At 70.5% G+C, this 230,686-nt stretch carries 178 protein-coding genes and 1 pseudogene (2 of these 179 running past the window's edge); 92 read left to right on the forward strand and 87 right to left on the reverse strand.

Annotation, left to right across the window (positions count from 1 at the left end; translation table 11 throughout):
• From ACYVGQ_RS06135 to ACYVGQ_RS06155, 5 genes are all read left to right on the forward strand, one after another.
• A protein-coding gene (locus ACYVGQ_RS06135; protein WP_460783668.1) for a FecCD family ABC transporter permease crosses the window boundary here: on the forward strand, positions 1 to 280 show its 3' end. The gene continues 782 nt to the left of window position 1, outside the view; 280 of the gene's 1,062 nt are visible here — the last part of the coding sequence; its start codon lies beyond the left edge, outside the window; it ends in the stop codon at positions 278 to 280.
• A gap of 1 nt (position 281) precedes the next feature.
• Complete coding sequence (locus ACYVGQ_RS06140) at positions 282 to 1,340, forward strand: FecCD family ABC transporter permease (protein ID WP_460783669.1); 1,059 nt, start codon at positions 282 to 284, stop codon at positions 1,338 to 1,340.
• Positions 1,337 to 2,137 (forward strand): ABC transporter ATP-binding protein, encoded by an 801-nt coding sequence (locus ACYVGQ_RS06145; RefSeq protein ID WP_460783670.1) that lies wholly within the window; start codon positions 1,337 to 1,339, stop codon positions 2,135 to 2,137. Before ACYVGQ_RS06140 ends, ACYVGQ_RS06145 begins: the two co-directional genes overlap by 4 nt.
• Positions 2,127 to 3,074, forward strand: a complete 948-nt coding sequence (locus tag ACYVGQ_RS06150) for a siderophore-interacting protein (protein WP_460783671.1) — start codon at positions 2,127 to 2,129, stop codon at positions 3,072 to 3,074. The genes ACYVGQ_RS06145 and ACYVGQ_RS06150 overlap by 11 nt, the downstream gene beginning before the upstream one ends.
• Before the next feature lie 359 nt (positions 3,075 to 3,433).
• The gene (locus ACYVGQ_RS06155; protein ID WP_460783672.1) at positions 3,434 to 4,504 is read left to right on the forward strand and encodes a DUF998 domain-containing protein; all 1,071 of its coding nucleotides are present in this window, start codon (positions 3,434 to 3,436) and stop codon (positions 4,502 to 4,504) included.
• A gap of 395 nt (positions 4,505 to 4,899) precedes the next feature.
• On the opposite strand, the gene ACYVGQ_RS06160 is transcribed toward ACYVGQ_RS06155, so the two are convergent.
• Positions 4,900 to 5,742 carry an alpha/beta fold hydrolase gene (locus ACYVGQ_RS06160; protein WP_460783673.1) on the reverse strand — a complete coding sequence of 281 codons (843 nt, stop codon included), beginning with the start codon at positions 5,740 to 5,742 and terminating at the stop codon, positions 4,900 to 4,902.
• 94 nt (positions 5,743 to 5,836) lie between these two features.
• Between ACYVGQ_RS06160 and ACYVGQ_RS06165 the strand changes: the two genes are divergently transcribed.
• Positions 5,837 to 6,400, forward strand: a complete 564-nt coding sequence (locus tag ACYVGQ_RS06165; RefSeq protein ID WP_460783674.1) for a TetR/AcrR family transcriptional regulator — start codon at positions 5,837 to 5,839, stop codon at positions 6,398 to 6,400.
• A gap of 185 nt (positions 6,401 to 6,585) precedes the next feature.
• On the opposite strand, the gene ACYVGQ_RS06170 is transcribed toward ACYVGQ_RS06165, so the two are convergent.
• From ACYVGQ_RS06170 to ACYVGQ_RS06200, 7 genes are all read right to left on the reverse strand, one after another.
• Positions 6,586 to 7,257, reverse strand: a complete 672-nt coding sequence (locus tag ACYVGQ_RS06170) for a response regulator (protein ID WP_460783675.1) — start codon at positions 7,255 to 7,257, stop codon at positions 6,586 to 6,588.
• The gene (locus tag ACYVGQ_RS06175; RefSeq protein WP_460783676.1) at positions 7,254 to 9,791 is read right to left on the reverse strand and encodes an ATP-binding protein; all 2,538 of its coding nucleotides are present in this window, start codon (positions 9,789 to 9,791) and stop codon (positions 7,254 to 7,256) included. Before ACYVGQ_RS06175 ends, ACYVGQ_RS06170 begins: the two co-directional genes overlap by 4 nt.
• Positions 9,791 to 10,402, reverse strand: a complete 612-nt coding sequence (gene kdpC, locus ACYVGQ_RS06180) for a potassium-transporting ATPase subunit KdpC (protein WP_460783677.1) — start codon at positions 10,400 to 10,402, stop codon at positions 9,791 to 9,793. Before kdpC ends, ACYVGQ_RS06175 begins: the two co-directional genes overlap by 1 nt.
• A gap of 22 nt (positions 10,403 to 10,424) precedes the next feature.
• On the reverse strand, positions 10,425 to 12,695 hold the full coding sequence (gene kdpB, locus ACYVGQ_RS06185) for a potassium-transporting ATPase subunit KdpB (RefSeq protein ID WP_460783678.1): 2,271 nt from the start codon (positions 12,693 to 12,695) through the stop codon (positions 10,425 to 10,427).
• Positions 12,692 to 14,374 carry a potassium-transporting ATPase subunit KdpA gene (kdpA, locus tag ACYVGQ_RS06190; RefSeq protein WP_460783679.1) on the reverse strand — a complete coding sequence of 561 codons (1,683 nt, stop codon included), beginning with the start codon at positions 14,372 to 14,374 and terminating at the stop codon, positions 12,692 to 12,694. Before kdpA ends, kdpB begins: the two co-directional genes overlap by 4 nt.
• Positions 14,374 to 14,460, reverse strand: a complete 87-nt coding sequence (locus ACYVGQ_RS06195; protein WP_460783930.1) for a potassium-transporting ATPase subunit F — start codon at positions 14,458 to 14,460, stop codon at positions 14,374 to 14,376. The genes kdpA and ACYVGQ_RS06195 overlap by 1 nt, the downstream gene beginning before the upstream one ends.
• A 169-nt stretch (positions 14,461 to 14,629) precedes the next feature.
• Complete coding sequence (locus ACYVGQ_RS06200) at positions 14,630 to 16,675, reverse strand: APC family permease (RefSeq protein ID WP_460783680.1); 2,046 nt, start codon at positions 16,673 to 16,675, stop codon at positions 14,630 to 14,632.
• Positions 16,676 to 16,906: 231 nt separating this feature from the next.
• On the opposite strand from ACYVGQ_RS06200, the gene ACYVGQ_RS06205 reads away from it, so the two are divergent.
• Positions 16,907 to 17,605, forward strand: coding sequence for a GTP pyrophosphokinase (locus ACYVGQ_RS06205; RefSeq protein ID WP_460783681.1), 699 nt, complete (start codon positions 16,907 to 16,909; stop codon positions 17,603 to 17,605).
• Between the two features lie 171 nt (positions 17,606 to 17,776).
• On the opposite strand, the gene ACYVGQ_RS06210 is transcribed toward ACYVGQ_RS06205, so the two are convergent.
• Positions 17,777 to 19,471: an SIP domain-containing protein gene (locus ACYVGQ_RS06210; RefSeq protein ID WP_460783682.1), complete on the reverse strand. Its 1,695-nt coding sequence runs from the start codon at positions 19,469 to 19,471 to the stop codon at positions 17,777 to 17,779.
• A 120-nt stretch (positions 19,472 to 19,591) separates the two neighbouring features.
• On the opposite strand from ACYVGQ_RS06210, the gene ACYVGQ_RS06215 reads away from it, so the two are divergent.
• Positions 19,592 to 20,335 (forward strand): helix-turn-helix transcriptional regulator, encoded by a 744-nt coding sequence (locus ACYVGQ_RS06215; RefSeq protein ID WP_460783683.1) that lies wholly within the window; start codon positions 19,592 to 19,594, stop codon positions 20,333 to 20,335.
• Positions 20,336 to 20,342: 7 nt separating this feature from the next.
• Here the strand turns inward: ACYVGQ_RS06215 and ACYVGQ_RS06220 are convergent, their stop codons facing one another.
• Genes ACYVGQ_RS06220 through ACYVGQ_RS06230 form a run of 3 tightly spaced genes read right to left on the reverse strand, consistent with a single transcriptional unit; the run spans position 20,343 to position 22,433 of the window.
• The gene (locus tag ACYVGQ_RS06220) at positions 20,343 to 21,557 is read right to left on the reverse strand and encodes an amidohydrolase (RefSeq protein WP_460783684.1); all 1,215 of its coding nucleotides are present in this window, start codon (positions 21,555 to 21,557) and stop codon (positions 20,343 to 20,345) included.
• A 31-nt stretch (positions 21,558 to 21,588) separates the two neighbouring features.
• A complete protein-coding gene (locus ACYVGQ_RS06225; protein WP_460783932.1) occupies positions 21,589 to 21,795 on the reverse strand; it encodes a Txe/YoeB family addiction module toxin in 207 nt (68 codons plus the stop codon).
• Complete coding sequence (locus tag ACYVGQ_RS06230) at positions 21,792 to 22,433, reverse strand: TetR/AcrR family transcriptional regulator (protein WP_460783685.1); 642 nt, start codon at positions 22,431 to 22,433, stop codon at positions 21,792 to 21,794. The genes ACYVGQ_RS06225 and ACYVGQ_RS06230 overlap by 4 nt, the downstream gene beginning before the upstream one ends.
• Positions 22,434 to 22,592: 159 nt before the next feature.
• On the opposite strand from ACYVGQ_RS06230, the gene ACYVGQ_RS06235 reads away from it, so the two are divergent.
• The 6 genes from ACYVGQ_RS06235 to ACYVGQ_RS06260 all read left to right on the forward strand — a co-directional run bounded on the left by ACYVGQ_RS06235 (position 22,593) and on the right by ACYVGQ_RS06260 (position 30,365).
• Positions 22,593 to 24,260, forward strand: a complete 1,668-nt coding sequence (locus ACYVGQ_RS06235; protein WP_460783686.1) for an ABC transporter substrate-binding protein — start codon at positions 22,593 to 22,595, stop codon at positions 24,258 to 24,260.
• Positions 24,261 to 24,406: 146 nt separating this feature from the next.
• Entirely contained in the window at positions 24,407 to 25,231 is an 825-nt protein-coding gene (locus ACYVGQ_RS06240; protein ID WP_460783687.1) for an ABC transporter ATP-binding protein, read from the forward strand.
• The gene (locus tag ACYVGQ_RS06245) at positions 25,228 to 26,040 is read left to right on the forward strand and encodes an ABC transporter ATP-binding protein (RefSeq protein WP_460783688.1); all 813 of its coding nucleotides are present in this window, start codon (positions 25,228 to 25,230) and stop codon (positions 26,038 to 26,040) included. The genes ACYVGQ_RS06240 and ACYVGQ_RS06245 overlap by 4 nt, the downstream gene beginning before the upstream one ends.
• Positions 26,037 to 27,032, forward strand: coding sequence for an ABC transporter permease (locus ACYVGQ_RS06250; protein WP_460783689.1), 996 nt, complete (start codon positions 26,037 to 26,039; stop codon positions 27,030 to 27,032). The genes ACYVGQ_RS06245 and ACYVGQ_RS06250 overlap by 4 nt, the downstream gene beginning before the upstream one ends.
• 1 nt (position 27,033) lies before the next feature.
• Entirely contained in the window at positions 27,034 to 28,107 is a 1,074-nt protein-coding gene (locus tag ACYVGQ_RS06255) for an ABC transporter permease (protein WP_460783690.1), read from the forward strand.
• On the forward strand, positions 28,104 to 30,365 hold the full coding sequence (locus ACYVGQ_RS06260; protein WP_460783691.1) for an exo-beta-d-1,3/1,6-glucosidase: 2,262 nt from the start codon (positions 28,104 to 28,106) through the stop codon (positions 30,363 to 30,365). Before ACYVGQ_RS06255 ends, ACYVGQ_RS06260 begins: the two co-directional genes overlap by 4 nt.
• 95 nt (positions 30,366 to 30,460) lie before the next feature.
• Here the strand turns inward: ACYVGQ_RS06260 and ACYVGQ_RS06265 are convergent, their stop codons facing one another.
• The gene (locus tag ACYVGQ_RS06265) at positions 30,461 to 31,846 is read right to left on the reverse strand and encodes an FAD-dependent oxidoreductase (RefSeq protein WP_460783692.1); all 1,386 of its coding nucleotides are present in this window, start codon (positions 31,844 to 31,846) and stop codon (positions 30,461 to 30,463) included.
• Positions 31,843 to 32,529, reverse strand: coding sequence for an aquaporin (locus ACYVGQ_RS06270; protein ID WP_460783693.1), 687 nt, complete (start codon positions 32,527 to 32,529; stop codon positions 31,843 to 31,845). Before ACYVGQ_RS06270 ends, ACYVGQ_RS06265 begins: the two co-directional genes overlap by 4 nt.
• Positions 32,530 to 32,576: 47 nt before the next feature.
• Here ACYVGQ_RS06270 and ACYVGQ_RS06275 point away from each other — a divergent pair, with 47 nt between their 5' ends.
• Positions 32,577 to 33,251, forward strand: a complete 675-nt coding sequence (locus tag ACYVGQ_RS06275; RefSeq protein WP_460783694.1) for an arsenate reductase/protein-tyrosine-phosphatase family protein — start codon at positions 32,577 to 32,579, stop codon at positions 33,249 to 33,251.
• Between the two features lie 55 nt (positions 33,252 to 33,306).
• Positions 33,307 to 34,800 (forward strand): SulP family inorganic anion transporter, encoded by a 1,494-nt coding sequence (locus ACYVGQ_RS06280; protein WP_460783695.1) that lies wholly within the window; start codon positions 33,307 to 33,309, stop codon positions 34,798 to 34,800.
• A 4-nt stretch (positions 34,801 to 34,804) separates the two neighbouring features.
• Here the strand turns inward: ACYVGQ_RS06280 and soxR are convergent, their stop codons facing one another.
• Positions 34,805 to 35,266, reverse strand: coding sequence for a redox-sensitive transcriptional activator SoxR (gene soxR, locus ACYVGQ_RS06285; RefSeq protein ID WP_460783696.1), 462 nt, complete (start codon positions 35,264 to 35,266; stop codon positions 34,805 to 34,807).
• Between the two features lie 73 nt (positions 35,267 to 35,339).
• On the opposite strand from soxR, the gene ACYVGQ_RS06290 reads away from it, so the two are divergent.
• Positions 35,340 to 35,852, forward strand: coding sequence for a flavin reductase family protein (locus tag ACYVGQ_RS06290; protein WP_460783697.1), 513 nt, complete (start codon positions 35,340 to 35,342; stop codon positions 35,850 to 35,852).
• Positions 35,853 to 35,888: 36 nt separating this feature from the next.
• Here ACYVGQ_RS06290 and ACYVGQ_RS06295 read toward each other — a convergent pair whose 3' ends face one another.
• The 4 genes from ACYVGQ_RS06295 to ACYVGQ_RS06310 form a co-directional block, all read right to left on the reverse strand.
• Positions 35,889 to 36,893 (reverse strand): LacI family DNA-binding transcriptional regulator, encoded by a 1,005-nt coding sequence (locus ACYVGQ_RS06295; protein WP_460783698.1) that lies wholly within the window; start codon positions 36,891 to 36,893, stop codon positions 35,889 to 35,891.
• A gap of 99 nt (positions 36,894 to 36,992) precedes the next feature.
• Positions 36,993 to 38,651, reverse strand: coding sequence for a glycoside hydrolase family 13 protein (locus tag ACYVGQ_RS06300; protein ID WP_460783699.1), 1,659 nt, complete (start codon positions 38,649 to 38,651; stop codon positions 36,993 to 36,995).
• 83 nt (positions 38,652 to 38,734) lie between these two features.
• The gene (locus tag ACYVGQ_RS06305) at positions 38,735 to 39,667 is read right to left on the reverse strand and encodes a 2-hydroxyacid dehydrogenase (RefSeq protein ID WP_460783700.1); all 933 of its coding nucleotides are present in this window, start codon (positions 39,665 to 39,667) and stop codon (positions 38,735 to 38,737) included.
• 48 nt (positions 39,668 to 39,715) lie between these two features.
• Positions 39,716 to 40,396: a GntR family transcriptional regulator gene (locus tag ACYVGQ_RS06310; protein WP_460783701.1), complete on the reverse strand. Its 681-nt coding sequence runs from the start codon at positions 40,394 to 40,396 to the stop codon at positions 39,716 to 39,718.
• Positions 40,397 to 40,474: 78 nt separating this feature from the next.
• On the opposite strand from ACYVGQ_RS06310, the gene ACYVGQ_RS06315 reads away from it, so the two are divergent.
• Together ACYVGQ_RS06315 and ACYVGQ_RS06320 are read left to right on the forward strand one after the other, a co-directional pair.
• The gene (locus tag ACYVGQ_RS06315; RefSeq protein WP_460783702.1) at positions 40,475 to 41,641 is read left to right on the forward strand and encodes a mandelate racemase/muconate lactonizing enzyme family protein; all 1,167 of its coding nucleotides are present in this window, start codon (positions 40,475 to 40,477) and stop codon (positions 41,639 to 41,641) included.
• Between the two features lie 23 nt (positions 41,642 to 41,664).
• Positions 41,665 to 42,486 carry a hydroxypyruvate isomerase family protein gene (locus ACYVGQ_RS06320; protein ID WP_460783703.1) on the forward strand — a complete coding sequence of 274 codons (822 nt, stop codon included), beginning with the start codon at positions 41,665 to 41,667 and terminating at the stop codon, positions 42,484 to 42,486.
• Positions 42,487 to 42,520: 34 nt separating this feature from the next.
• On the opposite strand, the gene ACYVGQ_RS06325 is transcribed toward ACYVGQ_RS06320, so the two are convergent.
• The 17 genes from ACYVGQ_RS06325 to ACYVGQ_RS06405 all read right to left on the reverse strand — a co-directional run bounded on the left by ACYVGQ_RS06325 (position 42,521) and on the right by ACYVGQ_RS06405 (position 60,276).
• Entirely contained in the window at positions 42,521 to 43,198 is a 678-nt protein-coding gene (locus ACYVGQ_RS06325) for an aspartate/glutamate racemase family protein (protein WP_460783704.1), read from the reverse strand.
• Positions 43,199 to 43,229: 31 nt separating this feature from the next.
• On the reverse strand, positions 43,230 to 44,465 hold the full coding sequence (locus tag ACYVGQ_RS06330; RefSeq protein ID WP_460783705.1) for a CaiB/BaiF CoA transferase family protein: 1,236 nt from the start codon (positions 44,463 to 44,465) through the stop codon (positions 43,230 to 43,232).
• Between the two features lie 35 nt (positions 44,466 to 44,500).
• The gene (locus ACYVGQ_RS06335; protein ID WP_460783706.1) at positions 44,501 to 45,553 is read right to left on the reverse strand and encodes an ABC transporter permease; all 1,053 of its coding nucleotides are present in this window, start codon (positions 45,551 to 45,553) and stop codon (positions 44,501 to 44,503) included.
• Positions 45,554 to 45,578: 25 nt separating this feature from the next.
• Positions 45,579 to 46,385, reverse strand: a complete 807-nt coding sequence (locus ACYVGQ_RS06340; protein WP_460783707.1) for an HpcH/HpaI aldolase family protein — start codon at positions 46,383 to 46,385, stop codon at positions 45,579 to 45,581.
• A 95-nt stretch (positions 46,386 to 46,480) separates the two neighbouring features.
• Complete coding sequence (locus tag ACYVGQ_RS06345; protein ID WP_460783708.1) at positions 46,481 to 48,016, reverse strand: ABC transporter substrate-binding protein; 1,536 nt, start codon at positions 48,014 to 48,016, stop codon at positions 46,481 to 46,483.
• A 59-nt stretch (positions 48,017 to 48,075) separates the two neighbouring features.
• A complete protein-coding gene (locus ACYVGQ_RS06350; protein ID WP_460783709.1) occupies positions 48,076 to 48,909 on the reverse strand; it encodes an enoyl-CoA hydratase/isomerase family protein in 834 nt (277 codons plus the stop codon).
• Positions 48,906 to 50,747, reverse strand: a complete 1,842-nt coding sequence (locus ACYVGQ_RS06355) for a dipeptide ABC transporter ATP-binding protein (protein WP_460783710.1) — start codon at positions 50,745 to 50,747, stop codon at positions 48,906 to 48,908. The genes ACYVGQ_RS06350 and ACYVGQ_RS06355 overlap by 4 nt, the downstream gene beginning before the upstream one ends.
• On the reverse strand, positions 50,744 to 51,961 hold the full coding sequence (locus ACYVGQ_RS06360; protein ID WP_460783711.1) for a CaiB/BaiF CoA transferase family protein: 1,218 nt from the start codon (positions 51,959 to 51,961) through the stop codon (positions 50,744 to 50,746). The genes ACYVGQ_RS06355 and ACYVGQ_RS06360 overlap by 4 nt, the downstream gene beginning before the upstream one ends.
• Positions 51,958 to 52,884, reverse strand: a complete 927-nt coding sequence (locus ACYVGQ_RS06365; RefSeq protein ID WP_460783712.1) for an ABC transporter permease — start codon at positions 52,882 to 52,884, stop codon at positions 51,958 to 51,960. The genes ACYVGQ_RS06360 and ACYVGQ_RS06365 overlap by 4 nt, the downstream gene beginning before the upstream one ends.
• A 13-nt stretch (positions 52,885 to 52,897) precedes the next feature.
• On the reverse strand, positions 52,898 to 53,680 hold the full coding sequence (locus ACYVGQ_RS06370) for an SDR family NAD(P)-dependent oxidoreductase (RefSeq protein ID WP_460783713.1): 783 nt from the start codon (positions 53,678 to 53,680) through the stop codon (positions 52,898 to 52,900).
• Positions 53,681 to 53,734: 54 nt separating this feature from the next.
• Positions 53,735 to 54,817, reverse strand: a complete 1,083-nt coding sequence (locus ACYVGQ_RS06375) for a tartrate dehydrogenase (protein ID WP_460783714.1) — start codon at positions 54,815 to 54,817, stop codon at positions 53,735 to 53,737.
• The gene (locus ACYVGQ_RS06380; RefSeq protein ID WP_460783715.1) at positions 54,810 to 55,247 is read right to left on the reverse strand and encodes a MaoC/PaaZ C-terminal domain-containing protein; all 438 of its coding nucleotides are present in this window, start codon (positions 55,245 to 55,247) and stop codon (positions 54,810 to 54,812) included. Before ACYVGQ_RS06380 ends, ACYVGQ_RS06375 begins: the two co-directional genes overlap by 8 nt.
• The gene (locus tag ACYVGQ_RS06385) at positions 55,244 to 56,131 is read right to left on the reverse strand and encodes an FAS1-like dehydratase domain-containing protein (protein WP_460783716.1); all 888 of its coding nucleotides are present in this window, start codon (positions 56,129 to 56,131) and stop codon (positions 55,244 to 55,246) included. Before ACYVGQ_RS06385 ends, ACYVGQ_RS06380 begins: the two co-directional genes overlap by 4 nt.
• Complete coding sequence (locus ACYVGQ_RS06390) at positions 56,128 to 56,613, reverse strand: hypothetical protein (RefSeq protein ID WP_460783717.1); 486 nt, start codon at positions 56,611 to 56,613, stop codon at positions 56,128 to 56,130. Before ACYVGQ_RS06390 ends, ACYVGQ_RS06385 begins: the two co-directional genes overlap by 4 nt.
• A gap of 297 nt (positions 56,614 to 56,910) precedes the next feature.
• A complete protein-coding gene (locus ACYVGQ_RS06395; RefSeq protein ID WP_460783718.1) occupies positions 56,911 to 57,927 on the reverse strand; it encodes a LacI family DNA-binding transcriptional regulator in 1,017 nt (338 codons plus the stop codon).
• Between the two features lie 84 nt (positions 57,928 to 58,011).
• Entirely contained in the window at positions 58,012 to 59,253 is a 1,242-nt protein-coding gene (locus ACYVGQ_RS06400) for a hypothetical protein (protein WP_460783719.1), read from the reverse strand.
• A gap of 96 nt (positions 59,254 to 59,349) precedes the next feature.
• Positions 59,350 to 60,276 carry a dihydrodipicolinate synthase family protein gene (locus tag ACYVGQ_RS06405; RefSeq protein ID WP_460783720.1) on the reverse strand — a complete coding sequence of 309 codons (927 nt, stop codon included), beginning with the start codon at positions 60,274 to 60,276 and terminating at the stop codon, positions 59,350 to 59,352.
• A 202-nt stretch (positions 60,277 to 60,478) separates the two neighbouring features.
• Between ACYVGQ_RS06405 and ACYVGQ_RS06410 the strand changes: the two genes are divergently transcribed.
• Both ACYVGQ_RS06410 and ACYVGQ_RS06415 read left to right on the forward strand, forming a co-directional pair.
• Positions 60,479 to 61,957, forward strand: a complete 1,479-nt coding sequence (locus ACYVGQ_RS06410) for an FAD-dependent oxidoreductase (RefSeq protein ID WP_460783721.1) — start codon at positions 60,479 to 60,481, stop codon at positions 61,955 to 61,957.
• Between the two features lie 61 nt (positions 61,958 to 62,018).
• A complete protein-coding gene (locus ACYVGQ_RS06415) occupies positions 62,019 to 62,711 on the forward strand; it encodes an RraA family protein (RefSeq protein ID WP_460783722.1) in 693 nt (230 codons plus the stop codon).
• Between the two features lie 57 nt (positions 62,712 to 62,768).
• On the opposite strand, the gene ACYVGQ_RS06420 is transcribed toward ACYVGQ_RS06415, so the two are convergent.
• Genes ACYVGQ_RS06420 through ACYVGQ_RS06435 form a run of 4 tightly spaced genes read right to left on the reverse strand, consistent with a single transcriptional unit; the run spans position 62,769 to position 67,071 of the window.
• A complete protein-coding gene (locus ACYVGQ_RS06420; protein ID WP_460783723.1) occupies positions 62,769 to 63,731 on the reverse strand; it encodes a Gfo/Idh/MocA family protein in 963 nt (320 codons plus the stop codon).
• A gap of 30 nt (positions 63,732 to 63,761) precedes the next feature.
• On the reverse strand, positions 63,762 to 65,195 hold the full coding sequence (locus ACYVGQ_RS06425) for an NAD-dependent succinate-semialdehyde dehydrogenase (RefSeq protein ID WP_460783724.1): 1,434 nt from the start codon (positions 65,193 to 65,195) through the stop codon (positions 63,762 to 63,764).
• 35 nt (positions 65,196 to 65,230) lie between these two features.
• Positions 65,231 to 66,214, reverse strand: coding sequence for a transketolase family protein (locus ACYVGQ_RS06430; protein WP_460783725.1), 984 nt, complete (start codon positions 66,212 to 66,214; stop codon positions 65,231 to 65,233).
• Complete coding sequence (locus tag ACYVGQ_RS06435) at positions 66,211 to 67,071, reverse strand: transketolase (RefSeq protein ID WP_460783726.1); 861 nt, start codon at positions 67,069 to 67,071, stop codon at positions 66,211 to 66,213. Before ACYVGQ_RS06435 ends, ACYVGQ_RS06430 begins: the two co-directional genes overlap by 4 nt.
• Positions 67,072 to 67,215: 144 nt before the next feature.
• On the opposite strand from ACYVGQ_RS06435, the gene ACYVGQ_RS06440 reads away from it, so the two are divergent.
• Positions 67,216 to 67,983: an IclR family transcriptional regulator gene (locus tag ACYVGQ_RS06440; RefSeq protein WP_460783727.1), complete on the forward strand. Its 768-nt coding sequence runs from the start codon at positions 67,216 to 67,218 to the stop codon at positions 67,981 to 67,983.
• Between the two features lie 11 nt (positions 67,984 to 67,994).
• On the opposite strand, the gene ACYVGQ_RS06445 is transcribed toward ACYVGQ_RS06440, so the two are convergent.
• Genes ACYVGQ_RS06445 through ACYVGQ_RS06480 form a run of 8 tightly spaced genes read right to left on the reverse strand, consistent with a single transcriptional unit; the run spans position 67,995 to position 76,244 of the window.
• The gene (locus ACYVGQ_RS06445; RefSeq protein WP_460783728.1) at positions 67,995 to 69,062 is read right to left on the reverse strand and encodes a Gfo/Idh/MocA family protein; all 1,068 of its coding nucleotides are present in this window, start codon (positions 69,060 to 69,062) and stop codon (positions 67,995 to 67,997) included.
• Positions 69,059 to 69,985: a DUF4862 family protein gene (locus tag ACYVGQ_RS06450; RefSeq protein ID WP_460783729.1), complete on the reverse strand. Its 927-nt coding sequence runs from the start codon at positions 69,983 to 69,985 to the stop codon at positions 69,059 to 69,061. Before ACYVGQ_RS06450 ends, ACYVGQ_RS06445 begins: the two co-directional genes overlap by 4 nt.
• On the reverse strand, positions 69,982 to 70,887 hold the full coding sequence (locus tag ACYVGQ_RS06455; RefSeq protein ID WP_460783730.1) for a 2-dehydropantoate 2-reductase: 906 nt from the start codon (positions 70,885 to 70,887) through the stop codon (positions 69,982 to 69,984). The genes ACYVGQ_RS06450 and ACYVGQ_RS06455 overlap by 4 nt, the downstream gene beginning before the upstream one ends.
• On the reverse strand, positions 70,884 to 72,197 hold the full coding sequence (locus tag ACYVGQ_RS06460) for a four-carbon acid sugar kinase family protein (protein ID WP_460783732.1): 1,314 nt from the start codon (positions 72,195 to 72,197) through the stop codon (positions 70,884 to 70,886). Before ACYVGQ_RS06460 ends, ACYVGQ_RS06455 begins: the two co-directional genes overlap by 4 nt.
• Complete coding sequence (locus tag ACYVGQ_RS06465; protein WP_460783733.1) at positions 72,194 to 72,970, reverse strand: SDR family NAD(P)-dependent oxidoreductase; 777 nt, start codon at positions 72,968 to 72,970, stop codon at positions 72,194 to 72,196. Before ACYVGQ_RS06465 ends, ACYVGQ_RS06460 begins: the two co-directional genes overlap by 4 nt.
• Before the next feature lie 14 nt (positions 72,971 to 72,984).
• Positions 72,985 to 73,941: an aldo/keto reductase gene (locus ACYVGQ_RS06470; RefSeq protein ID WP_460783735.1), complete on the reverse strand. Its 957-nt coding sequence runs from the start codon at positions 73,939 to 73,941 to the stop codon at positions 72,985 to 72,987.
• A gap of 24 nt (positions 73,942 to 73,965) precedes the next feature.
• Positions 73,966 to 74,997: a 4-hydroxythreonine-4-phosphate dehydrogenase PdxA gene (gene pdxA, locus ACYVGQ_RS06475; RefSeq protein WP_460783737.1), complete on the reverse strand. Its 1,032-nt coding sequence runs from the start codon at positions 74,995 to 74,997 to the stop codon at positions 73,966 to 73,968.
• A gap of 11 nt (positions 74,998 to 75,008) precedes the next feature.
• Positions 75,009 to 76,244 (reverse strand): four-carbon acid sugar kinase family protein, encoded by a 1,236-nt coding sequence (locus ACYVGQ_RS06480; protein WP_460783738.1) that lies wholly within the window; start codon positions 76,242 to 76,244, stop codon positions 75,009 to 75,011.
• Between the two features lie 190 nt (positions 76,245 to 76,434).
• Here ACYVGQ_RS06480 and ACYVGQ_RS06485 point away from each other — a divergent pair, with 190 nt between their 5' ends.
• A complete protein-coding gene (locus ACYVGQ_RS06485; RefSeq protein WP_460783739.1) occupies positions 76,435 to 76,863 on the forward strand; it encodes a DUF1761 domain-containing protein in 429 nt (142 codons plus the stop codon).
• 150 nt (positions 76,864 to 77,013) lie between these two features.
• Here ACYVGQ_RS06485 and purQ read toward each other — a convergent pair whose 3' ends face one another.
• From purQ to ACYVGQ_RS06500, 3 genes are all read right to left on the reverse strand, one after another.
• Positions 77,014 to 77,721, reverse strand: a complete 708-nt coding sequence (purQ, locus tag ACYVGQ_RS06490) for a phosphoribosylformylglycinamidine synthase subunit PurQ (protein ID WP_460783740.1) — start codon at positions 77,719 to 77,721, stop codon at positions 77,014 to 77,016.
• Positions 77,718 to 77,966 carry a phosphoribosylformylglycinamidine synthase subunit PurS gene (locus ACYVGQ_RS06495; RefSeq protein ID WP_460783741.1) on the reverse strand — a complete coding sequence of 83 codons (249 nt, stop codon included), beginning with the start codon at positions 77,964 to 77,966 and terminating at the stop codon, positions 77,718 to 77,720. The genes purQ and ACYVGQ_RS06495 overlap by 4 nt, the downstream gene beginning before the upstream one ends.
• A 110-nt stretch (positions 77,967 to 78,076) precedes the next feature.
• Positions 78,077 to 78,604: an adenine phosphoribosyltransferase gene (locus ACYVGQ_RS06500; protein ID WP_460783742.1), complete on the reverse strand. Its 528-nt coding sequence runs from the start codon at positions 78,602 to 78,604 to the stop codon at positions 78,077 to 78,079.
• 258 nt (positions 78,605 to 78,862) lie between these two features.
• On the opposite strand from ACYVGQ_RS06500, the gene ACYVGQ_RS06505 reads away from it, so the two are divergent.
• The 5 genes from ACYVGQ_RS06505 to ACYVGQ_RS06525 all read left to right on the forward strand — a co-directional run bounded on the left by ACYVGQ_RS06505 (position 78,863) and on the right by ACYVGQ_RS06525 (position 84,734).
• Complete coding sequence (locus ACYVGQ_RS06505) at positions 78,863 to 80,173, forward strand: ABC transporter substrate-binding protein (protein WP_460783743.1); 1,311 nt, start codon at positions 78,863 to 78,865, stop codon at positions 80,171 to 80,173.
• 169 nt (positions 80,174 to 80,342) lie between these two features.
• A complete protein-coding gene (locus ACYVGQ_RS06510; protein ID WP_460783744.1) occupies positions 80,343 to 81,344 on the forward strand; it encodes a carbohydrate ABC transporter permease in 1,002 nt (333 codons plus the stop codon).
• Positions 81,341 to 82,231 (forward strand): carbohydrate ABC transporter permease, encoded by an 891-nt coding sequence (locus ACYVGQ_RS06515; RefSeq protein WP_460783745.1) that lies wholly within the window; start codon positions 81,341 to 81,343, stop codon positions 82,229 to 82,231. Before ACYVGQ_RS06510 ends, ACYVGQ_RS06515 begins: the two co-directional genes overlap by 4 nt.
• Positions 82,232 to 82,236: 5 nt before the next feature.
• The gene (locus ACYVGQ_RS06520) at positions 82,237 to 83,661 is read left to right on the forward strand and encodes a GH1 family beta-glucosidase (protein ID WP_460783746.1); all 1,425 of its coding nucleotides are present in this window, start codon (positions 82,237 to 82,239) and stop codon (positions 83,659 to 83,661) included.
• A gap of 80 nt (positions 83,662 to 83,741) precedes the next feature.
• Positions 83,742 to 84,734: a LacI family DNA-binding transcriptional regulator gene (locus ACYVGQ_RS06525; protein ID WP_460783747.1), complete on the forward strand. Its 993-nt coding sequence runs from the start codon at positions 83,742 to 83,744 to the stop codon at positions 84,732 to 84,734.
• A gap of 239 nt (positions 84,735 to 84,973) precedes the next feature.
• Here ACYVGQ_RS06525 and ACYVGQ_RS06530 read toward each other — a convergent pair whose 3' ends face one another.
• A complete protein-coding gene (locus tag ACYVGQ_RS06530; RefSeq protein WP_460783748.1) occupies positions 84,974 to 86,029 on the reverse strand; it encodes a hypothetical protein in 1,056 nt (351 codons plus the stop codon).
• Positions 86,002 to 86,877, reverse strand: coding sequence for a DUF1266 domain-containing protein (locus ACYVGQ_RS06535; RefSeq protein WP_460783749.1), 876 nt, complete (start codon positions 86,875 to 86,877; stop codon positions 86,002 to 86,004). Before ACYVGQ_RS06535 ends, ACYVGQ_RS06530 begins: the two co-directional genes overlap by 28 nt.
• Positions 86,878 to 86,991: 114 nt before the next feature.
• On the opposite strand from ACYVGQ_RS06535, the gene ACYVGQ_RS06540 reads away from it, so the two are divergent.
• Positions 86,992 to 87,579 (forward strand): TetR/AcrR family transcriptional regulator, encoded by a 588-nt coding sequence (locus ACYVGQ_RS06540; protein WP_460783751.1) that lies wholly within the window; start codon positions 86,992 to 86,994, stop codon positions 87,577 to 87,579.
• A gap of 28 nt (positions 87,580 to 87,607) precedes the next feature.
• Here ACYVGQ_RS06540 and ACYVGQ_RS06545 read toward each other — a convergent pair whose 3' ends face one another.
• The 3 genes from ACYVGQ_RS06545 to ACYVGQ_RS06555 all read right to left on the reverse strand — a co-directional run bounded on the left by ACYVGQ_RS06545 (position 87,608) and on the right by ACYVGQ_RS06555 (position 91,254).
• Positions 87,608 to 88,456 (reverse strand): VOC family protein, encoded by an 849-nt coding sequence (locus tag ACYVGQ_RS06545; RefSeq protein ID WP_460783752.1) that lies wholly within the window; start codon positions 88,454 to 88,456, stop codon positions 87,608 to 87,610.
• Between the two features lie 363 nt (positions 88,457 to 88,819).
• Positions 88,820 to 90,160: a uracil-xanthine permease family protein gene (locus ACYVGQ_RS06550; RefSeq protein ID WP_460783753.1), complete on the reverse strand. Its 1,341-nt coding sequence runs from the start codon at positions 90,158 to 90,160 to the stop codon at positions 88,820 to 88,822.
• 227 nt (positions 90,161 to 90,387) lie between these two features.
• Entirely contained in the window at positions 90,388 to 91,254 is an 867-nt protein-coding gene (locus ACYVGQ_RS06555) for a phosphoribosylaminoimidazolesuccinocarboxamide synthase (protein ID WP_460783754.1), read from the reverse strand.
• 119 nt (positions 91,255 to 91,373) lie between these two features.
• Between ACYVGQ_RS06555 and ACYVGQ_RS06560 the strand changes: the two genes are divergently transcribed.
• Positions 91,374 to 91,904, forward strand: coding sequence for a GNAT family N-acetyltransferase (locus ACYVGQ_RS06560; RefSeq protein ID WP_460783755.1), 531 nt, complete (start codon positions 91,374 to 91,376; stop codon positions 91,902 to 91,904).
• An 844-nt stretch (positions 91,905 to 92,748) separates the two neighbouring features.
• Here the strand turns inward: ACYVGQ_RS06560 and purD are convergent.
• Positions 92,749 to 94,026: a phosphoribosylamine--glycine ligase gene (purD, locus tag ACYVGQ_RS06565; protein ID WP_460783756.1), complete on the reverse strand. Its 1,278-nt coding sequence runs from the start codon at positions 94,024 to 94,026 to the stop codon at positions 92,749 to 92,751.
• A gap of 38 nt (positions 94,027 to 94,064) precedes the next feature.
• Positions 94,065 to 94,745, reverse strand: coding sequence for an NUDIX hydrolase (locus tag ACYVGQ_RS06570; protein WP_460783757.1), 681 nt, complete (start codon positions 94,743 to 94,745; stop codon positions 94,065 to 94,067).
• Between the two features lie 186 nt (positions 94,746 to 94,931).
• Here ACYVGQ_RS06570 and ACYVGQ_RS06575 point away from each other — a divergent pair, with 186 nt between their 5' ends.
• Positions 94,932 to 96,626 carry a hypothetical protein gene (locus ACYVGQ_RS06575; protein ID WP_460783758.1) on the forward strand — a complete coding sequence of 565 codons (1,695 nt, stop codon included), beginning with the start codon at positions 94,932 to 94,934 and terminating at the stop codon, positions 96,624 to 96,626.
• Positions 96,627 to 96,810: 184 nt separating this feature from the next.
• Complete coding sequence (locus ACYVGQ_RS06580; protein ID WP_460783759.1) at positions 96,811 to 97,179, forward strand: sterol carrier family protein; 369 nt, start codon at positions 96,811 to 96,813, stop codon at positions 97,177 to 97,179.
• A 132-nt stretch (positions 97,180 to 97,311) separates the two neighbouring features.
• On the opposite strand, the gene ACYVGQ_RS06585 is transcribed toward ACYVGQ_RS06580, so the two are convergent.
• The 3 genes from ACYVGQ_RS06585 to ACYVGQ_RS06595 are packed head-to-tail and all read right to left on the reverse strand — an operon-like array spanning position 97,312 to position 100,270.
• The gene (locus ACYVGQ_RS06585) at positions 97,312 to 98,094 is read right to left on the reverse strand and encodes a heme ABC transporter ATP-binding protein (protein WP_460783760.1); all 783 of its coding nucleotides are present in this window, start codon (positions 98,092 to 98,094) and stop codon (positions 97,312 to 97,314) included.
• A complete protein-coding gene (locus tag ACYVGQ_RS06590; protein ID WP_460783761.1) occupies positions 98,085 to 99,158 on the reverse strand; it encodes a FecCD family ABC transporter permease in 1,074 nt (357 codons plus the stop codon). Before ACYVGQ_RS06590 ends, ACYVGQ_RS06585 begins: the two co-directional genes overlap by 10 nt.
• Positions 99,155 to 100,270 carry a heme/hemin ABC transporter substrate-binding protein gene (locus ACYVGQ_RS06595; RefSeq protein WP_460783762.1) on the reverse strand — a complete coding sequence of 372 codons (1,116 nt, stop codon included), beginning with the start codon at positions 100,268 to 100,270 and terminating at the stop codon, positions 99,155 to 99,157. The genes ACYVGQ_RS06590 and ACYVGQ_RS06595 overlap by 4 nt, the downstream gene beginning before the upstream one ends.
• Before the next feature lie 165 nt (positions 100,271 to 100,435).
• Here ACYVGQ_RS06595 and ACYVGQ_RS06600 point away from each other — a divergent pair, with 165 nt between their 5' ends.
• On the forward strand, positions 100,436 to 103,564 hold the full coding sequence (locus tag ACYVGQ_RS06600; protein WP_460783763.1) for an HtaA domain-containing protein: 3,129 nt from the start codon (positions 100,436 to 100,438) through the stop codon (positions 103,562 to 103,564).
• Positions 103,565 to 103,628: 64 nt separating this feature from the next.
• Here ACYVGQ_RS06600 and ACYVGQ_RS06605 read toward each other — a convergent pair whose 3' ends face one another.
• Both ACYVGQ_RS06605 and ACYVGQ_RS06610 read right to left on the reverse strand, forming a co-directional pair.
• Positions 103,629 to 104,339, reverse strand: coding sequence for a class F sortase (locus tag ACYVGQ_RS06605; protein WP_460783764.1), 711 nt, complete (start codon positions 104,337 to 104,339; stop codon positions 103,629 to 103,631).
• The gene (locus tag ACYVGQ_RS06610) at positions 104,336 to 107,803 is read right to left on the reverse strand and encodes a S8 family serine peptidase (protein WP_460783765.1); all 3,468 of its coding nucleotides are present in this window, start codon (positions 107,801 to 107,803) and stop codon (positions 104,336 to 104,338) included. Before ACYVGQ_RS06610 ends, ACYVGQ_RS06605 begins: the two co-directional genes overlap by 4 nt.
• 102 nt (positions 107,804 to 107,905) lie before the next feature.
• Here ACYVGQ_RS06610 and ACYVGQ_RS06615 point away from each other — a divergent pair, with 102 nt between their 5' ends.
• The 11 genes from ACYVGQ_RS06615 to ACYVGQ_RS06665 all read left to right on the forward strand — a co-directional run bounded on the left by ACYVGQ_RS06615 (position 107,906) and on the right by ACYVGQ_RS06665 (position 123,026).
• Entirely contained in the window at positions 107,906 to 109,033 is a 1,128-nt protein-coding gene (locus ACYVGQ_RS06615; protein ID WP_460783766.1) for a heme/hemin ABC transporter substrate-binding protein, read from the forward strand.
• Positions 109,030 to 110,190 (forward strand): FecCD family ABC transporter permease, encoded by a 1,161-nt coding sequence (locus tag ACYVGQ_RS06620; protein ID WP_460783767.1) that lies wholly within the window; start codon positions 109,030 to 109,032, stop codon positions 110,188 to 110,190. Before ACYVGQ_RS06615 ends, ACYVGQ_RS06620 begins: the two co-directional genes overlap by 4 nt.
• 59 nt (positions 110,191 to 110,249) lie before the next feature.
• Positions 110,250 to 111,056 (forward strand): heme ABC transporter ATP-binding protein, encoded by an 807-nt coding sequence (locus tag ACYVGQ_RS06625; protein WP_460783768.1) that lies wholly within the window; start codon positions 110,250 to 110,252, stop codon positions 111,054 to 111,056.
• Positions 111,053 to 112,015: a hypothetical protein gene (locus tag ACYVGQ_RS06630; RefSeq protein WP_460783769.1), complete on the forward strand. Its 963-nt coding sequence runs from the start codon at positions 111,053 to 111,055 to the stop codon at positions 112,013 to 112,015. The genes ACYVGQ_RS06625 and ACYVGQ_RS06630 overlap by 4 nt, the downstream gene beginning before the upstream one ends.
• Entirely contained in the window at positions 112,012 to 114,417 is a 2,406-nt protein-coding gene (locus tag ACYVGQ_RS06635; RefSeq protein WP_460783770.1) for an HtaA domain-containing protein, read from the forward strand. The genes ACYVGQ_RS06630 and ACYVGQ_RS06635 overlap by 4 nt, the downstream gene beginning before the upstream one ends.
• Positions 114,418 to 114,464: 47 nt before the next feature.
• Positions 114,465 to 119,009: an Ig-like domain repeat protein gene (locus ACYVGQ_RS06640; RefSeq protein ID WP_460783771.1), complete on the forward strand. Its 4,545-nt coding sequence runs from the start codon at positions 114,465 to 114,467 to the stop codon at positions 119,007 to 119,009.
• Positions 119,010 to 119,103: 94 nt separating this feature from the next.
• Positions 119,104 to 119,784, forward strand: a complete 681-nt coding sequence (locus ACYVGQ_RS06645; protein WP_460783772.1) for a biliverdin-producing heme oxygenase — start codon at positions 119,104 to 119,106, stop codon at positions 119,782 to 119,784.
• Positions 119,781 to 120,173, forward strand: a complete 393-nt coding sequence (locus ACYVGQ_RS06650; RefSeq protein ID WP_460783773.1) for a hypothetical protein — start codon at positions 119,781 to 119,783, stop codon at positions 120,171 to 120,173. Before ACYVGQ_RS06645 ends, ACYVGQ_RS06650 begins: the two co-directional genes overlap by 4 nt.
• Complete coding sequence (locus ACYVGQ_RS06655) at positions 120,170 to 121,768, forward strand: Ig-like domain repeat protein (protein WP_460783774.1); 1,599 nt, start codon at positions 120,170 to 120,172, stop codon at positions 121,766 to 121,768. The genes ACYVGQ_RS06650 and ACYVGQ_RS06655 overlap by 4 nt, the downstream gene beginning before the upstream one ends.
• A complete protein-coding gene (locus ACYVGQ_RS06660; RefSeq protein ID WP_460783775.1) occupies positions 121,765 to 122,598 on the forward strand; it encodes a lytic transglycosylase domain-containing protein in 834 nt (277 codons plus the stop codon). The genes ACYVGQ_RS06655 and ACYVGQ_RS06660 overlap by 4 nt, the downstream gene beginning before the upstream one ends.
• An 89-nt stretch (positions 122,599 to 122,687) precedes the next feature.
• A complete protein-coding gene (locus ACYVGQ_RS06665) occupies positions 122,688 to 123,026 on the forward strand; it encodes a potassium transporter Trk (RefSeq protein ID WP_460783776.1) in 339 nt (112 codons plus the stop codon).
• 3 nt (positions 123,027 to 123,029) lie between these two features.
• On the opposite strand, the gene ACYVGQ_RS06670 is transcribed toward ACYVGQ_RS06665, so the two are convergent.
• Together ACYVGQ_RS06670 and ACYVGQ_RS06675 are read right to left on the reverse strand one after the other, a co-directional pair.
• Positions 123,030 to 124,970, reverse strand: coding sequence for a choice-of-anchor L domain-containing protein (locus tag ACYVGQ_RS06670; RefSeq protein ID WP_460783777.1), 1,941 nt, complete (start codon positions 124,968 to 124,970; stop codon positions 123,030 to 123,032).
• 116 nt (positions 124,971 to 125,086) lie between these two features.
• Complete coding sequence (locus tag ACYVGQ_RS06675; RefSeq protein WP_460783778.1) at positions 125,087 to 125,692, reverse strand: zinc-binding alcohol dehydrogenase; 606 nt, start codon at positions 125,690 to 125,692, stop codon at positions 125,087 to 125,089.
• Positions 125,693 to 125,832: 140 nt separating this feature from the next.
• On the opposite strand from ACYVGQ_RS06675, the gene purM reads away from it, so the two are divergent.
• From purM to ACYVGQ_RS06690, 3 genes are read left to right on the forward strand one after another with little or no spacing between them, the layout of a single operon-like run.
• Entirely contained in the window at positions 125,833 to 126,948 is a 1,116-nt protein-coding gene (gene purM, locus ACYVGQ_RS06680) for a phosphoribosylformylglycinamidine cyclo-ligase (RefSeq protein ID WP_460783779.1), read from the forward strand.
• Between the two features lie 6 nt (positions 126,949 to 126,954).
• The gene (gene purF / locus ACYVGQ_RS06685; RefSeq protein WP_460783780.1) at positions 126,955 to 128,427 is read left to right on the forward strand and encodes an amidophosphoribosyltransferase; all 1,473 of its coding nucleotides are present in this window, start codon (positions 126,955 to 126,957) and stop codon (positions 128,425 to 128,427) included.
• The gene (locus tag ACYVGQ_RS06690) at positions 128,424 to 129,743 is read left to right on the forward strand and encodes an MFS transporter (protein ID WP_460783781.1); all 1,320 of its coding nucleotides are present in this window, start codon (positions 128,424 to 128,426) and stop codon (positions 129,741 to 129,743) included. Before purF ends, ACYVGQ_RS06690 begins: the two co-directional genes overlap by 4 nt.
• Before the next feature lie 235 nt (positions 129,744 to 129,978).
• On the opposite strand, the gene ACYVGQ_RS06695 is transcribed toward ACYVGQ_RS06690, so the two are convergent.
• Positions 129,979 to 130,170, reverse strand: coding sequence for a DUF3073 domain-containing protein (locus ACYVGQ_RS06695; protein WP_460783782.1), 192 nt, complete (start codon positions 130,168 to 130,170; stop codon positions 129,979 to 129,981).
• Positions 130,171 to 130,315: 145 nt separating this feature from the next.
• Between ACYVGQ_RS06695 and ACYVGQ_RS06700 the strand changes: the two genes are divergently transcribed.
• On the forward strand, positions 130,316 to 130,858 hold the full coding sequence (locus tag ACYVGQ_RS06700) for a universal stress protein (protein ID WP_460783783.1): 543 nt from the start codon (positions 130,316 to 130,318) through the stop codon (positions 130,856 to 130,858).
• A gap of 60 nt (positions 130,859 to 130,918) precedes the next feature.
• On the opposite strand, the gene ACYVGQ_RS06705 is transcribed toward ACYVGQ_RS06700, so the two are convergent.
• Both ACYVGQ_RS06705 and ACYVGQ_RS06710 read right to left on the reverse strand, forming a co-directional pair.
• Positions 130,919 to 131,539 carry a PadR family transcriptional regulator gene (locus tag ACYVGQ_RS06705; RefSeq protein ID WP_460783784.1) on the reverse strand — a complete coding sequence of 207 codons (621 nt, stop codon included), beginning with the start codon at positions 131,537 to 131,539 and terminating at the stop codon, positions 130,919 to 130,921.
• Complete coding sequence (locus ACYVGQ_RS06710; protein ID WP_460783785.1) at positions 131,536 to 132,375, reverse strand: DUF4097 family beta strand repeat-containing protein; 840 nt, start codon at positions 132,373 to 132,375, stop codon at positions 131,536 to 131,538. Before ACYVGQ_RS06710 ends, ACYVGQ_RS06705 begins: the two co-directional genes overlap by 4 nt.
• Before the next feature lie 157 nt (positions 132,376 to 132,532).
• On the opposite strand from ACYVGQ_RS06710, the gene ACYVGQ_RS06715 reads away from it, so the two are divergent.
• From ACYVGQ_RS06715 to ACYVGQ_RS06730, 4 genes are all read left to right on the forward strand, one after another.
• Complete coding sequence (locus tag ACYVGQ_RS06715; protein WP_460783786.1) at positions 132,533 to 133,288, forward strand: MerR family transcriptional regulator; 756 nt, start codon at positions 132,533 to 132,535, stop codon at positions 133,286 to 133,288.
• A gap of 101 nt (positions 133,289 to 133,389) precedes the next feature.
• On the forward strand, positions 133,390 to 133,758 hold the full coding sequence (locus ACYVGQ_RS06720; RefSeq protein WP_460783787.1) for a fluoride efflux transporter FluC: 369 nt from the start codon (positions 133,390 to 133,392) through the stop codon (positions 133,756 to 133,758).
• Complete coding sequence (locus ACYVGQ_RS06725) at positions 133,755 to 134,117, forward strand: fluoride efflux transporter FluC (RefSeq protein ID WP_460783788.1); 363 nt, start codon at positions 133,755 to 133,757, stop codon at positions 134,115 to 134,117. The genes ACYVGQ_RS06720 and ACYVGQ_RS06725 overlap by 4 nt, the downstream gene beginning before the upstream one ends.
• 81 nt (positions 134,118 to 134,198) lie before the next feature.
• Positions 134,199 to 137,729 carry an efflux RND transporter permease subunit gene (locus ACYVGQ_RS06730; RefSeq protein ID WP_460783789.1) on the forward strand — a complete coding sequence of 1,177 codons (3,531 nt, stop codon included), beginning with the start codon at positions 134,199 to 134,201 and terminating at the stop codon, positions 137,727 to 137,729.
• Positions 137,730 to 137,861: 132 nt separating this feature from the next.
• Here the strand turns inward: ACYVGQ_RS06730 and ACYVGQ_RS06735 are convergent, their stop codons facing one another.
• Positions 137,862 to 138,758 (reverse strand): aldose 1-epimerase family protein, encoded by an 897-nt coding sequence (locus ACYVGQ_RS06735; RefSeq protein WP_460783790.1) that lies wholly within the window; start codon positions 138,756 to 138,758, stop codon positions 137,862 to 137,864.
• Between the two features lie 240 nt (positions 138,759 to 138,998).
• On the opposite strand from ACYVGQ_RS06735, the gene ACYVGQ_RS06740 reads away from it, so the two are divergent.
• Positions 138,999 to 141,305: a DEAD/DEAH box helicase gene (locus tag ACYVGQ_RS06740; protein WP_460783791.1), complete on the forward strand. Its 2,307-nt coding sequence runs from the start codon at positions 138,999 to 139,001 to the stop codon at positions 141,303 to 141,305.
• A gap of 365 nt (positions 141,306 to 141,670) precedes the next feature.
• Here ACYVGQ_RS06740 and ald read toward each other — a convergent pair whose 3' ends face one another.
• Positions 141,671 to 142,759 (reverse strand): alanine dehydrogenase, encoded by a 1,089-nt coding sequence (ald, locus tag ACYVGQ_RS06745; RefSeq protein ID WP_460783792.1) that lies wholly within the window; start codon positions 142,757 to 142,759, stop codon positions 141,671 to 141,673.
• Between the two features lie 108 nt (positions 142,760 to 142,867).
• Here ald and ACYVGQ_RS06750 point away from each other — a divergent pair, with 108 nt between their 5' ends.
• On the forward strand, positions 142,868 to 143,341 hold the full coding sequence (locus ACYVGQ_RS06750; RefSeq protein ID WP_460783793.1) for an Lrp/AsnC family transcriptional regulator: 474 nt from the start codon (positions 142,868 to 142,870) through the stop codon (positions 143,339 to 143,341).
• Between the two features lie 34 nt (positions 143,342 to 143,375).
• Positions 143,376 to 144,434, forward strand: coding sequence for a DUF1444 domain-containing protein (locus ACYVGQ_RS06755; protein ID WP_460783794.1), 1,059 nt, complete (start codon positions 143,376 to 143,378; stop codon positions 144,432 to 144,434).
• A 32-nt stretch (positions 144,435 to 144,466) separates the two neighbouring features.
• Here the strand turns inward: ACYVGQ_RS06755 and ACYVGQ_RS06760 are convergent, their stop codons facing one another.
• On the reverse strand, positions 144,467 to 145,006 hold the full coding sequence (locus ACYVGQ_RS06760) for a YaeQ family protein (protein WP_460783795.1): 540 nt from the start codon (positions 145,004 to 145,006) through the stop codon (positions 144,467 to 144,469).
• 18 nt (positions 145,007 to 145,024) lie between these two features.
• On the reverse strand, positions 145,025 to 147,100 hold the full coding sequence (locus ACYVGQ_RS06765) for an intein-containing Rv2578c family radical SAM protein (protein WP_460783796.1): 2,076 nt from the start codon (positions 147,098 to 147,100) through the stop codon (positions 145,025 to 145,027).
• A 133-nt stretch (positions 147,101 to 147,233) separates the two neighbouring features.
• Here ACYVGQ_RS06765 and ACYVGQ_RS06770 point away from each other — a divergent pair, with 133 nt between their 5' ends.
• The 9 genes and pseudogenes from ACYVGQ_RS06770 to ACYVGQ_RS06810 all read left to right on the forward strand — a co-directional run bounded on the left by ACYVGQ_RS06770 (position 147,234) and on the right by ACYVGQ_RS06810 (position 156,628).
• Complete coding sequence (locus ACYVGQ_RS06770; protein WP_460783797.1) at positions 147,234 to 148,157, forward strand: M15 family metallopeptidase; 924 nt, start codon at positions 147,234 to 147,236, stop codon at positions 148,155 to 148,157.
• Between the two features lie 150 nt (positions 148,158 to 148,307).
• Entirely contained in the window at positions 148,308 to 149,471 is a 1,164-nt protein-coding gene (locus ACYVGQ_RS06775) for an acyl-CoA dehydrogenase family protein (RefSeq protein ID WP_460783798.1), read from the forward strand.
• A gap of 182 nt (positions 149,472 to 149,653) precedes the next feature.
• Positions 149,654 to 150,007 carry a PadR family transcriptional regulator gene (locus ACYVGQ_RS06780; protein ID WP_460783799.1) on the forward strand — a complete coding sequence of 118 codons (354 nt, stop codon included), beginning with the start codon at positions 149,654 to 149,656 and terminating at the stop codon, positions 150,005 to 150,007.
• A gap of 1 nt (position 150,008) precedes the next feature.
• Positions 150,009 to 150,381: pseudogene (locus tag ACYVGQ_RS06785) on the forward strand (DUF1048 domain-containing protein).
• Positions 150,378 to 151,193 (forward strand): ABC transporter ATP-binding protein, encoded by an 816-nt coding sequence (locus ACYVGQ_RS06790; protein WP_460783800.1) that lies wholly within the window; start codon positions 150,378 to 150,380, stop codon positions 151,191 to 151,193. The pseudogene ACYVGQ_RS06785 and the gene ACYVGQ_RS06790 overlap by 4 nt, the downstream one beginning before the upstream one ends.
• Entirely contained in the window at positions 151,190 to 151,954 is a 765-nt protein-coding gene (locus ACYVGQ_RS06795) for an ABC transporter permease (RefSeq protein WP_460783802.1), read from the forward strand. The genes ACYVGQ_RS06790 and ACYVGQ_RS06795 overlap by 4 nt, the downstream gene beginning before the upstream one ends.
• Before the next feature lie 208 nt (positions 151,955 to 152,162).
• Positions 152,163 to 153,734 (forward strand): glycosyltransferase family 2 protein, encoded by a 1,572-nt coding sequence (locus tag ACYVGQ_RS06800; protein ID WP_460783804.1) that lies wholly within the window; start codon positions 152,163 to 152,165, stop codon positions 153,732 to 153,734.
• Positions 153,715 to 155,154, forward strand: a complete 1,440-nt coding sequence (locus ACYVGQ_RS06805) for a glycosyl hydrolase (protein ID WP_460783805.1) — start codon at positions 153,715 to 153,717, stop codon at positions 155,152 to 155,154. The genes ACYVGQ_RS06800 and ACYVGQ_RS06805 overlap by 20 nt, the downstream gene beginning before the upstream one ends.
• A gap of 49 nt (positions 155,155 to 155,203) precedes the next feature.
• Positions 155,204 to 156,628: a UDP-glucose dehydrogenase family protein gene (locus tag ACYVGQ_RS06810; RefSeq protein ID WP_460783806.1), complete on the forward strand. Its 1,425-nt coding sequence runs from the start codon at positions 155,204 to 155,206 to the stop codon at positions 156,626 to 156,628.
• Positions 156,629 to 156,718: 90 nt separating this feature from the next.
• Here the strand turns inward: ACYVGQ_RS06810 and ACYVGQ_RS06815 are convergent, their stop codons facing one another.
• From ACYVGQ_RS06815 to ACYVGQ_RS06850, 8 genes are all read right to left on the reverse strand, one after another.
• Positions 156,719 to 157,285 (reverse strand): ECF transporter S component, encoded by a 567-nt coding sequence (locus ACYVGQ_RS06815; RefSeq protein ID WP_460783807.1) that lies wholly within the window; start codon positions 157,283 to 157,285, stop codon positions 156,719 to 156,721.
• Positions 157,282 to 158,157 (reverse strand): siderophore-interacting protein, encoded by an 876-nt coding sequence (locus ACYVGQ_RS06820; RefSeq protein WP_460783808.1) that lies wholly within the window; start codon positions 158,155 to 158,157, stop codon positions 157,282 to 157,284. The genes ACYVGQ_RS06815 and ACYVGQ_RS06820 overlap by 4 nt, the downstream gene beginning before the upstream one ends.
• A gap of 10 nt (positions 158,158 to 158,167) precedes the next feature.
• A complete protein-coding gene (locus tag ACYVGQ_RS06825) occupies positions 158,168 to 158,983 on the reverse strand; it encodes an energy-coupling factor transporter transmembrane component T (protein WP_460783809.1) in 816 nt (271 codons plus the stop codon).
• Positions 158,980 to 160,950: an ABC transporter ATP-binding protein gene (locus ACYVGQ_RS06830; RefSeq protein ID WP_460783810.1), complete on the reverse strand. Its 1,971-nt coding sequence runs from the start codon at positions 160,948 to 160,950 to the stop codon at positions 158,980 to 158,982. The genes ACYVGQ_RS06825 and ACYVGQ_RS06830 overlap by 4 nt, the downstream gene beginning before the upstream one ends.
• A gap of 32 nt (positions 160,951 to 160,982) precedes the next feature.
• The gene (locus ACYVGQ_RS06835) at positions 160,983 to 161,525 is read right to left on the reverse strand and encodes an ECF transporter S component (protein ID WP_460783811.1); all 543 of its coding nucleotides are present in this window, start codon (positions 161,523 to 161,525) and stop codon (positions 160,983 to 160,985) included.
• A 398-nt stretch (positions 161,526 to 161,923) separates the two neighbouring features.
• On the reverse strand, positions 161,924 to 162,841 hold the full coding sequence (locus ACYVGQ_RS06840) for a pirin family protein (RefSeq protein ID WP_460783812.1): 918 nt from the start codon (positions 162,839 to 162,841) through the stop codon (positions 161,924 to 161,926).
• A complete protein-coding gene (locus tag ACYVGQ_RS06845; RefSeq protein WP_460783813.1) occupies positions 162,838 to 163,140 on the reverse strand; it encodes a GNAT family N-acetyltransferase in 303 nt (100 codons plus the stop codon). Before ACYVGQ_RS06845 ends, ACYVGQ_RS06840 begins: the two co-directional genes overlap by 4 nt.
• 87 nt (positions 163,141 to 163,227) lie before the next feature.
• Entirely contained in the window at positions 163,228 to 165,807 is a 2,580-nt protein-coding gene (locus tag ACYVGQ_RS06850) for a LuxR C-terminal-related transcriptional regulator (protein WP_460783814.1), read from the reverse strand.
• A gap of 500 nt (positions 165,808 to 166,307) precedes the next feature.
• On the opposite strand from ACYVGQ_RS06850, the gene ACYVGQ_RS06855 reads away from it, so the two are divergent.
• A complete protein-coding gene (locus tag ACYVGQ_RS06855; RefSeq protein ID WP_460783815.1) occupies positions 166,308 to 171,767 on the forward strand; it encodes a CshA/CshB family fibrillar adhesin-related protein in 5,460 nt (1,819 codons plus the stop codon).
• A 222-nt stretch (positions 171,768 to 171,989) separates the two neighbouring features.
• Positions 171,990 to 173,993 (forward strand): DNA helicase RecQ, encoded by a 2,004-nt coding sequence (gene recQ, locus ACYVGQ_RS06860; protein ID WP_460783816.1) that lies wholly within the window; start codon positions 171,990 to 171,992, stop codon positions 173,991 to 173,993.
• Positions 173,994 to 174,177: 184 nt separating this feature from the next.
• Here recQ and ACYVGQ_RS06865 read toward each other — a convergent pair whose 3' ends face one another.
• Positions 174,178 to 175,443 carry a TetR/AcrR family transcriptional regulator gene (locus ACYVGQ_RS06865; RefSeq protein ID WP_460783817.1) on the reverse strand — a complete coding sequence of 422 codons (1,266 nt, stop codon included), beginning with the start codon at positions 175,441 to 175,443 and terminating at the stop codon, positions 174,178 to 174,180.
• Between the two features lie 139 nt (positions 175,444 to 175,582).
• On the opposite strand from ACYVGQ_RS06865, the gene ACYVGQ_RS06870 reads away from it, so the two are divergent.
• The 7 genes from ACYVGQ_RS06870 (at position 175,583) to ACYVGQ_RS06900 (ending at position 193,422) form a co-directional block, all read left to right on the forward strand.
• Positions 175,583 to 176,881, forward strand: coding sequence for an MFS transporter (locus tag ACYVGQ_RS06870; RefSeq protein WP_460783818.1), 1,299 nt, complete (start codon positions 175,583 to 175,585; stop codon positions 176,879 to 176,881).
• A complete protein-coding gene (locus ACYVGQ_RS06875; RefSeq protein WP_460783819.1) occupies positions 176,881 to 178,662 on the forward strand; it encodes a glycoside hydrolase family 3 protein in 1,782 nt (593 codons plus the stop codon). Before ACYVGQ_RS06870 ends, ACYVGQ_RS06875 begins: the two co-directional genes overlap by 1 nt.
• Before the next feature lie 305 nt (positions 178,663 to 178,967).
• Complete coding sequence (locus ACYVGQ_RS06880) at positions 178,968 to 185,705, forward strand: hypothetical protein (RefSeq protein ID WP_460783820.1); 6,738 nt, start codon at positions 178,968 to 178,970, stop codon at positions 185,703 to 185,705.
• An 85-nt stretch (positions 185,706 to 185,790) separates the two neighbouring features.
• Positions 185,791 to 187,140, forward strand: coding sequence for a copper amine oxidase (locus tag ACYVGQ_RS06885; protein ID WP_460783822.1), 1,350 nt, complete (start codon positions 185,791 to 185,793; stop codon positions 187,138 to 187,140).
• Between the two features lie 301 nt (positions 187,141 to 187,441).
• A complete protein-coding gene (locus ACYVGQ_RS06890) occupies positions 187,442 to 191,383 on the forward strand; it encodes a choice-of-anchor G family protein (RefSeq protein WP_460783823.1) in 3,942 nt (1,313 codons plus the stop codon).
• A gap of 87 nt (positions 191,384 to 191,470) precedes the next feature.
• Positions 191,471 to 192,289, forward strand: a complete 819-nt coding sequence (locus ACYVGQ_RS06895; protein WP_460783824.1) for a DUF5819 family protein — start codon at positions 191,471 to 191,473, stop codon at positions 192,287 to 192,289.
• Positions 192,286 to 193,422, forward strand: coding sequence for an HTTM domain-containing protein (locus tag ACYVGQ_RS06900; protein WP_460783825.1), 1,137 nt, complete (start codon positions 192,286 to 192,288; stop codon positions 193,420 to 193,422). The genes ACYVGQ_RS06895 and ACYVGQ_RS06900 overlap by 4 nt, the downstream gene beginning before the upstream one ends.
• A gap of 1 nt (position 193,423) precedes the next feature.
• Here ACYVGQ_RS06900 and ACYVGQ_RS06905 read toward each other — a convergent pair whose 3' ends face one another.
• A complete protein-coding gene (locus ACYVGQ_RS06905; RefSeq protein WP_460783826.1) occupies positions 193,424 to 193,837 on the reverse strand; it encodes an OsmC family protein in 414 nt (137 codons plus the stop codon).
• 150 nt (positions 193,838 to 193,987) lie between these two features.
• On the opposite strand from ACYVGQ_RS06905, the gene ACYVGQ_RS06910 reads away from it, so the two are divergent.
• Positions 193,988 to 196,045 carry an acyl-CoA dehydrogenase family protein gene (locus tag ACYVGQ_RS06910; protein WP_460783827.1) on the forward strand — a complete coding sequence of 686 codons (2,058 nt, stop codon included), beginning with the start codon at positions 193,988 to 193,990 and terminating at the stop codon, positions 196,043 to 196,045.
• Between the two features lie 66 nt (positions 196,046 to 196,111).
• Here the strand turns inward: ACYVGQ_RS06910 and ACYVGQ_RS06915 are convergent, their stop codons facing one another.
• Genes ACYVGQ_RS06915 through ACYVGQ_RS06925 form a run of 3 tightly spaced genes read right to left on the reverse strand, consistent with a single transcriptional unit; the run spans position 196,112 to position 199,006 of the window.
• The gene (locus ACYVGQ_RS06915; RefSeq protein WP_460783933.1) at positions 196,112 to 196,744 is read right to left on the reverse strand and encodes a YoaK family protein; all 633 of its coding nucleotides are present in this window, start codon (positions 196,742 to 196,744) and stop codon (positions 196,112 to 196,114) included.
• 47 nt (positions 196,745 to 196,791) lie between these two features.
• Positions 196,792 to 197,832 carry a Gfo/Idh/MocA family protein gene (locus ACYVGQ_RS06920; RefSeq protein WP_460783828.1) on the reverse strand — a complete coding sequence of 347 codons (1,041 nt, stop codon included), beginning with the start codon at positions 197,830 to 197,832 and terminating at the stop codon, positions 196,792 to 196,794.
• A gap of 37 nt (positions 197,833 to 197,869) precedes the next feature.
• A complete protein-coding gene (locus ACYVGQ_RS06925; RefSeq protein WP_460783829.1) occupies positions 197,870 to 199,006 on the reverse strand; it encodes a Gfo/Idh/MocA family protein in 1,137 nt (378 codons plus the stop codon).
• A 277-nt stretch (positions 199,007 to 199,283) separates the two neighbouring features.
• On the opposite strand from ACYVGQ_RS06925, the gene ACYVGQ_RS06930 reads away from it, so the two are divergent.
• The 5 genes from ACYVGQ_RS06930 to ACYVGQ_RS06950 all read left to right on the forward strand — a co-directional run bounded on the left by ACYVGQ_RS06930 (position 199,284) and on the right by ACYVGQ_RS06950 (position 204,947).
• Complete coding sequence (locus ACYVGQ_RS06930) at positions 199,284 to 200,447, forward strand: ROK family transcriptional regulator (protein WP_460783831.1); 1,164 nt, start codon at positions 199,284 to 199,286, stop codon at positions 200,445 to 200,447.
• A gap of 127 nt (positions 200,448 to 200,574) precedes the next feature.
• The gene (locus ACYVGQ_RS06935; RefSeq protein ID WP_460783832.1) at positions 200,575 to 201,879 is read left to right on the forward strand and encodes an extracellular solute-binding protein; all 1,305 of its coding nucleotides are present in this window, start codon (positions 200,575 to 200,577) and stop codon (positions 201,877 to 201,879) included.
• Positions 201,880 to 201,971: 92 nt separating this feature from the next.
• The gene (locus ACYVGQ_RS06940; protein ID WP_460783833.1) at positions 201,972 to 202,841 is read left to right on the forward strand and encodes a carbohydrate ABC transporter permease; all 870 of its coding nucleotides are present in this window, start codon (positions 201,972 to 201,974) and stop codon (positions 202,839 to 202,841) included.
• Positions 202,838 to 203,731, forward strand: a complete 894-nt coding sequence (locus ACYVGQ_RS06945; protein WP_460783834.1) for a carbohydrate ABC transporter permease — start codon at positions 202,838 to 202,840, stop codon at positions 203,729 to 203,731. Before ACYVGQ_RS06940 ends, ACYVGQ_RS06945 begins: the two co-directional genes overlap by 4 nt.
• A gap of 1 nt (position 203,732) precedes the next feature.
• A complete protein-coding gene (locus ACYVGQ_RS06950; RefSeq protein WP_460783836.1) occupies positions 203,733 to 204,947 on the forward strand; it encodes an MFS transporter in 1,215 nt (404 codons plus the stop codon).
• On the opposite strand, the gene nagA is transcribed toward ACYVGQ_RS06950, so the two are convergent.
• Positions 204,925 to 206,058 (reverse strand): N-acetylglucosamine-6-phosphate deacetylase, encoded by a 1,134-nt coding sequence (gene nagA, locus ACYVGQ_RS06955; protein ID WP_460783837.1) that lies wholly within the window; start codon positions 206,056 to 206,058, stop codon positions 204,925 to 204,927. The two genes, ACYVGQ_RS06950 and nagA, sit on opposite strands and share 23 nt — an antisense overlap.
• Complete coding sequence (locus ACYVGQ_RS06960) at positions 206,055 to 207,275, reverse strand: ROK family transcriptional regulator (RefSeq protein WP_460783838.1); 1,221 nt, start codon at positions 207,273 to 207,275, stop codon at positions 206,055 to 206,057. Before ACYVGQ_RS06960 ends, nagA begins: the two co-directional genes overlap by 4 nt.
• Before the next feature lie 109 nt (positions 207,276 to 207,384).
• Here ACYVGQ_RS06960 and ACYVGQ_RS06965 point away from each other — a divergent pair, with 109 nt between their 5' ends.
• The 13 genes from ACYVGQ_RS06965 to ACYVGQ_RS07025 form a co-directional block, all read left to right on the forward strand.
• Positions 207,385 to 207,954: a DNA-3-methyladenine glycosylase I gene (locus ACYVGQ_RS06965; protein WP_460783840.1), complete on the forward strand. Its 570-nt coding sequence runs from the start codon at positions 207,385 to 207,387 to the stop codon at positions 207,952 to 207,954.
• Between the two features lie 126 nt (positions 207,955 to 208,080).
• The gene (locus ACYVGQ_RS06970; protein WP_460783841.1) at positions 208,081 to 214,173 is read left to right on the forward strand and encodes an Ig-like domain-containing protein; all 6,093 of its coding nucleotides are present in this window, start codon (positions 208,081 to 208,083) and stop codon (positions 214,171 to 214,173) included.
• A gap of 38 nt (positions 214,174 to 214,211) precedes the next feature.
• Entirely contained in the window at positions 214,212 to 215,183 is a 972-nt protein-coding gene (locus ACYVGQ_RS06975) for an AAA family ATPase (RefSeq protein WP_460783842.1), read from the forward strand.
• The gene (locus ACYVGQ_RS06980; RefSeq protein WP_460783843.1) at positions 215,183 to 216,445 is read left to right on the forward strand and encodes a DUF58 domain-containing protein; all 1,263 of its coding nucleotides are present in this window, start codon (positions 215,183 to 215,185) and stop codon (positions 216,443 to 216,445) included. Before ACYVGQ_RS06975 ends, ACYVGQ_RS06980 begins: the two co-directional genes overlap by 1 nt.
• Entirely contained in the window at positions 216,442 to 218,832 is a 2,391-nt protein-coding gene (locus tag ACYVGQ_RS06985) for a transglutaminase family protein (RefSeq protein WP_460783844.1), read from the forward strand. Before ACYVGQ_RS06980 ends, ACYVGQ_RS06985 begins: the two co-directional genes overlap by 4 nt.
• The gene (locus tag ACYVGQ_RS06990; RefSeq protein WP_460783845.1) at positions 218,829 to 220,256 is read left to right on the forward strand and encodes an RDD family protein; all 1,428 of its coding nucleotides are present in this window, start codon (positions 218,829 to 218,831) and stop codon (positions 220,254 to 220,256) included. Before ACYVGQ_RS06985 ends, ACYVGQ_RS06990 begins: the two co-directional genes overlap by 4 nt.
• Positions 220,257 to 220,264: 8 nt before the next feature.
• On the forward strand, positions 220,265 to 221,068 hold the full coding sequence (locus ACYVGQ_RS06995) for a PP2C family protein-serine/threonine phosphatase (protein WP_460783846.1): 804 nt from the start codon (positions 220,265 to 220,267) through the stop codon (positions 221,066 to 221,068).
• On the forward strand, positions 221,068 to 222,471 hold the full coding sequence (locus tag ACYVGQ_RS07000; protein ID WP_460783847.1) for an FHA domain-containing protein: 1,404 nt from the start codon (positions 221,068 to 221,070) through the stop codon (positions 222,469 to 222,471). The genes ACYVGQ_RS06995 and ACYVGQ_RS07000 overlap by 1 nt, the downstream gene beginning before the upstream one ends.
• Positions 222,468 to 224,102, forward strand: a complete 1,635-nt coding sequence (locus ACYVGQ_RS07005; RefSeq protein WP_460783848.1) for a serine/threonine-protein kinase — start codon at positions 222,468 to 222,470, stop codon at positions 224,100 to 224,102. The genes ACYVGQ_RS07000 and ACYVGQ_RS07005 overlap by 4 nt, the downstream gene beginning before the upstream one ends.
• Entirely contained in the window at positions 224,099 to 225,535 is a 1,437-nt protein-coding gene (locus ACYVGQ_RS07010) for an RDD family protein (protein ID WP_460783849.1), read from the forward strand. Before ACYVGQ_RS07005 ends, ACYVGQ_RS07010 begins: the two co-directional genes overlap by 4 nt.
• Positions 225,536 to 225,587: 52 nt before the next feature.
• Positions 225,588 to 230,099 (forward strand): FtsK/SpoIIIE domain-containing protein, encoded by a 4,512-nt coding sequence (locus ACYVGQ_RS07015; RefSeq protein ID WP_460783850.1) that lies wholly within the window; start codon positions 225,588 to 225,590, stop codon positions 230,097 to 230,099.
• 105 nt (positions 230,100 to 230,204) lie between these two features.
• Positions 230,205 to 230,501, forward strand: coding sequence for a WXG100 family type VII secretion target (locus ACYVGQ_RS07020; RefSeq protein ID WP_460783851.1), 297 nt, complete (start codon positions 230,205 to 230,207; stop codon positions 230,499 to 230,501).
• Between the two features lie 120 nt (positions 230,502 to 230,621).
• A protein-coding gene (locus ACYVGQ_RS07025) for a hypothetical protein (protein WP_460783852.1) crosses the window boundary here: on the forward strand, positions 230,622 to 230,686 show its beginning. It continues 160 nt past the right edge of the window; only the first 65 of its 225 coding nucleotides appear in the window; its start codon is at positions 230,622 to 230,624; the stop codon falls past the right edge of the window.

The raw sequence follows: 230,686 nt of genomic DNA on the forward strand, positions 1-230,686 counted from the left end.
CGCCGGCGTCGTCCTCTGCGCCGCGGTCACCGCGGTCGCGGGTCCCATCGGCTTCGTCGGGCTCATGGTGCCCCACGTGGTCCGCATGCTCGCCGGCCCCGACCAGCGCTGGCTGCTTCCCCTTTCCGCGCTCGGCGGCGCGGTCCTGCTCACCCTCGCCGACACGATCGGCAGGCTCATCGGCTATCCGGGGGAGACCGAGGCCGGCATCGTCACCGCGTTCGTCGGCGCTCCCGTGCTGGTCGTCATCGCCCGTCGCACCCGGATGAGGGCCCTCTGACATGACCGTCGCCTCCGTCTCCTCCGATATCGAAGCGCGCACCGCGACCGTGCGCGCCGGCCGGCTCCGGCGCTCCCGCCGCCGGCTGATCGCCATCGGCATCCTCAGCACGGCGCTGGTGCTGCTCCTGATCGCCATGATCATGCTCGGCAACACGATCTATCCCGTCTCCGACGTCCTGGCCGTCATTCGCGGCGAGCACGTCGCCGGCGCCTCCTTCACCGTCGGGACGCTGCGGATCCCGCGCGCCATCGTCGGCGCGCTGGCCGGGCTCGCCTTCGGCGCCGCCGGCACGACGTTCCAGACCATGCTGCGCAATCCGCTCGCGAGCCCCGATGTCATCGGCATCAGCTCCGGCGCGAGCGCCGCGGCCGTGATCTCGCTCGTCGTCCTGCACTGGAGCGGCGCGGCGACGGTCACCATCGCGCTCATCGCGGGCGTCGTCACGGCGGCGGCCATCTATCTGGCCGCCCGAGGCGGAGAGTCGACCGGCGGGCGGCTGATCCTCATCGGCATCGGGATCGGCGCGATGCTGGAGTCGGTCGTCGCCTACGTCATCCAGCGCGCGGCGGAATGGGACGTCGCGGTCGCGATGCGCTGGCTGACCGGCAGCCTCAACAGCGCGCGCTGGGGGGACGTGGCTCCGCTGGGGATCGCCGTGGTCGTGCTCCTGCCGCTCATCGTCCTGCTCGCCCGCGAGCTGAGGGCACTCGAGCTCGGCGACGCCACGGCGACCGCGCTCGGCGTCCGCGTGGATCGGGCGCGCGTGCTGCTGATCATCGCCGCGGTCGCCCTGACCTGCTTCGCCACGGCGACCACCGGCCCGATCGCGTTCGTCGCCTTCCTGGCCGGACCGATCGCGAGCAGGATGGTTGGCGGCGGCGGATCTCTCACTGTGCCGGCCGCGCTCATGGGCGCCTGCCTCGTGCTCGTCTCCGACCTGATCGGCCAGTTCGCCTTCGACACGCGCTTCCCGGTGGGGGTCATCACGGGCATCCTCGGCGCTCCCTACCTGCTCTACCTGCTCATCCGCACGTCCCGTCGGGGAGGATCGTCATGACCGAACACCATTCGCTCGCCACTACCGGCCTGGTCGCAGGCTACGGGGGCAGGACGATCGTCGACGGTGTGGATCTCGAGATCCCCGCCGGGCGGATCAGCGTCGTCGTCGGTGCGAACGCGTGCGGCAAGTCCACCCTGCTGAAGACGCTCTCGCGGCTGATCCCGCCCATCAGCGGGGGTGTCGTGCTCGATGGGAAGAAGATCACGGAGATCCCGACCAAGGAGCTGGCCCGCACCCTCGGTCTCCTCCCGCAGCAGCCGATCGCGCCGGAGGGGATCGCGGTCGCCGACCTCGTCGGACGTGGTCGGCACCCTCATCAGAAGCTCTTCCGCTCCTGGACGGCGGCCGACGACCGCGCGGTCGTCGAGGCGCTCGAGGCCACGGGGGTCGCGGAGCTGGCCGATCGCTCGGTCGACGAGCTCTCCGGCGGTCAGCGGCAGCGGGTCTGGATCGCGATGGCCCTGGCGCAGGAGACGGACATCCTGCTGCTGGACGAGCCGACGACCTTCCTCGACGTGACCCATCAGATCGACGTCCTCGACCTGCTCACGGATCTCAACCGGAGCAGGGGGACGACGATCGTCATGGTGCTGCACGATCTGAACCTCGCCGTCCGCTACGCGGACACCCTGGTCGCCGTGAAGGACGGCAAGGTGCACGCCATCGGCGCGCCGGAGGAGATCGTCACCCGCGAGCTCATCGAAGAGGTCTTCGGGCTGTCCAACCAGATCACCACGGACCCGGTGTCCGGGAAGCCGATGGTCACGCCGATCGGGAGGCATCATGTCCGCTGAGACCACCGCCAGGAAGAAGCCGTCCTACGTGCTCGGACGCGGCGAGGTCCGCGCCGTCGAGCGCGTCTCGCCGAACTTCGTCCGCGTCACCTTCGGCGGGGCGGAGCTGTCCGAGTTCGGTACGCCCGGCGATGTCTACGATGCGCGGATCAAGCTCGTGTTCCCGCCGGCGTCCGGCATCCTCCCGCCGCTCGACCGGGACACCGACGACTGGTGGGGCTCGTATCTGGCCGTGCCGGAGGAGGAGCGCGGCTCGATGCGCACCTACTCGATCCGGGAGCTGCGGGTGGGCGATGAGGGCACGGAGGTCGTCGTCGACTTCGTGCTGCACCTCGCGCCGGGCCTGACCGGCCCTGCCTCGCTGTGGGCGAGTGCCGCCGAGCCGGGGCAGGAGCTGTTCCTCGTCGGACCTCGTCGCGGCCGTGCGGATCACGGCGGCGCCGAGTACGCGCCGGGGGACGCGTCGAGCGTCCTGCTCGTCGGCGACGAGACGGCGGCTCCCGCCATCGCCCGCATCCTGGAGGACGCCCCGCGCGAGCTCCGCGGGATCGCATTCATCGAGGTGCCGCTCGAAGACGACATCCTCCCGATCGACGCGCCGTCCGGTGTGGAGGTGCACTGGCTTCCCCGGGGGGAGAAGAAGCACGGGCTGCGGCTCATCCCGACGGTGCTCGACTACCTGGGCGACGAGGAAACAGCGGAGATCGTCGTCACCGACATCGACGGCGAGGACATGGTCTGGGAGACGCCGGACTACTCGGGGCTCGGCGAGACGATCACGACGTCGGAGGCGGGCGACGACCGCTACTTCTGGATCGCCGGGGAGAGCGGGGTCGTCACGACGCTGCGCCGTCACCTCGTGAAGGACCTCGGCATCGACCGCTCGCAGGTCGCCTTCATGGGCTACTGGCGGCACGGCGTCGCGATGCGCGGCTGAGCGCTTCGTTCGCGACAGGGCGGATCCCCCGCGTTTCGTTGAGCGGGCGTGCTTCCTCCCGTTCGTTGAGCGGGCGTGCTTCCCTCCGTTCGTTGAGCGAGCGGAGCGAGTCGAAACGGGTTTCGGTACGGGTGCGTTTCGACTCGGTCGGCTGTGCCGTCCTCGCTCAACGTGCGGGGAGGGGGCTGTGCGAGCGGGTTTCCTCCCCGCACGTTGAGCGAGCGTGCTTCCCTCCGTTCGTTGAGCGAGCGGAGCGAGTCGAAACGGGTTTCGGTGCGGGTGCGTTTCGACTCGGTCGGCTATGCGGGGACGACGCCGTGCGAGCGGGACGTGTCCGCGCCGCATGGTTCGATGGAGGCATGGATCAGAGCGACCGGATGCTGCAGGAGACCCGCGCCATCTGGGCGACCGCGATCTGCTTCCTCCTCGGCACGGCCGCAGGGACGCTCGCGCTGTGGGGCAGTCCGCGGCCGATCGCCGGCGAGGGATCCATCGGGATGCCCGCGGCCCTCACCGCGGGCGCCATCGCCGCGGCATCCTTCGTCGTCAGCACCCTGCTGCACCGCCGGGGCGAGACCACGCCGATGCCGCGCTGGCAGGCGGTCGTCTCCGACCTCTCGGCGATCGCGCTGACCATCGCCTTCGCGGGGGTCACCGCGCTGGGCGTGCTCCTGACCGGCGAGATCCTCGGAGCGGGACTGCAGGGACTGGAGCTGTCCGCGATCGGCGGCGGCATCGTCTCGGGAGTCGCATCCGCGGTCGGCGGCCGCTTCGCGTTCGGGGCCGGGGTGGGACTCACGACCGGCGATCTCGCCGGATTGATGTTCGCGTACCTGATGATCGGCACCCTGTTCGCGATGGTGACGGCCGTCGATCCGCGCTGGTGGGAGCAGAACTTCTCGCAGCTCGGCATCGGCGAGGGGTCATGGGCGTTCAACGGCACGCTCGTCGTCGCCGGGCTGCTCGTGGCGACCGTCGGCGCGTATATCGGCCGCGATCTGCACCGGATCCGAGGAGATGCGGCCCTGTTCCGGATCGGATGGGCGGTGGCGCTCTGGGCGGCGACCGGCGTCGCCCTCGCCTGCGTCGGCCTGTTCCCCGTGCACCGGATCGTCGTCGCCCACAACCTCTCGGCGATCGCGACGCTGGCGCTGTTCCTGGCCGCGGGGATCCTGACGACCGTCGTGATGCCCGGCCCGCCGAGGCCGCTGCTGCTGACGACGGTGGTGGTCGCCGTCCTCGTCGTGATCGCCGTCCTGCTGTGCGATCCCTTCCAGCTGTACTCGCTGACGGTGCTCGAGACGATCGTCATCGGGCTCGGGATGCTGTGGCTGACGACCCTGGTGCGGGTGCTCGAGGTTCTCACGCCGGAACAGTCTCGGCTGTCGGGCCGTACTTCGCTGCTGCGCGCGTCCGCTCCCGTTCGTTGAGCGAGTAGTCCCGTGCGCCCGTGCGCCCGTGCGTTTGTTGAGGAGTGGTCCCGTCCTCCCGACCGTTCGTTGAGCGAGCGAAGCGAGTCGAAGCGCGGTTCGTTGCGGACGCGTTTCGACTCGCTCGGCCTGCGGCCGTGCTCGCTCAACGGGCGAGGGAGGGGCCTGCGGCCGTGCTCGTTCAACGGGCGAGGGCGTCGGGTTCGTTCAACGGATGGGATATCGCGTTCGGGCGAGCGGTCCCACCTTGCCGTTCGTTGAGCGAGCGAAGCGAGTCGAAACGCGGGTTGCTGCGGACGCGTTTCGACTCGCTCGGCCTGCGGCCGTGCTCGCTCAACGGGCGAGGGAGGGGCCTGCGGGCCGTGCCTGCTCAACCAACGGGGAATCGAGGGACACTACTTCGAGAGGAATGTCTTCAGCGCGGCGTTGACCTCGTCGGCGTGGGTCCAGAGCAGGCCGTGCGGCGCACCGTCGACCTCGACGTAGTCGGCCTCGGGGACGGCCTGGTGGAAGCGCCGCGCCGTGGCGTCGATCGGGAGGATGTTGTCCTTCGTGCCGTGCAGGATCAGGGTCGGCTTGCCGCTCGCACGCACCGCCTCGACGTCGCCGCGGAAGTCCTCGATCCACGACGAGACGACCGCGTAGGCCGCCACCGGGGCGCTGCCGATCGCGACGTTCCAGCTGCTGGTCACGGCCTCGGGGCTGATGCGGCTGCCGAGGTTCTCGTCCAGGTTGTAGAAGTCCTTGTAGAACTGCGTGTACCAGGCGTAGCGGTCGCCCTTGGCGGCAGCGACGATGCCGTCGAAGACATCCTGGGGGACGCCTTCCGGGTTGTCTTCGCGCTGCACGAGGAAGGGCTCGAGGGAGGCGAGGAAGGCGAGCTTGGCGACGCGCTCGTGGCCGTAGCGGGCGACGTAGCGGGCGAGCTCGCCGGTGCCCATGGAGAAGCCGACGAGGATGACGTCGCGCAGGTCGAGGGTCTCGAGCAGCGTGTTGAGGTCGGCGGCGAAGGTGTCGTAGTCGTAGCCGGTCGTCACCTTCGAGGACTGCCCGAAGCCGCGGCGGTCGTAGGTGATCACGCGATAGCCGTCGGCGAGCAGCTCGCCGGCCTGACGCTCCCAGCTGTGGCCGTTCAGCGGGTAGCCGTGGATGAGCACCACGGGCTGGCCGGCGCCGTGGTCCTCGTAGTACAGCTCGATGGGGGTGCTGTTCTCGTTGCCGACCGTGATGTAACCCATGATCTTTCCTTTCCGAAGCGGTGAGAACGATCGTTCTCGCCTGATGCATCCGAGAATAGAGAACGTACGTTCTCGTGTCAAGTAGAATCCTCGTATGGATGAGAAAGAGGCGAACGAGCGCATCCTCAACGCTGCGGAGGATCTCTATTACCGCAAGGGCTACGCGGCGGTCGGGATGGACGAGCTGCGGACCGTCGCCGGCGTCTCCCTGCGTCGCCTCTATGCGCTCTACCCGTCCAAGACCGATATCGTCGCGGCCGTGCTGGCGCGCAAGCACGTCGAGTGGGAGGACGGCCTGGCGCGGGCGGTCGCCGACGCCGGCGACGATGCGCGCGCGCGGCTGCTCGCCGTCTACCGCTACCTCGAGGACTGGTTCTGCGACGAGGACTTCCGCGGCTGCGCGTTCATCAACGCCTTCGGCGAGCTCGGCGGGACGAACCCGGAGGTCGCTCGGATCGTGCGGGAGCACAAGGCGTCCTTCCAGCGCTACATGACGGGGCTCGTCGCCGGCATCGGCGGATCGGAGACGCTCGCCGCACAGCTGTCGATCCTCGCCGAGGGCGCCCAGAGCACGGCCGCCATCTCCGCCGATCCGAACGTCGCCGCACAGGCGCGCGGCGCCGCCGAGGTGCTCATCGGCGCGGCGATGGCCGGCTGAGCCGCATCCGAATCGGGGCGCATCGTCCGCGTCGCCTCCGAACCGGAGGAGAACGCGCGATCCGGAGGATGGATCCGTGCTGCGAGCCCCTCCGGTTCGGGCGGACTCCTCCGGATCGGCTCCGATAGAGCGCCGCGCCAGACGCCGAGCGTCGCCACGGCGCGCATCGCCAGCACAGGCGCGTCTCAGATCACCAGCCGGTAGCCCATGCCCGACTCGGTGAGCAGGTGCACCGGCGCGCTCGGCTCCCGCTCCAGCTTCTTGCGCAGCTGCGACATGTACAGCCGGAGATAGCCGGTGTCGGCGACCTGCTCGCTCCCCCAGATCTCCTTGAGGAGCTCCTGACGGGTGACGAGAGCGCCGGGATGGCGGCTGAGGTGCTCCAGCATCCGCCACTCCGTCGGGGTCAGATGCACCCGCTCGCCCGCGCGCGTCACCGCCCTGGCCGAGAGGTCCACGATCACGTCGCCGAAGGACACGACGGACTCGCCGGACGCCGGCTGCGCGCGGCGCGAGAGCGCGCGCAGCCTCGCCAGCAGCTCATCGATCTGGAAGGGCTTGGTGACGTAGTCGTCGGCGCCGGCGTCCAGCGCCTCCACCTTGTCGGCGGAGCCCGTGCGCCCCGACACCACGATGATCGGCACCGTCGTCCAACCGCGCAGCGCCTGGATCACCTCCACACCGGACAGCTTCGGCATCCCGAGGTCGAGCAGGATGATGTCGGGGCGGGCCTGGGCCGCCGCCGCGATGGCCGCGGCCCCGTCGGATGCGGCCACGACCTCGTAGCCGTGCGCGGCCAGGGTGATGCGCAGGGCTCGCACCATCTGCGGATCGTCGTCGGCGATGAGGAGCTTCACGCGACTCCCTCCCTCTCTGCCGGGTCCGCCAGCGGCAGCGAGACGACCATGGTGAGCCCCCCACCGGGGGTGTTCTCGGGGGTCAGAGTACCGCCCATCCCCTCGGTGAACCCTCGTGACAGGGCGAGGCCGAGGCCGAGGCCGGTCGTGTTGTCCGTGTCGCCGAGCCGTTGGAAAGGTTGGAAGATGCTGCTCTGCCGCTCCGTCGGAACGCCGGCGCCCCGATCGACGACGCGGATCTCCGCGCGTTCGCCGAGTCTGCTCGTCGAGACGATCACCCGGGAGCCCGCGGGCGAGTGGCGCAGAGCGTTGGTCAGCAGGTTGACGAGGACGCGCTGCAGCAGGACCGGATCAGCGCACAGTGCCGGAGCCGAGGAATCCAGGGCGAGCTCGACATCGTCCGGTCCGAGCGACAGCTCGTCGAGCGCGGCGAGGATGCTCTCCCCCGCATCGACGCGGGTCGTGGACACGGCGAGCACACCCGCCTGCACGCGGCTCACGTCGAGGAGATCGGTGACCAGGGCCGAGAGGGTCGTCAGGCTCTCATCGGCCGTGGCCAGCAGCTCCTCCCGATCGGATGCGGAGAGCCGGTGCGCTCCGCGGAGCCCCCCGACCGCGGCGACCGCCGAGGCCAGCGGGCGCCGAAGATCGTGGCTGAGTGCGGAGAGCAGCGCGCTGCGCACCTGATCCGTCTCGGCGAGAGCCTGCGCCTGGTCGGCCGTCGCGCTGAGATCCGTGTGCTCGATGGCGGCCGACAGCTGCGCGACGATCACGTCGAGCAGCCGCCGCGACGGGGCGTCCAGAGGCGCTCCGTGCAGTTCGAGGCGGGCGCGCGGCGAGCCGTCGGAACCGCGCCCGACCGGGAACGTGGTCGAGGTGCCGTCCGGCAGGGGCTCGCCATCCCGGGCGAGGACCTCGCCATCCGCCGCGACGAGGCGCACGCCGCTCAGGCCGAACGCCTCGCGCGTACGGGCGACCAGGGCGAGCGTCGCGCTGTCGCCGCGCAGGACATTGCCCGCGACGGAGGCCAGCAGCTCCGCCTCGGCGGTGGCGCGCTGCGCGGAGCGAGCCCGCCGAGCGGCCTGATCCACGATGATGCTGACCAGGATCGCGATGATCACGTACAGGCCCAGCGCGATCGCATGCAGAGGGTGCGCCACCGTCACGGTGTACAGCGGCGCGACGAACAGGAAGTCGAGGGTGACGCCGGAGAGCACCGCCGCGAACACGGCGGGCCTGATGCCGCCGATGAGCGCGACGACCACGACGAGCAGCTGGTACGAGAGCACCTCGGAGGTGATGGACTCCGGGCTGCGCAATGAGAACATCAGCCACGAGAGCAGCGGGCCTCCGACGAGCGCGACGACGAAGCCGAGCACCTGTCGCCGCCATCCGAGCGCACCGCCGGTGATCCGGGGGAGGGCGACGCGGCTTCCGGCCGCGGCGTGCGTGACGATGTGCACGTCGATGTCTCCGGATCGGCGGATCACCTCGGTGCCGATGCCGGGACCGGTCAGCGCGGCGGCGATGCGGCCGCGCCGGCTCACCCCGATCACGAGCTGCGTGGCGTCCACGGTGTGCGCGAACTCCACGAGCGCCTCCGGCACGTCGTCGGAGACGATCTGGTGGTAGCTGCCGCCGAGATCCTCGACGAGCGCACGCTGCGTCGCGAGCGCGCCGGGGGTCTCGGAGCGCAGGCCGTCCTGCGTGGAGACGTGCACGGCGATGAGCTCGCCGCCGGCCGAGCGTGCGGCGATGCGGGCGCCCCTGCGCAGCAGGGTCTCGCCCTCCGGGCCGCCGGTGAGGGCGACCACGACGCGCTCCCGCGCCTGCCAGCTGCCCTCGATCCCCTGCTCCGCACGGTAACTGCGCAGTGCGCTGTCCACCTCGTCGGCGAGCCAGAGCAGTGCGAGTTCGCGGAGCGCGGTGAGATTGCCGAGACGGAAGTAGTTCGACAGGGATGCGTCGATCCTCTCCGCCGGATAGACGAAGCCGGCCGCGAGACGGTCCCGGAGGGTCTGCGGGGCGAGATCCACGACCTCGATCTCGTCGGCGCCGCGCACGACGGCGTCCGGGATCGTCTCGCGCTGCGCGACGCCGGTGATCTTCTCGACGACGGAGTTCAGGGACTCGATGTGCTGCACGTTCACGGTCGTGATGACGTCGATGCCTGCGGCGAGGATCTCGTCGACGTCCTGCCAGCGCTTCACGTTGCGCGAGCCGGGTGCATTCGTGTGGGCGAGCTCGTCGACGAGGGCGAGCTGGGGACGCCGGCGGAGCACGGCGTCGAGATCCATCTCGGTGAGCTCGACTCCGCGGTGCTGCACGCGCCGCCGCGGGATGAGCACGAGTCCGGCCGCCTGCGCCTCCGTGGCCGCGCGTCCGTGCGTCTCGACGACGCCGATCACGACGTCGATGCCGTCCTCGCGCAGCCGGTTCCCCTCGGTGAGCATCTCGAAGGTCTTCCCCACGCCGGGGGCCGCCCCGAGCAGGACCCGGAGGCGGCCGCGTCGGGCGGTGCGCTCTTGCGTCATCACCCCTCCCGCTCGTCCATTGCGAGGTTGAGCTCCACGGCGTTGACGCGCTCCTCCCCGAGGAATCCCAGGTCCCGTCCTTGAATACTAGACTCCACGAGCTTCCGGACCTCGGCCTCGCTCCACCCGCGCGCGCCGGCGACGCGGGCGACCTGCAGCAGGGCGTACGCGACGCTGATATGCGGGTCCAGGCCCGAGCCGGACGCCGTCACCGCGTCGGCGGGGACCTCGGAGGGATCGACTCCCTCGCGCTCGGCGATCGCCGAGCGGCGTTCCTCGATCGCCGCGACCAGGTCGGGGTTCTCCGGGCCCAGGTTGCTGCCGCTCGAGGCGCGACCGTCGTAGCCGTCGCCCGCGGCGGATGGCCGGGACTGGAAGTACTGCGGAAGAGCCTCGCCGTCGGCATCCGTGAACGGCTGGCCGATCAGCGAACTGCCGACGACGGCGCCATCCGCGTCGGTGACGGCGGAGCCGTTCGCCTGCCACGGCATCAGGAGCTGCCCGATGCCGGTGACGAGAAGCGTGTAGCCGATGCCGAGGACCAGCGTCAGGACGAGCATCGCGCGGACGGCGACGCCGGTGGTGCGCACCGTGGTGCGGAACTGAGACATGGGATGCCTTTCCAGGAGAACGTCAGAAGCCCGGGATGAGGCTGACGAGGAGGTCGATGAGCTTGATGCCGACGAACGGCGCGATCACACCGCCCAGACCGTAGATCAGGAGATTGCGCTGCAGGATCTGCGCGGCGCTCGCCGGCCGGTAGGCCACTCCGCGCAGTGCGAGCGGGATGAGGAACACGATCACGATCGCGTTGAAGACGATCGCGCTCGTCACGGCGGATGCCGGGGAGTGGAGCTGCATCACGTTCAGGGCCGCGAGCCCGGGGAAGACCCCCATGAACATCGCCGGGATGATCGCGAAGTACTTGGCGATGTCGTTGGCGAGCGAGAAGGTCGTGAGCGCCCCTCGGGTGATGAGCAGCTGCTTGCCGATGCGGACGATGTCGATGAGCTTGGTCGGGTCCGAGTCCAGGTCGACCATGTTGCCGGCCTCCTTGGCGGCCGACGTCCCCGTGTTCATCGCGACGCCCACGTCGGCCTGGGCGAGCGCGGGAGCGTCGTTCGTGCCGTCGCCGGTCATCGCGACCAGCCGGCCGCCCTCCTGCTCGCGGCGGATCAGGGCGAGCTTGTCCTCCGGCGTCGCCTCGGCGAGGAAGTCGTCGACTCCGGCCTCCTTGGCGATCGCGGCCGCCGTGAGCGGGTTGTCTCCGGTGATCATCACGGTGCGGATGCCCATGCTGCGCAACTCGTCGAAGCGTTCCCGGAGACCGTCCTTCACGATGTCCTTGAGGTGGATCACACCGAGGATGCGTCCGGTCCCGCCGCCGTGTCCTGCGGAGACTGCGGGGGCATCTGCAGCTCGAGCAGGATCCGAGAGCCCGGCCGGGTCCGAGGGCGTGCGACGCGGCGCAGGCGACGACGGCGCGATCATGGCGACGACGAGCGGGGTGCCGCCGGACGAGGCGATGCCGTCGGACAGGCGCGCCGCCTCGTCCGATCCGGCCCCCTCGGCATCGAGCCAGGCGCGGATCGCGGAGCCGGCGCCCTTGCGGATCTGCGTGCCGTCGGCGAGATCCAGGCCAGACATGCGGGTCTGCGCGGTGAACGGCACCGCGGTCGCGCCGTCGGGCTCGGCGGCGACGACGCCCCGCGCGGCGGCCAGCGCGACGATCGAGGCGCCCTCGGGGGTCGGGTCGGCGAGCGAGGAGAGCGCTGCGGCGCGCAGCAGCTCCTCGGTCTGGACGCCGGACAGCGGCAGGACCTCGTGCGCGCGCCGGTTGCCGTGGGTGATCGTCCCCGTCTTGTCGAGCAGGAGCGTGGTGACGTCGCCTGCCGCTTCGACCGCCCGCCCGGACATCGCCAGCACATTGCGCTGCACCAGGCGGTCCATCCCGGCGATGCCGATCGCGGAGAGCAGCGCTCCGATGGTCGTCGGGATGAGGCAGACGAGCAGGGCGATGAGCACCGGGATGCCGACAGGGGAGGCCGCGTACGACGCGATCGGGTTCAGGGTGAGGACGACGACGACGAACACGACGGACAGGCTGGCGAGGAGGATGTTCAACGCGATCTCGTTGGGTGTGCGCTGCCGGTTCGCGCCCTCGACGAGAGCGATCATCCGATCGACGAAGGTCTCGCCCGGCTTCGAGGTGATGCGCACGACGATCCGGTCGGACAGCACCCGGGTGCCACCGGTGACGGCGCTGCGATCACCGCCCGACTCGCGGATGACCGGAGCGCTCTCGCCGGTGATGGCCGACTCGTCCACGGTCGCGATGCCGGCGACGATGTCGCCGTCGCCCGGGATCAGCTCTCCCGCGGAGACCACCACGACATCGTCGCGCCGCAGCTCCGCCGAGGAGATCTCGACGGTCTCGGCACCCTCCGCCGCGGCATCCGCCTTCTCGTCGTAGCAGACCACGCGACGGGCGAGAGTGCTCGTGCGGGTCCTGCGCAGCGTGGCGGCCTGCGCCTTGCCGCGCCCCTCGGCCACCGACTCGGCCACGTTCGCGAACAGGACGGTGAGCCACAGCCAGAAGGCGATCCCGGCGGTGAATCCCGCGGGCACAGCCGTGCCGCCGGACTCCGCGGCGCCGCCGAGGAACGGCTCGGCGATCGCCAGGATCGTGGTGAAGGCGGCGCCGACCCAGACGAGCAGCATGACGGGGCTGCGGACCAGCGAGGCGGGATTCAGCTTGCGCAGCGCTCCGGGGAGGGCTCCGGCGAGCTGGCTCCAGCCGAAGGAGCGGATGGGCTTCTTCGACGGCGCGGATGCCGCGGCATCCGGCTGCCCTGCCTCCGCGATCGTTGAGCGGGCGGAGCGGGACGAGACAGGCGGGGTCATGAGACGAGTCCTTCGGCGAGCGGCCCCAGAGCGAGGACCGGGAAGTAGGTGAGCGCGGTGACGATGATCGACACGGCGAGGAGGAGGCCGACGAACTGCGGCCGGTGGGTGGGCAGCGTGCCCTGCGTCGTCGGGACCCGGTCCTGGACGGCGAGAGCGCCGGCGAGGGCGAGGACGAGGACGATCGGCAGGAATCGGCCCAGAAGCATCGCGACGCCGAGCGCCGTGTTCATCCAGGGAGTGTTCGCCGTGAGGCCCGCGAACGCGGAGCCGTTGTTGTTCGCGGCGGAGGTGAACGCGTAGAGCACCTCGCTCATCCCGTGCACGCCGGGGTTAAGGATGCTCGTCGACTCGACGTCCGCGCGGATGCCGGGGACGGCGAAGCTCAGCGCGGTGCCGCCGAGGACGAGAGCCGGCGTCACGAGGATGTACAGGCTCGCGAGCTTGATCTCGCGCGGTCCGATCCGCTTGCCGAGATACTCGGGCGTCCGGCCGACGAGCAGCCCGCCGACGAAGACGGCGATGATCGCGAGCACCAGCATCCCGTAGAGACCGGATCCGACTCCGCCGGGTGCGATCTCACCGAGCATCATGTTGATCATCGGCATCATGCCCCCGAGCGCCGTGTACGAATCGTGCATCGAGTTCACGGCTCCGGTCGAGGTCAGCGTGCTGGCGCTGCCGAACAGCGTGGAGCCGATGATGCCGAAGCGCTGCTCCTTGCCCTCCATCGCGGCTCCCGCGAGCTCCGGCACGGTGCCGCGGCCTGCGAGCTCGAGGGCGGTGAGCGCGAACGTCGAGACGAGGAAGATCGTCCCCATGACCGCCGCGATCGCGTATCCCTGGCGATGATCGCCGATCATGCGTCCGAAGGCGCGGGGCAGGGAGAACGGGATGGCGAGGATGAGGAGGATCTGCAGCAGGTTCGTCCACGCCGTCGGGTTCTCGAAGGGGTGGGCGGAGTTCGCGTTGAAGAAGCCGCCGCCGTTGGTGCCGAGCAGCTTGATCGCCTCCTGCGAGGCCACCGGCCCGCCGGGGATCGGCTGCGTTCCGCCGGCGATCGTCGTTACGTCGGTGAAGCCGGCGAAGTTCTGCACCACGCCGCCGGCGATGAAGGCGAGGGCGCTCAGCACGGCGAAGGGGAGGAGGATGCGTCCCAGTCCGCGGATCAGGTCGACCCAGAAGCTGCCGATCGTCGCGGAGCCGCGGCGCGCGAACCCGCGGATGAGCGCGACGGCGACGCCGAGGCCGACGGCGGCGGAGACGAAGTTCTGCACCGTGAGGCCGGCGAGCTGCACGGTGTAGCCCATGGTCTGCTCGGGCGAGTATGACTGCCAGTTGGTGTTCGCGACGAAGGAGGCGGCGGTGTTGAACGCGAGCCCCTCGGGAACGGCCGGCAGGCCGAGCGACTCCGGCAGGACGGTCTGGAGGCGCTGCAGCGCATAGACCAGGACGAGCCCGGCCGCCGAGAAGATCAGGACGCTGCGAGCGTACGCGCGCCAGGTCTGCTCGGAGGCGGGATCGACGCCGATCAGGCGGTAGACCCCGCGTTCGAGGCGCAGATCGCGGGGGGAGGAGTACACCCGCGCCAGGTAGTCGCCCAGCGGGCGGTAGATGAGGACGAGTGCGACGACGATGGTCCCCGCCTGCAGGATGCCGAACAGGATCGAGGCGTCCATCAGAACCGCTCCGGGGCGATGAGGGCGACGACGAGGTAGACGATCGCGGCGACGGCGAGGGCGGCCGCGGCGATCTCGAAGACCATCACAGCTTCTCCACCCCCTTCGCTGCGGAGGAGACCAGGGCGAACAGCGCGAGAGTCAGCGCGAGGTAGATGAGATCGAGCACGAGAGTCGATACAACTCCGACGCGGCCCGGTGCGCATCGATCCTCACGGGATTCCTACACGTCGGCGCCGGACTCATACGCGACGCTCACGCGAGGGCGTCGTCCGGAGGCCCGGCCGGGCGGCGCACGCGCCGGCCGGCCGGGCCTCCGGCGACGACGGGACGACCGGCCCGCTCCTGCCCTGGTACCGGTCGCGAGCGGCGGCCGTAGACCACCTCGGACGAGTCGAGCAGCCACGGCACGAGGGTGATCGTCACCCCGTGCACGAGCATGAGCTGGCTCGCCAGCCGCCGGGCGCGCCGGTTGTGCAGGAACGTCTCCCACCAGTGGCCGACGATGTACTGCGGAAGGTAGACGGTCACGACGGAGGCGCCGTGCTTCTCGCGATACTGCGCGATGAACTGCGCGATCGGCTCCGCATAGGAGCGGTACGGAGACTCCAGGATCACGAGGGGAACGGGCATCAGATGGTCCGTCCACTCCTGCTGCAGGCGGCCGGCGGCCTCGCCGTCCACGGCGACGTGCACGGCGAGGGTCTTCACATGCTGGGCGGCGACGGCGTAGTCGAGCGCCTTCACCACCGGCTTCTGCAGCCTGCTCACGAGCACGAGGGCCACATCCCCGGTGGCTCCGAAGTGCGTGGTGTCGTCGATGGCGATCTCGTGGTCGACGTCGCGGTAGTAGCGCTTCACGCCCATCATGAGGAAGGCCAGGATCGGGATGGCGAAGAAGACGAGGTAGGCGCCGTGGGTGAACTTCGTGATCGTGACGATCACGAGGACGAGCACGGTGAGCACGGCGCCCGCTGAGTTGATGACGAGACCGGAGACCGCGCTGCGGCGTTCGGCGGTTCTGCCGGTGCGCAGCATGCGCCGCCAGTGCCGGACCATGCCGATCTGCCCCAGCGAGAACGAGACGAAGACGCCGATGATGTACAGCTGGATGAGCGTGGTGAGGCGTGCCTGGAAGATCACCAGCACCACGATCGCCGCGATGCCGAGGACGATCATGCCGTTGGAGAAGACGAGGCGGTCGCCGCGGGTGTTCAGCGCCTTGGGCGCGTAACCGTCGCGGGCGAGCACCGCTCCGAGCAGCGGGAAGCCGTTGAAGGCCGTGTTCGCGGCGAGCAGCAGCACGCAGGCGGTCGCGGCCTGGACGACGAAGAAGAGGATGCTCCCGCCGCCGAACGTCGCGCTCGCCACCTGCGCCATGAGGCTCGGCTGCGGCGCCGTGCAGTCGAAGCCGATGAGGTCGCAGGGGTTCTCGGCGTAGTGCACCCCGGTGATGAGCGCGAGGGCGGTGAGACCGGAGAACAGGCAGATGGCGATCGTGCCCATGAGCACGAGCGTCGACTGCGCGTTGCGCACCTTCGGCGCCCGGAACGCCGGCACGCCGTTGGACACGGCCTCGACGCCGGTGAGGGCCGAGCATCCGCTGGAGAACGCGCGCAGGATCAGGAGGATGACCGCCGCCTGGCTGAGGTCCTCGGCCTGCACGGCGAAGTCGGCGCTCGAGGCGACCGGGGCGTCCCCGAGGAGGGCGCGGACGAGGCCCGTGACGATCATGAGCGCGACGGATCCGATGAACACGTAGGTCGGGATCGCGAACGCGAAGGAGGCCTCTCGGACGCCGCGGAGGTTCACGACGATGATGAGGACGACGAATCCGACGGCGAGCTCCACCCTCAGCGGGTCGAGGCCGGGGACAGCCGAGATGATGTTGTCGACGCCGGAGGCGACGGACACGGCGACGGTCAGCACGTAGTCGACGAGCAGCGCCGCCGCGACGATGACGCCGGGGACCTCGCCGAGGTTCTTCCTGGCCACCTCGTAGTCGCCGCCGCCGGAGGGATACGCCTTGATGAGCTGGCGGTAGCTGAGCACGACGACGACGAGGAGCACGACGACCGCCACGGCGACGACCGGCGTGAAGGAGAGGAAGGTGAGACCGCCGATCAGGAGGATCATCACGAGCTCCTGCGGCGCATAGGCCACGGAGCTGAGCGCATCCGAGGCGAAGATCGGCAGCGCGCGGCGCTTCGGGAGCAGCTGCTCCGAGCCCTCCTCGGAGGAGATCGGCTCGCCGAGGAGGATGCGCTTGACCAGTTGCGGGTCGCGGGGCTCGTTCGTCACGTTCCGCGACACTATGCCCCGCGCACGGATCCTGACGCGATCCTCACGGAAACCATACGGCCAGGACGTCGGCGCTCACGGCATCCTCACGGGCGGGGATCCCGGTCCCCTCTCCGGCAGCGGCTCACGGACGCCAGGGCTGCGGACGTCGGCGGTGCGCAGCGGCGCTCCTGATCGCCGTCATCGGGAACGCACAGACGTTTCCGATCACGAACGCGTAACGTCGGGTGCATGACGACCGTTGACGTCACCGAGGACACCATTCGGCAGACCAAGGAGCTCCGCGACGAGTTCCAGCGCTTCCTCCGCGAGTACGAGTTCGGGATGCGCGAGGTCGAGACGAAGATCTCCATCCTGCGGGACGAGTTCACGCACGACCACGCGTACAACCCGATCGAGCACGTGAAGAGCCGGCTCAAGAGCCCGGACAGCATCGTGGAGAAGATCGCCCGCAAGGGCATCGGCGAGCCGGACTTCGACCGCATCCGCACGGAGATCACCGACATCGCAGGGGTCAGGGTCACCTGCAGCTTCGTCGCGGACGTCTACCGGCTGTTCGACCTGCTCACCGCGCAGGACGACATCACGGTCAGGATCGTGAAGGACTACATCGAGAACCCGAAGCCCAACGGCTACAAGAGCCTGCACGCGATCATCGAGGTGCCCGTCTTTCTCTCCACCGGTGCGCTCTCGGTGCCGGTGGAGGTGCAGTTCCGCACGATCGCGATGGACTTCTGGGCGAGCCTGGAGCACAAGATCTACTACAAGTTCTCCAACCAGGTGCCCTCGCATCTCGTCGACAGCCTGTCGGATGCCGCGGACGCCGCCGCCGAGCTGGACCTGCGCATGGAGCGTCTGCACCGCGAGGCGCACGGATCGCCGAACCGCGAGCTCGCCCCGCCGCCGCCCCCGCGCATCGTCGAGGTCTGACCCTCCCGGCTCTCCGCGGCGTGGCCGGCCGGCCCGTGCACTCGGTGAACCGCCTTCGCGCCGCGTCGCCGGCTCAGTTCGGCGCCTTCCCGCCGCCCTGGGGGTGCGAAGCTGAGCCGCCAGGGGCGGGGGTGCGAAACTGAGCCGGCCAGGGGATGCGGACGGGCGGGATCAGGCGAGGACGAGGACGGTGGCGACCGTCCCCCAGCCGAGCTCGATCCGGCGGTCGAGGCGCCAGCCCGCGGGTGCTCCGAGGGCGGCGATCGATGCGGAGTCGCGCATTCCCGTGCCCCTCGTCGCGTAGGCGATCAGTTCGTCGCCCGCCGCCTCGCCGAGCGCATCCGGTCTGGCCTCCTCGATGACGACGGCCTTCCGCGCGGTGCGGGCGAGGCCGGTCAGGAGGTCGCCGGCCTCGGCATCCGTCCGAGGGGCGAGCGCCAGGGCGAGCACGGCGAGGTCGACGGCCTGATCGTGCCGTGCGGGCAGTCCGTCGCCGGCGCCGCGGATGTCGAGGTGCGCGAGACCGGCATCCTCGAGCCCGGCGGCGACGGTCCTCGAGCCCGGTCCGATGAGGACGCAGCTGCCCGCCTCCCGCCAGAGCGGATCGGCGAGCAGTCCCTCGAGCAGGTACGCGAGTCGGTCGGCGTGCTCGGCCAGCTCCTCCGCGATCTCCGGATCGCTCTGCGAGGCCTCGGCGAGCGTCCGGCCGTGATGCTCGGCCCAGGAGGACCGCCCGGCCAGGATCGCCGGAGCCAGCGACGCCAGGCTGAGCAGGACGTCGGCGTCGAGTCCCAGGTACTCCTCCTGCTCGTGCTCGTCGAGCAGCTCCTCACCCGCGGCGCCCAGGCGCAGCCCTCCCGCCTCGTCGACGACGATGCCGTGCTTCGCGAGCACGGGCAGGAGCGCCGCGAGGCCGGCGGGCGTCGCGCCGGTGCGCTCCGCCAGCGCTGCCGGCGTCAGGGCGCCATCGGCGAGCGCCTCCACGACACCGAGCCCGAGGGCGGCGCGGACGGCGAACCAGGGGAGCGGGTCGGGGACGGCGGGGAAGGCCGGGACCGCGGCATCCTCGTGGGCGTCCTCGGCGTGCCAGTATCCGGTGATGTTCACCCGGTCCTTCGGGATGCCGCGCTCGCGCTGGTAGTACCGGCGCAAGGGCAGCAGCGCCCGGCTCTCGGCGGCTGCCCAGACGTAGCCCTCGCCATCGGGGAGCGGCAGGGCGCGCGCGGCGGCCTCGAGCGCCGCCGCGTCTCCGCCGCGCGCGATCGTCCAGGTCAGCGTGTCCGCAGGAGTGGTCGGGAGGTCCTGGATCGCCGACTCCTCCTCCACCGTGACGAGCACATGCGCGGGGCAGGGCACCGGCCGCTCCTCGAGGAAGCGGCCCACGGCCGGGAGACCGGTCTCGTCCGCGATCAGCACGATCCAGTCGAGCTCGTCGGGAAGGCGCACGGACGACTTGGGGCCGACGAAGTGGAGGTCGTCCCCCGGGCCGGCGGACAGCGCCCATGCGGCCGCGGGCCCGTCGCCGTGCCGGACGAAGTCGAGCGCGATCTCGCGCCGCAGCGGATCCACGCGGCGCGGCGTGTAGTCGCGCGTCACCCGATTCTCGGAGGCGGTCCACTCGATGCCCGTCGCCACCTGGCGGGGCAGAGCGGCGTCGATGTCCCCGTCGGAGGCGAACACGAGCTTCACGTGATCGTCGAATCCGGGGGCCGCGAACCCGCGGTGCTCATGTCCGTCGACGAGGCGGGCGTCCAGCCCCTCGCCGCCGACCACCACCCTCCTCATCCGCGGGGTGACGTCCTCGACGCGGAGCACCGTGACCCGGCGGACGACGAGCGGATGCGTGGTGAAGGCGCGCTGTGCCACAGAGACCTCGGCGGAAGGAAGGGGACGACTCGGGTAAGGTGAGCCTATTCTCACCGGCTCGTGCGCACGCGACGGAAGGCAACACGGGCGGTGAGGGGAACGACATCCGAGGGGAGTCCCATGGCGATCACCGCGCTCGGGTCGCTCGTCGAGGAGACCGCGATCCGGTTCCTGGGTCATGACGAGCACGTGCATGCCGAGCCGCATCTCGTCTTCGTGGTCGGCGGCAGCGTCCGCCTCATCGTCGACGGCCGGAGCCACGAGCTGCGCACGCACGAGGCCGCCTGGCTGCAGGCGGAGGTCCCGCATGCGCTGCGGATCGACGAGGGCGGCATGGTCCTCGGCCCCCTGCTGGACCCGTCGGCGGCGCCGCCGGCGCGGATGGTCCGGCTCGGCGTCGTGCCCGCGCTCGTCGACGCGATGATGACGATCCTGGTCGCCTCGCCGTCGACGCCGGAGCAGGTGCTGCCGTTCCGGCGTGCGCTGGGCCGCGTGCTCGGCGACGTGTCGACCCCGTACTTCGCCGTCGACCTTCCGGCTCACCCCGCCGCCCGCCTCCTCGCCAGGGAGGCGATGCGCTCGCCGCGGACGCTCGAGGACCTCGCCGCCCGGCACCGGATGAGCGTGCGCCAGGTCCAGCGGATCTTCGCCGCGGAGACGGGCTTCCCGTTCGCGCGCTGGCGCACGAGGACGAGGCTCAACGTCGCCGTCGCCCACGTCCTCGGCGGGGGCGATCTCGCCGCCGCGGCCCGTCTCGCCGGCTACGCGACGCGCTCAGGCCTCCTGCGCGCCCTCAGCCGCGAGACAGGCACGCCCTCTTCGCAGATCGCGCGCGATCCCGTCGGGGTGCTCGGCGCCGCGTGAAGCCGTCTCAGGCCAGGAACTCCCGCGCCGCGGTCTCCATCGCCGTCACGCCGATGTCGATGGTGGGGTGGATCACCGGGGCGAAGAACGGGGAGTGATTGGTGGGGATGTCGCTGTCCACGGCGCCCCGTGCGACGGCATCCGCGTAGGTCGCAGCGTCCAGACCGCCCCAGAACCAGAACACCAGCGGCACGCCGGCGTCCCTCGCGAACCAGGAGACGTCCTCGCTGCCCGTGAAGAGGCCGGGGTCGATGACGGCGTCCTCGCCGAGCTTCGCCCGCAGGGCGGTCTCGACGCGGGCGGTGGCCTCCGCATCGTTGATCGTGGCGGGGAGGGTGTGCAGCGTCGTGATCTCCGGTTCGCGCTCGGCGCCGGATGCCGCCGCCTCGGCGCGCACGATCCGCTCGACGCTCGCCAGCACCTTCTCGCGCATGGCGTCGGTCGGGTAGCGCAGGCTCAGCTCGAGCCTCGCCTCGATGGGGATGATGTTGTTCTTGAGCCCGGCGTGGATCGCTCCGACCGTCACGACAGCGACCTCCTTCGGGTCGATCTCCCTGGAGGCGATGGTCTGCAGCCGCATGACGGTGGCGGCCGCCATCACCACGGGGTCGATCGTGGTGTGCGGGCGCGAGCCGTGGCCACCTCGGCCGTGCAGGGTCACGGTCAGCCCGTCCGACGCCGACATCTGCGTGCCGCTGCGCACGCCGATGATCCCGGTGGGGAAGGGCGTGACGTGCTGGCCGAGCACGATGTCCGGCTTGGGGAAGCGATCGAGGATGCCGGCATCCAGCATCGCTCTCGCCCCTGCGCCGAACTCCTCGGCCGGCTGGATGATCACGACGACCGTGCCGGACCACTCCTCGCGGGTGGCGATCAGCCGCTCGACGGCGCCGATCATCGCCGTGACGTGCATGTCGTGTCCGCAGGCGTGCATGACGGGGACGTCGTGCCCCTCGGGGTCGATCCCGTGCACGGTGCTCGCGTAGGGCAGCCCGGTCTCCTCGCGCACCGGCAGGGCGTCCATGTCGGCGCGGAGCCAGACGACCGGGCCCGCGCCGTTCGCCAGCAGGCCGACGACGCCGGTGATCCCCACGCCCTCCTCGACCGTGAGGCCGAGATCCCGCAGGTGTCCCGCGGCGATGCCGGCGGTGCGGGTCTCCTGGAACGACAGCTCCGGATGCCGGTGCAGATCGGTGTAGAGCGCCTCGAGGTCGATCGTCATGCCCTCACCCTAGCCCGCGCTCACCGGAGGCTCAGTAGGGGTGGCGCGGCTGAAGGACGATCAGATCGTCGCCGTCCACGAGATGCACGAGCCGGTGCGCGTCGGTGATGCGGCGCGACCGGGCCCCCTGGGCGCCGTACGTGAGCTGCTCCGGTTTCCCGATGCCTGCGAAGGGATCGTGAAGACACGCCTCGATCAGGGTGCTGATGCGCGTGAGGATGCGTCGATCAGCGGTCAGCGCGCGTAGTCGTCCAGCTCGGGCCCGGGACGGAGCACGCCGTTGACGATCGCGCGGATCGCGAACTCCGTGGCGCGGCCGAGCTCGACGAGGTCGGGATGCAGGAGCCATTGCAGCTGCAGCCCGTCCATCACGGCGAGGATGGCGGCGGATGCCGAGGCGACGGCTCCCTGATCGGTGACGCCCTCCTGGGCGCACAGCTCCTCGAACGCCTCCGAGACCTCGCGGCGCAGTGTCGTGTACCGCTCCTCGAAGTACTCCCGTCCTGGATGGTCGTCCGTCACGGACTCGGAGGACAGCACGGTGTAGGCCTGCACGATCCCCGGCCGGCGCTCGTTCGCGAACGCGGTGCGCACGAGGTGCAGGAACAGCTCGGGCCCGCCCGGGATGTGCTTCTTGTCGAGGTCCTGCACATCGGCCTGGTCGCGGTAGGCGAGCACTTCGAGGAGGAGCTTCTGCTTGGAGCCGAAGTGGTGCAGCACGCCGGCGTGCGTGATCCCGACCTGCTCGGCGACATCGGCGAGGGTGCCGTTCGTCGACCCCTTGTTCCCGAAGATCTCCACCGCGGCCTTGAGGATCTGCTCGCGCTTCGCGCGCGTCGCGGGACGGCTTCGCACAGCGTCGTCGGTGCTTGCCACAGTGCCCTCACTTCTGCTCGGCCCCCGCACTTGCCATCGTAGTGATCGGCGGGTACTGTCAGCGTAACTTACTTTCTCGACAGTAAGTTTTGTATTTCCCGCCGCCGGGAGAGGATGACCGGTGGTCCACAGCACAATGACCGTGCCCAAGGAGAAGCAATGAAGCTCAGAAAGTCCCTCATCGCCGCCTTCGCCGTCGCTGCCCTCAGCGCCTCGGTGCTGGCAGGATGCTCGTCGAACGACGACACCGGCGACGCCCCGAGCGGGGAGAACCCCGCCCTCACGATCGCGAAGCCGGACGGCGCGATCACCACCGAGTCGAACAACCCCTGGGTCGGAGACTCCTCGGCGAACAAGCTCGGCTACAAGAACGTCCTCTTCGAACCGCTCGCGATGGTCAATCCCGTCGGCGACAACGAGACGACCCCGTGGCTCGCCGAGAAGGTCGAATGGAACGAGGACTACACCCAGCTGCGCGTGACGCCGCGCAGCGGCGTCGCCTGGAACGACGGCGAGGACTTCACCGCCGACGACATCGTCTTCACCTTCACCCTCATCAAGGACACGCCCGCGCTCGACACCGGCAACCTGCAGCTGACGGACATCGTGCAGGACGGCGGAGACGTCGTGCTGAGCTTCGCCGAGTCGAAGTTCGTCAAGCAGGCGCAGGTGCTGAACATCGCGATGATCCCCGAGCACGTCTGGGCGGACGTCGACGACCCGACCACCTTCGCCAACCCCGACCCGGTCGGCACCGGCCCCTATGTGCTCGACTCGTTCAGCACGCAGTCCGTCACGATGACCGCGCGCGACGACTACTGGGGCGGCGACCTCGCCGTGCCGACGCTGTACTACATCTCCTACAACGACAACACGGCGCTGACCACCGCGCTCGGCAACGGCGACGCCGACTGGGCGCAGGCGTTCATCTCCGACGTGCAGAGCGCCTTCGTGGAGAAGGACCCCGAGCACAACGTGTTCTGGGCGGCGAACACCCTGTCTCCCGACGTCCTGTTCGTCAACCACCAGCGCAAGCCCTTCAACGACCTCGCCTTCCGTCAGGCCGTGAACATGGTCATCGACCGCGCGGCGCACACCGAGATCGCGCGGGAGAACGCGGGTCCGGAGCTCACGTCCGTCACGGGGCTCCCCACCCCGGTCGGCGACAAGTACATCGGCCCCGACTACCAGGGCGAGGAGTTCTCCATCGACGTCGATGGGGCGCGGGCGATCCTGGAGGACGCCGGCTACACCTGGGACGGCGACGCCCTGATCGACCCGGACGGCGAGCCGGTCTCCTTCACGCTGCAGGTCCCCCAGGGATGGAACGACTACGTCACCGGCATCAGCCTCATCTCCGATCAGGTGAAGGAGACGCTCGGCGCCGACGCGAAGGTGGACACCCCCGACGCGGACACCTGGTGGGCCAACAAGCGCTCCGGCGACTTCGACGCCATCATGCACTGGACGGACGGCGGGACCACCCCGTACGACCTCTACTCCGACACGATGGACGGCCGCTGGCTGCTGGTGGGAGACGACGTGGACTACAACTTCGGCCGCTACGAGAACGCCGAAGTCACCGAGCTGCTGAACACCTACGCCACCTCCGCGAGCGACGAGGAGCGCACCGCCGCCCTCTACGAGATCCAGAAGACCTTCGTCGAGGACGTCCCGGTGATCCCGGTCGGCACGCACCCGGTGCTGGGCGAGTACAACACCCGCGGCTACGTGGGATGGCCCAGTGAGGAGGACCAGTACGCGACGGCCGACCCCACGCAGGTCACCGTCCCGATGATCCTCACGAAGCTGAAGCCCGCCGAGTAGTCCGACACCACCCCTTCGCTCGACCCCGGTCCGCTCGTCGGGCGAGCGCAGCGAGTCGAAACGCACTCGTGATGACCTGCGTTCCGACTCGGTGCTGCGCTCCTCGCCCGACGGGCGACCGGGGGCGGCAGGATCGAGGAATCCCCATGCCAGACACCCTCCTCACCGTGCGCGACTTCTCCGTCGTGTACGACGTCGAACCGCCCGTCGAGGCGGTGAAGCACGTGACGCTCGAGCTCGAGCGCGGCGAGATCCTGGGCCTCGCGGGCGAGAGCGGATGCGGCAAGACGACGCTCGCCTACGGCATCCAGCGCCTGCTGCGCGCCCCGGCCGTCATCACCGGCGGCGAGGTCACCTTCCACGACGCCGCAGGCGACGACGTGGACGTGAACGCGCTGGACGCGGAGCAGATGCGCCGGTTCCGCTGGGACAAGGTGTCGATGGTCTTCCAGGGCGCGATGAACGCCCTCAACCCCGTGACGACGATCGGCGCGCAGCTCGAGGACGTCTTCGAGGTGCACCGGCCCGACCTCGGACGCCGGGAGCGGCGCGCGGCCGCAGAGGAGCTCCTCGAGATCGTCGCCGTCGGCCGGGAGCGCCTGCGCTCCTATCCGCATGAGCTCTCCGGCGGTATGCGCCAGAGGGTCATGATCGCCATGGCGCTCGCGCTGCGCCCGCAGCTGATGGTGATGGACGAGCCGACCACGGCCCTGGACGTGCTCGTCCAGCGGGAGATCCTCCGCCAGATCTCCCAGCTGCGCCACGAGTTCGGGTTCTCGGTGATCTTCATCACGCACGACCTCCCGCTGCTGCTGGAGATCAGCGACCGCATCGCGGTCATGCGTCAGGGGGAGATCGTCGAGCTCGCCCCGGCGCGGGAGCTCTGGGAGCATCCGCGGCACGAATACACGAGGACGCTGCTGGCATCCTTCCCGCGCCTCACCGGCGAGAGGGGGGTGCTGGTCCGATGACGACGCTGGAATTCCGCCATGTCACCAAGCGCTACCGCGTGCGCGGCAGCTCTCCGATCCTCGCCCTCGACGACGTGAGCTTCACGCTCGAGAGCGGCAAGACCATCGCGCTGGTCGGCCAGTCCGGCAGCGGCAAGTCCACGATCGCCAAGATCCTCACCCAGCTCGAGACGCCGACCAGCGGCGACGTCCTGCTGGACGGCGCGCCCATCCCGGTGCGAGGCCGGGGGCTGCGACGCTACCGCCAGAAGCTGCGGATGGTCTTCCAGGACCCGTTCGCCTCGCTCAACCCATACCACTCCATCCGCTACCACGTCGAGCGTCCGCTGCAGCTGGACCGCGTCGTGCCCAAGGCGGAGGTCGACGCGGAGGTCCGCCGGATCCTCGAACGCGTGCGACTCGACGTGGACGCCGTGATCGACCGCCGCCCGCACGAGCTGTCCGGCGGGCAGCGCCAGCGCGTCGCGATCGCACGCGCGCTGGCGTCGCGCCCCGCGCTGCTCGTGGCCGACGAGCCCGTCTCGATGCTCGACGTGTCCATCCGCCTCGGGGTCCTGAACCTCCTCGCCGAGCTCCAGCGGGAGGACGGCCTCGGCGTCCTGTACATCACCCACGACCTGGCCACGGCCCGCCACTTCAGCGACGAGATCATGGTGCTGCACCACGGGAAGGTCGTCGAGTACGGCACGGCGGACGACGTCATCCTCCACCCGCAGGACGCCTACACCCGTGAGCTGCGGGCGGCGTCCCCCGACCCGGAGAAGCACTTCGCCGAGCCGGCGGCCCGTCCGTTCGGAGACATCGCATGAGGATCCCCTACCGTTTCATCGCCGGTCGCACCTTCTTCTACCTCTTCACCGCATGGGCCGCCATCACGATCAACTTCTTCCTGCCGCGGATGATGAAGGGCGACCCCGTCACCGCGTACATGCAGAAGAACGCCGGGCTCATCACCCCGGAGGCGGAGCGCTCGCTGCGCATCCTGTTCGGCCTCGACCAGGACAGCACCCTCTGGGAGCAGTACATCGACTACTGGAAGCTGCTGTTCTCCGGCGACCTCGGTCGCTCCTTCTCCAACGGGCTCGCGCCGGTGGGCGACGTCATCGCCTCGGCCCTGCCCTGGACCCTCGGGCTCGTGGGCATCGCGACGATCCTGTCGTTCGCCATCGGGACGGCCGCCGGAGCGGTCATCGGATGGCGCCGCGGCAGCCGTGCCGACGTCATCGTGCCGATCTCGACCTTCTTCAGCACCGTGCCGTACTTCTGGCTCGGGCTCATCGCGATCGCGGTGTTCTCCTCGACGCTCGGATGGTTCCCGGCATCCCACGCCTATGACAAGGGATCGCGGCCGGAGCTCACGATCGACTTCATCGGTCAGGTGATCGCGCACGGCGCGCTGCCGGCGATCACGATCGTCATCGCGTCGCTGGGCGGCTGGATCCTCGGCATGCGGAACATGATGCTCACCGTGCTCGACGAGGACTACATCACCGTCGCGCAGGCGAAGGGGATGCCGAACAGCCGGGTGCTCTGGAACTACGCCTCGCGCAACGCCGTGCTGCCGCAGCTGTCGAGCTTCGCGCTGTCGCTCGGGTTCATCGTCGGCGGCACGATCGTCATGGAGATGGTGTTCTCCTACCCGGGTGTCGGAAAGCTCCTGCTGGACGCCACCAACGCGAAGGACTATCCGCTCATGCAGGGGCTGTTCCTCATCATCACCCTGGCCGTGCTGTGCGCGAACAGCCTCGCCGACATCGCCTACGCCGTCCTCGATCCGCGCACCCGTCAGTCGGAGGCCTGAGATGACCGTTCCCACATCCGCCGAGAGCACGGCGCAGGCGGGCGCCCCCGTCCCGACCGGGATGCCGGAGACCGCGACCCTGCGCTCGCCCGCGACGCGCCCGCCGGCGAAGAAGACCTTCTGGTCGCAGCTCGGCTCGTCCTTCGCGATGTTCCGCAACCGCAAGTCGCTCGCGGGGCTCATCATCCTCGGCGTCTTCGTCCTCGTCGCGCTCTTCGGCGATCTGATCGCGCCGTACGGTCCGCTGGAGAAGGACTACACCTCGCTGCGGCAGGCGCCGTCCTGGTCGCATCTGCTCGGCACCACGCACATGGGCGAGGACATCTTCAGCCAGATCGTCTACGGCACCCGCGGCGTGCTCGTCGTCGGCTTCCTCGCCGGCATCATGGGCACCTTCATCGCGGTGATCATGGGCGTCGTCTCCGGGTACACGCGCGGCTGGCGCAGCGAGTCGCTGTCCGCGCTGACCAACGTGTTCCTCGTGATCCCCGGCCTCCCGCTGATCATCATCGTCGCCTCCCAGTTCGAGGATCCGCCGCTCGTCCTCGTCGCCGCCGTCCTGGCCGTCACGGGCTGGGCCTGGGGCGCCAGGGTGATGCGCGCCCAGACCATGTCGCTGCGCAACCGGGACTTCATCCAGGCGGCGAGGGCCAACGGCGAGCCGCTGCGACGGATCATCTTCGTCGAGATGCTGCCGAACCTCATGGCGATCATCGCGTCGAGCTTCGTCGGCACCGTCACGGCCGCCGTCCTCGGGCTGACCACGCTCGCGTTCATCGGCGTCATCCCGATCACGAACCTGAACTGGGGCACGATCCTGTTCTGGGCCCAGCAGAACGGGGCCTTCCCCAACTACTGGTGGTGGTACGTCCCTGCCGGGCTCTGCATCGCGATCCTCGGCGTCGCCCTGTCGCTGATCAACTTCGGCATCGACGAGTACGTCAACCCGCGCCTGCGCTCCGCCGGCGAGCGGGCCAGGGCGATGAAGAAGAAGGGGCTCGACGTCAACGACGCCGTGACCGCCGTGCGTCCGCAGACCGCGTCCGCGAAGAACACGAAGAACACGAAGAGATGACATCCCAGACCGAGACCCTCCCGTACCTCGACACCGCCCTCTCCATCCCCGAACGCGTCGCCGACCTGCTCGGTCGCATGACGGTCGAGGAGAAGATCGGGCAGATGCTGCAGCTCGACGCCCGTGAGGACCTCGACGACCACATCCTGCGCCGTCACGTCGGCTCGATCCTGCACACCTCTCCCGAGCGGATCCTCCGTGCACGCGAGCTGACGCTGAAGACCCGGCTGCGGATCCCCCTGCTCGTCGGAGAGGACTGCATCCACGGGCACTCCTTCTGGCCGGGTGCGACGATCTATCCGACGCAGCTCGGGATGGCGGCGTCCTGGGACCCGGAACTCGTGGAGCGGGTGGCACGGGCGACGGCGGAGGAGGTCGCCGTCACCGGCATCCACTGGACGTTCTCCCCGGTGCTGTGCATCGCGAGGGACCTGCGCTGGGGGCGCGTGAACGAGACCTTCGGCGAGGATCCCTTCCTCATCGGCGAGCTCGCCAGCGCCATGGTGCGCGGCTATCAGGGGGATGGACTGGACGACCCGACCGCGATCCTCGCGACGGCGAAGCACTTCGCCGGATACTCGGAGACGCAGGGCGGGCGGGACGCGTCCGAGGCGGACATCTCGCGGCGCAAGCTCCGCAGCTGGTTCCTGCCGCCGTTCGAGCGGGTCGCGCGGGAGGGATGCCGGACGTTCATGCTCGGCTACCAGAGCACCGACGGTGTGCCGATCACGGTGAACGACTGGCTGCTCAGCGAGGTGCTGCGCGGCGAGTGGGGCTACACCGGGATGCTCGTCACCGACTGGGACAACGTCGGGCGCATGGTCTGGGAGCAGCGGGTGCAGCCGGACGACGCGCACGCCGCCGCGGCGGCCGTGCAGGCGGGCAACGACATGATCATGACGACGCCCGGCTTCTTCGAGGGCGCGCGGGAGGCGGTGTCCCGCGGGATGCTGGGCCCGGACGACTTCGACGCCGCCGTCGCCCGCATCCTGACGCTGAAGTTCGAGCTCGGACTGTTCGAGGACCCTCGGCTGCCCTCCGATCGGCTCGGCGAGGTGGTGGGCAGCGCGGCGCACGCCGAGCTGAACCTCGAGGTCGCGCGACGCTCGCTCGTGCTGCTGGAGAACGACGGGACGCTCCCGCTGAGGCCCGCTGCCGCCGATGCGCCTTCGGTGGGGGTGCGCAGGATCGCGGTCGTCGGACCCCTCGCGGACGAGGCCCAGGAGCAGCTCGGCGACTGGGCCGGGGGCTCGGGGCAGGCAGGCTGGCTGGACGGGCAGCCGCGCGAGATGATCACGACGGTGCTCGACGGCATCCGCGACATCGCTCCGTGGTCGGTCGCCTATGCGCGCGGCGCCGACGTCGGCACGCTCGGCGCCGATCCCCGCGGGGAGACCTTCCCCGACGGGCAGCCGCGGCCTCCGGTCGTGCACCCGGCCGCGCCGGACGACGACATGATCGCGGAGGCGGTGGCGGCGGCATCCGATGCAGAGGCGGTCGTCGCGGTGGTGGGCGACATCGTGGGCCTGTTCGGCGAGGCGCGCTCCACGGCGACGCTCGAGCTCGTCGGCGCGCAGAACGCCCTGCTGGACGCCGTCATCGCGACGGGGAGGCCCGTCGTGATCGTCCTGCTCGCGTCGAAGCCGCTCGTGCTGCCGGCATCCGCGTCGAAGGCCGCCGCCGTGATCTGGGCCGCGAACCCGGGGATGCAGGGCGGGCGCGCGCTCGCCGAGCTGATCACGGGGGCGATCGAGCCCTCGGGCCGGCTGCCGATCTCCTTCGCGCGACATGCCGGGCAGCAGCCGACCTATTACAACCAGATCCGCGGACAGCACGGCGACCGCTACGCCGATCTCACCCAGGCGCCGGCCTGGGCGTTCGGGGAGGGGCGGTCGTACACGACCGTGGCCTACTCCGACCTCACCGCCGTCGTCGGCGATCCGGTCGAAGGCACGATCGTCGCGGAGGTCACCGTGACGAACACCGGTGCGCGGCCGGTGCGCGAGACGGTGCAGGTGTACGTGCGCGACGAGGTGACCTCGGTCAGCTGGGCCGACCGCGAGCTCAAGGCCTACCGGCAGGTGGAGCTGGCGTCCGGGGCGTCGGAGCGCGTGCGCATCGAGCTCCCCGTGTCGGCGTGCACGATCGTGGACGCCGGTGGCGACCGCATCGTCGAGCCGGGGGAGTTCGCCCTGTTGGTCGGGCCGAGCTCGCGCGAGGAGGCGCTGTTGGCGGCGTCGTTCACGCTGCGTGCGTAGCACGGCGGAGAACCCAGATCAGTCTGTCTGTCCGTGGCGTGTCCGGTGGCGACACGCCGGGTGGCGAGCGGTGGATCTGGGTTTTCCGACGCGCGTTATGCGCGGGCGCGGAGACGCGCGGCGGCATCCCACGCCTGGGCGGCGATCTGGACCGCGTCCCAGGGAGAGCCGAGGGGCGGGGTGTAGGAGAGGTCGAGGTCGCTGAGCTGGTCGATCGCGAGTCCGGCATGGAGGGCGGTGGCGTAGGTGTCGACGCGCTTGGCGATCTCGGTGCCCCGCCGCCCGACGAGCTGCGCGCCGAGGAGGAGGCCGTCGTTCGCGTCGCCGGTGATCCGGAAGCGGATGGGATGCGCGCCCGGGTAGTAGCGCTTGTGGTCGTCGGCGGACGAGGCGACGGTGACGGGTGAGATCCCGGCGGCGATCGCCTCCCGGTCGCGGAGGCCGGTGCGTGCGGCGACGAGGTCGAAGACCTTGACGACCTGGGTGCCGACGGAGCCGGCGAAGGAGCGGCTCCCGCCGACGGCGTTCTCTCCGGCGATGCGACCCTGCTTGTGGCTCGTGGTGCCCAGCGGCAGATAGGTCTGGCCGAGCAGGCGGTGATGGGTGATGACGCCGTCGCCGGCGGCCCAGACATGCGGGAGCCCGGTGCGCATGTGCTCGTCGACAACGATCGCGCGGCCCGCGCCGAGTGAGGCCCCGGCGTGCTCGAGGAGCTCGGTGTTGGGGCGAACGCCCACGACGACGAGGACGAGGTCCGCGGTCCGCGAGAAGGGCTGGTCGTCGCGGATGCCGGTGACGGCGAGCCCGGCGGGAGTCCTCTCGATGCCGGTGACCGTCGTGCCCGTGACGACCTCGACGCCGTGGGCCGTGAGCTCGTCACGGACGAGGGCGCCGAGCTCGGGGTCGAGGGTGGAGAGCACCTCGGGGCCGCGCTGGAGCTGGGTGACGGTCATGCCGCGGGCGATGAGCGCTTCGGCCATCTCCAGCCCGACGTACCCTGCGCCGACGATGATCGCCGACTGCGGCTGCCGGCTCGTGAGGTGCTGGTCGAGTGCGAAGGTGTCTCCCATGGAGTGGATGACATGCACGCCGTCCGCCGAGGTCAGGGACTCGAGCCCGGCGATGCCTGCGTGCGAGGGGAGTGCTCCGGTGCCGACGATCAGCTCGTCGTAGGCGATGTCCTCGGTCGAGCCGTCCGGGGTCCGTACCGTGAGCCGCCGGTCCGAGACGTCGATGCTCGTGGCGAAGGTGTTGAGCCGCAGCCGCATCCCGGTCGCCTCGAGGTCGGCGGCGGTGCGGTGCGCGAGCGACTGCCAGGGCTGCACCTCGCCGGTGAAGTAGTACGGGATGCCGCAGATGGAGAAGTTGGGGTACTCGTCCGCCACGACGACGGTCACGTCGGTGGCCGGATCGAGCTCCCGGGCGCGCAGGGCCGCGGAGATGCCGGCGTCGGAGCCGCCGATCGCGATCAGATGGGTCATGGACGAGCCTTTCGATCCGGGAAGAGCAGGAGCACGAGACCGACGCTGACGACCGCGCCGACGATCTGGGCGGCGAGGAACCAGCCCGCGGAGGCCGGGGCGATGCCTGCGGAGGCGTCGGTGAAGATCCGTCCGATCGTGACCGCGGGGTTGGCGAAGGAGGTCGAGGAGGTGAACCAGTACGCGGCCCCGATGTACGCGCCGACGGCGGGGCCGACGATCGCGGCGCGGCCGGTGCGGACGAGCGCGAAGACCACGAGGATCAGCCCTGCGGTGGCGACGACCTCGCCGAGCAGCGGGGCCGGTGCGGCACGATCGATCGTGGACAGGGCGGTCGGGGCGTCGAACATCAGGTGGGCGAGAACGGCGCCGCCGATGCCGCCGAGGAGCTGCACGACGATGTAGACGCCGATGTCCGCGCCGGCCGGCCGTGCGCCGAGCGCACGGCCGGCGAGAGTGACGACCGGGTTGAGATGCGCCCCGCTCACCGGTTGGAGGATCAGGATCAGCACCGTCAGCCCGAGCGCGGTCGCCAGCGAGTTCTCCAGGAGCTGCAGCCCGGCATCGTCGGGGGAGAGGCGCTGCGCGGCGATGCCGGAGCCGACCACGATCGCCACCAGCAGGGCGACGCCCAGCAGCTCGGCGGCAGCACGCCGCCACAGCGGCACGGTCTCGGTGTTCATCGCTGCCCATCTTGACGACTTCCCATCGCTCAGTCAAACTTGAGTCAATGAACATTGAGGAAACGACTCTGGCGGATCGGGTCGCACGGCATGCGGCGCTCGCCGATCCGGTTCGGCTGCAGATCCTGGACCTGCTCGCGCTGGGCGACATCGCACCCGTCGAGCTGCAGCGCGGCCTGGGCGTCTCGTCCAACCTGCTCGCGCACCACCTGAACCAGCTCCAGCAGGCGGGGCTGATCGTGCGCGGTCCTTCGGAGGCCGATCGGCGCCGCACCTACCTGCGCGTCGTGCCCGGGGCGCTCGACGGCCTCATCCCATCGCGGACGCTCGCGGTGCGGCGGGTGCTGTTCGTCTGCACGGGCAACTCCGCCCGCTCCCCGCTCGCCGCCGCCCTCTGGCGCGACAGCAGTGACGTGCCCGTCGCCTCCGCGGGCACGCATCCGGCGGCGCAGATCGATGCCGGCGCGCTCGCCGCCGCCGACCGGCACGGACTCGCTCTTCACGATCCCGCGCCGCGCGCCCTGGAGGACGTGCTCGACGCGGACGACTTCCTCGTGACCGTCTGCGACGCCGCCCATGAGGAGCTCGGAGGCGACCGGGGCGTGCACTGGTCGGTGCCCGATCCCGTGCGGGACGGATCCGACGCCGCCTTCGACGCCGCGTTCGCCGATATCGTCTCCCGTATCCGGGGCTTGGCGCCGAAGCTCATCGCGGCAGGGTGACGTCCTCGGCGTCTAGGGTTGATCTGCCCGCTCGGGCGCTCACCCCTGGAGAGACATGACGTCCGTCGACCGCATCCGATATCGCGCCCATCCGACCGTCCTCGACGCACTGAAGAGCCCACGGATGCTGACGAGGGAGATCCTCGCCGGCCTCGTCGTCGGACTCGCGCTGATCCCCGAGGCCATCGCTTTCTCGGTCATCGCCGGCGTGGATCCGAAGGTCGGGCTGTTCTCCTCGTTCATCATGGCCGTATCGATCGCCTTCCTCGGCGGGCGTCCGGCGATGGTCACGGCGGCCACGGGCGCCGTCGCCCTGGTCGTCGCCCCGATCGCGCCGGCGTACGGCCTGGACTACCTCATCGCCACGATCATCCTCGCCGGCGTCTTCCAGGTGCTCCTCGGGGTGCTGGGCGTGGCCCGGCTCATGCGCTTCATCCCCCGCAGCGTCATGACCGGCTTCGTCAACGCGCTCGCCATCTTCGTGCTCGGCTCCCAGCTCCCGCAGCTCATCGACGTGCCCTGGCTCGTCTACCCCCTGGTCGTCCTCGGCGTTCTCGTCATGCTCGTCGTGCCGCGTCTCACGAAGGTGGTGCCGGCGCCTTTGGTGTCGGTGATCATCGTGACCGCCGTCGTGCTGGGTCTCGCGCTGAACGTGCCCACGGTCGGCGACCAGGGCGAGCTCCCGCGCAGCCTGCCTTCGCTGTTCCTGCCGGACATCCCCTGGACGTGGGAGACCTTCGCGATCATCGCGCCGTTCGCGCTCGGCGTCGCCGTCGTCGGGCTCATGGAGTCCCCCCTCACCGCGAAGCTCGTCGATGAGATCACCGACACGCGCTCGAGCAAGACACGTGAATTCTGGGCGCAGGGCGCCGCCAACATCCTGTCGGGGCTCTTCGGCGCGATGGGCGGATGCGCCGTGATCGGTCAGACCATGATCAACGTCAAGGAATCGGGCGCGCGCACCCGCCTGTCGACGTTCTGCGCCGGCGTCTTCCTGTTCCTCCTCGTCGTCGTCTTCGGGGACTTCGTCGCGACGATCCCGATGGCGGCGCTCGTGGCTGTCATGATCATGGTCGCGATCGGCGCCTTCGACTGGCACAGCGTCCGTCCGTCGACGCTCAGGCGGATGCCCAGGAGCGAGACCTTCGTCATGGTGGCCACCGTCGTGCTCGTGCTGCTCACCCACAACCTGGCGATCGGCGTGGTGGGAGGCGTCCTCGTGGCGTCCGTGCTGTTCGTCCGTCGGGTCGCCCACGTCGTCACGGTGACGCGCACGGCGGATGCCGACACCGCTCGCTACGTCGTGGACGGGGAGCTGTTCTTCGCCTCCAGCAACGACCTCACCACCCAGTTCGCCTACTCCGAGGATCCGGAGTGCGTGATCATCGACCTCTCCCGATCGCATGTCTGGGACGCCTCGACGGTGGCCGCGCTCGACGCGATCGAGACCAAGTATGCCGCCCGGGGCATACGCGTGAGGCTGGTCGGACTGAACGAGGCGAGCGGACGGTTCCATGGCCGGCTGACGGGCGGCTTCCCCCCGGCATGAGGGGTCAGGTCGCGTCGAGACGGCGAGGACCCGCGCCCGAATCCCCGAGCGAGTCGTCCGGATTGAGCAGCCCGCAGGCCTTCATCGACAGGCATCCGCAGCCGATGCATCCGGTCAGCTCGCGTTCGAGGCGTTCGATGCCCTCGCGTCTTCGCTCGAGATCCTGCTTCCACCTCCGCGACGCGCGCTGCCATTCGGCGTGGCTCGGGGTGCGCGTGAGCGGGACCTCGGCGAAGGCCTCCTGGACGTCGGCGAGCGGGATGCCGAGGCGCTTCGCGACCGTGATGAGCGACACCCGGCGCAGCATATGGCGGGCGTATCGGCGCTGATTGCCCGATGTCCGGCTGGAGGCGATGAGCCCGAGCCGTTCGTAGAAGTGCAGCGCGGAGACGGCGACGCCGGTGCGGCGACTCATCTCGCCGACCGTCAGCAGCTCGTCCGGGGCGCGCTCGGATGCCGCGGGCATCCGGAACCTCCTCGATTTGACCTCAAGTATGCTTGAGGTCTTAGCGTATCGCTGAAGCGAACGAAGGAAGCCGATGCCCTCTGAGACGCCGTCCTCACCCGCCCCGACCGACGTGGGCGAGGGGCTGAAGGCCGCCTTCCGCACGCACCCGGCCGGCGTCGCCATCATCACGGCCGCCACGGATGCGGGGCCGGTGGGCCTCACGGCGTCCAGCGTCTCCTCGGTCGCCGTCGACCCCGCGGCGATCATGTTCTCCGTCACGCGCGCCACCGGAAGCGCGGGGGCGATCCTGGGTGCTGCGACGTTCCTCGTGCACCTCGTCGACTCCGAGCACGCCGATCTCGCGCAGAACTTCGCCGTGTCCGGTGCCGAGCGCTTCACCGCCGATCAGGGCTGGAGCAGGCTCGCGACCGGCGAGCCGTATCTGGCGTCGGCGAGGGCGGCGCTGCGCTGCCGTCCTCTGCACACCGTCTCGGTCGGATCCTCGACGGTCGTCATCGCCGAGGTGCTGGAGGTGATCATGGGGCAGCCGGGACGTCCCGTCGTCTATCACGATCGACGGTTCCACACGCTGCCCGCTGCCTGAGCATCCCGCCTTCGCGCGGTCGTCCGAGCCGGCGCGTCAGTGCCGGGCCGTCGTGCCGCGCACGATGAGCTCGTAGGGCAGTTCGCCGTGGACGGCGGGCGGCGTCGTCTCCTCGAGCTTCGCGAGCACGGCGGCCGCGGCCCGCTCGCCCTGGCCGATCGGGAACTGGTCGACGGTCGTGAGCCGGAAGAACTCGCCGAGCTCGTGCCCGTCGATGCCGACGATGGAGAGGTCGTCAGGGACCCCGAACCCCAGATCCCTGGCGGCGAGGATCGCTCCGATCGCCATCTCGTCGGATGCGGCGAACACGGCGCTCGGCCGGGGGCCGGGGCGTCCGAGCAGCTGCTTCGCCGCGCGATATCCGCCCTCGACCGTGAAGTCCGCCGGCTCGAGGAATCCGGGGCGCGGGGTGATGCCGGCATCCGCCAGCGCCCTCTCGAAGCCCTGCCTGCGCTGGGTCGGGATGTGGAAGTCCAGGTCGAACTCTGGATTTGCGCCGATGTGCGCGATGTCGCGGTGGCCGAGCCCGAGCAGATGCTCGGTGGCGAGCTTCGCGACGGCGACGTCGTCGACCGTGAGGGTGTCCAGACGCGGGTTCGGGCCGCCGATCGCGATCACGGGAAGGCCGAGCGCGAGCAGCTGGCCGGTCTCGACCTCGTCGAGCTCGATCGACACGGCGATGATCGCGTCCACGCGCTGACGACGCAGCGCGGTGGCGAACACCTCGCGGCGGACGTCGCGATCGGAGGTGATGTTGTACAGGGTGATGTCGTAGCCGGCGCGCATGAGGGCGCTGGAGACCCCGGACAGCACGGTGCTGAAGAACCAGCGGTCCAGGAACGGCACGACGACGCCGATGTTGCGCGTGCGGCCGGAGGCGAGCGAGGAGGCGCGCGAGGAGACCACGTAGCCGAGCTGCGCGGCGGCGGCGAGCACGCGCTCGCGCGCGGCGGCGGAGACATGCCCGCGACCGCTCAGGGCGCGGGAGACGGTGGCCGTGGAGACGCCGGCCAGCTGTGCGACCTCATCGATGCTCGTCATCGTGCGCGACTTCCTTCTCGGGGCTCCGAGTCTGCGACACCACGCCCAGTAGTAGACGTATCGCCGTCGTCTCGGCGTGGTGTCGCAGACTCGCGGAGGTCAGAGTGTGTACCAGACCGCGGTGTCGACCGGCAGGGCGGAGCCGGAGAACGGCTGGCTCTGCACGACGAAGGCGGCGCCGGCCGGCAGCTCGATCGGCTCCGCGCCGAGGTTCACCGCGACGTGGAGGTCACCGCGGCGGAACGCCACGGCATCCGGGCCGAGGTCCTCCCAGACGAGCGAGCCGGTTCCGAGCGAGCGCTCGCGGCGCAGCCTCAGCAGCCGCTTGTACAGCGCGAGCGTCGATGCGGGGTCGGCCTCCTCCGCGTCACGGGCGTAGGACGCCCACTCCGCCGGCTGCGGAAGCCAGGATGCTCCGGTGGTGTTGAACCCGAACGCCGGGGCGCCGGCCTCCCAGGGCAGCGGCACACGGCATCCGTCGCGGCCGTAGCGCTCGTGATCCGTGCGGAACCAGGTCGGGTCCTGGCGGAACTCGTCCGGGATCTCGATCGCCTCGGGAAGGCCGAGCTCCTCGCCCTGGTACAGATACGACGATCCGGGCAGCGAGAGCATGACCGTGGTGGCCGCGCGTCCGCGGGCCAGTCCCACCGCCGTGTCCGGCTTGCCCTCGGAGAGCGGGCCGATGCCCTCGCCCTGCGGGTTGTCGGCGGTGAGGGCCAGGCGAGATGCGTGCCGGACGACATCGTGATTGGAGAGCACCCAGGTGCTGGGCGCTCCGACCCTGCCGAACTGGTCGAGCGACTCCCTGATGACCGCGCCGAGCGCCTCGGCATCCCACGGGGTCATCAGATAGGGGAAGTTGAACGTCTGGTGCATCTCGTCCGGACGCACCCACAGCGCCGTCTTCGCCAGGGTCGGGAGCCAGGCCTCGCCGCACAGGGCGCGGTCGCCGTCGTACTCGGCCAGCACGCGGTGCCAGTCGCGGTAGATGTCGTGGACGCCGTCCTGGCCCCAGTAGGGGACGTTCTCCTCGCCGCCGCCCATGGAGTCCGCATCCGCGACGGGGGCGTAGTCGGGCAGGCCCGCCTCCTTGACCATGCCGTGCGCCACGTCGACGCGGAAGCCGTCGACGCCGCGGTCGAGCCAGAAGCGCAGGATCGAGCGGAACTCCTCCCGCACGTCCTCGTTGGTCCAGTCGAAGTCCGGCTGGGAGACGTCGAAGATGTGCAGGTACCACTGACCCGGCGTGCCGTCGGCCTCGACGACGCGCTCCCACATGCCGCCGCCGAAGACGCTCTCCCAGTTGTTGGGCGGCAGCTCTCCGTTCTCGCCCCTGCCGTCGCGGAAGACGTAGCGGGCGCGCTCCGGGCTGCCCGGCCCCGCCTTCAGGGCCTCCTGGAACCAGACGTGCTGGTCGGAGGAGTGGTTGGGGACGAGGTCGACGATGACGCGGATGCCTCGGGCGTGCGCCTGTGCGAGCATCTCGTCGAAGTCCGCCAGCGTGCCGAACAGCGGATCGACGTCGCGGTAGTCCGCGACGTCGTAGCCGGCATCCTTCTGCGGCGAGGTCATGAACGGGCTCAGCCAGATCGCGTCGACGCCGAGCTCCCGCAGGGAGTCCAGCCGGCCGGTGATGCCGGGAAGATCGCCGATGCCGTCTCCGGAGGCGTCCGCGAAGGATCGCGGGTAGATCTGATAGATCACGGCGCTGCGCCACCACTCGGCACCGGGGGCGGCGGACTGTTCAAGCTGGGTCATGCGATGAGCCTACTGCAAGCGCTTACAGTTCCGCGAGCGCCGCCGATCCGCGGCATCCGGGGCCGCTGATGCGGCCCGCGGGATCAGGTGTTGAGCACCACGTTGATCGGGGACTCCCCGGCGAGGAGGCGCTCGATCTGGGTGCGGATCAGCCGTGCGATGCGCGGGTTCATCGCCGTCGACGCTCCGCCGACATGCGGGGCGATCAGGATGCCCGGCGCGCTCCAGAGCGGATGCTCCGCAGGCAGCGGCTCCTGTTCGAGCACGTCGAACGCGGCGCGCAGCCGGCCGGCCTGCAGCTCCGCGAGCAGGGCGTCCGAATCGATGAGCGATCCCCGTCCGACGTTGACCAGCAGTGCGCCGTCCGCCGCGCGGGAGAGCATCTCCGCGTCGAAGAGGTGGTGGGTCTCGGCTCCGCCGGGCAGGCTCAGCACGACGATCTCGGCATCCGGGAGCAGGTCGGGCAGCTCGTCGATGCCGTGCACGGCGATCTCGCCGACGCCGTCGACGGTCTCGGTCCGCGCGGTGCGGGCGACGGCGGAGAGCTCCACCTCGAACGGGGCGAGGCGCCGGGCGATGGCGGTTCCGACGCCGCCGAACCCGACGAGGAGGACGCGCCGGTCCGCGAGGCTCTCCGCGAAGACCGGTGACCACTCGGCCTTCTCCTGGGCCAGCACGAAGCGGGGGAGCTGCCGCTGCGCCGCGAGGGTCAGCGCCACGGCGAGCTCGGACGTGGACGTCTCGTGCACGCTCGAGGCGTTCGCGAAGCGGATGCCGGCGGGCAGGCGCTCCGCCATCCCGTCGTAGCCGATCGACTGTCCCTGCACGAGTCCGATCGACACGCCGTCGAGCGCCCGGAGGGCCTCGGGCTCTCCGATGTACGGAGCGACGACGACGTCGATCCGCTCCGCGGGCGCCGGAGTCGTCAGGTCCCAGAAGTGGACTTCCACCCCCTCGGGGAGCGGGGCGATATCGGTGACGAGTCTCTCGGAGGGAACGGTGACGACGAGTTTCACGGTTCGACCCTATCGTCCGTGGCGGCGCCGGACGTACACGAGGAGGGGTCAGCGGGTCTGGGGATCGTCGTGCGCGAGCGCCTCCGGAACGCTCGCCGACAGGCTGTGGGCGACGTGGCGTCGCGCGAGGCCCTCCGCGCCGTCCTCGTCGCCGGCCCGCACCAGCGCGAGCAGCTCATGGTGCTCCTGCAGGTCGTCGATGCGCGGCTCGTCGCCGCCCGGCAGGGCGAGACCCAGCCGCCGGTACCGGTCCGACTTGTCCCAGAGGTCGTCCAGCATCCGGATCATCACGTCGTTGCGGCTGGCGAGGTAGACGGCGCGATGGAAGTCGCGGTGCGCGGCCACGGCGTGCTCGCCGCCCTCCCTCGTCACGGGGACGAGCCGGCCGGCCGCTTCGGCCATGCGGGCGAGATCCTCGTCGTCCCGGCGTGCGGCGGCGAGGCGCGTGGCGGACGGCTCGAGGGCGAGCCGTGTCTCGAGGAGGTCGGACGCCTCGCTCGCGCTGGCCGTGGAGACGCGGACGTCGCGATGGGCGACGACCGCGACGAGCCCCTCGCTCGCGAGCTGGCGGATGGCCTCGCGCAGCGGGGTGATGCTCATCCCGAGGCCGGCGGCGAGCTCGTCCTGCGCGAGCCGCGAGCCCGGCGCCAGCTGGCCGTCGAGGATGCGTCCGCGCAGCGCCGCGTAGGCCACGGCTGCCTTGCTCGAGAACACGGCTGGTGTGGACATCGCTCTCCCGGGTCTTGTCGTCGGCTTCCTCCCACGATACCCTCTCTTACATCTTATAAGATGCATCGAAGGAGTCCCGTGAAGATCGTCTCGGCGCACGCCGGCACCATTCCCATCAGCTCGTCCATCCGCAACGCGTTCATCGACTTCACGGGGATGGACTGCTCGATCCTCGCGCTCGTGAGCGACGTGATCGTCGACGGGCGTCCCGTCGTCGGCTACGGCTTCAACTCGAACGGGCGGTACAACGCGACGCCGCTCATCCGCGAGCGGTTCCTCCCGCGACTGCTCGGCGCCGATCCGGACGCCCTCCTCTCCGACGACGGGCAGCTCTCGCCGGAGAGGGCGTGGGACATCATGATGACGAACGAGAAGCCGGGCGGGCACGGCGAGCGCTCCGTCGCGGTGGGGGTCATCGACATGGCGCTCCACGACCTCGCGGCGAAGATCGCCGGCGTCCCGCTGTACCGATGGATCTCGGACCGCTACGGCGACGGCGCGCCGGACGACGACGTCTTCGTCTACGCCGCCGGCGGCTACTACGCGCCGGGCAAGAGCATCCGCGATCTGCAGGACGAGATGCGCCGCTTCCTCGACGCCGGGTACGAGGTCGTCAAGATGAAGATCGGCGGGGCGGACCTCGCCGAGGACATCACGCGGATCGAGGCGGTCATCGACGTGCTCGGCGGCGACGGCTCGCGGCTGGCGGTCGACGTGAACGGCAGGTTCGACCTCGAGACCGCGCTCGAGTACGGCAACGCGATCCGGCAGTACGGTCTGTTCTGGTACGAGGAGGTCGGCGATCCGCTCGACTATGCGCTGAACGCGGCGCTGGCGGAGCACTACCCGGCGCCGATCGCGACCGGGGAGAACCTGTTCTCCGTGCACGATGCGCGCAACCTCCTGCGCTACGGGGGGATGAGGCCCGATCGGGACTGGATCCAGGTCGATCCGACGCTGGCCTACGGCCTGACCGAGTACCGCCGCGTGCTGGGCGAGCTCGACGGGCACGGATGGTCGTCGCGGCGCTGCGTCCCGCACGGCGGGCATCAGTTCTCGCTGCACATCGCGGCGGCCCTGAAGCTCGGCGGCAACGAGTCCTACCCCGGGGAGTTCCAGCCCGCTGGCGGCTTCGCCGACGATGCCGTCGTCCGCGGCGGCCGGATCGCGCCGGGGGACCGCCCGGGGATCGGCCTGGAGGGGAAGGCCGCGTTCTTCCGCCTCCTGCGCGAGCTGCACGCCTGAACGGAGCGACGAGGAGCCGGGACATGACCTACGAGCTGTGCGCCAACCTGTCGATCCTCCTGCCGGACCGGCCCCTGCACGAGAGGTTCAGGGCGGCCGCCGACCTGGGCTTCCGCGCCGTCGAGCTGTGGTGGCCCTTTCCCGACGCCGTGCCGCCCGCGGGCGAGGTGGACGCCATGGTCGCCGCGCTGGACGCCGCGGACGTCCGCCTCGTCGGGCTGAACCTCTTCGCGGGGGACATGGCCGCCGGCGACAGGGGCATCGCCTCGCATCCGGGACGGGAGGACGAGTTCCGTGCGAACGTCGAGACCGTCGTCGGCATCGCGGAGCGCACGGGATGCACGCGGTTCAACGCCCTCTACGGCGCTCCCGTCGACGTGAGCGGCGAGCCGGAGCAGGAGCGGACCGCACTGCGCAATCTCGTCTTCGCCGTGCAGGCGCTGGATGCCGTGGGCGGCACGGTGCTCATCGAGCCGCTGAGCGGCGTGCCCGGATTCCCGCTGCGCACCGCCGCCGACGGCGCCGGTGTGCTGGACGCGGTCGTCGCCGAGGCGGGATACGGTCGCGCAGGACTGCTCTTCGACACCTTCCATCTGTCGAACAACGGCGACGACCTGCACGAGGTCCTCGCCGAGCACGGCCCGCGCATCGCGCACGTGCAGTTCGCCGACGCGCCGGGTCGCGGAGAGCCGGGAACCGGGGACGTGGACTTCGGCCAGGTGCTCGACGACCTCGTCGCGTGCGGCTACGAGGGCTTCGTGTCCTGCGAGTACCGGCCGACGCGTCCGCTCGGGCAGACCCTCGAGTGGACGGCCGCGCACCCGCAGCTCGCGCGCCTCGGCTGACGCGAACCGCGGATGCGCGGGAAGCGGGCGGACCTCAGTGCGCTGCCTCGGTGCGGTGGACGACGTCCGCGAGGTTCTCCACGCCCCGTCGCGGGCTCGCGAGCACCGGCACTCCTGTCGCCTCGGCCAGCTCGTCCGCGAGCCGTGCCATCGAGGCCTGCGCGAGCACGATGCGGTCCACGCCGTCCTCGATGAGCTCGGCCGCCGCGGCCTTGACCATGGCGTCGTGCTTCTCGCGGTCGCCGCCCATCAGCACGTCGAAGGCCCCGGCCGCGAGCTTCTCGACCACCTCGACCGGCTTGTCGCCGCCGTGGGAGCGGATGAGGTCGGCCGTCGGGCCGAGAGTCGTCGGGACGGTCGCGAGGACGCCGATCCGCCCGCCCTCCGCCGCCGCGTCGCGCGTCATCGCGTCGTCGACCTTGATGATCGGCACGTGCACGCGCTCCTTCGCGACGTCGATCGCCGGGCCGAGCGAGGAGCACGCCGAGAAGATGACATCGGCTCCTGCCCGTTCCGCGGCCTGTGCGAGGTGCACCATCCGCTCGGTGCTGGACTCGTTCACGCCGCCGTCCTTCACCACATCCGCGAGCACTTCGGAGTCGACGAAGTGGATCAGCTCGTCGCCGGGGAGCAGATCGGCGACGAGATCCTGGATCTGCGTGTCGACGTTGAGGAAGACGAAGCTCGTGTGCAGCATCGCGATTTTTGTCATGGTCGGTCCTTTCCTGGGGTTCCCGTGGTGGTCAGATCGCCTCGGCGGCGCGCAGCTCGGCGATCTCGGCCGCGGTGAAGCCGGACTCGAGCAGCACCTCGTCGGTGTGCTGGCCGTGCGTGGGCGGCGCCGTCCTGACGCTCGCGGGGGTCTTGTCGAGCTTGTAGGGCACGCCGAAGAACTTCAGCGGGCCGACGGGGGTCGGCAGCTCGACGATCATCTCGTTGTGCAGCGCCTGCGGGTCGCGGAACGCCTCCTCGAAGGTGTTCACGGGAGCGGCGAACATGTCCTCCGGCTCCATCAGCTCCAGCCACTCGGCCGTGGTCCTGCGCTGCAGCGCCTCCTCGATGATCTGCGTGAACAGGGCGCTGTGCTCGACGCGCGCCCAGAACGTGCTGAAGCGCGGATCCTCGCTGAGATCGTCGATCTCGAGGATGCGGGACAGCTGGGGGATCTGCCGTCCGCTCGACAGCGCGATGTAGCCGTCCTTGGTCCGGTAGAAGCCGTAGGGCGGCGGCGTGTACGGGCTCGCGTGCGACGGCGCGGCGCGGCGCGGCTCGCCGATGTCCGTGTTCATGTTGTGCAGGCCCCACTCGGCCAGCGCCGCGAGGGCGCTGTCGAAGAGGCAGACCTCGACGTGCTGCCCCTCGCCGGTGCGCGCACGGTGGTACAGCGCGCTGGCGACCGCGAAGGCGCCGTTCATCGCGCCCAGCGTGTCCGCGATGGCGGTGCCGACCGGCACGGGGCGACCCGTCGCATCCCCGTTGATCCGTCCCCAGCCCGTGAGAGCCTCGACGAGGACGTCCTGGCCGGGCCGCCGCACGTACGGGCCGTCCGGCCCGTACCCCGTCGCGGAGGCGTACACCACGGAGGGGTTGAGCTCCTGGCACCGCGCGTATCCGACGCCGAGGCGCTCCATGACGCCGGGGCGGAAGTTCTCGTACACGACGTCGACCTGGGGGATCAGGCGTTCGATGACCGCGAGCCCCTCCGGCGACTTCAGATCGACGGTGATGCTGCGCTTGTTGCGGTTCGACGCGAGGAACCCCGCCGAGTACGACTTCGAGTCCTCGTGGTCCCTGCCGTACAGGTTCCGCTCGCCGTAGCGGTCGTCCGGCCTTCCGTCCGGGGTGAGCGAGACGCGACGCTCCACCTTGATGACGTCGGCGCCCATGTCGGACAGCATCTGCGTCGCGTATGGACCCTGCATGCGCTCGGTGAAGTCGAGGATCCGGATGCCGGCGAGGGGACCTGTGGGCGTGGTCATGGAGCTGCTTCTTTCTGTATGGGGTTTCGGGTGCGTCATTTGCGGGAGGGCTCGGCGACGGTGGGGATCGTCCTCGTCTCGGTGGCCGCCGCGAGGGCGCCCTTCTCCCCGCCGGGGAGCGCGAGCGCCTCCATCCGCAGCTTCCGCCGCCGCCGTCGCGAGCCGCCGCCGGCGAGCACGGCGCGCGGGTCGATCCACGCGTAGGAGAGGTCGATGACGAGGTTCACGATGATGACCATCGTGGCGATCACGAACACGCAGGCGAGGACGAGGGGCAGGTCGCGCCGTTCGATGGCCTGGATGAAGAGGCCTCCGACCCCCGGCCACGCGAAGATCGTCTCGATGACGACCGCGCCGTTGAGGAACGAGGCCAGCTCGTCCCCGCCGACGGTGATGATCGGGATGAGGCTGTTCTTCAGTGCATGCCTGCGGACGATCCTCCCCTCGGACATGCCCTGCGCGCGGAGCGTGACGACGTAGGGCTTCTGCATCTCCTCGACCAGCGTCGACCGCGCCACCTGCGCGAGGCGCCCCAGAGGACGGAACGCGAGGGCGAGCGCGGGCAGGATGACGAACTGCAGACCGCCGAATCCCGAGGTCGGCAGCCAGTCCAGCTGGATGCCGAAGATGAGGATCAGCATGAGCGCGAGCCAGAAGTCCGCGATCGAGACGCCGGCGAGCGAGATCGTGGTCAGAACGCGGTCGAGGAAGCTCCCGGGGCGCATGGCGGAGAGGATGCCGAGCGCGAGGGCCAGCACGACGGCGATGACCAGGGTGACCACCGTGAGGTACAGGGTCGCGGGCAGCCGGCCGAGGACGAGGCCCAGGGCCGGGACCTTCTGCCAGGTGGAGTTCCCGAAGTCCCCGACGATCCACCCCGACAGCGAATCCCAGAACTGCTCGAGGATCGGCCGGTTCAGGCCCATCGCCTCCCTGGTGTCCTCGTAGAGCTGCTGGCTCGCGGAGGGGGGCAGGATCAGGCGCGCGGGATCGCCGAGCTGGTTGACGACGATCCAGACGACGACGAGCACCGCCAGCAGCACCAGGACGGCGTGCAAGAGCCTCTTGGCGAGGTATCTGGCCAACATGGCAGCTCCTTGGTTCTTTCAGCGTTCAGTAGACGGAGGGCGCGTTCCCGCCGGAGGCGCCGGCGGAATCGGAGCCGGCCAGGTCGCCGACGGCCGCGATCTGCTGCTGGACGGCCCAGGCCAGCAGGCCGGCGTCCGAGTAGATGGTCGCGAAGTCGAGTCCCCGGTCGAGGTAGCCGCGGGCCACGTCGCCCGCAGCGGTGTGGATGCCGACGGCGACGTCGTGGGCGTGCGCGGCGGCAAGGATCTTGTCGATCGCCTCCTGCAGCACGGGCGAGGTCGTGCCCGGCTTCTCGCCGAGGGCGAGGGCGAGGTCGCTGGGGCCGATGTAGACGGCGTCGATGCCCGGCACCGAGACGATCTCGTCCAGACGGGCGATGGCCTCGGCGGTCTCGATCATGATGATGCAGGCGACCTTCTCGATCTCACGGGGATCCGTGCTGCCGATGATGTCGCGGGCGCGGATCGGGCCGTAGGAGCGCTGTCCGTACGGCGGGAAGCGGCAGGCCTCGACGGCGGCCGCGGCGTCCTCCGGAGTCTCGATCATCGGGATGATGACGCCCAGCGCGCCGCCGTCGAGCGCCGACATGATCGCGGCCGGCTCGTTCCAGCGGGCGCGCACGATGCCGATCCCGCCGCCGGCCGTGATGCCCTGCAGCATCGGGAACGCGGTCGAGTCGTCGATGAGGCCGTGCTGCTGGTCGACGCAGACGTAGTCGAGCGCCTGGCGCGCGGCCACCTCGGCGGCGAGGGAGTCGGGAAGGGTGTGCCATCCGCCGATGACCTTTCGGCCGTTCTTCCAGGCGTCGATGAGCGGGTTGGTGAAAGTCATGGGAGAGATCCTTCGGATATGTCGAGAGGTGTCATGCGGATGGGGGAGACGGGGGTGTCGGGGGCGCCCCGCCGGGCGGGGCGCCCCCGACGGGATCAGCCGATGGTCATCTCCTTGAGGAGGATGAAGCCGTCCATGCGAGGCGTCCAGTCGAGCCGGTCCGCGAGCCCGAAGTTGAAGCTCGGGGCGCCGATCGGCACCACGGGCACCTGGTCGTACACGTACTTCGCGATCTCCTGGAAGGCCGCGTCGCGCTCGTCGCCGGAGAGGGGGAGCGCCGCGGCGTACATCTCCTCGAGCTCCGGGTCGCAGTACGCGCTCGTCGCACCGTCGCAGGAGTAGTAGCCGGCGACGCTCTGGGCGAAGTCCATCAGCTCGTTGCCGTGCTGCTGCAGGCCCAGCAGGCCGCGGTCGGCGGGGATGTTGTCGTACCCCATCGTCCACTGCTCCTCGAAGGCCGCGGTCTCGTACATGCCCGAGGTCGCGCCGGTGAGGCCGATCGCCTTGAGCTGGTCCGCGATGTACTGGATCTGCTCGTCGGCACGGAGGATGTAGCCCTCGCGAGCGTTCACCTGCAGCGGAGCCGTCACGTCGACGCCGTCGGCGGCCGCCTCGGCGACCAGCTCCTTGGCCTTCTCCGGGTCGTACGGGTACGGAGGCAGGTCGGCGTACCCGACGGCGGCAGGGCCGACGATCTGGCCGAAGGTGTCACCGCCGCCGCCCAGGTCGTTCATGACGATGTCCTTGTCGAACGCCATCGAGACGGCCTGCCGGATGCGGAGATCGCCGAGCAGCGGACTGGGGGTGTCCAGGCGCAGCACGACCATCTCGACCGTCGGCGTCGACTCGCACTTCGGCGCCTCGTCGCACTGCTCGGCCGTGATGCGGTTGGCCAGATCCGCCTCGCCCTGTCCGACCATGGCCGCACGGACCGCGGTCTCGGGGCGGAAGACGTAGGTCGCCTTCTGGATCTGCTGCTCGCCGTGCGCGTCGGCCGTTTCGGTCAGACCCCACCAGTCCGGGTTCGCCTCGAGCTCGATGCTCTGCCCGCGGGTCCAGGAGACGAACTTGTACGGACCGGTGCCGATCGGGTTCGTCTCGTAGGCCTCCGGGTCGTCCTGGATCTGCGTCGGAGACGGGATCGTCACGAAGTACAGCCGGGTGGGCAGGATCGGATCCGGCAGCGCGGTCTCGGCGTTCAGGGTGAACTCGTCCGTCGCCGTGAACGTGACGTCCGGGCCGAGGAACGTGCGCATCGCGAAGGCGTTGTCCTTGTCGAGCACGTAGTTCAGCGCATCGGCCGCGGCCTGAGCGTTGAAATCGGTCCCGTCGTGGAAGGTCACGCCCTCGCGCAGGGTGAACGCCCAGTTGGTGTCGTCCACCTGCTCCCACGCGGTGGCGAGCTCCGGCACCAGCTCCGAGGTCTCCGGATCCCGGTTCAGCAGCGCCTCGCCGATGTTCCGCAGGATCGGGTGCCCGTCGTTGGAGTAGGCGTTCCAGCTCGCCAGAGTGCGCGGCTCCTCGGCGAGGCTGATGGTGACGGACGTGTCGTCGTCGCCTCCTCCTCCGCCTCCGTCGGGCGAGCCGCTGCAGGCGCTGAGGATCATCGACGCCGCCACGAGCGCTGCCATGGCCCCGATCCGCGCGCGACGGAATCCGGAACGTGGCTTCGTTGCCGTTATTCGTTTCATCACCTTGCTCTTTTCTCTTGGTGCGATCCGGCCGGGTGACCGGTCACGTCTTCCTGGGTCTCGATCGACCTCTCCGCGCCGTCCCCGGAGTACCTCCTGGTCGCACGCGAGTACGAGGGCTGGGAGTGGGTCGCGTCGCCGGCGAGCATCTGGAACGCGGCGACGAGCCCGCGGTCTGCGAGCGGATCCGGCGTCAGGGCCACCTTCGCGAGGCGCATCGCCAGGGCGCTCTTCGCGGCGAGGTCGCGGGCGATCCGGAGCGCCGCATCCTGCAGCTCCGCCCGAGGGACGACCTCCGTGACGAGGCCGCGCAGCCGCGCCTCCTCGGCGGGGACGCGGCGTCCCGTGAGGATCCACTCCTTCGCGACGCCGACGCCGACCACCTGGGGGAGGCGCTGCAGGCCGCCGGAGCCCGGCAGGCTGCCGAGGGTGACCTCGGGCATCGCGAAGATCGCGTCGTCCGCGGCGATGCGGATGTCGCACGCGAGCGCGAGCTCCATGCCGCCCCCGACGCAGAAGCCCTGGATGGCGGCGACGACGGGCTTCGTGCAGGCGGCGATCCGGTTCTTCGTCCGGAAGTCCAGCTCGACGTACTCCTGCTCCGCGCGCCCGGCGAGCTGTCCGATCTCGCGCAGGTCGGATCCCGAGCAGAACGCCCTGCCCTCGGCCGCGAAGAGGATGGCCCCCACGCGGTCGTCGCGCTCGAGGTCGTCGATGGCCGCGCCGATCGCACGGTGCGTATGCGAGTCGAGGGCGTTGAGGACCTGCGGCCTGCGCAGCGTGATCGTCGCGACGCGCTCCTCCACGGAGACCGAGACCGGCGCCGACGTCATCGTGACGCACCCTCCGTCGCGGGCTGCGCGGCGGCAGCGCGGCGGGCCGCGAGCTTCTTGCGCTCCTCGATCGGGTCCGGCTCCGGCACGGCGGCCATGAGCGCCTGCGTGTACGGATCCTGCGGGTCGGTGTAGATCTGCTCGCGCGTGCCGATCTCGCGCACCTGGCCGGACTGCATCACGACGACGCGCTCGCAGAGGTGCCGGACGGTGGCCAGATCGTGCGCGATGAACAGCACGGTCAGGCCGAGGCGCTCCTTCACGTCGGCGAACAGGTTGAGGATCTGCGCCTGGATCGAGACGTCGAGCGACGCGACGGGCTCGTCGCAGACGAGGATCTGCGGCCGGACGGCGAGCGCGCGGGCGATGCCGATGCGCTGCCGCTGACCGCCGGAGAAGGCCGAGGACCGCCGCGGCAGATGCTCGGCGCCGAGGCCGACGAGCTCGAGCAGCTCCACGACCTCGTCCCGCACGACCGACGGCTTCTCGTGCGGCCGGTGGATGTGGATGCCTTCCGCGATCAGCTCCTCCACGGGCATGCGGGGATCCAGCGATGAGTAGGGATCCTGGAACACCAGCTGCGCGGTCTTGCGGAACTCCTTGAGCCGTGAGCCGCGGAACGACAGCACGTCCTCGCCCGCGAGCCGCACGGATCCGCCCGTGGGCTCGATGAGCCGCAGGATGCACCGTGCCGTCGTGGACTTCCCCGATCCGGACTCGCCGACGATGCCGATCGTCTCCCCCTGCCCGACGGTGAAGCTCACATCGTCGAGGGCTCGGTGCGCCCGGGCTCCCCAGCCGAAGTCCTTCGTCAGGCCCTCGACCTCGAGCAGGGCGCCCCCGCCCGTCCCGGCGGCCTGGCGTATCGCCGCGGTCACGGTGGTCGTCGACGGCTCGGTGCGCTCCTCGGCCTCGATCCGGACCTCCTGCCCGGCGTCGGTCTGAGCATCCTCCATCGTCAGGAGCCGCCGCGGGATCGGGCCCGTGATCCGGGGGATGGAGCGCAGCAGTCCGAGCGTGTACGGGTGCGAGGAGCGGTAGTAGATGTCGTCCGTCGGCGCCGATTCCACGATCTTGCCCTTGCGCATCACGATGACGCGCTCGGTGAACCCGGCGAGGATGCCGAGGTCGTGCGTGATGAACACGACGGCGACGCCCTGCTCGTCGGTGAGCGTGTAGAGGAGGTCGATGATCTTCGCCTGCACGCGCACGTCCAGGGCGGTCGTCGGCTCGTCCGCGACGACGAGGCGGGGCTCGCCGATGAGGGCCATCGCGATCATCGCGCGCTGCCGCATCCCCCCGGAGAACTGATGCGGGTACTCGTCCATGCGCCGGGCGGGGTCGGGGATGCCGACGCGGCCGAGCATGTCGAGAGCGCGCGCTCTGGCGGCTCTGCGGCCGACCCCGCGGAGCCGCAGGGGCTGCATGACCTGATCGCCGATCGTCCGGACGGGGTCGAGGGCCGCGAGCGGGTCCTGGAACACATAGGAGAGCTCACTGCCGCGCAGCGCCCTCAGCTCGGCCTTGGGCATCGTGAGGATGTCGCGGCCGTCGAAGACGATGTCCCCGTCGATGTCCGCGCCCTGCAGGAGGCCGAGCATCGCCTGCGCGGTCACGGACTTGCCCGATCCGGACTCGCCGACGATGCCGACGCGCTCGCGCTCCGAGACGTCGAAGCTGATGCCGTCGACGGCGCTGACCAGGCCGTGGGGCGTGTCGAACGAGATCGCGAGGTCCTTCACCTGCAGGAGCGGCGATCGCGCGGCGTCCGACGTCGATGTCGGCTGCGTCGCGGTGACGGTTCCGCGACGGTCCAGACGGCTCTTCAATCCGTTCACGTGAGAGCTCCTTCGGGCGAGTGTGTGGAGAGATGGTCGGCGGGGAGGCCGAGCTCGGCGAGGATCTCCGCCGTGTGCTGGCCGTGCTCCGGAGGGGCGCTCGCGGGCGAGGGCGCGGATCGGGAGAAGCGCAGCGGCGAGGACACCAGGGTGAGGGGGCCGTCCGGTCCTTCGACGGTCTGGAGCCGCTCCGTCGCGACGACCTGAGGGTCGGCGAGGGCCTCGCCCAGGGAGTTGACCCTGGCGACGAAGATGTCGGCGGGCTCGAGGATCCCCAGCCAGTGCTGCGTGGTGCCCGCGGAGAGCGCCGACTCGAGCAGGCGCTCCATCTCCGCCCTGTTCTCGTTGCGCTTCTCGAAGCTGTCGAACCGGGGGTCCTCGGTGAGGTCGGGCAGCCCGATGAGCTCGCAGATCTCGCTGATCTGACGGCCGCTCGACAGGGCGATGTATCCGTCGCTCGTCGCGTAGAAGCCGTACGGCGGCGGGATGTAGCCGTGCCCGTGCATCGGCGTGGCCCTGACCGGCTCCCCCGGTCGGTTGTTGGCGAAGTGGACGATGTGCTCGCTCATCGCCGCGAGCGCCGAGCCGAGCAGGTCCACGCTCACGTGCTGTCCCTCGCCGGTGCGGTCGCGGTGCACGAGCGCGGCGAGCACGGCTGCTGCGCCGTTGAGCCCTCCGAGGACGTCGGTGATCGACATGCCGACGGGCGTCGGCCTGCCGTCCGCCGACTCGTTCACGCGGCCCATCCCGGAGAGCGCCTGGACGAGCACGTCCTGGCCCGGCTTGGCGACGTAGGGGCCCTCGTCGCCGTAGCCGCTGGCGGAGAGGTAGACGATGCCGGGGTTGATGCGCGCGCAGTCGTCGTAGCCGAGTCCGAGTCTGGACATCGTGCCCGGCCGGAAGTTCTCGTAGACGACGTCGGCCTTGGCGACGAGCGCCTGGGCGACCTCGCGTCCCCTGGACGACTTGAGATCGAGCGTGATCGATCGCTTGTTGCGGTTGTTCGCCAGGAACGTCGCCCGGTACAGGGAGGTCGGCCGCTCGCCGTCCGCCCCCGCGTAGCGCTCGTCCGAACGGCCGTCCGGCGTCAGCGCCTCGTGGCGCTCGACCTTGATGACGTCGGCGCCGAGGTCTCCCAGCATCTGCGTCGCATAGGGTCCTTGGACCCGCTCGGTGAAGTCGAGCACGACGATCCCCTGCAGCGGCCCTGTCATGATGTGCGCACCGTGCCCGTCCTCGGCACCCCTGGCCCTGCGGCATCGCGCTTCTCCGCGACGCTGCGATGCCCGGATCCGGACACGGAGCGTCCGCGGAACCAGGTCGCGATGATGTTCACGCTGAGCGTGGTGAGGAGGATCGCGAGACCGGGGACGGCGACGAGCCACGGTGCGATCGTCAGGTACTCGCGACCTTCCGCGAGCATCAGGCCCCAGGAGGACTCCGGCGGCTGGATGCCCAGGCCGAGGAAGCTCAGCGACGCCTCGGTGAGCAGCATGACCGCGAGCTCGAGGGTTGCGAGGACGAGGATCGGGGCGAGCAGGTTCGGCAGCAGATGCTTGGCGAGGATGCGGAGGTTCGATGCGCCCAGCGAGCGGGACGCCTCGACGAACAGCTCGTCCCGCAGCGACAGCGTGAGGCCCCTGGCGACTCGGGCGTAGACCATCCAGCGGGTGATGGCCAGCACGAGGACGATGTTCAGGAAGCTCGGTCCCAGGATGTAGAGCACGAGCAGCGCGATCAGCAGCGAGGGGATGCTCATCTGCAGATCGACGAGCCGCATCATGATGTCGTCGAACCAGCCGCGATAGTACCCGGCGAGGATGCCGATGACGGTGCCGAGGACGCCGGACACGATCACGGATGCGACGCCGACGGACATCGAGATCTGCGAGCCCAGCATCAGGCGGGAGAGCACGTCGCGTCCGAGCGGGTCGGTGCCGAGCAGGTGATACCCGCCGTTCGGGTCGACGGACCCCGGGGGCTGGTTGCGCATCGCGATGTCCTGCAGATACGGGTCGAAGGGTGCGACCCAGTGCACGAACAGCGCGCTCACGGTCACCGCGAGGAGGACGACGACGCTGAGCGTCACCATCTTCTCGCGCCACATGAAGCGGCCGATGGTCTTGATGATCTTCATGTCGTTCCCCTCCTCAGACGAGCATGGAGACGCCGCCGTCGACGTAGACGGCGGTTCCGGTGATGAAGGATGCTCTCGCGGAGAGCAGGAACTCGGCGGCGGCGGCCTGCTCGTCGGCCTCGGCGAGGCGTCCGAGCGGGATGCCGGGGCGGAAGGCCTCGAGAGAGCCGCCGACCTTCTCGGCGAGGAGGTTCGGTCCGTCCGTGCGCATGGCCTGCTCGATCATGGGAGTCATCGTGACCCCGGGGCAGAGCGCGTTGACGCGCACGCCGTCGCCGGCCAGCTCGAGGGCGACCTGCTTGGTCAGGTTGAGGACCGCCGCCTTGCTCGAGCAGTACGCGATCTGGTTCATGCGCGCGCCGTCCGCGGTCACGGAGGCGACGGTCACCGCCGCGCCCTTGCTCTTGATCAGCTCGGGGGCGGCGGCGCGCAGCGCGATGAACGTGCCCTTGACGTTGACGTCGTAGATCTTCTCGAAGACGGCGATGTCGAGGTCGCGGAAGCCCGCGGCCGTCTGGCGGATCCCTGCGGCGGTGATCAGGCCGTCGAGCGAGCCGTAGCGTTCCACCACGGCGCCCACGGCGGACGTCATCGACTCCTCGTCCGTGGTGTCGGCGACGAGGCCGATGACCTCGACGCCCTCCTCGGCGAGCTCGGCGACCGCGCGATCGATCGGCTCCGGGAAGAGATCGCAGAGCGCCACGCGCGCGCCCGATCTCGACAGGCGCCGTGCCATCGCGATGCCCATGCCCCCGGAACCTCCGGTGATGAGGATCGCTTCGCCGTTGAACTCCATGTGTCCGACTCCTTCGTCGTGTGCTGAGATTCGATGTCGTGCGGCTGCGTGCCGTCAGGCGTCGGCGCGCAGCCGGTCGATGATGGCCGAGGCGACCTCGGCGGTGTTCGCCTCGCCGCCCAGATCGCGGGTCTTCACGCCGCCGGCGAGGGTGTCCTCGACGGCGCGCATGAGCTGGGCCGATGCGGCGGCCTCGCCGAGGTGGTCGAGCATCATCGCGCCGGACCAGATCTGGCCGACGGGGTTCGCGATGCCCTGTCCTGCGATGTCGGGGGCCGATCCGTGCACGGGCTCGAACATCGACGGATGCTCGCGCTCCGGGTTGATGTTGGCCGAGGGAGCGATGCCGATGCTGCCGGCGACGGCGGCGCCGAGGTCGGTGAGGATGTCTCCGAAGAGGTTCGAGGCGACGACGACGTCGAAGCGCGCGGGGTCGAGCACGAACATCGCCACGAGGGCGTCGATGTGATACTGCTGCGTGGTGGCATCCGGATGGGCGGCCGCGCGCTCCGCGAAGATCTCGTCCCAGAACGGCATCGTGTAGACGATCCCGTTGCTCTTCGTCGCCGAGGTCACATCGCCGCGGCGACGGGCGGCGAGCTCGAAGGCGTAGTTCATGACGCGCTCGACGCCGCGCCGGGTGAAGATCGCCTCCTGCACGACGACCTCGTGCGGCGTCCCGGCGTAGAGCCGGCCGCCGATGCGCGAGTACTCGCCCTCGACGTTCTCGCGGATGACGGCCATGTCCATCGCGCCGGGAGCGACGCCGGCGAGCGGGGTCCGGACCCCGGCGAGCAGGCGCGCCGGGCGGAGGTTGACGTACTGGTCGAACTCGCGCCTGATCGGGATGAGCATCCCCCACAGCGACTCGTGATCGGGGACTCCCGGTGCGCCGACGGCGCCGAGGAAGATCGCGTCGTCGTCCGCCATCTGCTCGAGGGCGTCCTCGGGCATCATCCGGCCGGTGCGCAGGAAGTACTCGCAGCCCCACTCCTGGATCCTCCAGTCGAAGCGGATGCCGTTCAGCTCGCCGAGCACGTCCATGACGTCGATCGCCGCGGGCACGACCTCGTTGCCGATCCCGTCGCCCGGGAGCGTCGCGATCCGGAAGGTGCGCTCTGTCGTCTGGTCAGTCATTCTCGGTGTCCTCTTCCGTGAGTTGCAGCGTGCCGGTGGCGGTCGTGGTCCGCCGGCCCTCGGCGTTCTCGGTCCACAGCTCGAGCGAGACGCGGCGCCGTCCGGCGTCGACGTCCACGACGCGGCCGCGGCAGGTGATCGGGGCGCCGACGAGGTCGACTCCCTGGTAGCGGGCGTTGTAGGTGACGAACCAGCTCCCCGGCCCGGCCCATCGGGTGGCGAGATCGGAGAGGAAGGCGGCTTTCAGGAATCCGTGGACGATGACGTTCGGGAAGCCCCGGAGACGGGCGTAGTCGCTGTCGTAGTGGATCCCCGAGGGATCGTCGGCTGCGCCGGCGTACTGCACCAGCTGTCTGGTCGTCGTGAACCGGACCTCGGCGGGCAGCTCCGCACCGGGTTCGACGGGCCGTCCGTCCGCGACGACGATCATGCGGAGGCCCTCTCTCGGGAATCGATATCGAAGGAGAGCACGTGGCCGCAGCGGCTCGTGCCGATGGGGGCGCCGTCGACATCGGTCAGCTCGTTCTCCCGCACGCGGAACAGCAGGGTTCCGCGGCTGCCGCTCTTCTCGTACACCTCGGTGTACCGGGTGGTGACGGTGACGACGTCGCCCGCACGGATGGGACGCACGTACGTGATCTCGTTGAACGCGTTGCCCCCGCCGGTCTTGGGGAACGGCAGGTCCTGAAGGAAGGCGTCCAGGTCGATGTCGCGCCGTTCGACCGGGTCGAGGGCGGCGTAGTAGGTCGCCGGCGCGATGCTCGCGCTCGCGGGGTCGACCTTCTCTCCGGTGACCGCCTCGAGGAATCGCGCGATGCTCGCCGCGGTCACCTCGTAGGTGAAGACGCCGGCGACCCTGCCCAGGCGCACGGCTTCGCGCAGACGCTCCAGGGGCAGCTCGTCGAGTCGCTCCGGCACCGTGGCGACGCATTCGCCCGCGACGGAGACCGACCCGTCGGAACGCGTGACCCAGAGGTCGAGGCGCGCCTGCAGCGCACCGTCGTCGGTGCGCTCGATCGCGGCGACGGAGCCGCCGAAGGCGATCGGCTCGCCGAGCAGGTCGGCCCGCAGATAGCGGACCGAGAAGGAGCGCAGCACGCCGCCGTCCATCCAGCGCCGCACGAGCCCGCGGAGGACCGCGGCCTTCCAGGGCCCGTGCACGACGGGGCCGGCGAAGCCCTTGTCCGCGGCGGCCTGCGGATCGAAGTGGAACGGGGTGAAGTCGCCGCTCGCCGCGGCCCAGCGCACGCTGTCCTCGGACGAGACGACGACGGGGCCGTATTCGGGGAGGCGGTCGCCGACGGCGAGGGTCACGAGGCCGCTCCTTCCGCGGGCTCGATGTCGAGGCTGTAGCCGCGGGCGACGCCGACGTGCGCGCCGCGGGCATCGTGGAAGTCCGTCCGATAGCAGGTGCGGGTCATGCGCCGGCCGGCCGAGCTGATGCGCTCGACGATCTCCGTGATGCGCGAGACCGCGGCGAGGGCCCCCGGCGCGAGCGGTGCGAGCTGCTCCCAGTCGCTGCCGCCGTCGATGGCGCGCCCCCGCTGCTCGGCGCGGGGGAGGCCGGACTCGAGGGCGAAGACCAGCGGATCGGGGCAGAAGTCCGCCAGCGAGGGGATCGCGTCCTGCGCGTCCTCTCCGGCCGAGCGCCGCAGCGCGGTCTGCCGCTCGGAGGTGAGCTCGATCCGCTGGACGCGTCCGATGCGACCCACCAGGCCGGCGAGGTCGGGTGCGGTCGCGGGCGTCCAGTCCGCGGTCATCGGATGCCCCGGCTGCTCGCAGTGATCGAACTCCATCTGGAAATCGATTCCGAAGCCTGAAGGGAAGAGGGCGAGCGGAGCGCGTCGGCGGCGGCCCAGGGGTGGGCGCCGACGCGAGCTGCGGCGGCCCTCGACAGCGGGACGGCATGTCCCGTCCCGAGAACCACGGCGCGTTCGCGCCGAGGGCGGATCCTGAGCATCATCGCTTCTTTCGGTACCGTTTTCAAAGCCGATTTCTTCACGAATCGGCGAAGTGATCCCACGCTAGGCGAAATGCTCCGGCAGTGCAATACCCGATTGCAGATCCGCTTCGGCCGCCACCGGACCGCGCTCTCAGCGCGTCAGCATCCAGTCCGTGGACTCGCGGATGACGAGGCGCGTGGGGAGCACGACGGTGTGGGCGCGCGTCGATCCCGTGGCGAGCTTGTTCAGGAGCATCGCAGCGGCGCGTCGGCCCACGGCGACGGTGTCGCGTTCGATCGCGGTGATCGCCGGCATGTACAGCGACGCGAGCGAGCTCTCCTCGCCGACGGCCACGGCGAAGTGCTCTCCGATGCGGATGTCCCTGCGGCGCAGCTCGTAGAGCGCGCCGGAGAGCGCGGAGATGTTGCCGTTGCCGACGATGACGGCCGTGGGAGGATCGGGGAGCTCCAGCATCGACGACAGCGCCTGCGCGGCATATCCCTCTGAGCCGCGGCCGGAGATCAGGAGCTCGGGGCGTACGGGCAGTCCGTGCTCCTCCAGCGTCGCGCGGAGCGCGCCGACACGTTCCCTGCTGGGGTATCCGTTCGGCTGTCCGCTGAACATCGCGATGCTGCGATGCCCCTTCTCCAGGAGATGGGTCACGAGAGCGCGCGTCGCGTACTCGTGATCGCTGACCACCGCGCTGAGGTTGTCGAGGTTCATCTGCCGGTCGAGGAGGACCATCGGCACCTTCATGCCGGACATGATCGAGTGCAGCTCTTCGTTCTGGTCGTCGGCGAAGGACGCGATCAGCCCGTCGACGCGGCGCTGGTTCAGCAGCTTCAGATTGGCGATGTCGTTGGCCGGCTCGCCGCGGGAATGGGCGAGGATCACGCCGTATCCGGCGGCGCGGAGATCCTCCTCGATGATGTCGACCCATCGGGCGACGATCGGGTTGAGGATGTCGTTGATCATGACGCCGACGGTGTTCGTGTATCCGCGGCGCAGGCCTGCGGCGACCAGATCCGGCTGGTAGCCGACCTCCTCGACGGCGACCATGACCCGCTCGCGCAGATCATCGCTGACGTTGGGGTAGCCGCTGAGCACGCGCGTCACGGACGCAGGTGCGACGCCGGCGCGCTTGGCCACGTCACGTATGGTCGCCACTGCCGTCCCTTCCCTCTGCCCCCATCGCGGCTTCGCGTGAGAAGCATTTGGGAAACGATATCGCGTCGCCGGGGCGGACGGCGTTCATGCGAGGGCCTCGCACAGCAGGAGGGCGGGCCAGGCGAGGGCCAGGACCACCGCCAGATAGGGGAGGTTGGTGCGCGCGATCGCGAAGTTGTTCGCCTGGAAGCGGCCGTTGAGGTAGATGTTCAGCCCCGAGATCGGGCCGGCGGCCGCGGAGGCGCCCCAGGCGATCATGCCCGACATCGCGTAGAGCGTCGGATCGGGATGCAGCGGGGCGATCACGGCCGCCACCGCCGCGATCGAGATCACCGGGTGCACGCCGACCAGCGACATCGCCGCCATCACGACCGTCGCCACCCAGGCGACGGGAACGGTGAACTCCGTCATGGGGAGATCGAGGTCCATCGCGGAGAAGAGCGATCCGAGGCCGATGGCGAGCACGCCCGCGGAGGCGAAGAGCGTCAGCTCGCCGGCCATCCGCGGAAGCCCCGTCCGCACGTGCCCTGTCAGCCGCCGCCCGGCCGAGCGCGGCGCGCGGATCAGCAGCGTCACGACGGTGATGCCCAGGGCGCTCACCAGGACGAGCCGGGTGATCGGCATGCCGGGCAGCAGCAGGTGGGCGCCGAGCACGAGCACCACGAGCGCCAGTGGAACCCGCAGGGTCCTCCCGGTGAGGACGTACCCGTGGTAGCCGGCGAGCTCGCCGCGGAACCTGCGCACGAGCGCGGTGATGCTGTAGAGGAGGGCGAGCGCGGCGACGCCGAGACCGCACACGATCAGGACGTTCGTCTTCGCTCCCGGCGCGTAGGCGATCGCCGCCGCATTGGCCCCCCAGAACGGCGACCAGAAGGCGCCGGCCGAGAAGGAGCGGGAGAGGATGAGCTCGTCGAGACGGCTCAGCCGTCCCTTGCGGCTGAGCCGTTCGCCGACGATGTTCAGGGCGCTGATGTTGATGACCGATCCCAGCACATGCAGAGCCCCGGCGGTGCGCCAGACGGCCGCGGCGCCGGAGAGGCGAGGAGCGGCGGTGTCCCCGGCGACGGCGATGAGCTGGATGAACGAGACGGCCACGAGCATCCCGATGAGATCCTGGTTGACGGACAGGGACTCCTCGAGCGTCGGGACGTCGCCCAGCACCAGTCCCGCGGTGAGCGCGGCGAGGCCGGATCCGATGAGCAGGAGCGAGACGACGAGCTGCACGCGCCGGACGACGAGGAGTCCGATCGCCGCGGCGAGGAGGGTGAGGGCGCCGGCGACGAGGGTCGCCTGCGGGATCGCGATGGATGCGCCCACCGTGATCATCAGCAGACTGAGGACCACCGCGAGGACGGCGTTCAGCGTCTTCGTGTCGGCATCCTCTCCCTCTGCGCGCTCCGCCGCGCACAGCCCGTCATCGGGTCAGCCCGCCAGGCTCACCCCGGCGTCCGCGAGCGTCGCGCGGATGTTCTCCGCGGCCCCGTCCTCGAGCGGCATCAGCGGGGAGCGGACCGTCGCGGTGCGGATGACCCCTCGGGCGACGAGGCCGAGCTTCATGGCCGTGGTCGACTCGATGTGGGAGGCGCGGTGGTACACCGCGCGGGTGATCGGGCGCATCCGGTCGTAGGTCTCCTTGGCGGCGTCGTAGTCGTGCGCCTTGGCCTTCTCGAGGAGCTCGACCATGAGCTCGGGGATGAGCGCGGCGTAGCCGACGAGCGCGCCGTCGGACTCCCACATCGTGTGCAGCAGGAACTCGTCCTGGCAGGTGAGGATCTGGATGTCGGGGAAGCTCTCGCGGATGATCGGCGTCTCGACGTCCCAGCGGATCATGTCGCGTGCGCCGTCCTTGATAGCGAAGACGCCGTCCATGGCGCACAGCTCGAGCAGCAGCGGCAGCGGGTAGGTGGCGAGGGAGACGTTGGGGAAGTTGAACGCCGTGATCGGCAGGGATGCCGCGTTCCAGACGGCGCGGTAGCGGTCCTGCGTCGCCCCCTCCTGGTATCCGAAGCGGAGCGAGGCGAGGGGCGGGAAGACGAGCAGGGAGTCGGCGCCGGCCTCGGCCGCCCGCTCGGACTCCCTGGCGACGACGCGCGTGCCCTCGCCCCCGACGCCGGCGACGATGTGGAGGTCCGGGACCTCGGCCTTGACGGTGCGGATGATCTCGGTGCGCTCGTCGTCGCTGAGGGAGGTGCCCTCCCCGGCATGGGCGTTGGTGACGATCCCGGTGACGCCGGGAATCGTTTTTAGCCACGCGGCGTATGACACGAGGCTCTCGTAGTCGACCTCGCCGTTCTCATCGAACGGTGTGACGATGGCGGGGGTCACCCCGCGCAGATCGGGTACAGGCATCCTTGCCCTTTCGTTCTGGCCCTCAGGCGTTCCTCCTAGCCATTGAACTCCTGAGAAGGATGGTTTGCAACCGATTTCCGGATTATTCATCTGGCGAAGGAGGTGCCGAGGGGATCGGAAAGACTGTTATTACGGGCGAAAACGATGGACGCGCGCCGCGAACTGAGGTACCGTTTGAAAACGGTTCCGAACAAAAGGATCAATGATGACTCCTCCTTCCCCCCGTGTCGCCGATGTCGTCGTCGTCGGTGGCGGCGGTTCAGGACTGGCGGCCGCCGTTGCGGCCGCCGAGGGCGGAGCGACGACGATCCTGCTCGAACGCCGCGCCGCCGTCGGCGGCAGCACCGCGCTGTCGATCGGCTCGCTCACCGCCGCGGACACGTCGTTCCAGCGCCGGCGGGGCATCGCCGATCATCCGGACGACCTGTTCGAGGACATGTGGAAGTTCGACGAGGAGCTCCTCACCGGCGACGCTCCGGATCTGCGACGGCTGTACGCGCGCGAGTCCGCTCGGACGCTCGCCTGGCTGATCGAGCACGGCGTCGCGTTCGCCGGTCCTTTCCCCGAGGCGCCGCATCGCGTCCCGAGGATGCACAACGTGATCCCGAACTCCCGCAGCTACATCGCACGCCTCGAGGAGTCGGCCCGCCGCGCCGGCGTCGTGATCGTCACCGCCGCGGAGGTCGAAGAGCTGATCGTGGAGGACGGCGCCGTGACCGGCGTCCGTGCGCTGATCGCCGGAGGGGAACGGGTCGAGTGCCGTGCGGCGCAGGGCGTCGTGCTCGCCAGCGGCGATTTCAGCGGGAACGCGGAGATGCGTCGCGCGCATCTCTCCGAGAGCGCCGCCGGCGCCGTGCCGATCAATCCGGACTCGCAGGGGATCGGGCATCGGCTCGCCGCTCAGGCCGGCGCGCGGCTGGCCAACATGGACAAGCTGTTCGGGCCGCAGCTGCGCTTCCCGGCATCGCCGAAGCCGGGTCTGCTCGACCGGCTCCCGCTGTGGCGCTGGCTCTGCCGGCTCGAGGCGCTGGTCGCGAACAGCGTGCCGCCCTCGTTCCTGCGTCCCATCGTGAAGTCGCTGCTCGTGTCGCACATGTCGCCGACCGACGAGATGTTCCGGGACGGCGCGATCCTGGTGAACGCCGAGGGCGAGAGATTCGGGCGGGAGGAGCATCCGGCGGACGAGCTCGCCATGCAGGCGGGCGGCGTCGGCTACCTGATCATCGATCAGCGCCTCGCCGACCGGTTCGACACCCCGCCGCACCACATCTCCACGGCGCCGGGCATCGCGTTCGCCTACTTCGCGGACTATGAGAAGGGGCGTCCCGACCTCATCACCCGCGCCGTGGACGCGCCGGCCCTGGCGACGCGGATCGGCGCCGATCCGGCCAGGCTCGCCGCGGCGGTGGCCTCCAGCGGACTGCACGGCGACCTCATCGCCTTCGGGCCCGTGCACAGCATGCTGACCGTCACCGAGGGATCGATCGTCGTCGACGACCGCCTGCGGGTGCTGCGGCCCGACGGCTCGACGATCGCCGGTCTGTACGCCGTCGGCGGCGTCGGCCAGGGCGGGATGCTGCTGAAGGGCCACGGTCATCACATCGGCTGGGCCATGACCTCCGGCCGCCTCGCGGGCGCCGCGCTCGCGGCATCCGCCCGTTCCGTCGCCGGCGTCGGCTGACCGCATCCGGACGTTCCGATCCGCCGATCCCTGCTCCGCCCACATCAGAGAAGAGAGAACCATGAGCACCACCCGCCCCCTGACCGATGAGGAGCTCGCCTTCCTCACGAGCGTCGACAGCCCGACCGTCGCCAACGCCATCGAGCGCTTCGCGATCCGCGATCGCACGGAGGGATTCATCGGCGGCAACGTGCAGTGCACGTACCCCGAGCTCGGGTCCATGGTGGGCCGCGCGCTGACCGTGACGATGTCGAACGCGCCCGGCGCGCCCGCGCAGCGCGAGGGCTACTGGCGGATGTGGGAGGCGCTGGAGGCCATGGAGGGGCCCGTCGTGATCGTCGTCGCCGACGCCAGCGGCGCCCCGGAGCGCGTCGCCTACGCCGGCGAGATCATGTCGCGTCTGGCGCAGCGGCTCGGCGCGGTCGGCATGGTCACCGACGGTGCGCTGCGCGACATCGACGAGGTCCGCGAGATCGGATTCCACTACTTCATGCGCTATCCGGTCGTCTCGCACGCCAACTACGAGATCGCCTCGGTCGGGCAGCCCATCGACATCGACGGGCAGCGCGTGCGGACGGGCGACCTGCTGCACGGGGACCGCAACGGCATCGTGGTGGTGCCCTGGGAGACTCTGGAGCGCCTGCCGGAGGAGGTCGAGACGGTCCGCCGGGTGGAGCGCTCCGACATGGATCTCATCGCGAGCGAGGGATTCAGCCTCGATCAGTACAAGGCCCACCGCGGCTACGGCTCCTGAGCCCGGGCGTCCCCCGCACGCGGAGGTCCGCTGCGGGGGACGCGGCCCGCCGGGCGATCAGCGGGACACGACGTCGGCGAGGAGGATGTCCATCGCCTCCGCGGTCGGCAGTGCGCTCCGGCCGGTGCTGGGGCAGGAGCCGCGGCCGGCCAGCTCATCGACGATCGTCTGGACGAGCGGCTGATGGACGTGCTCCGGATCCTCGATCCAGTACTCCTGCGCCTGCCTCCCGCGCACGACGCGGATGGCGTCGTGCGCGGACACGGAGAAGCTCAGCGTGCCGCCCGATCCCACGACCGTCGTCACGTCCTCGTCGTCCGCGGCGTCGAAGCACCAGGTCCCGCTGCCGATGACGCCGGTCGCGAACCGGTACGACGCGGCGACGGTGTCCTCGAGCGGGCCGATCCCGCCATGCGTCGAGGCATGGCCGTGCACGTCCTCCAGGGAGCCGAACAGGAACTGCAGGAAGTCGAGCGTGTGGCAGGCGGCGTCGAAGAAGTAGCCGCCGCCCGAAGCTCCAGGAACGTTCTGCCACGCGTCGGCGCGCACCCGCTGGAAGCGCCGTGAGGAGACGGCGCGGATGTCCCCGATCGCCCCGTCGTCGATGAGCGTCTTGATCTTGAGGAACCGTGGAAGCGCACGACGGTAGTACGCCACCCACAGCGGAACCCCGGCGCGATCGCACGCCTCCTGCATCCGCCCGCACTCCTCGGCGCTGCGGGCCATCGGCTTCTCGACGTAGACGGCCTTGCCCGCCTCGGCCGCGCGGACGGCGTACTCGAGATGGGTGTCCGGATGAGTGGCGATGTACACCGCGTCGACGTCGTCGGCGCGGAGGATGTCCTCGGCGTCCTCCGACCATCGCGGCACGCCGTGACGGCGGGCGTAGTCCTCCGCGAGTCCCGGTGTTCGGCGCATGACGGCGACGAGCTCGGAGCCGTCCGCCTTCTGCAGCGCAGGGCCGCTCTTGATCTCGGTCACGTCGCCGCAGCCGATGATTCCCCATCTGACGTTCGCCATCGAAACGCTCCCCGTCTGTCGTTCCGGCCGTCAGGCCGGAAGGCCGATGTACTTCTCCTCCATGAACTCGAGGATCCCCTCGGAGCCGCCCTCGCGACCCAGCCCGCTCTGCTTCATGCCTCCGAACGGGGCGGCGGGATCGCTGAGCACGCCGCGGTTGACTCCGACCATCCCCGCATCCAGGCGGTGGGCCACGCGCATCGCCTCCCGCTCCTCCCCGAAGACGTAGGAGATGAGGCCGTACTCGGTGTCGTTGGCCATGCGGATCGCGTCCTCGACGTCGTCGAAGGCGACGACGGCCGCGACGGGCCCGAAGATCTCGGTGCGGTTGATCTCGCTGCCGTGGGCCACGTCGACGACGACGGTCGGCGCGTAGAAGGCGCCCTCCGCGGCGGACTCGCCTCCCCGGACGACGGTGGCGCCGGCCTCCACGGCACGCGTCACCAGATCGGCGACCTTGTCGCGCTCGCCGCGTGAGACGAGCGCCCCCAGGCCGTTCCTCCGGTCGATGCCGGGACCGACCCGGTAGTCGTCCAGGGCGCGGCCGAGACGTGCGACGAACTCGTCGTGCAGCGAGCGGTGGACGTAGAGGCGATTGGCCGCCGTGCAGGCGGAGCCGCCGTTGCGCATCTTCGCCGCGATCGCACCCTCGATCGCGCTGTCGAGATCGGCGCCCTCGAGCACCAGCAGCGGGGCGTTCCCGCCGAGCTCCATCGAGGAGCTCACCACGGTGTCCGCGGCCTCGTGCAGCAGCAGGCGTCCCACTTCGGTCGAACCCGTGAAGGACAGCTTCCGCACGGCGGGCAGGTGCAGCATCCGGCTGACGGCTGGACCGGTGGGAACAGGCGTCACGAGGTTGACCACTCCTCGCGGCACGCCGGCGCGGTCGAGGATGCCGACGATGTGCGCCGCGGTGAGCGGCGTCTCGCGGGCCGGCTTGAGCACCACGGGGCATCCGGCGGCCAGCGCGGGCCCGATCTTGCGGGTGGCCATCGCCGCGGGGAAGTTCCAGGGGGTGATGAGCAGCGAGACGCCGATCGGCTCGCGCGACACGATGATCCGCTTGTCGCCGCGCGGCGACAGGCGGTAGTCGCCCGGGATCCGCACCGCCTCCTCGGAGAACCAGCGGAAGAACTCATTCGCGTAGTCGACCTCGGTGAGCGCGTCGGCGTAGGCCTTGCCGTTCTCGCGGACGATGATCTCGGCGATCTCCTCCCGCTCCGATCGCATGATCTCGAAGGCCGACCTCAGCAGCTCGCCCCGATCGCGCGGCGCGGTCGCAGCCCAGCCGTCGAAGGCTCGCTCGGCGGCCTCCACCGCGGCGACGCAGTCGTCCTCCGTGGCGATCTGGAACCGTGCGAGCTCCGAGAAGTCGGAGGGATCGACCACGGCGAAGCTCTCGCCGCGGCTCCCGTCGCGCCACTCGCCGTCGATGTACAGCTTCGTCTGGAGTTCTGCGGGCATGACGCCCCCTTCGGTGAGGTCTGGTGCGGTCTCGTTCAGCCGAGGTCGCGGGAGAGGAAGCCCGCGACGGCGTCGGCCAGGTGCGCTCCGGTCAGGCGGAACGCGTCCAGCAGCTCGGCCGGCGTCCCCGTCTCCCCGTATCGGTCGTCCACGCCGAGGCGGAGGACCGGGCGCGGAAGACGCTCGCCGAGCAGCTCGGCGACGGCGCTGCCGAAGCCGCCGGCGCGCTGCGCCTCCTCCGCGGTGACGACGCGTCCCGTCCTGCGGACGCTGGCGAGGATCGTCTCCTCGTCCAGCGGCTTGACCGTCGGCACGTGCAGCACCTCGGCGTCGACGCCCCTCTCGGCGAGGAGCTCCGCCGCGATGAGCAGCTCGTAGGTCATGGAGCCCGTGCCGGCGAGGGTGACGTCCGCGCCCTCCCGCAGGACATAGGCGCGACCGATCTCGAAGGGCGACTGCGCGGTGCTGAAGATCGGCGTCTTGTCGCGGGCCAGGCGGAGATAGGCGGGCGTGCCGTTCTGCGCGAGCGCGACGGTGGCCTTCTCCGCCTCGATGCTGTCGCCCGGGGCGATGACGACCATGTTCGGCATGACGCGCATGATCGCGATGTCCTCGAGCATCTGGTGCGTCGCGCCGTCGGGGCCGACGTTGAGGCCGGCGTGCGAGCCGACCACCTTGACGGGCTGGTCGTTGAGGGCCGCGGTCGTCTTGATCTGCTCCCAGTTGCGGCCGGGGCTGAAGGCGGCGTAGCTGCTCGTGAAGGGGATCTTCCCGGCGTGCGCCATGCCGGCGGCGACCGTCACGAGGTTCTGCTCGGCGACGCCGACCTCGACGAAGCGATCCGGGAACGCCTCCTGGAACAGGCTCATCTGCGTGCTCTCCGTGAGGTCGGCGCACAGCGCGACGACGCGCTCGTCGCGCCGTCCGGCCTCCCGCAGCCCTCGTCCGAATCCGGCGCGGATGGGCTCGCGCTGCACGTCGGCCGAATGGAGATCGGGGTTCAGCGGATAGTCGCTCATGCACGTGCCGCCTCTCGTTCGGCGAGGGGGAGCCCCGCGAGCGCTTCCGCGGCCTGGGCGGCATCGGGCGCCTTGCCGTGCCAGCGGTGGTCGTACTCCATGAACGGCACGCCCTTGCCGGGGATGGTGTGGGCGATGATCACGGTGGGCTTGTGGCCGACGGCCTTGGCGACGCCGACGGCGTCGATGATCGCCGGCATGCTGTGCCCGTCGATCTCGACCACGTGCCAGCCGAACGACTCCCACTTGCCGCGCAGGTCGCCCAGGGGCATGACCTCCTCGGTCGATCCGTCGATCTGGATGTAGTTGCGGTCGACGATGCCGATCAGCTGCCGGAGCCCGTACTTGCCGGCGTACATCGCCGCCTCCCAGACGTTGCCCTCGTTGAGCTCGCCGTCGCCCATCATCACGTAGACGAACCGGCTCGGGTCCTTGTCGATGTGCTGCAGCACGTGGGCGTAGCCGGCCCCCTGCGACAGCCCGCTGCCCAGGGGGCCGCTCGTGCTCTCCAGGCCGGGGAGGGCGTGGCGCTCGGGATGGCCCTGCAGGCGGGAGCCGTATCGCCGGAGCGTGCCGAGCTCCTCCACGGGGAAGTAGCCGGAGTGGGCGAGCGCGGCGTACAGCACCGGAGCGGTGTGCCCGTTGCTCAGCAGGAAGACGTCGCGGCCGTCCCAGCCGGGATCGGCGGGGTCGTGTCTGAGGATGCGGAAGTAGAGGGCGGTCAGGAGGTCCGCCATGCCCAGGGGGCCGGCGCTGTGACCGCTCCCCGCCTTCTCCAGCATCTCGACGACGGACCGGCGTATGACGATCGCCTGCTCCTCGAGCTCTTCTGCGGTCAACGGTCTCGCCTGTGCCACGTGCTGCGTCCTTCCGACTTCGACGGCGGGGGCGACTCGCTTGATAATTTCACATAGCGAAAGCGAGTTGCGTATAATGAAGTTTACGCGATGCGGAGGTCTCGGGCAAGAGCGCGGCCGTGGCGTGCAACGGAGAGGCGGGTCATGGTCGAGCAGGAGCCCAAGGGCAGATACGAGCTGGGCAGCGTCGAGCGCGCGCTGGCCGTGCTCTCCACCCTCGCCGCGCATCCGCGCATCCGCCTCGGCGAGCTCAGCGAGGCCCTCGGCGCCCACTCGAGCACGGTGCTGCGCACCCTGCGCGTGCTCGAACGGCACGGGATGGTGCGTCGCGCGCACGGCGAGCTGGAGTACGTGCTGGGCACGCGACTGGTCGAGCTCGGCCACGCGGCGGTCGCCGCCATCGACATCGTGCCCTCGATCCGGCCGCTCGTGGCCCCGCTCGTGCGCGACTTCCATGCCACCGCCCATATCGGCATGCTGCGCACCGGCATGATCACCGTCGTCGACAAGGTGGAGCCGGTGGCCCCGACCGTCGGCTACTCCGCGGTCGGAACGCGCATGCCCTTGCACGCCACTGCCGCCGGCAAGGCTGCCGCCGCGCTCGCCGGGGATGCGCTCCTGGACGACGCCCTGGAGCTCGAGGCCTGCACCCCTCGCACGGTCACCGACCCCGAGGCGCTCAGGGAGGAGCTCGCCCAGACCAGGAGGCGCCGCTTCAGCGTCGAGCACGAGGAGTACCACCTCGGATTCGGATGCGTGGGCACGGCCGTCGCCGTCGACGGCGACGTCTACACCGTCAGCATCTCGGGATCCCTCCTCGACCCCGTCGTCGTCGAGGACTGCGGCATGAGGCTGCGCGACGCCGTCGACCTGTTCCTCGCCGAGCATGCCGGGGCCGTGTCCGGTCTCTGAGGCGCCGCGGCTCAGGCCCCGGCGGGGTCGAGGTGGTCGAGCGCTCCCGAGAGCACGTCCTCGAAAGCGACGGGCGCGCCGAGGCGGGCGGACACGTACGTGGCCTTGACGAGCGAGAGCGCGCGGACCGCATCCGCGAGCCCGACCGCGGGAGGACGCCCGTCCCTGATGGCCTCGATCACGTCCCGGTACTGCACCGCGAGATCCTGCTGGATCTGCGAGCGGGCGCCCCCCGAGGTCACGGCGACCTCGCCGGGGAAGCCTCCGGCGCCCGGTGCGCCGTCGACGAGCAGCTCGCTCGCCTTCGTCCCGTGGATCCGCAGCTCCGCAGGGCTGCCCGGATGGGCGGCGGTGGTGGCGAGCACGGTCGCGATCACGTCCCCGGGGAAGCGGATGAGCGCGCCGGCGGTGTCCTCGGTCTCGATGCCGTCGTGCGCGACGGTGGCCGTCAGCCCCGTCACGGACGTCGGCGCCCCCAGGAGCCAGCCCAGCAGGTCCATCTGGTGCACGCCCTGGTTGAACAGCGCCCCGCCACCGTCCCCCGCCCACGTGCCGCGCCACGGGCGGTTCGTGAAGTACTCCTCGCCCCGCCAGCCGGGGAGCACGATCGACGCCGAGGTGATCCTGCCGAGCCCTCCCGAGCGGACGAGGCCTGCGAGCCGGGCGGCGCCGGGGGAGAAGCGCCGCTGGCTCACGACCGAGACCAGGCGCTGCCGCGGCCCCGCCGCCACGAGATCCGTGAGCCGACGGGCGCCGGCCAGCGTCGTGGCGACGGGCTTCTCGACGAGGACGTGGCGTCCGGAGCGGATGGCCGTCTCGGCGTCGGTCGCATGCCGGCCGCTCTCCGTGCAGATCACGACCAGGTCGGCGTCCCGCGCAGCCAGCCCCTCCTCGAGGTCCTTCGCGATCCATGGCGCATCGCCCTGTTCGCCGGCGATCTCGACGGCCAGTCCGGCGAGGCGCTCCGGCGTGCGGGTCACCATGCCGGCCAGTCGCAGATCGGGATCCTCCAGGATCGCGCGGATGTGGGCGCGGCCGATCCCGCCGACGCCGACGACCGCGACCGCGATGCCGCTCATCGCAGCGCTCCGGTCAGCACGGCGAGGTTGCCCCCGATGACGTCGAGCCACTGCTCGGGGGCGGCGGTCGACGGCGCCTTCACCTTGACGCCGATGTACTGCAGCTCGGGAGCGCGGAGGGCGAGGGCGACGCAGCGCTCGACCTCCTGCCGGGTGAGGATGCTGGCCTCTCCCGCGTCCGAGAGGGGGTCTGCGCCCCAGTCGCGGATCGGCAGATGCCGGTCGGCCCACGGGTCGCCGTACGCGCCGGGGGTCGCCGCGCAGCCGGAGAAGACGACACCGGTGAGCGCGCCCTGCGCGGCGGCGGCGGCGATGTGCGCGGCCGGTCCCTCGGCATCCCGCGTCTCGATGGCGGAGCGACCCCAGTTGATCACGGCGCCGATGCCGCGCTCGCCGGCGATGGCGAGCTCCTCCTCCAGCCGCAGGAACCCCTTGGCGGGCGGATGCGCGGGGACGAGCGCGTCGCAGTGCTCGACGGCGAGATCCGCCCCCGCCCAGTCCCAGGAGGCGATCTCGTCGAGCGAGCGCGCGAAGGCGTCCGGCCTCGAGGCGCCCATGCCCGGTGCGCTGTGCAGCTGCACGGTCTCGATCCGTGCGCCGCCGGATTCGCCCACCGCGGCGGCGAAGTCGCGGGCGGCGGCGATCAGCCGCACCGCAGCAGCCCTCGACTCCTCGTCCCCCGAGGCGAGTCCGAAGGCGGGATCCTTCTCGACGGCCGACATCGTCGCCGGGACGGTCGTGAGGACGTGCCGCCCCGGACGGACGCTCGCGACGTCCTGCCAGGGGGAGCCCTCGCCGGCGTAGGGCAGCTCCAGGCCGTCGACCAGGGGGAGTGCGAGCGCGCCCGCGCTCAGGATCTCGAACTCGCCCGCGGACTGCAGGGGCCGCGGCGGAGCGCCGTAGGAGCCGACGACGACCTTCATGGATGAACCGTCCGTTCTTCCGGGAACCCAGGGACGGGGTCCGAGCCCACGAGGATCGTGAGCATGGCATTGAGGGGAGTGGGGATGCCGTGCGCCGCGCCCGCCCGCACGACGGCGCCGTTGCGCGCCTCGACCTCGGTGCGCCGGCCGGCGATGCGGTCGGCGACGAGCGAGTTGACGAAGAGCGGCGGGTTGTCGCGCATCCTCTGCAGCACGAGGTCGGGAAGGTCGTCCCCCAGCTTCGCGCCCTCTGCGCGTCCGGCGAGCACGGTCTCGGCGACGACGCCCCGGATGAGCTCGGCGACGGGCTCCTGACGGGCGATGCCGGCCGGCTGCCGGACGACGGCGCCGATCGCCCCCGCCGCGTTGAGGCACAGCTTGGTCCACGCCGTGGTGACGAAGTCCTCGGTCGTTGACGCCGCGATCGGCGTCGCCGCGAACAGATCGACGAAGGCGGTCCCCGATGCGCCGGCCGGGACGATCAGGGTGCCCGGCCTGCTCTGGCGCACCACGCCGTCCGGCATCCGCTCCGCCGGGATGTCGACGATGACGGGAACGATCCTGTCCTCGGCGGCGTAGGGGCGCAGGCGCGCGACCTGCTCGACGCCGTTCTGCAGCACGGCCACCCTCGTCCCCTCCGACATCAGGGGCGGGAGCCAGGCGGCGGCAGGGCCCACGTCGTAGGCCTTCACCGTGAAGAGCACCCAGTCGACGGGCTTCGCCGTCGAAGGATCGGTGAGCACGGGGACGTCTGCGGCGATCCGTCCGTCCGGCGACTCGACGACGAGGCCGGCACGGGGGCTGCGGGTGCAGACGACGACCTCGAGGCGGTCATCCTGCGCGAGCCAGGCGGCGACGGCGGAGCCGACGGCGCCGGGACCGACGACGGCGACCGAGGTCATGCGCGGACCCCGGTGGCCACGGCGTCCCGGATGATCCCGAACACCTGCCGCAGCGTCTGCTCGGTGCCGATGTTGCCCGGCACGACGGCGTAGAGCAGCCCCGGACGGTCGACGTGCGACGGGTCGTCCGAGAAGATCCACAGCGAGACGCCGGGGAGCAGTTGACCGGCCACCCAGGCCGTGCGTCTGCCGAGGCCGGTCCTGGCGACCTCGGCCGAGGTGATGCCCCCCTTGGCGACGACGGCGATCGCGCCGTCCGCGAGTGCGGCGGTGGCCGTGGTGAGCCCGCGCATCACCGCCTCGGCATGGTCGAGGGTGGCGTGCTCGGCCCGGCGATGACGCTCGGAAGAGATCACGACGGCGCCCTCGCGCAGCTGTGCCCTGGCGGCGTCGGCCAGAGCGCGTCCGGCGGATCCGGCGTCCTCCAGCGCGGCGTCGGTGGAGAGCTCGTGCGAGGGGACGCCGTCGGCCAGGAGCGCCGCCAGCTGCTCTCCGGTGGCCCCGGTGTGCGATCCGACGACGACGAGGACGCCGCCCTCCCTCGATCCGGCGGATGCCGCCGCCACCCGATCAGGGTCGAGGAGCGCCGCGCTCTTCGCATGGGCGAGGTAGGCCGCGAGCGGCGCAGCGCTGCGCACGACGATGCGCGCGCCCTCGGCGACCGCGTTCTCGATCTCCCCGGCGATGGTGCGGATCTCCTCGTCGCTCTGCGCGTCGGGGAGGAGGACGGTGCGCGGCCGCGCGGTGCGCAGCGCCTCGGCGAAGTCGGAGACGCCGACGGAGACGCCGGTGCGCCCTCGGCCCTTCTCCCCGACGTACTCCACCTGCGAGCGGGCCGTGTATCCGAACACCGGGTCGTCCGCGAACTCGGTGTCGGCGGCGTTGAGCCATTCGCCGGAGACGTTCACGAGGTGCACGCCGTCCACCGTCCTGCGGCCCCCGGCGGGGAAGGCCGGGCAGAACACCACGACGTCGTCTCCGCCGGCGGCGTCGATCTCGGCGAAGACATGACCGCGCAGCGTCGAGTCGCCGCGCTGGACGACGAGAGCGGTCACGCCGAGCACGCGCTCCGCCCTGTGCACGTCGTCGATCAGGGCGCGGATGAGCGCCGTCGCCTCGTCCTCGGGCATCGCCCTGGTGTTGGTGAGGACGAAGACGGCGTCATGGTCGCCCAGCAGCCGTTCGAGGGCCTCGGGATCACGGGAGAGCAGAACGGGCACGCCGGTGACCTCCTGCGTTCCCGTCGGGTCGTCGTCGAGGACGACCGTCACCACTCTCCGGGAGCTGCGCGTCGGATCCACGGTGCTCATGAGAAGTGCAGCCCGCCGTTGATGTCGTAGTTCGCGCCGGTGATGTATCCGGCCTCCTCGCGCATCAGGTAGGCGATCAGCGCGGCGACCTCGTCCGGCCTGCCCACGCGGCCCACGAGCACGTCCCGGCTGAGGTCCTGCCTGCGGTCGTCGGTCAGCGTGCCGCCCATGATGTCGGTGTCGATCGGTCCGGGTGAGACGGCGTTGACGGTGACGCCGAGCGGGGACAGCTCGCGCGCGACGGCGCGCGAGAAGCCGACCACGCCGGCCTTGCTCGCCGAGTAGGGCACCTTCGAGAAGGTGCCGCCGCCGCGTTCCGCCGAGATCGAGGAGAGGGAGACGATCCTGCCGACCCCGTTCTCGACCATGGACTCCGCGGCGCGTCGCGTCGGCAGGAACACCCCGCGCATGTTGACGGCGAACACGCGGTCCCACTCCGCTGCCGTGACCTCGAGGAACGGCGTGGGCGAGCTGACGCCGGCGATGTTCACCAGCCCGACCAGCTGCGGCAGCCGCGCCTCGATCCGGTCGAAGGCATCGCGGATCTGCGCCTCGTCGGCGACGGAGGCGCCGACGCCGACGGTCGGCACGCCGAACTCCTCGCCGATCGCCGCGGCGACATCTCGGGACTGCTGCTCGTCGAGGTCGACGATCGCGACGGCCCAGCCCTCCGACGCCAGTCGGCGAGCGGTGACGCGGCCGATCCCGCGCGGGGAGGCGCCGCCGGTGACGACGACGGTGCGGGCTTCGGGGAACGGGGTGGGAAGGGTCATCGTCATCTCCATGCTCATCGGTGGTAGGCGGGCATCGGGCCGCGCAGATCGGCGCCGACCTCGTCGGCGGCCGCGACGACGTCGGCGGGGAGCGGCCCGCGGCGGAGCAGCTCGATGTTGGACCGCACCTGCGAGAGCTTCGAACCGCCGAGGAGCACGGAGCGGGTGATCGGCTTCGAGATCGTCCAGCGCAGCGCGAGCTCGAGCACGGTCATGCCCGCCTCGTCGGCGATCGCCGTGAGGCGCTCGACCGCCGAGAAGAGCCGCTCGTCCCAGTAGCGGTCGCGGTACTGCTGGGCGTTGCGCGCGCGGGCGAACCGGCCGTCCTCGGCCTGCTGACCGAACCGATGGCGGCCGGTGAGCAGGCCGCCGGCGAGGGGGTTGTAGATCATCGTGGGCAGATCCGAGACGCGCGCGTACTCCGCGTACTCCTCCTCCACGCGGCGCGCCACGAGGTTGTACATCTGCTGGCCGACGACGAGGGGCGGGGCTCCGACCTCCCGCGCGGCGGCGACGGCTTCCGCGGTCTGCCAGGCCGAGTAGTTCGAGATCCCGGCGGCGCCGATCTTGCCCTCCGCGGCCAGCTCCGCGAACACCGCCAGGGTGTCGGCGATCGGGGTCGTGCGGTCGGGCGTGTGCAGGTACAGGATCTCGACGTGCTCGCGCTGCAGGCGCCGGAGGCTGCCCTCGACGGCCGTGCGCACGAGGTCGGGACGCAGCAGCGACGCGGTGCCGACCTCCGGGTGGGGCTGGCCCACCTTGGTGGCCAGGACGATGTCGTCGCGCCCCTTCAGCGCCCTGCCGAGGATGGCCTCCGACTCGCCGGCGGCGTACACGTTGGCCGTGTCGATCCAGGTGACGCCGGCGTCGAGCGCGTGCTCGACGATCTCGACGGCGCGGGGCTCGTCGACGGTGTCGCCGAACGTCATGGTGCCGAGCACCAGCGGGGGGAGGGATGCGGTTTCTGTCATGATGCTCCTTCGATCCGGTCGGGGTCAGGCGGCGGTGATGCGCGCCTGCGACATCTCCGCGGCCTGCCGCAGGGCTTCGATCATGCTCCGCACGTCAACGACGCCCGTGCCGGCGATGTCGAACGCGGTCCCGTGGTCGACCGAGGTGCGGATGACGGGCAGGCCGACCGTGATGTTCGTGCCCGCCTCGATCCCGAGCACCTTCACGGGACCGTGCCCCTGGTCGTGGTACATCGCCACGATGAGGTCGTAGTCGCCCCGGCCGGCGAGGAAGAAGGCGGTGTCGGCGGGGAGCGGGCCGTGCACCTGCAGTCCCTCGGCCTGGAGGATCCTGATGGCCGGGGCGATTTTCTCCTCCTCCTCGCCGTAGCCGAACAGCCCGTTCTCGCCCGCGTGCGGGTTGATCGCGCACACCCCGACCCTCGGATCGGCGATGCCCGCCCCGCGCATCGCCGAGATCCCGCGGCGCACCGTGCGCTCGACGAGGCCGGGCTCGATCTTCGCGACGGCGTCGATCAGGCCGATGTGGGTGGTGACGTGGATCACCTTCACCTTCGGGGTGGACAGGAGCATCGACACCTCGGCGGTGCCGGTGAGGCTCGCCAGCAGCTCGGTGTGCCCGGGGTAATGGTGGCCGGCGGCGTGCAGCGCCTCCTTGTTCAGAGGTGCGGTGCAGATCGCGTCGACCTCTCCGGCGACGGCGAGCTCGCTGGCGACGCGGACGTAGTGGAAGGCAGCGTCGCCGGCGACGGGCGAGAGCTCCCCCCAGGGCAGGTCGTCGGGGAGCAGCGCGAGATCGATGACATTGATCCGCCCCGGCTCGAACACCGTATCCCCGACCTTCTCGACGGGGACGATGTCCGGCTCGAGTCCGAGCACGGCGGCGGCCTGGCGCAGACGCCCCGCATCGCCGATGACGATGGGGCGCGACCGCTCGAGCACCAGGGGATCCAGCAGGGCCGCGACGGTGATCTCCGGACCGACGCCGGCGCCGTCGCCCATCGTGGTCGCGATCACCGGCCTGGCGGCATCGGTCGGCGGGGGTGTCTCGGTCATGTCGTCGCCTTTCACGCGGGGGTCGGTTCTCGGATGAGCTCGTGTGCGATGCGCAGCAGGCTGTCGTCGTCGCCGAAGCTGCCAGGCCGGGTGGCCACGGGGACGCCGCCGTCGGTGATCCCGAACGCGGTGCCCGCGTCGATGTCGCCGTGCACGACGAGGCTGCGGACGCCCCATGCATCCAGGATGCTCCGCGCGGTCTGCCCGCCGGTGAGGAGGAACGCCGTGTCCGCGGTTCGGGAGGGCGCATCGGTCAGCACGGAGGCGAGCGCACGGGACAGCGATCCGCGCTGCGAGGGGTCGAACGGCGCCCTGCTGTCGAAGGTGATCGCCGACACCGGATGCCGGAGCGCTGCGGCCGCCGACGCCCGGTGCGCCGCCGTCGCGCCATCGGTGAGCTCGGCGGGCGACAGCCGGAGGATGTTCGCGCCCGCGTCCGCGAGCCGGTCGACCTGGCGGCGGGCCGAGGGCTCGGCGCTCCCCACGATGAAGGCGGCCCTGGCGGCGTGCGGGCGGGGGATGGCCGAGCCGTTCTCGCCGCTGTCCGAGGCGATGCCGGGGGCGAGCAGACCGGCGACGGCGGCCACGAGAGCGGATGCGCCGACCAGGACGGGAGCGGGGTCGACGGCCAGCGCGGCTGCGGCGATCCTCCGCAGGTCGGCCTCCTGCTCGGCGTCGCAGACGACGATGCCCCCGGATGCCGTGATCGCGCGCCCGAGTTCGGTTCCCGGCCCGCGCACCACGGACAGAGGCACGTGCGCCACCGTCGTGGAAAACGATTCCGAAAGCGATGCCGGCGGACGTGCGGACTCGATGGTCCATGCCGGTGTGCGCTCGAGCGGCAGGCCGTCCGCGAGCACCCGCCCGTCCAGGACGATCCGCCGAGCGGCGGGAAGGGCTGGGGAGACGACCACGGGGCGGCCGAGGCGCAGCATCCACTCGATCTCGGCGGCGAAGTCGCCCCGCAGCAGCGAGTCGATCTTCTTCACGATCACGGAGCGCTCGGGCAGCAGCGGATCGACCGTGCGCATGCGAGCGGGGAACGTCCCGGCGGGGGCGGAGCGACTGTTGGTATCGATCACAACGGGCGAGCCGACAGGCATCTCCTCGCGATACGGACCGTCGGAGAGCAGCCGCACGGGCACGCCGCCGCCCTGCGGGATCGCCGTGGCGATCGCCGAGGCCGACTCGGCCGCGCCGGAGAGATCGTCGGCGATGACGAGGAGGTCCGCAGCACTGCGCCTCACGCTGATCCTTCCGGGGACAAGGGTCGCATCGATCCTTGTAAACGATTCCAACCGGCCCTCCCCTACGTCGAGAGCACAGTGCGACCATCATGGCACCTCGTTCGCGCCGGAGGCAAGAGTCCGCGTCCTCGGCTCTCGCCTGGTCGTCATCCGCAGGAGTACTCTGACCTCACGCGGCCGAGGAGGCGTCATGGTTCCCGAGATCAACTACTGGGCGGTCCTGCTCGCCACGCTGTCGAGCATGGTCGTCGGATCGGTCTGGTACGCCCCGAAGGTGTTCGGCAGGCGGTGGGCGAGGCTCGCGCACGTCGACCTGGAGAATCCCTCGCAAGGAGCGCTGTGGCCGATCGTGACCACGGTTCTGGTGAGCTTCGGGACGTCCTGGGTGCTCGCCGGCGCCTCGGCGATCGCATGGCACTTCTACGAGGGATCGTTCTTCGCGGCGACCTTCGTGACCGCGGTCATGCTGTGGGGAGGCTTCACCGGCGCGCGCTTCGTCACCCATGACGCCTTCGAGGGTCGACCGACGCAGCTGACCACGCTGAACATCGCGCACGAGCTCGTGACCGTCGTCGTGATGGCGATCATCATCGGGGTCTGGCCGCCCGCGGGGGTGTGACGCCGATCGTCGAAGTTTCGGCACGGATGCATGTCGATGGCACGGATGTCGGCCGATATCCGGCATCTACGGCCGGCATCCGTGCCATTGACATGCATCCGTGCCGGTGAGACCGCGGCGGGTCGCAGCGGACGTCGGGTGGGCGGCGGACTACGCCGCGACGCGGGCGATCGCTGCGATCGCGCTCGCGAAGAAGCCGAGGCCGTCGACGCCCGAGCGCATCGCGGCGGCCGTGTCGGGGCCGAAGCCCGGCTCGGTGGCGTGCTCGGGATGCGGCATGAGGCCGACGACGTTGCCCGCCTCGTTCGTGATGCCGGCGATGTCGCGCAGGGAGCCGTTCGGGTTCACGCCCGCATAGCGGAAGGCGATGAGGCCCTCGCCCTCCAGGCGGTCGAGGGTCTCCTCGGAGGCGATGTAGCCGCCCTCGCCGTTCTTCAGCGGGATGACGATCTCCTGGCCCTTCGCGAAGGCGCCGGTCCACGCCGTGTCCGCGTTCTCGACCGTGAGCCTCTGATCGCGGCGGACGAAGTGCTGGTGGTCGTTGCGGATGAGGCCGCCGGGGAGCAGGTGCGCCTCGACGAGCATCTGGAAGCCGTTGCAGATGCCGAGGACCGGCATGCCCTTCGCGGCAGCATCCTTGACCTCGGCCATGATCGGGGAGAGCGCCGCGATGGCGCCGCTGCGCAGATAGTCGCCGTAGCTGAAGCCGCCGGGCAGGACGAGGGCGTCGACGCCCTCGAGGTCGTGGGAGCCGTGCCAGAGCGCGACGGGCTCGGCGCCGGCGAGCCGCACGGCGCGCTGCGCGTCGCGGTCGTCGAGCGAACCGGGGAACGTGACGACCCCGATCCGGACGGTCATTCGACGACCTCGACGCCGACGACGTCCTCGATCACCGCGTTGGAGAGCACCTCGTCCGCCACGCGGCGGGCCTCGGCGAGGAGCTCGTCGGTGACCTCGCCCTCGACGGCGAGCTCGAAGCGCTTGCCGATCCGCACGCCGGCGAAGCCCTCGACGCCGAGGCGTGCGAACGCTCCGGCGACGGCCTTCCCCTGCGGGTCGAGGAGTTCGGACTTGGGCATGACGTCGACGACGATGGTGGGCATGAACGGCTCCGGAAGTCGCGGGAAGGCGGGCACGGCCAGTCTACCGGCCCGACCGCGCCGTCTTCCCGCCGTGGAACCCGTCGCCGGAGAGACGGGCAGCGGGGCGAGGATCAGGAGTGGAAGACGGTGTGCAGGTCGCCGATCGCGTCACGGCCGCCGAGGCCGTCGATCTCGAACAGCACCGAGATGCCGGCGACGTGCGAGCCGAGGCGCTCGATCAGCTGCACGCCCGCCGCGAGGGTCCCGCCGGTGGCGAGGACGTCGTCGATGAGCAGGACGCGGGATCCCGCGGGCAGATCGTCGTGCATCTCGATCGTCGCGGTGCCGTACTCCAGGGCGTAGTCGACGGATGCCGCGGGGCGCGGCAGCTTGCCCGCCTTGCGGATGGGGATGAGCCCGACGCCGGCTGCGATCGCCGCCGCCCCGGCGAGGATGAAGCCCCGCGCCTCGATGCCGGCCACGACGTCGAACCGGCCGGCGAAGGGCTCGACGATCGCCTCGGTGGTCGCGCGCAGCGCCTCCGCATCCGCCAGCAGCGGCGTGATGTCGCGGAACAGGATGCCCGGTTCCGGGTAGTCGGGGACGCCGCGGATCAGCGATTCGGCGCGGCGGAGTTCGGGCGAGAGTTCGGAGGGCACCGGACAAGGCTACCCCGCCGGCATGACGCATCCGGATGCCCGGAGAGGCGTCCCGATCTGCGGTGGCCGTCCCGATCCGCCGACTGATCGGGAGGAGACGTCGGCAGATCGGGGACACGCCCGCCGGAACGCGACAGGAGGGGAGCGCTTGACAGCCGTGGGAGCGCTCCCATAGAGTGACTCCCCGAGTCGTGGGAGCGCTCCCATAACTCGCCCGAAGCATCACCCACCGCACAATCCGCACAAAGGAGTGACACCGTGAACGCACGCGCCAAGCGCCGGATGCTGATCACCGCATCCCTGGCATCCGTCTCCGCCCTCGCCCTCGCCGGCTGCACCGGGGGCGCCGATTCCGGCGATTCCGGATCCGGCGACGAGGACGTCACGCTGACGATCACCACGTTCGGCACCTTCGGCTATGAGGACCTGTACGCCGAGTACGAGGACCTGCACCCGAACGTCACGATCGAGGCCACCAACATCGACACCGGCGGCAACGCCCGCACCGACGCCTTCACCAAGATCGCCGCAGGCTCCGGCCTCAGCGACATCGTCGCGATCGAGGAGGGCTGGCTCGGCGCCGTCATGGACGTCTCCGACGTCTTCGCCGACCTGCGCGACTACGGGATCGAGGACCGCAAGGGCGACTGGGTCGACTGGAAGTACCAGCAGGCGACGGACGCCTCCGGCCGCGTCATCGGCTACGGAACGGATATCGGGCCGACGGGCATCTGCTACAACGGACCCGCCTTCGAGGCCGCGGGTCTTCCGAGCGACCGCGAGTCGGTCGCGGAGCTGCTCGACGGCGACTGGGCGAGCTTCTTCGCCGTCGGCCAGGAGTACACCGACAAGACCGGCAAAGCCTGGTACGACCACTCCGGCTTCGTCTGGAACTCGATGGTCAACCAGCTCGACGAGGGCTACTACACCGCGGACGGCGAGCTGAACGTCGAGGGCAACGCCGAGCTCAAGGAGCGCTTCGAGCTGCTGGGCGCCGCCACAGAGGGCGGCCAGTCCGCCGCGCAGACGGCATGGGACTGGAACGGCGGCAAGTCGTTCGTCGACGGCACCTTCGCGACCTTCGTCTGCCCCGGCTGGATGCTGGGCACGATCGCCGGGCAGCTCGAGGCCGGCGGCGGCGATGCGTCCACCGGCTGGGACTTCGCCGACGTCTTCCCCGGTGGAGCGGCGAACTGGGGCGGCGCATGGCTCTCGATCCCCGAGACCTCCGCGCACAAGGAGGCGGCCGCCGAGCTCGCCGACTGGCTCACCCAGCCCGAGCAGCAGGTGAAGCAGTCCGCCGCGGCGGGCAACTTCCCCTCCACCATCGAGGCGCAGGAGACCCTGGCCGCCGAGGCGGCGCCGAACGAGCTGTTCAACGACGCCCCCACGGGAGCGATCCTCGCCGAGCGCGCGCAGGGCGTCGTCGCCCAGTTCAAGGGTCCGGACGACTCCGTCATCCAGGAGAACGTGTTCGGTCCCGCGCTGAGCTCGCTCGATCGCGGCGAGACCGACACCCAGGGCGCCTGGGACCAGGCCATCGAGCTGCTGAACGAGCTGCTCGGCTGATCCCCCGCGCGCGGACGGGACCCCATCGGGCCCCTTCCGCGCGCGGCCGCGTTCCGAACTCCTGCGGAATCGCGCTTCGGCATCCGATCGTCCGGGTCGTCCGGCGCGACCGGTTCCGAGGTCGCAGGAGTTCGGAACGCGCCTTCCCCATCCCAGACAAGGAACCCTCATGGCCCGCACCATCGCGCCGAAGCCCTCCTGGCGTCACCGGCTCTCCCGGTTCGACCAGAACGCCTCGCCGTACTTCTACATCTCGCCGTTCTTCCTGCTGTTCGGGCTGGTCGGCCTCTTCCCGCTGCTGTACACGGTCTACGTGGCCGTGCACGACTGGGACCTGCTCAAGGGCGAGGGCGACTTCGTCGGCTGGGGCAACTTCGTCGAGATCCTCGGCGACGGGATGTTCTGGAACTCCATCCTCAACACCCTGAGCATCTTCCTGCTCTCGGCGATCCCGCAGCTCGCGGTCGCCCTCGTCGTCGCGTACCTCCTCGACAGGGGACTGCGCGCGCCGACCTTCTGGCGGATGAGCGTCCTCATCCCCTTCGTCGTGACGCCCGTCGCCGTCGCCATCATCTTCTCCAGCGTCTTCAACGAGGCGGACGGCCTGGCGAACAACCTCCTGAATCTCATCGGCATCGCCGACCAGGAGTGGAAGCACGACACCTTCCTCTCGCACATCGCCATCGCGATCATGGTCAACTTCCGCTGGACCGGCTACAACGCCCTCATCCTCCTGGCCGCGATGCAGGCCGTGCCGCGCGATCTGTACGAGTCGGCCGCGATCGACGGGGCAGGTCCCGCCCGACGCTTCTTCTCGATCACGATCCCGACCATCCGCCCCACCCTCATCTTCGTCATCATCACGGCCACGATCGGCGGGCTGCAGATCTTCGCCGAGCCGCGACTGTTCGACGTCTCGACGGCGGGCGGCATCGGCGGCAGCGATCGGCAGTTCCAGACCACGGTGCTGTTCCTCTGGGAGATGGCGTTCTTCCGGCGGAACCTCGGCGAGGCGTCCGCCGTCGCCATCCTGCTGTTCGCGCTCATCGTCGGCATCGGCGTGATCAACTTCCTCATCTCCCGCGGCATCGCCTCGGGAGATGCGCCCAAGAACAACGACCGCGCCGCGCGCCGCCGCGCCAGCGCCGCACTCAAGGAGGACGGACGATGACCGCCACCCAGGCCCTCAGCGTCCCCGAGCGCATCCGGCGTCGCAGAGGGACGGCCGGAGGAACCGCGGGCATCGGCAGCCGCCCCGGCTTCCTCACCTACGGGCTGCTCGCCGCGTTCATCATCGGCAGCGTCTATCCGCTCTGGTGGTCGGTCGTCGTCGCGAGCGGCACGAACGCCACCCGCGGCGAGACGCTGCCGCTCATCCCCGGCGGCAACTTCCTCGCCAATGCGGCGAAGGTGCTCGATGCCATTCCGTTCTGGCTGGCTCTCGGCAACTCGTTCCTCATCTCCGCGATCATCACGGTCTCGGTCGTGACGTTCTCGACCCTCGCCGGCTACGCCTTCGCGAAGCTGCGCTTCAAGGGACGAGACGGCCTCATGGTGTTCGTCATCGCGACGATGGCGATCCCGACGCAGCTGGGCATCATCCCGCTGTTCATGGTCATGCGCGAGCTGGGCTGGACGGGATCCATCGGGGCCGTCATCATCCCGACGCTCGTCACCGCCTTCGGCGTCTTCTTCATGCGCCAGTACCTCGTCGACGTCATCCCCGACGAGCTGATCGAGGCGGCGAGGATGGACGGGGCGAACCAGTTCCGCACCTTCCTGACCGTCGGCCTGCCGGCCGCCAGGCCGGCGATGGCGATCCTCGGCCTGTTCACCTTCATGACGGCCTGGACGGACTACCTCTGGCCGCTCATCGTGCTGTCCCCGCAGAACCCCACCCTTCAGACGGCGCTCAGCCAGCTCCAGTCCGGGTACTACATCGACTACTCGATCGTGCTCGCCGGCGCCGTGCTCGCGACCCTGCCCCTGCTCATCCTCTTCGTGGTGGCGGGCAAGCAGCTGGTCAGTGGCATCATGGCGGGCGCGGTGAAAGGATGACCGCTATGACCCGACGGGCTTTCCCGGACCGCTTCCTCTTCGGCGCGGCCACCGCGGCCTATCAGATCGAGGGCGCGGCCTTCGAGGACGGCCGCACGGCCTCGATCTGGGATGCCTTCGCGCGCGTGCCGGGAGCGGTGATCGGCGGGGACGACGGCGACGTGGCGTGCGACCACTACCACCGCTACCCTCAGGACGTCGCGCTCATGAAGGAGCTGGGGCTGCAGACGTACCGGTTCTCCACATCGTGGTCGCGGGTGCGCCCGGACGGCGGAGCCGTCAACCCGGCAGGCGTGGACTTCTACAGCCGCCTCGTCGACGAGCTGCTCGATGCCGGCATCCTGCCGTGGCTGACGCTCTACCACTGGGACATGCCGCAGGCGCTGCAGGAGACCGGCGGCTGGACGAACCGCGATACCGTCGAGCGATTCCTCGAGTACGCCGGCACCATGCACGACGCGCTCGGCGACCGGGTGAACGTGTGGACGACCCTGAACGAGCCGTGGTGCTCCTCGTTCCTCTCCTACACCGGCGGAGAGCACGCCCCGGGGCACACCAGCATCGCCGAAGGGCTCCTCGCCTCCCACCACCTGCTGCTCGCCCACGGTGCCACGGTGCGCGAGCTGCGCGGACGGGACTCCTCGCTCAACCTGGGCATCACCCTGAACCACACGGTGGCCGATGCGGCCGATCCCGACGACCCCGCCGACGTGGACGCCGCACGCCGCGTGGACGGCCAGTTCAACCGCTGGTTCCTCGATCCGATCTATCGCGGCGCGTATCCGGCGGACATCGTCGAGGACATCCGCGCGGTGGACGCCGCCGCCGTCGCGCAGTTCGAGGCTGCCGTGCGGGCCGGCGACCTGTCGATCATCTCCGAGAGGATCGACACCCAGGGCGTGAACTACTACCACGGCGACCACCTGGCGAGCGCCGCGCCGGAGGTCGCGCCGCCGTCCGGGGGGCCTGCGACGGCGCGGAAGGGGCGCAGCCCCTACCCCTCGGACGTCGGCATCCACTCCGTCGAGCGCGGGCTCCCGCGCACCGCCCAGAACTGGGAGGTGCAGCCCGAGGGGCTCACCCGCCTGCTGCAGCGGGTGTGGACGGAGTACGCCGAACCGGCGGGCACTGTGCTCTCCGTGACGGAGAACGGCGCCGCGTACGACGACATCGTGGCGGAGGACGGTCAGGTCCACGACGCGGATCGCGCCGAGTTCCTGCGCCTGCACCTCGGCGCCGTGCGGGATGCCCTCGACGCCGGCGTCGACGTGCGGGGCTACTTCTACTGGTCGCTGTTCGACAACTACGAGTGGGCGTGGGGGTACGACAAGCGGTTCGGCATCGTCCGGGTGGACTACGACACCCAGCGGCGCACGATCAAGGACTCGGGTCGGGAGTACGCTCGCATCATCGCCGCGCGCGCTCTGTAGCGGCGGCACGGGGCTCGAGTCGCGCAGATGGTTGCATCCGGCGCCGGATGCAACCATCTGCGCGACATGAACGGAGGAGCATGACGAGGGCGACCATCGAAGAGGTGGCGGCCGCGGCCGGCGTGTCCCGCTCGACCGTGTCGCGCGTCGTCAACGGTTCGACCGCGGTCAGCCCCGAGGCGCTCGAGGCCGTGCACGCCGCCATCGCGCGGCTGAACTACGTCCCGAACCGCGCCGCCCGATCCCTCGCCTCGCGGCAGACCCACGCGATCGGGCTGATCGTCCCCGAGGACACCACCCGCTTCTTCGGCGACCCTTTCTTCGCGGCGATCGTGGCCGGGATCACCGGTGCGCTGGCCGGCTCGGACTACATCCTGAACCTGCTCATCGCGAGCGACGACCCCGGCGACAAGATGGCGAGCTTCGTCCGCAACGGCGGCGTCGACGGGGCCCTCATCGTCTCGCATCACAGCAGCGACGCGTACATCGACACGATCGCGGACGCCGTGCCGACGGTCTTCGGCGGCCGTCCGATCCATCCTCGCGACGGCGCCTATGTCGTGGACGTCGACAACGTCGAGGGCGCCAGGGTCGCGACCCGTCGCCTGGTGGACATCGGCCGTACCAGGATCGCGACCGTGACCGGACCCCTCACGATGCTCGCCGCCGGCGATCGCCTGCAGGGATTCCGTACGGCGCTGTCGGAGGCGGGGCTCGAGCCCTTCGCCGTCGAAGAGGGCGACTATCTGGAGTCCGGCGGCGCGGAGGCTGCGCGACGGATCCTCGCGGCCGGCACTCCTGACGCGATCTTCGTGGCGAGCGACCTCATGGCGCGTGGAGCCATCGGCGCGCTGCGGAGGGCGGGGCTGCGGATCCCCGAGGACGTCGCCGTGGTGGGGTTCGACGACACGTCCGTCGCGCTGAGCGCCGAGCCGCAGCTGACCACGATGCGCCAGCCGATGTACAAGCAGGGCGAGACCATGGCGCAGGTGCTCCTGTCGCACCTGTCCGGGGGCGCCCCGGAGCGCGTCACGATCCTGTCGACGGAGCTGGTGGTCAGGGACTCGGCGTAGGCGGGCTGAGTTCCACCCGGCGTCCGCTGTGACATCCGTTGTGACATCCGCTGTGACATCCGATTCGGAGGAGAACGCCCGAAGGGGAGGAGAGCTCCCGGCATCCGCTCCTCCGGATCGTGCGAAGCCCTCCCCTCAGCGCTCCCGGATGCGGGAGGTGCTCCTGTATGCCCGTGATCCCACCCGGACAGAGCTCGGACAGAACCCGGACAGAGTCCGGAGGGAGGCCGGAGGGATGCTCAGCCGAACAGCAGCGGCACCCCGAACAGGCTGAACGCGGTGACGGCGCCCGAGAGCAGGAGCACCGCCGCCGTCCCGGCGACGGCCAGCATCGAGACGCCGTGCCCGGCGAGCTTCTGGCCGCGCAGCCCGATCGCGACGCCGGCGCGAGCGGTCGCGGCGTCCCGCTGCTCGTCCCGGTAGAGCTCGGTCCTGGCGGCGAAGCGGCGGTGGAACTCCTCGGCCAGGACGAGGGCCGCGGCCATGACGTCCGGTTCGTCGAACCGCGTGCCGTGCGGCAGGTAGACGTACAGCCGGGAGCCCGCGAGCTCGATCTCGGCCCCGCGACCGAGATCGAGCACCCTCGCCATGAGGTCGGGGGTGAAGATGTACAGCGCATCCTGCTGATAGCCCTCCGGGACGAACAGCGTGAACAGCTTCGCGAACTCGCCTTCGAGCTCCATCCTCGCGTTTCCCCGACCGAAGCCCAGCGAGGGGATGATGCTGCGCCTCCTGTTGCGCAGCACGATGTTCGGGACCTTCTGCGGCAGCGGCAGCTCGATGAACGCGAACGGGCGCTGCACGGTGGCGGCCTGGTCGCGTCCGCGGGACACCGAGTAGTGATGCCCCAGCTCGAAGGGCATCCGCGGATCGTCGCTTTCGACCACCGCGCGCTCGCGGCCGTGCAGCACCCGCGTGAAGGCGGATCCGGGGCGCCGGGTGTTCTCGAGCGCGTCCGTGTACGCCCAGCCGTTGCTCCACGCGAAGATCGCGATCTTCGCCCGGCGACCGAGCGCCACGGCGAACCACACGAAGGAGAAGGCGGCGAGGAGTCCGTATCCGGCGGCGAAGATCCCCAGGACGGGAGCGGCGGACAGGATGCCGGAGTCCGTCAGCCACCACAGCGCGACGCCCATCGCGACGGCGAACAGCAGCATCCCGACGAGAACCACGGCGAACCTGCGGTACCAGGGGATGCCGCAGATCCGCTCGTAGCGCCGGATGTCCCCGAGCCCGGGGGAGCGGCGGAGGGCGCCGAGGTCGACGCTTACCGCGTCCACGGGAGCGCGGCCCACGGTCCCTGGCGCTTCTCCGAGACGCCGGCGGCGAAGTCGATCGCCGTGGAGGCGCCGAGCTTGTCCCAGGTCTTGTCGGTGAGGTTGCCGTCGCTCCAGTGCATGACACGGCCGACCGTGTAGCTCAGGCCGAACTCGTGCCATGAGGAGAACAGCGGGCGGGCCTCCTCGTTGATGCGGTGGATGATGCTGCGCGCCTCGTCGACGTCCGCATGGCCGAGGGCGACGCCCCAGGTGGTGAGCGCCACGGCCTGGCCGAAGGCGTATCCCTCGAGCGTCTTCACGAAGGCGTCAGCGGGGATCTCCTTCTTGCCGACCGCCTTGCGCGTCTCCTGCTCGAGGAGCTCGATCGCGGCGATGAAGGCCTTCGCATCGCGCTTGTCGCCGCCGGCGTCCGTGACGGCCTGCAGCCACTCCTTCGTCTTCGGCGCGCGGCCCAGCGCGTGGCCGGCCTCGGCGCGGACGGCCAGATAGCTCACCCACAGATCGCGGCGTCGACGGTCGGTGACCAGACGCTCGATGTTGGCCAGCCACGCCTCGCGGGTGGCGACGCCCCACTGCTCGACGAGGTTGCGCTTCTCGCGCTCGGTCAGGCCGGAGGCCGTGGGGTCGTTCCACGGACCGGAGGGGAGGTTGTGGATCTGCAGGAAGCCGAGGGCGATCTCGTTCGCCTCCGTCCCCGTCGTCGGGTATTCGGCCGAGGGCTTGACCTTCGCGTCGGGGAGGATCCAGAGCACCAGGAAGAAGAGCACGACGACCCCGACGACGACCCAGACCCACCACTGGCCGACGAGCCATTCGATGATCGATCCGAGGTCGTTGAGATCGACGCGGGCGAAGCGGTGCATGAGGTCTCCCCGTTAGGGCGCGTTCCATTGGTTGAACGCGCATTCAGTGAGTACCATAGCGGGAACGACCCGATTCGGAAACCCGGGATCGGGAGTTCACCGGAAGGATGCCGGATGGCGCGTTCGGAGGAGCAGAACCGGCTCGCCCGAGAGCGCGCGCGGGAGAGCATCCTGAGCGCCGCGATCGAGCTGTTCAGCGAGCGCGGCGTGCACGGTGCGACGATCGCCGACATCACGGGCAGGGCGGGCGTCGCGCAGGGCTTGGTGAACTATCATTTCGGCGGCAAGGATCAGCTCGTCGCCGAGCTCGTCGACCGCTGGTTCCGGATCATGGTCGGATTCCCGCAGTCCAGCGGAGGGGATGCCGATGAGCGCCTGCGCGGCATCATCGATTCCGCGCTGGCCGCGGCGACCGTGAACCTCCCCCTGCACCGGGCCGTGCTGGCGATGCAGCAGGATCCCGCGCAGATGCGCTTCTTCGCGGAAGCCTCCGTCCGCAATGCGCAGGCCGCAGCGGATGCCGAGGCGGCCGTGCGGAGGATCTTCGCCGAGCGCGGAGCCGCGGACCCCGCGCTCGAGGAGGTCATGCTGCGCACCACCCTCGAGGGCGTCGTGATCAAGTACGCGGTCGTCGGCGACCCCTATCCGCTGGAGGGCGCACGTCGCTGGGTGCTGGAGAAGTACGGCCTCTCGCCGGGCTGATGGGCCCGCTCCGGCGGCGGCGCGACGGTCAGGCGAGGGCCGCGTGCAGGACGTTGTCCCACGGATCGGTGAAGCTCAGCGTGCGGCCGTCGTCGCGCACGGGGGTGCGGTAGTGCGCGAGACGCTCCTGCAGGGCGCCCAGCGCATCGGCATCCGGCAGCGTGAGATCGATGCGGCCGAGGCCCAGCGCCGGCATCCGGGGGCCCGCACCGCGGGAGCTCCAGACGTTCATAGCCATGTGGTGGTGGTATCCGCCCGCGCTGACGAACAGGGCCTGATCGCCCAGGGACGCGGTGGCGTCGAAGCCCAGCCGGTCGACGTAGAACGCGCGGGCGGTGGCGACGTCTCCGACGGAGAGGTGCACATGGCCGATCTGCGCCCCGGCATCCGGGGCGGCTTCCTCGACGAGGTGCTCGGCGAGGAAGGCGTTCGGATCCAGGTACAGGGTGGCCATCTCGACCTGGCCGTGCGTCCATGACCACTCGCTGCGGGCGCGATCCCAGTAGAGCTCGACGCCGTTGCCCTCGGGGTCGGTGAGGTAGAAGGCCTGGCTGACGAGGTGGTCGGCGCTGCCCGTGAAGGTCTGCGGTGCGCGCTGGGCGACGGAGAACAGGGCGGCGGCGAGTGCCGCCTGCGACTCGAACAGGATCGCGGTGTGGAAGAGGCCGGCGGATCCCGGGGTCGCGTGCTTCAGCGCGGGCTCGTGGCGGAGGACGACGAGCTCGCGGCCGGCCCGGCCGAGAGCTGTCTCTGATCCCTCGGCGCGCAGCACCTGCAGTGTGAGGATGTCCCGATAGAACGCGGTCATGCCGTCGAGGTCGCCGACGAGGAGGGTGACCGCGCCCATAGAAGTTGCCGCGGCAAGTTTCTCGATCATGGTGGTGTCAACCTCGGGGCGCGCGTCGGTATTCCGGCCCGGTCGCGGTGCGCGGTGGCCGGCCGGCGGAGCCGGCGTCCGTTCTGCAGGAGCACCCGGCCGTTGTGCAGGAGCGCCCGGCTGTTCTGCAGGAGCACCCGGCTGTTATGCAGGGTCGTCCGTCCGTTCTGCAGGATCGGATCCGGTGTCCGGGGCGCGTCGAGGGGCAGACGGCCGTGTGGACACTCATCCGATCCCACGGAACGGACAGCTGCTTCTGCGGAATGGACGCCGGCTCCTGCGGAACGGACAGCTGCTCCTGCGGAGCGGACGCCGGCTCCTGCGGAACGGACAGCTGCTCCTGCGGAATGGACGTCGGCCGGCTCAGGCGGGGTCGCCGCCGAGCGGGCCGACCGCCGGAATGGGGCCGCCGTCGTCGGCGCCGGTCTTGCGCCACCGGGCGATGAGGTTCCCGAGGTGGTAGATGAGCAGCGCCGCCACAGTACCGATGACGATCGCGCCGAGCTGGAAGGCTCCCCAGCCCATCGCGAACCCGGCGATCGCGATCACGAACGAGACCGCGACCGTGTACTGGTTGACGGGGCGCGAGAAGTCCACCCGGTTGTCGACCCAGATCTTGATGCCGATGACGCCGATCAGGCCGTACAGCGCGGTCGTCACGCCGCCGAGGACGCCGGCGGGGATCGTGTTGAACACGAACCCGACCTTGGGGGAGAAGGCGAGCAGGATGGCGACGATGCCGGCGACCCAGTAGGCGGCGGTCGAGTACACGCGTGTGGCGGCCATCACGCCGATGTTCTCGCCATAGGTGGTCGTGCCCGATCCGCCGAAGCCGCCGGCGATCGTGGTGGCGAGGCCGTCCGCGACGAGCGCCCGGCCGGTGCGCGTGTTGACCGAGGGATCCTCGGTCATGGTCGCGACGCCGCGCACATGGCCGACGTTCTCCGCGATGAGGACGAGCACCACGGGAAGGAACATCGGCACGAGCGCCCAGGCGGCGGGATCCGTGACCGCGGCCAGGTGGAAGTCGGGAAGGCCGATCCAGGGGACGTCCCCGATCCCGTCGAACTTCAGCTGTCCGGTGACGGCGGCCACGACGTAGCCGACGATGACGCCGAGGAAGATCGAGATGCGGCCGAGGAAGCCGCGGAACAGCACGCTGAACAGCACGACGGCGATGAGCGTCACCGAGGCGAGCTCCGGCTGGAGCTTGAAGTTGTTCCACGCGGCGGGGGCCAGATTGAAGCCGATGAGGGCGACGATGGAACCGGCGACGACCGGCGGCATGAGCTTGTCGATCCAGCCGGTTCCGACCGCCTGCACGAGAAAGCCGATCGCGGCGAGCAGGATGCCGGCTGCGGCCACGCCCACGAGCGCCTGAGTGATCTGCTCCGAGGTCTCGAGCGCCTTGCCGGCATTGAGGGCCGTGATCGGTGCGATGAACGCGAAGGACGAGCCGAGGTAGCTGGGCAGTCGGTTGCGGGTCAGGAGGAGGAAGAGCAGGGTGCCGAGTCCGGAGAAGAGCAGCGTCGTCGTGACCGGGAAGCCGGTCAGGATCGGGACGAGGAACGTCGCGCCGAACATCGCGACGACGTGCTGGGCGCCGATCGCGATCGTCGCGGGCCAGCTCAGCCGCTCCTCCGGCTTGACGACCTCTCCTGGTGCGACGGTGCGGCCGTCTCCATGAATCTTCCACAGCGCCATGCGCGTGCTCCTCAGTCTCGGGGTATCGGGAGTGCTGGGGCAACACTACCGATTCCTGGGCGTTGGCTGAGAGTGGGCGCGTGTGATGTCTGTTCGTGGTGCGGACGGTTTCGGTGTTCCGGTCGCAGATTCGGCTCTTCTGGGTCGCGAGCGGGAGCGACGGTATTCGCGACCTGGATGCCGCTGAGGCTCTGGGAGCGAGCGGGGCCGGTCAGCGAGCGGACGGGCTACGCGGCGGTCAGGCGCTCGATGAGCTCGCGGTACCGGTCGGCGGTGCGCGACACGATGTCGTCCGGAAGGGACGGCGGCTCCCCCTGCCTGTCCCAGTTCGACGCCAGCCAGTCGCGGACGATCTGCTTGTCGAAGCTCGCCATCCGCTCGGCGGGCGTGGCGCCGTTCTCCCATGTCTCGGCGTCCCAGTAGCGGGAGGAGTCGCTCGTGAGCACCTCGTCCGCGAGGCGCAGCGTGCCCTCGGCATCCGTCCCGAACTCGAACTTCGTGTCCGCGAGGATCAGGCCCTTCTCCTCGGCGATCTCCGCGGCGCGGGTGTAGATCGCGAGCGAGGTGTCGCGGAGCTCGGCGGCGCGCTCCGCGCCGACCAGCTCCGCCGTCTGCTCGAAGGTGATGTTCTCGTCGTGCTCGCCCATCGGAGCCTTGTACGCCGGGGTGAACAGCGGTTCGGGGAGACGGTCGCCGTTCTCCAGGCCGGCGGGCAGCGGGATGCCGCAGACCGTTCCGCTGGTCTGGTACTCGGCCCACCCTGACCCCGTGATGTATCCGCGCACGACGCACTCGACGGGCAGCATCTCGAGCGACTGCGCGAGCATGGCGCGGTCGGCGACGGCATCCGGGATCTCGCCTTCGGCGAGGTGGTTCGGGAACTCCGCCAGCTGCGCGAACCACCATCGGCTCAGCTGCGTCAGCAGGGCGCCCTTCTGCGGGATGCCCGGCGAGAGCACGAAGTCGAAGGCGCTCACCCTGTCGCTGGCGACGACGAGGATCCGCGGGTCCGCGGCATCCTCGGAGGCGTAGAGGTCACGCACCTTGCCGGAGTAGAGATGCCGCCAGCCGGGGATCGTCGTCGCTTCGCTCACGCCCCCATCTTCGCAGGTGACGGGGCGGACGCGCGCACGCGTCCGCCCCGTCGTGTCCGTGCGTCTGCCGGCGCCCGCTCGGCTTTGCGCTTCCGGATCGGATCTGATGTGCTGAGGCGATGACGATCGACCTCATCCGGCCCACTGCCCGCCTCTTCGACAGCTGGGCGGAGGCCGTCGCCGAGTTCGGGGACGTGCACATCGACGGATCGGGACTGCAGGCGCCGGTCGCCCCCGATCGTGCGACGCTGGATGCCCTGATCGAGAAGGCCGAGCGGATCTCGGACACGAGCATCCCGCCCGAGGAGGGCTTCGTCCACAACGACCTGTACTGGATCGTGGAGGAGGACGAGGTCATCGGGTTCGTCTCGTTCCGACATGAGCTCAACGACTGGCTGCGGCAGTTCGGCGGTCACATCGGCTACGCGGTGCGCGCCTCGCGGAGGCGCAGGGGATATGCCGCTGCCGGGCTCCGGCTGGCGATGGACCGTGCGCGCGAGATCGGGCTGGAGCGGGTCATGCTCACCTGTGACGACGAGAACGTCGGCTCCTTCCGCACGATCGAGGGTGCAGGCGGCGTGCTCCAGGACGTGATCGAGGCCGCTGACCAGGGTTATCCGCTGCTGCGTCGCTACTGGATCGAGCTGTAGCGCCGCGCTGTTCTTCCCCGGGTTGCGCTGCTCTTCCCCGGGTTGTGCTGCTCTTCCCCGAGTCGCGCTGTCTTCTCACGCCAGGGGTCGCGCTGCTCTTTCCTGAGTTGCGCTGCTCTTTCCCGAGTTGCGCTGCTCTTTCCTGAGCTGTGCTGTCGATTCAGGTGCGCGCTGTGACGAACGCCGCAGCGCTGGTGGGGATAAGCAGCGCATGACGGGGATAGGCAGCGTGCGGGTGGTGACGTGCGGTGCACGGCGCCTGGCGAGTAGCGAGTGGGTAGTGCGGATGGGCCGTCACGCCTAGCGGGATAAGCACCGGATGGGAGAGCCAGGGCGGTGGGATGAGTCGCCTGGGTTGTGCTGCTCTTCCCCGAGTTGCGCTGTCTTCTCACGCCAGGGGTTGTGCTGCTCTTTCCTGAGTTGCGCTGTCGATTCAGGTGCGCGCTGTGAAGAATGCCGCAGCGCTGGTGGGGATGAGCCGCGTGTGACGGGGATAAGCAGCGCGCGGGTGGAGGAGGAGCCGCGCGGGACTTGGGATAGGCAGCGCGCGACCAGAGGAGGAGCCGTGCGGGACTGGGATGGCAGCGCACCGGGACGAGCAGGGCATCCGGATGGGCGGCGCGCACGGGGATGGGCGGCGCGCACGGGGATGGGCGGCGCGCACCGGGATAGGCAGCCTGTCACGGGGATGGGCGGCGCGCACGGGGATGGGCGGCGCGCACCGGGATAGGCAGCCTGTCACCGGGATGGGCGGCGCGCACCGGGATGGGCAGCCTGTCACCGGGATGGGCAGCGCGCACCGAGACGGGCAGCGCGGCCCCGGAAGCGCGGCGAGAGGGGCGGGCTACTCCGCGACGCGGGCCGCGATGTCGCTGCGGAAGTGCGCGCCGTCCAGGGAGATCCGGCCGATCGCGTCGTAGGCGCGGGAGCGGGCGGTGGCGAAGTCCTCCGCCGTCGCGACGACGTTCAGCACTCGGCCGCCCGTCGCCACGAGATCGCCGCCCGGAGCATCCGGACCCGCCGTCGCGGCGTGCACGATCCGCACGCCCTCGACGGCTGCGGCATCCGCGAGTCCGGAGATGGGCCGGCCGGTCTGCGGCGCCTCCGGGTATCCCTCGCTGGCCAGGACGACGGTGATCGCCACGTCGTCGCGGAACTCCGGCTGCGGCTGGTCCTCGAGGGTGCCCGAGGCTGCGGCGAGCAGCAGCTCGGACAGCGGAGTGGACAGCCGCGGGAGCACGACCTGCGTCTCGGGGTCGCCGAAGCGCGCGTTGAACTCGATCACGCGGATGCCGGCCGGCGTGAGGATCAGGCCGGCGTAGAGCAGGCCGATGAACGGGGTGCCCTCGGCATCCAGCTGACGGATCACCGGGAGGGCGACGTCGCGGGTGACCTCCTCGACGAAGGCGTCCGCGCTGCCGAACTGCTCCGCCAGCCACGGCAGCGGCGAGTATGCGCCCATGCCGCCCGTGTTCGGGCCCTCGTCGCCGTCGAAGGCCCGCTTGAAGTCCTGGGCGGGGCTCAGCGCCCGCACGGCGTCGCCGTCGGAGAGGAAGAAGAGCGAGACCTCGGGGCCGGAGAGGAACTCCTCCACGAGCACCGGCCCCTCGGCGAGATAGTGCTCCGCATGGGCGAGCGCCTCGGCGCGGCTCGAGGTCACGATGACGCCCTTGCCCGCGGCGAGGCCGTCTGCTTTGACGACGTGCGGGGCGCCGAACTCGTCGAACGCGGCCTCGGCCTCGGCGACCGTCGCAGCGCGCACGGCGCGGCCGGTCGGGACGCCGGCGGCGTCCATCACGCGCTTGGCGAAGGCCTTCGAGCCCTCGAGCTGGGCTGCGGCCCTGCCCGGTCCGAACACCGGGATGCCGCGCTCCCGGAGCACATCCGCGACACCGGCGACCAGCGGAGCCTCGGGCCCGATCACGACGAGGTCGATGGCATGCTCGTTCGCGAACCCCGTCACCGCGCCGCCGTCCAGCGGATCGAGAGCCACGAGCGTCGCATCCTGCGCGATGCCCGCGTTGCCGGGGGCGGCGAAGACGTCGTGCTCCGCGTCCTCCGCACGCAGGGCGAGGATGATCGCGTGCTCACGGGCACCGGAACCGAGGACGAGGATCTTCACCCGTCCAGACTACCCAGCCGGCCGGCGCCCGTCGGGCCTCAGAGCGGGACGGTGCGCTCGTCGGAGCGATCCCAGGGGACGTTCCAGCCGCATGCCTCGAAGAGCCCGTCCAGGACCATCGCGGTGAATCCCCACACGATCGTGCCGTCCACGTCGAACGCCGGTCCGCTGAACCGCCGCCCCGCGCGCTCGATCACGGAGGTGAAGCGCGTGGCCGGATCCAGCAGCTGCGCCACGGGGACACGGAAGACCTCCACGGTCTCGGCATGGTCGACCGCGGCGACGCGGGAAGGGGTCCGCCACCAGCCCAGCACAGGGGTCACCTGGTAGTTGCTCGGTGCGAGCGGGAGCTCGGGAAGGGTGGCGAGCACCTCGACGCCCGAGGGGTCGAGGCCGGTCTCCTCCTCCGCCTCGCGCAGGGCGGTGGCCGCGGCGTCCTCGTCGCCCGGCTCCTCCCCGCCGCCGGGGAAGGACACCTGCCCCGGATGCGAGGACAGCGTGGGAGCGCGTCGCTGCAGGAGCACGTCGAGATCGCGGGCGACGACGGCATCCGGCACGGGAGCGGGGATGCTGTCGAGCACGCCGAACAGGATGAGCACGGACGCCCGGCGCGCGGCGGAGGCGTCCGGCAGCGGAGGGAAGGGGATGCCCCAGGAGTGTGACGCCGATGCCGCGAGCAGCTGGGCTCGGGCTCCTTCCGGGTGCGGGGGAACGGTCACCCCTCGAGCGTACGCCGTGCCGTCGACGACCGGCCCGGCCCGGTTCTCGGCCAGGCACAGATGTCGGCCGAAAACACGGATGTCGGCCGAGAACCGCGGAAATCGACCGACATCCGTGAGAACGACCGACATCTGTGCCGGTTCTGCGGACGGCCATGGCGACCGGACACCTCTACCCTGGTGAGGGTGAACCGGAGAACGGCCGGCTTGGGCATCCTCGGCATCGCCCTCCTCGCGGGATGCACGGCGGTCGAACCGCTCGAACTCGGCGGCGGCTCCGCCGTCGACCTGGACGTCGGGCCGAGGGCGGCGTTCGCGGATGCCGGCGACGGCGTCGCGATCGCCGACGGCGACGACTGGACGCTGCCGGAGTACGCGCGACCCGCGGAGAACTCCGGCCTGTTCTCCGAAGAGGCGTCCGCGGACGATCTCGTCGGGGTGCGGTCGATCGACGTGACCTGGCGGCAGATCCAGCCCGAGCAGGGCGGTGCGATCGACCGGTGGACGTCCGGATCCGCGCAGGGCATGACCTTCGACGGCCTGGGCGCGCAGCTCGCCGAGGACGGCGACTACTGGATGCGCGTCTTCGCCAGCGGCGAGAGCTGGGCGCCGGAATGGGTCGCCGAGGACTGCGGCGTGAGCGCCTACGGGCCGGACGACGACGGCGAGTCGCACCTGCCGATCTGGGACGAGTGCGTCTGGGGTCATCTGATGGACGCCTATCGCACGCTGTTCGTCGACCTCGGGCTCGCCGACGACGACCGGCTGAGGTTCGTGTACGTGCCCGGCGCCTTCACCTGGGCCGAGTACGACTACGACATCATCTCGGCCGCCGCGGACAGCGGAGATCTCGACGAGGACTCCTACCTCTCCTGGTACGACCACGCCTGGATCGATCTCGTCGAGCTGTTCGGCGACAACGCGCACAAGCTCGTGTTCACCGGCGAGGACTACCCGTTCGGACCCTTCGGCGCAGCCGACGACCTGCTCGCCGAGCAGGCGGTGGATGCCGGGATGGGCATCCGCACCGGCATCACGGAGCCCGGCAACTTCCACCTCAGCGAGGCGCCCGCGTACGGTTCGCACATCCAGCCGGACGGTCACATGGTCGTCGACGAGACGCTCCCGATCCATTCCGGCCGTTTCGTCGTCGCGACCGAGAACGAGTGCTTCACCGACTGCGGCTACGCCACGGGCGATCCGTACTACGCGGTGCGCCAGGCGAACCTCAAGGCGCTGCAGCTGCGGATGAACTGGATGTACGTCGTGCCGAGCGACTCGTACATGGCCGAGTATCCCGAGCACTGGGACTGGGTGCGGCTCGAGCTCGGGCAGACCGCGGCGACCTCGCCGGACGCCTGGGCCGCGTTCCGGGATGCCGAGGACACCTTCTGGGCTGAGGAGGAGTTCCCCCGAGACTGGGAGACCCGCCCGTGGGTGCGCAATCTCGAGCGCTGGCTCGTGCAGGTGGACGAACCGGGCTCGATCGCGCACCGCACGGATGCCGACACGCACGTCGGCGAGGTGGAGGAGGTCAACGGCACCGCCCGCGAGGGGCTGTCGACGCACGTCGCCTCGGGGGACACCGGCTTCGTCCTCGCCGTGGACGAGGCGTTCGCGGCATCCATCTCCGGCGGCGCGGTGCTCAAGGTGACGTTCCTCGACATCGGATCCGGGTCGTTCACGATCGACACGGACGCCGGGTCGTCCCCGGCGGTGGAGCGCACGGACAGCGGGGAATGGCGCACGGCGACGATCGCGCTGCCCGATGGCGCGGTGACGGAGGACGCCACCCGCCTGCGGATCTCTTTGGCCGAAGGCGACGACGACCTGGTCGTGCGCTTCGTCCGGCTCGTCCGGCTGGATCCGCCCGCCGCCTGACCCCGTGACGCCTCCGGGCTTGTGTCGGTCGACACGGATGTCGGTCGGAAACACAGATGTCGGTCGAGACCGCGGGAATTGACCGACATCCGTGAAAACGACCGACGACTGTACAGTCCGGGACGGACCGGTGCAGAACCAGGGAAACAGCCGGTGCAGAACCAGGGGGAATTAGGCTGGGCGGATGGCCCGATCCATCGACACCGCAGAGGGGCGCGCAGCGCTCGACGAGGTGGCCAGGGCGCGGACGGTCGGGGAGAAGCCGGCTCGCGCGCCGCTCGCCACGGCCGTCCGCTACCTTCTGCAGCTCCTCGACGAGAAGGCGCCGGGCAACAGCGTTGAAGTTCGGGTCCCGCCCTTCGGCGCCGTGCAGGTCGTGCAGGGTCCCCGGCATACCAGGGGCACGCCGCCGAACGTCGTCGAGATGGATGCGACCACCTGGATCACTCTCGCCACGGGGGCGCGGTCGTGGTCGGACGCCGTGGCCGACGGTCTCGTCCACGCCTCCGGCACGCGCGCCGATCTCACGGATCTCCTCCCGCTGCGCCCCTGAGCGCCGGGCTGTCCGCCCCGCGGGCCTATATGCGGGGACGGCCCGACGTCGGTGCGCCCGACCTCGTCGTGCCAGGGGACCGCCTCACCGCAAGACGGGCCCCCCATCGCGGCGGTTCCGCAGGGAACCGGATCAGCGTCGGGCGACCACGAGGGGCACCCCCGTCACCGGATGGGGGAAGACGTCCACCGGCTGCCCGTAGACGGCCTCGATGCGTTCGGCGGTGAGCACCTCGTGCGGGATGCCGGAGGCGACGACGCGCCCGCCGGCGAGCAGGGTCACCCGGTCGGCGTGCGCGAGCGCGGCGTTGAGGTCGTGCAGCACGATCGCGACCGTGGTCCCGGCATCCGCGCTCGCCCGCACCAGCCGCATGACGTCCTCGTGATGCTTGAGGTCGAGGGCGGCGGTCGGCTCGTCGAGCAGCATGATCCCGGTCGACTGCGCGAGCACCCTGGCGAGGGCGACGCGGGCGCGCTCGCCGCCGGAGAGCGAGGAGACCGACCTGTCCGCCAGCAGGAGGACCTCGGTGGCCGCCATCGCCGCAGCCACGACGTCGTCGTCCGCCTCCTCGGCCTCGGTGCGCGCCCAGGGGGCGCGTCCCATCCGCACGACGTCCCTGACGCTGAACGGGAAGGACACCGCGTTCTCCTGCAGCAGCACGGCGCGGCGGCGGGCGAGCTCGCGGGGCCGGATGCCGGTGATCGGCTCGCCGTCCAGCTCCACGACCCCGGACTCCGCGGGCAGGTCTCCGGCGAGCACGCCGAAGAGCGTCGACTTGCCTGCGCCGTTCGGCCCCACGAGGGCGTGGATCTCGCCGGCGGCCACCTCGATCGAGGCGTCCTCGAGGATGGCGCGTCCGTGCGGCACGGGGCGCACAGTGACCCCCGTCGCACGGAGCCGCGCCGTCACGCCCATCCCCCTGAGCGCCGACGGGTGCGCACGAGCAGCCAGAGGAAGAAGGGTCCGCCGACGAGGGAGGTGATCATCCCGATCGGCATGTCGGCGAGCGGGACCGCGGTGCGGGCGATGAGATCCGCGAGAGCGATCAGCACCGCACCGCCGAGCGCGGAGGCGATGATGAGCGGCAGATGCGCCGGACCGATGAGCATGCGCATGAGATGCGGGATGACGAGGCCGACGAAGCCGATGATGCCGGTGAAGGCGACGGCCGCGCACACCAGGACCGCGACCGTGACGATGACGATCACGCGGAGCAGCTCGACGCGGACGCCGAGATGCCTGGCCGTGCGCTCGCCGAGGGCGAAGAGGTCGAGCTGGTGGGAGACGCCGAGGGCGACGGCGAACCCGGCCACGACCAGAGGAGCGGTCAGCGCGATGTTCGGCCAGAGCGCGCCGTTGAGCGATCCGAGCTGCCAGAAGACGATCTGCTCGCGGGTCGAGGTGCTGCCCAGGAACGTCAGGAACGCCATGCCCGCACCCCCGATGGCGTTGATCGCGATGCCGGTGAGCAGGAGGGTGACGACCTCGGTGCGTCCGCCGGAGCGGCTGATGAGGTACACCGAGAACACGGCGACGAGGCCGCCGATGAAGGCGAACAGCGGCGTCGTCCACATCCCGAACGTCGCCAGCCCGAAGGTGATGCTCCCCGCGGCGCCGAGGGCGGCGCCCGAGGAGACGCCGACCACTCCGGCGTCCGCCAGCGGGTTGCCGAAGACGGCCTGCATCAGCACGCCGGACATGGCCAGGGCCGCGCCGACGAGCACGCCGAGCACGAGCCGGGGGAGGCGGATGTTGAAGATCACGCCGGAGTCCGTCGTGGCCTCCGGCGCCCAGCCGGTGTCGATCCCCGCCCCGTGCAGGAGGATGCCGATGATCTGGGAGGGGGAGAGCGCATACTGACCGCTGCCCAGCGACACGAGGCACACGATGCCGAGCGCGGCGAGGAGCCCGAGCACCACCAGGGCGAATCGCATGCCGCGACGAGTGGTCGGCGTCGGCGTCACGACCTCCGAGGTCATTCGGCGGGCTCGGACGGCGTCGGCGCGTAGAGCGCGCGGGCGATGGCGCGGATGATCTCGGCGGATCGGGGCCCGAAGCTGAGGATCTCCGTGTCCGCCATGTCGATCACGCGCCGGTGGGCCCCGGCCGGGGTCTCGGCGACCGCGGGGATGCGCTCGATGAGCCCGTCGATGCCGCCGACCGACTCCAGCCCGCCCGTCATCATCACGAGCACGTCCGGCTGTGCGGAGACGAGCGCCTCGGCGGTCATGGGCTTCATCCCCTCCCAGCCGATCTCGCTGGCGACGTCGATGCCGCCGACCGCGTCGATGAGCGAATCGGCGCCGGAGTCGCGACCGAAGATGTAGTAGACGTTCGCGCTGCCGCGGACGTAGAGGAAGAGCATCCGTGCGCGGTCGGACTCGTCCTCGGGGACGACCTCGGCGATCTCCGCGAGCGCCTCGTCGAGATCCTTGTCGAGCTGGGCGATGAGGGCGTCGCCCCTGCTCGGCACCCCCAGCGCCGCGGCGATCTCCGTGACCAGCTCGTCGGTGGTGTCGAGGCGCCGTTCGCTGGAGATGACGACGACCGCGATCCCCGCGTCGCGGAGCTGCTGGCGCACCTCCTTGGGACCGATCGTCGTGTCGGTGAGCATCACCGTCGGGGCGAGTTCGAGGATCGCCTCCGGATTGAGGGCGTGGCCGGTCTTCGTGACGACGGGGAGCTCCTGGGTGCCGTCGAAGTCGGTGGAGGAGTCCCTGCCGACGACCTGGTCCCCGAGACCGAGGGCGAAGACCGTGGAGGCGATCGTCCCGGAGATGTCGACGGGGAGGATGCGGCTGATGTCGGTGATCTCCACCTCGCGCCCTTCGTCGTCGGTCACGGTGACCGGGAGCACGGGAGCCGTCCCGTCGGAGACGGTGCCGATCGAATGGCTCGGCAGGCATGCGGTCGACCCGCCCGTGACGGCGCGGACGTCGTCGGCCAGGTCGAGCGAGGCGAGCTGCTCGCTCGCCTCCGGGCAGGCGTCGTCAACGGCGGCGGGAGCGCCGGTCGCGCCCGGAACGGTGCATCCGCTGAGGCCCAGCGCGAAGACGGCGGCGAGGACGAGCGGAAGGAATCGGCGGTGCATTAGGGGAGGCTATCCTAAAACTTGACGCCGTTCGAAGCGGCGGACTACCCTCGGGATCGGGTGAAGTTTAGCTAAGCCTAACCAATCATCCACTGCCCTTCCACCCGACTGCATTGCGGTACCTCCGGCGTGCGCACACGCCTGTCCGGGGTCCGGAGAGAACTCGTGAACGCCACAGCAACTTCCTCGCCCGTCATCAGCCGTGCCCGCGTGCTGATCGCGGCCCTCGTCTCCTTCCTCCTCATCGTCGCGGGAGCGGCGCTCGCGCCTCCTGCGACGGCGGCAGGCGCCTCGGTCGCGGGGACGGTGACCTCGGCCGACGAGTCGGGGATCTCCGTGCAGGTCTCGGCATCCGGCCTGGGAGAGGTGACGGCGGCCTATGTCGCGCTGATCGTGAAGGGCACGGAGTCCTCGGTCACGGGCAGCAGCGGATACGCGGCGGTCGCCGAGACGCCGGTCGCCGGCGGCGGAGCATCGCTCACCTTGAACGCTCCGGCGGGCTCGCTCGACCGTGAGAAGGACTACGAGGTCATCGCCTGGGCGACACGGTCGACTCCGAACTCCTCGACGATCTACGGTCGAGGGGATGTGAGCGTCTCCGCAGAGCAGTGGGATGCCGTGTTCGGCGCGGAGGAGACGGATCCCGGTGGCACCGAGCCCGGCGAGACCGACCCCGGCGAAGGCGATCCGGGCGAGACGGACCCGACGGATCCCGGCGAGACGGACCCGGGCGAGACGGACCCGACCGACCCCGGCGACACGGACCCGGGCGAGACGGACCCGACCGACCCCGGCGACACCGAACCCGGCGACGAGGAGCCCGCTGCTCCGAAGCTGACGGTCTCGAAGACGCAGGGGCTCGATCCCGAGGGCGAGACGCTGACCGTCACGGCGGAGAACTATGACACCTCTGCGGTGTCCCGCCACGGTTCGGGCAAGGCCGGGTTCTACTTCCAGGTGGGGTGGATCGCCGATGACTGGCGTCCGTCCGAGGGCGCGCCGTCGGCTGCGCGGGCGTATGCGTACGCCGCGTGGATCGCGGATGCGGCGAACACGTTCGCGTCGGCGACGTGGACGGAGAACGGTGATGGCACGGCGGACGCGACGTGGGAGATCGAGGTCACCGAGGCCGATCTGCTGGCGAAGAAGATCGACGGCGCGACGCTCGCGGTGTTCACGGTCGGCGCTGGTGGTGTCGTGCAGGCGGGCAGCGAGCTCGCCGTCCCGATCGCGTTCGCCGAGCCGGTGCCGACCGGCCCGTCTCTGACGGTCTCGAAGACGCAGGATCTCGATCCCGAGGGGGAGACCCTGACGATCACAGCCAAGAACTACGACACCTCTGCGGTGTCCCGCCATGGCTCTGGCAAGGCCGGGTTCTACTTCCAGGTGGGGTGGATCGCCGATGACTGGCGTCCGTCCGAGGGCGCGCCGTCGGCTGCGCGGGCGAGTGCCTACAGCGCCTGGGCTGCGGATGCGGCCAACTCGTTCGCCACCGTGACCTGGACCGAGAACGGCGACGGCACGGCGGACGCGACCTGGGTGGTCGAGGTCACCGAGGATGCTCTTCTCGCGGAGCAGAAGGTCGACGGCGGGAAGCTCGCCGTGTTCACGGTCGGCGCTGGTGGTGTCGTGCAGGCGGGCAGCGAGCTCGCGGTCCCGATCGCCTTCGCCGGCGAGGAGCCGCCCACGACGCCGAATCCCCCGAAGGAGGAGGAGCCGGGCAAGACGCCCCAGGGCACGAAGACCGGCGGCTCGCTGCGTTGGGCGATCTCGACGTCGTTCACCGACTACATCATCGGGAGCATCGCGCAGGGCGCCATCCAGGTGTCCGGCGGCGCGACCCGGTCGGGAGGCATCTTCCAGTTCGGGCAGTCGAGCAGCAGCTACGACGCCGAGACCGGCCTCGGCACGGTGAGCTACCGCGGCATCGTCCGCTTCACCGGCCACCACGGCGTGCTCGACGTCACGATGTCGAACCCGCGGATCACGATCACCTCCGCCGGCTCGGCCACGCTCTCGCTCCGCAACGGCGGCTCGGAGGTCCCCTTCGCGACGCTCGACCTCTCGTCGGCGCGCAAGAGCACGGCGAACGGCGCGGTGACCTTCACGGGAGCGCCGGCCACGCTGACCGCCGCCGGCCGCGACAGGGTGCTCGGCGGCTACTCGACGGTGCTCGACCCGGTGACCTTCACGATCGGGTCCACCGCCGCGGCGCCGAACGGCTCCACGGGGACCGTGGCCACGGCATCCGTCCAGGAGAAGGAGGAGCTGCCGGATGCGCCTCCCGCGACGAGCGGCATCGAGATCGACGACGCGAACCTCGAGGCCCTGCAGTCCGGTGGTCGGGCGACCATCACCGCATCAGGGTTCCAGCCGAACGAGCAGGACATCAAGGTGGTCGTGTACTCGACGCCCGTCCTGCTGGACACCGTCTCGGCGGACGCCGACGGCGTGGCGACCTGGACGGGAACGCTGCCCGCGACTCTCGCCGACGGCGAGCACACGCTCACGCTGCAGGGCTCCGTCACCCGCGGACTGGTCTTCACCCTGGATCGCTCCGCCAGCGCGGCGCTCGGCCAGTGCACCGTCGAGGACGCGAGCCTCAACTGGGGCTTCAAGGAGTCCTTCCGCACCTACATCGAGGGGATCGCGAACGGCGGCTGGGAGCTCGACGGCGTCGTCTACGAGTTCCCGGAGTACGTCTGGTCCGCCGGAGCGGGCTCGTTCGATCCCGAGACCGGCAACGGCCTGGTGACCTACGGCGGCACGATCGAGTTCACCGGTCACGACGGAGCCCTCGACACGACGCTCGCGAATGCCCGGCTGGAGTTCGCCGGTGACACCGGATACCTCGTCTTCGATGTGACAGGGACGACCCAGGGCGGTGAGGCGATCGATCAGCAGGGCGTCCGCTTCGCGGAGTTCGCGCTGGGCGATGTCGTCGTCGCCGATGGCGTCATCTCGCTCGACGCGCTTCCCGCCACGCTCACCGAGGCCGGAGCCGCGGCGTTCGGCACCTATGCGGCCGGCGAGGCGCTCGACCCGGTGTCGGCGGTCGTCCCGGTGGATGCCGAGTGCGGCACCGCGCCCGTCGCGGAGCCCGAGGCGGAGACCGCGGTGACCGACACTCAGGTCGAGGAAGTCCCCGAGGAGACGGGAGGCGACGCTCCGGTGTGGCCGTGGATCGCCGGTGGCGCCGTGCTCCTCGTGCTCGCCTTCGCGGCCGGCCTCCTGGTCGCCCGTCGCGGCAGGAACGGTGCGGCGGATGCGGAGAAGGAGACCGCCGACGCCTGAGCGCCGTCGCGAGTCCGAAGGCTCGGAGCGCCAGGTGGCGCTCCGAGCCTTCGTCCGTGAGAGCTCAGCGGGCGGATGAACCGGGGGAGATCCTGGCGTAGACCACGAAGTTGTCCGGGGCGGACGAGGCGCCGTCCACGTAGTAGCAGGTGAGGAGGACCAGCCTGCCGGGCGACGACGTCCACAGATCCGCTACGTCGGCGAGCTCGGTCTTCGGATGCCGCTCCAGAGCCTGAACGAGGTAGACCACCGTGCCGTTCTCGGTGTCCAGGAGGATCTCGTCGCCGACCTCGAGGGTGCTTCCCCCCTCGGCCCGGTCGACGAGAGGATCGAAGACCGACGTGCCGTCGGCCGAACTGTGTCCGGCGAGGTACACGGTGCCCTGTGAATCCGCGCCGGGAAGGCCGTACTCGTCCAGCCAGTACGAGTCGCCCTTCGTGGGCGGGTAGACGACGGACGATCCGTCCAGCGAGAGGGGGAGGACGTCCGCCTCGAAGCCGATGACCGGGATCCGCAGCGTGTGCGGCGCGGATGCCGGGATCGGCTCGGCCAGGTCCGCCTCGTTCGTGGTCACGACGCGCTGCGGAGGGGGGACAGCGGGGGCGGGCGTCTGGCTCTGCCACAGTCCGACGCCGACGAGGGCGAGCCCCGCGACGGCGATGCCCGTCGTCAGGACCGCCCCGGCCCGGAAGCGACGCCTGACCGGCGCGACCGTCTCGTCCGGCACGCCCGCGACCGTCTGGCCCGCCGCCGACCCGACAGCATCCTCCGTCATACCTGCGCCCCCGACACCGGCGGCCGCCGCCGCGAGCTCAGCAGGAGCAGTGCCGCCGTCGCGAGGATGAGGAGGCCGGCTCCCAGGAGCATGAGCTGCTCGACGACGGTGAGGGCGAAGGCCCCTGCGGCGACGGGGAGCGAGGGCTGCGCGCCCTCGTCGACCACGACGGGGGCGGGCGTCGCCTCCACCGGCGAGGCGCCTTCGATCACGATCTCGACCCAGCCGGCGAAGTCGCCCTCCTCGTCGGTGAAGGCGAAGAGATAGGACCCTCCGGCGAGACGGGCGATGTCGATGCGCAGTTCCCCGTCGTCGTTCACCCTGATCCAGTCGACAGGGGTCTTCGAGGGGTAGACGTGCAGGAAGTACCACTCGCCGGGCTCCGAGCCCGGGATCCTCACAGCGGCGACGTCCCCGTCCCTGCGCACGGTGACGCCTCCCCTGTTCGCCTCCGTGAGCCCTTCCGCCGAGGCGAAGGGGGCATCCGGAACGATCTTCGGCTTGGGGGCGATCTGCGCGGCGGGCGCGCGGCTCGCGGGCTTCGTCTCGGCAGGGGATCCGGTGTCCGCGGGAGGCGGGGTCGATGTGCCGCCCCCGCCGGGCTCCCCCGGCTGCACGACCGGTGGCACGGGGAGGATGATCTCCGGCTCGGTCGTCTGGGCGGCCACGGGGGCCGTCCACGCCACGGCGTTCAGGAACAGCTGCGTGCTCGGCAGCGACCAGGTGCGGGTGTCGACGGCGGGGGACGAGCCGTGCAGGGCGAGGAGGGCGTGCCGGCTGTTCTCCCTCTGCGCCACCGCGATGCCGTCACCGGCGCGGACGATCTCCGGCTCCTGTCCCTCGACGGCCCGTGTCGTCACCGTCTCCGCGAGGACGCTCACCGCCTCACCGGTCAGGCCCTCGAACCAGGCGTAGTATTTCGGACCGCCCTCGACGGCGTTCTGCGCGATCACGTCGCCGACCGTGAGGCTCTCGGCGCTGACGACACCCCCGCCGAAGATCGCGTGATCGACGAGCACCCGGTAGCCGGTGCTCGTCAGCGTGCGGTCGTTCGCGGCAGCCCTGCCCGCGGGATCGCCCGTGGCTCGCGACAGCTGGCCGATCCCACTGTTCTCGGACGACCCCTGGTCGAGCCAGACCACGCCGACGCCCGCGGCATCCGCCTCATCGATGAAGGAGAGGAGCTCGTCGTCCGGGACCGCCTGCGGAGCATCCCAGACGACGATGTCGTAGTCCGCGACGTCGGCGGCGTCCGCGAGCCGAGGGACGCTCTCGGCCACGAAGCCGTTCGCGCCGAGCAGCGCCGCCGTGCGTCCGCCGTTGTCCCCGAGCACCAGCACGCGCTGCAGGGCGGCCAGGCGGTAGTTGATCGTGGTCGTGAGGGCCGCCCGGATCTCGGCGGGCGCGGACACGGAGTCCCGGTAGCCCTCCGCCGTCGCGCTCACCCGGTACGAGCCGAGCGGGAGGCCGTCGATCCGATAGCCGCCGTCGGCGCCGGTCGTGGCGGTGATCGGCTGACCGACGACCTGGATCTGGGCGTTGGCGATGGGCGCGCCGCTCTGCGTGTCGACGACGATGCCGGCGAGGGAGCCCACGGTGATCGCCGTCATCTTCAGCTCCACCCTCCCGAAGGCGTTCTCTGTGACGACGACCTTTCCGCCGGCCTGCGGCTCGTACCCGAAGCGCGTGGCCTGGAAGACGTACGTCCCTGGTACCAGCCGGGCGGTGAACCGGCCCTGCGCATCGGTGGTCCAGGTCTCCCCCCGCTCGTCGAAGCTGACGGTCGCCCCGGCGACGCCCTTCCCCGTCGCGGCGTCGACGACGACCCCGTTCACCCCCGCCTGGCCGAGGACCGCGGCGACGGCGGCGTGCACGTCGATGCGGCCGTGGCCGTATCCGGTGTCGGGCTCGGCGGCACCGTCCGGGCGCCACGCCGTGCTCTCCAGCGCCTCTTCGATCTGGTCGACGGTGAGTCCGGCCTGCGCGGATCGGATGAGGGCGACGGCGCCGGCGACGTGGGGGGTCGCCATGGACGTGCCGGTGGACTCCCCCCACAGCCCGCCGGGCATCGCGGAGAACACGGCGGCTCCCGGAGCGGACGCGTCCGGTTTGACGAAGCCCTCCGGCCAGTCGTATCGCTCGGAGATGCTGGTCGGCCAGGAGGTGACGGCGCCGCAGGATCCGGGATCCACCTCGTCGTCGGCGTTCGTCATCCCCACCCCGAAGGCGTCGTAGATGTCGCCGGGGCTCGAGGTTCCCGTGGGCCCGCAGGGCGCGTTGCCGATGGCGATCGCGGGGAAGATCCCGGCCTGACGGAGGTTCCGCACCAGGGGGATGAACGTCTCGTCGTAGCCGGAGGATCCCAGCGACATGTTGACCACGTCCGCCGGCCGGCCGGCCGGATCGCCGTTCGCGTCGTAGGGCTGGACCGCCCACTGCATTCCGGCGAGGATCTTGGCGAGGCTCCCTCCTCCGCTGCCGCTGAGGACGTTCGCCGCCATCAGCTGCGCCTGGGGCGCCACGCCGATCTGCGTGCCGGAGGCGTCGCCGCCCAGGACCGTTCCCGCCACGTGCGTCCCGTGCGACCCCGGATCGCTGGGGCGACTGGCGACGGGGCTCCCGGTGCGGTCGAAGCTGATCCAGCCCCCCGGGTAGGCGGCGTCACCGAGTCCGCTGCCCACCATCCGTCCCGCGAGATCCGGATGGCTCACGTCCACGCCGGTGTCGAGCACCGCCACGCGGACGCCCTGCCCCTCCGCTCCGAAGTCGAGCCAGGTCTGGGGTGCGCCGATCCTCTCGAGGCCGTAGGTGACCGGGGTGCCGTCGCCCGTGACGTCCGTCGCCGTGATGCTCGGCTCGGCGAGCGGCACGGGATCCTCGGACTCCAGGGGCTCCACCTCGAAGTTCGGCACGACGCTCGAGGCGCCGGGGAGCTCGGCCAGCAGTCGAAGGGTCCGCTCGGTGGGGACCGCGGAGACGAGCACGCCGCTGGTGATCCAGAAGCGGTTGAGGACGCGCAGCGCCCCCTCGGCCTCGAGCCGGTCGAGCGCCTGCTCCGCGGCATCCCAATGGCTCTGCGCGGTCTCCTGGAGGAACGCGGCGGCGCGCTCGGGGTCTCCCTGCGCCGAGGCCCCGATGCCCGGGTCGTCGAACATCACCATGATCTCGATCGGATCCCCGGCGGGCGCGTCCTCGTTCGCGTCCACCGTCTCCGCCGCGAGCGTCGATGCCGCGTCGGCGAGGCGGCCTTCGCCGCTCGCCTCCGGGCCCGGTGAGGACGCCTCCTCGCCGACGGCCAGGAGCTCGGCGGCGATCGTCGCGGGTGCGGAGGGGGACGGCGTCTCCTCGGCGACGGCCGACGGCGCTGCGCTGCCGGACAGCGGCACGGAGAGCGCGGTGATGAGGGCCGCAGCGGTCAGCCCGCGGACGATGTCGCGCAGCGCGCGCGGTCGTGTGGAGAGCAAGTGTCGTCGTTTCCTCGCGGGTCGATGGCGCTCGGCCAAGAGCGGCAAGTTAGTTAAGGCTTACCTTACTAGAGAGCTGTTAATTAGGTTAGGCTTCCCTTTGTGTTTGACCTCCGAACTGCGTCCCGCGCCCGCAGGCGCCGGCTGTCCGCCGTCCTCGTCGCGGTTCTCGTGCTCGTCTCCCCCCTCGTCCCCGGCTGCTCGCTGATCGTCGGGGACGACCCGGACATCGCTGCTCTCGATGAGGCGTCCGAAGGCAGCCCGCGGCTCTACGAGGGAGCGGACACGGCCCTTCTGGAGTCGACGGACATCACCCCGATCACCACGGATCCGCAGCCGCAGCTGCCGGTGCGCTTCACCGGACTCGACGACGTCACCGTCGAGGTGACGGACGCGAGCCGCATCCTCGCGCTGGACGGCACGGGGAGCCTCGCCTCCGTCGTGTTCGGGCTCGGATTCGGGCCCTCGGTGGTCGGCCGGGATCTCACGACCGGATTCGACTCGGCCAAGGACCTCCCGCTGGTCATGAACACGCACACGCTCAACGCCGAGGCCATCCTCGAACTGCGGCCGACCCTGATCCTCACCGACTACAGCGTCGGCCCCTACGACGTGCAGATGCAGATGCGCAACGCCGGCATCCCGGTGATCTTCTTCGAGCCGGCGGAGGACATGGAATCCATCGGGCGGCTGATCACCGACGTCGCCACCGCGCTCGGCGTCCCGGATCTCGGGAAGGAGTACGTCGCCGACTTCGAGCGACGCCTCGACGACACCCTCGCGCGCATCCAGGCCGTCGCGCCGTCGGAGGAGGCGGATCGCGTGCGGATGGTCTTCCTCTACATGCGCGGACGTGCAGGCGTCTACTACATGTACGGGGACAACCCCGATGGCACGACCGGGATCGCCGGCGTCCTCATCGAGGCGCTGGGCGGGGTCGACATCGCCGGCGAGGAGGACTGGGTCAGCGGCTCCCTCACCGCCGAAGGGCTGATGAAGCTCGAGCCGGATCTCATCCTCATGCTCACGCTCGGACTGGAGTCGGTCGGCGGCGTGGACGGGCTGCTGGAGGTTCCCGGGGTCGCGCAGACGCCCGCCGGCGAGCGCCGCCGCGTCGTCGACATGAGCGACTACGAGATGTTCACCTGGGGCCCGAGGACCCCGGAGGTGCTCACGGCGCTCGCGGAGTCGGTCTACCGCGTCGACCTCGACGAGGTCGAGCTCCCATGACCGTCGCCTCCTCCACCCCCGCCACGAGCGGGGCCGCCGAGCCGCTCCGGCTGGATGCGGAGCCGCTCACCCTGCCCAGGGTCCTCGACTACGAGGCCGATCCCTCGCAGCTGCCCACCCCGAACCGCCGCAGGGTCCTCGCGCTCTTCCTCTCCCTCGGCGTGGGACTCGTCATCGCGGTGCTCGTGGCCGCCGCCCTCGGGCAGCTGCAGATCCCGATCCTCGAGGTGATCGGCTCGATCTGCCGTCGGGTCGGCGGCGAATGCGCGGCGGCCGCCACCCATCCCAACGCCGACGCCGCCCTCTGGGAGGTGCGCTTCCCGCGGATCGCGCTCGCCGTCCTGGTGGGGGCGGCCCTCTCGGCCGCAGGGGCCATCATGCAGGGGGTCTTCGGCAACCCGCTCGCCGATCCGGGCGTCATCGGGGTCTCCTCGGGGGCGGCTGTCGGAGCGAGCCTGATGATCGTCACCGGCGTCGCCGCGGGCAGCAGCTTCGCCATCCCGGTCGCCGCCTTCGTCACCGGCGTGATCACCGCGCTCCTCGTCTACTCGATCTCCCGCTCCCGAGGACGCACCGAGGTGGTCACCCTGATCCTCACCGGCATCGCGGTCAACGCGTTCTCCGGGGCGGCGCTCGCCCTGATGACCTTCGCCGCCACGACGAACCAGCGGGAGCAGATCGTGTTCTGGCAGATGGGATCCCTGGCCGGCGCGCTCTGGGACGCCGTCGGCACGATCCTGCCGCTCGTGGTCATCGGGCTCGTGCTGGCGATCATGGTCGCGGGACGGCTCGATCTGCTGAGCCTGGGCGACGACGCCGCCCGCCATCTCGGCGTGAACATCGAACGCCTGCGGATCGGCACGATCGTCATCGTCGCGGTCCTCACCGCCGCCGCCGTGGCGTTCGCGGGGATCGTCGGCTTCGTCGGCCTCGTCGTCCCGCACCTCATCCGCATGCTCGTGGGGCCGGGCCACCGGGTCCTCGTCCCGGCCAGCGCGCTGGGCGGTGCGCTGCTCCTCGTCCTCGCAGACACGTTCGCCCGCACGGCGATCCCCTACGCCGAGCTGCCGCTGGGCATGCTCACCGCGCTGATCGGCGGGCCGTTCTTCTTCTTCCTGCTCAAGAACGGCAAGACGAGGAACGGGGGGTGGTTGTGATGCGGATGACGCTGAGGAGGCCGCCTCGTCGCCCCGAGGAACTGCGGCAGGGCGAGATCGTGCTCGAGGCAGAAGCGGTCGGCGTCTCGCTGGGCGGCACCGAGATCGTCTCCGGGGTCTCCTTCGAGGTCCGCGCGGGCGAGGTGCTGGCGATCATCGGACCGAACGGGGCGGGCAAGACCACACTGCTCGGCGCGGTCGCCGGAGACCACCGCTACACGGGATCGATCCGGCTGCGCGGCCGGGAGATCTCGGACTGGTCAGCCAGGGAGCTCGCCGTACGGCGGTCCGTGCTGCGGCAGCAGAACGCGCTGAGCTTCCCCTTCCGCGTCGTCGACGTCGTCAAGATGGGCAGGGCGCCCTGGCGGGACATCACCCCGGTCGAGACCGATGACCGGATCGTCGCCCAGGAGCTCGTGAGAACCGACACCCTCCGCTTCGCCGAGCGCCCCTTCACCTCCCTCTCCGGCGGCGAGCGCGCCCGCGTGGCGCTGGCAAGGGCCATGGCGCAGCGCGCGGGTCTGCTGCTGCTCGACGAGCCGAGCGCCTCGCTCGACGTGAACTATCAGGAGCACGTGCTGGCGCTGGCGCGGATGTACGCGGGACGAGGCAGCGCCGTGGTGGTCGTGCTCCATGATCTGGCGGCCGCGGCGGCGTACTCGGACCGGATCCTCATGATCGACGGCGGCGGGATGCGTGTCTGCGGGACGCCGGCCGAGGTGATGCAGGCGGCGCTGCTGAGCGAGGTGTACCGCCATCCGATCCGCGTGATCGAGGAGGACGACGGTTCGCTCCTCGTGGTGCCGCGACGATTCGCAGACGAGCGCCCCGAACCCGTCGGGGCCCCTGAGGAGGAGAAACGATGACGTCCCTGTCCCCAGCGGCGACCCGACCGGCGCCGACCTGGCGCGTGCGAGCGAGCGCGATGCTGCTCGCCGTCCTGCTCGCGGTGGCTGCGCTGATCGCATCGTCCAGCAGCCCGGCCTTCGCGGCGTCCCGCGTCGACGTGGACGTCACGCCGAGCGCCGACGGCTCGACGACGGTGACGCTCTCCGGGTCGGGGTTCCAGTACCTGCCCAATGCGCCGGGTGGTGTGTACGTCTTCTTCGGGACGGTCACGGATCCTACGACCAACGCGTGGGCTCCCAGCCAGGGAGGGAAGTCCGGGACGACCTTCAGCTACGCGGCCACGGATGGCTCGCAGCTCCTGGTCGCCTTCGCCGGAGGGTCGTCCGCGGAGGCGGCGAACGCGACGATCGGCGCGGACGGCAGCTGGACCGCGCGGATGACGATCCCGGGGAGCAGCTTCGCCTCGACCTTCGGGGACCCGCATTCGGGCAACGCCCAGGCCGGCGGCGAAGTCGACTGCCTCGAGGTGATGTGCGGCATCATCACGATCGGCGCGCACGGGAACTGGAACGCCAACAACGAGTCCTTCACGCCGGTGAGCTTCGTGACCGCCGACGGCGAGGTGCGCGGCGGCACGGAGCGTCCGAGCTTCACCGACGAGGCCACCGTGGTGGACATCCCGGCGGCGGAGGAGTCGCCGGCCGCTCAGGAGTCGCCGGCCGCGACCGCCCCTGCGCAGGACGACGCCGCGGACGCCGTGCCGGCGACGCAGGCTCCCGTCGCCGAGGACGGTCAGGGGATGACGCCGGTCGTCCTCGGCGTCCTGGGCTTCGCCGTCGCGGCGCTGCTCGCGGCGGTCGTGGTGTTCTTCGTGCGGCGGGCGGGCGAGCGCAGGAGGCCGGCTCCGGCCGCGACCGGCGAGGGCTCGGGAGCCGCGACGCCGGGACAAGACGGACAGACGGAAGGACAGTCATGAGAACGGTCGGATCGCCCTTCGCCGGGCGCGTGCTCCGCGCAGGCGCGGTCTTCGGCGCCCTGGTGCTGGGAGCATCCTCGCTGCCCGCAGCGGCCGCCGCGCAGACGACGGAGCCGGACGACGTCCTGGAGGTGACCGGAGGATCGCTCACCTGGGGCGTCCGGCACTCCATCCGCAACTACCTGGAGAATTTCGGCCACACCGAGGGATGGGTCGCCGCCGCGGACGGCGCGACCTACGCCAAGGGCGACGCGGGTGCGGTCTTCCCCGCCGTCGGAGGAGAGGTGGATCTCGCAGCGGGCACGGCCTCGTTGAGCTTCGACGGATCGCTCGAGATGTTCGGCTTCGGAGAGGACTGGCTGTACTTCGACGACGTCCGCATCGAGATCGCCGACGGCGAGGCGGCGGTCGTCGTCGACCTCATCGAGAGCTACAACGTCAAGGAGCCGGTCGACGACTTCACGCTCGCCGTCTACACACTCGACGAGGACTCGCTCGCGCTCGACACGCAGGGCCGTCTCGTCCTCACGACCGCAGAGGGCGTGTTCAGCGAGGAGGCGTGGGCCTCGCATCTTCCGCAGTACGGCGGGCCCACCTACGCGCCGCCGAACGACTACACCGATCCGCTGTCGCTCTCGATCGACCTGGCCGCTCCCGGGGCGGAGAGCCCCGGCGGCGGCGATGACGACGGTGAGGACGGCGACGGCGGTGCGGGCACCGGGCCGTACGGGGTGAGCACCGGCAGCCCGCTGAGCGGGACGACCGCGTACATCCGCGTCACCCCCGGCTACGCGCTCGACGCCGACGGCGAGACGACGGTCACCATCGAGGGCTTCCACTTCGATCCAGGGCCGGCCGGGCAGCCGGGCACCGGATCCGGCGGCATCTACGTCGGTCTCGGGACCATGAAGAACCCGGGCAGCGAGGCGTGGCGCCGCAGCAAGGGCGGGACCAGCGGGCCGGTCGGTGCAGCCGACTACACCTACGGCCTGCCCCTGTTCGTGGGGAATCAGAACTCCGCGGACGCCGACGTCGCCGACGGCGTGATGGATGCCTCCGGTCACTGGTCGGCGGAGCTGACGATCCCCGGCAAGGACATCGACAGCTTCTTCGGAGACGGCATCGACTGCGTGGAGCTCTCCTGCGGCATCTTCAGCTTCGGCGCGCACGGCGTGGTCAAGGCGGCGAACGAGGCCTTCACCCCGGTCTACTTCGCCGGGCAGGACGACAGCACATGGCCGGATCGCGACGACGACGATCCGACGACGGTCCCTCCGGTGACCCCCGAGCGGCCGGACCGCGCTCCCGACACCCTCCCCACGGAAGCGGGTCTGACGGCGGCGAACCGCGGCGACGTGCAGGTGCTCTCGCTCTCCGGGCGCACCGCGACGGTCTTCGTCGGCGCCCCGGCCGTCGACGCCTACGTCGGGGTCTCGGTGTACTCGGATCCCCAGTTCGTCGACTGGTACCTCGTCCCTGCGAGCGGCCGGATCGAGGTGGTGCTTCCCGCGGCTCTCCCCGCAGGCGCCCACAAGCTCTCCGTGATCACCGCGGAGGAGGAGCTCATCGGCTGGGCGCCGTTCGAGCTCGCGGAGGATTCGGACGGTGAAGACCCGGACGGGGAGGACCCCGTGAAGGGGGAGCCCTATGGCACGAGCACGGGCACGAACCCGTACACGGGTGCGACCCTGACCGTGACGCCGGCGTGGTCGCTGTCCGATTCGGAGCAGCGGGTCGACCTCAAGGGCACCGGCTACGCGACGAGCTCGGCCGGCAGCACCGAGGGCGGGGCATACGTGCTCTTCGGATGGATCGACCCGGCGGCCGGCGACGACTGGGGACCCGGTGCGCACCCGGACAAGGGGTCGACGGGGCAGAGCGGCGTCACGTACACCTACGCGAAGGACGCGGCGACCGCCGGGACCTACCAGACGATGGTCAACTACCCCGGGAACGTCACGGGGCCGGGGCTGCCCTTCATCCAGGCCGACGGCTCCTGGGAGATCACGGGCTTCCCGATCCAGTCCTCGCGCTTCGAGAGCACGCACGGGACGCAGATCGACTGCTACGTCCAGCAGTGCGGGATCATCACGATCGGAGCGCACGGCAAGGCCAACGCCGGTGTCGAGGTCTTCACCCCGCTGTACTTCACCGACGAACGGCCGCCGAACACGGAGCCGCCCTCCGACGGAGACACCGGCCTCGTCGACAACCCGAACCTCGCCGGCGGGAGCCCCGGCCTGTCCGCGGCGACCGGCTGGGATGCTCCGGCCGTCTCCGCCGAGGGACGGACGCTCATCGTCGCGGGCGTCCTCCTGTTCAGTCTCGGCGTCTTCGGCGCCGCTGTGGTGCACGTCCGCGCTCGGCGCGGCGGAGCCCGCCCTGTTCGTCCCGTCGCATGACGGGCTCTCCCCGAGCGTCCTGGCGCTCACGACCTCAAGAGGAAGAAATGACAGACAACCCGATGACAAGACGCGGCAGACGCCGCGGGCTGCGCTCCGCCGCGGCTCTCGGCGTCGCCGCCGCGGTCGGCCTGAGCGGATTGGTCGCCACGCCGGCCTTCGCCGCCCCCGGTGGTTCGAGCACCGGGACGGGCGTGAACCACGCCACCCTCACACCCACCCTCACCGTCACCCCCGGTCAGGACCTCAACGCCGACGGCGACACCACCCTGACGCTCAGCGGCGACGGCTACGCCACCACGAACGACTTCGGTGCGAACTTCGGCGGCGCCTATCTGCTGTTCGGCGTCGTGTCGCCGAAGGACTCGGCGGACGCGGGAAGCTGGGCGCCCAGCAAGAGCGGCATCAGCGGAGTCAACTACGACTACGCAGCCGGCGCCGGCGTCTACCAGTCCCTGATCAACTACCCGGGCAACGACACCGAGCCGGGGCTGGGCTACATGGACGCCGACGGGGACTGGGAGACGACGCTCACGATCCCCGGCGCCCGGTTCACCTCGCAGGCCGGCAACGAGATCGACTGCCTCGACGGCGAGACCGTCTGCGGCGTCATCACCATCGGCGCGCACGGTCAGCGCAGCTCCGGCGTCGAGGTCTTCACGCCGGTGACCTTCGCGGAGGAGAGCGGGGAGACCGTCGCGCCTTCCTTCACCACCCAGCCCGCGGACATCACGGTCGCCGAAGGCGAGGACGCCACCTTCTCCGTCTCGCTCACGGGTGACCCGGAGCCGACGATCCAGTGGCAGACGAGGATCGCGGGCGGCGAATGGGACGACGTCGAGGACGCCACCTCGACCGAGCTGACCCTCGAAGCCGTCACGATCGCAGACGACGGACGTGAGTTCCGGGCCCTCGCCAGCAATGAGGCGGCTCAGGACGTCGCCTCCGACGTCGCGGCTCTGACGGTCGAGGCATCGACGCCCGAGCACCCCGACGGCGCCGCGGTCGGCACCCCGCTCGAGGGCAACACCTCCTACATCGTGGTGACGCCCGGCGAGGACGTCGACGGCACCGACGCCGTGTCCTTCACGCTGAACGGCTACGGGTTCGACCCCGGCCCCGTCGTGGAGCCGGGCACCGGCACCGGCGGCATCTACGTGGGCTTCGGCACCAAGAAGGACACCGACAGCTCCGAGACCTGGCGGCGCAGCAAGGGCGGCTCCAGCGGGCCCGTCGGCCAGGGCGACTACACCTACGGCTCGCCGGTCTTCGTGGCGAACCAGGGCACCGGCGACGCCGATGTGGCAGACGGCGTGATGAACGCCGACGGCGAATGGACGGCGACGCTGACCATTCCCGGCAGCAGCCTGCCGAGCTTCTTCGGCGACACGATCGACTGCACCCAGTACGAGTGCGGCGTCTTCAGCTTCGGCGCCCACGGCGTCGTCAAGGCCGCGAACGAGGCCTACACGGCCGTCTCCTTCGCCGAGCAGGCCGTCCCCGCGACGCCGACGACGACGACCCTCGCGGCACAGCCGAGCACGGGCACGCCCGTCCTCGTCGGTGACGAGGTGACGCTGTCCGCCACGGTCGCACCCGCGGACGCCGCAGGCTCCGTGGAGTTCTTCCGCGGTGAGACGAGCCTCGGCGAGGCGACGGTCGCGGAGGGCGCAGCCTCGGTGACCACGAGCGACGCCGTCGGCGGCGCCCAGCAGCTGACGGCGGTCTTCACCCCGGAGGACGACGCGCTGTTCGAGGCGTCGACCTCGGCGGAGCGCACGTATCGCTTCGTCGACCTGGAGCCGATCGTCGGCGCGATCGAGGTCGGCACCGCCGCCTCGGAGATCGCGGATGCGACGCTGAACTGGACGATCGCGAACTTCGTGAGCTTCGGATCCGCCCCCGCGAAGTCGGCGCTCTCCGGCGATGTCGTGCTCTCCGAGCTCCCCGAGGGAGCGACCGCGGCCGACAGGGCCGCTCAGGAGCTCGTGTTCTCGAACGGAACCGGGGTCACGGATGCGGACGGCGACTCGGTCGTGTCGTTCGAGGGCGAGGCGCAGCTGACCAGCGGGTCGGCGAACCGATGGACCTTCGCCGACCCCGAGGTCCGTACCGCGGCCGACGGCTCCGGGTACATCACCGCAGAGGTGACGACCGAGTTCCTCGGAGCGTCGCTCGGGATGACGGACGAGGTCCAGGGCCCGGTGCGCGTCGTGGTCTCCACCTTCACGGGTGCCGAGTCCTCGACCGAGGAGGGGACGACCTCCCTCGAGGCCACGCCCGTCTTCGAGGGGCAGTTCGCCGCGGGAAGCTGGTCCGGCTCGTACACGGGAGGCACCTTCGCCAACGAGACCCTGGTGCTCGTGAGCGCCAACGTCCGCTCGTTCTTCCTGCAGTCCGGCTCCAGCGCCGACTCCACGAAGGCGGGGCTGCCGATCGGGCTGTCCTACTCGAGCGCCGAGATCGCCGCTCCGTCGCTGACCGTCGAACCCCGCACGGGGCTCGATCGCGCCGGCGCCGTCGTGTCCGTGACCGGTGAGAGCTTCGAGGCGACGGCGAAGCCGACCTATCCGGGTGCACCGGATGCTCCGGCCGGCTCCTACGTGTCGCTGGGCTGGATCTCGAACGACGGCTGGCGACCCTCCGAAGGTGCGGCATCCGCCACACGCGTCGCCGTGACCACGAAGTGGGTGCAGCAGACGAACGCGACCGAGGGCCAGTACGTCCGGTGGTCGATCGGATCGAACGGACGCGCCTCGTTCGCGTTCGACTTCGACGGGATCAGCTATGCGGACGTCCTCGCCAAGAAGCCGGCAACGGGCGACTACCGCCTGGCGGTGTACTCGGTCGGGGCGAGCGGCGTCGTGCAGGCGGCGAACGAGCTCGCCTACGACGTGGAGTTCGCGCCGGCCGCGGCCACGAGCCTCTCGCTCTCCCCGCAGCAGTTCTCCGACTTCCCGACCGACTTCGCAGGGGAGGACGTGACCGTCTCGGCCACCGTCTCCCCGGCGGTCGACGGCCTGGTCGAGTTCTTCGCGGATGGGGAGAGCCTCGGGTCCGCCGAGGTCGAGGACGGCGCGGCGACGCTCGTGACCGACGCCTTCACGGGTGGCGCGCACGCGGTGACCGCGACGTTCGTCCCGGAGGATGCGGTGCTGTACGAGGGTTCGTCCTCGGCGGCGCAGACCTTCCGCATCGTCGACCTCGCTCGCGCGGTCGACGACATCCAGGTCGGCACGGCCGTCGAGCAGATCACCGGCGCCGAGCTGGAATGGACGATCGCGAACTACTGGAGCCCGGCGGGCTACGTGTTCGCCAAGGAGGCGGTCTCCGGAGACGTGACGGTCCCCGGCGACGCCGGCTCCTCGGAGGCGAACTCGAACCGCGCGTTCACGTTCACCGACGGCACGGGCCACCGTGACGCCGACGGCAACACGGTGATCGACTTCACCGCCGTCGCACGCGTGTCCTCCGGCACCGCGAGCCAGTGGAACTTCGCCGACCCTCAACTGCTCATCGCCCCGAACGGCGACGGCTACATCACGGCCGAGTTCAGCGGGTACTTCCGGATCGAGGGCCTCGCCGAGCACGACTACGCGCCCCAGCGGGTGACGATCGCGACCTTCACGGGCGCGGACGCCGCCACCGCGGACGGCACGACGTCGTTCACGGTCGCTCCCACCTGGGAGGGCCAGACGGCCGCAGGCACCTGGGCCGGCGAGTACACGGGCTCGTTCCCGAACGAGTTCTCCTCGCTGCTGTACTCCGGCATCCGGTCGTTCTTCTACCAGTCCGGGGCCTCGGCGGATGCCAACAAGCCCGTCAAGCCGATCGCGGTCTCCTACGTCGCCGGCAGCGCGCCGGCGGTCGCGGAGCAGCCCTCGGACGCCGCGGTGACCGCAGGAGAGGACGCCTCGTTCGAGGCGGCGTTCTCCGGAAGCCCGGCCCCGACCGTGCAGTGGCAGACGCTGCAGGACGGGGAATGGGCCGACCTCGACGGCGCCACGGATGAGACGCTCGTGCTCACGGAGGTTCCGGTCTCCGCGCACGGCACGCAGTTCCGGGCGATCGCGACCAACGCCTTCGGCGAGGTCACGACCGGCGTCGCCACTCTGGACGTCGCCCCCGTGCAGCCGGCCGAGGAGCCCTCGGCTCCGACGATCGGAGACGAGGACGAGGGCGGCTTCGAGGTCATCTCGATCGAGGGCCGCACGGTCACCGTGAGGGTGCCCGCGGAGTACGAGAACACCTGGCTGGGCGTGCACCTGCACTCCGACCCCGTGTTCCTCGGCTGGACGCTCGTGCGCGACGGCGAGCTGACCGTCACGGTCCCCGCCGACGCATACGGCGAGCACCGGCTGTCGTTCGTCTCGGCGGACGGCGATCTGCTCGGCTGGGCGGCTATCACCCTGCCTGCGGCTCCGGTCGACGGCGGCGATGACGACGCGGACGGCTCCGGCGCGGGCGGCGGCGACCTCGCCGTCACGGGCGGCGGCCTGCCCCTGATGGCCGGAGGAGTGGCACTGCTGCTCCTGATGGCCGGGGCGACCCTGCTGCTGGTGCGCGCGCGCCGGCGGACGGCCGCCGAGTAGGAAAGGTGCGCCGGTGCGGCGGGCGGTCCAGGGGCTCGACCCCGCCGCCCGCCGCACCGGCGCGCAGCACGACCCATCGTCTGGAGGACGAATCATGACCACCACCCCGACCACGGAGAGCGGTCCGCTCTCCCAGCGCCTTCGAACGGTCTCCTTCGAAGGGCACAGCGGCGACGACTCCGCGCCGTCGCGCTATTACGAGGCCTACACGCGCGGCGGCCTCAGTCGCGAGGGCGTCGCAGCCCAGGCCGTCCAGCACTACTTCATGTACCGATCCCTCGAAGCGGCGGCGGAGCGGCTGCACGAACGGCTCGGCGACGGCTTCGCCTTCTGGCTCCCCGAACTGCACCGGCTGCCGTCACTGCGCGCCGATCTGCGTCATTGGCTGGGCGCGGATGCGGAGGAGCACGTCGAGATCTCTCCTCGGCTGCGTCCGTACATCGACCGCCTCGACGAGGTGGCGGGCTCGTCCCTCCTGCACTACGTCGCGCATCAGTACACGCGCTACCTGGCCGACCTGTCCGGCGGACAGCAGATCGGCGAGATGCACCGCCGCGCCTACGGCCTCGACCGGGGCGAGGGCGCGACCTTCTACGAGTTCGCCGCGATCGACGACCCTGGTGCCTTCAAGGCGCGGTACCGGGCGCTGCTCGACGCGGCGTCCTTCAGCGAGGAGGAGATCCTGCAGATCGAGGAGGAGGTGCGTCTCGCCTATCGGCTGAACAACGAGGCGTACGCCGACCTCGAGGAGCGCTTCGAGGGGTACCGGGCATGAGGGGAAGGCTCCTCACCGCCGCGGCGGTGGTCGTGCTGGCCGCGACCGGATCGCTCACGGCCTGTGCCCCCGGCCCCGAGGCGCCGTCGGAGACGCCCGTGGCCGCGGGTGAGGCGCAGGAGGCCGGCGTTCCCCTCGCCGAGCTGGAGACCGCCGAGATCGAGCTCGCCCCCGGCGACGAGCTCCGGGTGATCGTCGACACCCCCGGCGTCTCCTGGACCGCGGAGAGCACCGATGCGGCCGTGCTCGGGATCGATGATCCCGGCACGGGCGAGGAGGCCAGGGTCGTCACGGTCACCGCCCTGGCGGCGGGAACCGCCTCCCTCGTCTTCACCGGCGCGGGCGAGGACCGCTTCGAGGTCGATCGCGCGCTGACGGTGTCCGAGTGAGCGGGCGTCGCGTCCGAGCGAGCGTGCGGGGTGCGGCGCTCGTCGTCGCCCTCGCGCTCGCCGCTTCGGCGCTCCCGGCCGCGTCGGCGGTCGCGTCGACGATCGAGGCGGAACCGGCGGACGCGATCGAGACGCGGGTCCAGGTGTCCTATCCGGTGCTGGGCGACGTCACGATCTACCTCCTCGGCGAGCCGGCTCCCGTCTCGGCGACGGTGACGCCCGCGGGCGCGACGGGGACGGTCGATTTCTTCGACGGCGACGTGCCGCTGGGGTCCGCGCCCGTCGACGCCGCCGGACGCGCGGCCATCGAGACCGAAGCGTGGGGCGGTCCGGGCGAGCGGTCCGTGACCGCGCGCTTCCTGCCCGATTCCGAAGCGCATCGGGCCTCGGAATCCGCGGCCATGACCTACCGGATCGTTGACACGGCGCGCATGGTCCCCGAGGCGGCCGTCGGGGATGCGAGCGCCGAGATCGTCGACGCGAGCCTGGACTGGACGATCGCGAACATCTGGTTCAGCAACTTCTCGGTCGGCTTCGAGCGCGAGGTCCTCTCCGGCGACGTCACCCTGCCGGCATCCTCTCCGGGAGGCACCCTGGAGGAGCTCCGCGCGTACTACAGCAGACCCTTCACCTTCCACGGCGGGTCGGGGACGAGGGATGCCGGGGGCGACGCGCTGCTGGCGTTCCGGGGCTCCGTGCAGCTGACCAGCGGCTCGGCGAACCGGTGGGTCTTCACCGATCCCGAGGTGCTCCTCGGCGCGGACGGGAGCGGGTACGTCACCGCGGAGTTCTCCGGGTACTACCGGCTCGGCTCCCTCGATCAGAGCTACGGCCCGGTGCGGGTCGCGATCGCCACGTTCTCGGATGCCGTCGCCGACCGGGGCGAGGACGGAGACGTCGCGGTGCGGGCGCCATTGAACTGGGAGGGGCAGGCGAACGGTCAGGGAACCTGGGCCCCCGGATTCGACGCCTCGTTCCCGAACGAGTTCGTCGCGCTGCTGAACCCGGGCATCAATCTCTTCTTCGCCGCGAGCGGGGTGGCGACGGACTCCTCGAAGGCCCCGCTGCCGCTCGCGATCTCTTATCGCGAGGAGCAGATCCCGGCGCCGCCGACGATCCTCTCCCCGCCGCAGGACACCGTGGTCGGCGAGGGCGGGGACGCGCGCTTCCGCGTCCGGCTCGATGCGGCGTCCGGCTACGTCGTGCGATGGCAGGAGCGCATCGACGGCGCATGGGCCGATCTGCCGGGGACGTCGGGGGAGAGCCTGCTGCTGTCCGGGGTCCTGGCGTCGCAGAGCGGCACGTCCTACCGGGCCGTCATCGAGGGGGACGGGTTCCGGCTCTTCTCCGAGCCGGCCGTCCTGACCGTCATCCCGGTAGACGACGACGCAGCCGGCGGGGACGACGAGGCGGCGGGCGAAGACGGTGCGGACGCCGGTGGCGACGGCGCGGATGCCGGTGGCGCAGGGCCGGAGGCGCCTCGCGGCTCCGCCCTCGCGGCGACCGGGGTCGACCCCACGGGTGCTGTCATCGCCGGCGGCTTCGCGCTCGTCGCCGGCCTCGTCCTGATGGTGCTGCGCAGGCGGGTGCGGTGAGGCGTGCGGCATCGGCGGACTCCGCTCCCGCGGAGGAACCGCTGCTGCCGTCGCTCCCGTCGCCTGCGCGCAGGGCGCTCGCCGGCCTCGCGACACTGGCCGGAGTCGGAGGCTTCCTGGCGATCGCCGCCGGTGGGCTGCTCCTGCTCACGGGCGATGTGGAGCCTCCGGCGGCCGAGCCGAGTGCGTCCGCGAGCCCTGCGCCCGCAGTGCCGGCGCCCGCCGAGCCGATGTCCGGCGCAGAGGCCGCAGCGGCGCCTCTCCCCGCCTCGACGCTCGCCGATCCGCGCTGGATCGAACGGGTGTCGGACGCCTCCGGCATCCCGGAGCGGGCGCTCGCCGCCTACGCGGGCGCGGCGATCGCCGTCTCCGACGACTACCCCTGGTGCGGCCTGGGCTGGAACACGCTCGCAGCCATCGGCCTGGTGGAGTCCGATCACGGGACGGCGGGCGGCGCATCGCTCGGCGACGACGGCGTGAGCGCGCCGGCGATCGTCGGGATCGCCCTGGACGGCGTCGGCACCGTGAGAGTGCTCGACACCGACGGGGGAGCGCTCGACGGGGACCCGGTCTGGGACAGGGCGGTCGGACCCCTGCAGTTCATCCCCGGCACCTGGGCGGCCTACGGCCGCGACGGCGACGGCGACGGCGTGGCCGATCCGAACCAGATCGACGATGCGGCGCTCTCCGCCGCGCACTACCTCTGCGACGCGGGCGGCGACCTCACGGTCGCGGCGAACTGGATCGCGGCCGTCGCGGACTACAACCCCAGCGTGGACTACAACCACCGCGTGGCCGAGGCCGCCGACGTCTACGCCGCCTACGGGTAGGTCCTGACTCCGACCGCGCCCGCCCGGGCGCCCCGGGGCTCGCGCTCTCCCGAGAGGGGCCGGCACGCGAAGAGTGGGACAATGGAGGCATGACCGCCCCCGAAGCCCGCCGCACCGTCGAGGCGACCGTCCGTCGCGTCCCCCGCTTCGGCGTGTTCATGGGCGCAGGTGTCGTCCTGGGGATCATCGCGGCCGGCATCATCACCCTCACCGGCAGCTACGCGGAGTCCGAGGCGCTCGGCGTCGTCTACCCGCCAGGCCAGGTCTTCGGGTTCGCGCTGCTCTGGACGGTTCCGATCGGCCTCGCCCTCGGCGGCGTCGTCGCCCTGGTGCTCGAGCGCGTCGCGCGCCGTCATGACCGCGTGGTCCGCGTCGACCACGAGAGGGTGGCAGCCGACGTCGCCGAAGCCGAGGGCGACGTCGGCTGACCCTCAGGCCCGCGTCCTCCGCCGGCGGAGGACGGCGCCAAGCACGATCAGGAGACCTGCTCCGAGGAGCAGGGACCAGGGGGCGTCGGCCCCGGTGTACGGCAGCTCGCCCGTCTCGTCGGGCGCCTCCGGCGCGGTGACGGCTGCGGCGACGACGGCGAAGTCGTCCGAAGCCGCCTCGACGTCGTCCAGGATCGCGACCACCCGGTGAGCGCCGATGTCGGCAGACGCCGGCACGGAGAGGGTCGTGGTGAAGGTCCCGTCGTCGTCCGTGACGACGCTTCCCAGCGGCAGGGGTGTCGAGTGCAGCTCCAGGACGACCTCCGCCGACGGGGGGAAGCCCTCCCCGGTGACGGTGAACTCGTCCCCGCGATGCCCGCTGGCGGGGGAGACGGCGAGCTGCGGACGGGGCACGTCGATGCGGACGGATGCCGGCTCCGAGGTGAACCGTCCGTCGGACACCGTGAAGGCGAAGGAGTCCTCCCCGACGAATCCGGCATCCGGGGCGTAGCGCAGGTCGGGGGCGGTCCCGGTGAGCGTGCCGTGCGCGGGCTCCGTCGTGACCGTGAAGGCGAGCGCCGCATCCTCGGGATCGTGACCGCTGAGCAGGATCGCTCCCTGGCCGCCGAAGGGCACGCTCACCGACTGGTCGTCGGCCGTGGGCGCCTCATTCGGCTCGACCGTCACCGTCACCGTCCCCTCGGTGCTGAACCGGCCGTCGTCCACGCGGTACGCGAACGCGTCGATCCCGGTGAATCCGGCATCCGGGGTGTACACGAGGTCGGGGGCGGTGCCGCTGAGCGATCCGGAAGCGGGGTCGTCGACGTCATAGGTCACCTCGTCGTCCTCCGGATCCGCTCCGAGCAGCTCCAGCGGCGTCGCGATGTCGACCTCCGTCGTCGCGACCACGTCGCCCGCGGTGGGCGGGAGGTTCTGCGCCACCTCGATCGAGACCGTGGCCGGGTCCGAGACCAGGCCGTTGCTGGATGCGGTGTACTGGAAGGAGTCGCTTCCGTGGAAGCCGGGGTCGGGCATGTACCCGGCCGTCGCGCCCGTGATGCTCACGCTCCCGTGCGCGGGCTGTGCGGCGATGTCGTAGGTGATCGGGTCGTCGTCCTCATCGGATCCCTGCAGCGTGATCTCCACGGGGAGGTCGTTCTCGGTGCTGGCGGAGAGGTCGGCGGCGGTGGGCGCCGCGTCGACGCGCACCGACTGCGCCTGGATGAGCACCCAGGAGTCGTAGATCGAGTCTCCGATGTCGGCGATGGAGAGACGGAGACGGTTCGTCTCGTCCGGGGTCACCGTCGCTGTGCAGGTGAGGGGCGTGGTATAGCCGTCCATCTCGGTGACCTGAGACCCGTCGCCCGAGACGTAGTACTGCGCGTTGGCGTTCGCGTTGATCGTGTCGATCGACACGGGGGTGCTCGTGCCGGGGACCACCGCGCACGCCGTCTCGTTCACGCGGAGGTCGAAGGCGTCGTTCACGCCGAAGTCCACCCACTCCGGGTACTCCTCGGAGCCGAAGACGTAGGTGAAGGTGAGCAGGCTGGAGTCGGGCACGAAGTCGAACTCCAGGATCGCGGCGTCGTGGGAGTCCGGCCAGAGGGTCAGGTCACCCGGCGTGCCTTGTTCCGTAGAGGTGTTGGGGAGAGTGTTCGGTCCCACGATCGCGGCCGCCGAGCCGCTGGAGAGGATGAGCCCGCTCGTGATGCCCAGGGCGGCATCGAAGCCGCCGAAGACGCCCGCCGCGCTCGGGGCGCCGGTGAACGAGACGTCGCTCACCGTGCCGATACCGGTTCCGATGATGGTCTCGGCGAGCTCCTCCGCGGAGAGGTTCGTCGTGACGAGCGGGGCCGCGGCGGCGGGGAGGGCGGCGGCGAGGCTTCCGCCGATCAGCGCGACGGTCAGGGCGGCACCGGCGAGCGCGCGGGCGTGGCGAGGCATGCGTGTCCTGTTCTGATGCGGCCTTCGGGTGGGGGGAGGAGGGAAGCATGCGGCCGCATCCGGGGGAAGTCTTTCAGATGCCGGCCTGCCGGCGCCAGGATGAGTTTCGGCGGAGGTCAGGCGAGTTCGGCGATCACCGGGCGGATCGCGGCGTCGAAGGCGACCACGTCGCGGCGCAGCCCGTCGGTGACGGCGACGGAGAGATCGCCGATCCACCAGATACCGCGCTGCGAGAACGGCAGGACCTGCACGTTCAGCTCGAAGGAGTGCGCCCGCCGTCCGACCTCGCGCTCGAACTCCGCGATCGCGGAGGCGTAGGCGCGATAGGCGCCCCCGCCGCTCGTGCTGCGCATGGACTCGGAATAGCGGCGGTGCTCCGCTCTGGCGTACCGCAGGGCGTCCTCCGCGAGCGGGGCGATCGCCTCCCGCAGTTCCTCGGCGCCGGCCTGGGGCAGCGCGACGAGCGTGTCGAAGCCGTCCACCAGCTCGAGGGGCACTGCGGCGCGATGCGCGCGGGGCTCGACCGTCATGTCCCAGTAGTCCCGCCACTGCTCCTCCAGCGCGGGAGTCGCGTCCGCGGCATCCGGAGCCCTGACCCCGAGGTCGCGCAGCGAGGGCAGATCGTCCGGCGCCCGCACCCCGAGCGCCTGGCGCAGCGTCAGGGCGAGGAGCACCGGGATGCTCGCATCCTCGCGGATGAGCCACTGCGGCTTGTCGGACATAGCCCCATCGTAGGTGGCGCCTCGATCGGTGCGGGATGGGAAATGTCCCTCCACGGTCCCGTAGGGGTACGTTTCCCATCCCGCACCGCGCGGCCGGGCAGCGGGCGGAGCGGGGGATCGCGGGGCGGTAGTCTTGACGAGTGGCTGCCTCCTCCACCAATCCCTATACCGAAGCCGGCGTCGACACGGCTGCCGGCGATCTCGCCGTCGAGCTGATGAAGTCGTCCGTGCGCGCGACGCACGGCCCGGAGGTGCTCGGCGGCGTCGGCGGCTTCGCCGGCCTCTTCGACGCGCGCGCCCTGCTGTCGTACCGGCGGCCGCTGCTGGCGACCAGCACCGACGGCGTCGGCACGAAGGTCGCCATCGCGCAGGCGATCGACAAGCACGACACGATCGGCCAGGACCTCGTCGGGATGGTCGTCGACGACATTGTCGTGGTGGGGGCGAGGCCGCTCTTCATGACCGACTACATCGCCTGCGGCAAGGTCTTCCCCGAGCGGATCGCCGACATCGTCCGCGGCATCGCCGACGGCGCCAAGGCCACCGGAACGGCTCTCGTCGGCGGCGAGACCGCCGAGCACCCCGGCCTCCTCGGCCCGCGCGACTACGACGTCGCGGGAGCGGCCACGGGAATCGTCGAGGCGGATGCCGTGCTCGGGGCGGAGCGGGTGAGCGACGGCGACGTCGTCCTGGCCCTCGGATCCAGCGGACTGCACTCCAACGGCTACTCGCTCGTGCGGCACATCGTCGCGGGCGCAGGCATCGGATACGGCGACAACGCGGCCGACCTCGGAACCACCTGGGGAGAGGCGCTGCTGGAGCCCACGCGGCTCTACACGCTCCCGCTGCTGCGTCTGATCACGGCGCTCGGCGGCGGCGTGCACGCGCTCAGCCATGTCACCGGCGGCGGCATCGCGGCGAATCTCGCCAGAGTGCTGCCGAAGGGCAGCTGGGCGGAGGTCGACCGCTCGACCTGGTCGCCGAGTCCCGTCTTCCGCGTGCTCAGCGACATCGCGGGGTCGACGCTGGAATCGGCCGAGGGGACCTGGAACCTCGGGATCGGCTTCCTCGCCATCGTCGATGCGTCCAAGAAGGATGCCGCGGTCACCGCTCTCTCCGAAGAGGGCATCCCCGCCTGGCAGGTCGCGACCGTGTCCGTCGCGTCGAGGCCGGCAGGAGAGTTCGAACAGGGCGCCAAGGGCGTCGACGGCGGAGCGGTGCGCCTGGTCGGCGCCTATGCGGACGGAGCGAAGTAACACCCCATGTGCGGCATCGTAGGAATCGTCGGGAACGCCCCGGTCAACCAGGACATCTACGACGCGCTGCTGCTCCTGCAGCACCGGGGTCAGGACGCCACGGGCATCGCCACGGCCGAGTCGAACGGCGTCATGCACATGGCCAAGGCGCAGGGCATGGTGCGTGAGGCCTTCCGCACCCGCGACATGCGATCCCTCCTCGGCAACGTCGGCCTCGGCCACGTCCGCTACGCCACGAAGGGCACGGCGTCCAGCGAGGAGGAGGCCCAGCCGTTCTACGTGAACGCGCCCTACGGCATCATCCTCATCCACAACGGCAACCTCACGAACACGCGCGAGCTCACCGCCGACATGGCGCACCGCTACCGTCGGCACCTCAACTCGTCCAGCGACACCGAGCTGCTGCTGAACGTCCTGGCCGGCGAGCTGCAGGAGACCACGTCGCCGGTCGACCTCGACCCCGACCGCATCTTCGAGGCCGTCAGCCGCACCCATGAGCGCATCGAGGGCGCCTACGCCGTGATCGCCGTCCTCGCGGGCTACGGCCTGCTCGCGTTCCGCGATCCCTTCGGCATCCGCCCGCTCATCCTCGGGCGCCGCCCATCGACGGTCGAAGGCCGTGAAGGCCGTGACGAGTGGGTCGTCGCGAGCGAGTCGCTCGTGCTCGAGAACGGCGACTACGAGATCGTCCGCGACGTCGAGCCCGGTGAGGCGGTCTTCATCACCAGCGAGGGCGAGTTCTTCTCGCGTCAGTGCGCACCGGCCAGCCGCCTCGCGCCGTGCGCCTTCGAGTACGTGTACCTCGCCCGCCCCGACTCGGTCATGAACGGCATCTCCGTCTACGAGTCCCGCCTGCGCATGGGCGACCGGCTCGCGGACACGATCGCCAAGCACGTCCCGCTCGAGAAGATCGACGTCGTCATGCCGATCCCGGACTCCTCGCGCCCCGCGGCCATGGAGGTCGCCCGCAAGCTCGGCATCGAGTACCGCGAGGGCTTCTACAAGAACCGCTACGTGGGCCGCACCTTCATCATGCCGGGGCAGGCGGTGCGCAAGAAGAGCGTGCGGCAGAAGCTCAACGCCATGTCGACGGAGTTCCAGGGCAAGAACGTCCTGCTCATCGACGACTCGATCGTCCGCGGCACGACCAGCCAGCAGATCATCCAGATGGCTCGGGATGCCGGGGCGCTGTCGGTCACCTTCGCCTCCGCGGCTCCGCCGATCCGCAACCCGCACGTCTACGGCATCAACATGCCTTCGCGTCACGAGCTGGTCGCCTACGGGCGCACCATCCCGGAGGTCGCAGAGGTGCTCGGCTGCGACCACCTCGTCTATCAGGAGGTCGAGGACCTCAAGGCGGCGATCATCGAGGGCTCGGCGCTGACAGATCTCGACCTCAGCCCCTTCGACGGGACCTACGTCACCGGGACGGTCACGGACGAATACCTGGCCTGGGTGGAGAGCACGCAGTCCTCTTGACCGGCGTATCCGTCCCCTCCCCGTCCAGACCGCTCTGGCGCGGCCGTGTCCTCGCCGTCCTCGGCATCCTGCTGTGCGCGTTCTCGCTGCGGTCCGCCGTCGCCTCGCTGTCGCCGCTCATCGACCACATCACCGCCGACTTCCCCCTGTCCTCCACCGCCGTGGGGCTGATCGGAACCGCGCCGCCGGTGTGCTTCGCGATCTTCGGGCTCACGGCCCCGCTGCTCGAGCGCCGGCTCGGGCTCGAACGGGTGATGGTCATCGCGCTCATCGCGATCGCCGCGGGGCTCGTGCTGCGCGGCCTCTCCGTGAACGCGGTGACGCTGCTGCTGACCACGGCGCTGATCTTCGCAGGCGTCGGGATGGGCAACATCCTCGTCCCGCCGCTCGTGAAGAAGTACTTCCCCGATCGGCTCGGCCTGATGATGACGCTCTACACGACCGTCATGTCGCTGTCGACGTTCGTCCCGCCGCTGATCGCGGTGCCCGTGGCGGATGCCGTCGGCTGGCCGCTCTCGCTCGGGATGTGGGGTGTGTTCGCCATCGCCGGCGTGATCCCGTGGATCGTCATGCTCATCGGGGACAGGACGCGGGCGGTCTCCTCCGCACCGCCGTCCCGGCCCATCCAGGGACGCGACGACGACGCCCTCGATCCCCTGACCCTCGCCACGGGTCCCGTGCAGATCGCCCCCGCCGGCGCACGCGTCTTCGCCCGGCTCGTCCGGCTGCCGCTCGCCTGGTCGATCGCCGTCGTGTTCGGCACCTCGTCGATCATGGCCTACGTCTCGTTCGCCTGGCTCCCGTCGATCGTCATCGATCTCGCCGGCGTCGACGCCACGACGGCGGGGCTCCTGCTCTCGCTGTTCGCCTTCATGGGACTGCCGGCGTCCCTGATCGTCCCCGTGCTCGTGGTGCGCCTCCAGGCGACCAGGGCGCTGTTCCTGGTCTCCGTGGCCGCCGGTCTCATCGGGGTCGCCGGGCTGCTGTTCCTCGCGAACCCGGTGACCGTGTGGATCTGGGTCGCCCTGTTCGGCATCCTCCCCGTGCTGTTCCCCCTGGCGCTCGTGCTCATCAGCATCCGGGCGCGGACGCCCGAGAGCGCGGTCGGCCTGAGCAGCTTCGTGCAGAGCATCGGCTACCTCGCCGCCGCCGCGTTCCCCTTCCTCGTCGGCGTCCTGCACGACGGCACGGACGCCTGGACGGCTCCGCTGATCGCGCTGGGCGCCGTGATGGTCCTGTCGATCCCGTTCGGTCTGATCGCCGCGCGCCGCCGCACGGTCGAGGACGAGTGGGAGCTGCGGCACGGCCGCTGGTGAGCTCAGGCCGCCGAGACCTCATCACCGACCCTGAAGGCGAGCGTCCTGTCTCCCGCCACATCCCCGGTCCGGCTGGATCAGCAGCTCCTCCCGGCGCTCGGGCGTGAAGCCCGTGACGGGGTGACGGCGGGCGACGACGCGGGGCCGGCCCCCATCCTCTCAGCCGTGCATCGTCCAGGCGCGTGGAAGACCCCGCCGCCGGGGCAGCGGGGTCTTCCACGCGTGAACTCGGGCCTCAGGCCTTTTCGAGTTCGTCCTCGTCTTCATCCGCGTACTCGTCGGCCCACTTGTCGACGTAGGCGTCCTCATCGGAGTCGCTCGGATGCCCCAGCTCGCGCTCGAGCGCGGAGTAGTTCACCGACGGACTGTACGCCTTGAGTTCGCGGGCGATCTTTGTGTGCTTCGCCTTCTGACGGCCACGGCCCATGCGCGAGACCCCCTCACGATCTAAGCTGCGGGCTCCTGGCCCGCGCATTCACGACACCGGCTAGCGGCCGGTAAGAGTAGCATTCAGGATAGCACGAGGGCCAGAGTGACTGGCCTTCCGGGGCCCGACGAAGGGAATGATCCTCATGTCAGACACCGCATCCGATGGGGCTGAGGAAGCCGTCCAGAACAGCGAGCTGCAGAAGGCCGTCATCGTCGGCATGCAGCCCGATCAGTCCCCGCGAGTGCTGCAGGAGGCGATCCGGTATGCGACGCTTCTGAGCGCTCCTCTCGTGGTCGCGCACGTCGATGTCACGCGCTTCGTCACCTACGAGGACCCGGATGGCTATGTGCACTCGGCGCCCATCGACATGAACGTGGACGCGGGCACCGCGGAGTTCGAGACGGTCCAGGCCGCCGCGGGTGCGGCGCTCGAGGGCTCCGGTCTCACCTGGACCGCGCGTCAGCTGGTGGGCGACCCCGCTCTCGCGATCAAGCAGCTGGCCGGCAAGCTCGACGCCCAGCTGATCGTGGTCGGCACGCGCAAGCGGGGCATCGGCGAGTCGATCCGGGAGTTCTTCACGGGATCCGTCGCCGCCCGCCTCGCGCACCGCCAGCACCGCTCGGTGCTCGTCGTCCCCCTCGAGGACCCGGTTCCGGACGACCAGCCCGAGATCTGGGTCGAGTAGTCGCTCCGTCCTGTCCGATCGTCGCTGCGCAGGCCCCGCGGCGATCGGCGAGTGAGGAGCTCAGCCCGCGAGAGCGCGGGTCACGGCTTTCGCGGCGGTGTCCAGCGCATCCTCGAGCTCGCTGACGACGGATGCCGGAAGCGAGCCCCCGCGAGCGACGTGGGTGCGCAGATCGGTGCGGACCCGCGCGCGGAAGGCGTTGATCGCGGCGTCAGCGCGGTGCACCTCCTCGCGACTCGCCGTCCGGTCGTCGCGCGGAGCCGCGGACGCAGGACGGGACTTCGCCTGCGCGCGCTCGTCGTTCGCGGCGGCGGCGAGATCCGCCCGGAGGCTCTTCATCGCCTCCTGCACGCTCTGGCGCACCTCGTTGGCGATGAGCCGCACCGAGTCGGCGAGACCGGACTCGATCCCGGCGAGATCCCCCTCCCTGGCCGCGAGCTCCGCGCGTCCGGCATCCGTGATCGCGTAGATCGTGGTGCGGCCGTCGGCCGTCTTGGTGACCAGGCCCTCCTCCTCGAGCTTCGCGAGACGCGGATAGATCGTGCCCGCGCTCGGGGTGTAGGTGCCGCCGGTGCGGTCGGTCAGCGCCTGGATGATGCCGTAGCCGTGCTGCGGGGCCTCCGAGAGGAGCGACAGCAGATACAGGCGAAGGTCGCCGTGCGAGAAGACCGCGGGAGTCATGCTTCCCACTCCTCGTCGTCCGCGACGGTGCGCACCGGCTGGCGCAGCACCGTGATGTCGCCGGACACCGAGTTGACCCTGACGTCCACGAAGCTGCCGGCGAGCTCGCCCGCGGACCCGGCGTACGACGTCGGTCCGGACGAGCCGCGATCGACGCCGTCGACCTGCACGCGTCCGCTCATCGAGCGCATCACGTAGTTCGCCGGCAGGGTCTCCTCGAGGCGGATCGTGCTCTTGCCCGAGACGGTGTTCAGGGTGATGGTGTTCGCGTTCCCCGTGACGTCGACCCAGACGGCGCCCGACACGGTGTCGATGGTCGTCTTGCGCAGGGAGCCGGTCGCGGCGACGTCGCCGGAGACGCTGTTCGCGGTGAGGGAGCCGGTCAGCTGCCGGATCTGGACGTCGCCGGAGACGGCGTTCACGGACAGGTCGCCGGTGTGCGTGTCGACGATGATGTCGCCGGACACGGTGTTCAGCTTCGCGTCGTTGCCGAGGCCGGACACGAGCGCGCCGGCGCTCACGACGCCGAGAGTGAGCGCGATGCCGCGGGGGACGGCCACGCTGATCTCGGCCTTGGGGCCGCCGACGCCGAAGTTGCGGAACACCTCGAGGAAGTTGTCCCAGCCCAGCTGCGGGTGGTCGATCTCGACCTCGGTCCCGTCGGATTCGATGCGCAGGTCCTTCACCGTCACGCCGTGCACCTCGATGCGGATGCCCGGCTCGTCGTGCGCGATGACGTCCACCTGCCCGCCCACCAGGCCGACCTTGAGCCGGGATGCCTGGGCGATGTCGATGACGCGTTCCTCGCCGGGGGCGATGAGCCACTTCTCGGTCATGTTCTTCTCCTGGTCTGGCGATATCGAGATATATCGCGATAGAGGAAGCGTAACACGATATATCTCGAGTTTGTCAAGGCGTCTCGGATCCATCGGCTTGACATTGACGTTACGTCAACTTCTACGCTGAGGACATCACCGAGGGAAGGAGGGTGCCATGGACTGGTCGATCCAAGAGATCGCACGGCTCACCGGGACGACGAGCAGAACGCTGCGGCACTACGACGACATCGGGCTGCTCGCCCCGAGCCGCGTCGCGCGCAACGGATACCGGCATTACGACGAGCAGGCGCTCGTGCGTCTGCAGCGCATCCTGCTGCTGCGCGAGCTCGGACTCGGGCTGCCGCAGATCGCAGAGGTGCTGACGCGGCAGCGCGCCGAGGTCTCCGCCCTCGAGACCCACCTCGAGCTGCTGCGCGAGGAACGGGCCAGGCTGACGCGGCAGATCGCGTCTGTCTCATCCACCATCGACGCCTTGAGAGGAGGTGAAGGACTCATGGCAGAGAACATGTTCGACGGCTTCGACCACACCCGCTACAAGGAGGAGGTGGAGGAGCGCTGGGGCGAGAAGGCCTACGCCGACAGCGACCGCTGGTGGCGTTCGATGACGGACGCCGAGCGGGCCGATTGGCAGCGTCTCGTGTCCGAGCTCGGGCGCGACTGGATCGCCGCCGCTGAGAGCGGGGCCGATCCGGCATCCGAGACGGCCCAGGCCATCGCGAAGCGCCACGTCGAGTGGCTTACGGGCGTTCCCGGCACGCCGGCCGCCCGGCCGGGCGGCGATGTGCGCGGCTACGTGATCGGACTCGGCGAGATGTACGTCGCGGACCCGCGCTTCGGCGCGAACTACGCGACCTCGGCCGGCGCCGAGTTCGTGCGGGACGCGCTCCGCATCTACGCGGAGGGGCGGTAGCGGAGTCGGTTCGAATCGCGCGCTTGGTTGCATTCTGGGTCGAGATGCAACCAAGCGCGCGATTCGAGCGGGTGCGCAAAGCCCCAGCTAGGGTGAGAAACGTGATACCTCGCCGCCTGCTCCTCGTCGCCCTGGGCGGCATGCTGGGCACGGCGGCGAGGCTCGGCCTGACGCTGACGATCCCCGACGTCGGCGGTGTCCCCGCCGCGATCATCGTCGTGAACGTCGTCGGCGCTCTGCTCATCGGGGTCCTCGCCGCCCGCCTGCCCGCGTCGAGCGACCGCCGCGTCTTCCTCGGCACCGGGATCCTCGGCGGGTTCACCACCTACAGCGCCTTCGCCGTCGGCTCGGTCGAGCTGTGGGCCGCGACGCCCCTGCTCGCCGTCCTCTACGCCTTCCTCAGCCTCGTGCTCGGGTTCGCCGCCGCCTTCGCCGGCATGCGGCTCGCCGCACCCAGGAAGCGCGCATGAGCCCGCTGATCTTCCTGCTCGCGTCCGTGGCCGGCGGGGTGGGCGCCGCGCTGCGCCATCTCGTCGACGTCGGCGTCACCGCGCTGCTGGGCAGGCGGTTCCCCTGGGGCATCCTGATCGTCAACGTCACGGGCTCCTTCGCGCTGGGCATCGTGACGGCCGCCCTCCCGGACGCCGCCTTCATCGTCGGCGCAGGCCTCCTCGGCGGCTACACGACGTTCAGCACCGCCATGCTCGACAGCCTCGCGCTGTGGAAGGACGGCGAGCGGCCGGCATCCCTCGTGCATCTGCTCGGGACGTTCGGATGCTCGGCGCTCGCCGCGCTCCTCGGACTCGCCCTCGGCAGCGTCATCCGATGAACCCGCTCACAGGTTCCTGTATGCCGGCCGTGGAATACTGACCGCGCACCCTGTCGCGCACTTCTCACCGAAGGTCCTCCCTTGTCGAAGCTCGCCGTCCTCAGCCTGCGCAATCGCGCGCTCATCGCCCTCGTCACGATCGTGGCCGCCGTCTTCGGCGGGCTCGCGCTGACGAACCTCAAGCAGGAGCTCATCCCGACGCTCGAGCTGCCGACGCTCATCGTCACGACGACGTATCCCGGCGCCTCGCCCGATGTCGTCGAGAACGACGTCTCCGCTCCCATCGAGACCGCGATCCAGGGCGTTCCGGGCCTCGAGAGCACGACGGCGACGAGCACGACGAACGCCTCGATCGTGCAGGCGACCTTCGCGTACGGCGAGAACCTCGCCACGGCGGAGCAGAAGATGCAGCAGGCGATCAACCGGATCTCCTCCCAGCTGCCCGACTCCGTCGAGCCCCAGGTGCTGTCGGTCTCCCTCGACGACCTCCCCGTGATCCAGATCGCCGTCACGGGCTTCGACGACGTGCAGGCCGCGCAGACGGATCTCGAGAACGTCGCCGTGCCCGACCTCGAGGACGTCGACGGCGTGAACGCGGCGGAGATCGTCGGCGGCGTCGGCCAGCGTGTCACGATCACCCCGGACAGGGAGGCGCTCGCCGCGGAGGGGCTCGGCACGCCGGCGATCTCCGACGCCCTGCAGCAGAACGGCACGCTGTTCCCCGGCGGCGACATCACCGAGGACGACGAGACGCTCACGGTGCAGACCGGCGTGAAGCTCACCTCCGTGGACGACATCGCCGCCCTCCCGCTGGTCGGCACGGACCGCACGATCGGCGACGTCGCGACCGTCGCGCAGACCGCCGATCCTGTGTCCTCGATCTCCCGCGTCGACGGCGAGGACGCCATCACCCTGTCGATCACCAAGCTGCCCTCGGCGAACACCGTCGAGGTCTCCGACGGGGTGACCGCCGCTCTCGACGACATCCGCGACGCGCTGCCGGACGCGACGTTCACGGTCGTCTTCGACCAGGCGCCGTACATCGTCCAGTCGATCGAGACGCTCGCGACCGAGGGCCTGCTCGGCCTCGTCTTCGCGGTCATCGTGATCCTGGTGTTCCTGCTGTCGATCCGCTCGACCCTGGTCACCGCGATCTCGATCCCCACCAGCGTGCTCATCACCTTCATCGGGCTGCAGGCCTTCGGCTACTCCCTGAACATCCTCACGCTCGGCGCGCTCACGATCGCGATCGGCCGCGTCGTGGACGACTCCATCGTCGTGATCGAGAACATCAAGCGGCACTACGTCGGCGACGCGGACAAGGGCGATGCGATCCGCCTCGCCGTCCGCGAGGTCGCCGGCGCCGTCACGGCGTCCACCATCACCACGGTCGCGGTGTTCCTGCCCATCGTCTTCGTCGGAGACATGGTCGGCGAGCTCTTCCGGCCCTTCGCGATGACCGTGACGATCGCCATGGCGGCCTCGCTGCTCGTCGCGCTGACGATCGTGCCCGTGCTCGCGTACTGGTTCCTCCGCCCGGGCAGGCAGCTGCTCGACGAGAACGGCAGGGTCATCGATCCCGAGCATCCGGACGCCCCGCCGACGCCGCTCCAGCGTGGCTACCGCCCGATCCTCAGCTGGACGCTCAAGCACTCCGGCATCACCGTGCTCCTCGCGGTCGTCGTGCTGGGCGCGACGCTCGCCGCGGCTCCGCTCATGAAGATCAACTTCCTCGGCGACTCGGGTCAGAACACCATGACCGTCACCCAGGACCTCGGGCCCTCCGCGAGCCTGGACGCCAAGGACGCGGCGGCTCAGAAGGTGGAGGAGGCGCTGGACGGCATCGACGGCATCGAGCACGTCCAGGTCTCGATCGGCTCGAGCGGATCGGCGCTGCGCGACGCGTTCTCCGGTGGTGCCGGCGTCACCTACTCGATCATGACCGCAGAGGACGTCGATCAGGAGGAGCTCCGCGCCGACGTGCAGGATGCGGTGGACGACCTGGAGGACGTCGGGGAGATCTCGGTGGCGGGCGCCGCGAGCTTCGGGTCCAGCGACATCGAGGTCACCGTGTCCGCGCCATCAGCGGATGCTCTGCAGGAGGCCACGGATGCCGTCGTCGCCGAGCTGGACGGGCGGGACGGCATAGGCGAGGTCACGGACAACCTCGCCGCCGCGCAGCCCTACATCGCCGTCGTCGTCGATCGGCAGGAGGCGGCGGAGCGCGGACTCAGCGAGACCGCCGTCGGCTCCCTGGTCTCGGCGGCCATGCAGCCGCAGCAGGCCGGCAGCCTCGAGCTGGACGACACCTCGCTGACGGTGTACATCGCGGACGCGGACTCCCCGGTGACGGTCCAGGAGCTCAAGGAGCTCGCGATCCCCACGGCGCTCGGCATCGTCGAGCTGCAGGACGTCGCGCAGGTCGAGCAGCGCAACGGCCCGACGTCGATCACGACCGAGCAGGGGCGCCGCACCGCCACCGTGACCGTGCCGCCGGCATCCGACGACCTGGCCAGCGCCACGGCATCCGTCACCGCCGCTCTCGACGCGGTGGATCTGCCGGACGGCGCCTCCGCAGAGGTCGGCGGTGTCGCCTCGCAGCAGGCGGACTCGTTCTCCCAGCTGGGACTCGCGATGCTCGCGGCCATCCTCATCGTCTACGTCGTGATGGTCGCGACCTTCAAGTCGCTGCGTCAGCCGCTGCTGCTGCTCGTCTCGGTGCCGTTCGCGGCGACGGGTGCGATCCTGTTGCAGATCGCGACCGGGGTGCCGCTCGGCGTCGCGTCGCTCATCGGCGTGCTGATGCTGATCGGCATCGTCGTGACGAACGCTATCGTGCTCATCGATCTCGTGAACCAGTACCGCGAGAAGGGGCTGTCGACCGCCGCCGCGGTGATGGCAGGCGGCGAGAAGCGTCTCCGCCCGATCCTCATGACGGCGCTCGCGACGATCTTCGCGCTGACGCCGATGGCGCTCGGAATTACAGGGCACGGCGGGTTCATCTCGCAGCCGCTGGCGATCGTCGTGATCGGCGGGCTGGTCTCCTCCACCGTCCTGACGCTGATCGTGCTGCCCACGCTCTACAACCTCGTCGAGGGCGCCAAGGAGCGTCGGGCGGCGCGTCGTGCCGGGCGGGACGGCTCTGCGGATGCCGGTGACACGCCGGCGCCGGAGGGGAGCGGCCCGGCCGGTCCCTCGTTCGCGGCTGCGGCCGTGCCGTCGGGCGCGACTGTGCCGTCGAATGCCGCTGCGTCCGGGGATGCCGGCGCCGGGAGCGTCGCGGATGCCGGGACAGGTGCAGGAGTCGGCACCGGGACCGCGGCGGAGCCCGGGACCGCGGCGGGCTCGGGGACGAGAGTGCAGGACGCCGGCGGTTCCGTCGCCGCGCCGAGCGCCATCCCTGCGGATGCGGTCTACATCGCGACGCCGTCCGCGACGTCCTCCGCACTGGCCGCGGCTGCGGCATCCGCGGCGTCGGCCGCTGCCGCGGCCGCTGCCGCCGCAGCGGCCGTGACGGCCGTCGTCGCCGAGGATCACGGTCAGCACACGCTCACGCGTCGCGAGCTGCGCGAGCGTCACCCCGATCTGCCGCCCGCCAACCCGCTCGGCTGAGGCTGTCGGGGCCATCGCTTCGCGGACGTTCCGCGGGCGCGGCGACGATTCACGGACACTCCGGACGGATCCGTCCGTGATCCGTCGTCGCATCCGTGGATCGTCGCCCTCGGAACGGCCGAGGGGCGGGGTTCAGCTCAGTTCGATGCCCCAGTGCAGCGTCCAGGTCTCGCCGGGGAGGAGACGGCGGATGCCGAGACCGCTGTTCAGGGCGTCGGCCGGAGCCGTCATCGGCTCGATCGCGACGGCCAGGTCCTGACCGGGGTAGGCCTTCGTGGTGTACACCTGCACGTAGTCGAAGCCCTCGCCCTGCCAGAGGGTGACACGACGTCCGTCGGGGGCGGTGAGCGAGTGGCGCACGCGGCCGTCCGCATCACGGGCGAGGTCCGTGAAGCCGGTGTCGAGCGCGGTGTCGCCGAGGCGCACCCCGGAACGCAGCTGCTCAGGGGCGGGGGAGGTCCCGGTCGGCAGCATCCGCTCATCGGTCTCGAACTGCGTCGTGGCGGGAACGGCCAGAACGAGATCGCGCGGATCCACATCGTCGATCGTCACGAAGGGATGGGTGCCGAGGGCGGCCGGAGCCGCGGCGTCCGTGCGGTTCTCCAGCGTGTGCTCGACCGCGATGCCGGTGTCGGTGAGGGTGTAGGTGACGGCCGTCGCGATCTCATACGGCCAGCCGGTCTGCGGCACGACGGTCGCCCGAAGCGTCGCCGAGGACTCGGTCGTGGTGAACTCGTAGGCGCTGAAGCGGAGCAGCCCGTGGCTGGCGTTGCCGAGCTTCGGCTCCGTGACGGCGAGGACGCGCGCGGTGCCTTCGTCGTCCCACACTCCGTCGCGGACGCGGTTCGGCCAGGGGGCGAGGACGACTCCCGAGCAGGAAGGGGTGGGCTCGGAGAGCGGATACGTCGGGACGAGCCCGACACCGCCCACCGTGAGGGAGCGCAGCGAGGCTCCGACCTGCGCGATCTGCGCCGTCACGGCGCCGCGCTGCAGGTGGATCTGGTGTCCGGTGGGAGAGAGGGAAGTCACCACGACATCGTACGGGGGTCTTTCTCAGGGTGTCGCGGTATCCTGGAACGGTCGGCTTCGGACAGCCGCGCGACTGCGCGGACGTTTTTGTGTGAAGTGTGAGTCCAGGGGCCGATGGTGAGCGTCGATCGACGCGCATTAACCATCACATGAATGGCCCCGGCCGACGGATGTCCGGATCGGTCTGCGCCTGCGCGCGCAGACGGCTGTTCTCGTGTCGAGAACCCGAAGGACACACCCATGCCCAAGAACCACAAGCCCAAGGGCGGACGCCCCTCGCGCAACTTCGAACCGAGGTACGCGAAGAAGCGCCGCCCTGAGCGAGCGCAGCGAGCCGAAGGGACCTCGTTCCACGACCGTCACAACGAGGGGCGCCCCGCGCGTCAGGATGCCGGGGACGAGCGCTCCTCGTACCGTCCCGCAGGGCCTGGCAGCAAGAGCCCGAAGCACCGCGGCTATCGCCCTGAGTCCGAGTCCGGCGCCCCCAAGCGTCGCTGGACGGCTCAGGAGCGCGCGGGTCGCGACGAGGCCAGGGCGATCCGCGGCCGTGCGGAGTCGGGGCGCCGTGACGCCCCGCATCACCGCGACGAGCGCGGTGGCGCGTCCGAGCGTCCGCGCTTCAACGGCGGCGAACGGCGTTTCGACGGCGAGCGCCCGCGGTACAGCGGCGAGCGTGGCGCAGAGCGTCCTCGGTCCGGCGCCGACCGGCCCGGTCGCGGGTTCGACGGCGCTCGCGGCGCCGAGCGTCCGCGGTACGACGGGAACCGCAGCCAGGACAGGTCTCGCTTCGACGACGACCGTCCGCGCAGGGGCTTCGCGAACGACCGCGGCGACCGCGCGCGCTCCGACGACCGCAGCGGCGAGCGTTCCCGTGTCAGGGACGACCGTGGTGCGGAGCGTCCGCGCTACAACGGGGACCGTGGCGCCGAGCGCCCCCGGTTCGATGCCGAGCGCGGCCAGGATCGGCGCCGCTTCGATGACGACCGTCCGCGCAGGGGCTTCGCGAACGACCGCGGCGACCGAGCCCGGTACGACGGCGACCGCCCGCGTCTCCGGGACGACCGTGGCGGCGACCGTTTCCGCCGAGAGGGCGACCGAGACCGTGGCGGCGACCGTCTCCGCTACGAGGGCGCTCGCGGCGGCGATCGTCCCCGCATCCAGAGCGATCGGGGCGCGGAGCGTCCGCGTCGCGGCGACGACCGTCCGCGTCGCGAGTCCGACCGCGATCGTCCGCGTCGCACCGAGCAGCGGCCTGCCCGGGATGACTGGAACCGGGCCGCAGCACCCTTCGAGCCCACCGAGGATGTCGTCCACGAGCGTCTCGAGGCGAAGACCGTCCAGGCGACCGAGGTCGAGGACGTGACGTTCGCCGATCTCGGACTCGGCTCCAACATCACCGAGACGCTGGCGAACATGGGCGCGGCCTCGCCCTTCCCGATCCAGGCCGCAAGCATCCCGGCCGTGCTCGCCGGCCGCGACGTCCTCGGCCGCGGCCGCACCGGCTCCGGCAAGACGATCGCCTTCGGAGCGCCGCTCGTCGAGAGCATCCTGAAGTCCCAGGCGGGCAAGAGGCGTGAGTTCGGCCGTTCGCCGCGCGCCGTCATCCTCGCGCCGACCCGTGAGCTGGCCCTCCAGATCGACCGGACGGTGCAGCCGATCGCACGCAGCGTCGGCCTGTTCACCACGCAGATCTACGGCGGCGTGCCCCAGGGCCGTCAGGTCGGAGCCCTCAAGAAGGGCGTCGACATCGTGATCGGCACGCCGGGGCGCATCGAGGATCTCATCAACCAGGGCAAGCTGGATCTCTCGGACTGCCGCATCGCCGTCCTCGACGAGGCCGACCACATGTGCGAGCTCGGCTTCGTCGAGCCCGTGCAGCGCATCCTCCGTCACACCGCGGAGGGCAGCCAGAAGCTGCTGTTCTCGGCGACGCTGGACCGTGAGGTCGCCGCTCTCGTCGACGAGTTCCTGGTCGATCCGGCGGTCTTCGAGGTCGCGGGCGAGAACCAGGAGACCAGCACGATCGAGCACCGCGTGCTCGTGATCGAGCACCGGGACAAGGCCGAGGTGCTCACCTCTCTCGTCGACCGTGAAGGGCAGACCCTGGTCTTCGCGCGCACCCGTGCCTACGCCGAGATGCTCGCCGAGCAGTTCGAGGATGCCGGCATCCCGGCGGTCTCGTTGCACGGCGATCTCAACCAGGCCAAGCGCACGCGCAACCTTGCCCGCCTCACGAGCGGCAAGGTCCAGGTGCTCGTCGCCACGGACGTCGCGGCACGCGGCATCCACGTCGATGACATCGACCTGGTCGTGCAGGCAGACGCCCCGGACGAGTACAAGACCTACCTGCACCGTTCCGGCCGCACCGGTCGAGCCGGTCGGTCCGGTCGCGTCGTGACCCTCATCACGCGTCAGCGTCAGCGTCGGATGTCGGAGCTGCTGGAGCGCGCCGAGATCGACGCGCCGTTCGAGCAGGCCCGTCCCGGCGACGAGCTGATCGAGGAGCTCGCCGGTCGCGTCCCGACCGCCGAGGAGATCACCGCGTAGCGGCCGGTCCCGCTGCCGCTGCCGCTGCTGCTGCTGCCGATCCCGCTGCGGTGGCGCCTCCCGGTGGCTCCGGCCGGTGTCCCGTCTGGTCGCCTCCTCGCCTCGGCTCCGCCGGCGGGTGTCTCTTCTGGTCGTCTCCTTCGCCGGGAGGCGACCATAGGAGCCACCCGGCGTCCGTGGGGCGGCGGGACGAGGAACCTCCCGAGCAGTGCTGCGGTTCCGCCAGAGGGTGTCTCCTCTGGTCGCATTCCCGCGTGGTGCCGCTGGGGCGGGGTCTCTTCTGGTCGCCTCCTTCGTGGCGAGGCGACCAGAAGAGACCCTTGCTATCCCGGGAGGCGGCAGAACCAGGACAGCGGCGGCGGAGGTCAGGATGCCGGGATGCCGAGTGCCTCGCCCACCGTGGCGGAGCGCAGCGCGCCGGCCTGAGTGGAGAGCCCGGAGGCGAGTTCGGGGAACCGCGCGAAGGCGGCATCCGTGCCGAGCCCGGCGAGCGCCGTCACGTAGGGCATCGTCGCGTTGGTGAGCGCCTGGGTGGAGGTGCGGGGCACGGCACCGGGCATGTTCGCCACGCAGTAGTAGATCGATCCCTCGACCTCGAAGGTGGGGTCGTCGTGGGTCGTCGGACGCGACCCCTCGAAGCATCCGCCCTGGTCGATCGCGATGTCGACGAGCACCGTGCCCGGCGCCATCGTGGCGACCATCTCGCGGGTGACGAGCTTGGGAGCCGAGGCGCCGGGGATCAGGACGGAGCCGATCACGAGATCGGCCGAGGCCAGCTCTTCGGCGATCGTGTAGGCGTTGGAGCGCAGCGTCTTGATGTGCCCTCCGTAGATCGCGTCGATCTGCCGGAGGCGGGGGAGGGAGACATCCAGCACGGTGACGTCGGCGTTCATGCCCAGCGCCATGCGTGCCGCGGACTCGCCGGCGACGCCTGCGCCGACCACGACGACCTTCGCCTTCGGCGTGCCGGGTACGCCGCCCAGCAGCACGCCTCGTCCGCCGCGGCCCTTCATGAGCTCCGCGCCGCCCACCTGGATGGACAGGCGTCCGGCGACCTCGCTCATGGGGGCGAGCAGCGGCAGCGAGCGGTCGGCGAGCTGCACGGTCTCGTAGGCGATCGCGGTCGTTCCCGCCGCGAGCAGCGCCTCGGTCAGGGCGCGGTCGGCGGCCAGATGCAGGTAGGCGAACAGGGTCTGATCGGCGCGGAGCCGGGGGTACTCCTCGGCGATCGGCTCCTTGACCTTCACGATGAGCTCCGCCGCCCACGCGCCCTCCGCATCGGTGATCGTGGCGCCGGCGGCCTCGTAGTCGGCATCCGGATATCCGCTGCCGTCCCCGGCCCCGGACTGCACGCGGACCTCGTGCCCGTGGTGGACCAGTTCCAGAGCCCCGGCGGGAGTGAGCGCGACGCGGAACTCGTTGTTCTTCACCTCTGTAGGAATACCGATCAGCATGGGAAGATCATCGAAGAGAAATCGCTGTCTGCGGAATATCTCCGCAGAATATTCTGGCGAACTTAGTATTATCGAATCAACTGCAAGGTCTGTCGACGGAAGGCGATCATGGCTGAAGTTCCTTCCGCGGCCGATCTCGACGAGGTCGACCTCCGTCTCGTCGCCCTTCTCCAGCGCGACGGCCGCATGTCGAACGCGGCGCTGGCCGCGGCGGTCGGCCTCGCGCCCTCGACCTGTCTCACGCGCGTGCGCAGTCTTCGCGAGCGCGGGGTCATCACCGGATTCACCGCACACGTCGACCGCCGCCGGCTCGGACTCACCCTCGAGGCGCTGATCGGCGTGCGCATCCGGGCCGGGGCCAGGCATCAGATGGCACTGTTCATGAGGGAGCTGTCCGCCGTGCCGAACGTCGTGCAGGTGTTCTTCCTCGGCGGAGACGAGGACTTCCTCGTGCACGTCGCGGTCCGTGACTCGGATGCCGTGCGCGAGTTCGTGCTCGACAACCTCAGCGCTCATCCGGCCGTCGCCGGTACCAGGACGAGCCTCATCCTCGACCACGAGACTCCGGCGCCCCCGGCCTGACCGGCGTGGCATCGGCCGATGGTAGCCTCGCCGGATGGCAGACAAGCGCGGCCGCGATGTCCTCCGCTCCCTCGATCCGGTGGACTGGGGGCCGGCGGATCTCGGCCTTCGCGTGCTGAAGCCGCGGGCCTCCGCCGAGTTCGCTCCTCGCTCTGGCGTTCCCGTCGGCCCGGCCCCGCTGCTGGCCACGTGGTTCACCGCGGCCGGTGAACGGGTGGACCGCTCCGCCTTCGCCGACGGCGACACGGTCGATGGGCTCACGTTCGATGAGGCGTACGCGATCGCGGAGGGGAACACCAGGGCGGAGCCGTTCACCGCTCAGCCGCTGGACGGCGTCCGCGGCGTCGGGATCGTCCGTCCTTACGCTGCGACGCTTCTCGCTGTGCCGGACGTGCTGCTGGCGTTCGCCGAGGATCTCGACGGCGAACTGCTCGTCGCGGCGCCGACACCGCAGTCGCTCCTGCTGTTCGGCAGCACGCAGCAGGATCTGGACGTCGCCCTGCGCAGGGTCATGGCGACGATGATCGGCGCAGGACCCGCCGGGCTCTCGCCGATCGTCTATCGCGTGGCCGCGGCTGGCGAGGCCTCGGGAATCGCGCCCTGGACGTCGGAGGACCCGGTGCTGCATCCACTCGTCGAGCGCGCCAGGCAGCTGCAGATCGAGCGGTACTACGGACCGATGCTGCAGTACGACGACATCGGCCGCTACACGTTCCGCGGTCGCGGTGCGGCGTGCGCGAGGCCGCAGTGGTCGGTGGGTGCGGACGGCGGGATCCGCTCCTACGCCGTCTGGTCGCCGAACATGCATCCCGTGGTGCTGCCGCCGGTCGACTGGATCGCGGTCAATCTGAAGGGTCCGCGTGCGGCGCCGCAGCGGTGGCTGCGGCGGGATGAACTGGCTCGCGTCGCCGGAGTCGAGCTCACGGCGACCGCGGAGTTCGGGCTCCCCGTCGACGTCGTCGAATGGCCGAGGCGGCGGGAGGATCGTGACGGCGCCGAGCTCACGGCGGCGCTCAGACACGCCGGGGCGCGAAGCACGGCCGTGATGGGCGGGATGGGCGAGTCGGTCCACATCCTCGACCTCGTGCGCTGAGTCCGACGCGCCCGCCGCGGACGCACGGGATCTCAGCCGATGCGGTGCTCGTGCACGGCCGAGGTCAGCGAGGTGCCGTTCAGGTCAAGGTAGAGCTGCGCCTCCGTCACGGTCAGGGTCGCCGCGTTCCTGCGCTCGAGCACGCGGGTCCCGGCATCGATGAAGCCGGGGTCGAAGCCGTAGACGCGGATCGCCTCGGCGCCGTGGATGCGCTTGCCCTCCCACGCGGCGATCACCTTCGCCGGATCGCGATGCGTGTAGACGACGGTGCGCTCCGCGAGACGGCTGCCGTAGTGCATCCGCTCGGCGTCCGGTGCGCCGATCTCGATCCATCCCGTCGTGCGGCCGGTGAGGTCGCGCACGACCACGGCGGGCTCATCGGTCGAGGAGAGCCCCTCGCTGAACGTGATCCCCTCGATGTACTCCAGGCAGTACGCGAGGACGCGCGTGAGCATATAGGCGTCGGTCTCGGAGGGATGCTTCGCCGCACGGAGCGCGAGGTCTTCGTAGACGCCGCGGTCCATGTCCGCCAACTGCACTGTGAACGTGTGGATCGTCGCGCCTGTCGCCATGATCATCGAGCCTACGCGTCAGAACAGCGTGGCCGGGGCGGGCGCCGTGACGACAGGGCGCGGCGGGGGCGCTGGACGCCGGTGCATCGGCAGGTCGTCGTCCGAGCGCGCCTCGAGGCCATGCCCGCGGATCAGCGGCCGCACGCGCTTCGCCAGCCACTGCCGGTAGGGCTTCGGCGCCTCGGACGCCGCACCGGGGTACAGGGCGCGGTAGGCCGAGGTCAGCTCCGGATGCTCACGCTGCAGCCACTGCAGGAACCACGGCTTGACGCCGGGGCGCAGATGAAGCGCGCCGTAGATGACGTTGTCGGCACCGGCCTCCCTTATCCGCCCGAGCGCGCCGTCGACCGCCCCGAGCGAGTCGGTGAGGTGCGGCAGGATCGGCATGAGGAACACGCCGACGCGGAATCCGGCGTCCGACAGCGCCCGGACGGTGTCGAGGCGAGCCTGCGTCGATGGGGTGCCCGGTTCGATGGAGTGCTGCAGTGCCTCGTCGTACATCGCGATCGACATCTGCACGTCCACGGGGACGGAGCGCGCCGCCTCGACGAGCAGCGGGATGTCGCGCCGGATCAGCGTGCCCTTGGTGAGGATCGAGAACGGCGTGCCGGAGTCGGCGAGTGCCCGGATGATCCCCGGCATGAGCCGGTAGCGCCCCTCCGCGCGCTGGTAGGGGTCGGTGTTCGTTCCCAGCGCGACGAGGTCGTGCTGCCAGCTGCCGCGGCGCAGCTCCTTCTCGAGCACCTCGACGACGTTCGTCTTGACGACGATCTGCGAGTCGAAGTCGCCGCCGCCGTCGAGGTCGAGGTACTCGTGCGTCCCGCGGGCGAAGCAGTTGTGGCTGATGACTCCGTTGGCGATGAAGTCCCCGGTCCCGGTCGTGATGTCGAGAAGGTCGTGCTGACCCTTCAGAGGCGTGATCCCCATGACTCTGAGGTCTGCGACGGTCTTGACTGCGGTGCCTTCGATCGAGAGCTTTCGGCTGATGGCAGGGTTCACCAAATCGAAAAAGCGCTGCCGAAGGGGAAGTCCGCCGATGACCCTGACCGAGCGGACGCCGTTGCTGCGAGCGGGCTCGAGCACATGAGGGACGGCCAGTGTCGTCATGCCTCTTTGGATGAGGCGGAGGATCTCGACGTCCTTGTTCGAGATGCGGAGCACGCCTCGTGAGCAACTGCTCTCCGCATCGAAGATGCCGGCGAGAAAGCCGGCGTACCAATCGGCGTCAGGAGAACCCGGCGTCGCGATGAGAGTCTCGATGATCTCGACATTCTTCCGAGCGGCGGTGTGGATGGCATTTGCTGCGCTGCGCCTTGCGGTCTGGACTTGGAAAGGACGTGTGCGCGTCTCGACGCCCTCTGCGGCCAGGAGATCCCTTGTCCGCGACAGCGCCTCCTCGTCGATCAGGGCGAGCCGGAACATATGGATATCGCGCGTTCTGCTCGCGCTCCGATAGGTGCCATGAAAGATCATCCCGTCTCCGCGGATCATGCCGGCGAGATAGCCGCGACGGTATTCCGGATCGTCGTGTGCTCGCAGGATCGCAGGGACGTCACCGCGACCGAAGCCCAGTAGCCGATTGCTTGTCGTGAGATGGGGGCGTTGCCCTGTTTCCGCATCGGTCACATGCTTCCAGCCCCGATCGGTGAGGAAGCGGTGGTCACCACTCGCGATGATCTCCGTGCCGTCGGCGAGGAGGATCCGGTACGCGGCCTTCCTCGTCGCCCATTTCGCTTCGATCGTCGTCCGTACATAGCGCCTGTACATGCCGTCCACACGGGTACCGATTATCTCGTCTCCGACGGCCAAGGCCGACAGGGGGCGCTGTCGCCCGTCCGCGCAGAGGATGAGGGTGTCAGGCGAGACGCAGTACACGCAGGCATGGCTGCACCCTCGATAGGGGTTGATCGTCCAGCCGAAGGGCATCCGCGATCCGCCCGGCACCCGGTTCAGAGCCGACTTCGACAGCACTTCGTGGAACGTCATCCCGGTGAACTCGGGGGTGGTCACGGAGCGCACGATTCCGCTGCGATTCTCCAACCCGGGCAGCGCCGAATCGTCCACGTCGTCGATCGTCTGTCCCTGCCACCGCATATGCTTATTAGAACAAAAGAACGAAATATGTGCAACCGTCATCCGAACGCAAGAACGAATCCTGCGAGAAGCGATCAGGACGGAGGCGGGAGGTGTGTCGTCGTCGTTCAGCCGACCGGGGGAGAATGGAGGCATGAGCGAGGCGACGCGTCCCCGGCACGCGACGCCGCGTCGTCGTTCCCTGGCCCTCGCGCTGCCGCTCGGCGTCGCGGTGACGGCGATCGGCGCGCTGTGGGCGCTGGCGGAGGTCCCCGCCGTCGCCGAACCCGTCCGGCCCGTCCCGGCGGCGGCGCTGCAGCTGCCCCCGGTGGACGTCGAGGCGACCCTCGCCACCGATCACTGCGCCGAGGCGGAGGTGCAGACCGCGCTCGCCTCCGGCGACGATGCGGCGGTCATCGCGGCCTTCGGCGGCGGGGAGGGGTTCCGCGCGGCGGTGGCCGCCGGCAATGCGCCGTGCATCTCGCTGGACGATCCCGAGCACATCTGGGTCGTCGTCAACAAGGCGCGTCCCCTCGATCCGGAGTCGTTCACGCCGAGCGGGCTGATCCCGACCGAGCTCCGCACGACGAGCCGCTCGGATTCCCTGCGCGCGGATGCCGCTGCGGCGATCGACGCGCTCGCCGCAGCGGTGTCGGATGCCGGCGCCGGCTCGCTGGGCATGAACAACGGCTATCGCTCCTACGGTCTGCAGCGGACGACCTATGCGGGGCACGTCGGATCCCGCGGACAGGCCGCGGCGGACGAGGTCTCCGCGCGCCCGGGGCACAGCGAGCATCAGACCGGACTCGCGCTCGACGTCGTCTCGTGCAGCGGAGGGTGCGGCGGGATCCACGACTTCGGGGGCACCCCCGAGAGCGATTGGGTGATCGGGCACGCCTGGGAGCACGGCTACATCGTCCGCTACGAATCCGGCCGCACCGATGTCACCGGTTATGCGCCGGAGCCCTGGCATCTGCGCTACGTCGGCGTCGAGCTGGCCGCCGCGTATCACGCGGGCGGGTACACCACGCTCGAGGAGTTCTTCGGCCTGGACGCCGCGCCCGACTACCTCGACTGACACCTGCTGCGAGCCTCCTGGAGGCACTCCACAATCGCGGTACCCGGTCTCATCGGATGCGGGATGCATTCCCACAACGAGGTGTCCCCTGTGCGTCGGTCGACATAGAATCGCCGGAGCAACGACGCGAGGAACGTTCGGGAGGACGGCATGGAACGCGACATCTACGACGAGGATCACGAGGCATTCCGAGACCTGGTGAAGGAGTTCGTGAAGCGCTACGTCACGAACCAGGCCATCGAGGGCTGGGATGCCGCCGGCGAGGTCGACCGCCAGACGATGCGCGCCGCCGGCGAGGCCGGGATCATCGGGCTGTCCGTCCCCGAGGAGTTCGGCGGCGCGGGGATGCTCCAGGACTACCGGTTCCGCGCGATCGTCAACGAGGAGATCATCGCCGCGGGCGCGGGTTCGCTGGCCGGAGCCTTCGGCATCCAGGACGATCTCGCCGTGCCGTACCTCGTGCACATGGGCACGCAGGAGCAGAAGGAGGCCTGGCTGCCGCGCATGGCCACCGGTGAGGTCATCGGCGCGCTCGCGATGACCGAGCCCGGAGCGGGCAGCGACCTGCGCGGCATCAAGACCACGGCGAGGAAGGTCGACGGCGGCTATGTCGTCAACGGCGCCAAGACGTTCATCTCGTCCGGCGCCACGGCCGACGTCGTCGTGACCTTCGTCAAGACCGGCGAGGGCAACCGTCCCGATGCGTTCAGCCTGCTGCTGATCGAGAACGGCATGGCAGGCTTCGAGCACGGCAAGAAGCTCGACAAGATGGGCTTCCACGGTCACGACACCGCCGAGCTCTCCTTCACGGACGTCTTCGTGCCGGATGCGAACCTCATCAGCGGCAAGGAGGGGCAGGGATTCATCCAGCTCATGATGAACCTGCCGCTGGAACGCCTGTCGATCGCCGTGGCCGGCGCGGCGGCGGCACAGGCCGCCTTCGACTGGACCGTCGCCTACACGAAGGACCGCGAGGCGTTCGGCGAGCGGATCATCGACTTCCAGAACACGCGGTTCCGGATCGCCGATATGGCGGCGACGGTCGATGCGCTCTGGGCGTACATCGACCGCGCCCTGCTCGCCTACAAGGACAGCCGGCTCTCCGCCGAGGAGGCCGCGAAGATCAAGTTCTGGGCCACCGAGCGCGAATGGGAGGTCCTCGACCTCGGCATCCAGCTGCACGGCGGCTACGGGTACATCACGGAGTACCCGATCGCCCGCGCCTTCCTCGACGCGCGCGTGCACAGGATCTACGGCGGTACGAACGAGATCATGCGCGACATCGTCTCGCGCCAGATCGCCGGCAAGCGCTAGAGGGATCCGGCGGCACACGGCCGCAGCGCTCGCACAGGGGAAGGCGTCGGCTCCGAAGTCTCGGAGCCCACGCCTTCCCCTTCCGCATGCCCACGAGCTAGCTACTCAGTGTTGCCACCTACCGGTACTCAGTGATACCGTCTACTGGTAGTCAACAACGCTGAGTAGAGACGGGGCATCGCATGGCGAGCCAGATGACGGAGATGCTCAAGGGATCGCTGGAAGGGATCGTGCTCGCGATCCTGGCCGAACGGGCCGCGTACGGGTACGAGATCACCGCGTGGCTGCGGGGTCAGGGGTTCGCCGACATCGCCGAGGGCACGGTCTACGCCCTGCTGGTCCGCATCGAGCAGAAGGGCCTGGTGGATGTGGAGAAGGTCCCGTCCGAGAAGGGCCCGCCGCGCAAGGTCTACTCGCTCAACACGACGGGCCGTGAGCAGCTCGCCGAGTTCTGGCGGACCTGGAGCTTCCTCGCGGAGCGGATCGAACGGCTCCGCAGCACCGACGACAGCAGCACCGACGGGAAGGACGTATGACATGGCAGTGAAATGGATCGAAGCGCTCACCGGATCGCTCGAGCAGAAGAAGCAGTACAGGCGGGATCTCGCGCGGATCGACGCCCCTGCCGGCTCCCTACGCGGATGCCGCGAAGGCCCTCAACCGGTACTTCATGTACTACGGCGCGATCGGGGAGGGCGACGTGCTGCTCACGATGATCGGCGACCACGTCGACCTCTGGGAGCGCGCGGCGCTGGACGGTACTCCGGTCAGCGCGATCGTCGGAGACGATCCCGTGGCGTTCGCGGAGGAGTTCGTCCGCTCGTACCGCCACAGAGAGTGGATCGACAAGGAGCGCGACCGCCTCGCGAAGGCGATCGACGCCGCGATCGGAAGGGAACGCGAGTCATGAACACGCAGACGCTCACCCGCCCCGCGATCCGGGTGCGGGGCATCCGCAAATCCTTCAAGGGCCTCGAGGTGCTCCGGGGCGTCGACTTCGACATCGAGCCGGGGAGCATCTTCGCCCTCCTCGGCTCGAACGGCGCGGGCAAGACCACCCTCGTGCGCATCCTCTCGACGCTGCTCAAGGCGGATGCCGGCACCGCCGTCGTCCTCGACAGCGACGTGGTCGCCGATGCGAACGGCGTGCGCGAGTCGATCAGCCTGACGGGTCAGTTCGCCGCCGTCGATGAGGTGCTCACCGGGCGGGAGAATCTCATCCTCGTCGCGCGGCTGCGCCATCTGCAGGATCCCGCTGCCGTCGCCGACGGGATGCTCGCGCGCTTCTCGCTGACGGATGCCGGAGGGCGCAGGGCCGGCGAGTACTCCGGCGGCATGCGCCGCCGGCTCGACATCGCGATGAGCCTCGTCGGCGACCCGCCGATCATCTTCCTCGACGAGCCGACCACGGGCCTCGACCCGCAGGCGCGGATCGAGGTGTGGGACACCATCAGGGAGCTCGCGAAGGGCGGCACCACCGTGCTGCTCACCACGCAGTACCTCGACGAGGCGGAGCAGCTCGCCGACCGCATCGCGATCCTGCACAGGGGGACGATCATCCAGAACGGCACGCTCGCCGAGCTCAAGCGCCTCCTGCCGCAGGCCAGAACGGAGTACGTCGAGAAGCAGCCCACCCTCGAGGAGGTCTTCCTCGCGCTCGTCGGCGAGTCGGCCGACGAGCAGGCCGTGGCCGAGGCATCCACGGAGGGGAACCCGTCATGACCGCTCACGTCCTCCGCGACACCGGTGTGCTCACCGGCCGGTCGCTGCGTCACATCCTCCGCAGCCCGGACACGATCATCACGACCGCCATCACGCCGATCGCGCTCATGCTGCTGTTCGTCTACGTGCTCGGCGGCGCGATCGACACCGGAAGCGCCGGCTCGTACATCGACTACATGCTCCCTGGCATCCTGCTGATCACGATCGCCTCCGGCATCGCCTACACGGCGTACCGGCTCTTCCTGGACATGCAGGGCGGCATCTTCGAGAGATTCCAGTCGATGCCGATCGCGCGCTCCAGTGTGCTGTGGGCGCATGTGCTCACCTCGCTGGCGTCCAACCTCGTCTCGGTCGCCGCCGTGGTCGGCGTCGCCTTCGCCCTGGGGTTCCGCACCGGCGCCTCCTTCGGCGCCTGGCTCGGGGTCGTCGGCATCCTGGTCCTGTTCACCCTGACGCTCACCTGGCTGGCGGTGATCGCCGGGCTGTCGGCGAAGACCGTGGACGGCGCGAGCGCGTTCAGCTACCCGCTGATCTTCCTGCCGTTGCTCAGCTCCGCCTTCGTGCCGACCGCCTCGATGCCCGCTCCGGTGGCGTGGTTCGCCGAGCACCAGCCGGTCACCTCGATCGTCGAGACGATCCGCTCGCTGTTCGGCGGCGAACCGGCCGGGGTCGATGTCTGGGTGGCGCTGGCCTGGCTCGTCGGCATCCTCGTCGTGGCGTACATCTGGTCGGTCGCGATCTATCGTCGCAAACTGAACTGACAAATGGTATCCCAATATATTGCCATCTGAACTGGGATTAATATCCGCGCTGTCCTCCATTCGGGGGACAGCGCGGTTTGTTAACGTCGCGTGAAAATCGCCGCGAGACGCTTGCGTGCGGTCCCGGGGGGCTCTCAGACTCGGCACTACCGAAAGCGCCCCCAGCGTCGCGGGCTCCACCAACCGTTCGATCTGTTGAGGGAGTGCGATGTTCATCTTTCTGCTGCAGCTGAGGAACATGCTCGGGGGGTATCCCGAGCTGTACCTCTTCGTGGTGTACTCCGCCCTGATCTGGGGGCTCTGGCTCACGAAGCTTCTCATCAGCCAGCGCTACCGGCCGTACACGGAACCGCACAAGGCGGGCACGAGCGTGATCATCCCGGTCGTCGACGAGCCGCTCGACCTGTTCCGCGATGTGCTCGGGCGGATCATCGACCAGAACCCCGACGAGATCATCGTCGTCATCAACGGGGCCCGCAACGTCGGCCTCGAGGAGGTCTGCGCCGAGTTCGCTCCGAAGGTGCGCTGGGTGCACACGACGATCGCGGGAAAGCGCAACGCCGTCAAGGTGGGCGTCGAGCTGTCCTCCTACGAGATCTCGGTCCTGGTCGACTCCGACACCGTCTGGACGCCCGGAGCGCTCGAGGAGCTGATCAAGCCCTTCGCCGACGAGCGGGTCGGGGGCGTCACGACCCGCCAGCGCATCCTCGAGCCGGAGCGGAGCTGGATGACGCGCTGGGCGGACTGGCTGGAGAACTCCCGGGCGCTGTACGCCATGCCGGCGCAGAGCGTCCTCGGCCAGGTCGGCTGCCTCCCCGGACGCACGATCGCCTTCCGTCGCGACATCCTGATCCGCGTCATGGACAAGTTCATGACAGAACGGTTCATGGGCGTCTTCCTCGAGGTCTCCGACGACCGCACGCTCACGAACCTCACCCTGAAGGAGGGCTACCGCACCGTCTATCAGCACACCAGCCTCGTCTACACGGACGCACCCACCCAGCTCAAGAAGCTCTTCAAACAGCAGCTGCGCTGGGCGCGCGGCAGCCAGTACAACACGCTCCGGATGCTGCCGTGGATGCTGGGGCACGCGCCGCTGCTGGCGGTGTTCATGCTCATGGACATCGTGCTCCCGTTCCTGCTCGCGGGAGTCATCGGCGGCTGGATCTTCCGCGCCGCGACCGGCGCGGGACACAACTTCTACGAGGCGATTCTCGAGGAGTTCGGCGTCGGCTCCGGGCTGATCTGGGTCGTCGCGCTCATCGTCGTCTCCTCGGTGCTGAGCATGGCGATCCGCCAGCTTCGGCATCTCGCGGAGAGGCCAGGCGACTTCCTGCGACTGCCGATCTTCATCCTCGCCTCGACGTTCTTCCTCATGCCGGTCCGCCTCATCGGCTTCTTCCGGATGGGACACGTCGCGGGCTGGGGGACCAGGGCAGGCGCCTACAGCGCCGGTCAGGACGACGCCGTCGACGGCATCCAGGCCGCGGATCCGGAGAGCGAGCGGATGCTGCAGGAGCTGCGCGACCTCTCGGACGGCACGACCACAGCACCGGCGCCCGCCGTCGACGCGCATCCAGCCGACGCCGTGCCGACGTCCACCGCGGCGACCGCCGTCCTGCCCCGCACCGCCGCGCCCCTGCGGCGCAAGACCATGCAGGAGCCGCCGCCGTCTCCGGAGCCGCGCCGCCGGCTGAACCCCAAAGCCGCATGGCCGTACGTCATCGGATTCACGATCTTCGGAATGGAGGCGGTGTTCCTTGTCCTCGGCACTGCGTAACCCTCGGAGCTGGTGGGCGGCCACGCCGGCCGCCGGCCGCCGTGGCCTCCTCGGCGGCGCGATCCTGGTCGCCGCCCTCATCGTGGTCAGCGTGCTCGTCTGGGTGAGTCCCGGCGGTGCGACCCCGCCGCCCTCGCTGGACGCCCAGCTCGCCGCCAGCCAGGCGGAGAACGCAGAGCTCCAGGAGGAGCTGGATGCGGCGAACGCCCGGCTGGACGCCGCGAACCCGCAGACGACTCCGGCGGACGATGCGACGCCGACCCCGACGCCGACCCCCGTCCCGACCTCGACGCCGACCCCGGCCCCGGAGGAGCCGGCCGTCCCCGAGCGGGAGACGATCGTCGTCTATCGCGACAGGGAGAGCGAGGCGCAGCCGCATCCGTCTCCGCCGTCGAAGCCGGCCACGCCCTCGAAACCGGCCGCGCCGACCAAGCCGGACGCGCCGTCCGTCGCCGACATCCTCGCCCCGGAGTCCCGCTACTTCGGCATGTACACGGGGCAGGCGCCCTTCAACTTCGCGACGTTCGACGACGCGGCATTGGATGCCGGCAGCCGTCAGTCGCTGGTGGGCTATTTCGGCGGCTGGGATCAGGCCTTCCGCGGCGACGTGGTGACCGCGTCCTGGAAGCGGGGACTCCTGCCGATGCTCACCTGGGAGTCGAGGCCGATCAGCGCCCCGAACGACCAGACGATTCTGCCGGAGTACTCGCTGCCCCGCATCCTGGCGGGCGATTTCGACGCCTACCTGCATCAGTACGCGAAGGACATCGTCACGACGGGGCTTCCGCTCGCGATCCGGCTGGACCACGAGATGAACGGGACCTGGTACCCCTGGTCGGAGCAGAAGACGGACGGATCCTCGCTGAACGGCAATGGGAAGGGCGACTTCGTCGCCATGTGGCGCTACGTGCACGACATCTTCGAGGCCGAGGGGGCGAACGCCTACGTGATCTGGACGTGGGCGCCGAACATCGTCAACAACCTCCCCGCGCGTCATCAGGACATCTCGTATCTGCAGTCCCTGTACCCGGGGGACGAGTACGTCGACCTCGTCGGCGCCTCCGGCTACCTGCGCACCCCTTTCAAGCCGGCCAACGACTTCACGTTCGGGTACACGTTCGACGCGACGCTGGACCAGCTGCGCGCCATCACCGACAAACCCCTCATCATCGCCGAGGTCGGGGCGACGGAGAACGGCGGGCACAAGCCCGAGTGGGTGGCGTCGATGTTCGACGCGTTCGCCGATCCGGAGAACGACGACGTGATCGGCTTCGCCTGGTTCAACCTCGCCGTCACGACCGTCAGCGAGGGGCAGCGTGTGACGAACGACTGGCGCATCGACTCCAGGGCCGATTCGCTCGTCGCGTTCGCGGAGGGGCTCGCCGACCCCGCGAGCCGTTTCCAGATCATCCCGCACTGACCCGCCGACCGACACCGCACGAATCGTTCGCACCGAAGGGATCACCATCATGAAGACGAAGAACGCGCACCGCATGCACATCGCACCGCCGCCGCCGGGAGAGGAGTCCGCCCCGCTGAGGATCAGCGTGATCGGCACCGGCTACCTCGGTGCGACCCACGCCGCCGCCATGGCCGAGCTCGGCTTCGACGTCATCGGCGTCGACGCGGATCCGACGAAGATCGCCGCCCTCGAGCGGGGGGAGGTGCCCTTCTTCGAGCCGGGGCTGCCCGAGCTGATCGCGCGGCACGTCGCCACGGGACGGCTGTCGTTCACGACGGATCTGAGAGCGGCCGTCGAGGCGAGCGACGTGCACTTCATCTGCGTCGGAACACCGCAGCACCCCTCCAGCCACGCCGCCGATCTGCGATTCGTGGACGCTGCGACCCGAGCGGTCGCGGAGAGCCTGAGTCATGACGGCCTGATCGTCGGCAAGTCGACGGTCCCGGTCGGCACGGCCGCGCGGCTGCGCGGGATGGTCGCCGGGACCGCGTCCCCCGCTGTACATGCGGAGCTCATCTGGAACCCCGAGTTCCTCCGGGAGGGGCTGGCCGTGGAGGACACGCTGCGCCCCGACCGGGTCGTGATCGGCGGCGCATCGCCGTGGGCGGAGGAGCGCATGCGCCGCGTCTACGGCGCCGCCATCGCCGCCGGCGCGCCGTTCGTATCCTGCGATCTGCCGACCGCCGAGCTCGTGAAGGTCAGCGCGAACGCCTTCCTGGCGACCAAGATCTCGTTCATCAACGCGATCGCCGGACTCTGCGAGAAGGCGGATGCCGACGTCTCGGTGCTCGCGGACGCGATCGGCTACGACGCGCGCATCGGGCGCAAGTTCCTCAACGCCGGGCTGGGCTTCGGGGGCGGATGCCTCCCGAAGGACATCCGCGCTCTGATGCACAGGGCGGGCGAGCTCGGCGCGTACTCCGCCGTGAAGCTCATGCAGCAGGTGGACGAGATCAACATGGATCAGCGTCAGAGGGTGATGGACATCACCCTCGGCGCCCTCGGCGGCTCGGTGCTCAACGCCCGCGTGGCCGTGCTCGGAGCGGCGTTCAAGCCGGACACCGACGACGTGCGCGACTCCCCGGCGCTGAACGTCGCTGCAGCTCTTCACCTGCGCGGTGCGCTCGTGACGGTGTTCGACCCCGCCGCCGGCCCCACGGCGAAGCGCAGCTTCCCCACGTTGGGCTTCGCGGACACCATGGAGGACGCCGTGCGCGATGCCGACATCGTGCTGGTGCTCACTGAATGGGAGCAGTTCCGGACCGCCGATCCGGTGCGCATGGGCGGTCTCGTCTCGCGTCCTCTGATCGTCGATGCGCGCAACTGCCTGCCCCTCGAAGCGTGGCAGGACGCGGGCTGGCAGTACTGGGGGCTCGGCCGCGCCACGGCCGCGTCGAAGGGGATGACCGTCCAGCGGGCCAGGGCCGCCTGACGGGAGTGCGGGGTGTGCGGGCGTATCGGACCGTGCCGCACACCCCGACGAGGGGCATCGCCGCCCGGCATCCGGGCCCGTCTCCGCCGCTCAGACCGCGCGCTGGGCGACCCCCGCGCGCCTCAGGCGATCGGCGATGACGATCCCCAGCCACACGCCGATCAGCGAGGCGAGGACCGTCACGACGATGAACGTGCCGATCACCCAGGAGGGGAACGCCGCCATGTCGGCGGCGAATCCCGCCCAGATCGCGTAGAGCACCGAGGCCAGGCCCGTGCCGGTGTAGTACATCCACCGATGCCAGCGACGGTAGAGCGTCACGAGGAACGGCAGCTCGACGAAGAAGGCGAACATGACGTTCGTGATGACGATCGCCGGCCCCGTCGCGGAGAGCGGGGCGGCCACGAGGCCGGACAGGATCCCGGTGAGGATGCCCACCCCCGGAGCCTCCAGGAGGCGCAGGGCGATGACGTAGCCGATGACCCAGGCGCCGTAGGTCAGCGCGGACAGCGGGGGAGCGATCGGGGAGAGGAATGTCGAGAGGGCTGTCGCGGGGATGATGAGGATCCCGGTCGCGACGCCGATGGCGGCGCAGGTCAGCAGGATCCGCGTGGGGAAGCGGCGTGTCGGCTTCGGCGCGGTCTCCGGCGCGCTCATGCCAGCGGCTCCGCGGCCTGCTCGCGGGCGGCTCTGGATGCCGGGGATGCGGCGCCGACCCTCCAGTAGCCGCAGAAGCTCACCTGGTCCTTGTCGACGTCGCGCTCGCCGACGAGCTGCTTGCGGACGCCTGCCGCGAGGCTCTGCTCACCGGCGCCGTAGGCGTGGAACGGCGCCATGGGCAGGTCGGTCTCGCGCAGCGCGGCCAGCGCGAGCTCGCCCGGCTTCGCGTCGTGGCGCCGCACGATCCGGATCACCTCGATCCCGTCCGGGTGCGGGAAGTCCAGGGCATCCTCCTCGGACGGCGTCTCGACGATCGCGAGGCCGGTCGCCGTCGGGGGGAGCGAGGCGCAGATCGACGCGATGGCGGGCAGCGCCGTCTCATCGCCGACCAGGACGACCCGCTCTGTGCCGCGCTGAGGATTGAAGGTCAGCCCCTCGTCGATGATGAGCACGTTCTCGCCGGGTGCGCAGGTCTCCGCCCAGCGGGATGCCGGACCGGCCGTGCCGTCCGCGGCGGAGCCGTGCAGCACGAAGTCGACGTCGATCTCCGCTCCGGCATCCGCTGTCGCCGCGCGGTGCGCGCGCACGGTGTAGTTGCGCATGACGGGGCGCTCGCCGTCGGGGATGCGCAGGAACCTGAGGTACCCGAACATGCTGTTGGCCTTCGCGGGCACCCGCTCGAGCCCCGCTTCGCCGCCGATGGGCAGGAACAGGCGGAACCACTGATCGAACCCCATCGGGCGGAACCGCTCGACGTCGCCGCCGCCGAGGGTCACCCGGATCCAGTGCGGCGCGAGGCGCTCGGTCCGCAGGACCGTGAGGCGGAGGAGCTCGGCGGACGCGGGTTTGACCATCTTGGAATAGGCCATGATGTTCCTCTCAGGAGAGCTGCCAGGGATGGAAGGCGATGAACAGTGCAGCGGATGCCGCGACGAAGAGGACGATGAAGGCCACGTCGCGGGCGCGGAAGGGGACGAGGTGCCGTTCCGTCCGGGTCGGATGGGCGCCGAAGGCGCGGGAGTCCATCGCCAGTGCCACGCGCTCGGCGTGCCGGATCGCCCCGGCGAGCAGCGGGACGATGTAGCCCCACCCCCGTGCGATCCGGGCGAACGGACCGCGCCCGCCGTGGTTGCCGCGCACGCGATGAGCGGCGCGGATCACGGCCAGCTCATGGCTGAACCTCGGCACGAACCGATAGGCCGCCAGTGCCGTGTACCCGAATCGATAGGGCAGGCGCAGCTGCTGGACGCTCGCCCGGACGAGATCGGGGCCGGTGGTGGTCAGCCCGCCGATGAGGGCGAGGGCGAGGATCGCTCCCAGGCGCAGCGCGGTGGCGAACCCGATCTGGAGCGCCCCGGCGTACAGGGTCCATGCGCCGACGCGCAGCAGCGGCGCGGTGGCGTCGACGAGGCCGGCATCCACCCAGAGCGAGAAGGCGATCCCGAAGACGAGCAGAGCGAACGGGATCGCGAGGAGCACGGCGGCCGCGCCTCGCGTCAAGTGGGCGCCGAGCAGCACGAGCAGGTAGCCGAGCCCGAGGAAGGCCGCGGGGGTCGCGAGGTCGCGTACGAAGACGAGCAGGATCATCGCCGGGAGGACGGCGGCGATCTTGGCGAGGGGATTCAGGTGGTTCAGGAAGCAGCGCGGGGGAGCCGGCGGCTGCGGAGCGTAGGGATCGATGACGGAGGCGCTCATCGGGCCTCCTCCGCGACCAGCTGCCGCAGTGCGGACGGCAGCGCACGGTGCAGGGGAGGAAGGCGAAGGCCCGCGTCCTCGAAGAGGCCCTCGGTCGCGAACAGCCGCGGGGTCTCCCCGTCGGCATGGACGCGCCCCTGGGCGAGGATCACCGTGTGCGATGCGTGATCGGCCACGAGCTGCAGGTCGTGCGTGACGATGAGGATCGTCGTGCCCTCGGCGCGGAGCTCGTCCAGCAGCCGCAGCAGCTCGTCGGCCCTGGCGCGGTCCTGGCCGAACGTCGGCTCGTCGAGGGCGAGCACCCGGGGCTGGGCGATCAGCGCGGTGCCGACGGACAGGCGCCGCTTCTCGCCGCCGGAGAGCAGGAACGGATGCACGTCCGCCTTGTCCGAGAGACCGAAGCGGCGCAGCATCCCCTCGACGCGCTCGACGATCTCGGCTTCGTCGGCTTTGCGCAGCCGGAGTCCGTGGGCGAGCTCGTCGAACACGGTGTGCGCGATGAACTGGTGCTCGGGGTTCTGGAACACGAAGCCGATGCGCGCCGAGAACTCGCGAGGGGATGCCGTGGCGGGGTCGAGGCCGTCGACGCTCACCTGGTGCCGGGGCGGGGGGACGACGCCGGCCAGCGCCTGGATCAGGGTCGTCTTGCCCGCGCCGTTCGCGCCGACGATGGCGGTGAGGGATCCGGCCGGGAGGTCGAGGTCGATGCCGTGCAGGATCTCCCTCCTCCCGCGCTCAACGGTGAGTCCACGGGTGCGGATGATCGCCTGGGGGGAATGACCGGACAGTTGCAGGGAAGAAGGACGGATGTCGGGAGACTCCCGCCAGATCCGCCCGACATCTGTGACCTCCGCCCGCCGTCCGTCCGTCGAGCGGTCGGCTCCCCTCCCGTTCGAGCGAGCGGTTCCCCTCCCGTTCGAGCGGTCGGTTCCCCTCCCGTTCGTTGAGCGAGCGGAGCGAGTCGAAACGGGTCTTGTCTCGGGCTGCGTTTCGACTCGGTCGGCTGCGCCGGCCTCGCTCAACGTGCGGGAGGAGGGTGCTTCGTCGTCCTCGCTCAACGTGCGGGGGGAACCGGCGGCGCCGTCCTCGCTCAACGTGCGGGGAATATCCCCACCCGGCGACCGGGGGAGCAGGGAGACGAGCTCCTCCGGGGTGAGCGGCAGCGGAGCATCCGGCGGCAGGACGCCGCGCGAGCGGAGCATCCGCCCGGCCAGCATCGCGGCTGGAAGCCATACGCCCATCGTCACGAGCTCCTCGGTCCGCTCCCGCAGCACCTCGCGGGCCGGACCGTCGAAGACGAGGCGCCCTTCGCGGTCGAGGACGAGCACGCGCGTCGCGAAGCGCATCGCCGCATCGAGGTTGTGCTCCACGAGGACGATGGCGCGGTCGCCCGTCGCGACGAGGTCGGCGAGCGCGTCGTAGACGTCGTCGATGCCCTGCGGGTCGAGGTTGGCGGTGGGCTCGTCGAGGACGATGATCGGCGAGCCCATCGCGAGCGCGCACGCGATCGCGAGGCGCTGGCGACCGCCGCCCGACAGCCGATCGGGGTTCTCCTCGCGCCGCTCCCAGAGCCCCACCCTGCGCAGCGCCGCCTCGGCGCGCGCCAGGATCTCCGAGACGGGGAGCAGGAGGTTCTCGAGGGCGAAGGCGACCTCGTCCAGCACGGTGCCGGTGACCTGCTGGGCATCCGGGTCCTGGAAGACCATCGCGATGTCCGTGCTGAGCGAGGCGACCGGGGTGGTGAGTGTGCTGCGTCCGCCGACCTCGACGGAGCCTTCCACGGCGGCGGGCACCGACTGCGGGATGAGCCCGTTGAGCGCCAGGGTGAGCGTCGACTTCCCCGAGCCGCTGGGACCGAGGAGGAGCACGACCTCCCCGGCGTCGACATCGAAGGAGACGCCTTGGGGCGAAGGGCGTGAGGAGCCCGCGTGGGTCAGCGCGAGGTCACGCACGCGAAGCAGGGGCATTCCTCTAACTTAGCCGAGCCTTACCTATGGCGTCAGTTCCGGGCGACCCCTGCCCTTCGCAGCGCGTTGCCCACTCCGAGCCCCACCAGCGTCCAGGCGATCGGGCCGAGCACCGAGATGGCGAGATAGGCGATCTGGGCCCAGGGCTCGAGCGTGCCGAGATCCACGGCGAAGAAGACGACGACCGCGACGAGGACGCCGATGACCGCGGCCGAGATGAAGAAGCGCCAGGCGCCCCAGGCACGGTAGCGGGTGAGCGCGGCGACGCCCTCCTGGATCCCGCCGAACAGCAGGGCGGTCCCGAGGAAGCGGAACGTCCATGCCGGATTGAACGCGCTCGCGATCAGCGCGGCGAACACGTGGGCGGCGAGCGCGACGAGGGGCCGGCGCAGCACCTCCTGCGCGATGATCCCCGGCAGCACGTGCGAGCCGAGGACCAGCCCGTACGCCCAGGGGACGCTCACGATCACCAGCGGGGTGAGGAGTCCCGCGATGCCGCCGACGATGCCCGTTGCGACCCCGACGGCCGCGCACACCAGCAGGACGCGGGTGGACAGGAGGGGGCTCTTCGGCACGGATCCAGCCTAGTGTCCGCCCGGTAGGCGAGCTCCCCCTCCCCGTTCGTCGGGCGCTCTCCCCCGTTCGTTGAGCGAGCGGAGCGAGTCGAAACGGGTCTTGTTGCGGGCTGCGTTTCGACTCGGTCGGCTGCGCCGTCCTCGCTCAACGAGCGGGAGGGGAGTTCGGCCGTGCTGCCCTCGCTCGACGAGCGGGGAGGGGCTCGGGTGCGCCGTCCCGTTCGTCGGGCGCTCTCCCCCGTTCGTTGAGCGCTCTCCCCCGTTCGTTGAGCGAGCGGAGCGAGTCGAAACGGGTCTTGTTGCGGGCTGCGTTTCGACTCGGTCGGCTGCGCCGTCCTCGCTCAACGAGCGGGGAGGGGAGTTCGGCCGTGCCGTCCTCGCTCGACGAACCAGCCGGGTCAGATCCGCCGGCGGCGGGGCACGAGACGCACGTTCGGCAGCTCGGGCGCGGGCACCCGCTCGTCGCCATGGGCGGTCACATGCCCGAAGCGGGCGGCCGAGGCGTCCGGCGACTCCCAGTCCGCGCGCGCCTCCGCAATCTCCTCGTGGGTGCGGGCGGCGAAGTTCCACCACATCACGAGGTCCTCCTCGAAGGGCTCGCCGCCGAGCAGGAAGAGCAGCGCGCCCTCCGCGCTCGTCACCGTCACGGCGTCGCGGGCATCGCCGAGATAGAGCATCTCGTCGCGCACGAGTGTCTCGCCGTCGAGGGAGCATCCGCCCTCGACGAGCAGCAGCGCGTGCTCCCACGCCGGATTCAGCGGCAGCGTCACCGTGCCGCTCGCGGGGACGGAGATCTCCGCTCCCACGATCGGCGAGTGCACGGTCGCCGGGGACCGAACCCCGGCGAACTCGCCGAGCACGACGGTGGCGACCGCATCCGCTCCGAGATCGACTCGGGGCAGGTCGGTGTGCTGCTCGAAGGCGCCGGATCCGTGCCGTGCCGCCTCCGGCAGGACCACCCAGAACTGCAGGGCGTCCAGGGGGATCGGATCCTCGGTGAGGGAGTACTCCGAATGGGAGATGCCGTTCCCCGCCGTCATGAGGTTGAGCTGCCCGCGGCGGAGGGTGACGTCGCTGTCCACCGAGTCGCGATGCCGCATGTCGCCGACGAGCGGCCAGGTGACGGTCTGCAGGCCGATGTGCGGATGCGGCTCGACGCGCATGCGCACCGGTCCTGGGCCGAACCGGTCGAGGAAGCACCAGGCGCCGACGGTCGGCAGATCCTTGTGCGGGAGGGTGCGCTTGACGTTCATCGCGCGGACGCCGCCCAGCGGCACCTCGCGCGGTGCGAGCGGGATGCGCCGCGGGCCGATCATTCCCCCGGCACCTGCGGCCAGCGGATCTCCGCGCCGGAGACCTCGTGCGTCTTCAGGTAGCTCGCGACGTAGGGGCAGTACGGCACGATCGTCTGCTCGGACGCCACGGCATCCGACAGCGCGCTCGCCGCGAGGATGCCTGCGAGCCCCTTGCCCTGGAACGCCGGGTCGACCTCCGTGTGCGTGAAGAGGATCTCGCCGGGGCGGCGCTGGTAGTCGGCGAAGCCGACGAGGGTGTCGCCGATGCGGATCTCGTAACGGGACGCCTCATCGTTGCGGGTGACGGCGGTGTCGGTCATGGCTGCTGCTCCTTCCCGTCTTCGACCACCCTAAGCCCGGCGCACGGGGATGGTCCGTGCCGCGAGCGGCTCGCTGCGGCCCGGAGGTCACTCCCTCCAGATGATCCCGGCCGACTGCGCGGCGTTGACCGCCTCGATCCGCGAGTGCGCTCCGAGCTTGGCGTAGAGCGATCGCATCTGGCTCTTCACGGTCGCCTCGGAGACGAAGTGCAGGCGGGCGATCGCAGCGACCGAGACGTCGTCGGCCAGCTTCTCGAGGACGGCGAGCTCGCGTTCGGTGAGGCGGATGATCTCGAGGCTCCCGGGGAAGATCTCCGGGATCCGTGCTCGGCGCAGGCGCTCGAGCACCTGCGCGAGCTCAGGGATGTCACGCGCGGGGGCGTCGCGTGATCCGGCGTGGGTCAGAGCGAAGGGGAGCAGTGGATCGCCCATGCGCTGCGCCATGGTGCATGCCTCGATCCAGCGGCTTCGCGACTTGTTCGGATTCCCGGCCCGCTCGAGGAGCGTGGCGCGGAGGATGAGGGTCTCCAGTCTGACCCGATCGGTCACGTGCCGTGTGCGCAGGATCTCACGCGTGACGCTCAAGGCGCCGGCGATGTCGCCGGTGAGCCAGTCGAGCCGGGCCCTGGCGAGCTGGATCATCGGGTGGACCGAGTTCGTCCTGGTCAGGACCGCGGCCGCTCTGGTGCCCTCGCCGGCCGCCAGGAGCAGATCGACTTCGGCGGCGAGCAGGAGCGCATCCGCCGCGCTCTCGGGGTTGAACCACTCCTGGTGCCGCATCCGCGACACGTCGAGATGCTGGAATCCGCCGGGCCGGTCCGACCAGAGCAGGTCGTATCGCGCTTGAGCCCAGGCCGCCATCGCCCACAGCTCGTCACGCGTCTCGAGCAGCCGCAGGACGCCGAGCTCGCTGTCGGCGGTGTTCCGGTCGAGACGATCCAGTGCGGTGATCGCCCGCGCGATCTGCGCCGCGCTCGGCACATGCGGCATCAGCCACATGCGGGGAAGGGTGCCGCGGACGTCGACCTGCCGTGAGAGCCACACCCCTGCCGAGCGGAGGTCTCCTTCGATGGCGGCCTTGACGGCGAGCACCCCGGTGATCTGATTCCGTTCGAACCCGTTGACCTCCGGGGCGCGTTCGAGCGCGGCGAGTGCGAGCGCCAGCTGCTCAGCGGCATCCTTCCCGCGGCCGGCGAGCTCGTAGGTCAGGGCGAGCTGCAGGCGGGCCATCGGAACGAACGGGCGCATGTACTCGGGGATCCCGGCGCCGACGATGATCGAGAGGTAGTGGGCCACGCGTCCGACCCTGACGGCGTCCTCGTAGCGTCCGGAGCGACGCAGCACGATGAAGTCCGCCACGGCGCGCTCGGCCGCCTGGACGGGATTGGTCCTGCGGGCGAGATCGACGATGTCGAGGAAGGAGCTGACGGCGGGCGGCGGCAGATCCTCGGGGCTCATCGCGGCGCCGAGGATGAGATGGCGCACGGCATGCGTCTTCGGATAGCGGGCGGCGACATCGGCGGGCATCTGCCGCATGGCCGTCACGATGACGTCTTCCGAGAGATTGACGAGCTGATGCCAGGAGGATTCGAAGAGCTCCGCGATGAAGGGCCAGTCCTTCCTGGCGTACGCCTGGCGCAGGGCGATCTCCGGCCGGCCCTGATCCTTCCACCAGGATGCGAGCGCCGCGCTGCGCTCGTCGCCGTCCCATTCCGGAGCGCGCGCCACGCCCGACAGGACGACCCGCCGTATCACGCCGGGGAACTCGTAAGCCGGCTCCTCGCCGTCGGGGCCGATCGTGCGACCGATCAGTCCCTGCTCGGCGAGCTCGTCGAGCGCTTCGTCGATCCGCTCGTCTCCGGTCAGGAATCTCGCCGACCCCACGGTCAGGGTTTCGGCGATGGCCAGCCGCACCATCGTGTCCACCAGTCGCGGATCGACGACATCGTCCATCAGCCAGGAGCCGAAGGAGGCGTCCGCCCCGACGATCGCATCGTGCACGCGCGTCGACGTCGCCGGGCGCCGTGCGAGATGCCGTACGACCTTGTCGATCATGGCGGGCCATCCGCCGAACGCGTCGGCGAGCGCCTCGGCGTCGTCGTGACCGAGGCCCGCGCCGTGCAGCTCTGCGAGGCTCGTCACCTCGTCGGCGGTCAGAGCCAGATCGTCGGCCGTCACGGTGTCCGCGTCGGGGAGGAGAGACGGCACGACGGTTCGCGATCGGGTGGCGGCGATCAGACGTACGCGCGGATGACGGCGGATCAGATCGGCGATGCGCTCGTGCGCAGCCCTGTCGCGCATCAGATGAAGTCCGTCCACGACCACCGCGGTGTCCGCGTCGCCCGTGATCTCCGCCTCGGCGAGCGCGAGCGCCTCGAGCGCGGATGCGGTCCGGTCGCCGATCGCGATCGACCTGTGACCGTCGTCGTCCATGGGCGCAGGAGACACCAGCCATGCGGTCGCGGACGCCGCTGCACGGACGGGGACGATCCAGATCACGTGCGCAGAAGTCCGGTCCGCCCATTGCCGCAGCACGACGCTCTTCCCGAATCCGTGGGGAGCCCGCACGATGCACGCCGTGTGCGACTGCTCGATCCGCGCGACCAGCCGGGGACGGTCCAGCTCGGGGCGATCGCGCGGCGCGGCCCCGGCGTGCACGCTCGACATCCTGTGGCCTCCTGTTGTCGCTCATCCGAAGGCCACGTCGGCCCTGACCGCAGCCGGCCGCGATCGATCGGGATGCTGATTGCGCACCGATCTCTCGAAGTGCGATCTCTCCGGGCGATCGCGAGTGTCTTCGGCCGGGGCGGGTCAGCTCCTCGCCATGATCCTGCCAGCACCGCGGTCGGCGGGAGTCCGCCGTCGAGAGCTGCCTCCGGGAGATTCCGCGGGTCGGGGAACGGATTTCAACACCGAATCAACACCTGCGGATGTGGTGCGGATGCCGGTTCTTCGGGCTCGATGGAGATGCGAGGGCTGCGCCGATCACCCAGGGGAGCGCGGCACCACGCACGAGACGATCGGGGAGGATCAGCATGGGGGAACGACTGTCGCGTTCGCGTCGAGTGAGCGCACGGAGTATCGAGGAAGCGGGCGGGGCGCCGAGGATGCTGCGCCGGCCAAGACGGAGTCTGGCGGCGACGGCCGTCCTGGCACTGCTGGGAGGCATGGTCGCGATCACCGGCCCCGTCTTCACCGCGCCACCGGCGAATGCGCAGTACGCGACGGGCGGGTCCGGCCTCCATCAGGGATCGATCGACTGGTTCGAGTGGGGCACTCCCGGTCAGGCGATCCCGGCTGCCGGGCTGACCCGGACCAACACGCGGACGGTGGCGGGTCAGACGCTGGCGACCACCTGCACCCTGTCGAATCTCACAGGCGGCCCGCTGCAGGCCTACCGATCGGGCGAGTGGGGCGGTGACGCCCTCGACAACCTCTACAACGTCGGCGGCACCGGGCTCGCGAACCAAATGGTCGCTGGAGTGACCAATGCCCTCGACGGTCAGTTCGCATCCTTCAGATTCGCGTGCGGGGTGACGCTCAACGGCGTTCCCGTGCCCCTGCAGGGACTCGTTGTCGCCGACGCGGAGGCGAGCAACGCTTCCAACGGGGAATACGTCCAGGCGCGTCCCGAGCAACCTTCCGCCTGGCGGATCATCGACCGCTTCCGGGGGCCCGACTGCGCGACGAACACGCAGGCGATCCTGTCCGCGAACGGAACGATGCGTTTCGCGCCCGATGGCCAGGAGTGTGTCACCCAGGGACTCGGCGGCAACCAGCCAGGGCCGATGGCCGTTGGCTTCATGGAAGGCGCGACCAGTGCGCTGGTATCTATTCAAGGCGGGGGCAAGAGTGCTGTCGCTCTCGGCGTCGTACTGCAGACCGACTTCGGTGACGCACCGGCGAGCTACGGCGAGGCCGGCGCGCTCTTCGAGCCCACGTGGCAGGGCGGCACCGTCCCGGTCGGGACGACCCCGGTGTCGGGATCGGGCTTCACGCTCGCCACACAGGGGCAGCCGCTCACCCGCCTCGGCGCGACCGTCGACGCGGATGCGGACTATCAGCCCAGCGCCGACGCGGACGCGGACGACGCCGATGGCCAGGCCGATGAGGATGCGATCGACCCTCCCGGCACGATCAATGTCACGCCGGGGGAGACCTACACTCTCGAAGACGTCCGGTGCACCGGGCCCGGCTACGTGGCCGGCTGGATCGACTGGAACCGCAACGGCACGTTCGATGAGGGCGAGCGCTCCGGCGTGGTCCCGTGCACCGGTCCCTCGGTGGACCTGACCTGGACGGTGCCCGCGGACACGGTGCCGTCCGTCGGCGCCGACCAGACATTCCTCCGCCTCCGGATCGCCGCGGACGACGTCGCGGTCTCCTCGCCCACCGGCATGACGACGTCCGGCGAGGTCGAGGACCACGCGCTGAACGTCGCGCTTCCGGCGCTGTCGATCCAGAAGTCATCGGATGCCACCGAGGATTCCCGTCCCGGCGACACGGTGACGTACACCGTCACCGCCACGAACACGGGCGAGAGCGACTACACCGCCGACTTCCCGGCGGTCGTGTTCGACGATCTCTCCGGTGTCCTCGACGACGCGACCTACGACAACAACGCGTCCGCGAACCAGCCCGGCGCCGTCTCTTACGTCTCGCCGCTGCTCTCGTGGACGGGCGCGCTGGGCATGGGGGAGTCGGTCGAGCTGACCTACACCGTCACGCTCAGGGCGGGCGGCGACGGCGCGGTGCGCAACGTCGCCTGGCAGCCCGCGGATCCGGAGAACCCCGAAACCCCGGTGTGCGACCCGCCGGAGGGCGGCGTCGACCCCGAGACGGGCGAGGCGTGCGCGGAGAACGAGTACCTGCTGCCGAAGCTGACCATCTCGAAGACCGCGGACCGCACCGAGCTGCCGGCCGTCGGCGAGACGGTCGAGTACACGATCACGGTGACGAATGAAGGCCCCGGCGTCTACACGGCCGAAGCTCCAGCCACCGCGACGGACGATCTGACGAACGTGCTGGACGCCGCGACCTTCAACGACGACGCGACCGCCTCCGTCGGGGAGGTCTCGTACGACGAGCCGACCCTCTCGTGGGAGGGACCGCTCGGCGCGGACGAGTCGGCGACGATCACCTACACGGTGACCTACACGGGCGAGGGCGACCAGAATCTGCGCAACCTCGCGTGCGTCCCGGTCCCGGAGACCGCGGCGGGCGAGCCGAGCTGCGACTTCGTGCAGATCCCCGGTGCAGGGCTCACGCAGTGGAAGCAGGTGCAGGCATCCGACGCCCCCGCCGTCGCGGGTACGGTGCTGACGTACACGCTGTTCTTCGACAACGACGGCGAGGCGGCGGCCGACGTGGATGCGGTGGACGATCTCACCCACGTGACGGACGATGCGGACGTGACCGCGGAGCCGGCGTCGGCCGACGGTCTCACGGTCGACCGTGACGGGGATCGGATCTCCGTCACGGGCTCTGTGCCCGCCGGGGAGACCTACACGGTCACCTACCAGGTCACGGTGCGGGCCGACGGGGAGCGCGGCGACGACATCGCGGCGAACTTCCTGCTGGCCCCCGGCGAGGAGCCTCCCACGGATCCCGAGTGCGATCCGGCGGATGGGCAGTTCCCGGACTGCACGACGACCCCCGTCGCGGCGGTCGTGTACTCCAAGGCCGTCTCCGCCGACTCCGATCCGGTCGTCGCCGGCACGGTGCTGACCTACACGGTGACGGTGGAGAACACCGGTGCGGTGGCCGCGCCCGTCTCCCGCGAGGACGTCCTGACCGGAGTCCTGGACGACGCCGATCTGACGAGCGATCCGGTCTCGGACACCGCCGGCGTCACCGTCTCGGCGGTGACGGGAGGCCGCTTCCAGATCGGGGGCGAGCTCGCCGCCGACGCGACGGCGATCATCACCTACCAGGTGACGGTGAGGGCGGATGCCGAGCGCGGCGACAACCGGGCCGACAACTTCCTCGTGCCGCCGGGCGGCACGCCGCCCGAGGACTGCGTCGAGGGCTCGGACCAGTGCACGAGCACGCCGATCCCGCTGATCGAGGCGTCGAAGTCGTCCGACCCGGAGTCCGGTTCGACGGTCGTGGCCGGCCAGGAGATCGTCTACACGCTGACGTTCGTCAACAGCGGCGAGGCGGCGGGTCCGGTGGACTACACCGACGATCTCGCCGATGTGCTCGACGATGCGACCCTCACGGCGGGGCCGACGACATCGGACGATGCGCTGGAGGTCGCTCAAGACGGTGACACTCTGCGCGTCACCGGCTCGCTCGATCCCGATCAGACCGTCACGGTCGCCTACACGGTGACCGTGAACGCGGACGCCGACCGCGAGAACAACCGCCTCGGGAACGTGCTCGCCCCGACGGGCGTCACCGATCCGGAGTGCGGCGACGACGGCGTCTCGTGCACAGAGCATCCGGTGCCGCTGCTCGAGTCGTGGAAGTCGGTCGAGGCGGATGCGACCCCGGTCGCGGCCGGCACGGTGCTGACGTACACGCTCTCGTTCGAGAATTCGGGGCAGGGCACGGCCGTCGTGGACGAGGCCGATGACCTCACCCACGTCATCGACGACGCCGACGTCACCACCGAGCCGACCAGCGCGGACGGGCTGACGGCGTCCAGGGACGGGAACCGCATCTCGATCACGGGCGAGGTGCCGGCGGGGGAGACCCGCACGGTCGCCTATCAGGTCACGGTGCGGGCCGACGGGGAGCGCGGTGACGACATCGCCGCCAACTTCCTGCTGGCCCCCGACGAGGAGCCGCCGACGGACCCGGTCTGCCAGCCGGAGGACGGCGAGCGCCCGGACTGCACGGTCACCCCGATCGGGATGCTGCTGACGGGCAAGTCGGTCTCGGCCGACACGGACCCCGTCGACGTCGGAACGGTGCTGACGTACACGCTCACCTTCGACAACCAGGGCGAGGGGCCGATCGTCGTCGACCACACGGACCTCCTCGCCGATGTCCTCGACGACGCCGAGCTGACCACGCCCCCGGCCGCATCCGATGAGGCGCTGAGCGTGTCGGACGTCACGGACGGCGCATTCGCCGTGACCGGTGAGCTGGCCGCCGGGCAGACGGTCACGGTGACCTATCAGGCGACCGTGAGGACGGAGGCCGACCGCGGCGACAACACGGCGGACAACTTCCTCGTCCCGACCGGCGAGGAGCCGCCGGGCGAGTGCGCGGAGGGCGACCCGAACTGCACGGTCACCCCGCTGCCGCAGGTCGCGGTGTCGAAGTCCGCAGACCCGGAGACGGGTTCGGACGTGCAGGCCGGCCAGGAGGTCGTCTACACGCTGACGTTCGTCAACAGCGGCGAGGCGGCGGGTCCGGTCGACTACACCGACGACCTCGCGCAGGTGCTCGACGACGCCGATCTGACCGGTGCGCCGCTGGCTGACGATCCTGCCCTGACCGCGACGGACGGCGCGGACGGGCTGGTCCGCGTGACCGGCGTCCTCGCATCGGACCAGACGGTCACCGTCTCCTACACCGTCACCGTCAAGCCGGACGGCGACCGCGGCGACAACCGTCTGCGCAACGTGGTGGCCAAGACCGGCGCCGACGACCCGCAGTGCGGGGACGACGGCGTGGCGTGCACCGAGCATCCGATCGGTGAGCTGGACGACGGGAAGACGGTCGATCCGGCCACCGGCTCGACGCTGCGCCCGGGTGAGACGGCGACGTACACGCTGCACTTCGAGAACACCGGCCAGGCGCCGGTCGAGGTGAACCGCGACGACGTCCTCACCAGGGTCCTCGACGACGCCGAGGTCACGGCCCAGCCCGTGGCATCCGGCGACGCGCTGACCGTCTCGGCGATCGAGGACGGCAGGTTCACGATCACCGGGACTCTCCAGCCCGGTCAGGTCGTCACCGTGACCTATGCCGTCACCGTGAAGCCCGACGGGCAGCGCGGCGACGACCGGCTGGACAACTTCCTCGTGCCGAACGGGGAGGAGCCGCCGGAGGGGCCGTGCGTCCCGGCGGATGGGGAGCGTCCGGACTGCACGTACAACCACGTCTCCGACGTGAGCGTGGCCAAGTCCAGCGATCCGGAGTCCGGCACGGAGGTGGGCCAGGGGCAGGAGGTCGCCTACACGCTGACCTTCACCAACCGGGGCGCCAATCCCGATGCGGCCGACGTGGCCGTCGACTACACCGACCACATGGCCGACGTGCTCGACGACGCCGCGCTCACCGCGGGACCGGCGGTCTCGAACGGGAACCTCACGGCCACGGTCGACGGTGACACCATCCGCATCGTCGGCGCCGTGCCGACGGGCGAGGTGTACACGGTCACCTACACGGTGACGGTCAACGCCTACGGCCAGCAGGGCGATCACCATCTCGGCAACGTCGTCGCGCTCACGGGAGAGGAGCCGGTGTGCGCGCCCGACTCGCCGCTGTGCACGGAGCACGATCTGACGCCGCCGCCGCCGTCCGGCGGTCTTCCGAGCACCGGCGGAGACGTCCCTCTGGTGGCGCTGCTGCTCGCCGCGGCGACGCTGCTCGCCGGCGGCGTGCTGGTGGTCGTCGCCGCGCGGAGACGACGCGATCAGCGGGTCGGCGAAGAGCGTGAGCTGCTGAGCTGATCCGTGCGCCCGGAGCGCGCGATGGGGGTGCGCGCTCCGGGCGACGACCTCGCGACCGTCGCCGTGACGGCGGTCGCGAGTCCGGTGAGGAGCCGGAGTTCCGGTCCCGCAGCCCGGACCCTCCCCAGCAGGCTGGCGGGACCGGAACGGTTCGTCGACATACACGGGCTTCTCCTGTGGAGACGGCCCGTGGATGTCGTCGCGGGTCGTTACGCTGGAGGGATGCCGCAGACTCCCCGAGATCCATACGAGGATCTGCCTCTGCCCGAAGAGCCGTGGGACAACGCGTATCCGCCCGAGGAGATGGACTGGGTTCCGCCGGAGGGCACGTGGGAGCCGCCGCTCGACTGGGGGCGGGGGCCGGTGTCGCCCGTCTCGACGGGCCCGGAGGGCGGCGGCGCGGCGGCGCCGAGCCGGTACGCCACCGCGCTCGATGCGCTGCACACGGTCTTCGGCTACGATGCGTTCCGCGGTGACCAGGCCGCGATCGTCGAGCAGGTCATCGGCGGCGGCGACGCCGTCGTGCTGATGCCGACAGGCGGGGGCAAGTCGGTCACCTATCAGGTCCCGGCGCTCGTCCGCGAGGGCACAGGGCTCGTGATCAGCCCCCTCATCGCGCTCATGCACGATCAGGTCGACGCGCTCAGGGCCAATGGCGTGAACGCCGCGTACCTGAACTCCACGCAGTCGATCGACGAGCGCAGGGCGGTGGAGCGCGCGTACCTCGAGGGCGAGCTCGATCTCATCTACGTCGCCCCCGAGCGGCTGTCGAGCCCGTCGACGACCGCGCTGCTGCAGCGCGGGAAGCTCAGCGTCATCGCGATCGACGAGGCGCACTGCGTGTCGCAGTGGGGCCACGACTTCCGGCCGGACTACCTCTCCCTCGGAGACCTCGGCGAGCGCTTCCCCGGGGTGCCGCGCATGGCGCTCACCGCGACGGCGACCAGGGCAACGCATCAGGAGATCACCGAGCGACTGCACCTGGATGCGGCGAGGCACTTCGTCGCGAGCTTCGACCGTCCCAACATCCAGTACCGGATCGTGCCGAAGGTCGACCCGCGCAAGCAGCTGGTGGCCTTCATCCGTTCCCTGCCCGAGGGGGCGGCGGGCATCGTCTACGCGCTGAGCCGCAAGTCGGTCGAGCAGACGGCCGGCCACCTCGCCGCGCAGGGCTTCGATGCGCTGCCGTACCACGCGGGGCTCCCCGCCGAGGTGCGGGCGGCGAACCAGTCGCGCTTCCTCCGTGAGGACGGCGTCATCATGGTCGCCACGATCGCATTCGGCATGGGCATCGACAAGCCGGACGTCCGCTTCGTCGCCCATATCGACCTGCCCAAGTCCGTCGAGGGGTACTACCAGGAGACCGGTCGCGCAGGACGCGACGGCGAGGCGTCCATCGCCTGGATGGCCTACGGCCTCGGCGATGTGGTGCAGCAGCGGAGGCTCATCGATCAAAGTCCAGGAGACCGCACCTTCAAGATGCGCATGGGCCAGCACCTCGATGCGATGCTGGCGCTCTGCGAGACGGTGGAGTGCCGCAGGCAGAACCTCCTCGGCTACTTCGATCAAGAGTCGCAGCCATGCGGCAACTGCGACACCTGCCTCGAGCACCCGGAGACCTTCGACGGGCTCGTCCCCGCCCAGAAGCTGCTGTCGACGATCGTGCGCCTCAAGCGCGAGCGCAATCAGGCCTTCGGCGCGGGGCACCTCATCGACATCCTGCGCGGATCCTCCAACGACAGGATCAGGCAGCAGCGCCATGAGCAGCTGGCCACCTACGGCATCGGGAGCGACCTCTCCGATCAGGACTGGCGCAGCGTCGTCCGGCAGCTCCTCGCGCGGGGCGTCCTCGTGGCCCAGGGCGACTACGGCACGCTGGCTCCCGGCGAGGCGGCCGCCGGCGTGCTGCGCGGCGAGACGCCGGTGCCGCTGCGCAAGGACACGATGGGCAGGGTGAGCGGGGGGAGCCGTGCGCGCAAGGCCTCGGCCGCAGAGACGCTCGGCGAGGGCGATCGCGGGCTGTTCGAGACGCTGCGCGCCTGGCGTGCGGAGACGGCCAGGGAGCAGGGCGTGCCGGCCTACATCGTCTTCGGCGATGCGACCCTGCGCGCGCTCGCGGAGCACCGGCCGACGTCACTCGCCGACCTCGACGGGATCACCGGGATCGGGGCGAAGAAGCGCGAGGCGTACGGTGAGGCCGTGATCGCCGTGATCGCCGCGGACTGAGCTCGGTCTGCGGCCCTCCCGGGCCGTCAGCCGGTCCGCTGCCGTGCCTTCCTCCGACGGCTGTCGGTTCGGAACGCGGCCGTTGGGGGATTCCGGCCGATCCGGCCGACGGGTGTGTTTCCGGCCGACGGGTGTCGGGTGCCGACAGGGTCGGCAGGAGCCGGGATGCCGGCTGACGTCGGCCTCAGGCGGGCAGCACGTCGGCCAGGTGAGCCTCCAGATGCGCGGCCACGTCGACGGCATCCCGGTCGTAGAGCCACTGGTACTGCAAGCCGTCCCAGAGCGCGACGAGCCAGATCGCCTCGTGCTCCGGGTCGCGGTGCGTCGGCAGGGCGCCCTCGGCCTGCGCCGTGCGGAACAGCTCCGCGAACTGATCGAGCGCCTTCGTGAACCGCGACGCGAAGTAGTCGTGCGCAGGATGCGTGGCGGGCACGGCCTCGCAGGACAGCACCGCGTATACCTCGATGAGGCCCGGCGCTGCGACGGCGTCGTCCGCGGCTCCCGCGGGGAGACCGCGGAGCTCCGCTGCGGCACTGCTCCCGGGGACGTAGGCAGGCCTGGCCGAGATCGACCGGTCGCGCTCGGCGAGCACGGCGCCGAGCAGCGACTCCTTCGTGCGGTAGTGGTGCATGAGCGACGACTTCGAGACGCCGACCTTCTCCGCGATGCTCCGCAGGCTCGTGTCGCCGTAGCCCTCCTTCGCGAACAGCGCCATCGCGTCGGCGACGATCCGGGCGCGCTTGCGGCGTCCTGGCGCGTAGCCCGACTCGTCCTCTGCCGCGAACACGTCCTCGATCCTCGTCCACGCCACGGGAGCCGCGGCCGTCCCCGTCTCCCCGGACTCGCGCCATCCCCGGGGAACCGCGAGCAGCGACTCGTGCTCCTCCAGCATCGTGACGACGTCCACCCGCTCCGGCAGATACTGCTCGAGCAGCTGGAGCCCGTCCCAGGCCGCAGCCAGGCGCACGGCCTCGTCCTGGGGATCCCGGTCCTCGGAAACCGTGCCGTGCAGGACCGCGTCCTCCATGACCTCGGACGATGTCGCGATCATGCGTGCGTAGCGCTCGCGCATCACCTCGTGCGCGGGATGGGAGGCCGTGGAGGCCTCTCCCGTCAGCGCCGCGTACAGCGCGAGGTAGCCGCGGGTCCGCTCGTTCCGGCGCGCGATCTCGACGAAGGGGATGCTCCCCGGCTCCCCGGCGGCGGCGATGGCGTCCGCCGCCTCGATGTTGTCGTTCTCGAGGGATTCGACGACGGTCGCGAGGAGCTCGTCCTTCGACGAGAAGTGCTTCAACAGGCCGGGATGGCTCACGCCGGCTGTCACCGCGATGCTCCGCAGCGAGGTCGAACGGTAGCCGTAGGCGACGAACATCTCGCGGGCCGCGAGGACGATGCGCGCTCGCGTCTCTTCTGCGCTCGCCTTGCGCGGTCTCGGCACTGCAACGATCATCGTCGCCTCCTTCCGTCGCCTCCCATTCTTGCTCATTACCAAGTGGTCGTCTTTCAGTTACCAAATGGTCGGGTTTGGTGTATCCTCATGCATGAAGCCGCGTCGCTGAGGACAAGCGGCACACCCGAGAGGACCACCCATGACAGAGATGTCATCCGCCGCGACCGCCGCCGCCATCGGCACGACCGGCTTCAAGGCGCCGGGCACGACCCCGGCCAGGACCCCGCGCGGCTATACGCCGGGACTCGCCGCCGTGAACTTCGGCGTCTTCCTCGCCCTGCTCACCCCGGTGATGGTGTCGATGGCGTTCAAGATCCAGCACATCGATCCCGACGGCGCCACCGCGAGCCTCGGCCTCGTCCTGGGCGTCGGCGCCTTCTTCGCACTCATCTGCAACCCGCTGGTCGGACGCCTCTCCGACCGGACCACCTCGCGCTGGGGCATGCGTCGCCCCTGGATCCTCGGGGGCGGCATCGTCGGCCTCGGCGGATTCCTCGTCATCGGGATCGCCGACTCGGTGTGGGTCGTGCTGCTGGCCTGGTGCCTCGTGCAGGCATCCATGAACGCCGTGCTGGCCGCCGCGAACGCGACGCTTCCCGATCAGGTGCCCGTCACCCGTCGCGGCAGGGTCTCCGGCATCGTCGGCATCACCACGCCGCTCGCGATCCTCGCCGGCAGCTTCATCGTCAACTACCTGCCGGGCGACTTCGAGCGCTTCGCGGTCCCCGCGTTCATCGCGATCGTCCTGATCGTCGTGTTCGTGCTGGTCCTGAAGGACCGTCGCCTTGCCGAGAAGCCCGCCGAGCGGTTCACGATCGGACTGTTCTTCCGCTCCTTCGTCTTCAACCCGCGCAAGCATCCCGACTTCGGATGGACCTGGCTGACGAAGTTCTTCGTCATGTTCGGCTACGCGGGCATCGCGACGTATCTGCCGTACTTCCTGCAGGACAGGTTCGCGCTCGACGAGCAGGCGACGGTGTCCACGATCCTCCTCGCCAACGTCGCCTCGACGATCGCGATGGCCGTGTCCGCGCCGCTGGGCGGGTTCCTCTCCGACAGGATCGGCAAGCGCCGCCCCTTCGTCGCGCTCGCCGGGGTGATCATGGTCGCCGGTCTCCTGCTGCTCGCCTTCGCCCCCAGCATCGAGGTCGTCGTCGTCGCGCAGGCCATCATCGGCCTCGGCGCCGGCTCGTTCCTCTCCGTCGATCTGGCGCTCGCCACCGAGGTGCTCCCGAACCCGGCGGACACCGCCAAGGACCTGGGCGTGCTGAACATCGCCAACGCCCTGCCGCAGTCGATCGCTCCGGCCATCGCCCCCGCGATCATCGCGGTCGGCGCGCTGACCCCGCTCGGCGGCTACTCGGTCTGGTATCTCTTCGGTGCGGTCATCGCTCTGCTGGGCGCGGTGCTCGTCTACCGGATCAAGGGGGTCAAGTGATGACGGACGTCGCTATGCAGGCGAATCCTCCGGACGCCGTGGCCGATCGCCCGTGGCTCGACGCGGCCCTGTCCGTCGATGAGCGCGTGCAGCTGCTCCTGGACGCCATGACAGTGGAGGAGAAGGCCGGACTCCTCTTCCACACGATGATCGCGATCGCCGATCTCGACGAGGCGAACGCCGCGTTCGACATCCCCTCCGCGCGGGAGCTCATCGAGGGCAGGCGGATCACGCACTTCAACCTCCTCGGCGCGGCGCCCCGCGCGCGGGACATCGCCGCGTGGCAGAACGAGATCCAGCGGCTCGCGGCATCCACGCGCCTGGGGATCCCCGTGACGCTGTCGACCGACCCGCGCCACTCGTTCAGCGACAACCCCGGCGCGGCGATCATGGCCGGGCCGTTCTCGCAGTGGCCGGAGACCCTGGGTCTCGCGGCGACGCGCGACGAGGGGCTCGTCGCGCGCTTCGCCGACATCGCGCGGCAGGAGTACACCGCGGTGGGTCTGCGCGTCGCCCTGCACCCGCAGGTGGATCTCGCGACCGAGCCGCGCTGGGCGCGCCAGTCGGCGACCTTCGGCGAGGACGCGGAGCTCAGCGGCCGCCTGGGGGCCGCGTACATCCGCGGCTTCCAGGGCGCGTCGTTCGGCCCCGGATCGGTGTCGACCATGACGAAGCACTTCCCCGGCGGCGGCCCGCAGAAGGACGGCGAGGACCCGCACTTCCCGTATGGGCGGGAGCAGGTCTATCCCGGCGGGCAGTTCGAGCTGCACCTCACCCCTTTCGAGGCGGCGTTCGCGGCCGGCACGCGGCAGGTCATGCCGTACTACGGGATGCCGGTCGGCACCGGCTACGAGGAGGTCGGGTTCGGCTTCAACAAGTCCGTCATCACCGGCCTCCTGCGCGAGCGCTACGGCTTCGACGGCCTGGTCTGCACGGACTGGGGCCTGATCACCGACGCGGAGATCTTCGGGCAGCCCTTCCCCGCGCGGGCGTGGGGCGTCGAGGATCTCACGCCCCGGCAGCGGATGAAGAAGGTCCTGGACGCCGGCGCCGACCAGTTCGGCGGCGAGGCGTGCCCGGAGCTGCTGCTCGAGCTGCTCGCCGACGGCGAGGTCTCCGAGGAGCGTCTGGACGTGTCGGTGCGCCGCATCCTGCGCGAGAAGTTCGAGCTGGGGCTGTTCGAGGATCCCTTCGTCGATGAGGATGCGGCCGACGAGATCGTCGGCCGTGCGGACTTCCGCGCCGCCGGCGAGGCCGCGCAGCGTGCCGCGATCACCGTGCTGACGAACTCCGGCGCGCTGCCCTTCCCTCGCGGTCTGAAGCTCTATGTCGAGGGCGTCGAGGTCGAGGTCGCCGCGGAGTACGGGGAGATCGTGGCCTCACCGGCGGAGGCGGACGTCGCCGTGCTGCGCCTGCAGGCGCCGTTCGAGGAGCGCGCCACCGTCTTCGAGAACTTCTTCCACGCCGGCTCCCTCGCCTTCCCGGAGGAGGTCGTCGCCCACGTGCGCGACATCGCGGCGTCCGTGCCGACGGTCGTCGACGTGCTCGCCGACCGTCCGGCCATCCTCACGGAGATCGTCGACGCCGCCGCGGCCGTCACCGTGAACTGGGGAGCATCGGGGGCGGCGCTGCTGGACGTCCTGAGCGGAGCGGCGGCGGCGAGGGGTCGTCTGCCCTTCGACCTTCCGCGATCGATGTCCGCGGTCGAGGACTCGCGTCCCGATGCGCCCTTCGACACGGCCGATCCGCTGTTCCGGTTCGGGCACGGCCTGGAGCTCTAGGAGCACCACCATCCGCCCTGTCGGCTCAGGCCGTCAGGGCGGATCATCGTTCCGGAAGAATTCCCGGTGAACGCGAGTCTGCCACGGGGAACCCGTCGCTGTCGAGAATTCCGCAGGAATCCGGGAAGAGGACGCGGACGACCGGGATCGCGGAGCGCGTCCGGGACGGGACGATCGCGGAAATTGGTACTTGACGAACCTCTCAGCCGACCCCCAGACTCCCAGCTAAGGGAGAGATCCCGTCAACAAAATAGTTGGCTCCTGGGGGGGAGCTCGCCTCATCGTTACTCGGATGAGGAGGGAAAATGTTCACTCGTGAACATGCAGGGAAGGTGCCGGACGGGACGAATCGACGAGCGCGGCGAAGGCTGCCGCAGCTCGTCTCGGGCGTCGCTTTCGGAGTCGTAGGAGTTCTGTTCGCGTCGAGCGCCGCGTCTGCGGCAGGGCTCGACACGTATCCGGGCGACCCGACCGAGGCTGAGGCCAGCATCGCCGAGGTGACTCTCGGCGGAGCCGATGTGCTCGGACTGGCGCAATCGAACAAGGGGTCGATCTCGAACCCCGGCACGGAGACGACGCCGTTCGCCGGCTCGATCCTCGGAACCGAGATCGTCGACTTCGGGGACGGGATCAGCATCCCCCTCGATCAGTTCATCGACTTCGGCCAGGCGGGCGTGCTGCTCAGCGAGGCCACGGCGACGGACGGCCAGAACGGCGAGGGCATCTCGGGAATCGCCGGCGGCGACGGCGGGCTGACGCTCGAAGGCGCAGACGCCGAGTTCGGAACCGCGCAGATCGACCTGCTCTCGCTCTTCGAAGCGGCGGGGGTCGACGGGATCACGGACCTCGCGATCGACCAGGCGGACTTCTCGTTCGGGCTCGGCGGCGCGTGGGCCGAGGCGATCGACGGCATCATCCAGGACCCCGACACCGTCGGCGGACTCGGCCAGTACCGGGTCGGCGACGCGAAGATCGAGATCCACTCGCCCGTCATCGAACAGGCCGCGGACGGCTTCAGCAGCGCTGCCGGGATGATGGAGCAGACCATCGTCGACGCGATCAATCCTGTGCTCGCGCTCGGCACCCTCATCCCCGGTGCGACGATCGACACGACCGTGACGAGCGACATCCGTCAGAACGTGCTGGACGCCATCCTCCTGGGGCCGATCACCACGGACGACGGCCTCGCCTCCATCGACATCGGCGCGGGCACGCTCACGATCGACATCGGCCGCATCGGCGGCAACGACGACGGCGTGATCGATCGTCCCGTGGGCATCAACAACCAGGATCCGAACACCGAGCTCATCGACGACGAGACGTATCCGTTCATCGCGTCGAGCGTGCACGACGTCATCGAGGAGGTCATCGACCTCGCGGTGCAGACGGCGATCGAGTCGCTCGAGAGCGTGAACCTCAACTTCGAGATCTCCTCGCTCGGGATGACGGCCGGCTGGGACCTGAACCTCGCCGGACAGGTCTCGGACTACTCCTGCAGCCCCGGAGGCCTTCCGGGGATCGCGCTGTGCGCCACGCTCAACGCCTTCGTCGGCACGGTTCCGGCGCTGATCGCCCCGGTGGTCGCCGGCTTCACCACGCCGGGCAGCCCGCTGTACCTCTACGACGCGTTCACCCTGATCAAGACCGATCTGATCACCGTGCCGGTCCGTGCGGTCGCCGACCCCTTTATCGAGATCGTCTCGAACGTCTTCTCGGTGCAGGTGAACCATCAGGTGACGGAGACCTGCACGCCACCGGGCGGTGGCGACGACCTGCCGTCGGCGCTGGAGGTCTCGGCGCTCAGCCTCGGCATCGCGGGAGGGCTCGCGCGGTTCAACGTCGGCAATGCCGGCGTGCGCGTCGACGCCTGCCTCCTGGCCGCTCCCTCGCTGTCGGCCTCGTCGCCGGTCCCTGCGGGCGGTTCGTCGACGATCACCTCGGGCGGCTGGGAGCCGAACGAGGACGTCACCCTGCAGCTGAACGGACCCGATGGCGAGCCTGTCGGCGAGCCGGTCGTCGTGACCGCCGACGCCACGGGGACGCTCCCCGAGGGCACGCTGGTCCCGATTCCGGCGGACGCGGATGCCGGTGACTACACGATCACGGGCTCGAACGCGGGTGGCGACGCCCTCAGCGCCGATGTGACGGTGTACGCGCCGACGCTCGACGTGTCGTCGCCGGTCGCGCCCGAAGCCTGCGCCGCGATCACCTCCGGCGACTGGCTGCCGGACTCCGAGGTCTCCTTCCAGCTCTCCGGTCCGGACGGCGCCATCGGCGACCCGGTGGAGGTGACGACGGATGCGACGGGAGCCGTCCCGGAGGGCACCTGCGTCCCGATCCCGGCCGGCACCCCGGAGGGCGAATACACCCTCACGGCCACGGACGACAACGGCGCGGAGCTCACGACCGACCTGGTCGTCGAGATCGGCGCGCTCGCCCCGACGCTCTCGGTGACGTCGCCGGCTCCGGCCGGCGGTGAGACCACGGTGACCTCCGGCGGCTGGAACCCGGCGTCGCAGGTCAGCCTGCAGCTGACGGATCCGGCCGGCGAGCCCGTCGGAGAGCCGAAGCTGGCGATGACGGACGGCGACGGCGACGTCCCGACCGGCACCACGGTTCCGGTTCCGTCCGACGCTCCGGCCGGTGACTACACGGTGGTCGGCACGGATCTCGACGGCAACAGCGTCTCGGCGGAGCTCGAGGTCTACGCTCCCACGCTCGACGCGCAGTCCCCGGTCGCACCGGGCGCCTGCTCGGCGATCACCTCCGGCGGCTGGCTGCCGGACTCCGAGGTCTCCTTCCAGCTGACGGACGCCGACGACGCAGAGGTGGGCGCCGCCGTTGCGGCGGTGACCGATGCCGACGGCAATGTGCTCCCCGCTGTCTGCATCCCGGTTCCGGATGACGCGCCCGAGGGCGAGTACACGGTGACCGGCACGGATGCGAACGGTGCGACGGTCAGCGACACGGTGACCGTCGACGCGGCAGCCTTGAGCCCCGTGCTCACCGTCACGTCGCCGGTTCCGGCCGGCGGCGAGACCGCGGTCGCATCCGAAGGCTGGAACCCGGACTCCGACGTCAGCCTGCAGCTGCAGGATCCTGACGGCGCCGCTGTCGGCGACCCGGTCGTCGTGACCACGGACGGCGACGGCGCGATCCCGGCCGGCATCACCGTCCCGATCCCCGAGGGCTCGCCCGCGGGCAGCTACACGGTGGTCGGCACGGACGCCGACGAGAACAGCGCCTCCGCCCTTCTGGCGGTATACGCGCCGGTGCTCACCGCATCGTCCCCGGTTCCGGCCGGTGACGAGATCACGGTGACCTCGACGGGCTGGCTGCCGGACTCGCCGATCGAGCTGCAGTTCACGGACGGCGACGGCGACCCCGTCGGCCCCGCGGTGCCTGTGACGACGGACGGCACGGGCGCGGTCCCGGCCGGCACGACCATCCCGGTCCCGCTGGACACGACCCCCGGCGCGGACTACTCCGTGGTCGGAACCGACGAGAACGGCGCAGAGGCCTCGGCTCCGGTCGAGGTGACCGCTGCGGTGATCGATCCGACGCTCACGGCCACGTCCCCGGTTCCGGCCGGCGGCGAGACCACGGTGACCTCCGGAGGCTGGATCCCCGGCTCGCAGGTGAGCCTGCAGCTGCAGGACGCCGACGGAGCCGACATCGGGGAGCCTGTGCCGGTGATGACCGACGGAGACGGAGACGTCCCCACGGGCACCACTGTTCCCGTCCCCGAGGACGCCGTGGCGGGCGAGTACACGCTCGTCGCCACCGATCTCGACGGCAATGAGGCATCCGACACCGTGACCGTCTACGCGCCGGTCATCGACGCGGCCTCTCCGGTCCCGGCCGGAGGAACCTCGACGATCACCTCGTCGGGCTGGCTGCCGGATGCTTCGGTGACGCTGCAGCTGACGGATGGCGCCGGTGAGCCGGTCGGCGAGCCGGTCACGGTTCTCGCCGACGGCACGGGTGCGATCCCGGCCGGGACGACGGTCCCGATCCCCGACGGCACCGCGCCCGGCGCGGACTACGCGGTGGAGGCGACCGACGGCACGGCGACGGTATCCGACGTGATCGAGGTGACAGCTGAAGGGATCAACCCCGTGATCGAGGCCACGTCCCCGGTTCCGGCCGGTGGCGAGACCACGGTGACCTCCGAGGGCTGGACCCCCGGATCGTCGGTCGACGTCCAGCTGACCGACGAGGCCGGTGATCCGGTCGGCGAGCCGACGACGGTGACCACGGACGGCACGGGAGCATTCCCGGCCGGGACCACCGTCCCGGTTCCGGCGGATGCCGCGGCGGGAACCTATACGGTCGTCGCCACGGACGAGGACGGTGTCGAGGTCTCGGCTCCGGTCGCGGTGTACGCCCCGACGCTCGAGGCGGAGTCTCCTGTCGCTCCCGGCTCCTGTGCGGACATCACGTCCTCCGGATGGCTGCCCGGCACCTCGGTGACGCTGCAGCTCCAGGATGCCGACGGGAACGATGTCGGCGACCCGGTCGTCGTGACGACGGATACGGCGGGCGATGTTCCCGCCGGCACCTGCGTCGAGATCCCCGCGGACGCCGAGCCCGGCGAGTACGAGGTCGTGGCGACCGATGACGACGGAGCGGAGATCACCGCACCCGTGACGGTCGACGCGACGGCGATCGCGCCCACCATCGAGGCCACGTCCCCGGTTCCGGCCGGTGGCGAGACCACGGTGACGTCGGACGGCTGGATCCCCGCCACAGAGGTGAGCCTTCAGCTCACCGACGGCGACGGAGCCGCGATCGGCGAGCCGGTCGAGGTGACCACCGATGGAGAGGGCGCCATCCCGGACGGCACTGTGGTCCCCGTGCCGCTGACCGCCGTGCCCGGTGCCGACTACACGGTCGTCGCGACGGATGAGAACGATGTGGAGGTCTCGGCTCCGCTCGAGGTCACCGCCGCCGTCCTCACTCCGGCGTTCTCCGCCACGTCCCCGGTTCCGGCCGGCGGCGAGTCGACGATCCAGTCGACCGGATGGGTCCCCGGATCCGAGGTCACGCTTCAGCTGACCGACGACGCCGGCGAGCCCGTCGGCGAGCCGGTGGTCGTGGAGGCGGACTCGACGGGAGCGATCCCTGCGGGCACGACGGTTCCGGTTCCCGCGGACGCTGCTGCGGGCGACTACACCGTCGAGGCGACGGACGAGTTCGGCAACGAGGCATCCGCCCCGCTGTCGGTCTACGCGCCGACGCTCTCGGCCACCTCTCCGGTGATCGCCGGTGACGCCACCACGGTGACGTCGTCCGGATGGCTGCCCGATTCGACGGTCACGCTGACGCTGACCGACGCGGCGGGCGACACGGTCGGAACCCCGGTGGAGGTCACGGCCGACGCGACCGGTGCCATCCCCTCCGCGGTCACCCTGGTCGTTCCCGCCGGCACTCCGGCCGGAACCGACTACGAAGTGGTGGGCACGGACGCCAACGGAGCGGAGGCCGCCGACACGATCGAGGTCGTGGCGGAAGGCGCTCCGACCCTCACGGCGACGTCTCCGGTTCCGGCCGGCGGCGAGTCCGAGGTCGAGTCCGGTGGCTGGGCGCCCGGCACGGAGGTCACGCTTCAGCTGACCGACGGCGACGGCGACCCTGTCGGCGAGCCGGTGATCGTGGTGGCGGATGAGGACGGCAACGTCCCCGACGGCACCTCGGTTCCGATTCCCGCTGACATCGCCGCCGGCGACTACACGATCGAGGGTTCGGACGAGGAGGGCAACGAGGCTTCCGCCCCGCTGTCGATCTACGCGCCGACGATCGCTGCGACCTCGCCGGTGACGGCGGGCGGAGCGACGACCGTGACGTCGTCGGGCTGGCAGCCGAACTCGGTGGTCACGCTGCAGCTGACGGATGAGGCCGGCGACCCGGTCGGCGACCCGGCGGAGGTGACGACGGACGGCACGGGTGCGATCCCCGCGGCGACCACCGTCGCCGTTCCGGCCGATGCCGCCGCCGGCGAGTACTCGGTCGTCGGAACCGATGAGAACGGCGCCGAGGTCTCGGCTCCGATCGAAGTCGAGGCGGCGGGCACCACGCCGACGCTGACGGCGACGTCTCCGGTTCCGGCCGGCGGGGTCTCGACCGTCGTCTCGGAGGGCTGGGGTCCGGCTGCGCCGGTGAGCCTTCAGCTCGTCGACTCCGCAGGAGAGCCGGTCGGCGATCCCGTGGAGGTGACGACGGACGACGACGGCAGCGTCCCGGCCGGTACGAGCGTCCCGGTCCCGGCCGACGCCACGGCCGGCGTGTACTCCATCGTCGGTACGGACGAGGACGACAACGAGGCATCCGCCCCGGTGGCCGTCTACGCTCCGCGACTGCTGGTGGCGTCTCCGGTTCCGGCCGGCGGCTCCTCCGCGGTCACCTCCGACGGCTGGACGGCGAACTCGGCGGTCACGCTTCAGCTGATCGACGACGCCGGTGACCCGGTGGGCGACCCCGTGGCCGCCGCCGCAGACGGCGCCGGCGCGCTTCCCGCCGGGACCGCGGTTCCGGTTCCCGCTTCGGCTCCTGCCGGCACCTACTCGATCAGGGCGGTCGATCAGACCGGCGCTGAGCTCGAGGCGGCGCTGGCAGTCGTCGCGGCGACGGACGCGTGCACCGATCCGACCATCACGGTCTCCCCGGCTTCGGTCGAGGCGGGATCGACGGTGACGGTGACGGGCACCGGATTCGCGGCGGGCAGCACGGTCGAGGTGCAGCTGTACGACGACGGGGGAGACGCCGTGTTCGCATCGGCGCTCGCCACCACGGTCGGCGAGAGCTGCGGCTTCGTCCTCTCGGCGGAGGTCCCTGCGGGAACCGACCCCGGGGTGTACGAGGTGATCGCGACGGATGCCGCGGGCAATGAGGCATCCGTTCTCCTGACGATCGCCGCCACAGGTGGTCTGGCGACGACGGGTGGTGTCATCGGATCCTCCCTGCCGCTGGCGATCATCCTGATCGCGCTGGGCGCCTCGGCCCTCATCATCCGCCGACGCGGCGTGGTGGACGGCCAGCTGTAGAACGAAGGAAAGGATGGTGGCGGTCCGCCTGTCGGGCCGCCACCATCCTCTGCGTCCGCACGAGGCCGCACGGAAGGGTAGAGAGATGAGCACGCGCGCACGGTACGCGACGCTGGTGACGATCGGCGCGATGATCGCGCTCGCCGGCTGCACGGTCGCCGAACCGGATGCCGCCCCTGCGCCGACCCCTGCGGCCACGGCCGTCGCCGACCTCGACTGCGGCGAGGGACAGGAACTGGCCAGGACGCTCTCGAGCGGCGCGACGTGGTCGATGTGCTGGTCGGTCGACCCGCAGCTCGGACTCGTGCTGTCGAACGTGCACATCGCGCCGCCTGACGCCGCGCCCATCAGCCTCATCTCGACGATCTCGATCTCTCAGCTCGAAGTGCCGTACGACAGCGGGCAGCGCCTGACGAGCGACATCACCACCGCCGGATTCGGCGGTACGAAGATGAAGACCCTGGAAGAGGAGTCCTGCGCGGGCGATCGGCTCGCCGCCGACATCCCGGACGTCGGCGACGGGACCTACGGGGAGATCCGCCATCGCGAGGTGCTGTGCTCCGAGGTCGTCGACGGAGGACTGGCGTACCACTCCAGCGATCTGATCGCCCCCGCCGTCGAGCGCAAGACCGTATGGCAGCTCTCCACCGTCTCCCGCGTGGGCTGGTACGAATACGTCACGCAGTACGTGTTCGGCGCCGACGGCTCGATCCGCGTGCGACTGGGGGCGACCGGCGACCTGTCGCCCGTCGACTACACCGACGAGGAGCACGGGCACGCCGTGGGAGAGGGGGACCACGATCATGCGGCGAGCCATTCGCACAATGCGGTGTGGCGGGTGGACTGGGCTCTCGGCGGCGAGTCGGCGATGGCGGTCGAGCAGTACGACGCCTCGCCGACGGGAGAGGAGGGCCCTGAATCTCCGATCCTGGAGGGCACGCTGACCCCGCTGCCGAACCCGACCACGGCGGAGTGGGTGGATCGTCGCTGGTGGCGGGTGCTCGCACCGGAGGTGCAGAACGCCGATGGGCATCCGATCTCGTACCAGATCGATCTGGAGCGCAGCGATTCCTTCGCGTTCGTCGAGGACACCGAGCACGGTGCGGATGCCGGATACGACGTCGCCTTCACGAACGCCGACGAGTGCGAGCTGTATGCGACGAGGAACGGGCTGCGGGGGTGCGGCACCGGTGTGAACGACTTCGTGGCGAGATCCGCCGACGAGACGCTCGACGACGTCGTCTCCTGGGTGGCGATCGGCTTCCATCACGTGCCGCGCGACGAGGATCAGTCGCCGATGGAGCTGCACTGGCAGGGGTTCGCGCTGCTGCCGCGAGACCTCACCGCTCAGCGATTCGACGTGCCGGAAGGCCGTGAGGAGCTCAACGGGGTGCCCGGCGACGAATGGAAGACGGACGACGACCTCGGGGAGTGATCGCGGTCAGGGACGGGCGCGCGAGGAAAGCGTCCGTGCATAACGATCCGATATCGGAATCTTCCGCGCGGCTCGCAGAGTCCGGAGAGGCCAGGTGTCGCATCCATCTCTTTTCATCACCTTTCCTGTCCTCCCCGCCATCCCGTCTTCACGCTCTGTTTCCCCTTGTTTCTGGGAACATGCTGGACAGATGCCCTCAGATGGCGGAATACTGACCGGTACACGAGCTCTGTCGGCACTTGCCGGCTCCTGGGGAGGGTCTTGTGACGCGAACGTAGTCCGCATCACGGGAGGGCAGTAAATGAATAGCAAGGGGAGGACTCTGCGGAGACGCAGAGCTATTGCAGGAGGGCTCGGTGGCCTCACGGCGGCCGCAGTCGTCATCGGAGGGATCGTCGGACCGCTCGCCGCTCAGGCTGCGATCACGGATGACTCCGAGGCGGAAGGTCGTCTGATCACCGGCAGCGCCGGACCGCTCGACCTCAACGCTCTGGCCGAACTGGGCGGTGCGTACAGCGCCGACCCGAGCTCCCCCGGGGAGGTGAACCACCCCGTCGATGTGGGAGTCCTGAACGCCCTGGACATCGACCTCGGCGACGGCCTCCAGCTGTTCGGCGAGAACGGCATCCTCGCGCTCGGCGCCCTCGGCCAGTACGCGAACACGGCCGAAGGAGAGCCGCCGCTCGCCTCCGCCGGCCTCGTCCTCGCGGACGGCAGCATCGCTCCGGCCAGCGGCGACCCGACCGAGAACGCCTACCTCGACCTCGGCCCGATCCTGGAAGCCGCAGGGCTCGACGCCCTGCTGGACGACGCGCGGCTCGAGCTCGGTGCGATCTCCGCGCTCGCGACGTATGACGAGGACGGAGAGCCGGTCGGCGACTACCAGATCGCCAACGGAACCCTTCTTCTCACCAGCCCGACGATCGCGGGGCTCTCGACGAGCCTCGTCGGCGTGCTCGACCAGGTCTCCGACCCGATCAACGACCTCGTCGGCGAGGGCGGCGTGATCGAGAGCACGATCGACCCGCTGCTCGATGGACTCGCCGACACCCTCAACACGGTGCTCCTCGGCGTCGGATCCATCGATGACCTCGGCGTGACGGCGACGGTCGACGTCGACCTGGAGGCCGCCGTCGAGTCGCTGCTCGCAGAGCCGCTCACCTCGGAAGACAGCGTCCTCACGATCGACCTGTCGACCGGAACCGTGAGCGTCGACCTGGCCCGCCTCGTCGCGGACACCCAGGGCGGCGATTACGACGGCACGCTGAACGGCCTGCCGGCGAACACCGAGCTGCTCGACCCCGACCTCGTCCAGGCAGCGCTCGACGGCGCCATCGGATCGACGCTGGACCAGATTCCCGCCCTGCTGGTCGAGGCGGTGACGGACGCGCTGAACGCGGCCGATGTCAACATCGCGATCACCGGTGAGATCAACCTCCTGTTCGCCCAGGTGGGAGCAGTGAACGTCGAGCTCTCCGGCACTCTCGGCGGCTTCATCGGCGTGCCCGGCTCGACGCCGCCGACGACGAGCACGGACGGCACGACGATCATCGGACTGCCGGTGGGGGATCTCCTCTCGCCGATCCTCACCTTCGTGACCAACACGGCGCTGCCCGCGCTCGTGACTCCGCTCGCGGAGGCGATCACGGATGAGGGGACGCTGGACACGCTTTTCCGTCCGATCGTCGAGACCGCCAACGCGCTGCTCCAGCCGCTGTTCGGGCTCGTCACGAACAATCTGCTGTCCCTGACCGCGAACGTGCAGGAGACGCCCGGCGACTTCGTCGACGCCGATGGCTACGACGAGGGCTCGTTCACCGAGCGCGCCCTCCAGCTGACGCTGCTGCCCGCTCTGGGCACGCCGCTGCTGGAGATCTCCCTCGCCTCTGCGACGGTTCGCGCCGTTGCGGAGGAAGCCGCTGACGTGGCGATCACGTCTCCCGCGGACGGGGACGAGTTCACCGTTCCGGGTGAGGACGACACGGCCTCGGTCGACGTCTCCGGAACCGGTGAGCCCGGAGCCACGGTGACGGTCTCGATCCCCGGCCTCGAGGATCAGGAGACCGTTGTCGAGGAGGACGGCACCTGGACGGTGACCTTCCCGGACGTTCCGGTGGGCGACCACACCATCACCGCCTCGCAGACGGGCGGGTCCACGGACACGGTGGACGTGAGCGTCGTCGTCGACGACGAGGGCGATGCCGAGGTGAACACGAACGCGGCGGCCTCGGCCTCCGCCTCGGCCACGGCGGACGACGACAGCAACGCCTCGGCTCAGGTCGCGGCGCAGGCTGCGGCTCTCGCGGACGCATCGACCACGGCCTCGGCTGCGGCGGATGCGAGCGCTGAGGCTGCGGCCGAGGTCGCCGCCACCGCTGACGCCTCCACGGCAGCGACCTCCGACGCGACGACGGATGCCACCTCCTCGGCAGCCGTCGCAGCGCAGGCCGCCGCGCTGGCGGACGCCTCGGACGACACGGCCGCTGAGGCCTCGTCGGCCGCGGACGCCACGCCCGCCTCGTCGGCGCAGGCTGCGGCTGTCGCGACCTCCTCGGCCGACGCCTCCACCGCAGCTGCGGCGGACGCTGACGCTGATGCGGATGCTGAGGTGAACACGAATGCCTCGGCTTCGGCGTCGGCTTCGGCGACGGCGGATCCGGACAACAACGTGGCGGCTCAGGCTGCGGCTGTCGCTGCGGCTCTGGCGGATGCGACGTCGTCGGCTTCGGCTGCGGCGGACCCGGATGCGGAGGCTGCGGCGGAGTCCGCGGCGACGCCGGATGCTTCGGCTGCCGTCTCTGCTGATGCGACCACCGACGCCAACGCCTCGGCTGCTGTCGCGGCGCAGGCCGCAGCGCAGGCGGACAACTCGTCGACCACGCAGGCGGATGCCACCTCGGCCGCGGATGCCAACCCGGCGGCCTCGGCCTCCGTCGCGGCGATCGCGACCTCCTCGCAGGACGCCTCGGCCACGGCTGCGGCGGATGCTGAGGTGAACACGAATGCCTCGGCTTCGGCGTCGGCTTCGGCGACGGCGGATCCGGACAACAACGTGGCGGCGCAGGCTGCGGCGGTCGCTGCGGCTCTGGCGGATGCGACGTCGTCGGCTTCGGCTGCGGCGGACCCGGATGCGGAGGCTGCGGCGGAGTCCGCGGCGACGCCGGATGCTTCGGCTGCCGTCTCTGCTGATGCGACCACCGACGCCAACGCCTCGGCTGCTGTCGCGGCGCAGGCCGCGGCGCAGGCGGATGCCTCGGATGACACGAATGCCTCGGCTTCGGCCGCGGCGGACGCGAACCCGGCGGCTTCTTCGCAGGCTGCTGCTGTTGCGACGTCGTCGGCGGATGCTTCGGCTGCTGCGGCGGCGGATGCGGACGCTGATGCGGATGCTGAGGTGAACACGAACGCTTCGGCTTCGGCGTCGGCTTCTGCGACGGCGGATCCGGACAACAACGTGGCTGCGCAGGCTGCTGCTATCGCGGCGGCTCTGGCGGACGCTTCCTCGACGGCTTCGGCTGCGGCGGACCCTGACGCGGAGGCCGCTGCTGCGGTCGCGGCGACGGCGGATGCCTCGACCACGGCTTCGACCGACGCGACCACGGACGCCAACGCCTCTGCCGCTGTCGCAGCGCAGGCCGCGGCACAGGCGGACAACTCCTCCGACACCAACGCCACGGCCTCGGCCGCGGCGGACGCCAACCCGAACGCCTCGGCTGCCGCCGCTGCGACGGCGACCTCCTCCGCCACGGCTTCGGCCACGGCTGCGGCTGACGCCGACGCGGAGGCTGCGGCGGACCCGTCCGCCGAGGCCACGGCATCCACCTCTGCCGATGCGGATGCGGACGCGGACGGCGAGCTCGGCATCACGGTCAAGCACCCGACGCTGGAACGCGGCGAGTCGCAGACCGCGATCGGCACCGGCTTCGAGCCGGGCGAGGTCGTCACGGGTGTCATGCACTCCACTCCGCTGGCGCTCGGCACGCAGGTCGCCGACGACGAGGGCACGGTGACGTTCACCTGGACGATCCCGGCCGGCACCGAGCTGGGTGCGCACCAGGTGATCCTCACCGGTGCGACCTCCGGCGCGGTCAGCGGGCCGTTCCAGGTCGTCGCGGCGGGCCTCGCCGGCACCGGCTCCGACGCACCGATGGGATGGATCGCCCTCGGCGTCCTCCTCCTGGTGCTCGGCGTCGGGACGGCTCTGGTGGCCCGCTCGCGTCGGGTGACCGCGGCCGCGGAGTGAAACAGGACGCAGTAAGGACGCAGTAAGAGAGGTCGGGGCCGTCTCCCAGGAGGCGGCCCCGACCTTCCGTCATGAGAAGGACCGTGCATGAAGACGAAGCCCGAGTCGCCTGAGAACCAGGAGATCACCCTAGCCGCAGCTGCCGTCGTTGCGGTGAGACCCAAGCCCACCTGGTGGGTCCGGCTGATCGCCGTGGCAGCCTGCCTGCTGACCCTCTGGCACGTCTTCGCCTCCTTCCTGTGGATCGCGCCGTACTCGGCGCTGCGGGAGGTTCCCACGCAGGACGCCCTGACCGCGTACATGATCCCGATGTTCGGCCAGTCCTGGAGCGTCTTCGCCCCTGAGCCGATCAACGGCGACTACCACTTCAACGTCCGCGCGGTCATCGAGGTCGACGGCGAGGAGGTCGAGACCGGATGGGTCAGCGCGACCGACGTCGAGCTGTCGATGATCCGGTACAACCTCTTCCCGCCCCGCGCCGGCGTGCAGTCCAGCGAGGTCGCCAGCGGTCAGATGAACGCCTACAACAAGCTGAACGCCGATCAGCAGGCCGTCGTCGCGCTCGACTTCGACGAGGGCGACGGGGAGGCCTGGATGGAGCGCTCCTTCGACAACCTCGAGGGCGAGGGCCCGTCCACAGCGGCGTACATGGCGGAGGAGCACCTCTCCACCGCATACGCGACGCAGGTCGCCTACGCCATCTGGGGCGACGACGTCGTCAAGGTCCAATACCGTGTCAGCCGGCAGAACGTCGTGCCCTTCGCCGAGCGGAACGATCCAGACGCCCAGCGCCCTGAGCCGACCTTCTCCACCACGGGCTGGCGGCTTCCGATCGAGGAGGAGGGACAGAGCCGAGAGGCCTTCCGGGACGTCTTCCTCGCCCAGTTCGAGAGGAACCAGAAGTGAGCGCGGTCGACGACAGGACGGCAGAGACCGCGCCGGCACCATCCGGGACCGGCGCTCCGGAGGCTCAGGCGGCCCGGGCCTCGTTCCTCTCCCGTCTGCTGACCTTCGCCGGGTCCATGATCGCCGGCTTCTGGGCCATGGTGCTCTCGGCGATCGACCGCATCTCCTCCTTCGTCGAGGGATGGCTCTTCGGCGGGAAGAAGGCGCTCTACGGCCTCGCCGTCACACGCATCCTGTTCGGGCTCACCGCGATCGGGCTGCTCGCCGCGAACTTCGGCACGAGGCTGTACACCTTCGGCCCCGGCTCGGCCTGGAACGGCGAGCTCGCCGAGCCCGTCAGCGATTTCTCGAAGATCTGGTTCTTCAGCGCCTTCCACGCCGTCATGGGCAATGCTGCGCTGTACACGCTGCTCTACGCGCTGCTGGGCGTTCTGGCCGTCCTCTTCACGATCGGATGGCGCTTCCGCATCGTGCATCCGATCTTCTTCTGCATGTGGGTCGGCTTCATCGAGGCGAACGACATGGTCGGCGACCAGGGCGACAACATGTTCCGCATCGCCCTGCTGCTGCTGTTCTTCGCCGACCCCGCCGCGCGCTGGTCGATCGACGCCCGCCGGCGGGCGAAGAGCGGCGAATGGTTCACGCCGGGCGGATCGTTCTCGCAGATCGGGACGGTGCTGCACAACCTGGCTCTCGTCGCGCTGACGGCGCAGGTCTGCTTCGTCTACGCATCCGGAGCCCTCTTCAAGGCGGGCGGCGACCCGTGGGCGGAGGGCTACGCGGTGTACAACCCCTTGCACACCGCGCGATTCGGCACCTGGCCGGTGCTCAGCGAGCTGTTCACCTCCTGGGGGCCCGGCGTCGTGCTGCTCAGCTGGGGATCGATCCTCCTGCAGGTCGCCTTCCCGCTCATGCTGCTCACCCGCCCCACGCGCCTGGTGGGCCTCGTCGGCATCCTGTCGTTCCACATCGGCATCGCCGTCCTGATGGGTCTGCCATGGTTCTCGCTGACGATGATCGCGATCGACTCGATCTTCATCAGGGATCGCACGTGGTCGCGGCTGAGCACGGGCGTCGCCAAGCGCTGGGAGGCGGCGAAGAACGCGCCACCGCCCGCCAGGGTCTCGATCTGAGTCAGACGGCGCGGTACGCCTCGGCGTGCACGTGCGCCGTCGCAGCGCCGCGCAGCAGGCGGGAGACCGGGCAGCGGGCGTGCGAGGCCTCGAGCACGCGGGCGGTCTCGGCCTCGTCCACGCCCTCGACGGACAGGTAGGCGTCGACCCTGAACTCGTATCCGCCCGCGTCCGCGGGATGCAGCTCCACCTCGGCGCGCACCGCGGTCCTCCGCGCCCCTGTGACCACGGCCTGCGCCGTCGCGTTGAGGCAGGTGACCCAGGCGAGCGCGAGCAGCTGCTCGGGGTTGGATGCCGCGGGGTCGAAGTCCGCGGCCAGGGGAGAGGAGACGCGGACCGTCAGACCGCCCAGCACCCGGCTCTCGCCGTCGCCGCCGTCGCGGTTGATCGCCTCGGTCCGATAGAGCGCAGTCATACCTCTACGGTAGGCCTCGAATGTGGAGTGTGGACAATCCGGCTCGGCCACGGGGCGCGGGCGGCTTGGAGATTCGTCACAGCATGCTTCCGGCCGCCTTGGAGGAGTCCTACCATCGAAGCATCCTGAATCCTTCTGAGAGGAATCCCCATGGTCGACGCCGCCGTCCGCCCCTCGACGACACCCGAAGCCGACGACCCCGCCCGCATCGACGTGTCCCTCGTGAACGATCTGCTTCTGGGAACGTGGGCCCAGACCCGGCGCGAGGCCCGCGAGATGATCAAGGACCCCGCGTTCTGGCGCATCGGCGAGCTGGGCAAGGACGAGCACCGCGAGCGCGTGCTGAGCCAGCTGCACCTGCTCGTCGAGAACAAGGCGGTGCATCGCGCGTTCCCGAAGCGGCTGGGCGGAGAGGAGAACAACGGAGCCAACATCGCGGGCTTCGAGGAGCTCGTCGTCGCCGATCCCAGCCTGCAGATCAAGTCGGGGGTCCAGTGGGGTCTGTTCGGATCCGCCGTCCTGCAGCTGGGCACGGCCGAGCATCATGACAGGTGGCTGCCAGGGATCATGAGCCTCGACATCCCCGGCGCCTTCGCGATGACGGAGATCGGGCACGGCTCCGACGTCGCCGCCGTCGGCACCACGGCGACCTACGACCCCGAGACGGAGGAGTTCGTCATCCACACGCCGTTCCGCGCGGCCACGAAGGAGTACCTCGGCAACGCCGCCCTGCACGGGGTCGCGGCGACGGTCTTCGCGCAGCTCATCACCAACGGCGTCAATCACGGCGTGCACTGCTTCTACGTCCCGCTGCGCGGCGAGGACGGCGTCGATCTGCCGGGCATCGGACGCGAGGACGACGGGCTCAAGGGCGGCCTCAACGGCATCGACAACGGCCGGCTGAGCTTTGACCACGTGCGCATCCCGCGCACCAACCTGCTCAACCGCTACGGCGACGTCGCGCCGGACGGCACCTACACCAGTGCCATCGACAGTCCTGGCCGCCGCTTCTTCACCATGCTCGGGACGCTGGTGCAGGGGCGCGTCTCGCTCGACGGCGCCTCCTCCTGGGCATCCGCGCTCGGGCTGCACATCGCGATCACCTATGCGACCGAGCGCCGCCAGTTCGACGGCGCGGACGGCCAGGAGGTCGTGCTTCTCGACTACGGCAAGCACCAGCGGCGCCTGCTTCCCCGTCTCGCCACGACCTATGCGCAGATCTTCGCGCACGACGAGTTCCTGCAGAAGTTCGACGGCGTCTTCTCCGGGCGCACGGACACCCCGGCGGATCGTGAGGATCTCGAGACGCTCGCGGCGGCGCTGAAGCCCCTGTCGACCTGGCATGCGCTGGACACCCTCCAGGAGGCGCGGGAGGCCTGCGGCGGGGCGGGCTTCATGTTCGAGAACCGCCTGGTGGGCCTCCGTCAGGACCTCGACATCTACGTCACCTTCGAGGGGGACAACAACGTCCTCCTGCAGCTGGTCGGCAAGCGCCTGCTCACCGACTACGCGAAGCAGTTCACGGGCAAGGACGCGGCGGCGCTCGCCCGGTTCGCGGTCGGCCAGACGGCGGGCAAGGTGTTCCACGGGGCGGGTCTTCGGCAGTTCGGCCAGGCCGTCGCCGACTTCGGGTCGACGGCCCGCGCGGTGGAGAACGGCCTGCGCGCGCAGCAGCAGCACGAGCTGCTCGCCGACCGCGTGCAGCAGATGGTCGCCGACATCGCTGGACGCCTGCGCCCCGCGGGCAAGGACAAGGTCCGAGGCGAGCAGCTCTTCAACGAGAATCAGGCCGAGCTCATCGAAGCGGCGCGGGCGCATGGCGAGCTGTTGCAGTGGGAAGCCTTCACGGATGCCGTCGGCAGCCTGCCCGTGGGGGAGACCAGGACGGTGCTGACCTGGCTGCGCGATCTGTTCGGCCTGCAGCTCATCGAGAAGCATCTCGCCTGGTACCTCATCAACGGACGTCTCTCCGCCCAGCGCGCCGCGGCGGTCTCGCGTTATATCGACCGGCTGTGCATGCGGCTGCGCCCGCACGCGCTCGACCTCGTCGGCGCCTTCGGGTACGAGCCGGAGCACGTCCGCGCCCCCATCGCGAGCGGCGTCGAGCAGAAGCGCCAGGACGAGGCCCGCGCGTACTACGCCGAGCTCGCGGCATCGGGTGCGGCACCGATCTCCGAGAAGGCGCTCAAGAAGGCCGTCAAGCACTGACACATCGCGCGAGAGGCCCGTCCCCCTCGGCGCGATGCCGGAGGAGACGGGCCTCGAACCGGCCCATCAGGCCTCGCGGAGTCCGCGTTCCCCGGAGAGGGCGACGGCGAGGACGATCCCCCCGGCGACGAGCAGCCCGACGGCGACGTGCACGTGCACGAGCAGCGCACCGAGCAGGGCGCCGAGACCGATGAGCACGACGGCGCCCGCGCGGCGTCGCCACGGCTGGCCCTGCCCCCCGCCGAGCCTCGAGTCCGCGGCGAGGCCGGTGAGCGTCGACGTGACCACCACGGTCGTGACGTCCTTCACTGCGAGATTCCTCGCCGTGGCGGCCTGTGCGCCCATCGCCAGGCCCAGAGCCGCGGTCACCGACCAGAGCAGCGGACCCGGGGACCGCGGCTCCGTGGCCAGCAGCAGCGCCGAGGCGGCGAGCAGGATCACGCCGACGCCCAGGAACAGCACCGTGGTCCGCCTCTCCCACCCGGCGCCGATCCCCCTCAACGTCCGTCCCCCGATCACAGCGCCGAGGAGGAAGGCCGCGAGCGCGATCACCGGTCCGATCACCGGCAGGTCGTCGCCGCCGGCCAGCGCCATCCCGAGGATGACGACGTTCCCCGTCATGTTGCCGGTGAACACCCTGTCGAGGCCGAGATAGCCGACGGCGTCGACGATGCCCGTGGTGAACGTGAGCGCCAGCATCAGCAGGAGATGCCGGCGCTCACGTCCGCTCAGCCGAGGCGCTCCGCTCAACGGTCGCGAAGATGCTGCGGCGCCTGGATCGTGCCGGTGCGGGCCGCTTCGTAGAACGCGATGCTGACCGAGAGGTTCTCCCAGGCGTCCTCGACGGTCGAGAGGGTCGAGGACGGGTCCTTCACCGCGGCCAGGATCGAGTCGATCCCCACCGTGTGATCGGAGGGCGAGGTGATCTGCGTCCACCCCTTGTGCGCTCCGTCGACCTCGAGGAGCCCGATCATCCCGGTCGAGGTGTCGAGATGGATCGACGCCTTCGTCCCGACGATGCTCGTCGCGATCCGCCAGCCGTCCTCCGGCCCGCTCCAGGTGTCCTCGATCGACACCATGGTGCCGCCGTCGAAGCGGAGGATGGCGTGGCCGTAGTCCTCCACGGCGATGTCGGTGCGCAGGAGGTTCGCCGTGCGTCCGCTGACCTCGACGACCTCCTCGCCGAGCAGCCAGCGCATCCGGTCGATCTGGTACAGGGCGTGGTCGACCCAGCCGCCGCCCGGTCCGCGCTGCGGGTCCACCCACCAGCCGCCGTCGGCGGGGCGTCCCGGCCAGCTCGACGGGACGCCGCCGCTGAGGCTGAACTGCGCGGAGGTGACGCGACCGAGCCGCCCGCTGGACACCCACTCCTTGAGCAGCTGGTTCTGCGCCGCCTCCCGCGAGCGGGACTCGCCGGGCATGAACGCGACGCCGTTGCGACGTACGGCCTCGACGATCCGATCGGCGTCCGTCAGCGTCAGGGCGAGCGGCTTGATCGAGACGATGTGCTTGCCGGCGTCCGCGGCGGCCACGACGATGTCGGGGTTCTGGTCGACGCTGACGAAGCTGGCGATGACGTCCACTTCGGGGTCGTCGATGAGCGCATGCAGGTCGGTGGTGGTGGCGGGGCTGCCGGTCTTGCCCGCCACCTCCTGCGCGCGGGCGATGTCGAGGTCGGCGATGCCGACGAGCTCGGCGTCCTCGCGGGCTGCCACGGCCTCGGCGAGCGGGATGGCCGAGTACCAGTGGTCGAGGCCGACGATGCCGAATCGGATGGGGGAGGACATGGGTCTCCTTGTCTGAGAGGGAAAGGTGAGGAAGGAATCAGAAGGTGGTCGTCAGCTCGACGACGCGGCCCTCGGCCGCCGAGGTGTCGACGGCGAGCATGATCTCGAGGGCGTGCCGTGCGTGCTCGGCGGTCAGCACCGGTTCGGCGCCGTGCAGCACGACGTCGGCGAGGTGATCGACCAGCAGCGCCCGCTGGAGGTTCGCACGGCGCTCGTCCTGCACGCGCCCGTAGAAGTTCGGCTGCGCCCAGCCGTCGACGCCGGGGACGATGTCGGTGCGATAGGTCTGCACCGCGGGACCGGTGGGGTTCATGACGCCCATCGCCCCCCGGCGCCCGAAGACCTCGACCTTCGGGCTCAGCGAGGCGTGCACGTTGTAGGACCCGTCGACGACGGCGAAGGTGGCGTCTCCGAAGTCGAGCATGAACAGATTGTTGTCCGCGGTGGTCACGGGCATCTCGATGCCGGCGTATTCGTTGCTCCCTCGCACGGTGCGGGTCGGCTCGGTGATCCCGGAGAACGCGGTGACGCGCTTGGCCGGGCCGAGGAGTCCGGTGATCTCGTGGATGCCGTAGACGCCCATGTCGAAGAGCGGGCCGGAGCCCTTCTGATAGAACCAGGTCGGGTCGAAGGGCCAGCCGTCGGCGCCGCCGCCCGGACCCTGGTGCGAGCTGCGCACCCGGGCGAACGCGATCTTGCCGATGGTCCCCTCGGCGATCAGGCGCCGGGCCTCGCGGTAGGGCGCGTAGAGCATGTCGGGCGGCGCGACCAGCACGGTGAGCCCGGCGGACGCCGCCTCGGAGATGATCGCGTCGGCCTTCTCGAGGGACGTGGCGATCGGCTTCTCGACGACGACGTGCTTGCCCGCCCTGATCGCCGTGAGGGTCGTCTCGGCGTGCACCGGGATCGGGGTGAGGTTGACCAGCGCATCGATCTCAGGGCCGGCGAGCAGCTCGTCGAGCGTCGAGAAGGCGTTCGGGATCGCATACTGCGCCGCGGCCTTCTGAGCGCGCTCGACCACGGGGTCGGCGATGGAGACGATCTCGATCTTGTCGGCGATGTGGTGCAGGTTGGGCAGCACGCCCTCGGGGATCGTCGCGATCCCGCCGGCGCCCAGGATCCCGATGCGGAGCCGTGGCGCGCGAGGCTCGGAGGCTGCGGCGGTGTCGGTCATCTTCGATTCCCTTCGATCGATGGGCCGAGAACGGGGGACTTGCGTCGGTCCGGTTTCTTCGGCAACCCTGAGTAGGTATGGCAGGGTATTTCTGTAAGATTATTCATTAAGACTCCTAATCGAGTCAACATCAAGAGGGGCGAAGCTGACGCGGAGCGAGGCTCGGCGTCAGCGGACCGCTTCTCGCGGAAGCGGATCGTCGACCGGTCCGCTCAGGAGGAGAGTCGTGGCAACATCGTCACCATCTGTCGCCATCGCCCCGTCGATACTGCGCACGATGAACCAGCGGTACCTGCTGGACTGGCTGTACAACAACGGGCCCGCGACGAGACCGCAGCTCGCACGGGATTCGGGACTGTCGCAGCCCACGGTCTTCGCGACCCTCGCCAACCTCGAGCAGGCGGGCCTGGTTCGCCCGAGCGGCCAGTCGGACGAGCAGGCGGGCCGGCCTGCGCTGGTCTTCGAGGCCGATCCGACGGCGGGGGCGGTCCTGGCCGTGAGCGCCGACCGCGACGGGCTGTCGATCGTGGTCGCGGATCTGCTCGGCAATCGGCTGAGCCGTCGGGACAGCCGCGGCGTCGGCGGATCCGTCAGGGAGATGGTGGACGACGTGGCCCTGGTCGCCGGCGAGGCGGTGCGAGAGGCCGGGCTGGGCATGGGCGACGTCACCTGTGCGATCGTCGCGGCGCCCGGTGTGTACCGGATGCATTCGGGCGGCGTCGGGTTCACGGCGAAGCTGCCGGGATGGCAGAGCCCGCGGCTGGCCGAATCTCTCACGGAGAGGCTGGGGGTGCCGCTGATCGTCGAGAACGACGTCAACCTCGCGGCGCTCGGCGAGCACACGGCGGGGGCGGGACGCGGGACGAGCCCCTTCGCATACCTGAAGGTCGGCGCGGGGATCGGTCTCGGCGTCGTCATCGAGGGGGAGCTGTTCCGCGGGGTGTCCGGTGCGGCGGGCGAGATCGGCTTCCTCCCGCTCGTGGACCGTGACCCCGCCGCATCCGACGATCCCGATCGCGGCCCGCTGGAGGCCGCTCTCAGCGGCGACGCGCTCGTCCGCGACGCCCGTGACGCAGGCGGGGGGGACGCCCTCACGCCGGAGCGGGTGCATCTCGACGCCCGCGACGGGGTCCCGTACGCCGTCGTGGCGGTGCGCCGGCAGGTGGATCTGCTGGCGAAGGTCGTGGCGAGCATCGCCGGGTTCATCGACCCGGAGGTCATCGTGCTCGGCGGCGACGTACGGGATCGCTACGGACTGTTCGACGCGGAGCTGCGCGAGCGGGTCGAGGAGCTCTCCCCGCTGCGCCCCGCCCTCGCCGCGGGGATCCTCGGAGACGACGCCACGCTGCACGGGGCCGTCGTGCGCGGCGTCGCGATGGCGAGGGAGACCGTCTTCGAGCGCCGCATCGCCCGTTCCGGCGGCACGAATCGCGCTGTGTAACAGCCTTGTTTCGCGAGGGTGATTCACTCTTGACTATTCAAGAACATTAATGAATACTCCTAAAAAATGTCACGCGTGCGAGCCGCGAGCAAAGCGATCCCGACGCGTTCCAGCCCAAGGAGGAACCATGAGCAAGACCAGGATCGCTGCGCTCGGCGCGGTCGGAGCCGTCGCTCTGCTGTCGCTGACGGCATGCGGCGGAGAGGGCGGCGACACGGCCGGCCCCGAGGGCGCCGGCCAGACCCTCAACGTCTGGATCATACAGGACACGCTGCTGCCCGAGACGCAGCAGGAGCTCGTCGAGGCCTTCGAGGAGGAGACCGGTGCGACGCTGAACATCGAGATCCAGCAGTGGGATCAGATCAACACCAAGATGACCGCCGCGCTCGCGACGGACACCCCGCCGGACGTCGTCGAGATCGGCAACACGAACGTGCCGCTCTACGCCGCCAACGGCGCGCTCGCCGACCTCAGCGACATCAAGGGGGAGATCGGCGACGGCGGCACGCTGCTGACCGGGCTCATCGGCCCCGCCACGGTCGGCGACAAGGTGTACGCGGCCCCGTTCTACGGCGGATCCCGCGGCGTGATCTACAACACGGAGCTCTGGGCAGCCGCCGGGGTCGACGGTCCTCCGGCGGACTACGCGGAGTTCACCGCCGATCTCGACAAGGTCGCCGCGACCTCGGATGCCCCTGACTTCTCGCCGATCTACATGCCGGGAACCCTGTGGTACGCAGGATTCTCCTGGGTCATGGACACCGGCGCGCAGATCGCCGAGCTCGACGGCGACACGTGGAACTCGGGCCTGGACAGCGCCGAGGCCGTCGAGGGCCTGGCGCAGTACCAGGAGTTCCAGAACGCCTACTCGACCGAGGCCTCGCGCACCGCTCCGATGGACTCGCCGGATCCGCTCGCGGTGTTCGGCACCGGAAAGACCAGCGCGATCATCGCCAATGCCGGAGCCATCGCCAAGCTGGCCAGCACCTACCCGGAGCTCGAGGGCAAGCTGGGGGCGTTCCCGATCCCCAGCGCCAACCACGCGGGCGAGAGCGCTCCGAGCTTCCTCGGCGGATCCGTCATCGCGGTCTCGGCGAAGAGCCAGAAGCAGGAGCTCGCCAAGGAGTTCATCGAGTTCATCACCTCCAAGGACGTCCAGATCGAGCAGCTCGCCAAGGAGAACGGCCGCATCCCGATCACGAACGAGTACATCGACGACGTGCTCCCGGAGCTCACGCCCGAGCAGCAGCCCTTCTTCGAGGCGGCCAAGAACAGCTACGCGACTCCGGCGGCGCCGGGCTGGGCCACGGTCGAGACCGATCTGTCCGTGCTCGACTACTTCTCGGAGGTGGCGTCCGGCACCAGCGCCCCCGAGGAGTCCGCTGCGAACTTCAGCGCGCACCTCGAGCAGGCGCTCAACGCCAACAAGTGACCGAGATGACTCAGACGTCTGCAGGCCAGAGGGGAGGCCGGTCCATCCGGCTTCCCCGGGCCTCCCTCACGCGAGGCACCTGGATCGCCCCTGTGATCCTCGTGGCGCCGGCGATGCTGGTGCTCGCGGTGGTCCTCGGCTATCCGCTCGTGCGGCTGGTGATCAACTCCTTCCAGGACTTCGGGCTGGAGGCGCTCTTCACCGGGGTCAACTCCTGGATCGGCGTCGACAACTACGTCGCGATCTTCACGGACTCCGAGTTCTGGCCCGTGCTGCTGCGCACGTTCGGGTTCACGCTCGGCCTGTGCGTGGCCTGCCTCCTGGTGGGGATGCTCATGGCGGAGCTGATGACCATGGTGAACGGCTTCACCCGGACGGTGCTCAGCTTCATCCTGATCCTGGCGTGGGCGCTGCCCACCGTCGCCTCGACCCTGGTCTGGGAATGGCTGTTCCAGCCGCTGTACGGCGTCTTCAACTGGATCATCACCCAGATCGGATGGTTCGGCGACTACACGCAGCACAGCTGGGTGTCCACCCCGGGCGAGGCCTTCACGATCGTGTTCATCCTCATCGTGTGGCAGTCGGTGCCGTTCGTCGCGCTGACGCTGTACGCCGGCCAGTCGCAGATCGCCCCCGAGTACTACGAGGCGGCCGCCCTGGACGGTGCGAACCGGCTCCAGATCTACACCTCGGTCACCCTGCCGTTCCTCCGGCCCGTCCTCTACATCACGACGATCCTGCAGGTGATCTGGCACTTCAACACCTTCAACCAGCTGTGGATCCTCACTCAGGGCGGTCCCAACGGCAAGACCACCACGCTCGCCATCTGGTCGTTCCAGAAGGCCTTCGCGGCGAACTCGTTCGGCCAGGGGTCGGCGATCGCCATCGTGACGTCCGTCATCCTCATGGTTCTGACGGCGTTCTACATCCGTCGGCTGATCGGCTCCGGGGAGAAGTTTTGACCACCACATCGACACTCATCGCGAAGAGCCCCGCCGCCGCGCGGCGGGTCAGGGCCGGACGGCGGCGCCTCTCACGGCATCCGCTCGCGCACGTCGTCGTCTATCTGCTCTGCCTGCTGTGGATCTTCCCGATCTACTGGATGCTCAACACCTCCTTCAAGGAGCCGGGCGACATCGTCCAGACCACGCCGTCGTTCCTGCCGAGCCCGTTCTCGCTGCACAACTACATCACGGCGTTCACGAAGGCGGACTTCCTCCGCTCGATGGGCAACAGCCTGCTCATCACGCTGGGGACGGTCGTGGTCGCCATCGTCCTCGGCTTCCTCGCCGCGGCGGCGCTGACGAAGTTCCGGTTCTTCGGACGCAAGTCGATCCTCATCTCGATCGTCTGCGTGCAGATGATCCCCGGCGCCGCGCTGCTGATCCCGCTGTTCCTCTCCTTCAAGAGCCTCGGGCTGCTGAACAGCTATCTCGGCATCATCCTCGCGTACGTCGCCTCGGCGCTCCCCTTCACGATCTGGATGCTGCGCAGCTTCTTCATCGCGCTGCCGGACGAGATCGAGGAGGCGGCGAAGGTCGACGGGGCGAGCACCTTCCGGATCCTGCGCTCCATCTACTTCCCGCTGGTGCTGCCGGGGCTGATCTCGACGAGCGTCTTCTCGTTCATCAACGCCTGGAACGACTACGTGACGGCCTATGTGATGCTGCAGGATCAGGGCAAGTACACGCTCCCGGTGTGGCTGGTGTCGTTCAGCACCGCCGAGGGCGGCACCGACTACGGGGCGACGATCGCCGCCAGCGTGATCTTCTCGCTCCCCGTGGTCGTCTTCTTCATGATCGTGCAGCGGAACCTGGTCGCGGGGATGTCGGCCGGCGCCGTGAAGGGCTGACGTGCGGCGGGCATCGCCTCGGCCTGCCGCCTGGCCGCTGCTGACCGTGTTCTGGTCGTCCGGCTTCGTCATGACGAGCTGGGTCGCCAGGGTGCCGGGGGTGCGGGACTCCCTGGAGGCGACGAGCGGGATGATGGGCGTGCTCGCCCTCGCCATCACGGTCGGGTCCGTGCTCGGGTTCGCCGTGGCGCAGCGGCTGCTCCTGAGGGTCACGCCGCGGCAGGGCATCGCGGCGTCGATCCCCGTCGCAGCGGCCGGCCTCGTGATCGCCGGCGTGTCGTCGGCGTGGCCGGCGGGGTTCCCTGCGGTGCTGGCGGGGCTGGGACTGCTCGGTCTGGGAAACGGCGTCTGCAACGTCGCCATGAACGTCCAGGGTGCGGCGCTCGAGCGGATGCGGGGCCGGCCGCTGATGCCGTGGCTGCACGCGCTGTTCTCGGTCGGCGCGGCGTCCGGCGCCGCCGCGGGCGCGCTCGCCGCGACCCTGGGGGTCGCGCCGTGGCTCCAGTTCGCGGCGACAGCGGTGATCGCCGTCGTCGTGCTCCAGCTCGCACTGCGGGGACTCGCGCCCCGGACGACGGCGGACGAGGGCACAGCGCCGGACTCGGGCCGTGCGGCGAAGCCGGGGCGTGCCACGGGCCCGAGCCCATGGCGCGAGCCGCGCACGGTCATGATCGGCCTCGCCGTCGCCGGGCTGTCGTTCGCGAACGGCGCGGGCAATGACTGGATCGCCCTCGGGCTGGTCGACGGCCACGGGGTCGGCGAGGGGACGGCGGCTCTCGCGATCGACGTCTTCGCGGTGTCCATCGTGCTCACCCGGCTGGCCGGGGTGGCCCTGCTCTCCTGGCTCGGCCGCGTGCGCGTGATCCGATGCTCGGCCGTCGTGACGGCGGCCGGCCTGCTGCTGTTCATCCTCGTCCCCGGTCCGGTGGCCGCCTTCGCCGGCGTGGTGCTCTGGGGCGTCGGCGTCGCGCTGTCCTTCCCTACTGGGATGTCGGCCGCCGGGGACGATCCGGAGCGCGCGGCCGGCAGGATCACGGTGGTGGTGATGATCGGCTACACCGGCTCGTTCATCGGCCCCCCGCTGATCGGCTTCCTCGCCGAAGGGGTGGGAGTGCTGAATGCGCTCGCCGTCGTGCTGGTCGTGCTGATGCTGTCGCTCGTGACCGCGGCCGCGCTGCGCAGCGGCGAGCGGGTCAGCGCGGGGCGATCGTCCTGAGCAGCTTCCCCCGGCCGTCCAGCAGCACGAGGTCGGCGAGAGCGCCGACCTCGATGCGGCCGCGATCGGTCCAGCCCATCCGGTCGGCCGCGTTGGTGGCCGCCATGCGCGCGACCTCCGGGACCTCGGCACCGAGACGGACGAGATTCTCGACGGCATCGGCGAGCAGCAGGGTGGAGCCGGCCAGGGTCGTGGTGCCCTGCAGGTAGGCCGCGCCGTCCCTCACGTCGACCTTGCGGTCGGCGAACGCGTAGGCGCCGTCGCCGAGCCCCGCCGCGGCCATCGCGTCGGTCACGAGCGTGATGCGGGACGGTCCCGCGGCGCGCATCGCGATGCGGACCGTGTCGTCGGCGAGGTGATGGCCGTCCACGATCAGCTCGACGGTGATCCGGTCGTCGGCGAGCGCGCGGCCGATGGGGCCGGGGACGCGATGGCCGAAGGGCGGCATCGCGTTGAAGAGATGCGTGACGTGGCGGGCGCCGGCATCCGCGGCCGCGGCGAAGGCGTCGGCGTCGGCGTCGGTGTGCCCGAGCGCGAAACGCAGCTCAGGATGCCGGCGGATCAGATCGACCGCTCCGGGGAGCTCGGGTGCGACGGTGATCAGCTCTGCGTGCCCTCGTGCGGCATCGGTGAGGACGGTCAGCGCCTCCTCCGAGGGCTCGAGCAGCGCGCTCGGCGTCTGCGCCCCGGCACGCCGGCGGGAGAGGAAGGGCCCTTCGAAGTGGATGCCTGCGATGTTCGGCGCGGTCCCGTCCTCGATCGCGGTCGCGATCGCGGCGGCGGCCGCGATCATCCGCGGCAGCGCCATGCTGCCGATCGAGGCGAGCATCGTGCCGGTCCCGCGCTCACGGTGCGCGCGGGCGGCGATCCGCACATCGTCGACGTCGCCGCTGTACAGCGAGCGTCCGCCGCCGCCGTGGCAGTGCAGATCGACGAAGGCGGGCGTGAGCCATGCGCCGCGCGCGTCGACGACCTCCACGGCGGGCGGGCGCGGCGCTGCGCCGGCGCCGATCTCCTCGACGTGCTCGCCGGCGAGCAGCCAGCCGTCCTCGATCACGGCATCGGCGGCGGCGATCCGCGCGTGCTCGACGAGGATGGGCCCGCCGGTCATCGCTGCTCGCCCGCTCTGACGTCGCTGTCGGGCGTGCAGGCGCGGAACGCCCGCACGATCTCGTCGACGTCGCCGCGGATCGTCGCGACGTCGTCGCGATTGACGCCCATCTCCAGGTAGAAGTTGGAGAGCGCGAGGCTCATGGCGCCGTACAGGCCGGCGTCGTCGCCGAGCGCGGAGCGCCGGATCGGGCTGAGCACGCCGACGCTCTCGTCCACCTTGCGGCTGATCGTGTCGAGCAGCGCGTCGTCGAAGGAGCCGGAGAAGCCGCCGGCGACGAGCACCGCCTGCGGCTGGTACGCGAGCACGATGACGGTGATGAGATGCTGCAGCGTCTCGTGCACGCGGTCGAGGATGGGGCGGTATTCGTCGGGATGCTCGAAGAGCTCGCGGGCATCCTGCACCGGGTGCCCGTTCTCCTTCGCGAACGCGGTCAGCCCCGCGCCGGAGAGCAGATCGCGCACCCGATGCCCGTCGCCGAGGGGGAGGCGCCCGAACTCCCCGAGCGCGCCGTCGCGGCCGGAGAGGAGCGTCCCCTCGATCGAGACCGCGGCGCTCAGCCCGGTGCCGAGGATGATCATGGCGAGGGTGTCGTCCGTGTTGCCGGAGCCGTACATCAGCTCGCCGAGCAGCGCCAGGTTCGAATCGTTGTCGACGACGGTCGGGACCCCGGTCGCCTCGCCGAGGCTCTCGATGAACTCGGTGCCGATGATCTGCGGGAGATTGACCGAGTTGACCACGCGCTCCTTGTCGCCGGAGACCGCGCCGGGCAGGCCGATCGCGACCGATCCCAGCTCGGCGCCGCCGCCGTAGCGGACGGCGAGCTCGAAGATGTGGCCGGCGAGCCAGTCGGCGAGCTCGGAGCCGTCGAGGCCGCCGGGGGTGCGGTCGTGGCGGCGTCCGAGAGTCCGCCCGAGGGCGTCGGTGAGCACGACGCGGCAGTTGGTGCCGCCGAGGTCGACGCCGACGGCGATCCCGTACCCGGGATCGACCTGGAGCAGGGTGGCGCCGCGGCCACGGCCCGGGCCGGGCTGTCTGGTCTGATCGCCCTCGAGGACGATGCCCTCCTGGACGAGCGACTCGACGACGCGGAACACCGTGGCCTGGCTGACCCCGGTCTCGGCGACGAGGCGCGGGCGGTCGATCTCGCCGGCGTCGAGGAGCGCGGACAGGATGGCGCTGCGGTTGAATCCGCGGGCGAGGGACGAGGCCGGCATCGCTTTACCTTTCATCAAGAATTAAATTCAGCATGAATTTATCACATGCCGGACTCCGCATCGACCCCCAGGGGGACCGGATGTCCGCGGCCCGCCCTAGGCTTCCGCCATGAGCTCTCTGCTGACCGGATCCGATGGCCGCGCCCGTTGCGCATGGATCGGAGGGGACGCCGAATACCGGCGTTACCACGACGAGGAGTGGGGCACGCCGCTGCACGGGGACCGGGCGCTGTTCGAGAAGATGTCGCTCGAGGGCTTCCAGGCCGGGCTCAGCTGGATCACGATCCTGCGCAAGCGCCCGCGGTTCCGGGAGGTGTTCGACGGCTTCGATCCCGAGAGGGTCGCGGCGTTCGGCGACGACGACGTCGAACGCCTCATGCAGGATGCCGGGATCATCCGCAATCGCGCGAAGATCCATGCCACGATCGGCAATGCGCGCCTGGTCGTGGAGATGGACGAGGGGGAGCTCGACGAGCTGATGTGGTCCTTCGCCCCCGAACCCGGCATCCGGCCGCGCGAGTTCGCGGACGTGCCGGCCGTGACCGCCGAGTCGACCGCGATGAGCAGGGCGCTGCGGGGGAGAGGGTTCCGCTTCGTCGGGGCGACGACCATGTACGCGCTCATGCAGTCCGCGGGCATGGTCGACGACCACGTCGAGGGATGCTGGCGTGCCGCGTGAACGGTGGGGAGTGCTCCCCATCTCGCGCGTTTCGCGCCCGCGGTTAGGATAGCCCGGTGAGACCCGCGTCCGAGCGCGGCTCTCCCGCACGATGACATCCGAGCATTGACCCAGGGGGGACCGGGCATGAAGGCGCTGAGTTGGGTTCGTTCGAGACCGAAGACGCTCGCGTCCGCCGCCGCCGTGACCGCCGGCGTCGTGACGATCACCACGCTCGCGCTCGCCTATGAGGGCAACCCGACCACGGAGGTCGATCTCAACGACGGCGGCGTCTGGATCACGAAGTCCTCGAGCCTGCTCGTCGGGCACTTCAACAACGAGTCGACGGTCCTCGACGGCGGCCTGCGCACCAGCGCGGGCGACTTCGACGTCCTGCAGGACGAGTCCACCGTCGTCGTCGTGAACCGCGACGACTCGACCGCCAGCCTCGTCGATCCGGCCCGCGTCTCGCTGGGGGAGAGCACGGCCGTCCCCGGCGCCGCCAAGGTCGCCCTGGGGGACAGGACCGCGGCGATCCTCGACACGGCGTCCGGCGACCTGTGGGTCGTCCCCGTGCAGGGGCTCGCCGGGTTCGAGTACGCAGGCGAGGACCCGCTCGTCGAACTCGGGAAGAACGCCGACGTCGCTGTGGGAGAGGACGGCACGGTCTACGCGATCTCGGCGGAGCGGTCCGAGGTCGTCACGATCCCGGTCGACGCCCAGGGAGACCCGCTCGAGCCGTCGTCCGCAGCCCTGGACGACGTGAAGAAGGACAGCACCCCGACCATCACCGCGGTGGGGACGACGCCCGTCGTGCTGGATCCGGCGCAGGGCATCGTGACGACGCCCGGCGGATTCCGCACCGAGATCGACGGAGCCGACACCGCCGTGCTCCAGCAGGCCTCCCGCGATGCCGACGCCGTGACGGTGGCGACGGCATCCCAGCTTCTGCAGGTGCCGCTCGACGGTTCGGAGGTGCTGCCGACCGACGCGGGAGCCGAAGGCGCCCCGACCGCTCCGGTGTCGCTGCTCGGCTGCTCATACGGCGCCTGGTCCGGCTCCGGCCGATTCGTGCGCGACTGCGCGAGCGACGCCAACGATCTGGTGGAGGACATCCCCGACATCAAGCCGACCGCGAACCTCGCCTTCCGCGTCAACCGCGACGTGATCGTCCTCAACGACGTCGTCGGCGGCGCCGCCTGGCTCGCGACGGAGAGCCTCCAGCAGGTCGACAACTGGAACGACATCACCCCTCCGGAAGGCGAGACGGAGGAGGAAGAGGACACCACCGAGGAGACCGTGGAGACCTCGCTCCCCGAGCGCAGCGAGGAGAACACGGTCCCGATCGCGGAGGACGACGAGTTCGGCGTCCGTCCAGGCGGCACGACCTATCTGCCCGTGCTCGACAACGACACGGACGCCGACGGCGACGTCCTCGTCGCGTCGCTCGCCAGCAAGCAGCCGTCGATCGGCGAGGTCCAGCCGATCAACGACGGAAGCGCGCTGCAGATCGCCGTCGACGAGGATGCCACGGGCACCGTGACCTTCGAGTACGAGGTCGACGACGGGCGCAAGGGCACGGACACCGCGACGGTGACCGTGTCCGTGCACGATCTGAGCGTGAATGGGGCGCCGGCTCCCAAGCGCAAGAGCGTGCTGGCGGTGGAGACCGGCGGAACCATCTCCTACAACGTCCTGCCCGACTGGCTGGACCCCGACGGCGACGACGTGTACCTGAAGGACGTCCTGCCCGCGCCGGGCGACGAGGTCGACTTCACCACGGACGGCCAGATCACCTATCGCGCCGTCGCGAGCCCTCCCGGCCGCTACGACGTGGAGGTCACGGTCGCCGATGCGCAGGGCGAGCTCGCGAGCGGCACGATCCAGCTCGACGTGCGCCCGACCGGCTCGACGCTGCCGAAGACCAACGCGGACCACGTGGTGACGAAGGTCGGCCAGCAGGTGACGATCGCGCCGACGACGAACGACACGAGCTCGAGCCGCGAGCCGCTGCGCCTGAACAGGGTCGACAGCGTCGACGGGGCGACGATCGTCCCCGACTACCCCAACAAGACGTTCACCTTCTCCGCCCAGACGCCGGGCGTGTACTACGTCCAGTACCTCGTCACGGCCGGCGTGCCCTCGGCGACGGGACTGGTGCGCGTCGACGTCGAGGAGGAGAGCGAGGAGGACCTCGCGCCGATCGCGGTGCGCGATGTGGCGCTGCTGCCCACCGGCGGCGAGGTCCTGGTCGGCGTCCTGAACAACGACACGGATCCCGGCGGCGGCATCCTCGTCGTGCAGTCGGTGACGGTCGAGCCGGGCAGCGGCATCTCCGTCTCGGTCCTCAACCACGAGACGCTGCGCATCGGCGATCAGGGCGGCGTCTCGGGGCAGGTGCGCGTCACCTACCGCATCTCGAACGGGTCGAAGACCGCGGAGGGCGACGTCGTCGTCATCCCGATCCCCGCGCCGGACAAGCTCCTTCCCCCTGTCGCGGACGATGACACGGTCGTCGTCCGCGCGGGCGACGTCGTCTCCATCCCCGTGCTCGACAACGACACGCATCCGAACGACCTCGCGATGCACGTCGCCCCCGAGCTCGTGGAGCCGTACATCGACCCGGAGGACGGCGAGGCGTTCGTGTCGCAGGACACGGTCCGCTTCCGCGCCGGCGACGAGGCCAAGACCGTCTACGCGACGTACAACGTCGTCGATGAGAACGGCCAGATGGACGCCGGCTACATCACCATCCAGATCCTCGCGGTCGACGAGGAGCGCAACGCCGCGCCGCGTCCCCGCGACGTGACGGCGCGCACGATCAGCGGCTCCACGGCGAACATCGCGATCCCCCTGGACGGCATCGACGCCGACGGCGACTCGGTCGAGCTGCTCGGCCTGGACTCCAATCCGAAGCAGGGCAGCGTGACGGTCGCCCAGGACTACCTCGTCTATGAGGCGTTCGAGGATGCCGCGGGCGTGGACACCTTCACGTACAAGGTCCGCGACAACCTGGGCAAGGAGGGGACGGCGACGGTCCGCGTCGGCATCGCGCCCGGCGAGGAGGCGAACCAGAGTCCCTATGCGGTCAAGGACTCCGTCGTCGTGCGTCCCGGGCGCGAGGTCGCCGTGCCCGTGCTGGTGAACGACTCCGATCCGGAGGGCGGCGAGGTGGTGCTCGTCGAGGACGGCGTCACCGTGCCGAAGGACGTCCCTGGACTCGAGGCGCGCGTCTCGGGGGACCGCGTGCTCGTCCAGGCGCCGGACAGCCCGGTCGAGACCTCCGTGCAGTACACGATCGTCGACGATCGAGGGGCCGAGGCGACGGCCGTCATCCAGATCACGGTCGACGAGGACGTGCCCCTGCTCTACCCCGTCGCGCGGGACGACCGCGTGAAGTCCGAGGACGTCAAGGACGAGCTGACGATCGACGTCGAGGTTCTCGCGAACGACGAGGACCCGGACGGCACGACCGAGTCCCTGGAGCTGACCAGCGAGACCGGCGGCCGGGTCCTCGAGAACGGCAAGGTCCGGGTGACGGTCGGCGAGGAGCGTCAGCTCATCCGCTACACGATCACCGACCAGGACGACCAGGCGACGTCGGCCTTCATCTTCGTGCCGGCGCTGGCCGACCTCCGTCCCGTCGTCGATTCGACCAAGGGCATCGAGGTCGTCAGCGGCGAGACGATCGAGGTCCCCCTCGACGACTACGTCACGGTGGCCGGAGGCGGCTCGGTCGTCATCACCGAGGCCGAGAAGGTCAGCGCGGCGCACGCCAACGGCGACAACCTCATCAAGGACGAGCGCACGCTCGTCTACACCTCCGCGCAGGGGTACTTCGGCTCCGACGCCCTGAACTTCGAGGTCACGGACGGCACGGCCCCCGACGATCCTGACGGTCGGACGGCGACGCTGTCCATTCCCGTCACGGTGCTCCCTCCCGCCAACCAGCAGCCGACCTTCATCCGGGGGCAGATGAACGTCGCCCCGGGCGAGGAGGCGTCGTCCATCGACCTCGCCGAGCTCACCGACGACCCGGATCCGGAGGATCAGGGCAAGCACACCTTCACCTACGTGGGAGGGACGACGGACGGCCTGAGCGCGCGCATCGACGGCACGAAGCTGCTCGTGGAGGCGGCGTCGAACACGCCGAAGGGCACGGCGGCCTCGCTCACCATCAGCATCACGGACGGTGAGACCGAGCCGATCGAGGGGACGGTCGACGTCCTCGTGACGGCGTCCACCCGCGATCTCCCCACCGCGAACACGGACACGATCGACGAGGCGAACCAGGGCGAGACGATCACCGTCGACGTGCTGAAGAACGACGTCAACCCCTTCGTCGGGGAGGGCGACCTGAGCCTTCTGAGCGCGTCGCGCGAGAGCGGCGACGGCACGGCGAGGGTCGTCGGCGACAGGGTGGAGGTCACGCCGGGCGCGACCTTCGTCGGCACGCTCGTGATCCGCTACCGCATCGGAGATATGACCGAGGATCCCGATCGCGAGGTCGACGGGCAGGTCGTCGTGACGGTGCAGGGCAAGCCGGACGCCCCGGGCATCCCGACCGTGTCGAGCGTGCAGGACCGCACCGTCGTGCTGTCCTGGTCGCCGCCGGCGAACAACGGCGCCGAGATCACCGGCTATACGGTGAAATCCGTGCAGGGCGACTCGTACACCAAGCAGTGCTCGTCGACCACCTGCACCCTGGACGGCCTGACGAACAACGTGAAGTACCGCTTCCAGGTGACCGCGACCAACCGGGTCGGCGAGTCCGACCCCTCGCCGTCCTCTGCCGAGGCGCGTCCCGACGCGCGGCCCGACACCCCTGCCGCTCCGACGCTGACCTTCGGCGACAAGGAGCTGAAGATCGACTGGAAGACGCCGACGACTCCCGGATCGCCCGTGGAGTACTACACGATCGTCCTGTCCGGCGGCATCGGGTCCGGCACCAAGACCAACATCACGGGCAACACGTACACGTGGACGGGACTGGAGAACGGCACGTCGTACACGGCGACGATCCAGGCGCACAACCTCGCTCCGGAGCCGTCGAGCATGAGCCAGCCCTCTCTGCCCGAGGTGCCGGCCGGTCCTCCGGCCGCTCCCGCCGCGCCGACGACGGCCGAGCTCGAGCCGGTGGGCGACCGGGCGCAGATGCAGGTGAACTGGGTCGCGCCGGACGACAACGGCGACGCGATCGACGGATACCAGGTGGACGTCTTCAACGGGTCGACCAGGGTGCAGACGATCAGCGTGGCGGCGGGGAAGACCTCGCAGACCGTGGTGGTCAACACCTCGACCACGGCGTACACCTACAAGGTCCGTGCGCAGAACAAGGCGGACTGGGGCGGGTGGAGCGACGCCTCGGCGCCGCGTCGAGGCGTCATCAAGCCCGCCACCCCGTCGAAGCCGACGGCGGCGGCCGGCGACACGACGCTCACGCTGACGCCGGCCTCGTACCAGCTCTCGGCCTCCCAGCTCAACGGTGCGTCCGCCGGCGAGACGAGCTATCAGTACAACCTCAACAAGGGCGGCGGCTGGCAGAGCAACTGGGACGGCACGACGATATCCGGGCTGAGCAACGGCACGGCCTACTCGGTGAGCGTCCGCGCGGTCGCGACCGTGGACGGCAAGCAGTACATCTCGGACGGCTCGGCCGGGTCCAACTCCGTGACGCCGTTCGGGCTGCCGCAGGCGCCGAACGTGTCGGCGACGAACAATGGCCAGTCGATCACCTTCTCCTGGAGCCCGAACGGGAACAACGGCAGCGCGATCGACCAGGCCAGGATCAAGGTCGACGGCGGCGGCTGGCAGAGCGTCAACGCGAACGGATCGCGGACGGTGGGGAACGGCTACAGCGAGACCCATTCGATCGAGGTCCAGGTGCACAACGCCAGGGGCTGGTCGAGCAGCGCGACCGCGTCGCGGAAGACCAGCGATCCGCCTCAGCCGCGGGTGTGGGTCACCCAGGGGTCCATGGGCGACTCGGGCTGCGTCAACGGATGCGTCAAGTTCGTCGTGCACTGGGAGAACCTCAGCATCGGCTCCACGGGTGTCAAGTGCTATTCGAGCAACTATCCCGGGGGAGTGAGCTCCGGGACCTACTCCGTGAACTTCGACGGCAGCGGCTCCAAGGAGATCGGCTGCTACCTGGGCCGTGACGGAGTGCAGGCCTGGGTCGACATCCAGGGATGGGGCGACGGCGTCGACACCGAGAAATCCGACTGGCCGAGACCGTAGCGGCCCCCACTGAATCGCCGGAAGAGAGACGAACAGACATGACGATGACCCCCGAACAGGCGGCCTGGTTCCAAGGCACCTTCCACCGCCTCGTCGACAACATCGACAAGGCGGTGCAGGGCAAGCGCGAGATCGTGAGCCTCGTGCTCGCGGCGATGCTCGCCGAGGGCCACGTGCTCCTCGAGGACGCGCCCGGCACCGGCAAGACCAGCCTCGCCAAGGCGCTGGCCGCGACGGTGCAGGGGACGAGCGCGCGCATCCAGTTCACGCCCGACCTGCTTCCCTCGGACGTCACGGGTGTCACGATCTACGACCAGCAGGCGCACCGCTTCGAGTTCCACAAGGGGCCGATCTTCGCCTCGATCGTGCTGGCGGACGAGATCAACCGCGCCTCGCCGAAGACGCAGTCCGCGCTCCTCGAGGTCATGGAGGAGTCCAGGGTGACCGTCGACGGCGTCACGCACGAGACCGGCCGGCCCTTCCTCGTCATCGCCACCCAGAACCCCGTCGAGCAGGCGGGCACGTACAAGCTCCCGGAGGCGCAGCTCGACCGCTTCCTCATCAAGACCTCGATCGGCTACCCCGATCTGGCGGTCACCGAGAGCATCCTGGCCGGAGCGTCCGACCGCAACCCCTCGGCGAGCCTCTCGGCGGTCATCACGACCGGCGCCGTCGCGGACATGGCCGACCTGGCGGCGTCGACGCACGTCGAGCCCGCCGTCCTGCGCTACATCGCGGAGCTGGCCGAGGCCACGCGCAGCGACGCCGGCGTGCGGCTCGGCGTCTCCGTCCGCGGTGCGCTCGCGATGGTGCGCATCGCGAAGGTGTGGGCCGCGGCGGGCGGTCGCCACTACGTGCTCCCCGACGACGTCAAGGCGCTGGTGCGTCCGGCGTGGCAGCACCGTCTGCTGCTGGACGCCGAGGCGGAGTTCGCCGGCACGACGCCGGACGTCGTGATCTCGCGCGTCCTCGACGCCGTCGCCGCTCCGCAGGCGCGATCGGCGGCCTGATGACAGCGGAGACGGCTGCGACAGCGCCACCGCCGATTCCCCGGGAGGCGGGCTGGCGCGACATCGCGTCGGTCCTCGGCGCCCGGATCGGCGCACGGCTGCGTCTCGTCCTCTCCGCGATCCGGCCGCTGGCCTGGGTCCTCATCGGTCTCGGCATCGGCCTGTGGGTCATCGGCCAGGCGCTGGGCTGGTGGGAGCTCACGGTCGCGGCGGTGATCATCGCGATCACCGTGGCGCTGTGCGCGCTGTTCCTCATCGGCCGCACCGAGTACGACGTGTCGCTCGACCTCGCGCGCACCCGCGTCGTCGTCGGCGAGCGGGCCGTCGGCGCGCTGACCCTCGCCAATCGCAGCAGCAGGGCGATCCTGCCCTCCCGCGTCGTGCTCCCGGTCGGTTCCGGCCGCGGCGAGTTCGGCATCCAGAGGCTCGCGCCGGGGGAGAAGGCCGAGGAGCTGTTCGCCATCCCCACGCAGAAGCGCAGCGTCGTCCAGGTCGGGCCGGTCAGCGTCGTGCGCGGCGATCCGCTCGGTCTGTTCGAGCGCGCGCACCATCGCGACGAGCCGGTCGACCTCTACGTGCATCCGCGGACCGTCCTGTTCGACGGGCAGTCGCTGGGCTTCCTGCGCGACCTCGAGGGGATGCCGGCCGCCGACCTCTCCCGCGACGACGTCTCCTTCCACGCCCTGCTCGAGTACCAGCCCGGCGACGATCTGCGGCACGTGCACTGGCGATCCACCGCGCGGACCGGCGTCATGATGGTCCGCCAGTTCGAGGAGACCCGCCGCTCCCACTTCGTGATCGGCCTCTCCCGCAGCGTCGCCGAGTACGCCGACGCGGAGGAGTTCGAGCGCGCGGTGTCGGTCGCCGGCTCCGTCGGGCTGCGCGCCCTGCGCGATTCGCAGCGCGTCGATCTGCGCGTCCAGGGGCGAGATCTGCCGGCCGGGACCGGCAAGCAGCTGCTCGACTCCCTCGCCACCGTGGAGACGTCCAAGCCCAAGGAGGGCGGCATCGACCAGCTCGCCGGCGTGCTCTCGGCGACCATGGCCCTCGCGAGCTTCGTCGTGCTCGTGACAGGCGCGAAGGCGTCAGCCGAGGATCTGCGCATCGCGTGCGCGCGCGTCCCGTTCGGAGCGCGCGTGCTCGCCGTCGTCGTCGACCTGAGGGCGGAGTCGCCGGCTCTCCGTCGCATCGGCGAGACCGACGTCGTGACGGTCGGGGCCCTGGAGCAGCTCCCCATCGCCCTGCAGAAGGTCCTCGCATGACGTCCGCATCTCCATCCGCCCGCATCGGGACGCGCAGACGGGGGCTCGACCTCACGGCATCCGCGCTGCTGCTCGGCGTCGCCGCCGCCGGGTTCTGGCCTTCCTTCGCCGGTCCGGGCTATCTCGGCGCGGCGATCGGCGCGATCCTCCTCGGACTCGGCATCGCCGCGGTGAGCGCGTGGCGCCGGTGGGGCATCCTCGTCATCGCCGGGCTGACCCTCGCCGCCTATTTCGTCTTCGGCGGTGCGCTCGCCCTGCCGCACACCGCCATCGCCGGGTTCATCCCGACGCTGGACACGCTGCAGCGTCTCGCCCTCGGGGTGGTGACGTCCTGGAAGCAGCTGCTGACGACGGTGGCGCCCGTCGCGGCATCCGACGGGCATCTGATCGTGCCGTTCCTCCTGCTCCTCGTGGCAGCCGTGCTCACCGGATCCCTCGCGCTGCGCCTTCCGCACGCCGGCTGGGCGCTGATCCCCGCCGGCGCCGCTCTCATGCTCGTCATCGCCCTCGGCGTTCCGACGCCGGCCGTGCCGATCGCCCAGGGCGCGGTGTTCGGCCTCGTGAGCATCGGCTGGCTCTCGCTCCGCCAGATCTGGGCTCCGCAGAACGCGGCGGTCTCGGTCGGCGAGGCGGACCCGTCGCGGGCTTCGCACATGCGCTGGCGCCGCATCGGCGCTGGCGCCGCAGTGCTCGTCGTTGCGGCGGGTGCGGGCGTCGCGACGAGCGCGGTCGCGGAGCCCGCAGCGCCGCGGCACGTGTTCCGCGACACCATCATCCCGCCCTTCAACATCCGCGACTATCCCAGTCCGCTGCAGTCGTATCGCAAGGTCATCCGCGATGAGCTCGACGACACCCTGTTCGCGGTCAAGGGGCTTCCGGAGGGCGCGCGTATGCGCCTCGCGGCCATGGACGACTTCGACGGCCAGGTCTACAACGTCTCGGACGACGGCGCTGGATCTTCGGGGGCGTTCTCTCCGCTGCGGGGCAACATGTCCGTGGACGCCGAGGGAACCGATGTCACCCTGCAGGTGGAGATCGGCGACTACGAGGGGGTCTGGATCCCGACGGCCGGGCGGGTGCGGGAGCTCGACTACGCCGGTGACGACTCCGACCGGCTGCGTCGCGCGACGTACTACAACGAGTTCAGCGGCACCGGCGTCACGACGACCCCGCTGAGCGAGGGCGATGCGTACAGCATCGACGTCGTGCTTCCCGAGGAGATCGAGGACGACCGGCTCGCCGACCTCGAGTTCGGCACGGTCGCACTCCCCAAGCAGGCGAACGTTCCTGAGGAGCTCGCGAACCTCGCGGCGGAGACCGTCAAGGATGCCGAGACGCCGGTCGAGCAGGTCAGAGCGCTCGAGACGTTCCTCGCCGAGGGCGGCTTCTTCAGCCACGGGCTGGAGGGCGAGGTCATCTCGCGGGCCGGGCATACCTCGGAGCGGATCACCACGCTGCTCGGCGGCGACCAGATGATCGGCGACGACGAGCAGTACGCGGTCGCGATGACGCTGCTGGCCCGTGAGCTCGACATCCCCGCGCGCGTCGTGATGGGCTTCTACCCCGACGAGGAGGAGGCGGGCTCCGCGACGTTCGAGGCATCGGGCGACGATCTGCACGCCTGGGTCGAGGTCGACTTCGCCGGCGCCGGCTGGGTGCCGTTCGATCCGACTCCGCCCGAGGACAAGGTGCCGAACGATCAGAACACCAAGCCCCGCTCGGAGCCGAAGCCGCAGGTCCTGCAGCCTCCGCCCCCGCCGCAGGAGCCCGTCGACCTCCCGCCCACGCTGCCCGACGACCGCGAGCCGGAGGACGAGGACTTCGACCTCGCGGGGCTCATCGGCACGATCCTGGCCATCGGAGGCATCTCCCTCGGCATCATCGCGCTGCTCGCCTCGCCGTTCATCGTGATCGGCGCATGGAAGGCGGCACGTCGTCGCACGCGCCGCAGCGCGGGACGGGCCTCCGACCGGATCAGCGGCGGCTGGGACGAGCTGACCGATCGCGCCGTCGACTACGGCGCGCGCATCACCCCCGGCGCCACGCGCGCCGAGGAGGCGGGCCAGGTCGTCGAGGCGCTGACGGTCCCGGCGGTGACGGTTCTCGCCGACCGGGCCGACGCAGAGGTCTTCGGCCCCGGCGAGCCCACTGCCGAGCAGGTCGACGCCTTCTGGGCCGAGGTCGACGGGATCGTCGGCGGGCTCGGCAGGAACGCCGGGTTCTTCAAGCGACTGAAGGCGCGTCTGAGCCTCCGCTCCGTCCTCGGCGGCACCGCGATGTCGCGACGCTTCAGCGGACTCAAGGACGCCGCGACCGCGCGCATCCGGAGAGAACCTGGCACGATCGAGAACAGCAGATCCACCCCCTCCGAGAGAGAGCGCGCATGACGATGGTCCCCTTCGGGCAGATCGCCCCGATCCCCCGCCGCGCGGTGGCGTACCTTCTGGACGCCGTGATCGCCTCCGGCCTCGGCATCGTGCTCGCCGGAGCGCTGTTCGGCATCGCCGCGGCGTCCGGAAGCCTGGACGGCATGCTCTCGGTGATGCTGGTCGGACTGCCCGTGGTGTCCCTGCTCCTGCTGGGCTGGACGCTCGTCTACACCTTCATGCAGGCGGGCGCCGGTTCGATCGGGATGCGCGCCCAGGGCGTGCGGCTCGTGGATGCCCAGACGGGGCAGCCCCTCGGATTCGGGCGCGCGCTGCTGCGGAACATCATCTTCGGCCTGGCCGGGTCCATCGTCGTGGGGTACTTCTCGCCCCTCTTCGACGGTTCCGGACGCTTCCAGGGCTGGCACGACAAGGTCGCGCGTTCGCTCGTCGTGGACGTCCGCGCCGCCGCACAGCCGGTCACCACGGCGATCCCCGTCGCGCAGGCGCCGGGCTTCCCCGCGCCGCTGCCGAGCGCCGCGGGCGGTCAGGCGGCCGCGACCGGCTTCCCGCCGTCGGCTCCCTCCCTCCCTCCCGGCGCTCCCGCCCCGATCGCGCCGGGCCATCCCGGTGCCGTCGCCCCCGCGGCCTCCTCCTTCCCCGCCTATCCGGCACCCGCGTTCCCGCCTGCGCCCGCGCCTTCGTTCGGTGCGGCCCCGCCCGCGACCTTCGCCGCCCCGGTCACGGGCGAGATGGATCAGACCATCGTGCCCCCGCGGCCTCCGGTTCCCCAGGCATCGCCCGCGGAGGACTCCTCATCGCTCATCGCCTTCGTCCCGGGGGTGACGCTGGACAGTCCTCCCCCGCGGCATCCGGCGCAGGCGGACCCCGCGTCCGCTCAGCCGGCTCCCGCCGAAGCGCCGCTCACGGCGCCGTCGCTCGCGTCGGCCCCGCCCGCAGCCGCGCCGCCGGCATCCGCGGATCCGGTCGCTCCGCCCGCCCCCGCGGTCGTGCCGGCCCCCGCGACCGGCGCTGCGCCGGTCGACGCCCCTGCGGCGCCCGAGGGCTCCTTCGTCGCGCCGGAGGACGGCGACATCGAGCAGACCAGGATCAGCGTCCCCGGCCACCGTCTCGTCTTCATCTGGGACGACGGCACCCGTGTGGCCGTGTCGCGCCGCACCGTGTTCGGGCGGAACCCGGCGGCGGAGGACGGCGCCGTGGTCGTCCCGGTCCGCGATGAGACGCTGTCGCTGTCCAAGACCCACTTCGAGGTCGCCGCCGAGACCTCCGGAGGGTGGCTCGTCGACAGGGACTCCACGAACGGCACGACCATCATCCGGGACGGCGCCTCGATCGCATGCCCTCCGGGGCAGCGCGTGAGCATCAAGCTCGGGGACGTCATCGCGATCGGAGACCGCGTCGTCACCGTCGGAGGATACGAATGATCCCCTCGATGATCGTCTCCACCGGATCCGCGACGCACCCGGGCAACCGCCGCCCCCTCAACGAGGACGCGCATCTCGCGAGCGCGCCGGTCTTCCTCGTCGCGGACGGGATGGGAGGACACGAGGCGGGCGAACGGGCGAGCGCCGTCGTGGTCGAGGAGTTCTCGCGCTTCATCGGACGATCCGCTCTGGCCCTCGACGACGTCCGCTCGGCTCTGGCGAGCGCGCGCGACGGGGTCGAAGCCCTCTCCACCTCGGGCAACGGACGTGCGGGGACGACGGTGAGCGGCGTCGTCATCGCCTCGGTCGACGGCATGGGCTACTGGCTCGCGCTCAACATCGGCGATTCCCGGACCTACCGGCTCTCCGGAGGCGAGCTGGAGCAGATCAGCGTCGACCACTCCGTCGTCCAGGAGCTCATCGAGACGGGCGAGCTGTCGGTCGAGGAGGCCGCGAGCGATCATCGTCGCAACATCATCACCCGCGCCGTCGGCGCGGGGAGCACGGGCGAGGCCGACTACTGGATGTTCCCCGCGGAGCTGGGGGACAGGATGCTGATCTGCTCGGACGGACTGTCGTCGGAGCTGTCGGACGACCGCATCCGCGAAGTCCTCGTGGCGGAGTCGGACCCGCAGACGGCGGCCGATCTGCTGGTGGACGAAGCCGTGCGGGCCGGCGGGCGGGACAATGTGACGGTCGTCGTCGCCGATGCGATCCTCGTCGCCTCCAAGCCGGGGCGGCCGATGCAGGCCGACGACGACCTGGACGCGGACACCCGCCCCAGGGAAGAAGTCGCAGGAGGGATGCGCTGATGCAGTCCAGCTATCGTCCGGGGCAGTGGAATCTGCTCGTCGTGCCCGGTGCGTTCGTGGCGCTCTCGCCCGAGGTCGCGGATGGCCTCGTGACCGCGCTGTGGGAACGCCTCGCCACGGAACGCAGCCTCGCCGTCGTCGTCGACGCCCTCACGGAGGGCGCCGGGGGATCGTTCACCGCCATGCCGTCCTTCGCCGCCGTGGTCCTGGAGGGCGCGCATGCCCGCGTGGCGCTGCGCGGGGACGTCAGGGCCAGGATGACCGGTCCCGACGACGCGCAGACCCTCTCCGGCGCGAACGTGACCACGTGGAGCGAGCACTTCGTGCCCGACGTCCGCAGGGTGGCGCTGTACCTCGAGGAGGCGCCGGGAGCCTCGACCCTCCCCGTGCTGGGCGGAGTCGTGCGCGCGGCCGAGGCCGTGGTCGACATCGAACCCGGTGACGCGGCGGACGCCGTCACCCCGGAGGCGGAGGCGGCTCCGGCAGAGAGCCCGGTCGCCGGGGGCCTCGTCGCGGACAGCACGGTCGCGGATATCCCTCCCGTCGCGTCGATGCCCGGAGCGGGCGTTCCGGTCGTCGCCCCGATCCCGGGGGCGGTCGTTCCCGCGGCGGCTCTTCCCGTCTCCGCGGTCGAGGAGCCGATTCCGGCGCCCGAGGTGGCGGCCACGCTCGCGGAGGAGCCTGCAGAGGACATCGTCCCGGCCGAGGAGCCGGGAGCGCCGGATGCGCCGGCCGGTGACGAGGGACCGATCGAGCCCGAGGCGCCCATCGAGCCCGAGGCGGACGCCGAGGCCGGGGAGCCCGCCGAGACCGACGTCGTGAGCGATCAGACGCTCATCCCGGTGGACCACACCATCGACTCGGACTTCGACGAGTTCCAGCAGCTGTTCGGCGACACCGTGCACGTGCCTCCGGCGGCGCCCTCGCCGATCGTCGGCGACCACGACGGCGCGACGATCTCGGTCGCCCAGGCGCGTGCGCTCCGCGGCGAGCTGCCGCCGCCCCCGCCGGCTCCTGTGGCGCAGGCCGCCCCCGATGCGCCGACCGCCCTCATCCCTACCGCCGTCGGTCGCGTACGCGTCTCGACCGGGCAGGTCGTCGCCCTCGACCGCACGGTCGTGATCGGACGCCGTCCTCGCGCGCCGCGCGCTTCGGGCGCCAGCCTGCCGCACCTGATCGCCGTGGAGAGCCCGCAGCAGGACATCTCGCGCAGCCACCTGGAGATCCGTCCGGAGGGCGACACCGTCGTCGTGGTCGACCTGCACACGACGAACGGGTCTACGCTCCTGCGTCCGGGGAACGACCCGGTCAGGCTGCACCCGGGGGAGGCGACGCTCGTGCTCACCGGGGACGTCATCGATCTGGGCGACGGCGTCACGGTCGTCTTCGAGGACCTGCCGTGAGCAGACCCCCCTCTCCGCCTCCGGAGCTGCACGGCTTCACCTACGTGGAGCCGCTGGGCGCCGGCGGCTTCGCCGATGTGTTCCTGTACGAGCAGCAGATGCCGAGGCGCAGGGTGGCCGTCAAGGTGCTCCTCGCCGACCGCATCTCGAGCGGATCGGCGCAGGAGTTCACCGACGAGGCCAATGTGATGGCGATGCTGTCGACGCATCCGGCGATCGTCACGATCTACCAGGCGGGCGTCGCCAGCGACGGGCGTCCCTATCTGGTGATGGAGTACTGCCCGCGCCCCAACCTGCAGCTGCGCGCGCGGAAGGAGCCGTTCTCCGTCGCCGAGGCGCTCCGCGTCGGCATCCAGGTCGCCGGCGCCGTGGAGACGGCGCATCGCGCCGGCGTCCTGCACCGGGACATCAAGCCGGCGAACATCCTGGTGACGGAGTACAACCGGCCCGCGCTGACCGATTTCGGCATCGCATCGACCTCGGCGGCGATCAGCGAGGCCACCGGGATGTCGATCCCGTGGTCGCCGCCGGAGTCGTTCGGCGATCCGCCGCAGAGCGGCACCTGGTCGGATGTCTGGGCGCTCGGCGCCACCCTCTTCACGCTGCTGGCCGGGCGGACGCCGTTCGAGCGTCCGGGGGAGCGGAACTCCAGCGCCGACCTGATCGAGCGCATCGAGCGCGCCCCGCTCCCCGCGCTCGGACGTCCGGACTCGCCCGTCAGCCTGCAGCGCGTCCTGGAACGGGCGATGGCGAAGAACCCGGCCGATCGCTATCCGAGCGCGGTCGCCTTCGCGCGCGCCCTGCAGAAGGTGCAGATCGAGCTCTCGCACTCCGTCACGCCGATCGACATCGTGGACGATCATCCGATCGAGGAGATCGACGACGACGATGACGGCCTGACGAGGGTGCGCGAGGTGGTCAGCATCTCGCCGGATGCCGGCGCAACCCGCCCCTCCGCGCTGACGCAGCCGTTCGCGCCGAGCATCGCGCCGCCCGCCGCGGCGGGCGGCGCACCGGTCCCCGCGCGGGCCGATGACACCGTGATGCGCCCGCCGACCGTCGTGTCCCCCGTCGCGGCGCCCGCGGCGGCCCCTGCGGCGGCGGAGGACCGCACGCTGCTGCGTCCGCCGCGGGTGGTGGCTCCTCAGGCGTCGTCCGCCCCTGTGCTCCCGACGGGAACGGCCGCCGCAGAGGCCCCGCCGCCGCGTCCGCGCGGCCGGACCGGCTGGATCATCGGCGCCATCGCGGCGGGGGCCGTCGTCATCGCCGGCGGGATCGTGGGCGTGAACGCGCTCGCGGCCGGCCTGAACGCGCAGCCGGATCCGACGGAGACCGAACAGGTCGAGAAGCCGCAGGATCCCTACTCCACAGCGGTTCCGGCGGTGACCGAGCTCGAGGGCGTGCGGCAGGGCGATCAGGTGAGCTTCACCTGGACGAATCCGGACGAGCAGGACGGCGACGCCTACATCTGGGAGCAGATCACGCTCTCAGGCGAGGGCGCCAGCGAACGGGTGACCGAGCCGACGGCGACGTTCAGCGCTCCCGGCGGCGGAGAGGTGTGCATCGATGTCATCCTCACCCGCTCGGACGGACGCGCGTCCGAGCCGACGCGGGGGTGCGTCGCCGGATGATCTGGGAGATCCACGAGGAGGAGGAGACGATCGAGGGCCTCGACGCCACCGGTCGCCCCGACCCCGCCTACGCCTCCGCACTCGGCATGCTCGCCGCTCCGTTCGGCCGTCGGACGCTCGCCGCGGTCTGCGACGGCGCGTTCTGGCTGCTGGTGCAGCTGCCGCTCTGGATCGGGGCTGTCCCTCTGCTCCTCAAGCTCGCCACCGGATCCATCTCGCCGTACGGCTTCCTCAACCACCCCGGCTTCGTCCTCGCCGTCGTGATGGCCGCGATCACGACGCTCTTCACCCTGGTCCTGCTCATCGTCCAGCTGATCCTGCACGGGCGCAAAGGCGTCACGATCGGCAAGGCCGTCGCCGGCATCCGGACCGTGGACGTGCGCACGCTGGAGCGACCGGGGGTCGGCAGGGTGCTGCTGCGCTTCCTCATCGTCGCCGCGGCAGGCATCGTGCCGCTGCTCGGACCGGTGCTCTTCCTCATCTCGCCGACATTCGACCCCGAACGCCGCGGACGCGGCTGGCACGATCAGGCGACGAAGGTCTGGCTCGTCGACGTGCGCCGTGGACTGCACCCCTACGACGAGAAGCGGATGCGCGTGGCCCGCAAGGTCGTCAAGGCGGAGCCCGCACCGGAGCGCTCGGCACTTCCCTCCCTCGCCACGCCCGTCGATCCCTCGGTCCAGTCCGCGTACCGGCCCGGCGGAAGGCTGAGCGCGGGAGTGCTCGGCGTCGCGAGACCGCACCGGGCCCACGAGCGTCCGGCCGCCGGGCTCTCACAGGCGTCGGCGCCCTCGCCCGTCCCCGTCGAGGAGGGCAAGCCGGTGCTCGGCGGGTACCGCGTCCCGGAGGAGCAGCGCCCCCCTGCGCCGCAGGCCGGCCTCGGCGTGCCGGCATCCGTGCCCGTCTCCGTGCCGCAGCGGCCCTCCGCCACGGCTCCGATACCGCCGGCGCCGACCGCTCCCGCGCCGTCCGCCGTGCCGGCGCAGGTTCCCGTCCCGCAGGCTCCCGCCCCCGCACAGGCTCCGCTGCCCCCGGCCGCTGCACCGGCGGCGGAACCCGCGCCGCACCCGGAGCCCGCGCCCGCGCCGGTCCAGCGGGCAGAGCCCGCCGCACGGTTCGGCCTGAGGCTTGACAGCGGCGACAGCGTCCTGATCTCGGCCCCCGTCGTCCTCGGTCGCAACCCGGATGCCGCGGAGAACCCCGGCGCCCGGCCCATCGCGCTCGCGGACGAGAGCCGTTCGCTCTCGAAGACGCACCTGCTCGTCCGCCCCGTCGATGCGGGCCTGGAGATCACCGACTGCCGGTCGACGAACGGATCGGGACTGATCCGCGACGGGGTCGAGTACGCGCTCGCGGCGGGGACGCCCGTTCTCGCGACGGACGGCGACACCATCAGGATCGGCGATCGCACGGCCGCCGTGGTGCGGGTGTGATCGGACGCGCACGGACGACGGCTGAGAGGCCGATCGGAATCAGGGGAGACGAATGAGGCTGAAGCTGACCTTGCACCGGCAGGCCGGTGACCCCGTCGACATCGTGATCACGACGGACTCGACCGCGACGGCCGGCGATGTGGCCCGCCACGTCGCCGAGGCGGACCCGACCCGGTCGACCCCGGTCGCGGAGGGGGACGTGGTCACTCTCGCGGTCGCGCCCCCCACGGGCGAGCGCCTCGTCCCGCTGCAGCCGGACGTCCCGATCGGCGAGGCCCCGATCGGCTCCGGCTTCGCCGCCTCGATCGTGAACTACGGTCCCGGCCATGTCTCGACGGACCGGCGGGAGGTCGTCGGCGTGCTGCGCGCGACTGCGGGCACCCTGGCCGGTCAGGAGTACCCGATCGCCGCAGGTCACGTGTTCCTGGGCAGGGAGGCGGGCAACGACGTCGTGCTCGCCGACCCGATGGCATCCAAGCGACATGCAAGGCTGGAGGTCGGCACGCACATCGAGGTCGTCGATCTGAACTCCGCGAACGGCGTGCTCGTCGACGGCGTCGCGGTGCAGCGCGTCCGCATCGAGGAGGGCGAGCCGTTCGTCATCGGAGGCACCACGCTCGAACTGCGCCTCGCGCGCTCCTTCGACGGCTCGGCCTCGGAAGAGCCGGTCATCGAGCGCGGCGGGGGGCTGATGTTCAACAGGAGCCCTCGCGTCGAGGTGCGCTATCCGGGAACGCTGTTCAAGATCCCCCGGCTTCCCACGGAGAAGATCGGCAAGATCTTCCCGTGGCCGATCCTCGTCGCGCCGATCATGATGGGCATGGCGCTGTACGCGTTGAACGGGAATCCGCGATCGCTGCTCATGATCGTGATGACGCCGCTGATGGCCTTCGGCAACATCATCAACCAGTCGGTGCAGAGCAGGAAGAGCGAGAACCACGAGTATCTCCTGTTCGAGCGGCAGTACGAGCAGCTCGAGGAGGACTTCTTCCGCGGGAAGCCGGAGGAGGAGAGCGCTCGCAATGCAGAGGCGCCGCCGGTCGCCGAGGTCTTCGATCAGGCGCTGCGGCTCGGACCAGTGCTCTGGACGCGCCGCCCTGAGCACTGGAACTTCCTCGGTCTGCGGCTGGGCAGCTGCCGCCTTCCGGCCCGCAACAGGATCGACGACGAGGACGCGCCGGACGGCCTGCCGGAGTTCATCGATCGCGTCGACCGGCTGCGGGAGCGGTACGAGTACGTCGACGACGTCCCGGTCTTCGAGCTGCTGGCGGACTCCGGGTCCATCGGCATCTCGGGCCCTCCCGCTCCGGTGGCGGATGCGATGCGCGGCATCGCGGTGCAGCTGTTCGGCCTGCACGCGCCCAACGACGTCGTGGCGGTGGCCTTCTCGGATGCCGGATGGACGCCTGAACTGGACTGGCTGAAGTGGATGCCGCACACCTCCAGCGAGCGCAGCCCCTTCCAGGGCATCGCCCTCGCCGACTCGGCGCCCACGGCGGCCGGGCTGCTGAGCATGCTCGAGGACTACGTCCAGCGCGAGGCGGGAGACGGTCCGGACGGCGAGCCGCGGGGTCCGTTCAAGGAGGACTGGAACCCGCTGCTGTACGGCACCGACGTCGCGCGTGCGGCCACCGAGCATCAGAAGACGCCGCCGCTCTCGGTCGTCGTCTTCGTCACGAGCGACGCCCCGGTGGATCGCGGGCGCCTCACCGACGTCCTGGAACGCGGCGCCGACCACGGCGTGCACGCGGTGTTCGTCTCACCGACCGTCGAGTCCCTCCCCGCCGTGTGCCGCAGCTACATCGACGTCACGACCGGGCTCACGGACGCCCAGGTCGGCCTCGTCCGCAACGGCGAGGTCTTCGAGCACGTGCAGGTCGAGGGCGTCTCGAACGCCTACATGAACATGCTCGCCCGGCGCCTGGCCCCCGTCGTCGACGCCAGCACGGTCGTCCACGACGCCTCGGACATCCCGGGCTCGGTGATGTTCCTCCAGCTCGTCGATCCCGCCATCGCCGAGGATCCGCACGTCGTCATCGAGCGCTGGCGGCAGAACAACACGATCATCGATCGGGCCCCGGTGCCGAGGCCGCGCCTGAAGAAGGCGGGCACGCTGCGCGCGATCATCGGACAGGGCGCCAGCGACGCGATGGCACTGGATCTGCGGACGCAGGGCCCCCACGCGCTCGTGGGCGGGACGACCGGTGCGGGCAAGAGCGAGTTCCTGCAGGCCTGGGTGCTCGGCATGGCCGCAGCGCACAGCCCCGACCGCGTCACCTTCCTCTTCGTGGACTACAAGGGCGGGTCGGCCTTCGCCGACTGCGTCGAGCTGCCGCACTGCGTCGGCCTCGTCACCGATCTGAGCCCGCACCTGGTGCGGCGGGCGCTCACGAGCCTTCGCGCCGAGCTGCAGCATCGTGAGCATCTGCTCAACCGCAAGAAGGCGAAGGACCTCCTCGAACTCGAGAAGCGCCAGGATCCGGAGTGCCCGCCGGCCCTCGTCCTCGTGATCGACGAGTTCGCCGCGCTCGCCTCGGAGATGCCGGAGTTCGTCGACGGCGTGGTGGACATCGCCCAGCGCGGACGTTCGCTCGGCATCCACCTGATCATGGCGACCCAGCGCCCTGCGGGCGTCATCAAGGACAACCTGCGCGCGAACACGAATCTGCGCATCGCGCTGCGCATGGCGGACGAGGCGGACTCGCGCGACGTCGTCGACGATGCGATCGCCGCGAGCTTCCCGGCGTCCATCCCCGGCCGGGCGATCGCGAAGACAGGCCCAGGCCGGCTCATCCCGTTCCAGTCCGCGTACGCCGGGGGATGGACCTCCGAGGACGAGTCCGGCGTGGCCGAGGTGCGCGTGTTCGAGCTCCGCTTCGGTGCGACCGCCGAGTGGGAGCCGGACCGTCCAGCCGACGCGGACGCGCACGAGGAGGATCTCGGCCCCAACGATCAGAAGCGCATCGTCTCCACGCTCATCCGCGCCAGCGACGCCGCCGCGCTGCCTCGTCCGCGCCGTCCCTGGCTCGACGACCTCGCGGCGCTCGTCGACCTGCGGGACCTGCCGCACGCGGGGGACACCCGCATCCCCTTGGCCCTGCTGGACGTCCCGGAGGAGCAGAAGCAGGAGTCCGCCGTCTTCTCTCCTGACCGGGACGGCTCGCTGGTGATCTACGGCACCTCCGGCTCCGGCAAGTCGACGCTGCTCAAGACGATCGCGACCTCGGCGGGGATGCGTCCGGAGATGGGGCGTGTCCAGGTCTACTGCCTCGACTTCGCGAGCGGCGCTCTCGGAGCGCTCAGCGCGCTGCCCCATGTCGGCTCGGTCGTCGACAGCGCCGACGCGGAGCGCATCCAGCGCCTGCTGCGGACGCTGGATCGCGAGATGGATCGCCGTGCGGCGCTGTTCTCCGCCGCGAGCGCGGCGTCGGTGCAGGAATACCGTGACATCGCCGACCCCCGGATGCCGCGCATCCTGCTGCTGATCGACAACTACCCCGAGTTCAAGAAGGACTGGGAGATGGCGCCGGGCCGTGGGCCGTTCTACCGCATCTTCATGCGCATCCTCGGGGAGGGGCGCACACTCGGCGTGCACACGGTGATCACCGCCGACCGCGGCAACGCGGTGCCGAGCGCCGTGGCCTCCAACATCTCGCGCCGGGTCGTGCTGCGGATGGGAGACCCGAGCCAGTACATGCTGCTGAACGTCCCCCGCGACGTCCTGGACGAGCAGTCCGCCCCGGGTCGCGCCGTCATCGACGGGCACGAGGCGCAGATCGCCGTGCTCGGCGGGACGATGAACGTCGTCGAGCAGACCAAGGCGCTGCGCGCGCTCGGCGACCGGCTGCGCGCCGAGGGCGTCGGCGACCTGCCCGAGATCGGCGCGCTCCCGACGATGGTCTCCTCGACGGACATGCCGGACACGGCCGGCGGGATGCCGGTCTTCGGCGTCGCCGACGACACCCTCGCCCCGCACGGCTTCGAGCCGATCGGATCCTTCGTGGTCTCCGGCCCGCCGGTGTCGGGGAAGACGAACGCGCTGAGGGCGCTCATCGTCGCGATGGAGCGCTTCGATCCGGCCGTGCGGATGTACCACTTCGGCAGCAGACGCGCCGAGCTCAAGGACTTCCGTCCGTGGGTGAAGAGCGCCACGAGGCCCGAGGACGAGAAGGAGCTCGCCGCCGAGCTCTCCGAGCTGGTCGTCAGCGAGACCCCGCAGGGGCGCATCCTCATCGTCATCGAGGACATCCCGCACCTGGCCGACAGCGCGGCCGATCGGCCGATGCGGTCACTGCTGCAGGCGATGAACAACAGCGACCACATGCTCATCGGCGAGGCGGAGATCAGCCGCGCCAGCGGCAGCATCGGCGTATTGGGCGAATGGAAGACGGGGCGCCAGGGCATCGTGCTCAAGCCCGAGACCTATGACGGCGAGTCGCTGTTCAAGATGCCGTTCAGCAGGCTGAAGCGCTCGGACTTCCCCGTCGGCCGGGGCATCATGGTCCAGGCGGGCCGGGCGGTGACCATGCAGATGCCGTTCGTCCCCGAGCGGGCGGATGGGTAGCGGTGCATGGGTAGTGCTCCCCGTTTGCCGGTGGGCCGACTTTGACTACCCTCGTGGATAAGAGGCCGAGCGGCCTGAAGACGACGAAACCTGGAGGCGGTTCTCATGGCCGGACATGACTTTGGTGCAACGTACAGCGAGATGGAGAGCGCTGCGCAGCGCCTGCGTGATGGTCGTCAGACCGTCACCGACACCCTGAAGGAGCTGCAGGGCATCATCGACGATCTCGTGCAGGACGGGTTCAAGACCGAGAACGCCTCCGAGGCGTACTCGTCCTCGTACTCGGAGCTGACGACGTCGCTCGACGACGCGGCCGAGGCCGTCAACGACATGGCCACGGCGCTCGACAAGATGGCCGACCAGATCCGCGACAACGACTCCGGCATGGCCGGCGGCGTCTGAGCGACCGCCTTCCGGCCGAGGCCGCGGTGACAGTCGGGGGACTGGAGCCGCGGCCTCGGCCGTTGTCCGGCCCTCGGGGCCGCCGCATAGAATCGGCAGCATGATCGGAGCGCAGAGCTGATGAGCGAGTCACGGAGCTACTACTGGTACAACCTGTCGACCCAGTCGGTGCAGCAGGCGGACGA

The sequence above is a fragment of the Microbacterium tumbae genome, assembly GCF_054780175.1.

Coding starts and splice junctions, on each gene's coding strand:
- ACYVGQ_RS06140 (WP_460783669.1), top strand. CDS start 282: ATGACCGTCGCCTCCGTCTCCTCCGATATCGAAGCGCGCACCGCGACC.
- ACYVGQ_RS06145 (WP_460783670.1), top strand. CDS start 1,337: ATGACCGAACACCATTCGCTCGCCACTACCGGCCTGGTCGCAGGCTAC.
- ACYVGQ_RS06150 (WP_460783671.1), top strand. CDS start 2,127: ATGTCCGCTGAGACCACCGCCAGGAAGAAGCCGTCCTACGTGCTCGGA.
- ACYVGQ_RS06155 (WP_460783672.1), top strand. CDS start 3,434: ATGGATCAGAGCGACCGGATGCTGCAGGAGACCCGCGCCATCTGGGCG.
- ACYVGQ_RS06160 (WP_460783673.1), bottom strand. CDS start 5,742: ATGGGTTACATCACGGTCGGCAACGAGAACAGCACCCCCATCGAGCTG.
- ACYVGQ_RS06165 (WP_460783674.1), top strand. CDS start 5,837: ATGGATGAGAAAGAGGCGAACGAGCGCATCCTCAACGCTGCGGAGGAT.
- ACYVGQ_RS06175 (WP_460783676.1), bottom strand. CDS start 9,791: ATGACGCAAGAGCGCACCGCCCGACGCGGCCGCCTCCGGGTCCTGCTC.
- kdpC (WP_460783677.1), bottom strand. CDS start 10,402: ATGTCTCAGTTCCGCACCACGGTGCGCACCACCGGCGTCGCCGTCCGC.
- kdpB (WP_460783678.1), bottom strand. CDS start 12,695: ATGACCCCGCCTGTCTCGTCCCGCTCCGCCCGCTCAACGATCGCGGAG.
- kdpA (WP_460783679.1), bottom strand. CDS start 14,374: ATGGACGCCTCGATCCTGTTCGGCATCCTGCAGGCGGGGACCATCGTC.
- ACYVGQ_RS06195 (WP_460783930.1), bottom strand. CDS start 14,460: ATGGTCTTCGAGATCGCCGCGGCCGCCCTCGCCGTCGCCGCGATCGTC.
- ACYVGQ_RS06205 (WP_460783681.1), top strand. CDS start 16,907: ATGACGACCGTTGACGTCACCGAGGACACCATTCGGCAGACCAAGGAG.
- ACYVGQ_RS06215 (WP_460783683.1), top strand. CDS start 19,592: ATGGCGATCACCGCGCTCGGGTCGCTCGTCGAGGAGACCGCGATCCGG.
- ACYVGQ_RS06220 (WP_460783684.1), bottom strand. CDS start 21,557: ATGACGATCGACCTCGAGGCGCTCTACACCGATCTGCACCGGCATCCG.
- ACYVGQ_RS06235 (WP_460783686.1), top strand. CDS start 22,593: ATGAAGCTCAGAAAGTCCCTCATCGCCGCCTTCGCCGTCGCTGCCCTC.
- ACYVGQ_RS06240 (WP_460783687.1), top strand. CDS start 24,407: ATGCCAGACACCCTCCTCACCGTGCGCGACTTCTCCGTCGTGTACGAC.
- ACYVGQ_RS06245 (WP_460783688.1), top strand. CDS start 25,228: ATGACGACGCTGGAATTCCGCCATGTCACCAAGCGCTACCGCGTGCGC.
- ACYVGQ_RS06250 (WP_460783689.1), top strand. CDS start 26,037: ATGAGGATCCCCTACCGTTTCATCGCCGGTCGCACCTTCTTCTACCTC.
- ACYVGQ_RS06255 (WP_460783690.1), top strand. CDS start 27,034: ATGACCGTTCCCACATCCGCCGAGAGCACGGCGCAGGCGGGCGCCCCC.
- ACYVGQ_RS06260 (WP_460783691.1), top strand. CDS start 28,104: ATGACATCCCAGACCGAGACCCTCCCGTACCTCGACACCGCCCTCTCC.
- ACYVGQ_RS06265 (WP_460783692.1), bottom strand. CDS start 31,846: ATGACCCATCTGATCGCGATCGGCGGCTCCGACGCCGGCATCTCCGCG.
- ACYVGQ_RS06270 (WP_460783693.1), bottom strand. CDS start 32,529: ATGAACACCGAGACCGTGCCGCTGTGGCGGCGTGCTGCCGCCGAGCTG.
- ACYVGQ_RS06275 (WP_460783694.1), top strand. CDS start 32,577: ATGAACATTGAGGAAACGACTCTGGCGGATCGGGTCGCACGGCATGCG.
- ACYVGQ_RS06280 (WP_460783695.1), top strand. CDS start 33,307: ATGACGTCCGTCGACCGCATCCGATATCGCGCCCATCCGACCGTCCTC.
- soxR (WP_460783696.1), bottom strand. CDS start 35,266: ATGCCCGCGGCATCCGAGCGCGCCCCGGACGAGCTGCTGACGGTCGGC.
- ACYVGQ_RS06290 (WP_460783697.1), top strand. CDS start 35,340: ATGCCCTCTGAGACGCCGTCCTCACCCGCCCCGACCGACGTGGGCGAG.
- ACYVGQ_RS06295 (WP_460783698.1), bottom strand. CDS start 36,893: ATGACGAGCATCGATGAGGTCGCACAGCTGGCCGGCGTCTCCACGGCC.
- ACYVGQ_RS06300 (WP_460783699.1), bottom strand. CDS start 38,651: ATGACCCAGCTTGAACAGTCCGCCGCCCCCGGTGCCGAGTGGTGGCGC.
- ACYVGQ_RS06310 (WP_460783701.1), bottom strand. CDS start 40,396: ATGTCCACACCAGCCGTGTTCTCGAGCAAGGCAGCCGTGGCCTACGCG.
- ACYVGQ_RS06320 (WP_460783703.1), top strand. CDS start 41,665: ATGACCTACGAGCTGTGCGCCAACCTGTCGATCCTCCTGCCGGACCGG.
- ACYVGQ_RS06325 (WP_460783704.1), bottom strand. CDS start 43,198: ATGACAAAAATCGCGATGCTGCACACGAGCTTCGTCTTCCTCAACGTC.
- ACYVGQ_RS06330 (WP_460783705.1), bottom strand. CDS start 44,465: ATGACCACGCCCACAGGTCCCCTCGCCGGCATCCGGATCCTCGACTTC.
- ACYVGQ_RS06335 (WP_460783706.1), bottom strand. CDS start 45,553: ATGTTGGCCAGATACCTCGCCAAGAGGCTCTTGCACGCCGTCCTGGTG.
- ACYVGQ_RS06340 (WP_460783707.1), bottom strand. CDS start 46,385: ATGACTTTCACCAACCCGCTCATCGACGCCTGGAAGAACGGCCGAAAG.
- ACYVGQ_RS06345 (WP_460783708.1), bottom strand. CDS start 48,016: ATGGCAGCGCTCGTGGCGGCGTCGATGATCCTCAGCGCCTGCAGCGGC.
- ACYVGQ_RS06350 (WP_460783709.1), bottom strand. CDS start 48,909: ATGACGTCGGCGCCGGTCTCGGTCTCCGTGGAGGAGCGCGTCGCGACG.
- ACYVGQ_RS06360 (WP_460783711.1), bottom strand. CDS start 51,961: ATGACAGGGCCGCTGCAGGGGATCGTCGTGCTCGACTTCACCGAGCGG.
- ACYVGQ_RS06365 (WP_460783712.1), bottom strand. CDS start 52,884: ATGAAGATCATCAAGACCATCGGCCGCTTCATGTGGCGCGAGAAGATG.
- ACYVGQ_RS06370 (WP_460783713.1), bottom strand. CDS start 53,680: ATGGAGTTCAACGGCGAAGCGATCCTCATCACCGGAGGTTCCGGGGGC.
- ACYVGQ_RS06375 (WP_460783714.1), bottom strand. CDS start 54,817: ATGACTGACCAGACGACAGAGCGCACCTTCCGGATCGCGACGCTCCCG.
- ACYVGQ_RS06380 (WP_460783715.1), bottom strand. CDS start 55,247: ATGATCGTCGTCGCGGACGGACGGCCCGTCGAACCCGGTGCGGAGCTG.
- ACYVGQ_RS06390 (WP_460783717.1), bottom strand. CDS start 56,613: ATGGAGTTCGATCACTGCGAGCAGCCGGGGCATCCGATGACCGCGGAC.
- ACYVGQ_RS06400 (WP_460783719.1), bottom strand. CDS start 59,253: ATGATCACGGTGGGCGCATCCATCGCGATCCCGCAGGCGACCCTCGTC.
- ACYVGQ_RS06405 (WP_460783720.1), bottom strand. CDS start 60,276: ATGCCTGTACCCGATCTGCGCGGGGTGACCCCCGCCATCGTCACACCG.
- ACYVGQ_RS06410 (WP_460783721.1), top strand. CDS start 60,479: ATGATGACTCCTCCTTCCCCCCGTGTCGCCGATGTCGTCGTCGTCGGT.
- ACYVGQ_RS06415 (WP_460783722.1), top strand. CDS start 62,019: ATGAGCACCACCCGCCCCCTGACCGATGAGGAGCTCGCCTTCCTCACG.
- ACYVGQ_RS06420 (WP_460783723.1), bottom strand. CDS start 63,731: ATGGCGAACGTCAGATGGGGAATCATCGGCTGCGGCGACGTGACCGAG.
- ACYVGQ_RS06425 (WP_460783724.1), bottom strand. CDS start 65,195: ATGCCCGCAGAACTCCAGACGAAGCTGTACATCGACGGCGAGTGGCGC.
- ACYVGQ_RS06430 (WP_460783725.1), bottom strand. CDS start 66,214: ATGAGCGACTATCCGCTGAACCCCGATCTCCATTCGGCCGACGTGCAG.
- ACYVGQ_RS06440 (WP_460783727.1), top strand. CDS start 67,216: ATGGTCGAGCAGGAGCCCAAGGGCAGATACGAGCTGGGCAGCGTCGAG.
- ACYVGQ_RS06445 (WP_460783728.1), bottom strand. CDS start 69,062: ATGAGCGGCATCGCGGTCGCGGTCGTCGGCGTCGGCGGGATCGGCCGC.
- ACYVGQ_RS06450 (WP_460783729.1), bottom strand. CDS start 69,985: ATGAAGGTCGTCGTCGGCTCCTACGGCGCTCCGCCGCGGCCCCTGCAG.
- ACYVGQ_RS06455 (WP_460783730.1), bottom strand. CDS start 70,887: ATGACCTCGGTCGCCGTCGTCGGTCCCGGCGCCGTCGGCTCCGCCGTC.
- ACYVGQ_RS06460 (WP_460783732.1), bottom strand. CDS start 72,197: ATGAGCACCGTGGATCCGACGCGCAGCTCCCGGAGAGTGGTGACGGTC.
- ACYVGQ_RS06465 (WP_460783733.1), bottom strand. CDS start 72,970: ATGACCCTTCCCACCCCGTTCCCCGAAGCCCGCACCGTCGTCGTCACC.
- ACYVGQ_RS06470 (WP_460783735.1), bottom strand. CDS start 73,941: ATGACAGAAACCGCATCCCTCCCCCCGCTGGTGCTCGGCACCATGACG.
- pdxA (WP_460783737.1), bottom strand. CDS start 74,997: ATGACCGAGACACCCCCGCCGACCGATGCCGCCAGGCCGGTGATCGCG.
- ACYVGQ_RS06485 (WP_460783739.1), top strand. CDS start 76,435: ATGGTTCCCGAGATCAACTACTGGGCGGTCCTGCTCGCCACGCTGTCG.
- purQ (WP_460783740.1), bottom strand. CDS start 77,721: ATGACCGTCCGGATCGGGGTCGTCACGTTCCCCGGTTCGCTCGACGAC.
- ACYVGQ_RS06495 (WP_460783741.1), bottom strand. CDS start 77,966: ATGCCCACCATCGTCGTCGACGTCATGCCCAAGTCCGAACTCCTCGAC.
- ACYVGQ_RS06510 (WP_460783744.1), top strand. CDS start 80,343: ATGGCCCGCACCATCGCGCCGAAGCCCTCCTGGCGTCACCGGCTCTCC.
- ACYVGQ_RS06515 (WP_460783745.1), top strand. CDS start 81,341: ATGACCGCCACCCAGGCCCTCAGCGTCCCCGAGCGCATCCGGCGTCGC.
- ACYVGQ_RS06520 (WP_460783746.1), top strand. CDS start 82,237: ATGACCCGACGGGCTTTCCCGGACCGCTTCCTCTTCGGCGCGGCCACC.
- ACYVGQ_RS06525 (WP_460783747.1), top strand. CDS start 83,742: ATGACGAGGGCGACCATCGAAGAGGTGGCGGCCGCGGCCGGCGTGTCC.
- ACYVGQ_RS06535 (WP_460783749.1), bottom strand. CDS start 86,877: ATGCACCGCTTCGCCCGCGTCGATCTCAACGACCTCGGATCGATCATC.
- ACYVGQ_RS06540 (WP_460783751.1), top strand. CDS start 86,992: ATGGCGCGTTCGGAGGAGCAGAACCGGCTCGCCCGAGAGCGCGCGCGG.
- ACYVGQ_RS06545 (WP_460783752.1), bottom strand. CDS start 88,456: ATGATCGAGAAACTTGCCGCGGCAACTTCTATGGGCGCGGTCACCCTC.
- ACYVGQ_RS06550 (WP_460783753.1), bottom strand. CDS start 90,160: ATGGCGCTGTGGAAGATTCATGGAGACGGCCGCACCGTCGCACCAGGA.
- ACYVGQ_RS06560 (WP_460783755.1), top strand. CDS start 91,374: ATGACGATCGACCTCATCCGGCCCACTGCCCGCCTCTTCGACAGCTGG.
- ACYVGQ_RS06580 (WP_460783759.1), top strand. CDS start 96,811: ATGGCCCGATCCATCGACACCGCAGAGGGGCGCGCAGCGCTCGACGAG.
- ACYVGQ_RS06585 (WP_460783760.1), bottom strand. CDS start 98,094: ATGGGCGTGACGGCGCGGCTCCGTGCGACGGGGGTCACTGTGCGCCCC.
- ACYVGQ_RS06590 (WP_460783761.1), bottom strand. CDS start 99,158: ATGACCTCGGAGGTCGTGACGCCGACGCCGACCACTCGTCGCGGCATG.
- ACYVGQ_RS06595 (WP_460783762.1), bottom strand. CDS start 100,270: ATGCACCGCCGATTCCTTCCGCTCGTCCTCGCCGCCGTCTTCGCGCTG.
- ACYVGQ_RS06605 (WP_460783764.1), bottom strand. CDS start 104,339: ATGACGGAGGATGCTGTCGGGTCGGCGGCGGGCCAGACGGTCGCGGGC.
- ACYVGQ_RS06620 (WP_460783767.1), top strand. CDS start 109,030: ATGACCGTCGCCTCCTCCACCCCCGCCACGAGCGGGGCCGCCGAGCCG.
- ACYVGQ_RS06630 (WP_460783769.1), top strand. CDS start 111,053: ATGACGTCCCTGTCCCCAGCGGCGACCCGACCGGCGCCGACCTGGCGC.
- ACYVGQ_RS06635 (WP_460783770.1), top strand. CDS start 112,012: ATGAGAACGGTCGGATCGCCCTTCGCCGGGCGCGTGCTCCGCGCAGGC.
- ACYVGQ_RS06640 (WP_460783771.1), top strand. CDS start 114,465: ATGACAGACAACCCGATGACAAGACGCGGCAGACGCCGCGGGCTGCGC.
- ACYVGQ_RS06645 (WP_460783772.1), top strand. CDS start 119,104: ATGACCACCACCCCGACCACGGAGAGCGGTCCGCTCTCCCAGCGCCTT.
- ACYVGQ_RS06650 (WP_460783773.1), top strand. CDS start 119,781: ATGAGGGGAAGGCTCCTCACCGCCGCGGCGGTGGTCGTGCTGGCCGCG.
- ACYVGQ_RS06665 (WP_460783776.1), top strand. CDS start 122,688: ATGACCGCCCCCGAAGCCCGCCGCACCGTCGAGGCGACCGTCCGTCGC.
- ACYVGQ_RS06670 (WP_460783777.1), bottom strand. CDS start 124,970: ATGCCTCGCCACGCCCGCGCGCTCGCCGGTGCCGCCCTGACCGTCGCG.
- ACYVGQ_RS06675 (WP_460783778.1), bottom strand. CDS start 125,692: ATGTCCGACAAGCCGCAGTGGCTCATCCGCGAGGATGCGAGCATCCCG.
- purF (WP_460783780.1), top strand. CDS start 126,955: ATGTGCGGCATCGTAGGAATCGTCGGGAACGCCCCGGTCAACCAGGAC.
- ACYVGQ_RS06695 (WP_460783782.1), bottom strand. CDS start 130,170: ATGGGCCGTGGCCGTCAGAAGGCGAAGCACACAAAGATCGCCCGCGAA.
- ACYVGQ_RS06700 (WP_460783783.1), top strand. CDS start 130,316: ATGTCAGACACCGCATCCGATGGGGCTGAGGAAGCCGTCCAGAACAGC.
- ACYVGQ_RS06705 (WP_460783784.1), bottom strand. CDS start 131,539: ATGACTCCCGCGGTCTTCTCGCACGGCGACCTTCGCCTGTATCTGCTG.
- ACYVGQ_RS06710 (WP_460783785.1), bottom strand. CDS start 132,375: ATGACCGAGAAGTGGCTCATCGCCCCCGGCGAGGAACGCGTCATCGAC.
- ACYVGQ_RS06715 (WP_460783786.1), top strand. CDS start 132,533: ATGGACTGGTCGATCCAAGAGATCGCACGGCTCACCGGGACGACGAGC.
- ACYVGQ_RS06725 (WP_460783788.1), top strand. CDS start 133,755: ATGAGCCCGCTGATCTTCCTGCTCGCGTCCGTGGCCGGCGGGGTGGGC.
- ACYVGQ_RS06740 (WP_460783791.1), top strand. CDS start 138,999: ATGCCCAAGAACCACAAGCCCAAGGGCGGACGCCCCTCGCGCAACTTC.
- ald (WP_460783792.1), bottom strand. CDS start 142,759: ATGCTGATCGGTATTCCTACAGAGGTGAAGAACAACGAGTTCCGCGTC.
- ACYVGQ_RS06750 (WP_460783793.1), top strand. CDS start 142,868: ATGGCTGAAGTTCCTTCCGCGGCCGATCTCGACGAGGTCGACCTCCGT.
- ACYVGQ_RS06755 (WP_460783794.1), top strand. CDS start 143,376: ATGGCAGACAAGCGCGGCCGCGATGTCCTCCGCTCCCTCGATCCGGTG.
- ACYVGQ_RS06760 (WP_460783795.1), bottom strand. CDS start 145,006: ATGGCGACAGGCGCGACGATCCACACGTTCACAGTGCAGTTGGCGGAC.
- ACYVGQ_RS06765 (WP_460783796.1), bottom strand. CDS start 147,100: ATGCGGTGGCAGGGACAGACGATCGACGACGTGGACGATTCGGCGCTG.
- ACYVGQ_RS06770 (WP_460783797.1), top strand. CDS start 147,234: ATGAGCGAGGCGACGCGTCCCCGGCACGCGACGCCGCGTCGTCGTTCC.
- ACYVGQ_RS06775 (WP_460783798.1), top strand. CDS start 148,308: ATGGAACGCGACATCTACGACGAGGATCACGAGGCATTCCGAGACCTG.
- ACYVGQ_RS06780 (WP_460783799.1), top strand. CDS start 149,654: ATGGCGAGCCAGATGACGGAGATGCTCAAGGGATCGCTGGAAGGGATC.
- ACYVGQ_RS06790 (WP_460783800.1), top strand. CDS start 150,378: ATGAACACGCAGACGCTCACCCGCCCCGCGATCCGGGTGCGGGGCATC.
- ACYVGQ_RS06795 (WP_460783802.1), top strand. CDS start 151,190: ATGACCGCTCACGTCCTCCGCGACACCGGTGTGCTCACCGGCCGGTCG.
- ACYVGQ_RS06800 (WP_460783804.1), top strand. CDS start 152,163: ATGTTCATCTTTCTGCTGCAGCTGAGGAACATGCTCGGGGGGTATCCC.
- ACYVGQ_RS06810 (WP_460783806.1), top strand. CDS start 155,204: ATGAAGACGAAGAACGCGCACCGCATGCACATCGCACCGCCGCCGCCG.
- ACYVGQ_RS06815 (WP_460783807.1), bottom strand. CDS start 157,285: ATGAGCGCGCCGGAGACCGCGCCGAAGCCGACACGCCGCTTCCCCACG.
- ACYVGQ_RS06820 (WP_460783808.1), bottom strand. CDS start 158,157: ATGGCCTATTCCAAGATGGTCAAACCCGCGTCCGCCGAGCTCCTCCGC.
- ACYVGQ_RS06825 (WP_460783809.1), bottom strand. CDS start 158,983: ATGAGCGCCTCCGTCATCGATCCCTACGCTCCGCAGCCGCCGGCTCCC.
- ACYVGQ_RS06830 (WP_460783810.1), bottom strand. CDS start 160,950: ATGCCCCTGCTTCGCGTGCGTGACCTCGCGCTGACCCACGCGGGCTCC.
- ACYVGQ_RS06840 (WP_460783812.1), bottom strand. CDS start 162,841: ATGATCGGCCCGCGGCGCATCCCGCTCGCACCGCGCGAGGTGCCGCTG.
- ACYVGQ_RS06845 (WP_460783813.1), bottom strand. CDS start 163,140: ATGACCGACACCGCCGTCACCCGCAACGATGAGGCGTCCCGTTACGAG.
- ACYVGQ_RS06850 (WP_460783814.1), bottom strand. CDS start 165,807: ATGTCGAGCGTGCACGCCGGGGCCGCGCCGCGCGATCGCCCCGAGCTG.
- ACYVGQ_RS06855 (WP_460783815.1), top strand. CDS start 166,308: ATGGTCGCGATCACCGGCCCCGTCTTCACCGCGCCACCGGCGAATGCG.
- recQ (WP_460783816.1), top strand. CDS start 171,990: ATGCCGCAGACTCCCCGAGATCCATACGAGGATCTGCCTCTGCCCGAA.
- ACYVGQ_RS06865 (WP_460783817.1), bottom strand. CDS start 175,443: ATGATCGTTGCAGTGCCGAGACCGCGCAAGGCGAGCGCAGAAGAGACG.
- ACYVGQ_RS06870 (WP_460783818.1), top strand. CDS start 175,583: ATGACAGAGATGTCATCCGCCGCGACCGCCGCCGCCATCGGCACGACC.
- ACYVGQ_RS06875 (WP_460783819.1), top strand. CDS start 176,881: ATGACGGACGTCGCTATGCAGGCGAATCCTCCGGACGCCGTGGCCGAT.
- ACYVGQ_RS06880 (WP_460783820.1), top strand. CDS start 178,968: ATGTTCACTCGTGAACATGCAGGGAAGGTGCCGGACGGGACGAATCGA.
- ACYVGQ_RS06885 (WP_460783822.1), top strand. CDS start 185,791: ATGAGCACGCGCGCACGGTACGCGACGCTGGTGACGATCGGCGCGATG.
- ACYVGQ_RS06890 (WP_460783823.1), top strand. CDS start 187,442: ATGAATAGCAAGGGGAGGACTCTGCGGAGACGCAGAGCTATTGCAGGA.
- ACYVGQ_RS06895 (WP_460783824.1), top strand. CDS start 191,471: ATGAAGACGAAGCCCGAGTCGCCTGAGAACCAGGAGATCACCCTAGCC.
- ACYVGQ_RS06905 (WP_460783826.1), bottom strand. CDS start 193,837: ATGACTGCGCTCTATCGGACCGAGGCGATCAACCGCGACGGCGGCGAC.
- ACYVGQ_RS06910 (WP_460783827.1), top strand. CDS start 193,988: ATGGTCGACGCCGCCGTCCGCCCCTCGACGACACCCGAAGCCGACGAC.
- ACYVGQ_RS06915 (WP_460783933.1), bottom strand. CDS start 196,744: ATGCTGGCGCTCACGTTCACCACGGGCATCGTCGACGCCGTCGGCTAT.
- ACYVGQ_RS06920 (WP_460783828.1), bottom strand. CDS start 197,832: ATGTCCTCCCCCATCCGATTCGGCATCGTCGGCCTCGACCACTGGTAC.
- ACYVGQ_RS06925 (WP_460783829.1), bottom strand. CDS start 199,006: ATGACCGACACCGCCGCAGCCTCCGAGCCTCGCGCGCCACGGCTCCGC.
- ACYVGQ_RS06930 (WP_460783831.1), top strand. CDS start 199,284: ATGAACCAGCGGTACCTGCTGGACTGGCTGTACAACAACGGGCCCGCG.
- ACYVGQ_RS06935 (WP_460783832.1), top strand. CDS start 200,575: ATGAGCAAGACCAGGATCGCTGCGCTCGGCGCGGTCGGAGCCGTCGCT.
- nagA (WP_460783837.1), bottom strand. CDS start 206,058: ATGACCGGCGGGCCCATCCTCGTCGAGCACGCGCGGATCGCCGCCGCC.
- ACYVGQ_RS06960 (WP_460783838.1), bottom strand. CDS start 207,275: ATGCCGGCCTCGTCCCTCGCCCGCGGATTCAACCGCAGCGCCATCCTG.
- ACYVGQ_RS06965 (WP_460783840.1), top strand. CDS start 207,385: ATGAGCTCTCTGCTGACCGGATCCGATGGCCGCGCCCGTTGCGCATGG.
- ACYVGQ_RS06970 (WP_460783841.1), top strand. CDS start 208,081: ATGAAGGCGCTGAGTTGGGTTCGTTCGAGACCGAAGACGCTCGCGTCC.
- ACYVGQ_RS06975 (WP_460783842.1), top strand. CDS start 214,212: ATGACGATGACCCCCGAACAGGCGGCCTGGTTCCAAGGCACCTTCCAC.
- ACYVGQ_RS06980 (WP_460783843.1), top strand. CDS start 215,183: ATGACAGCGGAGACGGCTGCGACAGCGCCACCGCCGATTCCCCGGGAG.
- ACYVGQ_RS06985 (WP_460783844.1), top strand. CDS start 216,442: ATGACGTCCGCATCTCCATCCGCCCGCATCGGGACGCGCAGACGGGGG.
- ACYVGQ_RS06990 (WP_460783845.1), top strand. CDS start 218,829: ATGACGATGGTCCCCTTCGGGCAGATCGCCCCGATCCCCCGCCGCGCG.
- ACYVGQ_RS06995 (WP_460783846.1), top strand. CDS start 220,265: ATGATCGTCTCCACCGGATCCGCGACGCACCCGGGCAACCGCCGCCCC.
- ACYVGQ_RS07000 (WP_460783847.1), top strand. CDS start 221,068: ATGCAGTCCAGCTATCGTCCGGGGCAGTGGAATCTGCTCGTCGTGCCC.
- ACYVGQ_RS07010 (WP_460783849.1), top strand. CDS start 224,099: ATGATCTGGGAGATCCACGAGGAGGAGGAGACGATCGAGGGCCTCGAC.
- ACYVGQ_RS07015 (WP_460783850.1), top strand. CDS start 225,588: ATGAGGCTGAAGCTGACCTTGCACCGGCAGGCCGGTGACCCCGTCGAC.
- ACYVGQ_RS07020 (WP_460783851.1), top strand. CDS start 230,205: ATGGCCGGACATGACTTTGGTGCAACGTACAGCGAGATGGAGAGCGCT.